The sequence below is a fragment of the Silvibacterium bohemicum genome (genome assembly GCF_001006305.1).
GTDB classification, from domain to species: domain Bacteria; phylum Acidobacteriota; class Terriglobia; order Terriglobales; family Acidobacteriaceae; genus Silvibacterium; species Silvibacterium bohemicum.
In genome coordinates this window covers 228,013-396,028 of sequence record NZ_LBHJ01000002.1, presented here as the reverse complement: position 1 = coordinate 396,028, position 168,016 = coordinate 228,013, and the positions used below count along the sequence as shown (strand labels likewise).

General features: G+C 59.4%; 143 protein-coding genes and 1 tRNA gene. 78 read left to right on the top strand and 66 right to left on the bottom strand.

What is annotated here, in order from left to right; translation table 11 throughout:
* Positions 1 to 114: 114 nt before the first annotated feature.
* The 10 genes from plsX to allB all read right to left on the bottom strand — a co-directional run bounded on the left by plsX (position 115) and on the right by allB (position 8,564).
* Positions 115 to 1,158, bottom strand: coding sequence for a phosphate acyltransferase PlsX (gene plsX, locus XX99_RS05625; protein ID WP_050058393.1), 1,044 nt, complete (start codon positions 1,156 to 1,158; stop codon positions 115 to 117).
* Positions 1,159 to 1,170: 12 nt separating this feature from the next.
* The gene (gene rpmF, locus XX99_RS26545) at positions 1,171 to 1,356 is read right to left on the bottom strand and encodes a 50S ribosomal protein L32 (RefSeq protein ID WP_082125273.1); all 186 of its coding nucleotides are present in this window, start codon (positions 1,354 to 1,356) and stop codon (positions 1,171 to 1,173) included.
* 79 nt (positions 1,357 to 1,435) lie between these two features.
* The gene (locus tag XX99_RS05620) at positions 1,436 to 1,987 is read right to left on the bottom strand and encodes a YceD family protein (protein WP_050058392.1); all 552 of its coding nucleotides are present in this window, start codon (positions 1,985 to 1,987) and stop codon (positions 1,436 to 1,438) included.
* 69 nt (positions 1,988 to 2,056) lie between these two features.
* Entirely contained in the window at positions 2,057 to 3,316 is a 1,260-nt protein-coding gene (locus XX99_RS05615; protein WP_050058391.1) for a M20 family metallo-hydrolase, read from the bottom strand.
* Between the two features lie 4 nt (positions 3,317 to 3,320).
* On the bottom strand, positions 3,321 to 4,055 hold the full coding sequence (gene allE / locus XX99_RS05610) for a (S)-ureidoglycine aminohydrolase (protein WP_050058390.1): 735 nt from the start codon (positions 4,053 to 4,055) through the stop codon (positions 3,321 to 3,323).
* Positions 4,043 to 5,335 carry an allantoate amidohydrolase gene (locus XX99_RS05605; protein WP_050058389.1) on the bottom strand — a complete coding sequence of 431 codons (1,293 nt, stop codon included), beginning with the start codon at positions 5,333 to 5,335 and terminating at the stop codon, positions 4,043 to 4,045. The genes allE and XX99_RS05605 overlap by 13 nt, the downstream gene beginning before the upstream one ends.
* Complete coding sequence (gene pucL / locus XX99_RS05600) at positions 5,332 to 6,189, bottom strand: factor-independent urate hydroxylase (RefSeq protein ID WP_050058388.1); 858 nt, start codon at positions 6,187 to 6,189, stop codon at positions 5,332 to 5,334. The genes XX99_RS05605 and pucL overlap by 4 nt, the downstream gene beginning before the upstream one ends.
* Positions 6,190 to 6,193: 4 nt before the next feature.
* On the bottom strand, positions 6,194 to 6,547 hold the full coding sequence (uraH, locus tag XX99_RS05595; RefSeq protein WP_197081831.1) for a hydroxyisourate hydrolase: 354 nt from the start codon (positions 6,545 to 6,547) through the stop codon (positions 6,194 to 6,196).
* The gene (gene uraD, locus XX99_RS05590; protein ID WP_050058386.1) at positions 6,532 to 7,044 is read right to left on the bottom strand and encodes a 2-oxo-4-hydroxy-4-carboxy-5-ureidoimidazoline decarboxylase; all 513 of its coding nucleotides are present in this window, start codon (positions 7,042 to 7,044) and stop codon (positions 6,532 to 6,534) included. The genes uraH and uraD overlap by 16 nt, the downstream gene beginning before the upstream one ends.
* A 179-nt stretch (positions 7,045 to 7,223) precedes the next feature.
* Entirely contained in the window at positions 7,224 to 8,564 is a 1,341-nt protein-coding gene (gene allB / locus XX99_RS05585; RefSeq protein WP_050058385.1) for an allantoinase AllB, read from the bottom strand.
* A 42-nt stretch (positions 8,565 to 8,606) separates the two neighbouring features.
* Here allB and XX99_RS05580 point away from each other — a divergent pair, with 42 nt between their 5' ends.
* From XX99_RS05580 to panC, 9 genes are all read left to right on the top strand, one after another.
* A complete protein-coding gene (locus tag XX99_RS05580; RefSeq protein ID WP_050058384.1) occupies positions 8,607 to 9,086 on the top strand; it encodes a nucleoside deaminase in 480 nt (159 codons plus the stop codon).
* 199 nt (positions 9,087 to 9,285) lie between these two features.
* Positions 9,286 to 10,155 carry a nitrilase-related carbon-nitrogen hydrolase gene (locus tag XX99_RS05575; RefSeq protein ID WP_050058383.1) on the top strand — a complete coding sequence of 290 codons (870 nt, stop codon included), beginning with the start codon at positions 9,286 to 9,288 and terminating at the stop codon, positions 10,153 to 10,155.
* A 7-nt stretch (positions 10,156 to 10,162) separates the two neighbouring features.
* Entirely contained in the window at positions 10,163 to 11,488 is a 1,326-nt protein-coding gene (locus XX99_RS05570; RefSeq protein WP_050058382.1) for an NAD(P)-dependent oxidoreductase, read from the top strand.
* Positions 11,481 to 12,887, top strand: coding sequence for an NAD-dependent dihydropyrimidine dehydrogenase subunit PreA (gene preA / locus XX99_RS05565; protein ID WP_050058381.1), 1,407 nt, complete (start codon positions 11,481 to 11,483; stop codon positions 12,885 to 12,887). Before XX99_RS05570 ends, preA begins: the two co-directional genes overlap by 8 nt.
* Positions 12,888 to 12,902: 15 nt before the next feature.
* Entirely contained in the window at positions 12,903 to 14,294 is a 1,392-nt protein-coding gene (gene hydA / locus XX99_RS05560) for a dihydropyrimidinase (protein WP_050058380.1), read from the top strand.
* Entirely contained in the window at positions 14,285 to 15,721 is a 1,437-nt protein-coding gene (locus XX99_RS05555) for an NCS1 family nucleobase:cation symporter-1 (RefSeq protein WP_050058379.1), read from the top strand. The genes hydA and XX99_RS05555 overlap by 10 nt, the downstream gene beginning before the upstream one ends.
* A gap of 15 nt (positions 15,722 to 15,736) precedes the next feature.
* A complete protein-coding gene (locus XX99_RS05550) occupies positions 15,737 to 16,630 on the top strand; it encodes a DoxX family protein (protein ID WP_050058378.1) in 894 nt (297 codons plus the stop codon).
* A 99-nt stretch (positions 16,631 to 16,729) separates the two neighbouring features.
* The gene (panB, locus tag XX99_RS05545; protein WP_050058377.1) at positions 16,730 to 17,635 is read left to right on the top strand and encodes a 3-methyl-2-oxobutanoate hydroxymethyltransferase; all 906 of its coding nucleotides are present in this window, start codon (positions 16,730 to 16,732) and stop codon (positions 17,633 to 17,635) included.
* Positions 17,635 to 18,483 (top strand): pantoate--beta-alanine ligase, encoded by an 849-nt coding sequence (gene panC, locus XX99_RS05540; protein ID WP_050058376.1) that lies wholly within the window; start codon positions 17,635 to 17,637, stop codon positions 18,481 to 18,483. The genes panB and panC overlap by 1 nt, the downstream gene beginning before the upstream one ends.
* 6 nt (positions 18,484 to 18,489) lie before the next feature.
* On the opposite strand, the gene XX99_RS05535 is transcribed toward panC, so the two are convergent.
* Positions 18,490 to 18,978, bottom strand: coding sequence for a c-type cytochrome (locus tag XX99_RS05535; RefSeq protein ID WP_050058375.1), 489 nt, complete (start codon positions 18,976 to 18,978; stop codon positions 18,490 to 18,492).
* 355 nt (positions 18,979 to 19,333) lie between these two features.
* Between XX99_RS05535 and fabD the strand changes: the two genes are divergently transcribed.
* Complete coding sequence (fabD, locus tag XX99_RS05530) at positions 19,334 to 20,281, top strand: ACP S-malonyltransferase (protein WP_050058374.1); 948 nt, start codon at positions 19,334 to 19,336, stop codon at positions 20,279 to 20,281.
* A 143-nt stretch (positions 20,282 to 20,424) separates the two neighbouring features.
* On the opposite strand, the gene XX99_RS05525 is transcribed toward fabD, so the two are convergent.
* Positions 20,425 to 20,901: a hypothetical protein gene (locus XX99_RS05525; protein ID WP_050058373.1), complete on the bottom strand. Its 477-nt coding sequence runs from the start codon at positions 20,899 to 20,901 to the stop codon at positions 20,425 to 20,427.
* A gap of 75 nt (positions 20,902 to 20,976) precedes the next feature.
* A complete protein-coding gene (locus tag XX99_RS05520) occupies positions 20,977 to 22,209 on the bottom strand; it encodes a D-alanine--D-alanine ligase family protein (RefSeq protein ID WP_050058433.1) in 1,233 nt (410 codons plus the stop codon).
* Between the two features lie 231 nt (positions 22,210 to 22,440).
* Between XX99_RS05520 and XX99_RS05515 the strand changes: the two genes are divergently transcribed.
* Positions 22,441 to 24,414 (top strand): YjhG/YagF family D-xylonate dehydratase, encoded by a 1,974-nt coding sequence (locus XX99_RS05515; RefSeq protein WP_269430951.1) that lies wholly within the window; start codon positions 22,441 to 22,443, stop codon positions 24,412 to 24,414.
* Positions 24,411 to 25,238, top strand: coding sequence for a fumarylacetoacetate hydrolase family protein (locus XX99_RS05510; RefSeq protein WP_050058372.1), 828 nt, complete (start codon positions 24,411 to 24,413; stop codon positions 25,236 to 25,238). Before XX99_RS05515 ends, XX99_RS05510 begins: the two co-directional genes overlap by 4 nt.
* A 70-nt stretch (positions 25,239 to 25,308) precedes the next feature.
* Here the strand turns inward: XX99_RS05510 and XX99_RS05505 are convergent, their stop codons facing one another.
* From XX99_RS05505 to XX99_RS05495, 3 genes are all read right to left on the bottom strand, one after another.
* Entirely contained in the window at positions 25,309 to 27,369 is a 2,061-nt protein-coding gene (locus XX99_RS05505) for a mechanosensitive ion channel family protein (protein WP_050058371.1), read from the bottom strand.
* Positions 27,370 to 27,580: 211 nt separating this feature from the next.
* Positions 27,581 to 28,498, bottom strand: a complete 918-nt coding sequence (locus tag XX99_RS05500; protein ID WP_050058370.1) for a D-hexose-6-phosphate mutarotase — start codon at positions 28,496 to 28,498, stop codon at positions 27,581 to 27,583.
* 69 nt (positions 28,499 to 28,567) lie between these two features.
* The gene (locus tag XX99_RS05495) at positions 28,568 to 30,307 is read right to left on the bottom strand and encodes an amidase (RefSeq protein ID WP_050058369.1); all 1,740 of its coding nucleotides are present in this window, start codon (positions 30,305 to 30,307) and stop codon (positions 28,568 to 28,570) included.
* Positions 30,308 to 30,589: 282 nt separating this feature from the next.
* Here XX99_RS05495 and XX99_RS05490 point away from each other — a divergent pair, with 282 nt between their 5' ends.
* Positions 30,590 to 34,249, top strand: coding sequence for a serine/threonine-protein kinase (locus XX99_RS05490; protein WP_184085124.1), 3,660 nt, complete (start codon positions 30,590 to 30,592; stop codon positions 34,247 to 34,249).
* Between the two features lie 295 nt (positions 34,250 to 34,544).
* On the opposite strand, the gene XX99_RS05485 is transcribed toward XX99_RS05490, so the two are convergent.
* From XX99_RS05485 to XX99_RS05450, 8 genes are all read right to left on the bottom strand, one after another.
* Positions 34,545 to 37,238 (bottom strand): choice-of-anchor D domain-containing protein, encoded by a 2,694-nt coding sequence (locus XX99_RS05485; RefSeq protein WP_082125272.1) that lies wholly within the window; start codon positions 37,236 to 37,238, stop codon positions 34,545 to 34,547.
* 505 nt (positions 37,239 to 37,743) lie between these two features.
* Positions 37,744 to 38,376 carry a bifunctional nicotinamidase/pyrazinamidase gene (gene pncA / locus XX99_RS05480; protein ID WP_050058431.1) on the bottom strand — a complete coding sequence of 211 codons (633 nt, stop codon included), beginning with the start codon at positions 38,374 to 38,376 and terminating at the stop codon, positions 37,744 to 37,746.
* Between the two features lie 67 nt (positions 38,377 to 38,443).
* Positions 38,444 to 39,742 (bottom strand): M24 family metallopeptidase, encoded by a 1,299-nt coding sequence (locus tag XX99_RS05475; RefSeq protein WP_050058366.1) that lies wholly within the window; start codon positions 39,740 to 39,742, stop codon positions 38,444 to 38,446.
* A 74-nt stretch (positions 39,743 to 39,816) separates the two neighbouring features.
* Complete coding sequence (locus XX99_RS05470) at positions 39,817 to 40,593, bottom strand: hypothetical protein (protein WP_184085127.1); 777 nt, start codon at positions 40,591 to 40,593, stop codon at positions 39,817 to 39,819.
* A 200-nt stretch (positions 40,594 to 40,793) separates the two neighbouring features.
* Positions 40,794 to 41,519 (bottom strand): GNAT family N-acetyltransferase, encoded by a 726-nt coding sequence (locus XX99_RS05465; protein WP_050058365.1) that lies wholly within the window; start codon positions 41,517 to 41,519, stop codon positions 40,794 to 40,796.
* A gap of 75 nt (positions 41,520 to 41,594) precedes the next feature.
* Entirely contained in the window at positions 41,595 to 43,409 is a 1,815-nt protein-coding gene (locus tag XX99_RS05460; protein ID WP_050058364.1) for a CRTAC1 family protein, read from the bottom strand.
* A complete protein-coding gene (locus XX99_RS05455; RefSeq protein ID WP_050058363.1) occupies positions 43,406 to 45,817 on the bottom strand; it encodes a tetratricopeptide repeat protein in 2,412 nt (803 codons plus the stop codon). Before XX99_RS05455 ends, XX99_RS05460 begins: the two co-directional genes overlap by 4 nt.
* 95 nt (positions 45,818 to 45,912) lie before the next feature.
* Complete coding sequence (locus XX99_RS05450; protein WP_050058362.1) at positions 45,913 to 49,710, bottom strand: TonB-dependent receptor; 3,798 nt, start codon at positions 49,708 to 49,710, stop codon at positions 45,913 to 45,915.
* A 467-nt stretch (positions 49,711 to 50,177) separates the two neighbouring features.
* Between XX99_RS05450 and XX99_RS05445 the strand changes: the two genes are divergently transcribed.
* Entirely contained in the window at positions 50,178 to 51,341 is a 1,164-nt protein-coding gene (locus tag XX99_RS05445; protein ID WP_050058361.1) for a multiheme c-type cytochrome, read from the top strand.
* A gap of 17 nt (positions 51,342 to 51,358) precedes the next feature.
* On the opposite strand, the gene XX99_RS05440 is transcribed toward XX99_RS05445, so the two are convergent.
* Entirely contained in the window at positions 51,359 to 53,032 is a 1,674-nt protein-coding gene (locus tag XX99_RS05440; protein WP_050058430.1) for a CRTAC1 family protein, read from the bottom strand.
* 158 nt (positions 53,033 to 53,190) lie between these two features.
* The gene (locus XX99_RS05435) at positions 53,191 to 54,093 is read right to left on the bottom strand and encodes a Nif3-like dinuclear metal center hexameric protein (protein WP_050058360.1); all 903 of its coding nucleotides are present in this window, start codon (positions 54,091 to 54,093) and stop codon (positions 53,191 to 53,193) included.
* Positions 54,094 to 54,182: 89 nt separating this feature from the next.
* Between XX99_RS05435 and XX99_RS05430 the strand changes: the two genes are divergently transcribed.
* A complete protein-coding gene (locus XX99_RS05430; protein ID WP_156185808.1) occupies positions 54,183 to 56,084 on the top strand; it encodes a tetratricopeptide repeat protein in 1,902 nt (633 codons plus the stop codon).
* A gap of 33 nt (positions 56,085 to 56,117) precedes the next feature.
* On the opposite strand, the gene XX99_RS05425 is transcribed toward XX99_RS05430, so the two are convergent.
* Entirely contained in the window at positions 56,118 to 56,510 is a 393-nt protein-coding gene (locus tag XX99_RS05425; RefSeq protein ID WP_050058358.1) for a hypothetical protein, read from the bottom strand.
* Positions 56,511 to 56,857: 347 nt separating this feature from the next.
* Here XX99_RS05425 and XX99_RS05420 point away from each other — a divergent pair, with 347 nt between their 5' ends.
* A complete protein-coding gene (locus tag XX99_RS05420; RefSeq protein ID WP_050058357.1) occupies positions 56,858 to 57,250 on the top strand; it encodes a hypothetical protein in 393 nt (130 codons plus the stop codon).
* A 202-nt stretch (positions 57,251 to 57,452) separates the two neighbouring features.
* On the opposite strand, the gene XX99_RS05415 is transcribed toward XX99_RS05420, so the two are convergent.
* From XX99_RS05415 to XX99_RS05405, 3 genes are all read right to left on the bottom strand, one after another.
* Positions 57,453 to 58,376 (bottom strand): pseudouridine synthase, encoded by a 924-nt coding sequence (locus tag XX99_RS05415; protein ID WP_050058356.1) that lies wholly within the window; start codon positions 58,374 to 58,376, stop codon positions 57,453 to 57,455.
* Positions 58,376 to 59,608, bottom strand: a complete 1,233-nt coding sequence (gene scpB / locus XX99_RS05410) for an SMC-Scp complex subunit ScpB (protein WP_050058355.1) — start codon at positions 59,606 to 59,608, stop codon at positions 58,376 to 58,378. The genes XX99_RS05415 and scpB overlap by 1 nt, the downstream gene beginning before the upstream one ends.
* Positions 59,609 to 59,718: 110 nt before the next feature.
* On the bottom strand, positions 59,719 to 61,341 hold the full coding sequence (locus XX99_RS05405) for an inorganic phosphate transporter (RefSeq protein ID WP_082125271.1): 1,623 nt from the start codon (positions 61,339 to 61,341) through the stop codon (positions 59,719 to 59,721).
* A gap of 192 nt (positions 61,342 to 61,533) precedes the next feature.
* Here XX99_RS05405 and XX99_RS05400 point away from each other — a divergent pair, with 192 nt between their 5' ends.
* Positions 61,534 to 62,241, top strand: a complete 708-nt coding sequence (locus XX99_RS05400; protein ID WP_082125270.1) for a dihydrofolate reductase family protein — start codon at positions 61,534 to 61,536, stop codon at positions 62,239 to 62,241.
* Positions 62,242 to 62,258: 17 nt separating this feature from the next.
* Positions 62,259 to 62,765, top strand: coding sequence for a hypothetical protein (locus tag XX99_RS05395; protein WP_050058354.1), 507 nt, complete (start codon positions 62,259 to 62,261; stop codon positions 62,763 to 62,765).
* Positions 62,766 to 62,877: 112 nt separating this feature from the next.
* On the opposite strand, the gene XX99_RS05390 is transcribed toward XX99_RS05395, so the two are convergent.
* The 5 genes from XX99_RS05390 to trpD form a co-directional block, all read right to left on the bottom strand.
* Entirely contained in the window at positions 62,878 to 63,753 is an 876-nt protein-coding gene (locus tag XX99_RS05390; RefSeq protein ID WP_231581159.1) for a segregation and condensation protein A, read from the bottom strand.
* Entirely contained in the window at positions 63,750 to 64,862 is a 1,113-nt protein-coding gene (trpS, locus tag XX99_RS05385) for a tryptophan--tRNA ligase (RefSeq protein WP_375782555.1), read from the bottom strand. The genes XX99_RS05390 and trpS overlap by 4 nt, the downstream gene beginning before the upstream one ends.
* A 98-nt stretch (positions 64,863 to 64,960) precedes the next feature.
* Positions 64,961 to 65,665, bottom strand: coding sequence for a site-2 protease family protein (locus tag XX99_RS05380; protein WP_050058352.1), 705 nt, complete (start codon positions 65,663 to 65,665; stop codon positions 64,961 to 64,963).
* A 219-nt stretch (positions 65,666 to 65,884) separates the two neighbouring features.
* The gene (locus tag XX99_RS05375) at positions 65,885 to 66,739 is read right to left on the bottom strand and encodes an acyltransferase (protein WP_050058351.1); all 855 of its coding nucleotides are present in this window, start codon (positions 66,737 to 66,739) and stop codon (positions 65,885 to 65,887) included.
* A 78-nt stretch (positions 66,740 to 66,817) separates the two neighbouring features.
* Positions 66,818 to 67,885 (bottom strand): anthranilate phosphoribosyltransferase, encoded by a 1,068-nt coding sequence (gene trpD / locus XX99_RS05370; RefSeq protein WP_050058350.1) that lies wholly within the window; start codon positions 67,883 to 67,885, stop codon positions 66,818 to 66,820.
* Positions 67,886 to 68,722: 837 nt separating this feature from the next.
* Here trpD and sucC point away from each other — a divergent pair.
* The 6 genes from sucC (at position 68,723) to XX99_RS05335 (ending at position 72,478) form a co-directional block, all read left to right on the top strand.
* On the top strand, positions 68,723 to 69,901 hold the full coding sequence (gene sucC / locus XX99_RS05360) for an ADP-forming succinate--CoA ligase subunit beta (protein WP_050058348.1): 1,179 nt from the start codon (positions 68,723 to 68,725) through the stop codon (positions 69,899 to 69,901).
* Complete coding sequence (gene sucD, locus XX99_RS05355; RefSeq protein ID WP_050058347.1) at positions 69,902 to 70,777, top strand: succinate--CoA ligase subunit alpha; 876 nt, start codon at positions 69,902 to 69,904, stop codon at positions 70,775 to 70,777.
* Positions 70,778 to 71,163: 386 nt separating this feature from the next.
* Positions 71,164 to 71,412, top strand: coding sequence for a hypothetical protein (locus XX99_RS05350; protein WP_156185807.1), 249 nt, complete (start codon positions 71,164 to 71,166; stop codon positions 71,410 to 71,412).
* Positions 71,409 to 71,789, top strand: a complete 381-nt coding sequence (locus tag XX99_RS05345) for a type II toxin-antitoxin system VapC family toxin (protein WP_184085130.1) — start codon at positions 71,409 to 71,411, stop codon at positions 71,787 to 71,789. The genes XX99_RS05350 and XX99_RS05345 overlap by 4 nt, the downstream gene beginning before the upstream one ends.
* A gap of 63 nt (positions 71,790 to 71,852) precedes the next feature.
* Positions 71,853 to 72,269 carry a nucleoside-diphosphate kinase gene (ndk, locus tag XX99_RS05340; RefSeq protein ID WP_050058345.1) on the top strand — a complete coding sequence of 139 codons (417 nt, stop codon included), beginning with the start codon at positions 71,853 to 71,855 and terminating at the stop codon, positions 72,267 to 72,269.
* Between the two features lie 132 nt (positions 72,270 to 72,401).
* Positions 72,402 to 72,478, top strand: a tRNA-Arg gene (locus XX99_RS05335).
* A 20-nt stretch (positions 72,479 to 72,498) separates the two neighbouring features.
* Here the strand turns inward: XX99_RS05335 and XX99_RS05330 are convergent.
* Entirely contained in the window at positions 72,499 to 74,112 is a 1,614-nt protein-coding gene (locus XX99_RS05330) for a hypothetical protein (RefSeq protein ID WP_050058344.1), read from the bottom strand.
* Positions 74,113 to 74,507: 395 nt separating this feature from the next.
* Here XX99_RS05330 and XX99_RS05320 point away from each other — a divergent pair, with 395 nt between their 5' ends.
* The 5 genes from XX99_RS05320 to XX99_RS05300 all read left to right on the top strand — a co-directional run bounded on the left by XX99_RS05320 (position 74,508) and on the right by XX99_RS05300 (position 78,969).
* Positions 74,508 to 75,299, top strand: coding sequence for an SDR family NAD(P)-dependent oxidoreductase (locus XX99_RS05320; RefSeq protein ID WP_050058342.1), 792 nt, complete (start codon positions 74,508 to 74,510; stop codon positions 75,297 to 75,299).
* The gene (locus XX99_RS05315; protein WP_050058341.1) at positions 75,296 to 76,162 is read left to right on the top strand and encodes a hypothetical protein; all 867 of its coding nucleotides are present in this window, start codon (positions 75,296 to 75,298) and stop codon (positions 76,160 to 76,162) included. The genes XX99_RS05320 and XX99_RS05315 overlap by 4 nt, the downstream gene beginning before the upstream one ends.
* Before the next feature lie 75 nt (positions 76,163 to 76,237).
* Positions 76,238 to 76,354, top strand: a complete 117-nt coding sequence (locus tag XX99_RS05310) for a hypothetical protein (protein WP_050058340.1) — start codon at positions 76,238 to 76,240, stop codon at positions 76,352 to 76,354.
* A 10-nt stretch (positions 76,355 to 76,364) separates the two neighbouring features.
* Positions 76,365 to 77,636 carry a GRP family sugar transporter gene (locus XX99_RS05305; protein ID WP_082125268.1) on the top strand — a complete coding sequence of 424 codons (1,272 nt, stop codon included), beginning with the start codon at positions 76,365 to 76,367 and terminating at the stop codon, positions 77,634 to 77,636.
* Between the two features lie 226 nt (positions 77,637 to 77,862).
* Entirely contained in the window at positions 77,863 to 78,969 is a 1,107-nt protein-coding gene (locus XX99_RS05300) for a Fic family protein (RefSeq protein WP_050058338.1), read from the top strand.
* An 87-nt stretch (positions 78,970 to 79,056) separates the two neighbouring features.
* On the opposite strand, the gene XX99_RS05295 is transcribed toward XX99_RS05300, so the two are convergent.
* Entirely contained in the window at positions 79,057 to 79,911 is an 855-nt protein-coding gene (locus XX99_RS05295) for an inositol oxygenase family protein (RefSeq protein WP_050058337.1), read from the bottom strand.
* Between the two features lie 140 nt (positions 79,912 to 80,051).
* Here XX99_RS05295 and XX99_RS05290 point away from each other — a divergent pair, with 140 nt between their 5' ends.
* Positions 80,052 to 80,585, top strand: coding sequence for a hypothetical protein (locus XX99_RS05290; protein ID WP_050058336.1), 534 nt, complete (start codon positions 80,052 to 80,054; stop codon positions 80,583 to 80,585).
* 118 nt (positions 80,586 to 80,703) lie between these two features.
* On the opposite strand, the gene XX99_RS05285 is transcribed toward XX99_RS05290, so the two are convergent.
* Entirely contained in the window at positions 80,704 to 81,795 is a 1,092-nt protein-coding gene (locus tag XX99_RS05285; RefSeq protein WP_082125267.1) for an aldo/keto reductase, read from the bottom strand.
* Positions 81,796 to 81,898: 103 nt separating this feature from the next.
* On the opposite strand from XX99_RS05285, the gene XX99_RS05280 reads away from it, so the two are divergent.
* Positions 81,899 to 82,978 carry a GGDEF domain-containing protein gene (locus XX99_RS05280; protein ID WP_050058334.1) on the top strand — a complete coding sequence of 360 codons (1,080 nt, stop codon included), beginning with the start codon at positions 81,899 to 81,901 and terminating at the stop codon, positions 82,976 to 82,978.
* Positions 82,979 to 83,039: 61 nt separating this feature from the next.
* Here XX99_RS05280 and XX99_RS05275 read toward each other — a convergent pair whose 3' ends face one another.
* Positions 83,040 to 84,041 carry a hypothetical protein gene (locus XX99_RS05275; protein WP_050058333.1) on the bottom strand — a complete coding sequence of 334 codons (1,002 nt, stop codon included), beginning with the start codon at positions 84,039 to 84,041 and terminating at the stop codon, positions 83,040 to 83,042.
* A gap of 119 nt (positions 84,042 to 84,160) precedes the next feature.
* Here XX99_RS05275 and XX99_RS05270 point away from each other — a divergent pair, with 119 nt between their 5' ends.
* From XX99_RS05270 to XX99_RS05260, 3 genes are all read left to right on the top strand, one after another.
* On the top strand, positions 84,161 to 85,108 hold the full coding sequence (locus XX99_RS05270) for a hypothetical protein (protein ID WP_050058332.1): 948 nt from the start codon (positions 84,161 to 84,163) through the stop codon (positions 85,106 to 85,108).
* A gap of 220 nt (positions 85,109 to 85,328) precedes the next feature.
* On the top strand, positions 85,329 to 85,880 hold the full coding sequence (locus XX99_RS05265) for a glycoside hydrolase family 108 protein (RefSeq protein ID WP_050058331.1): 552 nt from the start codon (positions 85,329 to 85,331) through the stop codon (positions 85,878 to 85,880).
* A gap of 197 nt (positions 85,881 to 86,077) precedes the next feature.
* Positions 86,078 to 87,733, top strand: coding sequence for a CTP synthase (locus XX99_RS05260; protein ID WP_050058330.1), 1,656 nt, complete (start codon positions 86,078 to 86,080; stop codon positions 87,731 to 87,733).
* A 114-nt stretch (positions 87,734 to 87,847) separates the two neighbouring features.
* Here XX99_RS05260 and XX99_RS05255 read toward each other — a convergent pair whose 3' ends face one another.
* Positions 87,848 to 88,123, bottom strand: coding sequence for a hypothetical protein (locus XX99_RS05255; protein WP_184085133.1), 276 nt, complete (start codon positions 88,121 to 88,123; stop codon positions 87,848 to 87,850).
* A 131-nt stretch (positions 88,124 to 88,254) separates the two neighbouring features.
* A complete protein-coding gene (locus XX99_RS05250; protein WP_082125282.1) occupies positions 88,255 to 90,132 on the bottom strand; it encodes an AI-2E family transporter in 1,878 nt (625 codons plus the stop codon).
* A gap of 279 nt (positions 90,133 to 90,411) precedes the next feature.
* On the opposite strand from XX99_RS05250, the gene XX99_RS05245 reads away from it, so the two are divergent.
* On the top strand, positions 90,412 to 90,864 hold the full coding sequence (locus tag XX99_RS05245) for a TM2 domain-containing protein (RefSeq protein WP_050058327.1): 453 nt from the start codon (positions 90,412 to 90,414) through the stop codon (positions 90,862 to 90,864).
* A 40-nt stretch (positions 90,865 to 90,904) separates the two neighbouring features.
* On the opposite strand, the gene XX99_RS05240 is transcribed toward XX99_RS05245, so the two are convergent.
* Complete coding sequence (locus tag XX99_RS05240; RefSeq protein WP_050058326.1) at positions 90,905 to 91,837, bottom strand: hypothetical protein; 933 nt, start codon at positions 91,835 to 91,837, stop codon at positions 90,905 to 90,907.
* Between the two features lie 206 nt (positions 91,838 to 92,043).
* On the opposite strand from XX99_RS05240, the gene XX99_RS05235 reads away from it, so the two are divergent.
* Complete coding sequence (locus tag XX99_RS05235; protein WP_050058325.1) at positions 92,044 to 92,307, top strand: hypothetical protein; 264 nt, start codon at positions 92,044 to 92,046, stop codon at positions 92,305 to 92,307.
* Positions 92,307 to 93,716, top strand: a complete 1,410-nt coding sequence (locus XX99_RS05230; protein WP_050058324.1) for a class I SAM-dependent methyltransferase — start codon at positions 92,307 to 92,309, stop codon at positions 93,714 to 93,716. Before XX99_RS05235 ends, XX99_RS05230 begins: the two co-directional genes overlap by 1 nt.
* Here the strand turns inward: XX99_RS05230 and XX99_RS05225 are convergent.
* The 4 genes from XX99_RS05225 to XX99_RS05210 all read right to left on the bottom strand — a co-directional run bounded on the left by XX99_RS05225 (position 93,694) and on the right by XX99_RS05210 (position 98,636).
* Positions 93,694 to 94,893 carry a BaiN/RdsA family NAD(P)/FAD-dependent oxidoreductase gene (locus tag XX99_RS05225; protein WP_260315439.1) on the bottom strand — a complete coding sequence of 400 codons (1,200 nt, stop codon included), beginning with the start codon at positions 94,891 to 94,893 and terminating at the stop codon, positions 93,694 to 93,696. The two genes, XX99_RS05230 and XX99_RS05225, sit on opposite strands and share 23 nt — an antisense overlap.
* 126 nt (positions 94,894 to 95,019) lie before the next feature.
* Positions 95,020 to 96,528, bottom strand: coding sequence for a GH39 family glycosyl hydrolase (locus XX99_RS05220; protein ID WP_050058323.1), 1,509 nt, complete (start codon positions 96,526 to 96,528; stop codon positions 95,020 to 95,022).
* A 52-nt stretch (positions 96,529 to 96,580) separates the two neighbouring features.
* On the bottom strand, positions 96,581 to 97,396 hold the full coding sequence (locus XX99_RS05215; protein ID WP_231581160.1) for an acyl-CoA desaturase: 816 nt from the start codon (positions 97,394 to 97,396) through the stop codon (positions 96,581 to 96,583).
* A 160-nt stretch (positions 97,397 to 97,556) separates the two neighbouring features.
* Positions 97,557 to 98,636: a PIN/TRAM domain-containing protein gene (locus XX99_RS05210; RefSeq protein ID WP_050058321.1), complete on the bottom strand. Its 1,080-nt coding sequence runs from the start codon at positions 98,634 to 98,636 to the stop codon at positions 97,557 to 97,559.
* Positions 98,637 to 99,128: 492 nt separating this feature from the next.
* On the opposite strand from XX99_RS05210, the gene XX99_RS05205 reads away from it, so the two are divergent.
* The 4 genes from XX99_RS05205 (at position 99,129) to XX99_RS05190 (ending at position 105,134) form a co-directional block, all read left to right on the top strand.
* Positions 99,129 to 103,241, top strand: coding sequence for a beta strand repeat-containing protein (locus XX99_RS05205; protein WP_050058320.1), 4,113 nt, complete (start codon positions 99,129 to 99,131; stop codon positions 103,239 to 103,241).
* Positions 103,242 to 103,546: 305 nt separating this feature from the next.
* Entirely contained in the window at positions 103,547 to 103,918 is a 372-nt protein-coding gene (locus XX99_RS05200) for a hypothetical protein (protein ID WP_197081830.1), read from the top strand.
* A gap of 5 nt (positions 103,919 to 103,923) precedes the next feature.
* Positions 103,924 to 104,613: a TetR/AcrR family transcriptional regulator gene (locus tag XX99_RS05195; RefSeq protein WP_050058318.1), complete on the top strand. Its 690-nt coding sequence runs from the start codon at positions 103,924 to 103,926 to the stop codon at positions 104,611 to 104,613.
* Positions 104,610 to 105,134, top strand: a complete 525-nt coding sequence (locus tag XX99_RS05190) for a hypothetical protein (protein WP_050058317.1) — start codon at positions 104,610 to 104,612, stop codon at positions 105,132 to 105,134. Before XX99_RS05195 ends, XX99_RS05190 begins: the two co-directional genes overlap by 4 nt.
* Here the strand turns inward: XX99_RS05190 and moeB are convergent.
* From moeB to XX99_RS05170, 4 genes are all read right to left on the bottom strand, one after another.
* Positions 105,131 to 106,330, bottom strand: a complete 1,200-nt coding sequence (gene moeB / locus XX99_RS05185; RefSeq protein ID WP_050058316.1) for a molybdopterin-synthase adenylyltransferase MoeB — start codon at positions 106,328 to 106,330, stop codon at positions 105,131 to 105,133. The genes XX99_RS05190 and moeB overlap by 4 nt on opposite strands.
* Before the next feature lie 143 nt (positions 106,331 to 106,473).
* Positions 106,474 to 106,752: a ubiquitin-like small modifier protein 1 gene (locus XX99_RS05180; protein WP_050058315.1), complete on the bottom strand. Its 279-nt coding sequence runs from the start codon at positions 106,750 to 106,752 to the stop codon at positions 106,474 to 106,476.
* 96 nt (positions 106,753 to 106,848) lie between these two features.
* A complete protein-coding gene (locus tag XX99_RS05175; RefSeq protein WP_050058314.1) occupies positions 106,849 to 107,334 on the bottom strand; it encodes a Mov34/MPN/PAD-1 family protein in 486 nt (161 codons plus the stop codon).
* A gap of 16 nt (positions 107,335 to 107,350) precedes the next feature.
* Complete coding sequence (locus tag XX99_RS05170) at positions 107,351 to 108,295, bottom strand: PLP-dependent cysteine synthase family protein (protein ID WP_050058313.1); 945 nt, start codon at positions 108,293 to 108,295, stop codon at positions 107,351 to 107,353.
* Positions 108,296 to 108,461: 166 nt separating this feature from the next.
* Between XX99_RS05170 and XX99_RS05165 the strand changes: the two genes are divergently transcribed.
* From XX99_RS05165 to XX99_RS05150, 4 genes are all read left to right on the top strand, one after another.
* Positions 108,462 to 108,929 (top strand): hypothetical protein, encoded by a 468-nt coding sequence (locus XX99_RS05165; protein ID WP_231581157.1) that lies wholly within the window; start codon positions 108,462 to 108,464, stop codon positions 108,927 to 108,929.
* A gap of 104 nt (positions 108,930 to 109,033) precedes the next feature.
* Positions 109,034 to 109,663, top strand: coding sequence for a hypothetical protein (locus XX99_RS05160; protein ID WP_050058312.1), 630 nt, complete (start codon positions 109,034 to 109,036; stop codon positions 109,661 to 109,663).
* 126 nt (positions 109,664 to 109,789) lie between these two features.
* Positions 109,790 to 111,058, top strand: coding sequence for an aminopeptidase (locus XX99_RS05155; RefSeq protein WP_050058424.1), 1,269 nt, complete (start codon positions 109,790 to 109,792; stop codon positions 111,056 to 111,058).
* A gap of 8 nt (positions 111,059 to 111,066) precedes the next feature.
* Positions 111,067 to 111,351, top strand: coding sequence for a GNAT family N-acetyltransferase (locus XX99_RS05150; protein ID WP_050058311.1), 285 nt, complete (start codon positions 111,067 to 111,069; stop codon positions 111,349 to 111,351).
* Between the two features lie 144 nt (positions 111,352 to 111,495).
* Here the strand turns inward: XX99_RS05150 and XX99_RS05145 are convergent, their stop codons facing one another.
* The 3 genes from XX99_RS05145 to XX99_RS05135 form a co-directional block, all read right to left on the bottom strand.
* Positions 111,496 to 112,854: a TrpB-like pyridoxal phosphate-dependent enzyme gene (locus XX99_RS05145; RefSeq protein WP_050058310.1), complete on the bottom strand. Its 1,359-nt coding sequence runs from the start codon at positions 112,852 to 112,854 to the stop codon at positions 111,496 to 111,498.
* 156 nt (positions 112,855 to 113,010) lie between these two features.
* Positions 113,011 to 115,665: an ATP-dependent chaperone ClpB gene (gene clpB / locus XX99_RS05140; RefSeq protein ID WP_050058309.1), complete on the bottom strand. Its 2,655-nt coding sequence runs from the start codon at positions 115,663 to 115,665 to the stop codon at positions 113,011 to 113,013.
* 152 nt (positions 115,666 to 115,817) lie between these two features.
* Positions 115,818 to 116,309: an Hsp20/alpha crystallin family protein gene (locus tag XX99_RS05135; RefSeq protein ID WP_050058308.1), complete on the bottom strand. Its 492-nt coding sequence runs from the start codon at positions 116,307 to 116,309 to the stop codon at positions 115,818 to 115,820.
* A 462-nt stretch (positions 116,310 to 116,771) separates the two neighbouring features.
* Here XX99_RS05135 and XX99_RS05130 point away from each other — a divergent pair, with 462 nt between their 5' ends.
* From XX99_RS05130 to XX99_RS05085, 10 genes are all read left to right on the top strand, one after another.
* Positions 116,772 to 116,987: a BrnT family toxin gene (locus XX99_RS05130; RefSeq protein WP_197081829.1), complete on the top strand. Its 216-nt coding sequence runs from the start codon at positions 116,772 to 116,774 to the stop codon at positions 116,985 to 116,987.
* A 13-nt stretch (positions 116,988 to 117,000) separates the two neighbouring features.
* The gene (locus XX99_RS05125; protein WP_050058307.1) at positions 117,001 to 117,291 is read left to right on the top strand and encodes a BrnA antitoxin family protein; all 291 of its coding nucleotides are present in this window, start codon (positions 117,001 to 117,003) and stop codon (positions 117,289 to 117,291) included.
* A 181-nt stretch (positions 117,292 to 117,472) separates the two neighbouring features.
* Positions 117,473 to 118,363, top strand: a complete 891-nt coding sequence (gene ribH / locus XX99_RS28305; RefSeq protein ID WP_082125265.1) for a 6,7-dimethyl-8-ribityllumazine synthase — start codon at positions 117,473 to 117,475, stop codon at positions 118,361 to 118,363.
* Complete coding sequence (gene nusB, locus XX99_RS05115; RefSeq protein WP_050058306.1) at positions 118,360 to 118,788, top strand: transcription antitermination factor NusB; 429 nt, start codon at positions 118,360 to 118,362, stop codon at positions 118,786 to 118,788. Before ribH ends, nusB begins: the two co-directional genes overlap by 4 nt.
* Before the next feature lie 222 nt (positions 118,789 to 119,010).
* A complete protein-coding gene (locus XX99_RS05110) occupies positions 119,011 to 119,793 on the top strand; it encodes an enoyl-CoA hydratase-related protein (protein WP_050058305.1) in 783 nt (260 codons plus the stop codon).
* Positions 119,794 to 119,873: 80 nt separating this feature from the next.
* Positions 119,874 to 120,425 carry a hypothetical protein gene (locus XX99_RS05105; protein WP_050058304.1) on the top strand — a complete coding sequence of 184 codons (552 nt, stop codon included), beginning with the start codon at positions 119,874 to 119,876 and terminating at the stop codon, positions 120,423 to 120,425.
* Between the two features lie 164 nt (positions 120,426 to 120,589).
* A complete protein-coding gene (mctP, locus tag XX99_RS05100) occupies positions 120,590 to 122,104 on the top strand; it encodes a monocarboxylate uptake permease MctP (RefSeq protein WP_050058303.1) in 1,515 nt (504 codons plus the stop codon).
* 273 nt (positions 122,105 to 122,377) lie between these two features.
* The gene (locus tag XX99_RS05095; protein ID WP_050058302.1) at positions 122,378 to 125,329 is read left to right on the top strand and encodes an FAD-binding and (Fe-S)-binding domain-containing protein; all 2,952 of its coding nucleotides are present in this window, start codon (positions 122,378 to 122,380) and stop codon (positions 125,327 to 125,329) included.
* 267 nt (positions 125,330 to 125,596) lie between these two features.
* Positions 125,597 to 126,544, top strand: a complete 948-nt coding sequence (locus XX99_RS05090; protein WP_231581156.1) for an OmpA family protein — start codon at positions 125,597 to 125,599, stop codon at positions 126,542 to 126,544.
* Positions 126,545 to 126,880: 336 nt separating this feature from the next.
* Entirely contained in the window at positions 126,881 to 128,005 is a 1,125-nt protein-coding gene (locus XX99_RS05085) for a methyltransferase domain-containing protein (protein WP_050058301.1), read from the top strand.
* 82 nt (positions 128,006 to 128,087) lie between these two features.
* Here XX99_RS05085 and ftsH read toward each other — a convergent pair whose 3' ends face one another.
* The 3 genes from ftsH to XX99_RS05070 form a co-directional block, all read right to left on the bottom strand.
* The gene (gene ftsH / locus XX99_RS05080; RefSeq protein ID WP_050058421.1) at positions 128,088 to 130,004 is read right to left on the bottom strand and encodes an ATP-dependent zinc metalloprotease FtsH; all 1,917 of its coding nucleotides are present in this window, start codon (positions 130,002 to 130,004) and stop codon (positions 128,088 to 128,090) included.
* Between the two features lie 405 nt (positions 130,005 to 130,409).
* The gene (locus XX99_RS05075; protein WP_050058300.1) at positions 130,410 to 131,807 is read right to left on the bottom strand and encodes an acetyl ornithine aminotransferase family protein; all 1,398 of its coding nucleotides are present in this window, start codon (positions 131,805 to 131,807) and stop codon (positions 130,410 to 130,412) included.
* Between the two features lie 366 nt (positions 131,808 to 132,173).
* Positions 132,174 to 132,632, bottom strand: a complete 459-nt coding sequence (locus XX99_RS05070; RefSeq protein ID WP_082125263.1) for a MarR family winged helix-turn-helix transcriptional regulator — start codon at positions 132,630 to 132,632, stop codon at positions 132,174 to 132,176.
* 73 nt (positions 132,633 to 132,705) lie between these two features.
* Between XX99_RS05070 and XX99_RS05065 the strand changes: the two genes are divergently transcribed.
* Positions 132,706 to 133,461 carry a DUF899 domain-containing protein gene (locus XX99_RS05065; protein ID WP_050058299.1) on the top strand — a complete coding sequence of 252 codons (756 nt, stop codon included), beginning with the start codon at positions 132,706 to 132,708 and terminating at the stop codon, positions 133,459 to 133,461.
* A 13-nt stretch (positions 133,462 to 133,474) separates the two neighbouring features.
* Positions 133,475 to 134,002, top strand: coding sequence for a GNAT family N-acetyltransferase (locus tag XX99_RS05060; RefSeq protein ID WP_050058298.1), 528 nt, complete (start codon positions 133,475 to 133,477; stop codon positions 134,000 to 134,002).
* Here the strand turns inward: XX99_RS05060 and gluQRS are convergent.
* The 4 genes from gluQRS to XX99_RS05040 are packed head-to-tail and all read right to left on the bottom strand — an operon-like array spanning position 133,996 to position 136,848.
* Positions 133,996 to 134,895 carry a tRNA glutamyl-Q(34) synthetase GluQRS gene (gene gluQRS, locus XX99_RS05055; protein ID WP_050058297.1) on the bottom strand — a complete coding sequence of 300 codons (900 nt, stop codon included), beginning with the start codon at positions 134,893 to 134,895 and terminating at the stop codon, positions 133,996 to 133,998. The two genes, XX99_RS05060 and gluQRS, sit on opposite strands and share 7 nt — an antisense overlap.
* 9 nt (positions 134,896 to 134,904) lie before the next feature.
* Positions 134,905 to 135,243 carry a type II toxin-antitoxin system HicB family antitoxin gene (locus XX99_RS05050; protein ID WP_050058296.1) on the bottom strand — a complete coding sequence of 113 codons (339 nt, stop codon included), beginning with the start codon at positions 135,241 to 135,243 and terminating at the stop codon, positions 134,905 to 134,907.
* A complete protein-coding gene (locus XX99_RS28530; protein WP_050058295.1) occupies positions 135,240 to 135,491 on the bottom strand; it encodes a type II toxin-antitoxin system HicA family toxin in 252 nt (83 codons plus the stop codon). The genes XX99_RS05050 and XX99_RS28530 overlap by 4 nt, the downstream gene beginning before the upstream one ends.
* Positions 135,492 to 135,540: 49 nt before the next feature.
* A complete protein-coding gene (locus XX99_RS05040) occupies positions 135,541 to 136,848 on the bottom strand; it encodes a DNA polymerase Y family protein (RefSeq protein ID WP_050058294.1) in 1,308 nt (435 codons plus the stop codon).
* A gap of 600 nt (positions 136,849 to 137,448) precedes the next feature.
* Here XX99_RS05040 and XX99_RS05035 point away from each other — a divergent pair.
* The 3 genes from XX99_RS05035 to XX99_RS05025 all read left to right on the top strand — a co-directional run bounded on the left by XX99_RS05035 (position 137,449) and on the right by XX99_RS05025 (position 142,681).
* Positions 137,449 to 139,050: an acyl-CoA carboxylase subunit beta gene (locus XX99_RS05035; RefSeq protein ID WP_050058293.1), complete on the top strand. Its 1,602-nt coding sequence runs from the start codon at positions 137,449 to 137,451 to the stop codon at positions 139,048 to 139,050.
* Positions 139,051 to 139,181: 131 nt separating this feature from the next.
* Positions 139,182 to 140,603: an MBL fold metallo-hydrolase gene (locus XX99_RS05030; protein WP_050058292.1), complete on the top strand. Its 1,422-nt coding sequence runs from the start codon at positions 139,182 to 139,184 to the stop codon at positions 140,601 to 140,603.
* A 341-nt stretch (positions 140,604 to 140,944) separates the two neighbouring features.
* Positions 140,945 to 142,681: a S53 family peptidase gene (locus XX99_RS05025; RefSeq protein WP_082125262.1), complete on the top strand. Its 1,737-nt coding sequence runs from the start codon at positions 140,945 to 140,947 to the stop codon at positions 142,679 to 142,681.
* Between the two features lie 52 nt (positions 142,682 to 142,733).
* On the opposite strand, the gene XX99_RS05020 is transcribed toward XX99_RS05025, so the two are convergent.
* The gene (locus tag XX99_RS05020) at positions 142,734 to 143,630 is read right to left on the bottom strand and encodes an MBL fold metallo-hydrolase (protein ID WP_050058291.1); all 897 of its coding nucleotides are present in this window, start codon (positions 143,628 to 143,630) and stop codon (positions 142,734 to 142,736) included.
* Between the two features lie 382 nt (positions 143,631 to 144,012).
* Between XX99_RS05020 and XX99_RS05015 the strand changes: the two genes are divergently transcribed.
* Both XX99_RS05015 and XX99_RS05010 read left to right on the top strand, forming a co-directional pair.
* Positions 144,013 to 144,846 (top strand): hypothetical protein, encoded by an 834-nt coding sequence (locus tag XX99_RS05015; RefSeq protein WP_050058290.1) that lies wholly within the window; start codon positions 144,013 to 144,015, stop codon positions 144,844 to 144,846.
* A gap of 48 nt (positions 144,847 to 144,894) precedes the next feature.
* Positions 144,895 to 146,652, top strand: coding sequence for a hypothetical protein (locus XX99_RS05010; RefSeq protein ID WP_050058289.1), 1,758 nt, complete (start codon positions 144,895 to 144,897; stop codon positions 146,650 to 146,652).
* 190 nt (positions 146,653 to 146,842) lie between these two features.
* Here the strand turns inward: XX99_RS05010 and XX99_RS05005 are convergent, their stop codons facing one another.
* Positions 146,843 to 149,089, bottom strand: coding sequence for an alpha/beta fold hydrolase (locus tag XX99_RS05005; protein ID WP_082125280.1), 2,247 nt, complete (start codon positions 149,087 to 149,089; stop codon positions 146,843 to 146,845).
* Between the two features lie 237 nt (positions 149,090 to 149,326).
* On the opposite strand from XX99_RS05005, the gene XX99_RS05000 reads away from it, so the two are divergent.
* Positions 149,327 to 150,079 (top strand): zinc ribbon domain-containing protein, encoded by a 753-nt coding sequence (locus XX99_RS05000; protein WP_050058287.1) that lies wholly within the window; start codon positions 149,327 to 149,329, stop codon positions 150,077 to 150,079.
* A gap of 33 nt (positions 150,080 to 150,112) precedes the next feature.
* Positions 150,113 to 150,634, top strand: coding sequence for a 5' nucleotidase, NT5C type (locus XX99_RS04995; RefSeq protein WP_082125261.1), 522 nt, complete (start codon positions 150,113 to 150,115; stop codon positions 150,632 to 150,634).
* Between the two features lie 414 nt (positions 150,635 to 151,048).
* On the opposite strand, the gene XX99_RS04990 is transcribed toward XX99_RS04995, so the two are convergent.
* The gene (locus XX99_RS04990) at positions 151,049 to 151,846 is read right to left on the bottom strand and encodes a helix-turn-helix domain-containing protein (RefSeq protein ID WP_082125260.1); all 798 of its coding nucleotides are present in this window, start codon (positions 151,844 to 151,846) and stop codon (positions 151,049 to 151,051) included.
* A gap of 152 nt (positions 151,847 to 151,998) precedes the next feature.
* On the opposite strand from XX99_RS04990, the gene XX99_RS04985 reads away from it, so the two are divergent.
* The 6 genes from XX99_RS04985 to XX99_RS04960 all read left to right on the top strand — a co-directional run bounded on the left by XX99_RS04985 (position 151,999) and on the right by XX99_RS04960 (position 156,846).
* Positions 151,999 to 152,940 (top strand): TIGR01777 family oxidoreductase, encoded by a 942-nt coding sequence (locus XX99_RS04985; protein ID WP_050058285.1) that lies wholly within the window; start codon positions 151,999 to 152,001, stop codon positions 152,938 to 152,940.
* A 66-nt stretch (positions 152,941 to 153,006) separates the two neighbouring features.
* The gene (locus XX99_RS04980) at positions 153,007 to 154,128 is read left to right on the top strand and encodes a fibronectin type III domain-containing protein (RefSeq protein ID WP_156185805.1); all 1,122 of its coding nucleotides are present in this window, start codon (positions 153,007 to 153,009) and stop codon (positions 154,126 to 154,128) included.
* Between the two features lie 9 nt (positions 154,129 to 154,137).
* Positions 154,138 to 154,923, top strand: a complete 786-nt coding sequence (locus XX99_RS04975) for a fumarylacetoacetate hydrolase family protein (RefSeq protein WP_050058283.1) — start codon at positions 154,138 to 154,140, stop codon at positions 154,921 to 154,923.
* 205 nt (positions 154,924 to 155,128) lie between these two features.
* A complete protein-coding gene (locus XX99_RS04970) occupies positions 155,129 to 156,139 on the top strand; it encodes a transaldolase (RefSeq protein WP_050058282.1) in 1,011 nt (336 codons plus the stop codon).
* Positions 156,140 to 156,305: 166 nt separating this feature from the next.
* The gene (locus XX99_RS04965) at positions 156,306 to 156,578 is read left to right on the top strand and encodes a BrnT family toxin (protein WP_050058281.1); all 273 of its coding nucleotides are present in this window, start codon (positions 156,306 to 156,308) and stop codon (positions 156,576 to 156,578) included.
* On the top strand, positions 156,553 to 156,846 hold the full coding sequence (locus tag XX99_RS04960; RefSeq protein WP_050058280.1) for a BrnA antitoxin family protein: 294 nt from the start codon (positions 156,553 to 156,555) through the stop codon (positions 156,844 to 156,846). The genes XX99_RS04965 and XX99_RS04960 overlap by 26 nt, the downstream gene beginning before the upstream one ends.
* 93 nt (positions 156,847 to 156,939) lie before the next feature.
* Here XX99_RS04960 and XX99_RS04955 read toward each other — a convergent pair whose 3' ends face one another.
* Positions 156,940 to 157,920, bottom strand: a complete 981-nt coding sequence (locus XX99_RS04955) for an SPFH domain-containing protein (protein WP_050058279.1) — start codon at positions 157,918 to 157,920, stop codon at positions 156,940 to 156,942.
* Between the two features lie 503 nt (positions 157,921 to 158,423).
* On the opposite strand from XX99_RS04955, the gene cysS reads away from it, so the two are divergent.
* The 8 genes from cysS to rplT all read left to right on the top strand — a co-directional run bounded on the left by cysS (position 158,424) and on the right by rplT (position 165,828).
* Positions 158,424 to 159,902 (top strand): cysteine--tRNA ligase, encoded by a 1,479-nt coding sequence (cysS, locus tag XX99_RS04940; protein ID WP_050058276.1) that lies wholly within the window; start codon positions 158,424 to 158,426, stop codon positions 159,900 to 159,902.
* A gap of 116 nt (positions 159,903 to 160,018) precedes the next feature.
* Positions 160,019 to 160,261 (top strand): hypothetical protein, encoded by a 243-nt coding sequence (locus XX99_RS04935; RefSeq protein WP_050058275.1) that lies wholly within the window; start codon positions 160,019 to 160,021, stop codon positions 160,259 to 160,261.
* Positions 160,261 to 160,680, top strand: a complete 420-nt coding sequence (locus XX99_RS04930; RefSeq protein ID WP_050058274.1) for a type II toxin-antitoxin system VapC family toxin — start codon at positions 160,261 to 160,263, stop codon at positions 160,678 to 160,680. The genes XX99_RS04935 and XX99_RS04930 overlap by 1 nt, the downstream gene beginning before the upstream one ends.
* 15 nt (positions 160,681 to 160,695) lie before the next feature.
* Complete coding sequence (dnaG, locus tag XX99_RS04925) at positions 160,696 to 162,471, top strand: DNA primase (protein WP_050058273.1); 1,776 nt, start codon at positions 160,696 to 160,698, stop codon at positions 162,469 to 162,471.
* A 103-nt stretch (positions 162,472 to 162,574) separates the two neighbouring features.
* Complete coding sequence (locus tag XX99_RS27080; protein WP_156185804.1) at positions 162,575 to 162,748, top strand: hypothetical protein; 174 nt, start codon at positions 162,575 to 162,577, stop codon at positions 162,746 to 162,748.
* 290 nt (positions 162,749 to 163,038) lie between these two features.
* On the top strand, positions 163,039 to 164,724 hold the full coding sequence (gene rpoD, locus XX99_RS04920) for an RNA polymerase sigma factor RpoD (RefSeq protein WP_050058419.1): 1,686 nt from the start codon (positions 163,039 to 163,041) through the stop codon (positions 164,722 to 164,724).
* 284 nt (positions 164,725 to 165,008) lie between these two features.
* Positions 165,009 to 165,206 (top strand): 50S ribosomal protein L35, encoded by a 198-nt coding sequence (gene rpmI, locus XX99_RS04915; protein ID WP_050058272.1) that lies wholly within the window; start codon positions 165,009 to 165,011, stop codon positions 165,204 to 165,206.
* A 250-nt stretch (positions 165,207 to 165,456) separates the two neighbouring features.
* On the top strand, positions 165,457 to 165,828 hold the full coding sequence (rplT, locus tag XX99_RS04910) for a 50S ribosomal protein L20 (RefSeq protein ID WP_050058271.1): 372 nt from the start codon (positions 165,457 to 165,459) through the stop codon (positions 165,826 to 165,828).
* 166 nt (positions 165,829 to 165,994) lie between these two features.
* On the opposite strand, the gene XX99_RS04905 is transcribed toward rplT, so the two are convergent.
* On the bottom strand, positions 165,995 to 166,993 hold the full coding sequence (locus tag XX99_RS04905; protein WP_184085136.1) for a proline iminopeptidase-family hydrolase: 999 nt from the start codon (positions 166,991 to 166,993) through the stop codon (positions 165,995 to 165,997).
* A 95-nt stretch (positions 166,994 to 167,088) separates the two neighbouring features.
* Positions 167,089 to 167,982: a dihydropteroate synthase gene (folP, locus tag XX99_RS04900; protein ID WP_050058269.1), complete on the bottom strand. Its 894-nt coding sequence runs from the start codon at positions 167,980 to 167,982 to the stop codon at positions 167,089 to 167,091.
* Between the last annotated feature and the right edge of the window lie 34 nt (positions 167,983 to 168,016).

Below are 168,016 nucleotides of genomic sequence, written 5' to 3'. Positions count from 1 at the left end.
AGCAATACAAAGTGCTCCCCCACCTCAACAGTCTCTACCTAAACTGTCGATCCTTCATAGATACAAGAATGACGGCATGGTGATTCGTTGCCGCTCTTGCTGGATCTGAGATTCTTACTGGATAGGAAGATTGAATGCGCCGGAGAGCGGCGGATCGGGGCGCTGCGTGAACTCGCGTGCAATGCTCTCATTGATTCCCGCCTGAGCAAACTCTGCTGCGACGCGGATGCCGTTCATAATCGCGCGATCGTTCGACGATCCGTGGCCGATGATGCAGACTCCACGCACGCCCAGCAGGGGTGCTCCGCCGTATTCCGAAGGATCGAGCCTACGCTTGAACGCGTTAAATGCCTTACGCGACAGAAGCGCGCCAACCTGCGCGGTGACGGTCGTGGTCAGCGAGGCTTTAAGCATCTCGCGGACTAAGCGCGTAAGGCCTTCCGATGTCTTGAGCGCTACATTGCCGACGAAGCCGTCGCAGACAATCACATCGCAGTTGCCGTTGTAGATATCGCGGCCTTCCACGTTGCCGATGAAGTTGATGGGCAGCTGCTTGAGCAGCGGATAGGTTTCGCGGGTGAGATCGTTGCCCTTGCTCTCTTCCTCGCCGACGGAGAGGATGCCCACGCGCGGACGGCTGATCTTCAGCACGCTGCGCGCATAGAGCTCACCCATCACCGCGAATTGCTCGAGGTTCTGCGGCTTGCAATCAACGTTCGCGCCAACATCAAGAAGAATGGAGGGCGTGCCGGAGAGAGTAGGCACAACAATCGCCAGCGCCGGACGATCGACGCCGGGAAGCGCCCCCAGAACCATCTTGGCCGACGCCATGGCGGCTCCGGTATTGCCCGCGGTGAAGAAACCGGCGACATGCTTATCGCGGACCAGCTTGAGGCCCACGCGCATGCTGCTGTCCTTTTTTGCCCGGACAGCGTGCGCGGCCTTTTCTTCCATGCCAATGTGCTCGCTGGCGTGGACGATCTCAATGGGCAGCCGCTCGCCGTCCAGGTAGGACGACAAGCTGCGCCGCAGCGTTTCCTGCGGTCCTATGAGGTGAACGCGGACGGGCAGCTGACGGCAGGCGAGGATAGCACCCCGGAGTTCAGGCTCCGGAGATTTATCCGAACCCATGGCATCGAGAGCGATGTCAATCAGCATCGATAGCCGGGGCTAGCTGGCTTCCTTTACTTCGAGAACGTCGCGTCCCTTGTAGGTGCCGCACTTGGGGCAAGCGCGGTGGGGAAGCTTACGCTCGTGACAGCTGGGGCACTCGGAGGTGCCAGTGGCGGTCAGCGCATCGTGTGCGCGACGCTTGGAGGTGCGGGCCTTGGAATGACGCCGCTTTGGATTAGGCATTTCAGATTCCTTTCGCGATCGATCTCCGGACCTGTTACGCACCGGCGCTGCCCGAAACCGGGCAGGATGATCGGCAAAACTAAATTTTTATCCGACTGCCCAAGTCCGAGAGCGCCGACCACCGGGGATCGGACGAAGCCGCTTCGCAGGTGCAGGATTCGGAGTTCAGATCGAGGCCGCAGTGCGGGCAAAGTCCTTTGCAATCTTGCCGGCAGAGTGTACGAACGGGGAGGGACAAGAGCACCTGCTCACGTAACACATCTTCCAGCGCAAGACCGCCATTCTGATAATAACCGATTTCGGTCTCGGATGTGCTGATGGAGTGGTCGATCGCGTCCCGATCCGCGCCAAGCGGACGAAAGATGAGGTCGAACTGCCCGGAAACGGGATGAGCGACCGGCTCCAGGCAGCGGGCGCAGGGCATCTCGAAATCCCCCTGGTAGCTGCCGCGAAGGCGTATGTCGGAGATAATTTCGCGCGGGCCGTGGTGCTCTTCGATGACTTCGGCTCCCCCCTGGACGGCAAGTGGTCCCTTCTGGGTGATTTCTTCCGAATAATCGATGGCGCCGGGATCGATGGCCAGATCGAATTCGAGCGGTTCCCGCTCCAGATCGAGCACGGTGATCAACATGGTGAAGCCTCGCAGGGTGGGTCTAATTTGAGGTTAAGGATTCGCGGCGGGGCGGTCAACTACCGCCGGTTAAATGGCGCTGAGACCGGCCAGAACTCGGGCCAACACCTTGACCCCCTGGTGGATCTGTTCGGGCGAGGAGTATTCGTCAGGACGATGGCTCACCCCTCCCTTGCAGGGGATGAACATCATTGCGACCGGGGCGAGGCGCGCCATGAACAAGGTGTCGTGATAGGCGCGGCTGACCATGGTTCGATACGAGACGGCCTCCGCATCGCACGCCTCCTTGAGAGCTTTCACAATTTCGGGCGAACTTTGCGCGGGAGCATCGGCATTGATGGTTTCCAGCTTGATGGCCACGCGGCGGCGAGAGGCAATCTCTCCGCAGGCATTGTGGATTTGCTCCAGCGCCGCATCGCGACGAGCGGCGTCGGTATCGCGAAGGTCGAGCGAGAGCTGAACCCGGCTGGGAATGGAGTTCATGGCGCCCGGATGCACCTGACAGATGCCCACCGTACCCACAGTGTCAGTCGCGCCGGTAGCGAGCACGGAGCGTTCCACGGCGAGGATGATCTCCGCCGCGGCGCAGAGGGCGTCTTTGCGTCCGGGCATAAGCCGCGCGCCGGCGTGACCGCCTTCCCCTTCAATGACGATGTGAAAAGCCGCCGGTGCGGCGATGTCCGAGACCAGGCCGACCGAGACGCCTTCACTCTCCAGGATCGAACCCTGTTCGATATGCAGCTCGATGAATGCGGAGAAGTAATTTTGCGGCAGAAGTGCGCTATCCAGCGATCCGGTAAAGCCGGCGCTCTTGCGAACGGACTCCAGTGTCTGCCCGTGGCCTTCCGGGCCGGCCGATGCTTCGCGCAATTGAACATCCGCAGCGGGCGTGAGGCTTCCGGAGATCACGCGACTGCCCAGGCAGCCGATGCCGAAGCGCGTGGGCTCTTCGGCGGTGAACAAGACCAGCTCGATCGATCGCCGCGGCTTGAACCCGGCAGCCTGGAGAGCGCGAATCGCCTCGAGCGAGCCGAGTACTCCGACCGTTCCATCAAATTTCCCGGCGTGCGGAATGGCATCGATATGTGAGCCTGTTCCCACGGCAGGAAGATCGGGATTGGCTCCCGCCCAGCGCGCGAAGGTATTGCCTACCGCGTCGTCGCGCATGGTGAGGCCGGCCTCACGAAAGCGTTCCTTGATCCACGCGCGCGCCGCGAGATCCTGCTCGCTGAAGACAACGCGAGTGACCGCCGGAGCCGGGTCGGCCGAAAAAGAGGCCAGCGTATCGAGTTCGCGATTCAGTCGTTGCTGATCGATCTTGAAGTTCATTGCATTAACCAAGTGGATGACGGTTCCAATCCTTGTAGATGAGATATTTCGCCGGAGTTTTGCCAATCGCTCCAAACCATTGAGGACAGTATGGCCCCATCCAAATGAAGTCTCCCACACTGACCGGATACCAGGCGTCGTCAAGACGATAGATGCCGCCGCCCTCAAGCATGAGCAGACCGTGCTCCATGACATGCATCTCGACCATGCTGAGAGCCGCGCCGGGCTGGTAGGTCATGGTGTTCACTGCAAAGTCGAAGGTCAAGGTGTCGGGAAGCAGAGCGCGCAGGGTAAGGTCGACATCGCCCATCAGCGGCTGGCCAACGATCTCCGACTCGCTGGCAACGATAGGGGCGGACGGACTCACGCCGGGTAAAAGCTGATAGCGCTTCTCGATTACGGCCAGGCGAGACGGCTGAGCGGCGGTCAGAGAGTGAGAAAAATCCTGCGGCAGGTAGGCGTACCCATCTTTGACGAGCGTGTGACGATCACCGTCGAGGTCTAGATGAACCTCGCCTTCGAGTACGTAGAAAAAGCGCTGAAAAGAGCAGCTGCCAAGTGTGCCGCCGGGCTCGATTTCCGCAGAGTATTGCGTAAACGACGCACCCAGCGCGGGCGAGGCATGGACGATAGCCGAGGCTTTGCTCATGCCCGGCAGCCGGGTGCGAATGAACGCATCGGGCGTGTGCAGCGAGTGATTGGGGCGGCGCACGCTTCGAGTCTGGCCTAAGTTGTGCAAGAGGACTCGCTTTCCAGGTGGTTTTCGAACAGATCGAGGAAATTTAATCCGGCACGCAACGCAGCGGCCACATCTTCCGCCAGAACCGATTCCTCAGGATGGTGGCTGATGCCCCCCGGACTGCGGAGGAAGATCATCGCCGCAGGAGTCTTCGCAGCCAGGATCATCGCATCGTGTCCGGCTCCGCTGATCATGCGTGGTGCAGGGTGGCCGGCGGCGAGAACAGCTTTTTCGGCAAGGGCGGTGAGCGCGGGATTGAGCGCAACAGCGGCCTGGTCGACCTCGATCGTGTGCTCGACCGCAATCTGTCTTCCCGCGGCGATGGCGTCGGCACTGGCCAGAATTTGTTTCAAGGCAGTAGTTCGGATCTCATCGCTTGCGTGGCGCACATCGAGCGTGCAGCGGCACAATTCTGGAATTACGTTGGCTGCGCCGGGCTCGGCGACGATCTTGCCCGCAGTGGCGACAAGCCCTGGAGCCGCCAATCCAGCCGCTTCGACGGCCACGAGCCACTCGGCAGCTGCGGCTAGCGCGTCGCGGCGCAGCGTCATCGGCGTGGTTCCCGCATGGCCGGCTCGTCCGCGGAAGGTGACCACCGCGCGGCTCTGCCCGGCAATCGCGTCGACGACGCCCATCGGTAATTGCGACTCATCGAGGACCGGCCCCTGCTCGATGTGGAACTCCAGATAGCCGCGCGTCTTCGGGTGAAGCGCTGCTTCCACCGCTTCCGGATGCGCCGCCGCGTAATCTCCAAGCGCAACTGCCATGCGAATGCCGTTGGCATCGAGCCGAGCAAGTTGCGGTGGTCCGAGCGTGCCGGCAAGAGCGCGGCTGCCGATGAAGGGCAGTCCGTAGCGCACGCCCTCTTCATCGGAGAAGCCGATTACCTCGATGCCGCAACGGAGATGGAGACCATTCAGAGCTTCCACCACGCCAAGCCCGAGCAGGACGCCGAGGATGCCGTCGTATCTTCCCGCATTGGGCACGGTATCAAGGTGCGAGGCGAGGATGATGCGTGGGGCCTCTCGCTCTTCGGCAGCAGAATAATAACCACGCAGGTTTCCCGCGCGATCGACGAACACTTCCATCCCCGTTTCTTCCATCCAGCGGCGGACGAGACGATGGCAATCCTCCATGGCCGGAGAAAGAAAGGTGCGCGTGATTCGCCCCGGCTCTTCCGTGAAGCGAGAGAGAGCTGCGCAGCGCGCGATGATCTCCGCGGCGAGAGCGTCGAAGCTTTTTGCGACCAAGGCCGTCGAACTGGCTTCGATTGCCTTCATTTCACGCCCTGCCGGAAAACTGTTGCTTCAATCGAGCCGTGCGGCTCATCGGTAGGAACGAAGATTTCATTGGGATTGTCCTGCCCAAACGGCGAGAGATCGACGAGGTTGCAATGCTTGTTCGGCATCGAGAGATGAATCTGCGCGATCTCCGGAACATTTTCGAGCGCAGCTTCTGCCATGGCATACAAGGTTTGCTGGACCGAAAGGCTATCGTGCTCGGCAAACGCGATAAGGAGCGCAGCTTCGATGCGTCGCCGCAGAGCATTGAAGTCGAGACTCTCGCCAGTGTAGAGCCACGACGCCTCGGCCAGCGTGCCGAGAAGACGGTCATGCGTCTCCTTCAATGTCGTCAGACGATCTTTCATGAAACCTGCAAAACCGGAGTTTGCCGTCTTCAAGAGCCAGAGCTTTTCAAAGCCGGATGTGATGACAGGCGCGCTTTCACGGCCAATTGTAACTACTACTGTGCCAATTTTATTGGCGTCATGCGTGAAGGAGTAAGGAAGAGTAGCGTCGTTCACTCCGAGTTGCTTCCACGGTGTCGACTGGATGCGGATTTCCGCACCGTCCGCATGAGGATTGTTGTCGATGAAGTGCGAGGCTAGCTCGACGGCAAAGGCTTCGGGCGATGCCGCAGCAGACGCGCGAGCCAGCGAGTAGACGGTATTCTTCATCGTGTCTGTGGGAAGAATTCGGCTGTTGTCTCCGTCTACAAAGCACTCGTGGAAATCGCCTCTGAGCCAGACTTCGACGTTCCATTCAACAACCGAGTGCGCCCCGTCGCCGCGTGTGACCTTCATCAGGCGCACGCGGGATTTTCCATAACGATTCGCGCCAAGCTCAATGGGCATGCCGTCAGCTTCCCCGATAGGTAGAGTATCCATTCGCCGTCAGCAGCAGCGGTATGTGGTAGTGGCCGCCGCCGCTGCAAACCTCGAAAGTGATCTCGACTACAGGATAGAGCCCGGCGACTCCGAACGCCGCAAAATAAGCACCGGTCGCAAAAGAGAGCCGATACTCCGCCGCTTCCAGTGCCTTCGCGTCGGGCAGCATCTGTTTCACGCGCCCATGGCCATCGGTCGTTTGCCTCGAGAGGAAGACCCATGCGTCGCCGATTTTCTGCTCCAGAGTCACGGCCACGGCAGCCGCAGGACGGCCCAACGAAGTATCGAGGATGTGCGTCGAGATTCCGCTCAAATCTGCAACCACTTTCTCAGCCGAAGCTGCGTGATCTGCCGCTGCTGCTCGGCGGCTTCGCGGAGCTCGGCTACGCCATCATTTTCCAGCCGCTGCAGGAGAATCGCCAGCATCTCTTCGGCGGATTTTCCGCTCGCGCAGACGATGTAGATTCGGCCAAAGCGGGCCTCATACGCGGCGTTAGCGCGTTTTAGTTGCTCCTGAATATCCGCGGATGCACCTGCGGCGCTGCGCTGCTCCTCGCTCGAGAACTGCGCGGATGGCGCGGTCGTCGCTTGCGAGGATTTGCGCTCACCGATGCGCGGATGGCTGGCAAAGGCCTCATCCCAGTCGGCGACATCAAGACGCGACCAAACATCCTCAGATGTTTGGAGGAGATCCTCCGGCTCAGAAAACGGCCGGAGTGCGGCGAGCTCCTGAGCCCACGCGCGGGAGCCACAGCAGGGCAGGATCTCGGACTCGGCCGTGGTGACGTCAAACTCGTTCCAGCGCTGCAAAGTTGGATTCATCGCCGCGCCTCCGCTGCGAAAGTAAACATTTTCTCGAGCAGCCCGCCCCCAATGTGGCGACGATATTCGGCAATGACGATCCGTGCCGCGATTACAGATGAGTTGGTACTGATAGTGGCACGCCTCCGGCAAAATTGACTCATCATACTACGGCGCATCGCTGCCGCAGGAGCCACTGCTCATACCTCGATGCCTAATGGCTCAGTCGAGAAGCGGTCTTCTTCGAAGACCATGCCGCCTCGCAAATAGGTAGCTACTACCTTGCCGTGTAGAGTCTCCCCCAGGTAAGGCGAAATGCGATGGCGCGTATGGAGTGAGTCAGCTGTTATCCGAATCCTCGACTCCGGATCGAAGACCGTAAAGTCGGCGTCGTATCCAGCCGCGAGCTGTCCCTTGCGTCCGCCAAGCTGCGCGAGCCGCGCTGGCTTCTCCGCCATGAACCGTGCGAGGTCGTGAAGGCCGAAGCCGCGTGCGTGCATGCCTGTCCACATCACCGAAATCGCAACCGAGAGGCTGGCGATGCCGCCCCACGCTGTATCGAAACGGCCTTCATCGAGCCGCTTCATCGCCGGCGGACAGGGCGAGTGGTCCGTAGCGACGAGATCGATGAGGCCGTCGCGGATGGCCTCCCACAATCTCTCGCGGTTGTCGCGGCTGCGGATGGGCGGGGCGCATTTGTGCAGTGTGCTGCCGTCGGGGATGTCCTCGGCGGCGAAGTGAAGATAGTGCGGGCAGGTCTCTATGGTGACCGGCAGGCCTTCGGCGCGCGCTTCACGCAATGTATCGAGCGCCAGCGCCGAAGCCAGATGCACGATGTGCAGATGAAACCGGTATTCGCGGCTGAGAGCGAGCAACATGCATATCGCCGTCAGCTCGGCTTCGTCGGGCCTCGAACGCAGATAAGTTTCATAGCTGCGCCAGTCGGCCTCGCAGAGTTCAGCGGTCGCGGCTTGAATGGGATCGTCGAGTTCGGCGTGGACCAGCAGCGGCAATCCTGTCCGTGCGACGTGCGGCAGAGCCGCTTCAAGCTGCGATGGCGTGACCATCTGGAAGCCTTCGCAGCCCGGGTAGATCAGGAAGCACTTGAAGCCTTTGGCGCCGGCTGCGGCGAGAGGTTCGATATCCAGAGCGTTGTCACCTGCGACTCCGCCCCACGCGGCCCAATCGACGAAGCATTGTCCTTTGGCCGCTGCGCGTTTGGCCTCGAGCGCGGCGACGGTCGTGGTCTCGGGCAGGCAGTTCAGCGGCATGTCGATGAGCGTGGTGTATCCACCGGCAGAGGCTGCGCGGGTTGCGCTCCAGAAACCCTCCCACTCGGTGCGCCCAGGCTCGTTGATATGGACGTGGCTATCGACCAGGCCGGGAAGAATGACGAGGTTACCGAAGTCGCGGATCACGTAGCCGGCAGGAATCTCCGATGAAGGACAGATGGCCGTGATCGTGCCCGCGTCTTCAAGAACAGCCGCGGCGCGAACGCCTTCCGGAGTTACCACCCGCTGCGAAACAAACGCCTGTGCCATACTGTCCATGATTCCGCTATACGACTCACAGAGCAAGCGCGAATGCCAAACGAACCGAATCCAATCTATATGCAGCGGGCCATCGATCTGGCCACCGAGAATGTACGCAGCGGGGCGGGCGGCCCTTTCGCCGCCGTTATCGTGAGGGATGGGATTGTCGTAGGCGAGGCGGCCAACAGCGTTACGGCGACCAACGACCCCACCGCCCACGGCGAGATCAATGCCATCCGCAAGGCCTGTGCGGCCCTGGGCGTCTTTTCGCTACAGGGCTGCGAGATGTATACAAGCTGCGAGCCCTGCCCCATGTGCCTGGCGGCAAGCTATTGGGCGCGCCTCGACGCTGTTTATTACGGCAACGATTGCGATGCGGCGGCGCGGGCGGGCTTCGACGACTCTTTTCTCTACCAGCAATTCAAGCTAGACCGCACCGAGCGCTCGCTCCCCGCGCTGCAACTCATGCAGGACGAGGCTTGGGAGAGCTTTCGGACGTGGCGCGAAGCGTCTGACAAGATCGAGTATTAGAGTCCGTAAGGCGGCCGGAGATCTGCCTGAAAACGCCGTCTATCGTTTGCCTCTTCCTGGCTCGAATCCTCTGGCATAACAATTAATTTCGCGTACACTATCCTTCTCTCGGCAAGGATTGCGGCATGGAACGAAACGGCAGCCGGCGAGCTGGTCGTCAAAAGTAAATTCATTCGTAATTTCACTCTCGGAGAGATGGATGCCTCGTGTTGTCCGATGTTCCCTGATCCAGGCGACGAATGTGGAGCCGGCAGATCGGCCGCTCAGCCAGATCAAGCAATCCATGATCGACAAGCATGTCGCGATGATCCGGCAGGCCGGGGCAGCCGGAGCACAGATCGTTTGTCTGCAGGAAATCTTCTACGGTCCTTATTTCTGTGCCGAGCAGACCACTCGCTGGTACGACTTCACCGAGCCGGTTCCGGACGGGCCAACCATCAAGCTGATGCAAGCGCTGGCCAAAGAGCTGAAGCTGGCCATCGTTGTTCCGGTTTACGAGATCGAAGCCGATGGCTTCTACTACAACACCGCCGCGATCATCGATCGCGAAGGCAGCTATCTCGGCAAATATCGCAAAACGCACATCCCGCATGTAGCGCCTGGCTTCTGGGAGAAGTTCTATTTTCGCCCCGGCAATCTCGGCTATCCGGTCTTCGATCTGGGCTTCTGCAAGATCGGTGTCTACATCTGCTACGACCGGCATTTTCCCGAGGGTGCACGCGCGCTGGGACTAAACGGCGCGGAGATCGTGTTTAATCCTTCGGCGACTGTCGCCGGCCTCAGCGAATATCTCTGGAAGCTGGAGCAGCCTGCGCACGCCGCTGCGAACGGCTATTTCGTTGGAGCGATCAATCGCGTGGGCACCGAAGCGCCGTGGAACATCGGCGAGTTTTATGGGCAGAGCTACTTCTGCGATCCACGCGGGCAGATCTTCGCGCAGGCCTCTCGCGATAACGACGAGGTGCTTACCGCCGATCTCGACCTGGACAAGATCGCCGAGGTGCGCAAGACGTGGCAGTTCTACCGCGACCGCCGTCCGGATTTGTACGGAGACCTGGTCAAGCCTTAGGAGCCGAATGAGCGCAGAGCATCCCATCGTTGCGGAGCGCTTTCTGGAGATCGAAAGGCGTTTTCCGGATCTGCATCCTCCATTCGCGCCGCAAGCCGCAGTGGTCGAGGCCAATCGCTGCCTGAACTGTTTCGATGCGCCCTGTACCGCTGCCTGCCCTACTCACATCGACGTGCCCAGGTTCATCAAGAAGATCTCCAGCGGCAACACCCAGGGTTCGGCCCGCACCATTCTCGACGCCAATGTGCTGGGAGCGAGCTGCTCGCGGGTCTGTCCCGTCGCCGTGCTGTGTGAAGGCGCATGTGTGATGCACGGCCGCGGCGAGGAGCCGATTGAAATTGGACTATTGCAGCGCTTCGCGATGGATGTTTTCCACTCCAGTGGTGGAAAACTGACGATGAAGACAGCGGCGAAGCATCCGGGGAAAGTGGCATGCATCGGCGCCGGCCCGGCGTCACTCGCTTGCGCGGCGGAGTTAGCGCAGCGCGGCTTTTCTGTAACTGTATTTGATCGGAATCCACTGCCGGGCGGCCTGAACACCTACGGCGTGGCGGAATACAAGTTACCCGCGCGCGCCAGTCTCCGTGAGATCGAACTGATCGCGCAGCTCGGCGTTGAATTTCGTTATGACGCAGAGGTCGATACACCGCTGCTCGAGGACCTGGAACGGAATTATGACTTCATCTTTCTCGGTATAGGGCTGGGGAACGCGAATAAGCTTGCCATCCCCGGCGGCGATCATCCGGGAGTTGTCGATGCACTGGAATTTATCGCGGCTTACAAAACGGCGAAGGTAACACGGGTCAACGGATACGTGGTGGTGATTGGCGCGGGCAACACCGCCATCGATGTCGCCAACGCCGCGCGGCGCCTAGGCGCGGAGAAGGTTTCGATTCTCTACCGGCGCACCGCCGGCACCATGTCGGCATTTGAGTTTGAGTACGAGCATGCGAAGCAGGAGGGAGTCGGCTTTCTGTGGCAGACCTTGCCGCTCCGCGTCCATGCGGATGGTGGAATGCTGGAGTTTCTCGAATGCATTCGTGTCGACGAGTCGCTCGCACCCATTCCCGGCTCGGAGTTTCATCTCGCCTGCGACCTTATCCTTCCGGCCATCGGCCAACTGCCGCTGCTGGAATTGCTGGAGAGCATTCGCGGCATAACCCTCGATGAGGGACGGATTGTGATCGAGCGCAAGACGGGACAGACCACGAATCCGAAATATTTTGCCGGCGGCGATTGTGTCAACGGCGGACGCGAAGTGGTGGATGCGGTCGCGGATGGCAAACGGGCCGCTCTGGCAATAGCGAGCCAGCTGGAGGCGATCCATGTCTGATGTCAGCCTTGCAGTAAATTTTTCCGGCATCGCCTCGCCGAATCCCTTCTGGCTGGCCTCCGCGCCGCCGACCAACACCGGCGAGCAGATTATGCGCGCCTTCGACGCGGGCTGGGGCGGCGCGGTGTGGAAGACCATCGGTGCGCAGGTGACGAACACTTGCTCGCGCTACTCCTCCATCGACTGGAACGGTCAGCGCATGATGGGCCTCAACAATATCGAGCTCATTAGCGATCGGCCCCTCGAAGTGAACCTCCGCGAGATAGCCGAAGTGAAGAGGCTCTACCCTCGACATGCGGTCATCGCTTCGCTGATGGTGGAGTCGACGCGCGAGGCGTGGCACACCATCGTGCAGCAGGCGGAAGACGCGGGCGCCGATGGGCTGGAACTGAACTTCGGCTGCCCGCACGGCATGAGCGAGCGCGGCATGGGCTCGGCCGTAGGTCAGGTGCCCGAATATACGGAGATGATCACGGCCTGGGTGAAGGAGAAGGCGCGCACTCCGGTGATCGTGAAGCTCACGCCGAACATCTCCGACATCCGCGTGATTGCACGCGCGGCCAAACAGGGCGGGGCCGACGCGGTGTCCGCGATCAACACCATCAACTCCATCACCGGCATCGATCTCGATACTTTTACGGCACGGCCGAATGTCGACGGTAAATCATCGCATGGAGGTTACTGTGGACCAGCAGTGAAGCCGATTGCGTTGAACATGGTTCAGCAGGTTGCTGCGGACAGCGCGATTCCCATCTCCGGCATCGGCGGTATCGCCAACTGGCGCGACGCGGCGGAATTCATCCTGCTGGGCTGCGGCACAGTGCAGGTTTGTACCGCCGCAATGCATTACGGCTATCGCATCGTCGAAGACATGATCGATGGGCTGGAAGGCTGGATGCGCGAGAAGGGCTTCGCAAGCATCGAAGATTTTCGCGGCCTGACAATACCGCGCGTCACCGAGTGGAAGCACCTCAATCTGAATTACAAGATTGTGGCGCACATCGACGAGGCCAAGTGCATCGGCTGCGATCTTTGCTACATCGCGTGCTGGGATGGCGCGCACCAGTGCATTCATCTCGACCGCGTCACCGGACCGGTGGATGGCCCGATCGAACTCCACTCCACGCCTGCTTCAATCGAGGCCGCTGCGCACGCGGCCATCGCGATGACTCCGATCCCCAAACTTGACGCGCACGCACTGCGTGGCGCCAAGGGCAGCACACCGCTGGCCCGCATCCCACGCGTGGATGACACGGAGTGCGTGGGCTGCAATCTATGTTCGCTGGTATGCCCGGTGGATCAATGCATCACGATGGTGGAAGTGCCGACCGGGCTGCCCGCGGAGAGCTGGGAAGAGCGCTCGCAGGGCGCGAGATGCGCACCGCCGGTTCAATTCTGAAAGGGACGTATTCGTATGGGTCTGTTGATCCGCAATGGCACGGTGATTACCGCTGACGAGACCCTCTCCGCCGATGTGTTGGTGGAAGATGGCACGATTCGCGAAGTGCGCTCGGGAATTGCATCACAAGGGCACACCGCTGTCGATGCCTCCGGTCTTTATGTGCTGCCGGGCGGCATCGACGCGCACACGCATCTCGATATGCCATTCGGCGGAACGACCTCGGCAGACGACTTCGAGACCGGAACTCGTGCCGCAGCGATCGGCGGCACAACCACCATCGTCGATTTCGCAATTCAGGCGAAGGGTACGAAGATGCGCTCCGCTCTCGATACCTGGTGGAATAAGGCCGAAGGCAAAGCCTGCATCGACTATGGGCTGCACATGATCGTCACCGACCTTGGCACCTCCGGTCTCGAAGACATGGACGACATGGTGCGCGAAGGCGTGGCCAGCTTCAAGCTTTTCATGGCCTATCCCAACGTGCTGATGGTGGACGACGCGACCATCTTCAAGGCGCTGCAACAGACTTCAAAAAACGGCGCACTGATTTGCATGCACGCGGAGAACGGCAGCGTGATCGATGTGATCGTGCAGCAGGCGCTGGCCGAGGGAAAAACCGCGCCTGTGTACCACGCGCTGACCCGGCCGACCATCGCCGAAGCCGAAGCCGTGCAGCGAGCCATCGCCATGGCCGAGATCGCCGGCGCGCCGATGTACATCGTGCATCTGTCGAGTGAAGACGCGCTGAATCAGGTGCGCGAGGCGCGCGACCGGGGCGTGCCGGCCTTCGCCGAGACTTGCCCGCAGTATCTGCTGCTCTCGATTGAAGACCAGATGCCGGGCGTGTCGTTCGAAGAGGCGAAGTATGTCTTTACTCCGCCGTTGCGTGAGAAGAAGAATCAACCGATGCTGTGGGATGGATTGAAGCACGATCATCTGCAGGTGGTTTCCACCGACCATTGTCCGTTCTGCTTTGAGGATCAAAAATCGCTGGGCAAAGATGACTTCACCAAGATCCCCAACGGCGGCCCCGGCATCGAAAACCGTCTGCAACTGATTCATCATCACGGCGTGAACAGCGGCCGGCTCACATTGAACCGTTTCGTCGAGATCACTTCTACCGCGCCGGCACGCATCTTCGGCATGTATCCCAAGAAGGGGACGATTGCCGTGGGCAGCGATGCCGATCTCGTGCTGTGGGATCCGAGTGCGGAGCACACCATCAGCGCGGCTACCCACAATATGCGCTGCGATTACTCGATGTTCGAAGGGTTCAGAGTACGCGGAAATGCAAAACAGGTGTATTCGCGCGGAGAGCTGATCGTCGAGAACGGAAAATATCTCGGCAAGATCGGACGCGGCAACTATCTCAAGCGGGATGCACGCGGAGGCGCATGGAGGTGACCGAGGTTGCAGCAGCAGAGTCCGCAGGCCTCTACAACGCCGACCTTGCGCCGACCACTGCTGCGCATCGCACCTGGGGCACGTACAACTACATCTCGCTCTGGTTTTCCATGTCGATGGAGGTAAGCACCTACATGCTGGCCTCCGGGCTTATCGCCGGCGGCATGAACTGGAAGCAAGCCATCGTTACCATCCTGCTCGGCAACCTGATCGTGCTGATTCCACTATTGCTGAATGCGCATGCAGGTGCGAAGTATGGAATCCCCTTCCCCGTCTTCGTGCGTGCTCCGTTTGGCGTGCGCGGGGCGAATGTGCCGGCGGTGCTTCGCGCGCTGGTGGCCTGCGGCTGGTTCGGCATCCAGTCGTGGATCGGCGGCCAGGCCATTCACTCGATGCTGGTGATCTTGTCGCCCTCTGCGGCCGCGGTCCCGTGGGCAGTGTGGGCGTGCTTTCTGGGGTTCTGGGCGCTGAATATGGTCGTGGTGTGGCGCGGCGTGGAAAGCATCCGCTTCCTGCAGAGTTTCTCCGCGCCATTCATGCTGGTCATGTCGCTCTCGCTTCTGGTCTACGCGCTGGTGAAGGCGGGAGGCTTCGGCCCCATGCTTTCGGAACCGAGCCAGTTCCACTCCACGGGATCATTTCTGAAATTTTTCTTCCCATCGCTGACGGCCATGGTCGGATACTGGGCCACGCTGGCGCTGAACATTCCTGACTTCACACGCTATTCGAAATCGCAGCACTCGCAGGTGGTGGGGCAGGCCTTCGGGCTGCCGGTGGCGATGACTCTGTACTCCTTTATCGGCGTTGCGGTCACATCGGCTTCGGCGGTGATCTTCGGCCATCCCATCTGGAATCCCATCGAGTTGTTGGGACGCTTCCATCAGCCGGCCGTCGCACTGCTGGCGATGGTGGCGTTGTTGATCGCCACGCTGAACGTGAACGTCGCGGCGAATGTAGTCTCGCCCTCGAACGATATCTCGAATCTCAATCCACGGCTCATCTCATTCCGCACCGGTGGACTGATCACGGGATTTCTCGGGCTGGCCATGATGCCGTGGAAGCTGATGTCGAGCTTCAGCAGCTACATTTTCGGATGGCTGGTGGGATACTCCGGCCTGCTCGGTCCGGTGGCAGGCATCATGGTGGTCGATTACTTCCTCCTGAGACGCAAGCAACTCAACCTTGCGGATCTCTATCGCCGCAACGGCCTCTATGAATATGCGAATGGCGTGAACTATCGCGCGATGGCGGCGCTCGCGCTCGGAGTAGGCTTCGCGCTCAGTGGTTTGTTCATCGCGGCGGTGCATTGGTTTTACGACTACGCATGGTTCACCGGATTCTTCACTTCGGGAGGGATCTATCTGTTGCTCATGCGCGGAACGGATCGAGACAGCGCAGGAGGAAAGACAGCCGAAGCAAAAATCTGAGAGAGAGGGGCCATCATGTTTTCACACGTCGTTTTCTGGCCGTGGTTCACAGGCATCGTGTTCTTCTTCGCCGGACTCTTCCTGGTACGGCGAGACGTGGCAGCCGCGTCTGGATTGGACAGGCTGGTGGTCCTGGGTCGCGTCTTCACTGCCGCCTCGCTTGCGCTCTTCGCGGCAGAGCACATCACTATCGCTCAGTTCATTGTGCAGGGGGTGCCACCATGGATGCCGGGCCGGCTGTTCTGGGTCTATTTCGTCTCCGCGGCTTTGCTGGCTACAGCATTGAGCCTATTGCTGATGCGCTATGCCGGACTATCGTCAGCACTGATGGCGATCATGTTGTTCCTCTTCGTGCTGATGCTGCATATACCAAGAGTCTGCGCGAACCCGCGCGACCGCTTCTCCTGGGCAGTGGCAATCCGGGATTCTGCTTTCGGAACAGGCTTTCTCGCCTTCGCATGCACTCTGCCGCCTGCAAGCCGTATTCGCAGAGCGCAGATCGTGATCGCAATCGCGCGGGTCTTCTTTGCCAGCGCTATTCTATTCTTCGCAGTTGAACATTTCCTCCATCCGCAATTTGCCCCAGGAGTTCCCTTGCAAAAACTCACGCCGATGTGGGTTCCCTGGCCTACGGCATGGGGATATCTGGTGGGAGGCATCTTGATCGTGGCTGGCGCGGCGATGCTCACGAATCGTTTTGCAAGGCCGGCGGCAACCGGCGTGGGACTCGTGATGGCGCTGCTTACAGCATTTCTGTACCTGCCCATTCTTGCTCATATCGGACCGTCCTCGGACATTATGGAGGCGCTCAACTATATTGCCGACACCCTCTTGTTTTCAGGAACCGCTTTGCTGCTCGCCGCGGCTCTAACTCGAACTCCATCTCCTGCAACGACAAGCGACTCGTAGAGCTCCCTCCAGCTTTACAAGCGACTCTGCGCGGCGTATGGTCAGAAATTGGGTTCGGGTGGTATCCCTCGATAGCAGGGAGCTGCACTGGAGACGATGATGAGTATTACCAACTTCCGCAGTGCCGATTCCGGCGCGTCTGTTGCTTCGAGCAAAGTCAACTTCCAATCCCTTACAGAAAAAAAGCAGTCAGCCCGGCCAATCACCGCGCTTACCGCCTACGACTACGCCACGGCGCGCATTGTCGACGAGGCCGGCGTGGACCTGATCCTGGTCGGCGATTCGCTGGCCATGGTGGTGATGGGCTATGACAGCACCTTGCCTGTAACCATGGACGAGATGCTGCATCACGCGCGCGCGGTTCGGCGCGCTGTGAAGCGGGCCATCGTGGTCGCCGACATGCCGTATGGCTCCTATCATGTGAGCATCGCGGAAGGCGTTGCCAACGCGGCGCGGTTTCTTAAAGAGGCCGGCGCAGAAGCCGTGAAGATCGAAGGCGGCGCGACGCGCTGCGAGCTGGTCGAGCGGTTGACCGACGCCGAGATCCCGGTTGTATGCCATCTCGGGCTCACACCGCAGGCCGTGCATCGCATGGGCGGATACAAGGTGCAGGGAAAGACACTGGCCGCGGCTGAAGAATTGGTTCGCGATGCGCGAATGCTGGAAGCAGCCGGGGCTTCGGCTGTGGTTCTCGAAGGCATGCCGCGCGAGGTCGCAGCCAGGATCACGTCACAGTTACATATTCCGACCATCGGCATCGGCGCGGGTCCGGACTGCGATGGACAGATTCTCGTCTTCCACGATTTGGTGAATTTAAGCTTCTCGCGTCCGGCCAAATTCGTTCGGCAATATGCCGATGCGTCTGCGCTCTTCCGCACCGCGATCGAAGGCTACATGCACGATGTAGAAGCGAGATCCTTCCCCGATGAATCGGAGAGCTATCATCTGCCCAAAGAGGCTACGGCCTCATTCGAACCGGCAGATCATCTTTCCCGCAAAGCCTGATGCAGTTAGTAGTTTCCATCGCCGATGCGCGGACTGCTCTGCGGGAGCTGCGCGCGCAGAGTCGCATCGTGGGCCTGGTTCCCACGATGGGGGCTCTCCATGCCGGACATCTCTCGCTGGTGCGCGCTTCGCGGGCGCAATGCGATGTAACTGTCGCGACCATCTTCGTCAATCCCACGCAGTTCGGGCCGAATGAGGACCTTTCGAAATATCCGCGCACCTTCGATGAGGATTGCCGGCTCCTGGAGCAGGAGGGCGTCGCTCTGCTCTTCGCGCCGGCCGCCGAGGAGATGTATCCGCGCGGCGCCAGCACCATCGTCGAGGTAGAAGGAATCAGCGACAGGCTGGACGGCGTATCGCGTCCCGGACATTTTCGCGGAGTGGCAACCGTTGTCGCCAAGCTCTTCCACATCCTCGGTCCCGACCGAGCGTTTTTCGGCCAGAAAGATGCCGCGCAGGTAGCCGTGCTGCGCAAGATGGTTCGCGACCTGAATTTTCCCGTGGAGATGATCGTCTGTCCGACGGTGCGCGAGCCGGATGGCCTGGCTCTCAGCTCTCGCAATCGCTACCTGTCGCCGGAAGAGCGGCTAAGGGCGCTCACGTTGCGTCGCGCTCTGCAGACGATGGAGGAAGACGCAGCCAAGGGCGAGACGCAAGTTACACGATTAATCGAGGCTGGGCTTCGAGTCATTTCGCATGAACCTGAAGTCCGCCTCGACTATCTGAAGATCGTCGATCCCGATACGCTCGAAGAGGTCGCGAATCTCCGCCAGCGATCGCTGATCGCTATTGCGGCATGGGTGGGATCGACCCGCCTCATCGACAACACAATCGTAGAGGCGGGATAGCGGAAGTTATTCCGACTTCGCCGGAGGCGCTTCGCCTTCGTGGTGCATCTCCCCGCCCGGGGCTGCGCCGAAGAACTGCGCGGGCATGGTGTTGCCGCGATGGCAGGTTCCGCAGGTCACGGTCTTGTCCGCGGGCGTGGCATCCGGATCCTTCACGGTCGAGAGATATTTCTGATTGATCTCCTGCGTCATGCTGATCATAATGCGGGCGATGCCCTTGTCTTCCTTCGCATCCGAGGCAAAATTGGGCCGGTGCGTTTGTGGATCTTCCGAATGGCAAAACTCACACTCCACGCCCAGAGCCTTGCTGTACGAGCGCATCGCGGCTATCAGGTCAGGCGAAGAAATATCTTTGGGCAAAACCTGGAGGTTGGAGGGCTTCGGCATGGGACGATGAGCCGGCTTGGCGGCTGTTTGCGCATCCTGCGCGAATGAAGGCAGGGTGCTCAGAGCAAGAGCGGTTGCGATAAGACCGGCGGCGAGACTCCGCTGCATAAGTTCAAACCTCGTACTAAAAACGGGATTCACTCCGCCGTCATTGTTACATAACCCTTCAGCTATCTCCTGGCTGCACCAGAAAAAGACCGGGAATTTATTGCTATCGCTAATGCGAACGTTGCAGCATGAACAAAAAATAGACAGCGACCAGAGGACGTAACAAGTCTCAGACGGGAACGTGATTCTAACCCCACCGATGCTGCACGGAATACCTCGCCGAGATTCTTCCTCCCTCCGGCCGTTAGAATGACGGGACTGCTGCGGTCAGAGTGAAGGTGAATGTTCCGCGAAAAGGCGGCGAAGCCCCGTACGCCTGGACGGCTAGTCCAAAATCATTTGAAATATCTCTGGCATGAGTACGCATAGACTGGCATTCCTTTTTCCGGGGCAGGGTTCGCAGGCGGTGGGCATGGGCCGCGACCTGTATGAGAGATTTCCAATTGCAAAACAAACGTTCGACGAAGCGGACGAGGCTCTGGAGTTTGCGCTTTCGAAGCTCTGCTTCGAAGGTCCGGAAGAACAGCTGAAGCTAACGGAGTTCACGCAGCCCGCGATCTTCACTGTCTCGATTGCAGCTCAGCGGGTGCTGGCCGAGAAGGGCGTGACACCGAGCTTCGTCGCCGGACATTCGCTCGGCGAGTATTCCGCCAATGTCGCCGCAGGCGTCTTGTCCGTGACCGATGCCGTCCGCGCTCTGCGCAGCCGTGGCCAGTTCATGCAGGACGCTGTCCCGCAAGGTCAAGGCGCGATGGCAGCGATTCTCGGCATGTCGCCCGAAGATGTGACTGGGATTTGCGCAGAGATAGCTGTTGCAGGCGGGGGAGTCGTTTCGCCAGCCAACTACAATTCGCCGGAGCAGACGGTGATCTCCGGTGCTTCAGCGGCAGTGGAGCAGGCCGGCGCATTGGCGAAAGAACGCGGCGCGAAGAAGGTGGTGGCATTGGCGGTAAGCGCGCCCTTCCATTGCGCACTGATGCAGCCGGCTCGGGATCGCCTGGCGCCGCTGCTCGCAGAAATCGTTTTTGCCGACGCGAATGTTCCGGTTGCGGTGAACGTCGATGCCGCGCTGGTCACCGATGGAGACACACTGCGCGACGCACTGGTGCGCCAGGTGACGGGTGCGGTACGGTGGGTGGAGTGCGCGCGGTTGCTGATGGAGCAGGCGCCTACGCACTTCATCGAAGTCGGGCCGGGAAAAGTGCTCTCAGGCCTGATGCGCCAGATCGACCGCAGTCAAAACTGCATGAGTGTGCAGGATGAGGCGAGCCTGGAAAAGGCGATCGCCGGGCTGGCCACTTAACCACCTAACGTTGCATCGGAACAAAACACAGATTGTTCCTTTGCGGTCCGCACGACGAGCTTCGGTAGAATCCCACGTCCGAACATCCGGACGTGGGACACCCGGTCCGCAGATAATTCCGATGAAGTCCCTGTACGCGGAGATTACGGGCCGGTGTAAAGTTCGACCGGAGAAAAGCCGATGGTCTTCGTTTTCTGGTCGACGCGCAGGAAGATCGGAGTCTTGCCGCCATTGATGTCGACGCCCATCACCGTGCCGTTGCCAACCTTCTTGGCCATGACGATGGCGTGCGATCGGATCTTGCCGTAATCGCTGCCGACGCCCCAGTCTTTCTGAAACTGGTTGAAGTCGTAATCCTTGTACTGGCTGGCGTGCTGCTGCCAATCGGTGTCGTTATTCCAGAGGGCATAGGCCTTTTGCAGATCTCCCGATTCGATTGTTGTGAAGAAGTTGTTCACGCGATGGTCGGCGGACCAGTTCCACAGCCACCATGGCTGGTTCAGCATGAACATCCCGAAAAGGATAGCGGCGATCACCACCGCGCTCACTCCGGCAATGGACAGATTGCGCATGAGTCGCGCTTTTTTTGCGTCGTATTTCGGAGCATCGAGCAGAGTCATCGGCGGAAAGTTCCTTTTTCAAATTCGGCGAGCAGGTCCATATATTTCTGACACCGCGGAGGCCCAGTTAGTTCCTCAGCGGCTGTAGTTGGTACGATCCTTCTCTGCACGGCGCTCCAGCGCAAGTGCAATCAATCGATCGATCAAATCAGGATACGCAACGCCGGAAGCGGCCCACAGCTTGGGATACATGCTGATCGAGGTGAAGCCCGGCAGCGTGTTGATCTCATTCAAATAGATGCGAGGCGCACGCGACGAGTTCGATGCAGGATCCATCAGGAAGTCGACGCGCGCGAGTCCCGAGCAATCGCACGCCTGGAATGCGGCGATGGCCATCTCGCGAATGGTCTTCGACTGCTGTTTCGTGATCTTGGCGGGAATGATGGGATAGGAGCCTTCGCTCAGATACTTGGCTTCGTAATCATAAAACTCCTTGCCGGGCACGATCTCTCCGACCACGGAAGCTTCCGGCCGGTCATTGCCAAGCACGGCAACTTCAAGCTCGCGAGCCTTTCCCTTCTTGCCGCCTACGCCCTGTTCGACAACGATCTTGCGATCGAAGCCGGCAGCGGTATCGATCGCCGGGGCGAGTTCTTTGCGGTTATGAACCTTGGTGATCCCCACCGACGATCCCAGATTGGCCGGCTTCACGAAGAGCGGATATTTGAGCGCGCCTTCGATCTTCGCGATGATTTTCTTGGCGCCGGATTCCCACTCGGCACGCAGAAAGCTTACATGCCTGGGGATAGGAAGTTTCGCCGCCGCAAAGAGCCGCTTCATGACGTCCTTGTCCATGCCCGCGGCCGAACCCAGCACGCCCGAGCCGACGTAGGCGATGCCGGCCAGTTCGAAGAGGCCCTGAATGGTGCCGTCTTCGCCGAAGGTGCCATGCAGCACTGGAAAGATGACGTCCAGATTGAGTACCGGGCCAGACGCGGCGTTGGCGCGGAGCTCCAGCCCTTTAGCCTCGGTTTCGAACGGGACAAGCGTGCCGGTCTTGCCGTCTGATGGCACGGGCGGCACGATCACTGATTCGCCGCGCGCCAGAACTGCAGCCGCGGAGGTAGTCTCAGGATCACCGGCCCGGAGATTGCGCTCGGTCGATGCCGGTAGAGTGCCGGAGTCGCCGCCAAGCAGCCGCTCAGCATCGGAGGAAGTGACCCAGCGGCCCCCCTTGGTGATGCCGATGGGCACAATCTCGTACTTTTTGCGATTGATCGCCTTCAGAACCGAAGCCGCCGACAGTAGCGAAACCTCATGCTCGCCGCTACGCCCACCAAACAGAACGCCTACTCGAAGTTTTTTCATTGAAAGAGGATTGCGAAACAACAGAATAGCTGGATTGCAGTGAATTCCACGAGCTGCGCGCAAAAAAGATTCGCCCAAAAAGATTCATGAGGAATGCGGACGTGCACTGCATGCCTGCTTTTGGCCGTATAACCCGTTCGCATTGAAGCATTTTTCAAAGCATCGGGTAATGGAAAAAATCGGGGGCAGCGCTGCGCACATCTCCGTCGACTTCTATACTGCGAATGGAAAGTGAGTCTTCCCATCGCCGCAATCTCGCTCAGCTCGGTTCTTGAAACGGACGATCCCGCACTTCGTCGCGTGACCACCCACGCGCCCGGTCCGTCGGGACTTCTGCCCATCTCTGCGGAGATGCTGCTCACTCAGCCCTCGGGAAATCTCTTCGGCCTGAGCCAGAACGCCGGCATGGGCTGGGAGCCGCAGCGGCTGCTCGATCCCGAATTCCTCATCCTCAGCACCCACGGCGGCCTGCGCGCCGACGACGGCCATCCCATTGCGCTCGGCTTTCATACCGGGCACTGGGAGGTAGGCCTGCTCGTCGCCGAAGCCGCGCGCGAGTTGAAGGAAATGCGCGCTGTCCCCTTCGCCGGCGCCTGCACCGATCCCTGCGACGGCCGCACCCAGGGCACCACAGGCATGATGGATTCGCTGCCCTTTCGCAACGATGCAGCCATCGTGCTTCGCCGCCTCATGCGCTCGCTGCCCACCGGCAAAGGAGTGCTCGGCATCGCCACCTGCGACAAGGGCCTGCCGGCGATGATGATGGCGCTGGCCTCGGCTGGCAAGACGCCGACCGTGCTTGTCCCCGGAGGCGTCACTCTCCTGCCTGAATCCGGTGAGGATGCGGGGAAGGTCCAGACCATCGGCGCGCGTTTCGCGCAAGACCAGATCACGCTTGAGTACGCCGCCGAAGTCGGCTGCCGAGCCTGCGCCTCTCCCGGCGGGGGATGCCAGTTCCTGGGAACTGCGGCCACGTCGCAGGTTGTCGCCGAAGCTCTCGGCCTCGCCCTGCCGCATACCGCGCTCGCCCCTTCCGGCCAGCCTGTATGGCTCGATGCCGCTCGCCGCTCGGCCCGCGGACTTTTGCGTCTGCATCAGTTACAAATAGGAACCGCTGATGTGCTCACGCCCGCGGCCATCCGTAACGCCATCGTGCTGCATGCGGCCTTCGGCGGTTCCACCAACCTGCTGTTACATATTCCGGCTATCGCTCATGCCGCAAAGCTGCCGCGGCCAACCGCAGCGGAATGGGCGGAGATCAACCGGCAGGTTCCACGGCTGGTCGACGCGCTCCCCAATGGCCCGCGCAACTTTGCCACCGTCCAGGTCTTTCTCGCTGGAGGCGTGCCCGAAGTCATGCTCCACCTGCGCGACGCAGGGTTGCTCGACACCAGCGTGAAAACGGTAACGGGAGAGACGCTCGACGCCAGTCTCGACTGGTGGAAAGAGAGTTCGCGCCGCCGGGAGTTGCGAAGCGTTCTTCAGAATACAGACGGCATCGATCCCGACGACGTCATCATGTCGCCGGATCGCGCCCGATCGCGCGGCCTCACGTCGACCGTGTGCTTTCCCGCCGGAAATCTTGCTCCCGAAGGCTCGGTGATCAAGAGTACGGCCATCGATCCATCGCTGATCGAAGAAGGAAATGTTTATAGCCACATCGGACCAGCCAAAGTCTTCATAACCGAAACCGCAGCCATCGAGGCCATCAAGAACGGCGCGGTCGCGCACGGCGATGTCATCGTGCTGATCTGCGGCGGACCGGCGGGCGCAGGCATGCAGGAGATTTATCAGGTCACCTCTGCGCTCAAGCAGCTTCCACACTGCAAGCATGTCGCCGTGCTCACCGATGCGCGCTTCAGCGGCGTCTCCACTGGTGCATGCATTGGACATATCTCTCCCGAAGCGCTTGCCGGAGGCCCCATCGGCAAGGTGCAAGAGGGAGACGTGATCGAAATAGTCATCGACCGCGAGAAGCTCACCGGCTCGGTCCATCTCATCGGCGACGCTCACGCAACCTTCGGCGCTGAAGAAGGCACGCGCCGCCTTGAACAGCGCAAACCGCGGCCCGATCTGAAGCCGCATCCCGCTCTTCCCGAAGACACGCGTCTCTGGGCTGCGCTGGTTCACGCCAGCGGCGGCGTCTGGGGTGGCTGTGTCTACGACGCAGACAGCATTATTTCCTTATTGGAGAGACGTTCGTGAAACTCTATCGCACTCACGTTGGACCCTTTGTCGAAGAGCAGGGCAAATACTATCGCGTTCCTGAGACCTCCTGGGACGCCCTCCTCACGCACAACGATCTTCACGGATACTTACGCGCCGTCATCGAAAAAGAACAGCCTTCCACAGAATTCTCCTCGGCAAAGATCGAAGCTCCCATCGGCAATCAGGAGGTCTGGGCCGCGGGCGTCACGTACTATCGCAGCCGCAGCGCGCGCATCGAAGAATCGAAGGACGCCGGCGGCGGTGACTTCTACGACCGCGTCTACTCCGCCGAACGGCCCGAGCTTTTCTTCAAAGCCACAGCCAGCCGCGTCGCCGGACCAAACAGCCACGTACGCATTCGCAGCGACGCCTCATGGTCTGTGCCTGAACCGGAGCTGACCCTGGTCATCGATCCGCGTGGCGGGATCATCGGCTATACCATCGGCAACGACATGAGCTCGCGCGATATCGAAGGAGAAAACCCGCTCTATCTTCCTCAGGCCAAGGTCTACGATCGCAGCTGCGCGCTCGGTCCGTGCATCGTAGTTAGCAGCGACCCGCTTCCATCGTCGACATCGATCCGCTTAGAGATACTACGCGGAGGCGAAACCGCATTTTCCGGCACAACGACGCTCGCGGCGTTGAAGCGCGAGCCTAAATCGCTCGTGGAATATCTCTTCCGCGATAACAGCTTTCCCTTCGGAGCTTTCCTGATGACCGGCACCGGCATCGTGCCGCCCGACTCTTTCACCCTGCAAAGCCGCGACGAGGTACGGATCACCATCGACCCCATCGGCACGCTCATCAATCAAGTGGCGTAAGCTGCGGGATACGATCCTTCGCCCTCCGAGGGATCGTGTCTCGGCAGCATGATGCATCGAGCCGCGTGGCCTATCCCCTTACCGCCGCCTTGATCGTGGGCGCACCGGCAACCACGCTCTTGATGTTTGGATCATTCGACGTCAATTGCAGCACCGCGTGGGTCACCTTGTCGTCGATCTCCCATGACTGGCGGATGATCACCGGAAACCGTATCAACAGGACAAAGCCCGCATCCACCAATTGCAGGTTCGACTGGATCGCAGGCGAATCGAGGCTGGAATCGATCCACGATTCGAGACTTCGATGCTGCTGTTCGATCTGTCCCCTGTAACTTTCGTAAATCGTCTGCACCGTCTTGAGGATTTCCTGCACCGCAGCGCGATAGTCCGCGCCGGGCGTCAACTTTAGAGTCAGCTCATGCCAGGCATAGTCCGTCCCCGGCATCTGCTTGTAGAGAGGAGTGCCGGCCTGAAAGAGCACGGCATTGGAGAAGACTGCCACGCGCCCGGTGGGATAGAGATCGGTGCCGTTGCCCGACATCTCCAGCATGTAAAAGCGGACGAGCCCGACTTCGATCACTTCGCCTGTAACTCCGGTGATGGTGATGCGATCGCCCACCTTCACACCATAGCGTCCGATGATGAAGAAATACGCGGCCACGGAGAGCAGAATGGTCTGCAGCCCAACCGCTATACCGGCAGTGATGAAGCCGGCAAACGTCGCCAGCGAACTGAATTGTGTGACCAGGCCGAAGATCATCACCAGCCCGCTCAAAAAGCCCACCGCCAGCCGCCGCAACACCAGCAGCTGACGCCGTCTGCGCACATCGCGCACATAACGGGTGGTCGCCCGACGCCACACCTCGCCGAGGATGAAGATCACCGCCAGCGCAATCGCAATCGCAAATACCCGCACCAGCAGAGAGCGCAGCAACGAAGTGTATTCCTGATTGACCGCGGCCCGCCACGCCTCCAGGCTGGCATGCGCCTGCTCCAGCGCCACAGTCTCCTGGCTTAGCGGAACCGAAGCCGCCGACAGTCCCTTGAACGTTGCGGTCAGAGTATCGAAGCTCTTTCGCGTCGAAGCCAGTTCAGCGGCAGCTGCTGCAGCGGACGCCTGAGCACTCGGCTTCGCCGCAGCCGTCTGATTCGCAGCAGATGCGGGAGCCGCCGTCATCTGCTGCGACAACGCCTGCCCCTGCGCAATGGTCTTTCTGAGCGTGTCCGTCAGTGGCTGGCGAAGCGCAAGAGCCTGCGCGTGAAGGTCATCTGCCTCTTTCACCAGATTGTCGATGTCCTGCCTCGCGCTTACCAACTGGAAGAGATACTGCGCCTGAGTCGTGACTCCTTCGCTATGCGCGGCGCTGATGTTTTCGAGCGTTGGCGCGACAGTCGTTGGCTTGCCCACGGTCAGCCCCGGCGCCGATCGCTCCAGTTGCACGATCTGCGCCGAAAAACCCACGTCGCTCCCGCTATCGGAACTGCTGGTGATCTTGGTCAGCGCGTCGCCCATCGCCGTCTGCAGTTCGAGCTCGCCTTCCACCTCTTGTTTTTTCTGTTGAAGCGCGGCCGCAGCCTTGGGCTTCGCCGTCTCCAGTTGCTGGGCCAACGCAGCATCCTGAGCCTTCAGGGCGGCAACCTGCTGCTCCACCGTCTTGCGCATTCCCTGCAGCCGCTGCGACTGGCTCTCCGGTGCAGCCTGCGTCTCCGTCGCACTCTGCGGCATGATCGCCGCTTCGGCCTTCGCCGACTGAAAAGCAAATCCGGCAACCTGCCCCGCCAGCGTCACCGCCTGGTCCCGATAAAGCAGATCGCTCGGCTCTCCAACCTTCTGAATCGGCGCTTGAGAGTCGCGATAGAAACGCAGCGCTGCATTCAGGTGCGCCAGGATGGCCTTGCTTCTCCCCGCCGCATCATCGGCATCCAACAGCACCGCCGGCTTAGGCTGGCTCTTCGGCGCTGCAGCAGAAGGCTTGGCCGTCTGCGCGTGCACCCGGCCAAGGCTCGCACCGAGCATCGCTACGGCAATGACTCCAACACCCGAAAACCCCAACGCCATCAGCAGGGTCGCGAAGATACTCCGGCTCAGCGGCCGCGATCCATGTCCAGACAAAAATCCACTCAGTTTCATAAGGTCTCTAGCTCATAGGAGCGCGAAAGCGCGGGAAAGGTTAGTCAGGCCTTCTCGACTGCAAGCTGGAACTCGCATTTCTTCTGCAAATCGAAGATAAAGCGGAGAGTCGCTTGGGAGGGACGGGCTTCCGCCCGTCCATGACAGATTTATTTACGATGAAGAGAGCCTCAGCCTCTGAAGATTGGGCTGATTCGTCCCTGGAAGAGAATCAGCGCCCATCTCCCTCAACCGCAAGCGTCGCCGTCATCGTGTGCTCCTCGCCGGGCGCGAGCGTGACGGCATTGCTGCGGATGTTGCCAGCCTCAGCGCAGGCCATCGACTGCCATTCGTCATCGCCCAGATCCGCGAGGGCCTTGGCGCCCTCCTGCCACGGATTCCACACCACGGTGGTCAGCGAGTTCTTCTTCTCCGTGCGGATTCGCCTGTGAAGGACAGGATCAACCACCTCAACCGCATTGCGAGTGGTGAGATACGCATTGTCGGTCGGGCCCGTGAACTTCACATCTCCCGCTTGAGTCTTTTCGCGATTGCCATCCATGTTGTCGAGATAGGGAGCGCCATCGAGCCCGGCGACTCGAGTCCGCCCCGCATCGCCCACGCGATGATAGGTATGCAGCGCCTCTTCGAACTTCAGCGCCGTATCGCCAGTGTTGGTCACGACGAGCTCCAGCTTCAGCTCCGCACCAACCGTGACGCGATGCACAATGCGAAATTCATGAGGCCACCAGCGCCGGCTGGCCTCGTCGCTCTCTGTCACCAGAGTTACGACGACCGAGTCTCCCTCGTGTGCAATCGATAGAAGCTCCCACGCCTTGGTTCGCACGAAGCCATGAGAAGGCGCTTTCTGATCATCAGCCTTGTTGCGAAACCATGGGAAGCACACCGGGATGCCGCCACGAATGGCACGCCCTTCTTCCCAGTACGACTTCGCGCTGAGAAAGATCGCATCCTCGCTGCCCGCCGGCTGCCACGAAGTCACCTGCGCTCCGTGCAGATAAATCTCCGCCGACGCGCGGGGAGACGTGACTCGCACCTTCGGCAGATTGCCTTCACCTGAAATCACACTGGCGATACCGGCGATGGCGTGCTGCTCATTCAATTTCTCGATCGACACGAAAGATGGCATAAAGAACCTCGACCTTAAGCTTACCCAATGAAAGAGACTTCACCGTGAATATGCCTATCGCATATCCGGTCATCGTGCGTCTGGCAACAAACCGCTTTCGACCAACACCGGCGGCCGGCGATGCCGAGTTGCCTGTTCGTAGGCAAAGGCCCATCCCAGCAGGTCGCCATCTCTCCATGGCCGCGCCGAAATCTCGAGGCCGAAGGGCAGCCCATCGGGATAAAAGCCGCCTGGAACCACCACCGCCGGCACGCCCAGCATGTTCACCCAGCTGGTATCGCTGTGCGGGCCGCCGCTCAGCTGGCCATCCTGCGGCATAGTTTCGTCCGGCGGAGGCATCTGCGTCGCTGGATACACGAACCCATCGAGGTGCAGCCGGTCCAGCGCCTCGGTGTAAGCGGCGAGTGCTCGCCGGCGCGGTGCGAAGTAATTGGCCTCCGCATGCGGATCGCTCTCGATCGACACCTGCCGGATCGCAGCGCGCCCTACGCGCCCTGCGTTCTCCATCCCGCCGATGATGGTGTCGGGCAGCGGCGATCCAACCACCTTCTCGTACTCTTCCGCCGAGCGATATTGCGCCGGACCGAAGTCGGCGAGAAACTTCTCCGTCCCTTCTTTGACATAAGGCAGCGTGGCGATATGCGAGGCGATCTCGGGAAAACCATCGGGACTATCCGGCAGAATCGAGTCGTCGATAACCACGGTTGCACCCGCCGCCCGCAGTCCTTCAATGGCCTTCAGGAAAGCTGCACGCGTCTCCGGCCGCAAAGGAAGCCGTGCCGCAACCCTGTCGGCGGCCACTTCGGCCGGCGATTCGTCCGAGACGATACCCTCAAATGGAATGCCCGCGCCGGTCATGATAAAGGCCGGTACGCCGAAGCGCTTGCCCTTGAGCGCATCGGTCTTCAGATATTGCGTGTATGGTCCGGGCTGAGCCTTGGCTGCCGATCCCGCGGTACGCGCATCGCGGGGATCTTCGCCCGCCATCACCCCAAGCGCGATGGCTGCGTCGGTTACGTCGCGCGCTATCGGACCGGTGTTGTCGAGCAGCCAGTCGAGCGGAGCGATACCGGCAATGCTCACCAGCCCCCGTGTCGGGAAGACCCCAACGACGGCGCTGGTCGCTGCCGGCATGCGAATGGAGTTGCCGGTATCGGTTCCGTTGCCCAGCACAGCGAAATTCGCAGTCACCGCTGTGACCGTGCCTCCAGACGACCCTCCCGGGCTGAAGCGCACATCGTAGGCATTTCCCGTCCGGCCGTACGCGGTGCTCCGGTTGGTGTCGCTGGCCGCGAAGTCCGGCATATTCGTCTGGCCGATGATGATCGCGCCCGCCTCGCGAAGTTTTGCGACAATCGTCGCGTCGCGGGGAGCGACGAGCTCGTGTCCCGGAATCAGGTAGCCCTGCCATCCGTCGGTGGTGATCAGACCAGCAATCGAAGTATTCGCCTTGGTCACGATGGGAATGCCCCACAACGGCCCGCGCTTGAAGTCTTTGCCTCCCGCAGCTGCTTCGGCATCCTCGCGGGCGGCGGCAGCCAGCGCTCCGCGCTTATCCACGTCCTGCACGGCTCGATAGATGCCGTTGTAGCGGCCGATACGCGCGAGGTACCAGTCCACTACTTCAGTAACTGTGTACTTATTACTCCGATAGAACTCCTCAAGCTGCCCAATGGTAACTTCGAGCAGATCTCGATCCACGACCTGCTGCGCGCCGCTCTCCGGCGATGGAGCGGCATTTTGCGCCACAGCCAGGCAGCTTCCAAACCCCAACCACAGAACAGGCAGATAGATCAGCTTGATACGCATCGTTCGTCGGCGTTCCTCAGAATAGAATTGTGCTTTCCATTGAAACACGCGAGGCCACCGGCTCAGAGACGATGCCGTGTCGGCTTCAGCATCTCCGCATCGCTTCCGAGCCGAAATCACGGAAGAAAAGTTGTATTATTCGAGCACAGTTGGCAGTAGAGTAAACATCTGAAACGGCGGCCGCGTTATATACTCAGGCCCAGAACCCAATCCGCCGATCGTTTCCCTAAACTTCATCGGCATGCTCTGAGATCGTCACACCGCAGCCTCATGGCGCCCGGCATGGCAGACAAACCTGTGAAACGAACGCGAAGCGACATGCCCACGCAGGCCGGAACTCCGTCCGCGTTGAGCAGCTCTGCGGACAATATCTTTCCCGGGCATATCCCTTCGCCGCCGCCAGGACCTCCAACACGAGGAACCGGCGCAACCCCTCCTCTTCCCGGAGGCCAGGAAACCTATGTTCCGGGCGACAGCCAGGCCACCAGCCCGGGCGTGCGTCAAGGATCTAGATCGGGAGCCGGCGCTTATCAAGACGACACCTCGCTTGAGCCTGGGGCTATCATCGCCACCCGTTACGAGATTCTCGAAGTGCTGGGGCGCGGCGGCATGGGATCGGTATACAAGGCTCGCGATCTCGAGCTCGACCGCCTCGTGGCTCTCAAAGTCATTCGGCCCGAGCTGGCCCGCAATACCGCTATTGTCGAGCGCTTCAAGCAGGAGCTGCGACTCTCTCATCAGGTCACCCATCGTAATGTCATCCGCATGTACGACCTCGGCGAAGACGCCGGCATGCGCTTCATCACCATGGAGATGGTGGAGGGCCGCGACCTCCGCTCCATCATCGAGGAGCGAGGCAAGCTTCCGCCCGAAGAGACCGTCGAGATTCTCCAGCAAATCTGCTATGCGCTCGAAGCCGCGCACGCTGTCGGCATCCTGCACCGCGACCTGAAGCCACAGAACATCATGATCGACTCCACCGGCCGCGTGGTGGTCATGGACTTCGGCCTGGCGCGCACCATCGAAGGCGACGGCATGACCCAGTCCGGGGCCATCGTGGGCACGATGGAATATATGTCTCCGGAGCAGGCGCTGGGCAAGAACCTCGATCAGCGCTCCGACATCTTCGCGCTCGGGCTCATCTGCTACGAGATGTTGACCGGCAACATGCCCTATCGCGCCGAAAGCGCATTGGCCAGTCTTATCAAGAGGACCCGCGAGCGAGCCGAGCCGGTCACCGTCCAGGATCCCACCATCCCCGGGCAGTTGAGCGGCATCGTCAGCAAGTGCCTCGAGACCGACGTCGAGCAGCGCTACAAGAACACCGGCGAGATTCTGCGAGACCTCGAAGCATGGCGCAGCCAGGTTGCCGGCGCTTCATTGCGCTTCAACGCCGATCTCGCCTCCACACTGCCCAACAACCGCTGGATACGCTATGCGGGCGCCGGCGCGCTGGTGCTGGTGCTCGCAGTCGGCGGGGCTGTGGTCTTCAAAGAAGTGGGCAAGCCGCATACACCGGCCGCGCAGACAGCGAAAGGCCCGGCCCTCTCGCTGGCCATCATGCCGTTCTATAACGCCTCGGGCGATCCCAGCCTCAACTGGCTTGGATCAAGCCTCGCCGACATGCTGGGCGGCGACATCGGCCAGTCAGCCAATGTTCGCACCGTCTCGCCCGACCGCCTGCATCAGGCGCTCCACGACCTTCGCATCTCGGGCAGCTCGCAGGTCGATGTAGCCACCCTGCGGCGCGTGGCGGAGTTCACCAACGCCAGCACTGTCATCTTCGGACAGTATGTAAAACCCGGAAGCCAGATTCGCATCGAGACCACCATCCTCGATCTGGCCAGCGATTCGCGCACCGTGCTGCAGACCGATGTTCCCGACGAGAAGCAGCTTCTGAATTCGGTCGACGCACTGGCCGGCGAAGTTCGCCAGAAACTGGCCGCAAACCCCGACATGCTCAACGAGCTGAAGGCGCATGCTCAGAGGCCTTCGACGAATTCCGTCGAAGCACTTCGCGCGTACACCGACGGACTCCAGCTGGCCAGGAAGGGCAACAATATCGACGCCCTCACTCAGCTGCAGGCCGCAACGGCGGCCGATCCCGAGTTTGCATTAGCCTTCGCCAAGTTGGGCGAGATTTACTCCGAGCTCGGCCACGACGATCAGGCACAGACTGCCTCCCGCCGTGCCGTGGAACTTAGTGACAGCCTGCCCGCGAGTGAAAAGTACCTCATCGAAGCCAACAACGCGCGCATCAATAAAGACACGGAGAAGGCGATCGCAGCCTACGAGAAGCTGGCCGCCGATAACCCCGGCGATACCGACGTCCAGTTTGCCTTGGCCGACCTTTACGAGAAAGCCGGCAACTTCCCTTCCGCCAAGCAACGTCTCGCCGCCGTTCTCGCCAACGATCCGAAGAACGTCGCTGCGCTGCTGGCCAGCGGCCGTGTGGCCATTCGCAGCGGAGATCCCCAGGGCGGCCTCGACTTTCTCTCGCGCGCCCTCACCCTCGCCATCCAATTCGACAACGTGGAGCAGAAGGCCGTCATCCTGCAGGCCACCGGCGTAGCTTATCGGCTGCTCAACAATCCGCAGGAAGCGCTGCGCAACTACGAAGAATCGCTGGCCATCAAGAAGCAAATCGGAGACAAGCACGGAGCCGCTGCCAGCCTGGAAGAAATCGCTTCGATCCAGGACAGCACCGGCTTCCCCGACGCCGCACTGGCCAGCTACAAGCAGTCACTGGCGCTGCGCCGCGAGATTGGCGATCAGGCCGGCATCGCCAACACCCTGCTCGATATGGGCTCCTTCTATCACGACCACGGCAAGCCAGGCGATGAGCTGAAATACATGACCGATGCCCTGCAGATCGCCCGCGATCTCGGCGATCAATCCATGCAGGCGCTCTGCCTCAACAACATCGGCAGCATCAAGCTGGACAACGGCGAGTATCAGGATGCCCTGACCTATCTCGAGCAGGGCTATCAGCTGCGCGAGAAGCTCAACGTGCCGCAGGACGTGGCCGATTCGCAGCACAACCTCGCCGAAGCCAATACCAAGCTGGGGCAGTACGATGCTGCTCTCGCCCTTTACCTGAAGGCGATTGCGACGCGGCACAGCATCAACGATCAACGCGGCGTGGCCATCGAATCCGACAGCATGGCCAGGATCTTCGCCGACCAGGGACGCTACGGCGCCGCGCTCAGCTCCATGAAGGATGCGCTGCAGATCTTCCAGCAGACCAAGGAGATGACCTCTTTCACCGTGGAAATCGTTGGAGGCTGGGGCGATCTGCTCGCACAGGTGGGACGCGGCGAAGAAGGCCGGTCGAGCCTCGAAAGCGCGCTTAGCACCGCGCACCAGATAAAAGATCAAGCGTCGGTCGCACTCGCCACCAACTGGATGGGCGACTCCTATTACTACAAGGGCGACAACGCGGCAGCCCGCACACAGTACGAAGAGGCCTTCGAGATTGCCTCCAAGGCAGGAAACAAAGAACGCGTTCTCCTTGCTCGAGTGAATAAGGCCAAGATCGAGCTTGCCGTCGGACGCGCAGCCGCCGTTGCGCCGGAGCTCAAGAAACTGGCGCAGGACGCCGACACACTAGGCTTGAAATCGGTCTCTGTCGAATGCTCGATCGATCTTGGCCAAGCTCTTATCGCGGCGAAAAATGCCAGCGGAGCCCGTCAACAACTGGACATGGCGCTGGCCCGCGCCGAGAAACTTGGCCTGCGCATGCTGCAGGCGAAAGCACATTACCAGATCGCGACCCTGCTCGTGCAAACCGGCAAGTCCAGCGAGGCGACTCCCCATTATCGCGAGGTAGTACGCATCCTGGAGAGCATCAGCAAGGAAGACAACTCCGGACATGTGCTGGAGCGGGCAGACATCCAAAGTATCTATCGCGATTCCACCAAATCCTTCCAGGGCTCCAACTAAAACGTACTTCCATTCTCCTGAATCCGTGATTTCTCGTATAAATTGTCATCCCGACCGCAGCGAAGCGAAGCGGAGGGACCTGCAGTTCCCTAACGCGGGCGTCACAGCAACCCCGTGGAAATATACCTGGCATCTCCGACGCAGGAAACTAGCATCGATCAAGTTCGCACGCAGATGAACTCGTCATCCCGAGCGAATCGTCTCCAAGGCCCGCCGCAAACCCCACAGAAGCAATTGCAAAACGAAAACGCCGGGCAAGTGGCTGCCCGGCGTTTCAGTTTTGCTGGAGTATGGCTTAAGGCGCGCCCACTCCGGTTCCCGAGAGGCTCACTTGCTGCGAGCCTCCGCTAGCGTTGTCGGTGACGTTCAGATAAGCCGAGCGCGCACCCGAACGCGCCGGAGCGAATGTGATCGGTATGGTGCACTGCGCGCGCGGCGCAAGCGTCGCCGCACAGCTGCTGGACTGCGTGAACTCTCCGCTGACACCGCCGGCCACGTTGATGCCAGAAATTGTGAGCGACGTAGCGCCGGTATTGGTCAACACCACGTTCGATCGTGTGGAGCTGCCCAACCGCACCGATCCGAACCTAAGCGAGTTTGGCGAGAAGCTGGCCACGGGATTGATCACGGTTGCAGTGAGCGGCACCGATTGCGGTGAACCCGGCGCGCTGTCACTCACCTTCAGAATGGCCGTCTGCTGGTTATACTTCGGGCCCGCGTAGAAGGCCAGGTAGAAGGTGCAAGACCTTCCCGCCGCAAGGCTTCTCGGGCAAAGATTGAGCGCAATGAACTCATTCGAGTCTCCATTCCCCACGTCGAAGAGGAACGGATCCTGGACCGTCATCGAGGCTTGCCCAGTATTGCTCAGAGTCACCGTTTTCACACCGATGTTGCCGACATACAGCGTGCCGAAATCGACACTGCTCGGAGACAGTGTCGCAATTGGTCCCGCAGGCGTGATCACGATGCTGCCCGTCGCCGTGTTCCCCTGGAAGCCGCCTGCCGGGGGATAGCTCGCCGACAGCGTATGCGGGCCGGCGGCAAGCCCGGTCAAGTTGAATACCGCAACACCATTCGAAAGGGGCGCCGATAGAGGAGCTCCGCCATCGACAACCAACTGGATATTTCCGGCCGGCGACCCCAATACGGAAGTAGCCGTTACCGTAACCACTGCCGTCGCCCCATAGATCACGCCCGGCGCCGATATGCTGAGTCCGGTCGGAGCCGTCGTCAGCGAGAGAGCGACAAAATCCGAACCGAAGTTGATGGATTTTCCAATGATGGTGCCGTCGATGCGCTGCGTGGAGTACGACACAAAAATATTCTGTTCGTTATTCGACGTCAGATATCCACCCGTCGCCGAGCCCGATACCGTGCTTGCGAAGGTGAAGGTGTTGGGTGTGGTGGCATTCGCCGTCAACACGGTGATGGCGCCGTTGAAACCGGGAATCGATGTGGCCGCAACAGTGACCGTCTGGTTGGGTGCGACCGAACAATCTCCGGTACAGGTCACAGTCGCCGTGGCGCCGTCTCCGCTGATCGAGGCTACCGGGCTGAAGAACGGATCGCCCTGGATGAAGCCCGGCGAGATCGGCTGAATCGAGTTATCGAAGGCGGTCTTAAGCGTGATCGGATTGGTCGCGTCAGTCGCCGGGCACTGCGTCACCGTATTCGTCGCCGTGTTGACGCATGAAACGGAGTAGACGATGCAATTGCCGCCCGTGTCGTCGTAAACCTGGCACTGCGAACCGGAGAATGGCCCGTTGCTGATCAACTGCGAAAACAGCTGCGGCGTAATCGCGCTCGCAGTGACCACCATGTCGATCCCTGTCGCCGGAGGAGCATCCGGCGGATAAGTCGCCGCGTAGACGTGGCTGCCGAAGGGAAAGACCGTCGGCTGTCCTGGCGGGCTGATTGGCTGCACCTGGGTCACGGAAATGTGCGGCGTGAATGTCCAGGCCATAATTTCCTGCTGCTCCTCAGAGCCGCCGGTTGCCGAAGTGAAGCCCACGTAGGCGCTGTCATTTGCAGTGCCGCTGTTAATCAGGTTTAGGTTCGCTCCGATGTCGTAAACGCCGGAAAGCACGGGAAGCGTGCCCGGGACCGGTGTGTGCGTGCCCGCAACAAAGGGCGAATCGATAAAGATCTGCAGCAGATTCGGATTCGATTCATTGGGCCCGCTGTATTCGATCACCACCTGGTGCACGTTGCCATCGGCAAGCGTGGTTCCTGTGAGCGGCAGAGGATCGATGATTGCCGGGACCGGCTCGGTGCCGACGGTCAGGTTCACCAGGCAGGGACCGGTATGATCCGGCGCATTCGGCTCACCCGCACCGCAGTTTTGAATCGCGATATGGTTGTCGTTCAGGGAGTCTCCGTTGTCGGACGGATCCCATGCGTTGCGATAGGTATCGAATTCGATGGCCAGACTGTTGTCGATGCCCCCGTATCCGATGCAGCCGCCATCGCCGCCAACCACGCTCAAGCCGGAGCCGGTCTCCTGGCAAAGGAAGGGTGAGCCATTCCCGGTTGCGTTCTGAAGGACAAAAGCGATTCCGTCGGCAGTGATGGTTCCAGGCGCCGGATTCAGCTTGAACGCGAAATAGGAGGTGAACCCAGTCGACACCTTCTGCGGAACCGAGAACCACATGCTCGAGTTCTGGAAATTCTGCGCCGGTGTCATCTGCACCGCGAAGTGCGAGGCAGCGACCGGAGGATTGTCGGTCGTAATCGGATCGATGATCGCCGGGAAGGTATCACTGAAGAAGGACGGGTTCAACGCTGCGCCCGTCCCATCGTTGAAGCAGAAGAGCGTGCCTGCAGGCGCGGTGTTCGCCGAGCACTGGAACGAAGCCTGGCTCGGATTGGCCTGCGGCGTATCGAAATCGTAATACGTCACTTGCTGCGAGAAGGCAGTTCCCGAAAAACACGACAGCACCAGAATGAATAGTGCAGCGACAAGAGTATTCCTAGACCGGATAAGTCTCATAATGGTTTCCTTTTGGAGTCTCGCCGCAAGGCAAGACGCCAATCTAGAGCCGGAAGCGGAGCTAAGCCACAAATCTAAGCCGCGCTCGAATGTATACGGGGGGACGAAACGTTAGCTATGGGGGCAGATCATCTTTCCTACAGATGTAGACCGCAGCGGGATGCCCGACGCAGCTTTCCTATTGGGAAAAGCTACAAATAGCGAATCTCCCGAAGGACACAAGAATAAGAAAAATGATCTTGATGACAGGGATAAATGCAACGAGGATGTCCAGAGGTTCCCTGCCACTTCGACGGTAAAGCGTAACCGCTGCATCGAAATCAAGTCAAGGAAAATGGGCCCCGAATACGATACTCAAATCAAGCCACCGAAAGGTAACCCTCGAAAGATCCACGTTGCGGCAGGTTCTTCGTTACACCAGTAACTAACGGGCGAAAACTATCTAAGTCAGACAACGACTCGCAGTACGCCCATGTAGTTCGCCGATGTAGTTGCGCGTCTACAACTAGGTAGTTTGCAGGGTCGCCTCTTCAGCAAGAATGACTCCGGCCGCAGAAAACTCCCGCTCGATTCGTACCACTGAGCCATCGGTATCGATCGCCTTGCAGCCATCCCGCAAAATCGTGGCGGGAAAGCCCAGACGTCTCGCATCGAGCGCCGAATAGCCCACGCAGAAGTCATAGGCCAGTCCCGCAAAAAATGCCCGCTTCAAACCACGCTCACGCAGGTAGCCTCCGAGCCCGGTCGCAGTCGCACGATCGTTCTCGAAGAACGCGGAGTACGAATCGATGCCGACGTGAAATCCCTTGCGCAGAATCAACTCAGCTTGCGGCAGGTGCAGAGCAGGATGGAAGTCGGCGCCCTTCGTCCCCTGAACGCAATGGTCGGTCCAGAGAACCTGCCTTCCATAGGGAAGGTCGATGGTCTCGAGCGGCGCGTGACCAGGATAACGGCTGGCAAAAGAGCAATGCCCGCGTGGATGCCAATCCTGGGTGAGAACAACGTGCTCGAACTTGCGTGCCGCGCGATGAATCACATCGATGACCGCATCGCCTCCAGGAACGGCAAGCGCACCGCCCGGGCAAAAGTCATTCTGCACATCAACGACGACCAGCACATCTTCGGAAGTAATCTGCATGCTTCCATAGTGCGGGTTGCAGGCTCCGCTCGTCGAGAATTCGCGGCGCAATCTCGACGAGCCGCAATCAACCCTGGGTGAAGGGCTCTTCGAGTGAAAGGCTGGGACCGGTAAAGAGCTTCGCTCCGTCTTCGGTGATGTACATGTCGTCTTCCAGGCGAATGCCGAACTCTCCGCGGATATAAATGCCGGGCTCATCGGAAAACGTCATATTCGCCGCCAGGGGAAGCGTGTTTCCGCGCACCAAATACGGCCATTCGTGGCCATCCATGCCGATGCCATGCCCCACGCGATGCGTGAAGTGCGCATAGTCCGGACCATATCCCGCGTCGGTGATCACCTTGCGCGCGGCGGCGTCAACAGCTTCGCAGGGAACGCCGGGGCGCGCGGTTGCGAGAGCGCGCGCCTGCGCACGATGCACGATATCGAAGACCTGCCGCATCTTGTCCGATGGCTTGCCGTAGACAAAGGTGCGGCTGATGTCCGACTGATACCCTTCCACCGTGCAGCCGTCGTCGATGAGCACGATCGCTCCCTCGCGAATCGTCTGCGGTTTGATCGAACCATGAGGCAGCGCTGAATACTCTCCCGTCTCGCAACTCGCGTCACCGGGAAAGCCCACTCGCTCGTAAGCCGAGCCGATCAACGCGGAGAAATCGTGCGTCGACATGCCGGGATGCCCCGAGCGCCAGGCAGCTTCGTATACCTGCAGCGTGACAGAGTTCGCGAACTGCATGAGCGCCAACTCTGCTGATGACTTGATGCTGCGGCAGCCGACCGTGACCGGACGCGCGTTCACTAATTTGGCTTGAGGCAGGGCTCGGCCGATGCCCTCGGCGAAGACATAAGGCATCGTTTCCTCGATGCCGACCGTTCCACTCGTAAGGCCCAGATCCTTGAGTCCGTGAGCCACGCGCTCATAGGGACTCTCGTCTTCCTGCCACGTGTAGAGCCGCGTCTGCGCCATGGCTGGAACCAACGCCAGCCTCTCCTGCAAGCGCTCTTCTTCAAATGCCGGGCAGACGCCGTAGGGCTGTCCCTTTACCGGGATCACCACCACCGTCAGCCGCTCACTGTTGCCCCAGCGAACGCCGCAGAAGTAGTTGAGCGTGGCGCCTCCGGCCAGGCAGATCGCCGCCATGCCGTTCTTCTCCATCAGCTCGCGGGCTCGCGCGATGCGCTCTTCACGTTCCGCGCTGGTGATCGGCTTCGCCTCCGAGCGGCGGTCTTTCAACGCAGCAATGGCGGGAGGAAGCGAATTGGCCGCAGTACCGGTTGCTTCCTGCGCATGAAGTCTTCCAGAGAGAGCAGGAATCAGCGCAGCCGGAGCGGCGCCGGCCAGAAAGGAACGGCGTGTCGTAGTCATGTAGCCGCATCATATCTCGACTGGCCTATGCCCCTAAGGGATTTCGAGAGCCTACTCGATTGTCGTGGGAAAGCTCAATTGGCCTTCATACCCGGCATCGCGGAATGGTCCATATTGTCATGGCCCTGGTCATCGTCATCTACCGACCAGATCTTCTTCGGATCGGTCTCATAGGGATAAACGTGAACCATCCATCCGAAGAGGTGGGGACGAAACTCTCCGCCTGCCGCCTCGCAGGCTTCCTTTGTAGTAATCGATCCCATCAGGCCAAACTTCGCATCGGACCCGAAGTACTCAGCCTTTCGTCCCGCCGGAGCTTTGCAGAAATTGATGTGCTGATGCCAGCGTGCTACGCTGAGCGGAATGCGTTCGTTCAACTCCGACTCCGGAGCAGACACGCGGTCGGTATACATCGCGCCCACCAGCTTGTAGCCGCCATCTGCGGTCTTGGTATAAAGCAGCGACGTCGGCTTTGAGGCATCGAAGTGCGACCATGCCTCGCGGCCATAGTCGTACCTCGTGAAATGGTATTGGGCCTGCGGCACATCGGGCAGGAAGATTTCGTATCCCTCAGCCAGCGCCTTCTTGTAGTCCTGATAAGGAGCCATGGCTTCTTTGGCGGCAGCGACAACCGCATCCGCCTTCTGCTGGTCGCCCGGCTTCAGCGGCTGCAGCGCGGTCAAATACATATGACCGCCCATGCCCGCCATCCCCGGCATGGTATCCGCGGAGGCAGTTTGCTGCCCGAGCTGTTGCGATTGTTCAGCCTGAGCGAGTGCTGCTGCTCCAAGGAAGGTGATGCCCAGACAAAGAATCAAATTGGAATATCGAAGTACTACCTTTCGCAGCATGGTTTTCTCCCGAAAGACAAGTCTTGATTCATCATTACGCCATATCAAAGAAAAAAGTTGCGAATACCCGATGAATCGCCAGGCATCAAACTGTCTGAGCTGGCGAACCACGTATTCTTTAGCGAAGGAGAATGAGCCGTTCCTGGCCGCTCTGCGAAAGTATTTCGATGGCCAGCCTGCCCCCTCACTCTGGAACGCATTTAAGTGGCGGAGCGTCGAATACGCGTGCATCGTGTCGCTCCCACCATGACAAAGCCAAGGCGTTCATAGAGCGCAATCGCGCGATGATTCGTTTCGGCGACGTGCAGAAAGCTCTCCAATCCGGCGGCCGCATGTTCGTGGAGCAGATGACGAATCAGATGTGCCGCGTATCCCCGTCCTGTATGTCCTGGACGCGTACATACCGCACTGATCTCCCGCATTCCGGGCACAGCCAGGCGTTCCCCCGCCATCGCAACCAGTTTCCCCTCCGCTCTGATTCCCCAATAGCTGCCCATCACATAGGTTCGCGGCCGGAAAAAGCCCGGGAAGGCCACATCCGTGAGTTCAACCATCTCGGCGGCGTTCTCTGCGTTGAGAGGCATGATGACCGGAGGTGCGGCTTTGTCCTCCACTGCAACAGTAGCGGAGGATTGTGAAGGAACCATCTGCAGCGCATTGATATCGAACAGGACTTCGATTCCTTGGCACGCGGGAAACTCTACGCCGGCGATCTCGCTCCAGCCTACATATGTCTCTTCTCCGGGCAACATCAACTCGCGCAGTTGGGCCAGAGCGTCCTCTCGGTATTCGAGCAATGCTGCGAAAGGAACGACATCGGCTGGATAGCGCCGGGCCAAAGGAGCAGCGATGGCCAGGCTGGCATGCTCGGTCGCGAGAGCACGCCACACTACCCCGAAAAGCGGCTCATCGGACGAGACTGTCAATCCAGCAACTCCCCATAAATATCGATACTAATGTCTATCGCATCGCGCCGGCCGCATGGAGATCCACAAACAGAACTAACGGTGCGCAGCCACAGACGGGCGGATCTTATCCGCCGGTACGATGCCCCGGCCTTCCAGAACCGCATAGAAATGATCGGCTGCAAGATTCGTGAACGAATCGATCTTGCCCGAGGGCCAGCGAACTTCCACGGTATCGATCTTGGTCGCGGCCCCTAGCCCGAAGTGCAGGCGCAGATCGTTCTGCGAAAGATAACTGCCGCCGCTGTGAACTTCATCCGTCTGCGTGACGCCGCCGGAAACAATCTTCACACGAGCATTCAGAGCGAGACGGTTGCTCTTCACTCCGGCGAGTTCCAAACTCACCCAATGATTGCCGGGGATACCGTGATTCTTCAGGATCATCGGGCTGCCGTCGATGTCTCCGACCACTACATCCATGTTTCCGTCATTGAAGAGATCGCCGACCGCGAGACCGCGCGATACCCGCTTCTCACTCAGAGCAGGCCCGGCCTGATCGCTCGCGTCGCAGAAGCTTCCATCCTGCTGGTTCATCTGCAAAAGCTTCGGCTCGCGATATCCCGCGCCTGAAGGCAGCGTATCCACCTGCGGATATACATGACCATCGACGGTGATGAGATCGAGCCAGCCATCGTTATCGAGGTCGACAAAGGCCGTTCCCCATTTCACGAAAGGCAGCGAAGGCAGCGCCACGCCCGCCGGATAGGACACTTCGGTGAAGTTCCAGTCGCCATCGTTGCGATAGAGAAGATCGTTCTCATCGGAGAAGTTCGTTACGTACAGCGATGGCCGTCCGTTATGCAGATAATCGCCAATCGCAACTCCCATTGAAGCCTGCTCCGAGCCGTCTTCGCTGACCGCTGTGCCCGATTGCAGGCCGATATCCTTGAACTTGCCGTCGCCCATATTTTTGTAGAGGAACTTCGGCGTGGAATCGTTGGCAACATAGATGTCGGGGCGGCCCGTATTGTTGAAATCCGCCCAGATAACACTCATGCCGTAGTAGCCGTCGGGATCGTTGACGCCCGCGGCCTTCGAGACATCGGTAAATGTGCCGTCGCCATTGTTATGAAAGAGCGAGTCTCCGGCGCCGCGCAGCCCGCGCGGGCCGCACTGCACGTCGATACCACGATACTTGCAGTTGGGCGCGCTGCCGAAGCCGGGCATGTCATTCAAATGGAAGTCGACGTAATTTGTAACCATCAGATCGACAAATCCGTCGCCATCGTAGTCGCCGAACGAAGCGCCTGTCGACCATCGGCCATCCGACACTCCAGCCTTCGCTGTCACATCGCTGAAGGTGCCGTCTCCGTTGTTGCGGTAGAGGACATTCCCGCCAAGACAGGTCTCGTAGATATCCGGCCAGCCGTCGTTGTTGTAGTCTCCAACCGCGCCGCCCATGGCGAAGCATGGCTTCGTCAGGCCGGCCTTATGCGTGACATCGGTGAAAGTGCCATCGTGATTGTTACGATAGAGCGCGCCGAGGCTCTTTTCACCACCTAAGTTTTTCGGGTCCTGGATGGCTATGGCCACCGTCGGCGCATTCGTGAAATAGATATCCAGCCAGCCATCGCGATCGTAGTCCAGCAGGATGACGCCGCCGCTCATTGACTCGGCGATGTATCGTTTGGATGGATCGGAGGCGTGCGTAAAAGTAATTCCGGTTTTGCTCGTGATGTCTTCAAGCTGCGGAATCGTGCGACCGCTGCACTTGGCGGCCTTTGCTCCCGGTGGTGGCGGTGCGGGCGGAGGATGTCCCTCCTGCGCAGGAAGCAGGCTTGCGCAAAACAGAGCTGCCAGCCATGCAGCACTTCGACCGCGGCTGCGAATTAGATCGAAAATCAGGTTCATGGGTTTTGTGTGGGAGCCTGCGCGGAAGTTTGAGGAAGATGCGGCCGCGCCTTTGCCTTCAGCTCCTGATACACAGCCAGCTCGCGATCGGCGTCGGCTACTCGCGACTCCTTGCGATAAGCGGCCTGCAGCTCGTAGTGAACATAATCTTTGTCGGGGATGAGGCGGGCTGCTCGCTCAAGGTGTGGCACCGCTTCGCGCAGCTGCCCGCGATCGATCAGAATTTTTCCCAGCTCGTACTGAGCATTCGCATAATCGGGTTGTTCCGCGACGACCTGTTCGAACAACTTCGCCGCATCATCGATTTTCGACTCCTGCAGGTCGACAAAGCCCATCTCGTACGTTGCATCGGGATCGCGCGGCGTGAGCGCAAGTTCTGCCTCGAACTCTGTGTGGGCATCGCTCCAGTGCTCCCATCGGATATCCGCCAGACCTGCGTAGTAATGAGCCTTCTGAAGCGAGGGATTCGCCGCTGCAGCGCGATGGAGCACGTCAATCGCCTTGGCATAGTCTCCGATCTCAATCCACAGCTGCCCGGCCAATAGCATCGCGTCTGGCGGCAGATTCTGGCTTTCATAGCGGCTCAATACTTCAGACGCGTGCGGCAGATCGCCGGTCTTGGCCAAAGACGCAGCCCATGCATAGCCGACGGTCGCGTCCTCCATGCCGGGAATACCGAGAGGATAGAAGGCAGTGGAGGCGTCTCCATATTTATCGATATTGAAGTACGCCATGCCCAGCATGGCGCGAAGCGCCTTGCTATCCGGCTGCTGCGCGACCGCGCGTGAGAGGCCGCGAATCGCTTCGGGATAATTCTTGACGCGAAACGCACTCTGACCGAGGTTCTTATCCAGATCGGAGACATCCGGATTCCACCTTTCCGCCTCCTGATAGTGCGTCAACGCAGATGCGTAGTCGCGCTGGATCGCCTCCGATGTAGCCAGATCGCTGAGGCTTTGTCCGAGAATGCGCCGAAGTCCCTGGTCCTGCTCCTTCACCGCGTCGAGTTGCTCGGGCGTCAGCTTCGCCTGCTGAAGCACCGCTGCATCGACGGGCGCGAACGGATCGGCACTGCCCTTCACCAAGGGAGCGGCCTGATTCTCCTGCCTTTTGTCGAGCGGCACAACTGCAGCCATCGCGCTGCTGCTGCCTGCCTGCGCCATGAACATCGCAGTAGTCCGTTGCTGGCTATCGATCATGGTTTTGTTCTGCAGATCGCGGGCCTTCGCAATGAAGGAGTCCGCCTCCTGCTCGCGCCCAGACGCCAAAAGGATGCGGCCAAGGTCGACGTAAGCGCGGCGAATCTGGAAAGTCCCGCGGGCTTCGTCGGTTCCAGTCAGCTCGACAGCCTTGCGCAGCAAAGGCTCTGCCGCTTTCGAATCGCCCTGCGCATAAGCGTTCAGCCCCATAAACAGGTACGGCTCCGGCCAAGTAGGATCGATCTCCGACGCAGCCTTCAGATATTTCTCCGCGACTGCGTACTGGCGCTCGCTCGAAGCCATGAAACCGAGCATGTAGTTCGCCAGAAAATCCTTCGGATGATACTGCACTTCCTTCTCGAACTCCGGCTCGACTTCGGGAGTGGGCTTCCACTCGTTCGACGACAGATGCGCCAGCCCCAGAAAATAATGGGCATGCGGCGTCGAAGGATCGAGCTCGATAGCACGCTGAAACTCGCGAACGGCCTCCGGCATCATGCCTGCATCGCGATAGGCGCGGCCCATGAGCACATGCAGCGAGCCGCTGTCGCCCGCCAACTCTTTCATCTGTTCGAAAACCGCGTCGGCTTTGCGCTTGCCGGCAGCGTCCTTGGTCGAGAGCCAGCAGATGGCCAGGGAATAGTATGTCTCGATTTCCGGCTTCTGCTCCGCGGCCTGCGTCAAAACTTCCGCAGCTTGCTGGAAATCCTGCTTGTCGATATAGGCCTGCCCCAGAATCAGATAGGTCCGCGAACTCCGCGCATCGCCGGCCAGCGCCTTCTTTGCCTGTTCGATTGCCAGGTCGGGCTGCTGCGCCTGCAGCGCACTGATCGCCATCTCGGTACGCGTCTCTGGATTGTCCTCGAGCTCGATCGACTGCCGGTAGAGTTCCACGGCCTGCGGGTACGCATGCTCCGCTGCTCGCAGCTGCGCCATCATCCGGAGTGCGATTGGAATCAGCCGCCGATTAGTCTGCGCAATGGCAACCGCATTCTGGGAGCTCTGTGCGGCATTGGCCGCTTCTACGCGACGATTCAGCTCCGCCTGAAGCGGGATGGAGGACTGATTGCGTGATGAGGCGGGCGTCTGATTGTACGCTGACAAGCCGGCCACAAACTGCGGAGTTGCGGCTATTCCGCACACCATCACGACGCCAAGCAGGCGCCCATAAATAGGACCGTGAAGAAATTGAAATTGTACGGCGTTCACAAAAAGTAATTGCCCGACTCTGTAGGGAGAGTAAAGCGGCGAGGCTTGAATGACAAGCCTCGCCGCTTCGGTCTACAGCGTTTTGGTTGGCACTCTTAGAACGTGAGTCTGAGAGTGTATTGCAAGGTGCGTCCCTGGTTGAGGTTTTCGGCGCCCGCCTGCCCGAAGCCCTTGGGAGTGTTGAGTGCCGAGTTGGGTTGACTGAGAGACGGATTCGTGGTGTTGACCGATCCCGACGCTGCACCGGTAACAATGTTGTTCGTAGGGCTGCAAGGCTGTCCGGTTGGCCCGCCTCCAGGGATCGGCTGTTGAGCTCCGCCGCAAAGCAGCGGCGAGGTCGAGGTGAAACCGGTAGATTCCAGGTTGCTGCTGTTGAAGTTTGGATGATTGAAGATATTGAAGAAGTCCATGCTGAACTTGATCCGCAATCTCTCCTTGATCAACCAGTTCTTCGCCAGCTGTGCGTCCATGTTGGTGTTGGGCGCGCCATAGCAAGAACCGCGAGGCGCCAGGTTGCCGGGGAAGCTCCCGAGCGCATAACCCATCAGGCTGAAATGGTCATAGTTCAGGAGATTCGGCCCATTCTTCCCGGTGCCACAACCGACGTCCGTGACCAGCGGCCGCTGGTTGTTGGTGTAGCCGGTTCCAACCAGCGCCGAGAGCGAGCTGGAGTAACCCGGAATGCAATTTCCGTTGAGTGTCTGACCGGCATCCGGCCCGTACAGGTTGGTGCAAGCGCCGCTAGCTCCTGAGGAGAAGACACTGAACGAGCTGCCCTCCGCCAGACTGACGATGCTGTTGAATTCCCAGCCGCCTGCGGTGTTCTGGACGAGTTTGTTGTAGTTCGCCAGCTTCGGCAGAAAGAACACCTCGTTAGCGACGAAGATATTGGGACGGTTGATGTTGGTATTGCCCTTGTCCAGACCGGGATTGTACTGGTCAGTGGTCGCTTCCTGGTTGACCGTGCCCGACGAGTTATCCAGTTCCACGTCGCCAATGGAGTGGCTCCACGTGTACGCGGCCTGGAAGGTTGAGAAGCTTCCTGTCTGGGCACGGAAGAGAGCTTGCAGCGAGTTGTAAGACGCATGGCCGCCGCGCAGGAAGCCGCCGATCATGCCGAAGTTGTTCGCAGGACGGAGTGCATTCTGCGCCGTTCCGCTGGTGAATGCCCCGTCCAGCCAGTTGGCGTTGCTGAGAGCGTTTGCGTCACGCATCGAGGTGAGATGGACTCCGGTGTTGCCCACATACCCGATCTGCAAGGTGGTGTTGCGTGCCACTTGCTGTTCGACCGACAGGTTCCACTGCCAGGCATTGGGAATGAAGCCGCCCGTCGTCTTATTGGCGCTGGGCGAAACCGAGGCGGTGGTCAAAGGCGTAACCGTATCCAGCGAACGGTTGGTGTTGATGCCGAGCACGAAGGGCGCGTTGCGAGCGAGGTTTTCGGCAATACCCACCAGCTCACGCTCGTAGAACTGACCGCCGCCGGCGCGCACCGCCGTCCTTCCGTCTCCGAACACATCCCACGCGATACCCACGCGAGGAGCGATGCTGTGATTGTTCTCCTGAACCAGAGAAGCGTTTGGTCCAGGAGTGCCGCTGGAAAGCGGCAGGCTCACACCCAGCCCAGCCAGAAACTTCATCTGGTTAGCGCAGGGAGTCGTTCCCGGCACGATCAGGATGCCGTTGCATGCATCGCCAGGATTCGCCGCTGCTTCTCCCGCGCTCCAATTGGCCGGGCTCCAGTTGGCCCATTGGTTGGGATAGTTGCCGCCGCCGTTGGAAGCTGGATTGGTGTTGCCGCCACTCGTTCCACCGAAGGGTTCCCGGTAAAACGACCAGCGGAAGCCGAAGTCGATCGTAACGTTGCGCCTGATCTTCCAGGTATCCCCCACATACGGCTCGATGTCATGCCAGTGAACATCGGCGATGCCGTCGATGCTGTTTTCCGTCACCCCCGAGAATTCCTGCGGCTGGCTGCCGGTTCCCGGAATCAGGATGGTGGCAAGAGCGTTGTTGGTCTGGGCGCAGGCAGGAAGGCCAGGCCCGGTTGCGCCTCCCGCTGCGCAATACACTGTGCCCGGCAACGCTGGCCGGTCGGCGCCGGCGCCATTGCTCTCGGTCTTCTCATTCGTGCTCCAGAAGATACCGGTCTTGAGCAGGTGATTTCCGTGCACCTTGGTGAGGTTGTCCTGCACCGTGTAGAGATCTTCGTGGTTGCCGTAGGGCGCGATATTCCACATCGATGTCGTTCCGCTGCCGGAGGTGCCGTTGATATATCCGTAAGGGTTGAGACCGCCCCATCCGCCGAAGAATTCATCCTTTTCTTTCAGCGACGACGGGAAGGTTGCCGGATATGCCGCCTGCAAGGCCGGAACGATATTGGCCTTGGTGCCTTCAAGCGTGGTGATAATGGCGTTGTGACCGTAGCCGAACTCCACGTCGTTGACCAGCGTATTCGAGATGGTCGAGCTCAACTTGGCCATCACGCTCTTCGAGGGCTGGCTCCAGGACGAATCGACGGTCGGGAAATCGGACTCACCCCAGAAGGGCGTGCCATCATTCTGCGCGGGATTGGTCCAGGAATCCTGGGTCCAGCGAAGCGTAGCGCGGTTGGACTTGGTGACGTCATAGTCGCCGCGAACATTCCACTCGCTCCAGTTCAGGTGATTGTCGACCAGCTGAGAGTAGTTGTTTCCGCTGCCGTTCACAGTGGCCGGACCGGTCGGGTAGAACTGCGCGATCAGCGAACCAGCCGCATCCGGATTGGCGATCTTGAACGGGTTCCCCGGTGCTTGCGCGAAGGCTGGAATCGTCGGCACCGTCGCTCCGCATTGATCCTTACCGCCGCTGTATCCACTGAAGTCTCCGCCCTCTTCGGCTGCGGTCGGAACGCACGCCGCCAGAGGAACACCCTGAATCTCCTTGTTCCACTCCTGGTTCCACCAGAGAAACAACTTGTCCTTCATGACCGGGCCGCTGATGTTGTAGCCGTAATCGTCGCGGCGCTCTTCCGCTTTGCCTAGATTGTTGTGGTCGGCAAACCAGTTGTTGGCGTCGAGAGCATCGTTGCGGCCTGAGTAGAAGACGCCGCCGTGGAATTGGTTTTCACCCGATCGGGTGGTAACGCTGATGATCGCGCCGGACGCCTGGCCATACTCCGGGCCATACGAGTTACGGATCATCTTGAATTCCGCGATGGTATCGACCGAGGGATAAATCAGGATGGTGCGGTTCGAACCGACGTCATTGTTATTCACGCCGTCGACCAGGAACAGGTTATTGGTGTAGGGGTTTCCATTAACGGAGAAGTTAACGCCTCCGTCGAGTCCCTTGCCGACGAAGTTCGCCCCCTGCGCCGCACTGACACCGGGAGAAAGCTGGGTCAATCCAACAAAGTTCTCGCCGCTGAGAGGCAATTCGCGCACCTGGGTGCCGCTCACCACTTCACCTACTGCTGCCGAAGTAGTTTGCACCTGCACGGCGTTGGCGGTAACAGTCACCTTCTGGCTTACCGCGCCGACCTGCAGCATGGCTTTGACTTCGGTTGTCGTCGAAGTATGGACCTCGATGCCGGTTTCAACGTATTCCTTGAAGTTCCCTTGAGTTACGTGGACTTCATAGGTTCCCACGGACAGTTGGGCAAAGGTGAATTCCCCCTGCGCGCCCGAGCTCTGGGTGACCTTGGTGCCGTTGCCGGTATTGATCACAGTAACCGTAGCGCCCGGAACCGCAGCCCCGCTGGCGTCCGTCACCGAACCGGTAATTGTTCCTGAGTATTGTTGAGCGTGCAGGCTAAGGGGAATGATCAGCAGCAGCGCCAGAAGAGTGTAGGTCCATGCGCGGAAACTGGATAGTCCGGCGCACACACCTCCCCTTCCCGATTGATTGCACATAGTGCCTCCTGAAAAAGTCGTAATCGGATTCGAAGGTCGGGATTTTCTAACCCCGTGATTCGAATCCTGATAACGTTAACAGCTTCTACTGAAACGTTTGACTTGCGAGCGGGTGCTTGAGCGTGTGAACGATTGATTACTCCACCAAAAGGATGACTGTCAATAAAAATTTCGGCTCGGTAAGATGATGTTCTATTTACTTCGAAGCCGCTGTTTACCAGGGATATACCAAGCTTTGGCGAACTTGCGGGCACTCCATCTCCTTTGTTCGTCAGCGAGTTAGCGATTCATTTGTGAGCTTGCGAGTTGTAAACCTGTATAGTCTGCCGACGATCCAATTTACTTAAAACAGCTGCGATCCAATACAGTGTTGGGCCCGAACCGCATACTCTCCGCGAACATTGCGCCATCAAGCTACTTCCGCTTATGTTTTATGCAATCGCTTCATCTTGTTCGAACCTAGAGGCATGGCCATTCCCGGCAAAAACGATTTAGTGCCTCTTGGCATTCTGCTTCTCATCGTTCTCTTCCTGCCGCCTGGGTTGGCCGCTCAGCTCTCCACGGAAGACCATCTCGCCGATCCCGGCTTCTGGCCCACATCGACCGCCCCATCTCGTCAGGACTTCATCGGCCCCGCCGGCTGCCAAAGCTGTCACGCCGCAAAAGTTGCGTCGCAAGCCACCAACGCCATGGCCCGCAACCTCGTCCACGCCGGAGACAGTGCAGCGCTCCTCTCCCATCCCCGCCTGACTTTCAAGGTTGGCGACTACCGCTATCTCATCGAGAGCCGGCCGGGACACAGCCTGTACTCCGTGACGGATGGAAAGATTGCGCTATCCTCGCCTTTGCTCTGGGCCTTCGGCACGCCGCGCGTGGGGCAGTCCTATCTCTTCAAAAAAGATGACGGCCATTTCTACGAGGCCCGCGTAACCTACTTTCCCAGCCTGCAGGCATTGGGCTTCACGCCATCGCGCGCGCTCGCGGCGCCCAAGGACACCGAGGAAGCCATGGAGCGGCAGGTGCCGGATTCGGAGGTGCGGCGCTGCTTCGGCTGCCACACCACGGCTTCCAACATCGGCGACAGCTTCAACGAGGCCACGTTCATTCCGGGAGTAACCTGCGAGGCATGCCACGGGGCGGGATTGAAACACGCCGCCGACATGAAGGAGTTTCTGGCCGGCAAGCAGGCAGCGACGGCAACCATCTTCAACTCCGCTCACCTGAGCCCATCCGACCAGGTGGACTTTTGCGGCGCCTGTCACGGCACCTGGTGGGATGTGAAGCTCTCAGGCACTAGGGGAGTTTCCGCAACCCGATCGGCGCCCTATCGATTGGTCACCAGCAAGTGCTGGGGAACGAAGGGCGATGGAAGGCTCGTCTGCACCTCCTGCCACGACCCGCATCAACCGCTGCAAACCCAGGCCTCGGATTATGATCACGCCTGCCTGAAGTGCCACGTCAACAGCGCCGCCGCGCAACTTACGACCGATCATCCCGGCAAGGCTTGTCCGGTTGCGAAGAAGGATTGCACCTCCTGCCACATGCCCAAGGAGTACGTCCCGGAGATGCACGACAACTTCACCGACCATCGGATTCGCATCGCCAAGGCTGGAGAAAGCTTCCGGGAATAGAGTCTCGTTAAAACGATTTACTCGAGGCGTCCGCGACCTTCAATGATCCGGACATAGCGATCGATAGGCAGATCGGTGAAACGCTCCACGCCTCCTCCGGGCAGCGGCCAGTGAACTTCGATCCAGTCGATCCTGGTCCGCTCGCCGATCCCCAGCACCAGCCGTGGATCGTGCGAAGAAAGAAAACTCCCACCACCTACCTTGGTTCGCGAGCGCTTCAGATCTCCAGCCTGATAGACAATGCGCGCACCAACAGCGTCGGAATTGGATTTCTTTCCGACCAGATGCACTCCCAGCCAGTGCCTTCCCGCCGCGGCCGTGTTCTTCAGCAGCACCGGGGCGCCATCGTTGACGCTGACCAGCGCATCGACAGCTCCATCATTGTTGAAGTCTCCGATGGCCAGGCCCCGCGCCGCATAGTTCTTTGCGAATGCAGGACCTCCCTCCGCGCTGACATCGCGAAACGTCTTGCCCTCGCGATGAAACAACAGCAGCGGCTCGCGGTATGTCACCTTGCTCGAGATTTCATCCACCAGGTCGTCGGGAAAGCCGTTGGCCAGGATCAGATCGAGGTCGCCATCGTTGTCGTAGTCGAAAAACTTCAGCCCCCAGCCGCTCATCCATCGCGTGGCCATGCCGATGCCCAGGGGCATGGCGAGATCGTCGAAGCTCACGTCGCCGTTTTTTGATACCCCATTGTTCGAGTAGAGGGAAAAGATCTCCTCATCGATATTTGCGACAAACAGATCCATCGCCCCATCGTTGTTGAAGTCCGCCGCATCGACGCCCATGCCCGAACGCGCCCGACCATCTTCGCTGTAGGCCACGCCGGCCGTGAAGCCTGCCTCTTCGAACTTGAACGCACCGCCGTTCGCCGGGCCACGATTCATGAAGAGAAAATTCGCCACCGTATCGTTGGCCACGAACAGATCCATCAGGCCATCGCCATTGAAATCCGCGGCCACCACGCCCCACGCCTTGCCCATGTGCTCCGCGATTCCCGACTCTTTGCTGACATCGGTGAATGTCCCATCGCCGTTGTTGTGGAAGAGCCAGCTCGGCCGGGGCTTGAAGATGCGCGGAATGCAGTAGTGGCGCACGCCATCTTTATCCGTACCGCAGCCCAGCGAAGCATCGAACTCTGCGAACTGGCAGACGAAGAGATCGAGCCTCCCATCGTTGTCGTAGTCAAACCAGACCGCGCTCGAACTCCAGCCAGCGCAGGCGACGCCCGCCTTGTCGGTCACGTCGGTGAAGGTTCCGTCGCCGTTGTTGCGGTAGAGAATATTCCTTCTAAACTGAGTTACATATAGGTCGGGGAAGCCGTCACCGTTGTAATCGCCCACCGCCACGCCCATGCCATAGCCGCCGCCACCCATACCCGCCTTCTCAGTTATGTCGGTGAAGGTCCCATCGCGATTGTTGCGATAGAGCGCATTGTGCAATGGCTTCGCGGGCGTATAGAAATCAGCCTTCCCGCTATTCACCAGATAGATGTCCATCCAGCCATCGTTGTCGTAGTCGAGAAAGGCGCAGCCAGCGCCCGAGGTCTCGGGCAGATGCTTCATCGGAGACTTGCCCGCAGTATGCATCCAGGTAATGCCGCTGCGGCTGGACGGAACTTCTTCGAAGAGATACGCCGAATCCGGAGCAATCGCATTTAGCAGAGGATGGCGGCCAAAAGGCAACATAACCGGGAGCAGACCCTGCAGGAATCGACGCCGCGAAACAGATTGCAGCTGCGAATCGAAATCCCGGGAAGAAAGCCGCCGCTTCATCCAGAGAACAATATCAAATCGCTGCTGGTGTCAGATTGCGTGGTTGAGATTGACTGAATCAAGTTCGGTTATCAGTGCGATCTCTCGGCAGCATTGCCCGCCGGAGGCCGCTCCGCATTCCACATGGGCTGGCCGGCGACGATGTGATCGACCCTCACTCCGGGAAACACCTCGCGAAGATCTTCGGCGCACTGCTCCATGCCCGACTCTTCCGACACCTCGTGCCCCAGCAGGATAAGCGCCTTGTGCCTTCCCTGTGCCGCGGCATCGCGCGCATACTCCACCGTCTCCCACTCCGAAGCTTCTCCGGCGATCAACACATCTACATCGTCGCGCCGCAACACTGTCACCTGCTTCTGCAATCCCGAAGCGCCAGGAAGAAGCGCTACATGCGTCACCGGCAAATCGGGATTGCCAACTACCCGCAGCGTCTGGATCTTCAACTTCGTCCGAAGCGTCTCCGCCAATTGCGCCAGCGTGGTCCGCGGCAGCGTGGCAGAGAAAGGATCGCCGGACTTCACGTAGCTTTGCCAGCCGAGAGCCTTGATCAGCCCGAGCTCGATGTGGTCCGGCGGCGTGCCGTGTATCCCGTCGTGCAGGCGAAAGACCACCAGGTGGTACTGCGCAAGGAAGGCCAGCTTCTCGCGATACACGGGATCGTCTTTGAAGAACGCCGCATCGTCGCGATGGTTGTAGAACGTGGGCTCGTGCGTGATCACCAGGTTGTCACCCCGGCGCACAGCCTCACGCAGCACGTCCATGGTGTCAAGAAAGGTGGTGGCGATGCCGGTCACTACAGTGTCCGGGTCGCCGGCTTTGATCGTGTCTACGGTATCGGCTCCCACCGCGGCGGGATACCGCTGCTGGATGCGATGAATCGCCTCGGCGGCGGTGAGCTTCTGTGCGGATGCAGCAACCGGAAGGCTGACAAGCAGGAGGCCGATAAGCGGGAGAACGGGGGCAAGAAGGCGCATGCCAAATATGATCGACCATTCCTGCGGCGTTTGCCTACGTTTACGACAGTACTCGCCATCTCCGGCCCCGCGATGAGATAGTTTCCGGTGTGACCGCTTCGTTACAGCGTATGGGATTCATTTCTCTCTGGCTGGGAGTGACTCTGTGCTGCGGTCTGAGTGCAACCGCGCAGCAGGCCGATAACTTCGAGATCCTGCAAGAGACGGCGTCCAAGGCTCAGGACGCCGGTAATACACAGGATGCGCTTACAGCCTATCAGCGCGCGCTGGCTCTCAAGCCGGAATGGCGCGAAGGCCTGTGGGCCGTGGGAAGCCTCAGCTACGATCTCGATCGCTATGCCGACGCCGTCGTCGCGTTGACCAAACTCATCAAGCTCGTGCCCAATGCGGGACCCGCCTACAGCCTGCTTGGGTTGTCGGAGTTCGAGACCGGCGCCTACCCGGCCGCGCAGACGCATCTTGAAAAAGCTCAGGCTCTCGGCAATACCGGCGACCCAGCCATCGGACAGGTCTGCGCCTACCATCTCGCGCTCCTTCTCAATCGCAGCGGAGAGTTCGACCGCGCTCTTGCGTTGCTGCGCACAACCTTTCCGCAGCAGGGTCCTCCCGCGCAAGCCAGGGCTGCGATGGGCATCGCGCTCCTGCACATCCCTTTGCTGCCGGCGGAAATCGACCCCACGCACGATGCACTGCTGCAGGCGGCGGGGCAAGCCGCGGCCGTAATGAATCAAGGAGATCCGCAAAAGTCTGCGGAGACGTTGGCCCAACTGATTGAGGAGTATCCGCAGACGCCGTGGCTGCACGAAGTTTATGCCCGCGTACTTACAGACAGCGGAAGAACGCAGCAGGCACAAGCTGCGCGGCAGGAAGAAGCCAAGCTCGCGAAGAGCGATGTCGCCGCTCTTTATCGCCTCAACTCCGAAAGCGGTACAGCAACAGCATCAATGTCTGCGGCCACATGGCAACAGGCAATGCAGGATTACTCGAGCGGCGACTATCCACGAGCCATCGCCGTGCTGAAAATCTGGGTGCAGCAGAAGCCCGGTGACGGCACGGCGTGGGCTGTGATGGGACTTTCGGAATTCGCGATCAAAGACTACGACAACGCGCTCATTCATCTCCAGCGCGGGCAGCAGCTCGGCCTCGGAGCCAGCCCTCAGGCTGCGTCGTTCGCGATCTATCATCTGGGCCTGTTGCTCAACCGCAGCGGCCGCTTCGAAGCCGCGACCTCCCAACTCGCCACCATCGCGGACTACAAACCGCTGGCCGATGAGGTCCAGTTCGCGCTCGGACTCTCTCTGCTGCGCATGGCCGTCCTGCCCGGCGAGGTCGAGAGCGGCAAGCGGTCCTTAGTCGCAGCCGCAGGACAGATTGCGTCACTGCTTCTGGCCAGCAGATACGACGAGGCATTTCCCCTGTTTCAGAAATTGATCGCGCAGTCTCCCCAGACTCCCTACCTTCATTATGCCTACGGAACTGCGCTCGAATCGCTCTCGCAATATGACGAGGCGAAGGTCGAGATGAAGGATGAGACAAAACTTTCGCCGCACAGTGAGCTTCCCTGGCTGAGGCTCGCCTCGATCAATCTGCGCCAGCGCCTGCCGGATGACGCACTTCCTGCCGCGAAGACTGCCGTACACCTCGCACCTGAATCCGCCGATGCCCACTACGTGCTGGGCCGTGCGTTGCTGGACGCGGGAGACATCGCTTCAGCAGTGAGCGAATTGGAAAAGGCGGTCAGTATGGCTCCTCAAAGTCTGGAGCCGCACTTCGCTCTGGCCCGGGCGTACGCCAGGAACGGCAGCGGCGATAAAGCGCAGCAGGAGCGCGAAATCTTCGCGCGGCTGAACGCACTTGCCGAACAGCAGCGCGCCCAACATGGCAGCCAGGCCTATCAAGGGCCTCGGGAGGCGGAAAACTCATCTCTCGTAACTTCGGAAAACAGCGCATCGGAAGGCGGCGGCAGTCCCTCACCACAAAAGCCGCAGTAGCAAAGCTTGCAGAGTGAGCGAAAGAAAAACTTGCTACGCGCGCATTCGCTGCTGAATCTCTTTCGCCATCTTCTCGATCTGGTGAGCTTCCTTGATGAGTGGCAGCGACAGGGTCGCTGTCAGGTTCGTCTGATCGACCTTGGCCTTGAAGTCCGTCGCCATCTGCAGCAGCTTGTCCGAGTCGCTCTTGATCTCCGCCCACATCAGCGGGCTGATCGTTCCCGGCGCCGATTGATGCGCCAGCCCTGCGCCATCCAGGCCGCCGGGGACATTCTGATTCATCGGTGCATTCGGCGATGCCATAGGCTGCGGCGACGGATGCATGACCTGTCCGCGGAATGACCAGGGCAGCGTGAAAGCAGCGGCCGTGACAACACTGAACCTTCTTAGAATTTGACGGCGCGCTTCGATTCCTGCTTCGTCCATGGAGCCTCCCGATTGCAACGCGAGATGCGAAATAGTAACTCCCGCCATGCGGAGAAACCCAGCGACAAATCGGGTAGTTTGATTGGCTGAACTACATTGGCACGGAGATGTTTTTCCAGGTATCTCAAAGCTGTCTTCGAAATGTCTCCAAATTGTCGCGGCAATGTGAAGGGCTCACATACGGTTGCACCCGCGAAAACACTGGGTAAAAACGCGTGAGAGGGAAAAGTGAATGGATGATAACAACCGTCAAAATCGCCGTCTACTAATTTGACAACTATTGGACGCCGATTTAACGACAGCCCTGCCGTCCAGTCGCTAGTGTCTTTCTCGTAGGAGAAAACGCTATGCGTTCCATGCTTCGGTCTATCGCTTTAACTTCCGCCGCCCTCTGCGCTACTGCTGCTTTCGCGGCAGATCGAGCAGTGGTGAATGTTCCCTTCAATTTCGAAACTCATGGCATCTCGTTCCCGGCGGGCAAATACGACGCTTCCCTCAGCATGAATAAGAACATTCTCACACTGCGCAACATTGCAGATCCCAAGGAAGCCATCGTCTGGGCCGTATCCCCCGCCGACGAGACGGCCATCCAGAAACCCCTTTTAATGAAGTTCGATGATCAAGGTAGCACCCGTGAGCTGCGCACCGTTCAACTCGGGTCCCGGATCACCTCAAGACTGGACGCTCCCGCGAGACGCCACGATGCGGGCAGCTTAGTGGCTCAGGTGAGCGGCCAGTAATATGCAATAACACTCGTCACAGGGCCTGTGCCGGCACGCTCCGGCACAGGCTCATTTTTTTGCATTCGGGATGAACCGTCAGGCGGAAATAATCGCCGCAGCTCTCTCGATGTGGCAACTTACCGCGCCGATCACCCTCGAAATATTTCTGGTGAGACTACCCGGCGCCAGAACGAGAGCACCGCTGGCAATTTCCCGACTTTTATCGGCCGGCCTTGAAGCCTGGTTTCCGTCGGCCAGCCGCAGGCCTTCCGGATCGCTTCGCAGCCGTTTTCTTGGGCCGCACATCCGTTCCGGAGGCTGCGCTTTTCGCCGGCCGTTCTTTCGCTTGTTGCGGCTTTGCCGGCTTGCGCGGCCGTACCGCGTGCCGCAGACGCTCGACCTCCTGCTCGGAGAGTTCGCGAAATTCCCCCGGTTCAACGTCCAGCACCAGAGGACCGTAGCCCACACGCCGGATCTTCTCCACATGATGGCCGATTTCTTCGAACATCTTGCGAATCTCGCGATTGCGGCCTTCGATCAGCACCATCTCGTACCAGGGATTCTCGGCGTCGCGGATCAGCCGCACCTTGGCCGGCGCAGCCAGGACCCGGCCTTCTCGCGCGCCCAGCCTGCCCTTCTCGATCATCACGCCGCCGCGAATCTGGTCCAGGGCAGACTCCTCTGGCTTGCCGCTTACCTTCACCAGGTAGGTCTTCTCAACCCTGGAAGAAGCGCGAGTCAGCGAGTTGGCCAGCGTACCGTCGTTGGTCAGCAGCTGAAGGCCCTCGCTGGCGTAATCCAGGCGTCCTACGGGAAAGACACGCTCGCCGCTCCGCTTGCCTTTTTGGATGATCTGCATCACCGTAGGCCGGTTTTCGGGATCGCTGACCGTGGTTACGTAGCCCTTGGGCTTGTTCACCATGTAGTAGCGATGGCGCTCGCCGCCTTGCAGCAGCTTCCCGTCCACGCGGATGTGGTCCTTCGTGACATCGGCCTTGGTGCCGGGCTCGGTAACGACCTCGCCGTTGACCTGCACCCGTCCTTCGGCGATCAGCTCTTCGGCCTTGCGACGCGAGCAGATGCCCGCCGAGGCAATTATCTTTTGCAACCGCTCCAGCTGCGATCCTGCCTCTTTGTTCACCATCAGTCTCCCTCGCCCGGCTGTCCTACCGCGGACGTAGCCTCACCTGCATCCACCAGATCGGCGGGTTTCACCTCTGCCTCGACCTTGACGCCGGGTAGATCTGCGTCGCCATCGGCTCCGCCCTTACCATGCACCTGGATGGTGTCGACCGCCGCTGCCAGCGCCTCTTCATCGACCTGCTCCTCGTCCACCGGTTCCCCATCCACCGGCTCTCCGGACGACAGCTCCGGCTCTTCCGCCAGATCGTCGGCATTCGGCTCGAACGGCAGCTCCGGTCTCGCGATTTCGGGCTCGCCGTCAGCCTCCGCAACCTGATCGGGCTCGGCCAATTCGCCCGCCATCTTTTCGAATTCCTCGATAGAGGGCAGCTCGTTCAGGTCTTTAAGTCCGAAACGCAGCAGGAATTCCTTCGTAGTCTTGTAGAGAATCGGACGGCCGATCACCTGCTTCCGTCCGGCCGTCGTAATCAACTTTCGGCTCACCAGCGAGCCCAGCACGCCGCCTGAATCCACGCCGCGGATCTCGCTCACTTCCGGCGCAGTCACCGGCTGCTTGTAGGCGATTACCGCCAGCGTCTCCAGTGCCTGTAGAGACAGCTTCAACGGCGGCTTCAGGCTCTTCACAAAGCCGCGCACGGCATCGTGGTATTCCGGCTTGGTGGCCACGCGGTAGCCCCCGGCGATCTCGCGGATCTCCATCCCGCGGTCGCTCTCGGCGTACTCGGCGATAAGCCCGTCAAGGATGGCTCGAAGCTCGTCCCGGACGTCACGATCCCGCTGCCGCGCCGCTCGCTTCTCATCCTCGATTGCACGCTCGGCCGCGCGTTTTTCATCCTCAAGCGAAGACTCAACAACCGGAGGCTCAGCGTCAGGCGCACTCGGTTCCGGCACTTCGACCCCCAACGTTTCCAGTTCTGACGTTTCCGGTGCCGCTGCTTCCAGCTCCGCTGCAACTTCCTCGGCGACGACCTCCAGCTCGGAACCTGGGTCGGAACCCAGCTCGGAAGTCAGCACAACCGTAACTTCGCCAGCCTCCAGCGCGAGAGAGGGTGCTTCTTCGTCTGCTTCAGGCGCCGGCGGCGGGGACGCAAGATCCTCGCTTACCGCCAGGACAGCCAGCCGGGTCTCTCTCGTCTCGAGAACATCGTTTTGGAACAGGGCCGCGAGCTGGGCCAGCGTAACCGGCTCTTCGGCGGCATAAATAACAGCTTCGATCTTGGCTTTCAAACTCATGTGTAGGGGAAATGGCGCTCCAGAAAAGAAAAACGACGCTTCTGAAATAGTACAGAAGCGCCGTTGATCCGTCAGGTGGTTGCGCTGTGGCCGGGAAGGCTACAGCCGGATTAGATGAATTGCCGCATCGCCCAGAAGATTCCCGCCGCCAGCGTTGCCGCCACCGGGAGTGTAAAGATCCAGGCCAGAGCAATGTTGCGCAAGGTGGAAAGCTGGAGACCGCTGCCATTGGCCAGCATGGTGCCAGCTACGCCCGAAGACAGAACGTGCGTAGTGGAAACCGGCATATGGTACTGATCGGCGGCGATGATGGTGACCGCGGCAACAATTTCAGCCGAAGCACCCTGCGCATACGTCAGGTGCGTCTTGCCGATCTTCTCGCCTACCGTGACCACGATGCGCTTCCAGCCCACCATCGTGCCCAGGCCCAGCGCCAGTGCCACCGCAACCTTCACCCAGCTCGGAATGAACTTCGTCGAAAGGTCCAGGTGCTTCTTGTAGTTCGCCAGCACCGCATTTTCAGGCGAAGTGAACTTCGGATCGCCCGATTTCGCCATCAGGCGCAGCGCTTCGCTCTCGACATACATATCGTTGCGAACGTTCTGCTGCTGGTCGGCCGGAACGCCGGCCAGGCTCTTGTAGGAAAGCACTTCGTTCTGGATTTCGACCGCCATCTGTCGCGCCGCGAGCATGGTGGTCGGAGTGAATTGCTTGGTGCGGATATAGTCGGTGAGATCGGTGCGGGCATCGTCCATTACAGCATTTGTAGAAACGTACCCGGAGAGCGCCCGCGCCGCCTGCTCAGAAACGGCCGCAAAATCCTGGACCTGGTTGTAACCAATGGCATGGTTCAATGCGTACGCCGTCGGCACCGTGCCGATCAGGATGAGCATGATCAAGCCCATGCCCTTCTGTCCGTCATTTGACCCGTGTCCGAAGCTCACACCGGTGCAGGTAAGGATCAGCAGGCCGCGAATCCACCACGGCGGTGCTGCGTCGCCTTTGGGGGACTCATACAGCTCCGGCTTCTTCACCAGAAGCTTGAGGATCAGCAGCAAAATCGCCGCGCAGCCGAAGCCCACCAGCGGAGAGATCAACAGCGCCCGGAAAACGCCCGCAGCCTGCGCCCAATCGACGCCGCTGGTGCCGTTCTTTCCGCCCATCCACTGGTTCGCGAGACCCACTCCAATGATCGATCCGATCAGGGTGTGCGAACTCGAAGCCGGCAGGCCCAGCCACCAGGTGCTGAGGTTCCAGATGATGGCAGCGATCAGCAGGGAGAAGACCATCGCGAATCCCGCGCCCTTGCCGACCTGGAGAATCAGTTCCACCGGCAGCAGCGAGAGGATGGTGAAGGCCACAGCGCCCGACGAGGTCAGCACGCCGATGAGGTTCCACATGCCCGACCACACCACGGCGATGTGCGGCTCCAACGAATGGGTATAGATGACCGTAGCCACCGCGTTGGCCGTGTCGTGAAAGCCATTGACGAACTCGAAGCCCAGCGCGATCAGCAGCGCGACGCCCAGCAGGACATAAGGCCAGACCGAAATCATGTGGGTGCCGGCGAGATCACCTGCGAGGTGCATGACCGCGTATCCGATGCCGCCCAGCAGCACCAGTGCGAAGAGGACCATGCCGATCATGCCCGGCGATTTGTTGAGCTTGTTATGAACCGAAGAAGGATTGGCTACCTGATCCGGAGAAATTGCGACGCTGCTTCCGTTATCCATAGAAGTCGTACTCCTGAAGTTGCCGTGCGGGATCGATCGAAAGGGGATTCGTTCAGCAAGCTATCAGCCGCAGTCGAGATGGAGGATAAAATTGAAGGCGCTCTTTATGAATATTTAATGAATGCTGTATGAATACAGCGAAATCGCTAGGGTGCGCTAGCCAAACCAGTAAGGGTTTGATAAACACCTGCTATGTCTAAAGTGCGTGTTCATACCTTCAGCGTCTCCCTCGACGGCTACGGGGCGGGTCCGAATCAGAACCTTGAAAGTCCCCTCGGAGAGGGTGGACCGCTCCTATTCGGCTGGTTCTTCGCCACCCGAACCTTCAACGCCATGCACGGAAAAGATGGAGGTTCTACAGGCATTGACGACAGCGTTGCTGCCCGCGGCTTCGAAAATGTGGGTGCCTGGATTCTGGGGCGCAACATGTTCGGGCCGGTGCGCGGACCCTGGCTCGACGACTCGTGGAAGGGATGGTGGGGGAACGAGCCTCCGTACCACACCCCGGTCTTCGTCCTCACGCATTACAAACGCGAGCCGCTGGCGATGAAGGGTGGAACCACCTTCCACTTCGTAACCGGCGGCATCCATGAAGCGCTGGAGCGCGCCCGCGAAGCGGCACAGGAAAAAGACGTCAGGATCGGCGGGGGAGTCGCTACTCTTCGCTCCTACCTCCGCGCTGGGCTGATTGATGAGCTGCAGCTCTCCTATTCGCCCGTTCTACTCGGCGGCGGTGAGCCGCTTCTTGAAGGCATCGACCTGCCTGCGCTCGGATACCAACACGTCACCCATATCGCATCGCCCAACGTCCTGCACGTCACCATTGCGAAGCAGCCGCGATACCGCCCGGTGCTCAAAAAACGGGTGCCCCGCGTCTCGATGCTGAGACGTGGAATCTGACCGGCTAGAATCAACGGATGCCCATCGTTCGAAAGTCGGTCTTCGGAAAGGGAGAGCTGCACCTCATCACCAGTACTTGCTTTCGCCACCAGGAGAAGCTCGGTCTCGAGAAGCATCGCGACCTGTTATGTCAGCTGCTGGAGCAACTGAGGGTGAAGTATCGCTTCAAAATTGCCGGATATGTCGTGATGCCGTCCAACTTCCACGTCCTCATCTCCGAGCCTGAAATGGAAACAGCGGAAGAGGTGATCCTGACCCTGCGCCAGCGCTTTCAGAGGCGCTACAACACCTCCGCACGCGTGGACGAATCGGCATGGGAGAAAACGATGGCCGATAAGCACATCGTCGGCGCAGACCAGATCGTCGCGAGTCTCAATTTCCTGCACCAGGCTCCCGTAAAAGCGGGACTGGCAATTCATGCAACGGACTGGGAATGGAGCAGCGCCCGCAGCTACGCTGAACTACCGGAAGGCGTGGTCACAGTAGATCCGACTGATGATCCGAGAGCAAAGCTTCAGCCCTGATCGAACTACTGCAAACTAAGCCAGCAGGAGTTGCCTGATTTGAGCTAACCGGTTCTTAGCGAAACGGACTTCAGCTAACCGTTTCTCAGTCAACCGCACTTTAGCTGCACTGCTAAGACCAGTCGTCCCGAACCTGGCTCATGCGCTCGTTCAGCACCTGCTCGAACTGCTCGTGCTTCTTCACGAAGATGTCGCTGAAATTGCGGTCCTGCCGCAGCAGAATGGCCTGCAGCCGCACCAGCTCCAGCAGAGCGAGGAACATGGCAATCAGCGCCCGCTCGGAGCGGGTATTCGCCAGCAGCTTGCTCAGTGCGATGGGCTTGTCCTCCATCACCAGACGGCGGCGCATGAAGTCGATCATCTGCCCGACGGTGACGGAATCCTCCTGCAGGTCCAGCACCGGCCGGCTCTTGATGCGCTCCAGGATCTCACGGAAGACGCGCACCAGGTCCATGGTGTCCGCGTCGATCTCCTGCTCGGTGCCTGCGGTGTTGCGAAATTCGCGGATGCCGGGATTGGTCCACGTTGCCGATTCGATCTGCTGCTTCTCGTGCAGCATCTGCGCGGCGTTCTTGAAGCGCTCGTGCTCGAGCAGCCGCTCCACCAGCTCGCGGCGGGGATCGTCGGCCTCGCCCTCCGCACCCTCGGCCGGAGAGCGCGGCAACAGCATGCGGCTCTTGATCTGGATCAGCAGAGCGGCGGTGTAAATGAACTCGCCGGCTGAATCGATGTCGGTCTGCTTCAGCCCTTCGACATAGGAGAGAAACTGCGCCGTGATCTTGGCAATGGGAATGTCGTAGATATCGATATCCTGCTTGCGAATCAGATCCAGCAGCAGATCGAGCGGCCCGTCATACACCTTGCCTACGGTGACGGAGAACGGGAAGACGTTGACCTCTTCCTTCTTGAGGTCGCGCGCCGTCTTCTCGTATTGCGCCTTGGCGGAGGATGCGTCGGGAGTAGCCTCGGGTTTGGTGGGTTCGGTCACTGTGCTATTCCGACCTCCGCCGGAGCGAGACCCATAGCGCTGCGCACTTCAAGCATCGTCTGCTCGGCACGAGCCATGGCGCGAAGATTCCCCGCGTGCAGAATCTCCTTTACCACTGAGGGATTCGATTCGTAATGATGACGCCGCTCCTGAATGGGAGCCAGCTCGGCCACAATCGCATCTGCCACCCAGCTCTTGCACTCGATGCAACCGATGCCCGCCGTCGTGCAGCCCTCGCGCGCCTTCGCCTGCGTCTCCGCACTCGAAAAGACCTTGTGCAGATCGAAGACCGGGCAAACTTCAGGATTTCCCGGATCGCTGCGCCGGACGCGAGCCGGGTCGGTGACCATCGGCTTCAACTTCTGCCGAACGATCGGTTCCGGATCACTCAACAGAACCGTATTGCCGTAGCTCTTCGACATCTTGCGACCGTCGGTGCCGGGAAGCTTGGGAGACGGAGTGAGCAGAACCTTCGGCTCAGGCAGAATGGGTATATCGACAGCAGGCAGTACACCTACATTGAACTCCGCCGTTAACCGCTTCGGATAAAACTGATTAAACCGTCGCGCCACTTCCCGCGTAAGCTCCACATGCGCGACCTGATCCTGTCCCACCGGCACGAAATCCGGCTGGTAGATCAGAATATCCGCGGACTGCAGCAGCGGATAGCCCAAAAATCCATACGTAGCAAGATCTTTTTCCTTCAACTGCTCCTGCTGGTCTTTGTAAGACGGCACGCGCTCCAGCCAGCCCAGCGGCGTAATCATCGAGAACAGCAGATGCAGTTCGGCATGCTGCTTCACCGCGCTCTGCACGAACAGAACACACTTCTCCGGATCGAGCCCGGCGGCAAGAAAGTCGAGCGCAACCTCCCGGGTATTCTCCGGGAGCTTCGACACGTCGGAGTAGTCCGTGGTCAGCGCATGCCAGTCGGCGATGAAGAAGTAGCACTCGTACTCATGCTGCAACCGCACCCAGTTGTAGAGGGCGCCCATGTAATTGCCGAGGTGGAGTTTGCCGGTCGGGCGCATGCCGCTCAGCACGCGCTTCCGCATTTCAGAAGAAGTGTTCGACACCAAAAATTCCTTACTCGAAGAGACTCGCTCCATTGTACGAAAAGGCGTCGGAAGCGCACGTTCTTAAGCCAACCGGTTCATGGCCAACCGGCTTTCAGCCAACCGCTTGTAAGCGACCCGCCTTTTAGCGACTAGATCGACAACAGAATGGCATTCACGATGCCCAGTGCCGGAGCCACGAAGAAATTCACCAGCGGCGCGCCGATGAACAACATCAGCACCAGGCTGATCATGCCCAGCGAGTCGTAAATCCGCAGCGCGTTGTAGGGCAGCATGTGGCGGAAAATGTGCGATCCATCCAGCGGCGGCAGCGGCAGCAGATTGAAGACGGCGAGGAAGAGGTTCAGCACCAGGCCGAGGTAAAAAATGATGGCCATCGGGAACATCACAGGGCTGGCTGCCATGAGGTCGGGATCGATGGCCCCGGCCACGATCTGATGCACCGCCAGCGCGCCCGCCATGCTGGTCTTGCTCAGCAGGATCAGCGCGATCAATGCGACGATCGCCGCCAGCACATTGCTCCCCGGGCCGGCCAGGGTGGTGAGAATGTCATCGCGGCGGACGTTCTTGAAGTTGCGCGTGGTCACCGGGGTAGGCTTGGCCCAGCCGATCAGAAAGCGTCCGTAGGAGCCGAGAAAAAGCATCGCCAGCGGAATCAGAATCGTTCCAAAGGGATCGATATGCTTGATCGGGTTCAACGTCACCCGTCCCAGCATTCTTGCCGTCTGGTCGCCGAGGCGAGAAGCCATCCACGCGTGTGCCGCCTCGTGCAAACTGAGCGAAAAGACGAGGATGGCGAACTCGAAAATCTTAAGCAGAATCGCTTGCTGACTCATGAACAGCTTCGATGGTAACAGGAACGATCTAAGGGAATAGGGTGGAGGGCTCAGGGCTCAGGGCTCAGGGCTCAGAAAAAAACTAGACGCCGATCAAAAGGACCATCATGCGCCCCGAGCCCGCGACCAAGCCCGTTTAGCCCATGATTTGCAGAACTCAGGAGACCCTAACACTAACTAACTTTGCTGAGCCCTGTGCCCTAAACCCTGTCCCCTGCTTTAATCGCACTGTGCCTTGACTACTCGCTCCGGAGCCTTCACGTCTGTTCTGTCTTCGAATTGCGTGGCCTCGTCTTTGGTCTTGAGCTGCTTTGCCGGCACGCCGCCCGCGATTGAGTGGTCGTCGACATCACGCGTCGCCAGGCTCATCGCGCCCAGCATGGCATCGTCGCCCACGCGCACTCCGGCCATCACCGCCGAGTGGAACGTCAGGCGCGCGCCGGGACCGATCTCTGTCTTACGGTTCTCGACCACACTCGAATCCACAGGGTCATGCGCGTGCGAATACACCGCCGCATAGTCCGAAATTGACGTTCCCTTCTTGATGATGATCTCGCCGCGGTCGTCGAGCATCACGTACTTGTGGATCACGCAATCGTCCTCGATGGTGAGGTTATAGCCGTAGCTGAACTCCACGCCGTGGAAAATCTTTACGTTCTTTCCGATGCTCTTGAAGATGTGTTTGCCCAGCATGGCCCGAAAACGAAAGCCCAGCCAGTGATTGAAAGACACCGGCGAGTGATCGAACATGTGCCAGAACCAGATCAGCGGCTTGATGCACGCATACCGCGTCGCGTCGATGTCGCCGTAGTACTCCGGCTCCAGCGTGACGTTTTGCGGATCGAGCGAAAGCTCGAGCACGTTGAACGGCAGCTCGCTGGTCAGCGTGAAGTTGAGCTTGCCGCCATGCGGACTTCCCAGCAGGAGCTGGTGAAGGTTGTCACGCACCAGCTCCTGCCGCAAGGCAGGCTTCTTGTGCTTGGTGAACGACTCATCCAGGTAGTCGATCCAGCGGATGAAGACTTCTTTAGCTTCCCGTGAAGGCTCGAGATCGCGATATTCGTAGCGGGGCATATCAGTCCTTGGTTTCTAAGCTTACGCTGTCGATATTCTGATGCCTATCGACGTTGAAAGTCGCAGTTGAGACGCGCCTTAGGTTTCTTTGCCGAATTTGGCGAGCCTCTGAACGACGGTCCGAACCGCTCCCGAATCAATCGCCGCCGCCCCTCGAGCAACACCATCTTGGAAATCCGACGCCACGCCCGCGACAACCAGGGCCGCAGCCGCATTCAACAGAACAATGTCGCGCTTCGGACCCAGTTCACCGGCAAAAATCCCCAGAAGAATCGCCGCATTCTCCTGCGCGGTGCCGCCTCCCGCCAAGTCGGAAAGCGAAGCTCGCGAAAACCCCATCTCATCGAGTCCCAGGGCAAAGAGACGCACGCTACCCCCTACACCCTGTCCCCTCTCCCCTACACTTCTCACTTCCGCCAGATCCGTTCCGCCGGTAACCGTGATCTCGTCCAGACCGTCGCTGCCGTGCGCGACAAACGCATGCCGCACACCAAGCCGGGCCATGGATTCAGCCACGATGGGCAGTTTTTGTGCCGAATACACGCCCATCACCTGCGCCTGAGCGCCCGCCGGATTCGTCAGCGGCCCGGCCAGGTTAAAGATCGTCCGAAAACCCAGCGCCCGCCGGATGGGCATCACGCGCTTCATCGCCGGATGGAGCGACGGAGCCAGCAGAAACATGAAGCCCGTCGCCCGCAGGCACTCCGCCGCTTGATCGGGACTCAGAGTCACTGGCACGCCAAGCGCCTCCAGCACATCGGCCGACCCGCATTTTGACGTGACCGCGCGATTGCCATGCTTGGCCACCTTGGCTCCCGCTGCCACCGCAACCAGCGCCGCGCCCGTCGAAATATTGAACGTCCCGAGGCCATCGCCGCCGGTCCCGCAGGTATCTACGAGCGCCGCCCGCTCCGTATCGGAAAGCGGCACAGGAGTCGCCAGCGCCCGCATGGCTTCGGCAAAGCCGGTCAGCTCCTCCGCTGTCTCGCCGCGCGTCGCCATTGCGGTCAGCAGCGCAGCAATCTCCAGATCGCCATCGCCGGATTCACTGGCCAGCACCTCGCTCAGGACCTGACGCGCCTGCTCGCGGCTCAAAGTTGCGCCCTGTTCCACAACCAACTTCAAAATCGGCTTCAGTCCATCCATGAAGCCTCAGTGTATCGTCCAGGGCGTTTCTGGGACGATCGGATGCACTTGTATCTTGTCGATGCCAATGAAGGAGGATTGACTGAGACCGTGCAAGTCGAGACGCTTGAGCTTCCGCCGTTGACGCGCCTTTTTCGACCTTACCGTGCGGCCAAGACGCGCCTTTTCCCAGAAAACTCTAAGGGGCAACAACGATTATTTTGTTCGATTCCTCGTCCAGGGCAGGATCTTCATCGGCATGACGAGTGGGCGCGGAGCCCGGCGAAAACGAATTGGCAGTCGTCCATTGGGCTCTGGCATTGGCGTCCGGTCCTGAAATTCCGAGTCCGTCCACTGCATGGTGCGTTGGAACATCAGATTTGGGATGTCTTCTGGAAAGACTTCAATTGTGACCTCCCACATCCTTTCGGGAAGCGTTCGAATCTGTTCGACGCTTTTTACAATGGCGAATCCCGGAATGCCTTGGACGCTGACAAACCAACGGTCCAGCTTTGTGTAAACCAGAGCGAAAACAAAACACGCTATTGACATCAAGGACAAGTAGTCAGCGAATAACCACAATTGCGCTGGAAGTGACAGGCTGGCTGACGGTGTGGCCATAAGGCTGCAGTTTACAGACACTCTCTCAAAACAGCTTGAAACCGATCCTCATCCATTATTTTTCGGAGAATTACCTCGTTTCGCGGCCATCCCCAAACCTGACAACCGCCCATTCCGTCCGCTACACTGGAAGGTCTTCTGCAATGCAGTCTTTCCGTCACGGATGAGCCGTGGCTGAGCGGGCCTGCGGTCAGTTCTCCCACCAGTAAGGTAATATTTTCGAGTCGCGAACTATTTATGAAAATTCACGAGTACCAGGCAAAGGACATCCTCGCGAAATACGGCGTCGCCGTGCCGCGGGGAGAAGTAGCCAATACGCTCGACGAAGCGTTGGATGTGGCTAAGAAGCTGTTCGCCAATGGCGCGAACGGTGTGGTCGTCAAAGCGCAGATCCACGCTGGAGGCCGCGGCAAGGGCGGCGGCGTGAAGGTGGCGAAGAACATCGAGGAGGCCGAGCAGTATGCGAAGCAGATCCTCGGCATGCAACTCATCACCCATCAGACCGGCCCGCAGGGACAAAAGGTCCAGCGCCTGCTGATCGAAGAGACAGCAGCCATCGATCGCGAGCTCTACCTCGGCATCGTGCTCGATCGTGCAGCGGCCAAGCTGGCATTCATGGCGTCGAAGGCCGGCGGCATGGAGATCGAAGAGGTCGCCGCCAAGGACCCCAAGGCCATCCACAAGGCCTACATCGATCCGGCGGTCGGCTTCCAGCCTTATCAGGCGCGCCAGCTGGCGTTTGCCCTTGGATTGAAGCCGACTCAGATCAATGAAGCGGTCAAGTTCATGACCGGCATCTACAAGGCCTACATCGAGACCGATGCCTCGCTGCTCGAGATCAATCCCTTCATCACTACCAAGGACGACAAGCTCTTCGCCCTCGACTGCAAGATCAACTTCGACGACAACGCCATCTTCCGCCACAAGGAGCTCAAAGAGCTGCGCGACGTGGCTGAAGAGGATCCCCTCGAAGTCGAGGCCTCGAAGTACGCCCTCAACTACATCAAGCTCGACGGCAACATTGCCTGCATGGTGAACGGAGCCGGACTGGCCATGGCCACCATGGACATTATTCAGTACGCCGGTGGCTCACCCGCGAACTTCCTCGATGTAGGCGGCGGCGCCAACCAGCAGCAGATCGAGGCAGCCTTCGCCATCCTGCTGGCTGACAAGAACGTGCAGGCCATCTTCATTAACATCTTCGGCGGCATTCTGCGCGTCGACGTTCTGGCGACCGCGGTGGTAGCGGCGGCGAGGAAGCTGAATGTCACCTTGCCGATCGTCCTCCGCCTTGAAGGAACCAATGTTGAGGAAGGCCGCAAGATCCTGGAAGAGTCCGGTTTGAAGTTTTCCGTCGGCGCAACCATGAAGGACGCAGCGGATATCGTCGTGGCCGCCGCGAAGGGAGGCAAGTAAATGGCAGTTCTCGTCAATAAGGAAACTCGCCTCATCGTCCAGGGCATCACCGGCAAGGAAGGCACCTTTCATGCCAAGGGCTGCGCCGAGTACGGCACCAAAGTCGTCGGTGGCGTGACTCCGGGCAAAGGTGGAACTACTCACGAAGGCTGGCCGGTATTCGATACCGTCGAAGAGGCCGTCGAGAAGACCGGAGCCAATGCCACCGTCATCTTCGTGCCGCCACCGTTCGCGGCCGACGCCATCCTCGAAGCCAACGAAGCCAAGCTCCCGCTCATCATCTGCATCACCGAGGGCATTCCGATCAATGACATGGTCAAGGTCTGGAGCGTGCTCAAGAGCTCAAGCTCGCGCCTCATCGGCCCCAACTGCCCCGGCGTCATCTCGCCCGGCAAGGCCAAGATCGGCATCATGCCCGGCCGTATCCACAAAGAAGGCTCCGTAGGCATCGTCTCCCGCTCGGGAACCCTTACCTACGAGGCCGTCTACCAGCTCACCCAGCGCGGCATCGGCCAGTCGACGGCGATCGGCATCGGCGGCGATCCGATTATCGGAACCACGCATATCGACGCGCTCAAGTTGCTCAATGAGGACCCCGAGACCGAGGCCATCATCCTCATCGGCGAAATCGGCGGAACAGCGGAAGAAGCTGCCGCCGAGTACGTGAAGCAGCATGTGAAGAAGCCGGTCGTCGGCTTCATCGCGGGACAGACCGCGCCTCCAGGCCGACGCATGGGCCACGCTGGAGCCATCATCTCCGGAGGCCAGGGCACCGCAGCCGAAAAGATGAAGGCCCTGACCGCCGCGGGGATTCACGTCGTCGAAAGCCCGGCAGCCATCGGCGAAACACTCGCAAGGGCGATTGGTAAAGCTTAAGCCTGCTTCATCTGCAAAAGTAAACGGGCTGCGCTTTGGCGCGGCCCGTTTACTTTTTATGCGATGGCTTACTGGCGCGCATACGCGCTTAGCCCCATTCGCGAATATCGATAGCGGAATCTAGCTTCTCGGAGAGGTGCTTGATCGATTGCTGCGTGTTCTCGTCACGCAACCGCATTGGGTCCGCATCGCCTTGAGTTCGGCACAAGCAGGTCCGGCACAACTTCGCGAAATGAATCGACAATTGTCTTCGCCGCAGAACTCATCGTCCAGAATCCCTTGCGTTTGAGCACATCACAGTTCCGAAATCGCTGATGGCTAGACGCGGAAGTAATGCTTCGAGCGTCGATCACAATGTACATCAAAAACCAAATACGATGTACACTATGATCGTGGAGATCTCGATCACCCAGCTTCGGAAGAATCTCTTCGAGATGGTCAACCAGGCCATGGAAGGCAAGCAAGTCTGGGTGATGTACAAGGGTCGCCGTTTCCGTATCGCGCCGGAAGACCCACCCCCCAGCCGCCTCGACCGGATCGTGCCACTCAACTTGTTGATCGACGAATCGGTAGACGACTCCAAGCTGCTCGAAGAGATGACCCGAGCCTGGGAGCGTGACTGGGACGAGCTGTGATCGCTTATCTGGATACGAATGTGGTTCTGAGGCTGGGCCAGGGCAATCTTAAACGCATCTCTTCCGCAGCTCATGATGTTCTGCAATCAGCCGACCTCCTCATCTCGCCCATGGTGCTGATCGAGCTCGAATACCTGCATGAAATAGGCCGGGTTCGTCTCGGCGCCCGCGATGTTCTGCGCAAACTGTCTCAAGAGATCGGCCTGATCGTCTGCGATCTGAGCTTTCCCTCCGTCGCGGAAGCAGCCCTTGACGAAAAATGGACGCGCGACCCGTTCGACCGGACCATCGTTGCCCAGGCCAAGGCCAACGGCCTTGCGATACTCATCTCCGCGGACGAAGAGATCCGGCAGCACTATCCGAGAGCCATCTGGTAGAGACCTCTCAGCCGCCTGCAATACACTGGAAGCAGCGCTTCAAAATCTAAGGAGAATCACCAGGTGTCCCAACGCACCTTCAGCATCATCAAGCCAGACGCAGTCCGCAAGGGCTACACCGCCGCCATCCTCGCTGAGATCGAGAAGGCCGGCTTCAAGATCATCGCCATCAAAAAGCTGTCCATCTCCAAAAGCCAGGCCGAGGGCTTCTACTACGTCCACAAGGAACGCCCCTTCTTCGACTCGCTCACCAGCTTCATGTCCTCGGGGCCGATCTTCCCGCTCGTGCTCGAGAAGGAAAACGCCATCGCCGATCTGCGCAAGCTCATGGGCGCCACCAACCCGGCCAACGCCGAAGAGGGCACCATCCGCAAGAAGTTCGCCGGATCGATCGAAGAGAACGCCATCCACGGCTCCGACGCCGAGGACACCGCCAAGTTCGAAATCGGCTACTTCTTCGCCGGATACGAGCTCGCGTAATAGTTGTCTGTCACCGGTCCCCAGTCGTCAGCAACTGCCAAGGCCTGAAAACTGGGGACTAACGACTGAAGACTGGCAACTCTAAAGAGAAGGCTTATCTTCCCGGCGACTGCCGTAGTATCCTAAACGCATGCGCCCGTAGCTCAGCTGGATAGAGCGGCAGCCTCCGAAGCTGTAGGTCAGAAGTTCGAATCTTCTCGGGCGCACCATCTCTCCCCCACCCCACAAATCAATCTGCAGCCGGAAGCTGGTACAGCGTCTGGCAGGTCGCGGCGTTGCCCGTAGCTGTGAAACCGCGCTTCCATTGGTCGTGTGGCGTGCAGACGAGCGCTACCACCTTGAGCTTTCGGCCTTCGGGAGAATTCGTATCCAGGAAGTAAGGGATTGCCGACTGCCCATCCTCGAGGCTCGGCCAGACGAAGTAGCGGATGTGATGAGCGTAGAGATACTCAAGCATCCTCCGGTTGCGCAGATAGGGAATAAATGCGGTATCGCTTAGGCCGCTGAGATCGACGAGATTATCCGCGTCGACATAGCCGATTCGCCCGATATCGAAGGATCCCACCGGAGTGCCCGGCGGCAGAGTATTCAGGATCAGCTTTCCTATCTGGCCATGCGTGCCTTCGATATGACGCACGCAGGCATCCGTAACCACCCTCCATTGCCGTAGCGAAAACCATCCCGCCAGAGCAATGATGACAATCATCGCTCCCGCCGGAAGCCATTGATTCACCGGCGAACTCAGCCGCGTACCGGCACGATTGACGATCGCGTAGATGCCCAAAAACAGCAGTGGAAGGCTGAGCAGCAGAAGCAGAGGCAGGTATCGGCCGCCGTGAGCCCGCGAAGGCAGCATGACGTCGTAAATCCCAATGTGCACGACGCACCAGACGACGAGAAGAACGGCGCGCATGCGTCTGTTGCCCACCAGGGTCCACACGCCGAAGAGCATCACCGCCAGGAAGATTCCGGAAACCGAGAAGTTCAGAGTGTCGGTCATCGCGGCCTTCAGCACCGGCCACGGCTGAAAAAGATTGGAGAGCAAATAAGAGAAGAAGCGAACGTGAGCCCATAGAGGCACCCGATCCACTCCCCAATACAGCAGCTTCCGGCCCGCATAGGTCGCGGGTAGCCAGGAATGGGAGGTGACGAAGTTCACGATGAGAGAAATCAGGCTGCACCCCGCCACGGCAATTACTACCGGCAGAACGTCTCGCTTCCCTCGCCTCGCCCAGCGACTGCTGGCCAGGATGAGAACCGCCAGCACTAGCCCTTCCGGACGGGTCAACGTCAATGCTCCGAGGCATAGCGCGCAGAAGATCGCCGAGCGCGCGCTGCTGCGGAACCACAGGTAAATCGCCCACACCGACAAGGTCACGAACAGGACGTGCTCCATGCCGATGGTGCCGAGCCAGAGATAATTGCCGTCGAGCGCCGGAGTCAGTGCCCAGATCCAGCATGCTGTCTCCGAAAGACCGTCGGCGCGCGCCATCCCGATCAATCCCCAGCCTGTCGCCACCAGCAGCGTTCCGCTCAACCACGCCGAGTAGACGACCGGGCTCAACGCCGGGAACAGCTTCCACTTCACCGCGAGCAGCAGAGTCAGCAACAGGCTGGTCGAACCAGAGGACCGCTTGCCGGGAACGAATCCCAGAGAGCCATCTTGCGCAAAGTTGCGGGAGACAACCTGGTGAATCCATGAGTCGTCGAGCGAGAAGCCCGGCTGCATGTGCGGAAATCCGGCAACGATCGCAAAGGCTGCAACGTATACCAGCAGGATGATGCAGAAGTCACGGACAGTCGGTCGGGAAGTAGAGCCTGTTGGTGTCTGGATGGTTGTCACCTGTCGCCCCAATTGTAAAGCAGCGCTTGAGCGTGAAGGTCCTCGCTTCAGCCATCATGCGAAGGCCTGACTTTGCCCATGAATAGACCGGAGATTATCGTCTTCGAAGGCGCATTTCGTGAGATTTCGCAACGCCGCCTATGCGCGAGAATCGATCGCCGCATCCTAGCTTCCATGCAATTTCCGCCCTTCACCGCCAAGAGCGTTCTTCTCTATCTGGTCGGAGTGGCAGCCGTGCTGCTGTGTGTATATTTTCTTGTCGCGACTCTCTCCAACTCTCAACCGCAAATACGCGTCCCACCCCCATCCGCTTCGCCGCCAAGTTCGAACTAGGCATCACCGCTGAAAGAAAAACCCCGCTTGCGCGAGTTTCAACGCTGGTTTAGCGTCGAGGCATGGCTGGAGTTTCATTATCCCTGGAAGGAAAGGTGGCGCTCATCACCGGCGGCTCGCGCGGGATCGGCGCGGCTACCGTTCGCCTGTTTCGTGACGCCGGAGCGCGCGTCCTCTTCAACTATCGCAGTGCGAAAGACACCGCCGAGGAGCTTGCCGAGGAGACCGGCGGCCGCGGCCTCTGTCTCGCAATAGAGCAGGAGCTCAGCACTCCCGCCCAGGGCAGGTCGCTGGTGCGGCGGACAGTCAACGCCTATGGACGCATCGATGTGCTGGTGGTGAACCACGGCATCTGGCCCTCGCACGACGCTCCCATCGCGGAGATGTCGGAAGAACAGTGGCGGCAGACGCTGGCCATCAATCTCGACAGTGTCTTCGGGCTCACTCAGGCGGCCGTGGCCCAGATGAAACTGCAAGATCGGCGCCCCGAAGATGCCGCCGGATACATCGTCTATGTCAGCTCGACTGCAGGCCAGCGCGGCGAGGCCAAGCACGCGGATTACGCCGTCAGCAAGGGCGCGCTCATCAGCCTGACCAAGAGCCTGTCGAGCGAACTGGCCCGGGATGGCATTTATGTGAACTGCGTCGCTCCAGGCTGGGTGGAGACCGATATGTCGGCGCCGGCGCTCGCCGATCCGCCCACACGGGATTGGATCTTCTCCGGGATTCCTTTAGGCCGGGTGGGCCGTCCGATGGAAATCGCGGGTCCGATCTTGTTTCTCTGCACCCCCTATGCGGGTTTCATGAGCGGCGAGATCGTCAATGTCAATGGAGGCGCGGTGCTGGTCGGATGAAAAAGCTCTCTCTCTTGGCTGTTTCTCTTCTGGGAATGTTGTCAGGCGGTATTCGGATATTGCCGGGTGGTATTGGCGTATTGTCCTGCGGCGTTGCGGCATGGGCACAATCGCCAGGCCAGCCGCCGTCCGATCAGGCTGCTGCCGATCCCGCTGCCGCGGCGAATGCGCAAAAGGCGCGCGCGATACTGGACGCCATGGTGCAGGCTCTCGGCGGTCCGCGATGGCTCGCCCTGCAGAATGTCTATATCGAAGGTCGCGTGTCGGGGTTCTACCAAGGCAAGCCCACCGGAGCGATCAGCGACTTTCATCAGTGGCGAACTCCCACCGGCGAAGAACGCGTCGAGCTGGGCAAGAAGCATGACGACGTCGAGATCTTTATCGGCCAGGACTGCTGGGAGATAACTTACAAGGGCAAAAAAGCTCTTCCCAAGGAAATCTGCGACGACTCCCTGCGGCGGAAGGCTCATACCATCGACGTCGCTGTGCGCACCTGGTTGAAAGATCCGAATACGATCCTTATCTCCGAAGGGCAAACGCTCTCCGAGCGGCACCTCACCGACCAGGTGACATTGATCTCTCCGTCGAACGATTCGATCACCATCCAGATCGATGCCGAGACCCACCTGCCCCGCAGCCGGACCTTTCAATGGCGCGACCCAATCTACAAAGACAAAAACGAAGAGCGCGAAGAGTACGATGATTACCACACCATCGACGGCATCCCGACTCCGTACAGCATCACCCGCTTCCATAATGGCGATGCCAACAGCCAGCGCTATGTCTACAAGGCCGCCTACAACGTCGCGCTACCGCCCGACGCCTTCAACCCCGATGCCGCAGTGTCCAAGATCAAGAAGTAGCATTCTCGTCGGAACTGCCACCTGTAGCGTAGACTCGCAGAGATTCTAAAGTTCGTGATTGGGGCAAATGCCGGCATGAAGTCTGGGCTCTTGAAGTCGGAGACGTTGATTGCGATCCTCACCGACAGCCATTTCTGGATCCCCGTTGTCGTGCTGTTGCTGGGCGTGGCGCTGCTGATCCATCTGGCCTGAACCGGTGAACATGCCTGAACAAAAATCCCGTTCGATGCATGGTCTCGGAGTAGCATGCGGCATTGCGGCCGGCGCATGGCTGGGCTCTGCCGAGGCCCCCACCAAGCTGGTGGACGCGGGCTACTCGCCCATCGTGATTTCGCTCTGCATGGTGGCCGGCGTGTTTACCGCGCGCTGGACTCTGCCGACGCTGATGAAGGGCACACGCTACGTCTTCGCCGACCTGCTGACTAAATCGCACCTCATCGTCTGGGGTATTCTCGCCGGAGCATTGTGGGCTGTGGCGAACACCCTCACCGTCTTCGCCATCAAGAACGTCGGCCTCTCCATCGCCTTCCCTCTCTGGAACACCAACTCGCTGGTGGGACTTCTCTGGGGATGCCTGCTCTTCCGCGAGCTGCGCGGGGCAGGAGCCGTAACCTGGATCAAAGTCGTGGGCGGAGGCATCGCCGTTGTGGCCGCGACCATCACCCTGGGCCTCGCATCAGTCCATCCTTCGACGGGAAGCTCGGCGCATGGCGCCGCCGGTGTCGCTGCGGCGTTGGGCGCAAGCCTGCTGTGGGGGACGATGTATCTGCCCTACCGCAAAGCCTATCTGAGCGGGATGAATCCGCTGTCGTTCGTAACAGTCTTCACCATGGGCGAACTCGGCACGATGGCCGTTCTGGCGGCGACGATCCACGTCGAAGGCGCGTCGATTGCGACACAACTGCATTTGCTACGTCCCGAAGTCTTCTGGCTCTTTCTCGGAGGCTTCTGCTGGGTCATCGGCGACATGTTCCAGCAGTATGCGACGAAGTACATCGGCATCGGCCGAGGCATCCCGCTTTCGAATACCAACCAGCTATGGGGATTGGCCTGGGGCGCGCTGGTCTTCGGCGAGCTGCGCGAGGTGAGCGATCACAATCGCGTGGTGATTGTAGCCAGCTCGCTGCTGATGATCGCGGGAGCCATTGCCATCGGCAGTGCCGCGGCGGCGCGCAAGGAACATCTTTCCGTGAACGAGGCCATCGCCCGCGAATGCGACCGCTACGGTCTGGACTACAACCAGGCCGTAGCAGCGCAGGCAGGCATCGGGCACGAAGTCGGCGCAGATAAGAAGGCCTGGTGGGACTGGCTGATCGTGGCCATCGGAGTCGGCGTCTTCGCCTGGCTCGCGATAGGCGCGCACCGTCCCCCATTGGAGATGAACGGCCGGTGGATCGTTATTCTAATGATCGCAGTGCTGGCGCTGCTGGGATCGAGTGGCTGGCTGCTATGGAAGCGTACGCGCTTTTCCTGATGAACGCGAACTCAATCTGGACATGCTGCATCATGAGTAGTGAACTTACAATCGCGAATCGACCTCAAAATGAAAAATCACAACATCTTGTAGCAAGGTGATACCACCATCCAATATGCAGCGATTGAGCGCAGATTTGTGTCTAGGATTTATGCCTTAATCTTGCTTGTGTAAACCAAACCCAGCTTTGATTTACACAAAAAAATCTCTTACGTATACTCCGTTTATGCGGCCTGCTCTGCCTCAAGACCTTCCACTTCTCACTCGCAGTGATTGGTTAGCTCTTATCCCCGCCCTTGGACGGGCAAATCGCAGCCTCGCTGAATATAGCGGAATGCTTCGCCGCCTGCCGAACAGCAACCTACTGCTATCCCCGCTGCGTTTACAGGAGGCCGTCCTATCTTCTCGCATTGAGGGCACATTAGCGACGATGGGTGAGGTTTTACAGTTCGAAGCGGGAGAGGCGCCGCAATTAGAGGCCCGACGCCATGATATTGAAGAAATTTTGAACTATCGGTCTGCGCTCGATGTTGCGACCCGCGAACTCAAGAACAGGCCTTTCAACTTAAATCTTCTTTTGAGGCTGCATAAAGTCTTATTGTCTAGCGTTCGAGGGCACAACAAAGCCCCTGGGGAATTTCGACGGCAACAAAACTACATCGGCTCCCGAATTGGCGGGGTTGAACAGATTCGATTTGTCCCACCCGACTGGATGAAGCTGGAACACTCTCTAAGCAATTGGGAAAAATATTACCATTCCGACGATGATCCGCTAGCCAGGCTCGCACTTATCCACGCGCAATTCGAATTTCTTCACCCATTTTTAGATGGGAACGGCAGAATTGGCAGAATTCTGATCCCTATCTTCCTTTTCGAACACGGTCTGTTGCCCGAACCAACTTTTTATATGTCCGAGTACATTGAACAGCACAAGGAAGAATACGTAGATCGGTTAAATGATCTTGGACGGGTGCGGAATTCATGGCGCCTGTGGGTAGAGTTTTTCTTAAATGCCGTTACCGCACAGGCACAAAGAAATGCCACTACGGCAGATGAAATTCTTCGGCTTTATGAGAACTTGAAAGAGAAATTTATCGCAGCAACTCGATCTCGATATGCGGTTCCCTTATTGGATGCGGCATTTCAACTGCAGTATTTTCAGGCTGGCCACCTGCAGTGGAAAGGCGATCCTCCAAGTAAGCAGACATTGATGATCATGCTGCAGGCACTTGAACGCGACAAAATTCTTCGCGTATATCGATCGAGTGCCGGTAGGCGGGCTTCGATCTGGTGGCTGCCCGATCTTGAAGGCATCGTTGAAAGACGTCGTTGACGTCGGTGCCCACGTCTCGACCTAAGATGTGAGATCACCAAGATGGGAAAGCCCGGCCGAAGCCGGGCTCTCCCATCTCTTAAAGCTCTACCAGTCGATCTTTTCCGGGAAGAACTCCGCGATCAGGTCCTGATAATAGGGCAATAGAGCCTTCATATCCGGCTTGGCCTGTCCTTTGGAGTAGAGATCGTACGGGTTGAACTTGCGCACCCACTCGAACATGGTGTGATCCTGCTCGTTCATCAGGTGCTGATAGGCGCCGTGGCGGTGAGCAGCGTAGAAGGAGTGGTAGCGCAGCATATACTGCGCCTCTACCGGCATGTAATCCCGCGTTACGTGGTAGATGTACTCATCGTGTCCCCAGGACATGAAAACCTTGTCCAAACCGCAATTCGGCTCGCAGACGCCATACTTCGTCTGGTACTCGGGCACCTGCATATCCGGATTCGCCGCGAAGTATTCCGGATAGACGATCTGGTCGGAATAAGCGCAGCCCACCGGGAAGGTATCGCCGACCACCGCCCATTGCGGCTCACCATAGAGACAGAGCGTCTTGCCCAGGTCGTGGATGAATCCGGCAAGGACGAACCAGCGGGGATGGCCGTCGCGGCGGATCGCCTCAGAGGTCTGCATCAGATGCTCGATCTGCGACAGATCGGTGTCCGGATCGCTCTCGTCGACCAGCGTGTTGAGGAACTCGGCGCACTCCCAGATGCTCTTCTTGCCCTTTTTCAGAGCCAGAAACTCGGCGCGCTTCTGCTGCACGAAATCGAAGGTCTGGTAGGCATGGTTCTGCCGGTAAAACTCGGCAACGCCGGGATTGGCCGCGGCGTCATAAACGCGGAATTCGTCTTCCGATTTCCCTTCGCGGTAGCGGCTGGCGACAAAGTCGTCCCACTGATCGACGTGGGCGAGCGGCTGGTCTGCGGCATGTGCCTGCATACGAATTCTCCTCGGGGAAATCTCAGATTCGACATCAAAAGTACTCTGTCGACATAACGCCTGACAACCAGAACTACCGGCCAGTAGCAGATTGAATTGACCGTGGAGTGTATGTTGGAGTGCAGGCTTGAGGAATCGATATGCAGACGATTTGTGCGCTTGTAATGCTCGTGACGATGATCGGGGCTCAGACTTCCTCAAAAGCTCAAACCGCTCCAGCGAGTAACCAGTCAGATTCGGTTTCCGTTCACGTATCACTGCAAAAGAACACTTACGCCATCGGGGAAAAGCCGATCGTGGTCATGACTGTCAAGAACATCAGCGAAAATGAGGTTTGGTTTTCTACAGCAAGTTACCTCTACCGTATTCATCTCACCACCAAAAATGGCGAGCCGCCCAAGACCGAACTTTATCGTCATATGCTTGGCGACTTTCGCCCGGGAGATGGTCCGGCATTATTGGAGGGACCTGTCGTTGGTCGGAAGATTTTTCCTGATTCGGAAACTGCGCAAAAGTATGATTTGGCCTACTTCTACGATCTAAGCACACCGGGTGATTACAGCGTCTCAATGGAGCTGTGCGATCCATCCAGTCCTCCGAATGGACCCGAGCGCTGGATCAAAACTAATATTGCCCACTTTGAAATCAAAGCGCCCACCCCACAAACCTTATAAAGAGCCTTCTTCGAAGCGGAGGAGATTCCCGATATGCAGGCCGTAATCAGAGTCATCTGGGCGATGCTATAAACTGGGAGTCCCACATCTCGCTTTGAGACGTGGGGCTCCACCTGCCTCAAGCCCGGTCGTAAAACCGGAAAAACAGCGACGGCTTCGAGACCGGCTCGGAGATGGTCGCGAGATGCGTCTGCTGGCTATCGGAGAGCGGCGTAAAGTCTCGGGCCAGCTGCACGTTCTCTTCCAGCTGCGCGATGGTGTCGCAGCCGATAATCACCGTGCTCACCGGGCGTGAGAGCGTGTAGTACATGGCCTCGCGCATCTTGAGTGGGCCCGATCGGTCGGCGATCACCATGCCCTCCCACATGTGCTTCTGCTGCTCGAGCGGCGGAGGAGTCCACGATGCCAGCAGGCGTCCGCGGGCGGGGACCTTCATGCCGATGATGCCCATCTCCTTTTCGACAGCCAGCGGGAGAAGCGCATCGTTAAAGCTGTAGTGGTGCGTATCGGCGGCGTTGAGCGCCATCAGAATGCAGTCGAAGGGATAGCGGTGGATGCAATCGATCAGGGAGTCGGGGCGATAATGGCCGGTGATGCCCAGGTTGCGGACCACCTTCTGCTCCTTCATCTCCAGCAGCGCTTCCATCGCGCCCCCCTTGGCAAAGATCTGATCGACATCGGTCTGTGTGCCGATATCGTGGAGCTGCCACAGATCGATGTGGTCGGTGTTGAGCAGCTGCAGTGATTTTTCGATCATCTGCATGGACGCGTCGCGGGTGCGTTCCTTGGTCTTGGTGGCAAGGAAGGCCTCGTTGCGGCGGTGCTTCATCACCTGGCCGACGTATTGCTCGCTCCAGCGCGGCGGCCCACCGTAAATCGAGGAAGTGTCGATATAGTTGACGCCTAGGTCGAGGGCGCGCTCGATGATGGGCACGGCAACGTCGAAGTTGTCGCCCTTTTCCAGAGCAGCCTGGCCGCCCAGCGAAAAGATGCCGACCTTGTATCCCGTTTTGCCGAGGTTGCGCGTAGGCATGGCGGCCTGGGTGCGGGGATTGGAAGGCAATGCCGGCAATGAAGTATTCGTACCCGCATGCGCCGGCATTGTTGATGTCGCCAACACAGCAGCGGTAACCGCTCCAGATTGTTTCAGGAACTGGCGGCGATCTGTTTTCGAATGGGAAGAGAGGCTAGGAGCTTTAGGATCGACCACGATTCACCTCGCTGGGATCGCTACCTTTTTATCACGGACTGCCACCGGGCGCATGAGCCGGTCGGCACGCAAGTGTGTGAGAATCAGCAGATAAGAGACAGCCATGGCGTTGAACGACTTCATTTCCGGCGATCCAAACCTGCGCGATCTGCTGGTGTTTCATAACGTTGCACGGGCGCTGACCTCCTCGCTGGATCGCGATACGATTCTGCGCACCATCATGCAGCAGATGGAGCAGTTCTTCGAGCCGGAGACCTGGTCTCTCCTGCTCATGGACGAACCGCGCAAAGAGCTCTACTACGCCGTTGCCATCGGTCAGGCCGAGGCCGATTTGCGTGAGGTTCGCGTTCCTCTCGGCCAGGGCATCGCCGGCTGGGTCGCCGAACATGGCGAAAGCCTTATCGTTCCCGAGGTCGACCGCGACCCCCGTTTTGCCGGATTGTCCAAAGAGAAGATTGCCGGCGCGAACTTCCGCGTGCGTTCGGCGATCTGCATGCCCCTGCGGTCGAGGCTGCAAACGCTGGGCGTCATCCAGCTCATCAATTGCCGTCTGGACACGCTGAGCGACTACACCATCTCGTTTCTCCACGTGTTGTGCGATTACGCGGCCATCGCCATCGAAAACTCCCGCTCCATGGAGCGCATCCATGAGCTGACCATCACCGACGACTGCACCGGCCTCTATAACGTTCGCTATCTCTACCGGCAGCTGGAGGCCGAGATCGAGCGCGCGCGGCGTTTTCACTCCCGCTTCAGCCTGATCTTCGTCGATCTGGATCATTTCAAAGCAGTGAATGACCGGTATGGACACCTGGTAGGCAGCCAGTTGCTGGTCGAAGTCGGTCAGGTCCTCAAGTCGCAGGTGCGCGGCGTGGATTCGGTCTTTCGCTATGGGGGCGACGAATTCACCGTGCTGCTCCCCGAATCGGGCAAATTGGCGGCCCAGGAGACAGCGGCACGGCTGCACAGCGCGCTGCGCGAAAAGATCTACGAGATCGACGGCCTGACGCTGAACGTGCGCGCCAGCTTCGGCGTCGCAACCTACCCGGAAGATGGTACTTCAGTCCACGAAATCATCCGCTCGGCCGATTCCATGATGTACCTGGTGAAAGGCCTCTCCCGGGACAACGTGGCCGTGGCCGGATTCGGAATTCTTCCCTCTTCCCACGCCCCGCCTTCTTAGACGCTCTAACTCGTTGCCGTCAGCACGCCAGTGCCGGGGAGCGTAAGACATGAGCCGGCTGCTACGGCGTCTCGACGGGCGAGCGGGTGTCCTTGTTTTCCCGTGCGCGAGGATTCACTCCGAAGTCCCAGACATCGAGGTTGACCTCGTGCGGCGAGAGGATCTCGATCAGCGCATATTCGCCGATGAGTAAAGGCTGCTTGAGGGTCAGCTTCATCCAGCGCGCGCCGGGCAGAATCTCTTTCGTCGTTTCGACGATATCTTCCGATCCCCTGGGCTGATCGAGACGATAGACTTCGGTGCCGATTGCAGTGCGCAGATTGTGGGCGCTGTTCAACCGGATAATCGCATAGCGGCTATCGGGCGAGCTATGCGAGTTTTTGTCCTTGGCCGCATTCGCGCCATGAGTATCCACGGTGAGAGCTGATTCGGGCGCAGTGTCCTCGGAGTCGGCAGGCCTGTCCAGGCTCACGTAAATCACCGGCTGGTCGACGTGGAGCTGGACCTTAGAGGTGGCTCCCTCGATGCGAACCAGCTCCTTCGCTCCGCCGGTTGCACCGAACGCGGCGTGGAGAATGCTGTGCTCCGTCGCGCGGTTGAGATCGCCATTGGCCTGGAATGCGTGAACCAGCTCCGGGTCACCATGATAGGTGTCGAGGATCCAGACGCCGCTTTCATCGGGCAGACGCAATCCCGGAGAGATCATCGGCATGCGCGCCAGCTCGTCGTTGCGAGCCGCATACTCTTCGGCGTCGATCTTGGCGGCCTCGATCTGTCCCGGATCGTTGGGGTCCGCCGGGCCGCTCTTCGTCGCGGACGGATCGTGATCGTGCTTCCATTTCTCCGTGGCCGGCCAATCGATGAGGCTGGCTGGAATCTCCTCCCACTCGTTGCGCTCGGCGCTGAAATAGCGAACCCGGTCGCCTTTCATCTCATATTTGGTGATGACCTGGTAGCTGCCGTCTTTGAGGATCAGGCGGTCGCGGCCCGGCTGGGGAAAGGCAGACGGTATCGCCGCAGCGAAGAGGATTCCGGCAAGCAGAATTCGAAGGATGAAAGGCATCGCCCGCATTTCTCCAAGTATCCTACTTCCGGCCCGGGTTGCCGCGTCGAGAGTCATTTCGATAGCGCAGAAAAGGCGTAGGCGTCGCATCGCTTCGAGCGGCAGTATATCCTCACCGTATGCGTTTTGTTTCGTCCCTGATTTCAGGCGGCGCGGTTGCGTCGCTCTGCATCGCTTCGTTCGCCCAATCTGCTCCCAGCCCCAACGCTCCTGCAAGCCCGGCCGATCCGCAGGCCGCAAGCGCCCCTGCACAGACGCCTTCCCCCTCGCCGGCAAACCCGGCGCCGTTGAAGCTGCAGGATCTGCCCTCCGATCCTCATACGCCCACGGCCGACGAGCTGGCCGAGCAGGCCGCAGAGCGGGAGCGCTTCCAGATCCGCCAGCTCGCCGCGGCGCAGAATAACTGGGCCACGTCGGCTACAGCCGGCGTCACGCTGGAGCTCAAGGAAACCGGCCGAAGCAAAGCCGAGAATGGCACGCAGATCACCTATCAGCTTCAGGGAAAAGGTTTTACCTCGGAGATGAAGCTTTCCCTGCTGCGCTGGGAGCTGAATGACAAGGTGGCCGTGGTGATGGACGGCATCACCGTCAACGCCGCGGGCATCGCCGTTTGCGGAGGCGCGGACGCCGGCACCTGCGGCAAAACCATGAAGGCCAACGAACCCGTGGTAGTAACCGCAACCGTGGCCAAAGGCGAGGCCATTCGGATCGCCCTGGTGGCCGCGGACAAGAAGCATGGTGCGGCGGCGACCCTAGTACCGTTTCCCATTACGGCTGAGGATAAGGGCTGCAAGCTGCAGGTCATTCGCGGCACGAAAAATGACGAACTGGTGCTGATCGTGGGCGATGGATTCACATCGACAGTGAATTTCACAGCCGGCTCGGAATCCTTCGGTGAAAAACGCCCTATGGGCGCCAAACCAAATGCTCAAGGACACTTCGTGGTCGCGATGACGCCGTGGGTCACCGGCCACGATAATGGCGACACGGTCATCTATGTGCAGAACGACGCCTGCTCGCCAACGCTCTCCTTCCACTGGGGCAAAGATAGCTACAAGGTCGAATAGCCGCAGCGTTCGCGAGTCCTCTGGGCCCGTCAAGGAGATCGCGCCACGCAATTGCCTCTAACTTCAGCGCACGCTTGAAGTTAAAGGCCGGAAACAGTTGGCATGGAATTGCCTGCCACGTTGGTATTCTGGATTGAAGTAAAGAGGGAGGCGCGATCCAGCGTCTCCCTTTTTGTTTGCGGCCCATCCCCGCTGAATTTCCATCCTGCGAGAACAACTCATGGCCAGCTTCGATCTCTTTCTGCCCATCCTGCTACAGAATGAGGGTGGGTACGTCGATAACCCGAACGATCCCGGTGGCGAGACCAACAAAGGCATCACCATGCGCACCTTTTCCCACTGCTCGCATGCTCTGCTGGGGATCGATCCGACCTCGGCAAACCTTCAGGCGCTCACCGACGCACAGGCTGGGATCCTCTACAAGAGCAATTACTGGCGGCCCATGCAGGGCGACTCATTTTCGCTCCAGGATCTCGCCGATATCGTCTGTGATTTCTACATCAACGCTGGCACCCATGCGACCAGCCTGCTGCAGTCCGTGATGAAAGAACTAGGCGCGAATGTGGTGGTCGATGGCGTCCTCGGCCCGGCATCCATGCAAGCTCTCAACGGGCTGAATCAGATTTCCGTGTACGACCGATACAAACAAGGGCGCATCGCTTATTATCAGCAGCTCGGCGTGAAGTATCCGATGTTTCTGCAAGGATGGTTGAACCGGGTGAATGCGTTTCCCACGCTCGGCGATGAGCCTGGCAGTGCCATCGCTGCCTGAGAGTCCTTTGCCCGAAATTGCTTGCCGGGGTTTGCATTCAAAGACATAAGCGAACAGGCCCGAGCCGCAAGCCTCCTCGAGCCATAGCCTCTGCAGCACCCGCCGCTTCCTTCTTCCCTTCCCGTCCGCTCCCGGCTATACTTGATTGTGCCCGCCAGGTACGCCAATCAAAGACATTCAGGGAAGGTGAAGCAGAAATGTCCTCCAAGTACATTTTTGTAACAGGCGGAGTTGTGTCCAGCCTCGGAAAAGGTCTGGCTGCGGCCTCGATCGGTTGTTTGCTCGAAAGCCGGGGGTTGAAAGTCAACCTGATGAAGTTTGATCCGTACCTGAACGTCGACCCGGGAACCATGTCGCCGTTTCAGCACGGCGAGGTCTTCGTGACCGACGACGGAGCGGAGACGGATCTCGATCTCGGCCATTATGAGCGCTTCACCCACGCGCATCTGACCCGCGATAACAACCTCACCACCGGCCGCATCTACGAGCAAATCATCACCAAGGAGCGGCGCGGCGATTATCTCGGCAAGACCGTTCAGGTGATCCCGCACGTCACCAACGAAATCAAGAACGCCATGCGCAAGGTGGCCGCGAACAACGACATCACTATCGTTGAAATCGGCGGCACCGTAGGCGATATCGAGTCGCTGCCGTTCCTCGAAGCCATCCGGCAGATGCGCCAGGAGCTGGGTCGCGAGAATACGGTGTTTGTCCACGTCACGCTCGTCCCGTGGATCAGCGCTGCACAAGAACTGAAGACCAAGCCGACGCAGCATTCGGTAAAAGAGATGCTCTCGATCGGAATTCAGCCCGACATCCTGCTCTGCCGCACCGATCGTTTTCTCTCCCGCGAACTGAAGAGCAAGATCGCGCTCTTCTGCAACCTGGAAGAGCAGGCCGTGATTACGGCCAAGGATGTGGAATCGATCTACGAAGTTCCACTCACCTTTGCCCGCGAGGGTGTCGACGCGCTGGCTCTCAAATACCTGCACATGCAGACCGGCGAACCGGACCTCAGCCAATGGGAAGAGATCGTCCGGCGCTCCTACAACCCGCAGGACGAAGTAGCCATCGGGATCGTCGGCAAGTATGTCGAGTACGAGGACAGCTATAAGTCTCTGAAGGAAGCTCTGGTCCACGGCGCGCTGGCCCACAATCTGAAGCTGCGCGTGACCTGGATCGAAGCCGAGGGGCTGGAAACCGAGAACTTCGCATCGCAGCTGGCCGGCCTGGATGGCATCCTGGTGCCGGGCGGCTTCGGCAAACGCGGCATCGAAGGCATGCTCAACGCCATTCGCTATGCGCGCGAAAACAATGTTCCCTATTTCGGAATCTGTCTCGGCATGCAGACCGCCTGCATCGAGTTTGCGCGGAACGTATGCAAGCTGAATGGAGCGAATTCGAGCGAGTTCGATCCCGCCACTGCGCATCGGGTTATATATAAGCTGCGCGAATTGACCGGCGTCGAAGAGATGGGCGGAACCATGCGGCTTGGAGCTTGGACCTGCGTGCTGCAGCCTGGCTCGCTGGCCTCCGAATCGTACGGCAAAACTGAGATCAGCGAACGTCACCGCCATCGTTACGAATTCAATCGCGAGTATGAAGCTCTGTTGACCGGCGCAGGCTTACGCATCACGGGGACCACCCCCGATGCGACCTACGTCGAGATCGTGGAGCTGCCCGACCATCCATTTTTCCTCGGCTGCCAGTTCCACCCGGAGTTCAAGTCGAAGCCGCTCGAGCCGCATCCGCTGTTCAGTGCATTCGTGAAGGCAAGCTACGGCAATCGCACTCGCTCGCGGGGCGAAATCAGCTCTACAGTCGAGGGATCACGGACTCAGTCTCTGGCTTAAAGTGCGGCGATTTGGTTAGAGTAATCGCCAAATGCTTGTGATGTACCGTCGTTCTGACGACCAAAGGGAGGAAGAATCTCAGCGATGCGGGGAATGCCTCGGTGAGATTCTTCGCTACTGACTAAGTGGCGAATCTGAATGAGACGCTCCCGGCGTCTCCACCTCGCTGCTGGCCGTTTCCTTCTTGAGCCGCTTTTCAACATATGGCCGCCAGCGGCGATAAGCATTCGACTTCTCTTCCCGAAGCGAATCCTCGATGGCCTTGCGGTAGCCGCCCGTGTAGATGGCATACATCAAAGCCAGAGCGCAGCCCGCCCCGAAGAACAATCCGAAGAAGAAGCCGAGAATGCTGCCGGTGAAAAAATTCATCGTGCTTAGGCGGTCTCTCAAAGACTACTCCACGGGGCAGCGGTTGGTGGATGTGGGCTCCCGTAGAGAAGACCGGCCGTAGAGGAAACTTATTCCATCAAAATATTTTCTTGAAGTTGCCGGCGATGGCAAAGAGGACAGCGGGAAGTGACTTAGGCCTTCATCGTACTGAATTGTGGCGAGGCCGGGCCGGTCTGCTCCATCTCCTTCACCAGCTCCAGCGCCTCGCGCAAGCTGCCCACAATGACATCCGGCTTGGCGTGTCCGAATCGTTCAAGCATGGCCTCCTTATCCGCACCGCTGCCCCACATCCCTACCAGGATTCGATTGCCGGGAAGACTTTCGCGCAGACGCAGCGCCAGCTTTCGGGCATGCGCGAAGGCGAAGGGCGGCACCGCCGAGACGCAAAGAATCGTCTCCGTCTCTTCCCCCAGCCTTTCGAGAATCTCAGCCGAGAGCGCTCCCGACGGCAGCAGCAGCGTCTTATGGCCGCACTGCTCCAGCAGCTGCGCAAACATGGTCGCTGCAATTTCATCCGCCTGGTCGTTGGCCGGCACACAGACCACAGGAATATTTCGCACCGGCACGGAATCCGGCGGGCAGGGAGGCTCCAGGTTCAATGGCGAGCGGTAATCGGTCAGCTCGGCGATCAGCTCGGTCGCACTCTGAAAGAGATAAGAGCTGCGAACATCGTCGAGAACTCCCTTATGCCGATCCTGTTCGGTCATGGTCAGAGCCGGCATCACGACGCTGTCGTAGAGATCGACCAGGTTGTGGCTGTCCAGGAATTTGTCGGCGATATGGTGCGCCTCGGATTGATCGGTAGCCAGCAGACGCTCATAGAACTTGGCTTCGGGAGCCAGCTCCGCTTCATCGCCCAGCAAGATATGTAAGAACGACATCTGCGGCAGGTAGCGGCCGAAGACGATCAGGCAGACGGTCAGCGGCGTCGACACCACCAGCCCCGGCCAGCCCCAGAGCAGAGTCCACACCAGCGCCATGGTGACCAGCGCCAATGCGGAGATGCCGGTGTGGCTCCCGTAAAGATGGGGTTCGACGAAGTTGCTGATGATGATCTCCATCACCGCGAAGAGCAGGAAGACCCATAGCGGATGCCACCAGCTATTGAAGATGGCCAGCGTGAAGACCAGCGTCAGTGTGCCGACGATCATGGTGCCGACATACGGCACCATCCGCAGAATCGCCAGCAGCGCTCCCCACAACGTGGCATTGGGCACATGCAGCAGGTAGAGGCCGATGGCGAAGATAACTCCGTAACCGGCATTCACCAGCACATTCATCACCAGGTAGCGGCTGATGCGCTCCGCGGCATCGTTCAGCGCCTGGGTCATCAGGTTAAGGCGTCCGATGCCGGCCAGCAGCAGCAGCCGGTTGCGTAAATCCTCGCGCTTGAGCAGCATGTAAATGGTGAAGATGAGCACCATGCCCAGCATGCCAAGCGGCTTGACTACCGGCCTCAGCAGTTCGCTCAGATACTGGCTTTGCGGCTCCTCCGGTGGGATGACCACGACCGGCATAGGCTTACCGCTATCGTCCTGCTGGCGAATCTTAGCTGCTTCCCGGGCTCTGCGCCCATGCACCAGAGTCGGCGAGTCGACGGTTGTCGGCGTGGCCGCCTTTTCGTCGGTGAAGGCTGCCCCGATCGCCCGCAGGCTGCTCATGGTGTGGCCGATTTCCCCCCCCGCAGGAGCGTGCAGCGAGTTCATCTTTTCCCGGATGTTATCGGAATAGTTGGGCAGGTCGTTGACCACGCTGATGAGCTGCCGGGTGACGATCCAGCCCACGCCTCCGGCGACGGAAGAGGCCATCAGCAACACCAGGATGACCGCCGAAACCCGGCTCAGTCGCAGTTTCTCGAACTGCATCACCAGCGGTGTAAGCAGGAAATTGAGCGTAAGCGCCATGGCCAGCGGAATCAGGATTTCACGGGCGAAGTACAGGCCAGCCAACAGCATAGCGAGCAGGATGATAGGCTCGCTGGCCAGAGTTCCGCGCCGGGGTCGTGTCATCGTTGGAGAGTTCATGGTCTTTCGAAGCTCATCTGGGGGGACGAAGCGGGAGCGTGCAGATATGTAGATGCAGAATTGAGCTGATTTACCATAACCCGATAGAAAAGCGATTGGCCAGTGGAATCAAACCGCCGTGCGCAGCACGCCCAAATCTGCCCAAAGAGCGCGCGGGGAACGGATTTCTCCCTGATTCCGTATTATCGCTACGATCTCATATATCGCTACGGCCAACGGAAATCATCCGGCATAGCCGCGCAACACGGATAGGAAGGAGTTCCAATGATTGCCACCACACCGCTGGCCACCGCCGGCTGGACCGATCAGCAGCGCGCGCTCTTTCAGGCGCAAATGTCGAACTGGCAGAAAGATGAAGTCGTAGGCGTTCTCCTGGCGCTCTTTCTCGGAACCTTCGGCGCACACCACTTCTACCTGCGCAGAACCGGCCTGGGAATTCTCTATCTGATCTTCTCGTTTACCGGCATCCCGACCATCGTGAGCCTGGTCGAGTGCTTCTTCATGCCGGGGCGGGTCCGCCAATATAACCAGGCGCTCGCCGTCTATTTCGCCGGCCAGCTGGCAACGGTTTCCCCGGTCGGTTATGGAGTCCCCACCGGAGTATCTGTCGAACCGGCGCCGGCCACGAATCAGGCTGTACTTCGCACCTGCAATACATGCGGCGCAGGCATTCTGCCCGGAGCCAATTTCTGCGCACGCTGTGGAAGCAAAGTCTAACGCCTTTTGCCGACTGCGTGCCCAGAGATAAATACCAGACCTACATATTTGTATGGCCCTGCCGCATCTCTTCGTTAAATTCGGGCTTGGTCGCGGCCAGCGCTTCGGCCATCTTCGTCTGATAGAACTCGGCGCGGCCCAGCAGCATGGGAGTTGCCGACGCTGCGTCGTCCGTGAGGCTGAGCAGGCCCTGGCGAGAGAGATCGGCGGCCATACGGGTCAGCTCTTCCGGAGTGGTGTTCAGATATTGCGCATCGCGCGGGTCGCTGATCCATACCGGCCGATTGCCGCCCAAAGCACCCGACAGCCAATAGACTTTTAGCGTGAGAAAGTCCATCCGGCTCTCGTCGGTGGTATCGGTGAAGAAGAACTTTTTCTGCCAGCGCGAGTAATAGCGCGTCGTCACCGGAACCGGCTGACGGTTGCCGCTCTTCAGCAGCTCCAGCTGTCCATAGTCCAGCGTCTTGCGAACCGCGTTGTAGATGAAGGTCTCGGCGTAAGGCTGTTCAGGCGCGGGTACGATCTCCGCGAAGGTCACCGTCATGCTTGCCGAAATCTTGGTGTGCAGCACCGACTCATGCCCATCCTCAAGATGGATTGTGCCGTGAACGATGTAGGTATCCGACCCTGAATTGGAGCGATGAAAGGGCCAGCGAAAACCGCTGAAGCGGATGGGCAGGCCGGCGAATGTGACATAGACATCGGGCTGCGGATTCTGCAGCCGCCGCGCCGCCTCGCGCAAGTGCGAGGTCATCTCCGGCAGCAGGTCCGGCTTCTGGAAATCGAATGCCTCGCTCAGCTCCAGCTCCAGGGTGCGCTCGGGCGCAGCATCCTGCCCCAATCCAATGCGAAACTTTGCCGTGGGATGGTTGTTTACATCGGTGCCGGGCTCAGCGGAGAGAATAACCAGGCCGGCCTGGCGCGCGGCGTTCTGAAGCATAGCGGTAAGTGCAGTCTCAAATTGCGTAGGCATGTAGTCTTTTTCCGATCCGAATCTGTCTATTTATTTTACCGTTCGTTTGGCTCGAGCGCGTGACGCGGCTCGCTTCCGCAGAGATCGGCTCTGAGTGAGGTATGGGCTTCGGTACAGTCCTAACTCTCTAAGAATTTAATGGTTACTGCACTTTAACCCTACGTTACAATTGCGTTACGCTGACTTTATTTTTGCAGGCAGGGAAAATGCTCAAACGATCCGCCCTCGCATTTTTTTGCGCTTTACAGATCTGGATACTTCTGATCTCCGCTGAAAAACCGGCCCATGCATATGTTGACCCAGGATCGGGTCTGTTGGTTTTTCAGGTAGGCGGCTCCATGCTTGCCGGGGCGCTCTTTGTGATGCGAGCAAAGATACGCAAACTCTTCGGCCTGAATGCTAAAACCGAGTCAGATCCTAATCTTCCTAAAGAAGACGCCAAAACTCTTCGCCCCGAAATAAACGGATAATGGCCAGTTCCCTGCCGGTGATCGAAACCTTCCGCGACCCGGCTGGTTCCCTCCGATTGGAAGCAGGCCGTGCTCGTCGCCGGGCTCGCATAGGCCGCGCCGCAGCAGCCCTTGATTTCCTCGCTACTGATCTTGCTCAACAGTGGGTTTCCGAGGGCCGGCTGATCGCGACCACCCGGGTCGCGACCCCCACTCTTCATCAGGATTTGCAAAACGACGAGGTTTTGCTCGAGCATCCCCGGATATTTTTCCCGTCTTATCCCTGGGAATGGACTCCTGACGCCTGGATCGCCGCGGGAAACCTTACCCTGGATCTGTGCGAAGGCCTGCTGGCCAAGGGGCTTATTCTCAAAGATGCGACGCCGCTCAACATCCTGTTTCAGGGTGCGAAGCCCATCTTCGTCGATGTCCTTTCCATCGAGAAGCGAGATCGCGAAAGCCCGCTCTGGCTGGCCTATGCCCAGTTTGTACGGACATTTCTGCTGCCATTGATCGCGCACCGCACCCTGGGCTGGCCTCTTGCCGCCAGCTTTCATCGTCGCGACGGATATGAGCCGGCCGATATCTATCCCTACCTGCGAGCAAGGCAGCGCTGGCAACAGCCCTTTCGCTCGTTGGTCACTGTTCCTTATCTACTGGAGAAACGGCGTTCGCCCGAAGCGGCCCCGGCACGTTCAGGAATCAGGCAGTCGCCGGAAATCGCCGAAGCGGTGCTGCGCCGCAATCTTCGCAACTTGCGCAAGCTGCTCAACAGCCTGACGCCGGGAAACCGCAAGTCGCGCTGGAGTCACTACCCCCAGAATGCCGGCCACTATTCCGATGAGGATCATGACCAGAAACAGGCTTTCGTAAGGAAGGCGCTGTCGCTGGCGAAACCGCAAAACGTCCTCGATCTGGGCGCCAATACCGGCGTCTACTCGCGTCTCGCGGCGAGCACCGGTGCGAAAGTCGTGGCCTGGGACACCGATACTGCAGCCTCGACGAGAAACTTCGCGCAGGCCCAATCAGAAAATCTTCCGATCCAACCTTTGATTGCCGATGCCGCACGGCCCACGCCTCCTGCCGGATGGCGAAATGCAGAATACTTCAGCCTGCTCGATCGCGCGCGGCGGCGTTTCGATTGCGTACTGATGCTCGGCCTCATTCATCACCTGTTGATTGCCGATCAGATTCCGCTTGGGGAAATTGCCGGCCTGCTTCGCGATCTAACCCAGAGGTGGATCATCGTCGAATGGATTCCTGCTACCGATCCACGCTTTGTGGGATTGGTTCGGGGCCGTGAGGAGCTCTACGGTCACCTCGATGAACGTTCCTTCCTGGCTGCGATGGAAACCCACTTTTCCATCGAACTCCAAGAGGTATTGGCGAACGGCCGCACTCTCTACCTCATGCAGGCAGTGGCGCAGTAGCAGCGATCGACCGTCCCGCGGCTGCTCCGGATGCCCAGGCCCATTGGAAATTAAAACCGCCCAGATGTCCGGTGACATCGACGACTTCTCCGATAAAAAATAAACCGGGCACACGGCTCTCCATCGTTTTCGCTGATAGTTCCCCTGTATCCACACCGCCTGCGGTTACTTCCGCCTTGGCATAGCCTTCGGTCGTCTCGGGGACGACGTTCCAGCGATGCAATCGTTTCTCCCACTCTGCGAGGGCGGCCGTGCTCCATCCGGATGGGGAATAGACTTCCATCCAGCGGTCGGCGAGACGATGAGGCAGGATAGTTCGCAAGGACGTCCGCAGGGCTGCTGATTCGCGGCGAGCCTGGGGAGCGCGAAGCTCCGCAGTGGCATCCATCTTCGGGGCCAGATCGAACTCGATGGCTTCGCCTTCGCGCCAGTAGGACGAGATCTGCAGAACGGCCGGTCCGCTCAGGCCACGATGGGTGACCAGCATCTTTTCCGTAAAGCGCTGCCGCCCGATGGCCGCAACCACTTCGGTCGAGACGCCCGCCAGGTCGCACCACCGCGCCTGATCTGCGGAAGAAAATACCAGCGGAACCAGCGCCGGTCGAGGCTCGACGATCTTCAATCCAAACTGGCGCGCGACCTCATATCCGAAGCCGGTGGCGCCCATCTTCGGGATGGAAAGACCGCCGGTGGCAATCACCAAAGCTGGAGCATGGAACTCGCCGCGGCTGGTGCGCAGGTGAAAGGCATCATCGCGCGAGACCGTCTCGATCTCCGTACTGCAGAAGATCCGTACGCCGGCCTCGGCACACTCGCGGAGCAGCATCTGGACAACATCACTCGCAGAGCGATCGCAGAAGAGCTGGCCCAGATGCTTTTCATGCCAGGCGATCCCATGCCGCTCGACCAGTGCCAGAAAGTCGGAGGGGGTATATCGCGCCAGAGCCGACTTGGCGAAATGCGGATTTGCGGAGAGAAAATTTTCGGGCCTGGTGTGCCGGTTGGTGAAGTTGCAGCGGCCGCCGCCGGAGATCAGTATCTTTTTGCCCGGCCGCTCGGCGTGATCGAGGAGCGCCACGCGACACCCGTGTTTACCGGCTTCTATGGCGCACATGAGGCCGGCAGCGCCGGCTCCCACGATCAATACATCAAACTTTTGAGCTTGCGATTCGTTCAAAAGACCCGCTTTTTCGAGATATAACGCAGATATATCTTAAAGACATTAACCTGGGCGAAGCCGAGGACTTTTCGCTCAAGCGAGTCATCGATTGGCGCGAAGCACACTCGCCCGGTTGACCTGCTCCTATCGGACTTCAATCAACGCCAGACCCTTCTGCGGGACGGTCACCGTCACCTTGCCGTCTTCGAGCGGGTGCACTTCGTCTTTCCCAATCTCGGAGGCGCGCTTCAGCTCGGCGATCTGAGCGGTGGTCGGATACTTCGGGCTGCCCATCTTTTTCCACGCCGCCAGCGTATCTCCGTGTTCCGCATCTACGCGGCGGATGGTCACCTTGGGGGCTTTCTCTTTGGCTGGCAGTCCCGTGAGCTGGAAGGTGAATGTTTTGTCAGGACCTGTAGCCTCGGGCTCGACCAGGTTCCACGCCGCGATCACGATGGTGTCGTCGCCGCGCCGCGTTACCAGAACATCATCCTCGGACACGGCGATGCGATGTTCTCCCAGTTGGTGCAGGAGCGCAAAGACGTTAAACGCCGGCTTAGGAATGCCGTCCTCGGCGATGAGGCCGTAGCCGCCGTAAAACGGGGTCTTGATGACTCCCTGCTCCTCGAAGACATCGGAGAAGGTCCAGTAGGACATCAGGTCCACTTTGCCGTCGCATTGGCGGATGGTGTCAGCCATCCACGGTCCCATATAGATGGAATCCGTGATCGGCTGTTCGTTCGCATACGTTGCGTTGAACTCGCTCCAGATGAGCGGCATGTTCGGCTTCGCAGAGTTCTTTATCTGGTCGTGAACCTTGGAGACGGCTGCGCACACCATCTGGTGCGGAGGCACGGGCCGATTGTCGCCGAAGACATCCTTCGCCGTGTCGTTGCCGTACACATGGGTCGAGACGAAATCCAGCGGGACGTTGTTTTGCGTGGCATGCGCGATCATGTCGCCCACCCAGGCGGCCTGCGCTGTTGCCGGTCCGCCGACGCGAATCTTCCCATTCACTGCCTTGAGCGCACGCGCTGTATGGTCATACAGCTCGAAGTAGGTCTGCTGGGCGGGGCGGCCGGTCCAGAAATCGATGTTGGGCTCGTTCCAGACCTCGAAGTACCACTGCGAAACTTCGGCGATGCCGTAGCGCTCGATCAGGTGCTGGGCAAAGGCGGTGATCAGCGCATCCCACCGGGAGTAATCCCTGGGAGGCGAAACGATCTGCTTGTACCAGAAGGCGTGATAATCCAGGCGCGCGGCCAGTTTCTTGGGCATGAAGCTGATCTCGACGAAAGGCCGCACACCGTTGGCCAGCAGGCCATCGTAGATCTGATCGACATAGGACCAGTTGTAGACGGGATTGCCCTGCGCGTCTTCGTCATACACGCCGTTCTCATCCTGGAAGATGGCGTGGAAGCGCACATACTTGAAGTCCGTAACCGTCTGGACCGCGCTCATGTCCTCGCGATAGCCCTGGCGCAGAGAGAGATTGGCGCGGCCCGATCCGAACATCTGCTCCCAGAAATGAGGCAACGGAGTGGTCTGGGCCTTGGCGTCGATCTCGACGGTTTCCGAAGTCTGCTGCGCGAAGGAAGATGCGGGAACAGAGATGAGCGCAAGCGCGAAGACGAGAGCGATGCTGCGATTCATACAGGTTCTCTCCAGAAATAGAGTCTACTTCGGCCAGAACCTGTATGCCCAATCAGCCGTGGATCACGCGGGCGGGTCCGGCCTGCGGTCCCAGCACTTTGATGCGCTTGGCCAGCCCCAGTGCTCCGAGAAGACGGATGCCCCAATAATTGAAATCGACCTCGTACCAGGCCATGCCATGGCAGGCCGAGACAGGATGGGCATGATGGTTGTTGTGCCATCCCTCGCCGCCGCTCAACAGCGCGACCCACCAGTTGTTGCGCGAGTCGTCGCGGGTTTCGAAGCGCCGCGAGCCCCAGATGTGCGTGGCCGAATTCACCAGCCAGGTGACATGCAGGCCGAGGGTCACGCGCATGAACAACCCCCACAGCAGCCACGACCATCCTCCGGCGAAGTAGAGGCCGATGCCGACAAGCGTCGCCGGAACCCAGTGCCATTTGCTCAGCCACAGGTAGAAGCGGTCTTTGGCCAGGTCCGGAGCATAGCGGTTGAGGAGGGGCGTGTTCCGATTCTTCAAAGTGCCGTAGAGAATCCAGCCGACGTGCGACCACCACTTGCCGTCGCGCGGCGAATGCGGATCGCCTTCGCGATCGGTGAGCTGATGATGCAGGCGATGCACTGCAACCCAATAGATCGGGCCGCCCTGCAGGGCGAGCGTGGCGCAGACGGCCATCGCGTACTCGACCCACTTGGGTGTCACGTAGCCGCGATGAGTCAGCAGCCGGTGATAGCTCATGGCGATGCCCACGTTCTGGGCCAGAACCCACAGCACCGCGGAGACGGCCAGCGCCGACCAGCTAAAGAAGAAGAGCGCGGCAATCGCGCCCACATGGAAGACGGCGATCCAGAAGCCGAAGAGCAGGTTCATGCTCTTCTTACGGCTCTGGGTCAAGACCAGCGAATCGGCTTCGAGCGTCGCGGTCGTCAGAGGATCTTCCACCAGCGTAGACATTTCCTGATTCACATCTTCGACCCTAACCAAAAGGCCTTGGGATGACTGTAAGAGTTGGGTAATAGTTCCATCTGCGCTACGTGGAAGGCACGCCCTGCGGGGAGACCTCGATGGTTCGAACCACTTCGGTCCGGGCGGTATCGGCTCGGGTAGTGTCAGTCCGGATTGGCCCCTCTTCCATTTTGCCGAAGATCATCTTGCCGGACGCTGTCTGCAGGACCGAAGTGACTGTGATTTCGACGGAGCGGCCGATCATGCGCCGGGCGTGATCTACGACGACCATCGTCCCGTCGTCGAGATAGCCGACGCCCTGGTTGTACTCCTTGCCTTCCTTGAGCACGACGATGTTCATCTTTTCGCCCGGCAGTACAACCGGCTTCAAGGAATTAGCAAGATCGTTGATGTTCAGCACGGCTACGTTGTGCAGATGCGCAACCTTGTTGAGGTTGAAGTCGTTGGTGACGATTTTGCCTTCGATATTCTTGGCCAGTTCGATGAGCTTCAGGTCGACTTCGCGGATCTTCGGATAATCGTCCTCGATGATCTGGATGGTGAGCAGCGAATTGCCCTGCATGCGCTGGAGGACATCGAGCCCGCGGCGGCCTCTTTGTCTCTTGGACCCATCCTGGGAGTCGGCTACCATCTGCAGCTCGCGCAGCACGAACTCCGGCACTACCAGCTCGCCTTCGAGGAAGCCGGTCTCGGCCATGTCGGCGATGCGGCCGTCGATGATGGCGCTGGTGTCGAGAATCTTGATGTTGCGCTTCGCCGCGCTGCGCTCGGAATTGAAAAGATCGCCGAGGGCGGAAGGATTGAGCAGATCGCCTTTGCTGGTGCCGACTACGAGTCCGACGTAGGTCATCAACAGCAGAACAAATATTTGCACAAGGCTTTGCGTATTGCCCGGTGGCAGGCTGTTGCGTATCACCAGCGAGAAGAGGAAGGCCCCGAAGATTCCGAAGATGCTTCCGGCTACGGCTCCGAGCAGACGCCGCAGGCTCAAGGCGCGAACACGCAGCTCAAAGACGATGACCAGAGCGGCGGCAGCGGCTCCGAGCATTGCAGCAATCCAGGAGATGAGACCGAAGGGACGAAAGAAATAAGAGGCGAGGGAAAGAACCAGCAAGAAAGCGATACGAATCAGAATGAGGTCCATAAAAAGCACGAGCCTCCTCGTGCAATTCGGGAGTATACGCACGCAAGCGGGCGATGGGCAAAGAGATGAATGAAGTGAGACGAACGTCCATCCACCGCGCCTGGTAGGAACGAGCCTTCGCGGACGATCGGCATTGAGGTCAAGCTCGAAAGGGGGATGGATTTGAGAACTACTCAAGTTACGTTTCAGGCAACCTATGTATTCCGGTTAGCCGCTCAGGGGCTGGCATTTTCACGCTATGAATATGAGCGGCGCAGGAGAAATATTCTCTTCCTATTCATCAAAAAGGGCAGCCCCAGCGATGTTAATCAGACAGCTTTTCTATCCCCGATAAGTAACCAAGGCGAGCACTAAAGTTTGCTTAGCGTTCCATGGCGGTCTTCGTATAATCGACTTCGCTTCAGGAGAAAGTACACGGCCGAAAGAAGACCGCTTGGGGCAACGGCGAGTTATATCTGGGCCTTCCTGAAGGTAGTTATCTCGGGAGGGTTCGTGTTACGTCTGCGTCTGATTGTTCTGGCTTTTGCTTCCTGCCTCGGTTCTCTGTTGATTCTTTCCGGCTGCGGGGGCGGCGGCTCCACTCCATCTTCTTCATCCTCCGGAACCGGCTCGGGCTCGGGCGCAAGCTCGACGAGCAATCCGACGCCTGCCATTACCTCTTTTACTCCCGCTAGCATTGTCGCCGGATCACCCGCGCAGACTCTTGCCATCAGCGGCACCGGCTTTATCTCGGCTTCGGCGGTGGGAATCAATGGGAGCGCACTTACAACTACATATTCGAGCGACAGTTCCCTGCAGGTTGCGGTCCCCGCATCCGCCATCGCCGCCGATGGAACTTTAAAGGTCACAGTTACCAATCCGTCTCCCGGCGGCGGCACCTCGCCCGCACAGGATTACGTCATCACCGTGCCCACTCCGATTGTCACCGGAATCTCACCGCAAAGCGTGATCCAAGGAACAGCCGCCACGATCACCATCACCGGAACCGGATTTGAGGCGAACTCGGTAGCTCAGTGGAACGGTTCTTCGCGCCCGACAACTTATGTCAACTCCACTACGCTGCAGATGGTCCTCTCTGCGGCTGACTTACAAAACTTCGGCACGGGTAGTATTTCGGTGGCAAATCCCGGCCTGCCGCCGACCACGCCGGTGGAGCTGTTGGTGATCTCTAATATGCCCACCATTGTCTCCCTCAGCCCGAATTCAGTTCCCGCCTATACCGGAACGAATCCGCAGCAGATATTTATCAACGGAAGCGGATTTGCCGCCAATGCCACCGTCCAGGCAAATGGCCAACCGGTGCCAGTTGTCAACCAGAACGTGACCTCCATCACCGTCACCCTGGCAGCCTCGTATTTCTCAACTCCCGGATCGATCAGTCTGGTGGTCAGCAATCCCGGGTCTCCGGTGGTCTCTTCCAATGCAGGGATTCTGACAGTGACGGCTCCCCCCGGACCAGCTTTCACTGTCTCTCCGAACTATGCTCCTGCCGGCAGTCCGGATACCACGATTACGATAACCGGAACCGGCTTCTTTCCGGATTCCGTTGTCAGCTGGAACAACACTCCGTTGGCCACCAGCTATGTGAACTCGACAAGCATCACGGCGGTGATTCCGGCGGCTCTTCTCGCCGGCTTTGCGCAAGCCAACATCAGCGTTGCCACTCCGGAAAACACAGGTCCGAGCGCTCTTCCACAGCCCTTCGACACCTTCCTGTCACTTCCCATCAACGACATCGTCTACAACACGGTGGATGGCTATATTTATGCTTCGATTCCGGGTTCGGCAGCCGGCGGCATGGGCAATAGCATCGTCGCCATCGATCCGGCCACCGGCATTCTTGCGAAAACAATTGCTGTCGGCAGTGAGCCCAATCGTCTTGCCCTGTCCACGGATGGAACCCAGTTGTTTGTCGGTCTCAACGGCGCTGGAGCAGTTCGCCAGGTGAACCTGACCACAGGAACCGCCGGTCAACAGTTTTCACTTGGCGGCGGACCCGGAGTTTACAACCCGCCCTACACCGCAGTAAGCCTGGCGGCCGTTCCCGGGCAGGCCAACTCGGTGGCGGTGTACGGATCCAACGGAGCCGTCACCATCTTCGATTCGGGAGTTGCGCGTCCTAACGCCAGCTCTGGACTTGAAACCTACTTCGACTCAAACATCGGAGCTCTAGCCTTCGGTAGTTCGGCATCGACGCTTTATAGCACCTCTGAAGCCATCGGAAGCTATCTCTACCAGCTCACCGTCGACGCGACCGGGATCACAGCTTCGAAGCAGCTGGCTACCAATGTCGGGGGCAACACGCTCCAATACGATAACGGACGGCTTTACTTCTCTTCGGGCGTCGCGCTCGATGCGACATCCGGCAATCAGCTAGGACAATTCTCGGCCCCCGGCTCGTTCTCGACTACGCCGACCGCTGCGAGCGGTCCTATCTTCTCCGACTCCACTTTGAACCTCGCCTGGATCGTTCCATCAAATTTCAACGGCTCGAGTCAGATACTGTCTTTCGACGAAGCCACCTTCGACCCGGTCACAAACATTTCCTTGACCGGCGTTGGAGCCTCGACTAATCAGATCAGTTCCAGTCCGCAGGATCTTATCCGCTGGGGCCAGAATGGACTCGCATTCCATACCGCGAATCAGCTGTATGTGATTCAGGGACCCATCGTAAAGGACATAACCAGCTCGCCGGCCGATCTCGCGCTCACAGTTCAAGCGCCTGCCACCGGAGTTACGGGATCGTCTGTCACCTACACGCTGCAGGTGCAAAACATTGGCCCCAACCCAGCCCAAGGCGTGGCGTTGACGGCCACCGTGCCGCAGTCGGTCATCTTTGGGAGCATCACGCCCACGCAGGGTCTATGCACCGGCGCGGGCGTGTTTTACTGCGATCTCGGCTCTATCGCCAGCGGCAGTTCTGCCTCGGTAACTCTAACGTTCACTCCGACCGTATCCGGAGCAATCGAAACGACCGCCAATGTATCTTCAGTCAGCTACGATCCGGTGTCGACCAACAACAACGCTTCGGGCAGCACCACGGTCACGGGCAGCTTGTTCAGTCCCGCACCGGTTGTCACGCAGCTCTCACCCATGCTGATTCAGGCTGGCTCCGGCACCTTCACTTTGACCGTCGATGGAGCAGGATTCACCTCCGCATCCACCGTGCTCTGGAATGGAACGGCACTGCCAACCACGCTGTTGAGCGGCGGCCAGCTGACTGCCACCGTCAATTCATCGTTGACCCAGCAGATGGGGTGGTCGCTCGTCTCTGTTTCTTCGGCGGGTCCCGGCGGGGGAACATCCACAGCTCTGCCGCTGAGCATCTATCAGCTTCTCAATGTCCCCGCGAATGCGATGAGTTTTGATCCATTCACCCGCAAGCTGTATGCGGTCCTTCCCAGCACCTCGACGCCGCTTACGGGTAATAGCGTGGTGGCTATCGATCCTGGCAGCGGCTCCATTGGAACTCCGGTAATGGTGGGCAGCGAGCCGAATCTGCTTTCGGAAACAAGCGACGGCAATTATCTCTATATCGGACTCAGCGGCGCCCAGAGTCTCGGCCGGTTCAACCTGTTGACTCAGTCGCTGGACTTTACTGTCACGCTCCCGACCAATGCAAACTTTGTCTCCGGAAATGCTGCCGCAATCGCAATTGCCACGGTGCCGGGTTCGGACACCAGCCTGGCTGTCGAAAATAACTCGTTCAACGGCATCAGCATTCTGGACATTTCCGGCAGCACCGGCACTTATCGCCAGAATTCAAGTTCCGCTTATTCCGGCGACAACCCTGTATTTGCCGATTCGACCCACTTCTACGCCTTCGACAGTGATACGACGGGAGCGGAGTTCTACCGCTACTCCATCGACAGCACCGGTGTACACCTGATCGACGGAACTACTTTAAATGGATTCGGCGGCTTCGGAGGCGGCTTCGCCCTGGACGACGGCCTTGTCTTTGGTACAGGAGGCGGTATCGTTAACCCCGCGACCACACCTCCGTCTCAGATTGCAGTACTGCCATTCGGAGAGGGTCCCTTCGGGACGGGCCTCATCGGTGGTGGGGTTGTTCCTTATGCCGCGGAGTCGGAATCCTTCAATGTGGCAGTCAACGATGCGGGAACGGCGCTGAGCTACCTCGACAGGTTCAATACCCAGACCTTCACTCTCGAGCAGCAGATTCAGTTTCCCACCGCCAACGTAGCGGACGTCCCAGGCACGCGGTGGGGCCAGGATGGACTGGCCTACATTATCCCGGGCGCCAATTCTTCAGCTACTCCCAATCAACAGATATTCCTGATTCAGGGACCATTTGTGCTTCCTGCAGAGGCGGTGAGCAACGCCGCACCTACAGTCAGCACAACCGATCACAACACCATCACCGCGGGAAGCGGAAACACTTACGTCAACATCACCGGCACCGGATTTCTTCCCGGGGCCACCGCGTTGTGGAACGGTTCCTCGCGAACCACAACTTACGTCAGTGGCACGCAACTCACCGTGGCAATTCCTGCCTCCGATGTGCAGTCAGCCGCAAGCATCTCGCTCAGCGTAGCGAATCCTGGCTCGACCGCATCGGGTGCAATCACCATCACCGTGCAGTAAACAGCAGAACGGCCAGTTACGGAGCACTCAGGTGCTGCCATAACTGGCCGTTCGTGTTTTAGCCGCAGGTCCTTTTTCTGAGCCTACCTGCTGTGGTTCGTCCCTAATACTTGGCGATGGCCGGGTCTAATACTTGGCGATCGTGGGATCGACGTCGTTTGACCAAGCGGTGATGCCGCCGGCACGGCTTTCAGCAGACGCTGCAGGCTCGAACTCAAAATGTGAACACGTTCAAAAACCTCTTGCAAAATTCAGCAAGAGGTCTATTCTCGTGTTGAACATGTTCAATTCTCTGCAGTGAGGTGATGACTATGTATGTTGTCGGCTGCTACTTCAGCTATCTCGTAATCAGTATTGTGCTCACCATGTGGGTGGCGCGGACCCTCTATCGCAGCGGCCGCGTCTTTCTGCTCGACGCCTTTCGCGGCAATGCGGAGCTCGCCGATTCGGTGAATCACCTGCTGGTCGTCGGCTTTTATCTGATCAATGTCGGCTATATCGCGGTGGCGCTCAAGACCACCAGCGATCTCTCCACATTGCGCGCGACCATCGAGCTGGAGAGCGCGAAGATCGGCGTAGTCCTGCTCATTCTCGGCGCAATGCACTTCTTCAATATTGCCGTGCTGGCCAACATGCGCCGGCGCGGAACCCATTTGACGGAGGCATCTGCTTCCTGAACGCCATGACGGATCAACAGAAAAAACAGCCTGCAAGTAAAAAGGCGGAAGAGACCCGGACCCGCATCCTCGAAGCTTCGCTGCAAGTTTTTCGCGAGCGCGGCTTCGAGCGGGCCACCATGCGAGATATCGCCGCCGAGGCTGGAGTAGCTCTCGGAGCGGCCTACTACTACTTCGAGTCGAAGGACGCGATCGTGATGGCATTCTACGAACGATCGCAGGGAGAGATGAAAACCGCGGTCGAAGAGACGTTGGCGCGGAGCCGTACCCTCGAGACGCGGCTGCGCGGCATCATCCAGGTGAAGTTCGATTGCTTTGAACCGAACCGCAAGTTGCTCGGCGCGCTCTCCGCGCACGCCGATCCCGAGCATCCACTCTCACCCTTCAGCCGCGACACGGCGGCGATTCGCGACCAGGATATTAGCTTCTTCGCACGCGCGGCGGAGGAGTCAAAAGTGAAGCTGCCGCCCAACATCGCCCCGTATCTGCCGCGGCTGTTGTGGCTTTACCAGATGGGATTGATTCTCTTCTGGGTTTACGACCACTCTGCGGAGCAGCGCCGGACGAAGATCCTCTTCGAGAAGACGCTGAAGATGCTGCTGCTGACACTTCGCCTGGCTGAGATTCCGCTATTGCGGCCGCTGCATCGGCTGGCGGGGGATCTGCTGAAGACGGTGTATGGAGACACGCCATGAATCTCGGATGGGAGCGAAAGGTCGGGTATTCGTTTCTTGGATTGATGATAGGGAATGCTGCTTCAGTCCTGATGCTCTTATTGGCAGGCGCACTGCAAAATCTCGGAATGTTTGCCGCGATCGGAAAATTTTCGTGGCTGCATGCCGGAGGGTCGGTTGCACTGTCGATCGCAATCCTGATTGTTTCGATGCTTGGCTGGGCGGTTGTCGGGCTCCCTTTGCTATTACTTCTTGGCGCAGAGCTCGTAGCCGATCTTTATCTGATCACGCTAGCGCTGACTGGTTCTGTGCTCGGAATGTTGGCCATGTTTCTTCTCTCCGTGGCATTTGACCACCAGGTTTTGGATACGGCGGTCTTTCGGAGCTCGCAGGGGTTAGGGTTTTTCTATGATGCCGCACTGATTGGCGGCGTGGCGTTTGCTGTCTATGGTGGCCTGATAAGGGCCGCGCTGCGCAGGCAGGCAAAAGAGAACGGCGCGCCGAAGGGCACGCCGAAATCTCTTGCCTGGTTTGATTTTTAGTACTTGGCGACCGTGGGATCTACGTCGTTTGACCAGGCGGTGATGCCGCCGGCCAGGTTGTGTACGTTCTTGAAGCCGTTCTGCGCCAGGAACTCCGAGGCGCGCTGGCTGCGTCCGCCGGTCTTGCAGTGGACGACGATCTCGGCGTTCTTGTCCAACTCGGCAAAGCGTGCGGGCAGTTCGCCGAGGGGGATCAGCTTCGCGCCGAAGTTGGCGATCTGGTATTCGTGCGGCTCGCGCACATCGAGGACGAAGACTCCGTCTTTGGCATCCAGCTTCTGCTTCAATTCCTTCGCGGAGATCTGAGGGATTCCGTTCTGCACTGGTCTGTCGTTCACTATTTCCGCCTTCGTTTCAGGAGCAATTCCGCAGAATTGCTCGTAATCGATAAGTTTGGTCACGGTGGGGTGGGTGCCGCACACCGGGCAGTCGGGGTTCTTGCGCAGCTTCAGCTCGCGGAATTTCATGTTCAGCGAATCGACCAGCAGCAGGCGGCCGATCAGCGGCTCGCCGTTGCCGAGGATCAGCTTGATGGCTTCCGTTGCCTGGATGACGCCCAGCAGGCCAGGCAGGATTCCCAGCACGCCGCCTTCGGCGCATGACGGAACCAGTCCCGGCGGTGGCGGCTCGGGATAGAGGCAGCGATAGCAGGGGCCGTCCTTCGTGGCGAAGACGCTGGCCTGACCCTCAAAGCGGAAGATCGACGCGTAGGCGTTAGGCTTGTTGCCGCTGAGCACGCAGGCATCGTTGACCAGATAGCGGGTGGGGAAGTTATCCGTGCCATCGGCGACGATGTCGTAATCCTTGATGATCTCCATCGCGTTGGCGCTGGTCAGCATGGTCTCGTGCTTCACGATCTTCACGTTCGGATTCAGCGCGATCAGCTTCTCCGCCGCGGAATCGATCTTGGGCCGGCCCACATCCGCGGTCGAGTGGATGATCTGCCGCTGCAGGTTGCTCTCGTCGACGACGTCGAAGTCGACCAGGCCGATGGTGCCGACGCCAGCCGCGGCAAGATAGTAAGTGAGCGGAGCGCCGAGGCCGCCGGTGCCCACGCACAGCACCTTCGCGGCCTTCAGCTTCTGCTGACCTTCCATGCCCACCTCGGGCAGGATCAGGTGGCGCGAGTAGCGGGCGATCTCGCTGTTGCTGAGTGACGGCAGAGTCGCTGCCGGATGTTCCAGTGTGGTTGCCATAGTTTCTTCTTCCCAGCCCCGCGTCAGCGGAGGCCTGATATCTCTGTTTCCAGCCGTTCTGCGAAAGGTGAAGGCCGGGGCTAAAGCCCTCGATATGCGACTTTTTTCCTCGGGCTAAAGCCCGAGGCTCCCTCCAAGCTTGCTTACGCGAGTCCGCCCGCTATCGACGGAATGATCGACAGCGCATCTTTCTCGCTTACCTTTGTCGATTCCTTTTCCGGAAGATAGCGGATGTCTTCGTCGTTCAGATAAACGTTCACGAACGAGCGCAGCTTGCCCTCTTCCGAATACAGATGCTTCTTGAGGTCGGGATGCTTCACGGTGAGCGCATCGAGAGCTTCGCCGACAGTTGCGGCGTTTACGTTGACCGTGTCCTGCTTGTCGGAATAGACGCGCAACGGAGTAGGGATGTGAATATTCATCGGGAAAAGATTCCTCTTAAATTTGTAATGGGTCCGAATGTGCTCCGGAGCAAAGTCGAAATCAGGCCTGGCCTGGAAGGAAAGTGCGCGAGGGCACTATCGACATCGCTCGACTTCAGGGCCGGCGGCGTGGTGCAGAGAATCCGATTGCTGCTCGACCGCGACCGGCTCATCCGCGAAAGCTTTCTCTTCCTCTGTGGGTCCGGTCAGCAAAAAGGAGTTGGTCTGCTGCGCCACACCCTTTTCGACTGCGGTGATCACATAGGAGCAGCCCAGCCAGTGCGCTTCGGCGAAGTCCGTCGTCGACCACTGCGCGGGGTGATCGGGATGCGAGTGGTAGAAGCCGACGATATCGAGTCCGCGCTCGCGGCCCTGGCGCTGAATCTTGACCAGTTCCTGCGGCGCGATGTGGTAGCGGTTGTGCGCGGAGTCGGTGCGCGTGTTGCCGGCGCGGATGGCGTCTTCGACTTCGTTGATGTCGTCCGCCGAGCGTCCGAGCAGCACGCCGCAACACTCATGGGGATAGGTCTCCTCGCCATGGCGCCGGATTGCCTTATAAATCTGCTCGTTCAGCTTCAGCATCGCTCTCCTGCTTCCTTCACTCGCTCCAGAAACGTTCGCTCAGATATTTGTCCGCCGCGTCGGCGAGAATTGTAACAATGACGGCTTCTTTTCCTTTGGCCGCTTCTTCCTCGGCAATGCGCAGGCAAGTGGCGACAGCAGCCGCAGCGGAGACGCCTACCAACAGACCCTCGGTCCGGCCGAGACGCTTGGCCATGATGTAGGCAGCTTCCGTCTCCATCTCGACGTTGCGGTCGGCGAGCGCGGAATCGTAAATCGGCGGAACAATCGCCGTGGCCATGTGCTTCAGGCCTTCCAACCCGTTGAAGGGTGAATCTGGCTGCATGGAGATGCACTGGATCGCGGGGTTCAACTCTTTCAACCGCCGCGTGGTTCCGACGAATGTTCCGCTGGTGCCCAGGCCGGCGACGAAGTGCGTTATCTGGCCGTCTGTCTGCTTCCAGATTTCATTCGCGGTGCTGAGATAATGCGCTCGCCAGTTGGCGTCATTGCCATACTGGTTGGCGTAAAAGTATTTTTCCGACTCTTCGGCGGCGAGGGCACGGGCCTTGCGGATAGCGCCATCCGAACCATCTGCCGGATCGGTCCACTCCACATTCGCTCCGTAAGCCTGGAGAATCCGTTTGCGCTCGGGGGAGACATTCGAAGGCACGCAGAGCGTGACCGGAAAGCCCATGGCCGCACCCAGCATGGCGTAGGCGATGCCGGTGTTGCCACTGGTGGCGTCGAGCAGATGCTTGCCGGGAGCCAGAAGTCCGCGCTGCTGGGCGTCGGCGACGATGGCCGAGGCGGCGCGATCCTTGACCGATCCTCCGGGATTGGCCCACTCCGCCTTGCCCAGGATCTGAATGCCGGGCAGATGCGCGGCCACCCGCTCCAGCCGGATCAATGGCGTGTTCCCGATCCGGGAAAGAAGCGGCGTGCCGAGCGAGGGCAGAGTCGAATTGGTCAGCGTAGCCATAAGCTCGTTTCTAATCCCCGGTTGCCGTTCAGGACTTCCCTGGTTGCCGTTCAAGACTGCATTGCAGCGGCAGCCTCATTGTGCGAGAGTGAGAGTGGTACGGGACGCCAGCTTTTAGTGTAACTTTGGCGACCCAACATCACAATCCTTCGAGATCGAAGCCTTTATGCCAAAGAAAGTTAAGCCGCTTACTTACGACGAAATTCTGGCCCAGCTCCGCACTCTGAAATTTGATGTGCGAGAGGTGCCCGGGGTCGCAAATCAGGTCCAGGTATCAAAGTATGGAGCGGCTGCCGTTCTGACCCGCGCCAAGGATGGCGGCGGGGCGGCCTTCGTCACCAAGCCGGGACTGGTTTTCGGCGGCGAGATCGCCCATCTGCTCGACCGCGGCTTCCAGAAGTTCTTCAAGAGCAAGCACATCGAGCTTCCCGCCACCGCGGACCGGCTGAAGGCCGAGCACCTCTTTGCCGAGGAGCTGCGCGAGGTAACCGGCGAGGTCAGCCTGTACAACGAGGCGCTCGGTTCGGTGAGCGACGAGTACATGTACGACCGTGTCAAAGGCCGCGATACCGATGCTCCGGCCAAGGGGCGCGCGCCCTGGGAATCGGCTGCCGGCGCCAGCGGCGGCCACTGAGCTGGTTGAGAGCGAAAAATCGCAACGATTGCGCTCCGTTGCGCGTCTCTCTTGCGTAGGGTTACGACGCTGTAGTCTGTTCGAACCGATCGTGAGGCGCAACCATGCTCCGCAAGCTTTCTCTGGCAGCAATCTTCTTCCTGGCCGCGCCGCTGTTTCTGGCAAATGCCGCCCCCGCGGGAGCTCCGATTCCCATGCCAGCGGAGCGCGCTGCAGATACCTACGCTATTTACAATCTCCTCTTCCCCGGTGAGCCCTTCAAGAGCCTGCCGCGCGACCAGGCCCGGCAATGGGCCATTTCGGATACGACGGTCAGCATCGTCGATATGAACCCGGCGATCCCGCCGGACGGCGAACTGAAGGCGCCTCCCGAGAATGTGAACGCCTTCAACGAGGCGCTGCGGGACTTCCAGTTTCGCCGCTACGAGCATGTGCAGCTGACCCGCCAGTTCGTTCTTGACCGCACCTACACGCTGCTCACGCCCGACCAGGTCAGCGAGTTCCGCAACGCGCGCACTTCCGCGGACGCCATCTCCGACCAACAGAACAAATATGCCGGCTACCCCGGCATTACGTTCTTCAGCCAGGTCTTCTTCAACTCCACGCAGACCGCGGCGCTGGTTTACATGAACAACTGGTGCGCCAACTTCTGCGCGGCCGGGCAGTGGATCTATCTCGAAAAACAGGGCGGCCAGTGGGTAAGGCGGTCGGGCATTACTACGAAGCTTTCTTAAGAGGTTTCAGAAAAGTCTCTTAAGAGAAGTCCAGCTAGTGGCCCGCGGATTTGCTTCTCAAGGAAGCGCTCTCTTCTGCATGGCCCGGGGATGCCTCCGCTGTTATCCGGCGCTACACTGAATGCCATGAGTACACCGACCCTGGAAGCTACAGACCTCACTCCCTCCACTGATTTTGCCCAGAAGCTCGACCGTCTCGCCGAAGTAGCCATTCAGGTGGGGCTCGGCCTCGCGCCCGGACAGGAGCTGGTGATGACCGCCACTCTGGATACACTGCCGCTGGTGCGCCGCATCCACGAGCAGGCCTACAAATCGGGAGCGAAGTTCGTGACCACGCTGCTCACCGATGAGGAGTCGACGCTGTTGCGCTACCAGTACGGATCGAACGAGAGCTTCGACTACGCGCCGGCGTGGCTCTACGAGGGGATGGCTACGGCTTTCAAGAGCGGCGCTGCGCGTCTGGCTGTCGCCGGCAGCAATCCCGCGCTGCTGTCGCAGCAGGACCCGGAGAAGGTGAGCCGGGCCAATCGCGCCGTCTCCAAGGCCTACCGGCCGGCGCTGGAACTGATCACGCGCCACGACATCAACTGGACCATCGTGCCCGCAGCCACGCCGGCCTGGGCTGCCAGCGTCTTTCCCGAGCTGCCTTCGGACCAGGCGCTTGCCCGGCTGTGGGATGCGATCTTCGCCGCGACACGCGCCGACCAGCCGGACTCGGTTGCCGCATGGAAGACGCACGATGCGAATCTGCATAAGCGCTCCGCGTTGCTCAACAACAAGCGCTACAAGACGCTGCACTTTAAAGGACTGGGCACCGATCTGCGCGTCGGCCTGGCCGACGATCATCTCTGGCTCGGTGGTGGAACAACCGCGGGCAATGGCCTTTACTGCATCCCCAACATGCCGACCGAAGAGGTCTTCACCACGCCGCACAAAGACCGCACCGACGGGACCGTGACCAGCACCAAGCCGCTCTCGCACCAGGGCACGATGATCGAAGGCATCCAGGTGCGCTTCGAAGGCGGCCGCATCGTCGAGGCCAAGGCGTCCAAAGGTGAAGGCGTTCTGCAACGCATGATCGAGACCGATGAGGGCGCGCGCCGGCTCGGCGAAGTGGCCCTGGTGCCGCATCACTCGCCCATCGCGCAGAGCGGCTTGCTCTTCAACAACACTCTCTTCGACGAGAATGCCGCCTGCCACATCGCGCTCGGACAGGCCTACAGCTCATGCGTGAAGAACGGCGACAAGCTGACTCCCGAAGAGCTGGCCAGCCGCGGCGCCAACGAAAGCCTCATCCACGTCGACTGGATGATCGGCTCGGCGGAGATCGATGTGTTCGGGGTTACGGCTGCAGGACAGGAAGAGCCGCTCATCCACGCCGGCGAGTGGGTCTAGAGTCTGTAATGCCCGCTCCGATCAAAGTGACGAATAATCAGCAGTCGAGCCGCTTCGAAAGCGAGGCCGAGGGACACACCGCTGTCCTCGCCTACGAGATCGGCGGCAACCGCATCACGCTCACGCACACCCGCGTGCCGGAAGCCATCGCAGGCCGAGGTATCGGGACGGCACTTGTCGAAGCTGCGTTATCTTTCGCTCGCGAGCATCATTTCCAGGTGGAACCGCAGTGTCCGTTTGCGGCCAAATACTTTGCCGGCCACCCGGAGTATCAATCGCTGCTGGCAAAGTAAGCCGTCGCTGAGGTTCTTCGCTTCGCTCAGAATGCCGAGTGCAGTGGATCTTGCTACCGAACATGCGCAGCAGAAAGCCCCATGGATTTTCCATGGGGCTTTCACTTTCTGCATATCTGGGGATAGTTGTTGTTGGGGCGTCGCTCAGCCGATGGCTGGCAGGCCTGCCAGCGCCATCGCGATCTCTGCCGCCGGATAATCGTAATTCTGCAATTTTCCAGACTCATAGTCGATGTAGGCCTGCATATCAAAATGGCCGTGACCGGATAAGTTGAAGAGGATCGTCCTTTGTTTTCCCTCTTCTCTGGCGAGCAGAGCTTCGCGGATAACTTCGGCGATGGCGTGGTTGGCCTCGGGAGCTGGAACGATGCCTTCCGCCCGCGCAAATTGCACACCGGCGGCGAAGGCCTCCAGCTGCTGCACCGACCTGGCTTCAATGAGCCCCAGATTCAGGACATGCGAAATGAGCGGAGCCATGCCGTGATAACGCAAGCCGCCTGCATGGATTCCCGGCGGGACGAACGTGCTGCCCAAAGTATGCATTTTGGCCAGCGGCGTTAAGCGGGCGGTGTCTCCGAAGTCGTATGTGAATTTGCCTTTCGTGAGGCTGGGACAGGCAGCCGGCTCTACGGCAACGACTTTCGCCCGGCTCCGGCCTTTGATTTTGCGCCCCAGATACGGCAGCACCAATCCCGCGAAGTTCGAGCCGCCGCCGGTGCAGCCGATAATCACATCGGGCTCGTCGTCGGCAAGTGCCATTTGCTCAATTGCCTCGAGCCCGACTACGGTCTGGTGCAACAGGACGTGATTCAACACGCTCCCCAGCGCGTACTTGGTTTCGGGGTCTTTTGCCGCGACCTCCACAGCTTCGGAGATCGCGATGCCCAGCGATCCAGGCGATTGCGGAGTGCGCTCGAGGATGGCGCGACCGGCATCTGTTTCATCGCTGGGGCTGGCACTAACCGTAGCGCCGAAGGTTTCCATCATGCCGCGGCGATAGGGCTTTTGATCGTAGCTGACCCGCACCATGTATACCTTGCACTTCAGGCCGAAAAACCTGCAGGCCATGGCCAGAGCAGAGCCCCATTGCCCCGCTCCGGTTTCGGTGGCAAGGCGTTTTGTGCCTTCCCTTTTGTTGTAATAAGCCTGCGCGACCGCGGTATTCAACTTATGAGAGCCCGCAGGACTTACTCCCTCGTACTTATAAAAAATTCGCGCCGGAGTATCGAGTGCCCTTTCCAGACGGCGTGCCCGGAACAATGGCGACGGCCGCCACTGAGCATAAATCTGCCGCACTTCTCCGGGGATTTCGATTTCACGGTCCATACTGACTTCTTGCTGAATGAGGTTGTGCGGAAAGAGCGCAGCCAGATCACCGGGACCGATGGGATTTAGCGTCGCTGGATGCAGCGTGGGAGATAAGGGCCGAGGCAGGTCAGGAAGAATGTTGTACCAAGTATGAGGAATACGGTCTTGAGCGAGATTGAACTGTATATGCTCCATCTAAGCAGAGTTACATAGAGCTTTGAAGGAAAAATCCCCGCGCCTCATATTGCGTTGTGTGACATCGCAACAACCGAACCTTGACGCGAGCGAATGCTAAACAACAGGGCGCCCCACATCCCGCGTTTGAGATGTGGGACTGCCCGATGTTCAGTGCTAAGCCTGCCCGATTGCGATGTGACTGGGCAGCTCGATGCCGCCTCGCGAGACCACCTCGAAGCGCAGCTGGTTATTCAGCGGATCGGCATCGATCTTCACATGATCCCCATGGACGATCTCACCATCGAGAATCTTGATGGCCAGCGGATCCTGAATCAGCCGCTGGATGGCCCGCTTCAGCGGACGAGCGCCATAAGCACGGTCATAGCCGCTCATGAACAACTGGTGACGCGCTTCGGCGGTCAACGCGATGGCGATGTCGCGATCGCTCAGCAACCGCTCCAGATCCTTGAGCCGCAGATCGACGATATGCGTCAACTGCTCCTCGCCCAGCGGACGGAAGACCACGATGTCGTCCACGCGATTGAGAAATTCCGGACGGAAGCTTTGCTTCAGGATCTCCATCACCTGCTCGCGCGCCGCTTCGAAGGCCGCATCGCTGTTCAGCGATTCTCCCGCCAGCGCCTGCGCGCCGAGATTCGATGTCATGATCAGCACCGTGTTCTTGAAGTCCACGGTGCGGCCCTTGGAGTCGGTCAGCCGGCCGTCATCGAGCACCTGCAGCAGCACGTTGAAGACATCGGGATGCGCCTTCTCGATCTCGTCGAAGAGCACCACCGAATATGGCCTGCGCCGCACAGCTTCCGTAAGCTGACCGCCTTCGTCGAAGCCGATGTAGCCGGGAGGCGCGCCAATCAACCTCGCCACGGCATGTTTCTCCATGTACTCCGACATGTCGATGCGGATCATGGCCTGCTCGTCGTCGAAGAGGAACTCGGCCAGCGCGCGGGCTGTCTCCGTCTTGCCGACACCTGTCGGCCCGAGAAAGATGAAGGAGCCTATCGGCCGCTTGGGATCGCTCAGACCGGCACGCGAGCGCCGGATGGCATTGGCGACGATCTTCAGCGCATCGTCCTGGCCGACGACGCGCTCGCGCAGGCGGTTTTCCATGTCGATGAGCTTCTTCACTTCGCCTTCGAGCATCTTCGAGACCGGAATACCGGTCCACTTGCTCACGATGCTTGCAATATCTTCCTCGTCGACCTCTTCCTTCAGCATGCGTGGACCAGCTGAAGCGCCATCCTGTTGCGCGTTGAGCTTCTTCAACTCGGCTTCGAGTTTGGGCAGCTCGCCGTACTGAATCTGCGCCGCCCGCTCCAGATCGCCGCGGCGCGTCTGCTCTTCCATATCATGGCGCAGAGCCTCCACCTGCTTCTTCAGCTCGCTCAGCCGGGCGATGGCCTCGCGCTCCTTCTGCCAGCTGGCGCGCAGGCCGGTAGCCTTCTCACGCAGCTCGGCGAGATCGCGCTCCACTTCCTGCATGCGCGCCTTGGAATTCGGATCGGTCTCGCGCTTCAGCGCTGCCTTCTCGATTTCGAGCGAGGTTGCCTGGCGCTCGATCTGATCGATCTCAGTCGGGACCGATCCGATCTGGATGGCCAGCGAAGCCGCAGCCTCGTCGACGAGATCGATGGCCTTGTCGGGCAGGAAGCGGTCGGAGATGTAGCGGTGCGACAGCGTGGCCGCCGCTACAATCGCCGAGTCCTTGATGCGCACGTTGTGGTGCGCCTCATAGCGCTCCTTCAATCCGCGGAGAATCGCGATGGTATCTTCCACGTTCGGCTCGCCGACGTAGACGATCTGGAAGCGCCGCTCCAGCGCAGCGTCCTTTTCGATGTACTTGCGGTACTCGTTCAGCGTGGTCGCGCCGATGGCGCGCAGCTCGCCGCGGGCCAGCGCCGGCTTCAGCATGTTCGAAGCATCAATGGCGCCTTCGGCCGCGCCTGCGCCTACCAGCGTGTGCAGCTCATCGATGAATAGAATGATCTGCCCGTTCGAATCTTCAATCTCTTTCAGAATCGCCTTGAGACGATCTTCGAACTCCCCGCGATACTTCGCGCCGGCCAGCATGGAGCCGAGGTCGAGCGAGATGACGCGCTTTTCGCGCAGAATCTCCGGCACGTCGCCGTTCACGATGCGGCGCGCGAGGCCTTCCACGATGGCTGTTTTGCCTACGCCGGGCTCACCGATGAGCACCGGATTATTTTTGGTGCGCCGCGACAGCACCTGGATCACGCGGCGAATCTCTTCGTCGCGGCCGATTACCGGATCGAGCTTGCCGCGCCGGGCCAGCTCGGTGAGGTCCTTCGCATATTTCTCGAGCGCCTGGTACTTGGCCTCCGGATTCTGGTCGGTCACGCGCTGCGTGCCGCGGACGCTGGTCAAGCTCTTGAGGATCGCGTCATGCGTCGCGCCGAGAGAGGCGAGCAACAGCTGCGCGCCGTCATTCTTCGTGTCGGCGAGAGCCAACAGCAGATGCTCGGTCGAGACGTATTCGTCCTTGAAGTTCTCCGCTTCTTTGAACGCGCGATCGAAAATTTTATTCAGGACGTTCGATACGCCCGGCTGCGAGGAGCTTCCGCTCACCTTCGGCAGCTGGCCAAGCGCCTCCTGCGCACGGGTGCGCAGCTGCGTTGTGGGCACGCCGACCTTTTCGAGCACCGGCACAATGATGCCGTCTTTGTCCTCGAGCAGGGCTGCCAGCAGATGCAGCGGCAGAACTTCCGGATTGCCGTGCTCGGTCGCCATCTGGCTGGCAGCCTGTACGGCTTCCTGCGATTTGACCGTAAATTTATCCCAACGAATTGCCATGGAGTGTCCTTTGAGTTGCTGAAAAGCGGGTGGGGCGGTCAGCTAGGAAGCGGATAGCTTAAAACAGGGTCGCTTCGGGCCGGGTTAGCGAAGGCTTATGCATCGATCCGACTTCGCTTAGCCACCCGCTTCTCAGCTAACTTCCGTTTTCCTTACGCCGCAGGCTTATTCTCCACCGTCTTCGAAACGGCCGCGGCACTGCCTACCTGCACTTTGATCTGCTTCGGCTTCGCCTCGGCGCGCTTTTCGAGCTCGATGCGCAGTACGCCAGCATCATAGCCTGCTTTCACGCCTTCATGATTAACCGTGGTGGGCACCGTGAAGGAGCGGAAGAAGCTTCCGTAACGACGCTCGATGCGGTGGAAGTTCTCTTCCTTCTCTTCTTTCTCGAACTTGCGCTCGCCGCGAACGGTAAGGGTGTTGTTCTCGAGCTGGATGTCGAAGTCTTCCTGCTTGAGCCCGGGAACTTCGAGTTTGAGCACGATCTTGTGCTGGTCCTCATAGATGTCGACCGGGGGAACGAAGGCCGCCGTAGACACCAAGTCACTCTCGTTCTGACCGCGGTTGTAGTCCTGGAAAAGCGAGTTCAACCGGTTTTGCAGCGTCAGAGCGTCACGAAAAGGATCAAAACGATGAATAGCCATACAAACCTCCAGATTTGCTTAGTGGAAAAGTTTTGAGCGCGTGGAACCACCCGCTCTGTTTCCTTAGATAGCAACTATAGCATGAAGGATGCATGAAATGTGAGTGCGTTACTATCAATATCTCGCCGGCTCAATTTGTCGCCCCATAAGCGTCTTGAATACAACCGCTTGCCGCAGCCGATCGGAGCTGCAAACGGCATTTTCCCTTGACCAGCATTCCAGGATTTGCCGTTGAAACGATCCGCTATCGCCCCTGGAGTGAAAACACTATCACTTGTCACATCTAAATTAGATTGATTCAACACTTACGCTCTCACGCAGTTACTTGTAGTTTTATCTTGTTGTTCATTCATATCCTGCAGTCGATTAAGCCTGCGAACTCAGGAAATCAGGGCGACCGCGCCGTGTACACATTTGTGTATCACTGCTGTAGCGAGAGCGCGGCGTGGAACTGGAATTCGAGTGGGACGAAGAGAAGGCCAGAGCCAACATCACGAAACACCGTGTGTCGTTTCTGACAGTGCTGAGATCTTCGCCAATGAGATCCTGGAACGAATCGACGACCGGGAGGACTATGGCGAGGTTCGCTGGATCGCTCTCGGCAGAGCGAACACGGAAGTCTTCCGCGTGGCGTACACCTGGCGTGGCGACAGGCTCATTCGCATCATTAGCGCCTAGAAAGCGAGCAGAGATGAACGAGACATCTACCATCGCGCGACACTCCCTTAGCCAGATCAAAGCTATGCGCGAACGGGGCGAAGATCAGACCAGCCCCGAGGCCCCCGAAGCTGAATCCCTAGGAACGGATTTCTGGAGCAGCGCCCGCGTCGTCATGCCGGCCGGGAAAACCTCCGTGCATCTGCGCCTGGACAACGATGTAGTGGACTGGTTCAAAGCCGCTGGGAAGGGTCATCTGACACGTATGAACGCCGTTCTCCGGGCCTATGTCGAGGCGCAAAAGCACAACCCATCTCGGAGCTAACCGATGGGCGGTCGTCGCCGCCGAAGCTGCGCGGAAGGTAGGCGGCGCTTAAGCGTCCAAAGCGGCTACAGGCCGCCATCTTTTCCATATCCACCGATGCGGTCGACAGTTCACGGGAAATCCGGAATTCCGGATTTCTGTCGCAGCCGTTTTCCCGCCGTACACCTGATACCCTCAAGACATGATTAAAGGCATCACCCTTGTCCGCCAGACCAGCACACCGGCCGTCTATGACACCCTGGTGAGCTTCTTTTCTGTGCTGGGATTTGAGGATGGAAAGAGTTGGGATTTCGAAGCAAGCCGGGGCCGTCCTTTTCTCGCGCCGCTCGGCAATCTTGAGTTTGTAGACGGCACGTCGCGCGCCGCCGCCGATACTTTTATCGAGGTAACCAGCCTGGACGCCGTGCGCCAGGTGGTGGAAGTCTGGCTGGCCAAGCACCTGAGCGCCGCCGAGGCTCCGAAGCGCATCTCGGAGACCATAGAAACCAGCTGGAAGTCGCGCGTCTTCACCGCGGAACCGATTCCCGGCACTTCGTTTGCCTTCTGGGAGTGGGCCGATCCGCTGGCCGGCAAGCCGGTCGCGCTTGAAGGCGATCTGACGGCTCAAGGCATGAAGTTCGCCATCATCGTCGCCCGCTGGAATTCGGTTATCACCGACCGCCTGCTGCAAGGGGCGCTGGATTGCCTTTACCGCAGCGGCGTTCGCAAGGATCAGGTCAATATTCTGCGCGTTCCCGGAGCGTGGGAGATTCCCTCCGCCGCCCGTGGAGTGGCCGAAACCAAGCTGGTTGATGCGGTTATCACGCTGGGCTGCCTGATTCGCGGCGAGACCGCTCATTACGAAGCCATTTACAACGAAGTAGCCCGCGGCATCGGCCAGTCGCAACAGGATACCGGCATTCCGCATACCTTTGGCGTGCTCACCACGGAGACGCTGGAGCAGGCGCTGGACCGGGCCGGCCTGAAGGCTGGGAACAAGGGCTTCGAGGCGGCATCCGCGGCCATTGAGATGGTCTCTCTGCATCGCAAGGTTGCCGCCAACGCTGCGCAGAAAGTCGAAAGCAGCTCATGAGCCTGACCGGAAAGCGGCGCAAGTCCCGCGAACTCGCCATGCAGATGCTTTTTCAAGCCGATGTGGGCAAGCAAAATCCCGATGAAGTACGCAAGACCTTCTGGCAGGCGCGGGAAGAGGTCGAGGACGATGCCCGTGGCTTCGCCGAGGACATTTTTCGCGTGGCCATGGCGCGCGACGGAGAGATCGATGGCATCATCGAGCGCCACTCCCAGAACTGGAAGCTGAGCCGCATGGCCGCAGTCGACCGCAATGTGCTGCGGATGGCAATTGCCGAGCTGATCGGATTTCCTGGTACGCCTCCGCCGATCGTCATCAATGAGGCGCTGGAGATTGCCCGCCGCTACTCCGCGCCAGAGTCTATCAACTTTCTCAACGGGGTGCTGGACGCGATTGCCAAGGAAAGACTGAACGCAAAGGCCTGAGCTGCACAGTCCATCTCTGGCCTAACAAGTCAGAAGTGCGCCGTATATTTACCAGCGCTGTAACGGCAGGGAGCTTGAGGAACTGCAGGTCCCTCCACTGCGCTTCGCTCCGGTCGGGATGACAAATTTTATGCAAGAAATCAGTGACTCAGGAGACTAGCGGCTAGCATGGCGCAAAGCGCGGATGCCTGGACGGCCAGTCCCTGCTAAACTCAGCCGGTTATGGCTTACGAAAATATCCTCGTCGAACGCGCGGAAGCGGTTGCCCAGGTTACGCTGAATCGCCCCAAGGTTCTCAACGCGCTGAATCGCGCTCTATTCTCCGAACTGGACTTGGCGCTCGATGAACTCGCCGCGGACAATTCCATTCGGGCGGTCCTTCTCACTGGTGCAGGCGAGAAGGCCTTCGCGGCGGGTGCCGATATCCAGGAACTGGCGCAGGTCTCGGCGGTCGAAGGCCAGCAGCTTGCGCTTAGCGGACAGCGCGTCTTCTTGAAACTGGAAAGCCTCGGTAAGCCGGTCATCGCGGCCATCAACGGATTCGCTCTGGGCGGCGGCTGTGAGCTGGCGCTCTCGGCGACCATGCGCATTGCGAGCGAGACTGCGCGCATCGGGCAACCCGAGGTGAAGCTGGGACTGATCCCCGGATACGGCGGCAGCCAGCGCCTGCCCCGGCTGGTGGGCAAAGGCGCAGCTCTCAAGCTGCTGCTGACCGGCGAAATGATTGCGGCGGCCGAGGCTCTGCGCATCGGCCTGGTCGACGAAGTCGTGCCTGCCGCCGAGCTGCTGCCGCGGGCGCGCTCTCTGGCTTCTACGATTGCTTCGATGGCGCCGATTGCGATTCGTCAGTGCCTTGCCGCCGTACATTCCGGATATGATCTGCCGCTCGACGAAGCGCTGAGGCACGAGGCTGCGCTCTTCGGCCTGTGCTGTGCGACCGAAGACAAGGCGGAAGGAACGAAGGCCTTTCTTGAAAAACGCGCACCGATCTGGAAAGGCAAGTGAGAAATCAAACAAATTAGCCCGGCGTGGGCCGCGGGCTTGATATTCTGAGCTAGCCCGCTCCGGCTCCGCGCTTCTGCACCATGAATCGATCCTTACCACTTGCCATCACGACTGCTCTTGCTCTTATGCTCGGCGGCTGTTCGCGCGGGAATCAGAGTCAGAGCGCTCCTCCGCAGCCGACTCCGCAAGAGAAAAAAGCTGCGATGAAGGAGCAGGACACCGACCGCCAGCAGCTCGACCAGATTCCGCCACCTGCTAAGAGCCGCTATATGGCGATTCACACGCGCGAAAGCTGGGGTAATCCCTTCCTGATCGTCGGAAAGAAGACCGTCACCCTGCGCATGATGTACCCCGAAGGTCCGCAGAGCCAGATTGCGCCCGGCAGCATGATGCACCCTGCCGATGCGCGCAAGCGCGAGTTAGTGTTGAGGCTTTCCGAGCTGCCCGAGGCGCTGGCTGCGCTGCCTGAAGATTCCTGGCCATACGGACGGGTGATTGCGCTCGAAGAAGATCCGATTGCGTCGCGCCCCGACCGCATCCAGGTCCGGCGCAATGTCGAAAACACCATTCAGGTTTTGAACGACCTGGGTGTCGTCGTGTACGAATGGCCCGCGCCGGGATCGCTACGCTAGTTTTCAGATTCGTTCTTCCTCCAGAAAAGTCCAGCGACCAAAGGGAGCGGAGCGAATAACGGATGCGTGCGAGCATCCGAGACCGGCGCCGAAGGCGCGTATGCCTGGACGGCCAGTCCGCCTGGACGCCCAGTCCGCTGTTAAGATGAAGCGCATCTGAGACCATGGTTCCGCACGCCGTCGCAATCGCCGTCTTCTGCTTCTGCTTTTTCCTGGTGACCCTCGCCGGCTTTTTCGCCGGGCGGTGGAGGCGCGCCGACCTGAACAGCCTTGAGGAGTGGGGTCTCGCCGGCCGTAAGTTCGGGACACTGATTACCTGGTTTCTTATCGGCGGCGATTTCTATACTGCCTATACCGTGATCGCGGTTCCCGCCGCGCTCTACGGAACCGGAGCTCCAGGCTTCTTCGCCATCCCTTACTGCATCCTCCTTTATCCCTACATGATGGTGGTTCTGCCCAGGCTGTGGAATGTATGTCACCGTCACGGTTACATAACTTTGGCCGACTTCGCCAAAGGACGGCACGGCAGCCGCGCTCTCTCGATAGCGCTGGCGCTCACCGGGATTCTGGCCACCATGCCTTACATCGCGCTGCAGCTGGTGGGCATGCGCGAGGTGATCGCGGCGCTGGGCATCAACGGTGAATGGCCTCTGGTGGCGGCGTTTATGATTCTTGCCGCCTATACCTACACCAGCGGATTGCGCGCACCGGCGGCCATCGCCATCGTCAAGGACACCATGCTCTACATCATGGTGCTGGCCGCGGTTGTCATTCTGCCGGCGAAGCTCGGCGGTTATGGACACATCTTCGCGACTGCAGGAGCTTCGCTGGCCACGCATAAGCCTGCCGCGTCGGTCATCCTCAAGCCGTCGCAATATCTGAGCTATTCGACGCTGGCGCTGGGATCGGCGATTGCTCTCGTGCTCTATCCGCACACCGCGACCGGCGTGCTGAGCGCGGGCAGCGGACGCATCATCAAGCGCAATGCCGCGTTGATGCCTGCCTATAACGTGCTACTGGCTTTGATCGCGCTGCTTGGCTACATGGCGATCGCCGCCGGCATCCACACCGCCGATACCTCGAGCGCCGTGCCGCTGCTCTTCGTGAAGATGTTCCCGGAATGGTTCGCGGGCTTCTGCCTGGCGGCAATAGGAATAGGCGCGCTGGTGCCCGCGGCCATCATGTCCATCGCCGCGTCGAATCTCTTCACTCGCAATCTCTATGGCGAGCTGCGCCGCACGCCGATGACGCCGCACCAGGAATCGGCGAATGCCAAGCTGGTGTCGCTCTTCCTGAAGTTCGGCGCGCTGGCCTTCGTGCTCTTCGTCAAGACGCAGTATGCGATCGAATTGCAGTTGCTCGGCGGCATCTGGATCGCGCAGCTCTTTCCCGCGATCGTTCTCGGTCTCTTCACGCGCTGGTTTCATGCGCGCGGGCTGTTCTGGGGATGGGCCGCAGGCATGGCCACCGGCACGAGTCTTGCGCTGGCACGCGATCTCAAGAGCTCCGTCTATCCCTTCCAGTTCGGGACGCATGTCTATGCGGTGTACGCCGCTATCCCGGCGCTGCTTGTGAACCTTGTCGTCGCGGTCGCAGTCACGCTGCTGTTGAATGCGATGGGGACTGCTCATCTGCCCGATCAGACGCAGCCTGGGGATTATCTGCCTCTGGAAGTTTGAACGCTCTCGGCGTTGTCGGATATTTCTCTGCGGATGGAACGATTTTTCCCTGCATTGGGTGAATCCCACATCTCAAAAGCGAGACGTGGGGCACCCGGCGGATGAATGGTTTGTCCTTAAGCTGGCGTGGTATCCCACATCTCAAACGCGAGATGTGGGGCACCCGGGGATTCGCTTCGGGATACGAAAAAACCGTCGATCCTTCCACTCCGTTTGGTCCGTCGAAACGACACACGGTGCTCGCCGGGGTGAATTCCCGTAGTCTAGGGACGCATGAGTTCGCCGTTCCCTATCCTCGACAATGCGCGTCATCCTCACGAGTCTTTCTCCGCTGCACGCGAGCTGGAGATACGGCTGCAGTCGGCTGTCCGAGGCGAAGTTCGCTTCGATGCCGGCTCGCGCGCGCTCTATGCGACCGACGCGTCGAATTATCGGCAGGTTCCCATCGGCGTGGTCTTGCCGAGCGACGTTGCCGATGTGGAAGCAACCGTTGCCGCCTGCCGTGAGCTGGGTGCTCCGGTGCTCTCGCGCGGCGGAGGCACCAGCCTGGCCGGCCAGTGTTGCAACGTGGCCGTGGTGCTGGACTTCTCGAAGTACATGCGCTCCATCCTCACGCTCGATGCCGGGACGCGCCTTGCCAAAGTTGAGCCGGGCATCGTGCTCGACCGTGTGCGCGAGGCTGCGGAGCTGCACCACCTGACCTTCGCGCCCGATCCGGCAACGCATTCGCGCTGCACACTGGGCGGCATGATCGGCAACAACTCCTGCGGCACGCATGCGCTGATGGGCGGCAAGACGGTCGACAACATCCACTCACTCGACGTGCTGCTCTACGACGGAACCCGCATGACGGTGGGCGCAACCAGCGAAGAAGAATTCCAGCGCGTCATTGCCGCCGGAGGACGCCCCGCACAGATTTACCGAGGCCTCGACCGTATCCGCAAGACCTACGCGAAGCTGGTGCGGGAGCGCTTCCCGAATATCCCGCGCCGCGTCTCCGGCTACAACCTCGACGAGCTGCTGCCCGAGAATGGCTTCCACATCGCGCGCTCGCTGGTCGGCAGCGAAGGCACCTGCGTGACGATTCTCGGCGCCACGCTTGACCTCAAGCACAGTCCACCTTGCCGCAGACTGGTTGTCGTCGGATTCGAAGACGCATTTATCGCGGCCGATCACGTTCCGTTCGTGCTGGGCTTTCATCCCATTGGACTCGAGGGCATCGATACGGTTCTCACCGGGTTCATGCTGCGCAAGGGGCTGGCGGTTGACGATGTGAAGCTGCTTCCGCCCGGCAATGGTCTGCTGCTGGTGGAGTTCGGAGCGTCGAGCGAGGCCGAGGTCGATGCGCAGGCTGAAGATTTTCTCACTGAAGTTGCGAAGCTGCCGGCGAGGCCAGCGGTGCGTCTTTACTCGCCAGCAGATGCGGCGCGCATCTGGTTTGTTCGCGAATCGGCTCTGGGCGCGACGGTCTTCGTTCCCGGCGAGCCGCATGGCTGGGAGGGTTGGGAGGACTCGGCGGTTCCGCCGGAGAAGCTGGGCTCGTACCTGCGCCAGCTCTTCGCGCTCATGGGCGAGTATGGCTACCGCAGCCCCATGTACGGCCACTTTGGGCAGGGCTGCGTGCATCTGCGCATCAACTTCGATTTCGAAAGCTCTGCGGGAGTCGCCAAATACCGCGAGTTCATCGACCGCGCGGCGGATATCGTCATCGCGCATGGTGGCTCTATCTCCGGAGAACATGGCGACGGCCAGGCCCGCGCGGCGCTGCTGCCGAAGATGTTCGGGCCGGAGCTGATGCAGGCTTTCCGCGAGTTCAAGACGCTGTGGGATCCGGGAAACAAGATGAACCCGGGAAAGCTCATCGATCCGGTCGCGATCTACGAGCCGACCGACAACCTGCGGGTTGGTCCGCATGAGGAACGAGCCAGCGAATCCAATGCGCGCGAAACCTTCTTCCAATTCCCCGACGACGGAGGCTCGCTTTCCGAGGCTACTCTGCGCTGCGTTGGGGTAGGCGCATGCCGCAAGCAGGGGCCGGGAACGATGTGCCCGAGCTACATGGTCACGCAGGAGGAGAAGCACTCCACTCGCGGCCGCGCCCACCTGCTCTGGGAGATGCTGGAAGGCGATATTCTGCCCGGCGACTGGCAGAGCGAGCCGGTGCGCGAGGCGCTCGACCTCTGCCTCTCCTGCAAAGCCTGCAAGACCGAATGCCCGGTGAACGTCGACGTCGCGACTTACAAGGCCGAGTTTCTGGCTCACTACTACCAGCAGCATCGGCGGCCTCTTCGCGATTACGCCTTTGGGTTCATGGATCGGCTCGCGGCGATCGCGTCTGTGGCTCCAGGCATCACGCCGCACCTGGCGAATCTGCCCTTGCGGATACCCGGCGTCAGCCATGCGGTCAAGGCTGTTCTCGGCATCGCGCCGCAGCGGACCCTGCCCAATTTTGCGCCGCGCAGCTTTCAACGGAGCAGGGTGCAGGGCTCAGGACTCAGGGTGCAGAAAGACAAGGCTGTGCTGCTTTGGCCGGATACCTGGAACAACTACTACCATCCGCAGACGCTCGGTGCTGCCGATCGTGTTCTGCAAACTGCCGGTTTCGATGTGCGTGTGCCTAAAGGACATCTCTGCTGCGGCCGGCCGCTTTACGACTTCGGTTTTCTGACCGAGGCCCGCGTTTACCTGGAGCGCGTCATGAGCACGCTGGCGACGGAGATCGATGCCGGCCTGCCCATCGTCTTCCTCGAACCCTCCTGCGCCAGCGTTTTTCGCGACGAGCTGCGCAGCTTCTTCCCCACCGACCAGCGCGCGCAGCGGCTGCGCGAGCAGAGCTTCCTGCTTAGCGATTTCCTGGTCCGCCATGCGCCGGATTATCGACCGCCGGATCTTTCCGGGCGCAGCATCCTGATGCACGGCCACTGCCACCAGAAATCTTTGATGAAAATGTCTTCAGAGGTCGAGCTGCTCCGCCGGACCGGGGCCGAGGTAAACCTGCTGGACAGCGGCTGCTGCGGGATGGCCGGCCCCTTCGGCTTCGAGAAAGAAAAATTCGCAGTATCGCAGGCTCTGGCCGAGCGAGTTCTGCTGCCGGCGGTCCGCTCCGCTTCGGAGGAGACCATCCTGATCAGCGATGGTTTCAGCTGCCGGGAACAGATTGCACAGAATTCTGTGCGTCGAGCAGTGCATTTTGCCGAAGTGCTGGACGCGCCCGGAAGTAATTGAATTTAAGGCACATTTCCCACAGCGCAAATTTTTCCTAGCGCTGGGACGAAACTGCTTTGTCACTGGGCGGCGGGGGATGAGGCGAGATACACTCCCGGCAAGATCCCCCGGCCAAAACTTTAGAAAGCTGCGCGTTTTCAATTGCTTAGAGATTATTTAAGCGACTGGAACGACTTTGGCATGGCAAGTGCTATTACTTACGCCAGACGGGATGCTGCGCAGCCTCCGAAGTGTGTTCTTCCAGATCATGCCAAGGAAAGCAGACAAATGAGCGATAAGAAGATCGACCAAAAAAAAATGACGAATCTTTCTAAACCTACGGCTATTTCGGCTCTGCTCGTCGCAGCCAGCCTTGGGTTCCCGGCGTTCGCGCAATCTTCCAATACGGCATCGGGCAGCACCGCACAAGTTCAGACGGGAACGGCCTCGAGCCAACCCGCAGCCACGAACGGACAGCCGAACCCCGCGGACAACAGCACGTATGCCACAGGACAGCCGCTCCAGACGAAATCGAATGAGGGTTTCTGGGGCAAGGTGAATCCGTTTGCCCGCAAGAAGTGGGTGAACAGGCAGCTCGATCCGGTAAAAGACCGGCTGAACGAGCTTGATCAGCTGCAGGCGAAGAATGCCAACGACATTAAGGATGTAGATTCCCGCGCTCAGTCGGGGATTCATCAGGCGCAGTCCACTGCCGACCAGGCCAACCAGACCGCAGTCGCCGCGAATACCACCGCGACTCAGGCGAATCAACTGGCTGCCCAGGCGAGCGACCGCACCAGCAAACTCAACTCTACGGTTTCGAATCTCGACCAGTACCAGAAAGTGAACGACACCGAGATTCGCTTCCGTCCCGGCCAGGTAGCTTTGAATGCCAAGGCCAAGGATGCTCTCAGCCAAATTGCAACCCAGGTTCAGGGCCAGAAGGGATACATCGTCGAAGTCGCGGGCTACTCCCACATTCGAGGACAGGCCGGTATCCAGAATTCGCAGCACATGGCCGATGCAGTCGTCCGCTATCTCGCCGAACAGCAGATTCCGGTCTACCGCATTCATCAAGTTGCGATGGGAAACGCTCCCGTCGACGATTCCGAAGGCGCAACCCATGGAAGCGTGGTGCGCGTGACATTAATGCAAAACAGTTTAGCGGCCTTGAACTCGTCGTCATCGAACGGCAGTTCTCCGATTGGAGCGACGCAACAGTCTTCCGCGCAGTAGCCCTCCCCTCAGGGTGTTGCGTCGCAGCCAGCCGGTATTCAACAGTAACTAGGAAATATAACAAGAAGATCCCTAGTTATAGGTCGCAACCAAGCTCTCACACAACGAGAGAACCAAGGCAGATTGGCCCCTCCCCCGAGGGGCCGTTTTTTTTGCCTCCAACTTTCTTCTACAATTTTGCTTGGGCAAAGATCGACACGGCCTTCCATCTTTAAAAGCGAGACGGTCTTGGCCCGTAGAGGGCGAAGGCATTGATAGCATGGCCTTATGACGAGTGATGAAGCTACTTCCTCCCCTGCACTCGAAGATGGTTCTCCCCGTCTTTCAGGAAGCGACATGTTTGCGAACATCCGCACGTCCTTCGCGGACCTCGGCTTCAATGAAAGCAACATACGGGATCGATATGTCTTTGAGAGCGATCCGGCAGGGTCCTTTGTCTTACCCACTTTCCCCAAGAGGAAAGCAGAGACCATCACCGGCCTGGATGTTCTTGTTCACCTCTTCATGGGACAGGAGTCATTGCCGCTCGATCTCGTAGAGCAATTCCTTGGGCAGCGGTGCTTCTCTGGGCTTCGCGAAGTGAACCTGATGCGGCTCGAGGATGAAGGCGCGACATGCCGAGCCACGGTGCGTATCGAGCCAGTCAAAAAACTGCTGGTCTGCGCGGATTTGTTTCCACGGAAATCTTCGTCGAAGAAGATTCCCCTACGAAGCGATCACGTTTATCGTCCCTGGGATTTCAGCGCGCAGATGTACGGGCGCATCATTCCCGAGATTCCGTGCAGGAGCTTTCTGGAGATGTGCTGCGGCTCCGCATATGTGTGCCTTGCGGCGGCGAAGAATTTTGCTGAGTCCGTTTACGGAGTCGACATCAATGAGCGGGCGATTCGCTTTGCGGAATTCAACAAGAAGCTCAATGGGATTGAAAATGTCACTCTCTACAGCGGCGACCTGTTCGAGCCGGTTCAATCGCACACCTTCGACCGCATCGTCGCCCATCCTCCTTACGTTCCGGCGCTGGTCGAATCGCTCACCTTCGCCGACGGCGGAGTGGATGGAGAACGCGTATCGACGGCCTTGATCCGCGAAATGCCGCGTTACCTGGCGGACGGAGGCGAGTTCTGCAGCTACCTAGCGCTTTCCGATCGCGTGGATGCTCCGGCGGAGCTTCGCGTTCGTGAGATGCTCGGCACGTACGGGCAGGAGCTCGACGTGGCTCTCCTGGTGATGGCCGAACGCTCACCTGCGTCGTTCCTGATAAGCCGCTCCGACCCCACCCCGTTTTCCGAGGAGAACGAGCAGCTGCAGGATGCTTGTAGAAAGCTGGGCATTACCCGGTTCATCACAACGGCTCTCACCATTCGGAGCCGGAAAGGATCGGCTCCATTGACGCTTCGGCATCGGGCGGTGAGTTGGCAGACGGTGAGAGCGATGTCCGAGACCATGACTTTTGCTCGATGACCTTCGCTCACTAATGATCGACCGCAAAATCAAACGGCCTGACGCTGGAGCGTCAAGCCGTTTGTAGTTTAGCTGAGAAGCGTTATGCGGGAGACGGGCTGCCTTCGGGGAAGCTCGATCCACGGCCTGGTTCCGGCTTGAGAACCTGCTGCACGTCGCCGCTGGTCGCACCTGCTCCGCCGGAGGGCTTCACCGGAGGCAATTCCTTGCCTTCGATGACCAGGCGAATGTCGTTGGCGTCGAGCGTCTCGCGTTCCAGCAAGGCCGCCGACATCCGGTGCATAACATCCTGATTGCTGTTCAGAATGTCGTGCGCGGAGCGGTAAGCTTCATCGACCAGGCTGCGAACTTCGGCATCGATCTGCCGTGCCGTTTCCTCGGAGAAGTCGCGATGCTGTGCGATCTCGCGTCCCAGGAAGATCTGCTCTTCCTTCTTGCCGAAGGTGAGCGGACCGAGGCGGCTCATCCCGTACTCGCAGACCATCTTGCGGGCCAGATCCGTAGCACGCTCGATGTCGTTGCCGGCGCCGGTCGTCATCTGCTTGAGGAAGATCTCTTCGGCGATGCGGCCGCCCATGAGGATGGCAAGCTGCGTCTCAAGATAATCCTTGGTGACGGTGTGCTTATCGTCTTCGGGAAGCTGCATGGTAACGCCCAGAGCCATGCCGCGAGGGATGATGGTGACCTTGTGCAGCGGATCTGCGTGGTCGCGAATGGCAGCGACGATGGCGTGACCGGCTTCGTGATAGGCGGTGACCCGCTTCTCTTCGTCGGTCAACAGCATCGACTTGCGCTCCGCACCCATCAGGACCTTGTCCTTGGCGTGCTCGAAATCCACCATGAACACCGACTTGCGGTTGGCGCGAGCGGCGCTAAGGGCGGCTTCGTTCACCATATTGGCGAGATCGGCGCCGGAGAAGCCCGGTGTGCCGCGCGCCATGACGCGGAGATCGACGTCTTCGGAGAGCGGAACCTTCTTGGCGTGGACGCGAAGAACCTCTTCGCGGCCGCGAACGTCAGGACGGCCGACGATCACGCGGCGGTCGAAGCGGCCGGGGCGCAGCAGCGCGGGGTCGAGGACATCAGGGCGGTTGGTCGCGGCGACGAGAATGACGCCGTCGTTGGACTCGAAGCCGTCCATCTCGACAAGCAGCTGGTTAAGGGTCTGTTCGCGCTCATCGTGTCCGCCGCCGAGGCCTGCGCCGCGGTGACGGCCGACTGCGTCGATTTCATCGATGAAGATGATGCAGGGGGCGTTCTTCTTGCCCTGCTCGAAGAGGTCGCGGACGCGGCTTGCGCCGACGCCGACGAACATTTCGACGAAGTCCGAGCCGGAGATGGAGAAGAACGGAACGTTGGCCTCGCCGGCAACGGCGCGGGCCAGCAGGGTCTTGCCGGTTCCTGGAGGTCCGACGAGCAGCACACCCTTGGGGATGCGTCCGCCCAGGCGCTGGAACTTCTGCGCCTCGCGGAGGAACTCGATAATCTCCTTGAGCTCTTCCTTGGCCTCATCGACGCCGGCTACATCCTTAAATGTGATCTTCTTCTGCTGCATGGAGAGCAGACGGGCGCGGCTCTTGCCGAAGGAGAGGGCCTTGTTGCCGCCGCTCTGCATCTGCCGGATCATGAAGAACCACAACGCGCCGATCACGATGACCGGGGAAAACTGAATCAGGATGCTCCACCAGGCATTGCCCTGGTTGTCGCGGATGCTGACCTTGATCTTGTTCTGGTCGAGGATGTCGAACAGGTGGGGGTAGTTTGCAGGCACGGTGGTGTGGAAGTTGCTGGACTTGTCACCCAGCAGCTTGCCGCGCACTTCGTTTCCGGTCATGGTCAGGTCTGCAACCTGGCCGTGCTGCGCATCCTGTAGAAATTCCGAGAAGGCGATTTCCGTGTCTGTGCCCCGTCCGGTGCTCTTTTGAAAGACCTGCCAGAGGACCACCAAGCACGCAAAGATAAAGACCCAGAAAATGATCGTCTTGACCGTAGAATTCACGAAGAAAAACCTCTTTTCTCTCAAGCGCAGACAGAAAAGAAGATGGAGGAAGGTTTCAATGCAAGTCCCTCAACGGACTCGCCGCTTCACATCTGCTTTGCTGAATTAGACGTCGATGGCCACCGGGAAGTATCAAAATATGAATGCCACAAAAGAGGCAAATCCGCCTGGCCCAATGACTCTCGTCGCTTGCCAAGTATTCTACTCCTTCGCTTCTATCGGCCAAATGGCAAACAGCGAATGGGGATAGACTCAAAATTTCCCGATCCAAACTACTGGATGTGTCGTCAAAGAATGCCGGCAACCGCTTTCATTTCAGCAAAGCTATTGTCGGGGTCGGTCTCCGGAGAGCAGATGAGCTGCAGGTCTCCTGTAGCGATTTGCGACAGGAGACCCGGATTTTGTTTACCGCCCTTGCTCGGTTTCCACCAGGGAAATGCATTCTTCGAGGATTTCGAGCGCGATGGCGGCCTCGTACTGGTTCACAATCAGCGGAGGCGCGAGGCGGATCGAGGTTTCGCCGCAGCCCAGGATCAGAAGGCCGCGTTCGAAGGCCAGCTCGACGATACGGTCCCGCCAGAGGCCGGCCACATCGCGCGACTGCTGGTCTTTGACGATCTCAATGCCGATCATCAGGCCGCGTCCGCGGACATCGCCGACGATCGGGTGCCTGGCCGGCCAGGTGCGGAGCTGCTCCAGCATCTGTTCGCCCATCTTTTCCGCATTGGCAATGCCCTCACGGTCGAGAACGTCCATTGTGGCCAGAGCCGCGGCGATGGAGACGGGATTGCCTCCAAAGGTGGAGGCGTGGGAGCCCGGCTTCCAATCCATGATCTCGGCGCGGGTCATGCAAACGCCCAGCGGCATGCCCGAAGCGATGCCTTTGGCCATGCAGACAATGTCGGGCTGTACGCCGGTGTGCTCGATGGCCCACCACTTGCCGGTTCGGCCTGCTCCGGACTGCACTTCATCGGCCACCAACAGGATGCCGTACTTGTCACAGATGCGGCGCAGCTCCTGCATGAAGATGGTGGGCGCGACCACGTAGCCGCCCTCACCCTGAATCGGCTCGACGAAGATCGCAGCTACCTCTTCGGGGGCGAGCGTGGTCTTGAAGAGCTTCTCTTCGATGTAGCGCGCGCAGCCCAGGGCGAAGGCGTCTTCTTCCTGCGGTCCGCCGCTACAGCCGCGATAGGCGTAGGGATAGCGGACGTGGGTGACTCCCGGGACCAGCGGCGCAAAGCGGCGGCGCTGCTGCGGCTTCGACGCGGTCAGCGAGAGCGCGCCCATGGTGCGGCCGTGAAAGGCTCCGAAGAAGGCAATGACGTTCTGGCGGCCGGTGTGATAACGCGCAATCTTCAGCGCGCACTCGACGGCTTCGGCTCCGGAGTTGCCGTAGTAGAAGCGGTGCGGTCCGGGCATGGGCGCGATGGCCGAAAGCCGCTCGGAGAGGGTAACCAGCGATTCATAGTAAAAATCGGTGCCGGAGATATGGATAAGCTCGGCAGCCTGCTCCTGGATGGCCTTGACCACCTCGGGATGGCAGTGACCGGTCGAAGTCACGGCAATGCCGGCGGCAAAGTCCAGAAACTCGTTGCCGTCGACATCCTCCACGCGAACCCCGCGGCCGCGCTTGGCCACCATGGGATAGGAGCGGGTGTAGCTGGGCGAGATGAGGCGGTCGTCATCGGCGACGATACGAGCGGCGTTGGGACCGGGGAGCGGCGTGACCAGTTTTGGTCCATATTGCGCGCCGAGTTCGGAATTTCTGATCGTTGTTACGGCGTTTGCGGTGGTGCTCATGGTTCTCTCCTTGATCCCGGTTACGGGGCACCGGTGGTTGATCCGGCGGCTGGGGCCTGAGTCTTTCCCTGGTAAAGGGCTTGTGGGACGGGCTTGTGAGAGAGTCTTCTTCCGGTCACCGGAGGCTTTTGCCTGCGTTTTGAGCGTGCAAAAAGCGAGCGGCGGGCAGCGCCGACTAATCGCTGCCGAAGAGGCTAGGTCGCGTGCGAGTAGGAAGAACGCGAAGGTGCCTGAGGGGAGCAATGGTCCGCGCGTATGCCAGGTTCCAGCAGTTTGGGCTGGATAATACCGTCGCATTGGCTGAGAGGACGCGCATGGCTCACTTGTGCCAGAGGATAGCACGCCGAGGCAACAGGAGAAAAACGGCTAGGAGAGCGCGATCAAGTTCTTACGGAGCCGGTCGGGGTCGCCGTCAGGCAGGCCGGCCTCGACTTCCTGATGGGTCTTCTCCCAGGTGGGAACGGCACGTTCGAGCAGATCGGCTCCCTCGTCTGTAAGGGCCAGCAGACGGCTGCGGCGATCGGCAGGGTCGGCCATGACTTTGATCAAGCCGCGGCGCTCGAGCGGCTTCAAGGCCGCGGTCAGGGTGGTCCGGTCGACGGCCAGAAGCGCGGCGACTGAAGCCATCCCTGCCGGCTGCGGCCGATTCAACGACATCATTAAAGAGAATTGCCCATTGGTAAGGTTAAACGGGCGCAAGGCCTCGTCAAAGCGACGCGCCAGGGTGCGTGCCGCCCGCTGGACATGCAGGCAGAGACAGCAATCCCGAACCAGGAGCGTGGTTGCGTACGGAACTTTGGGGGCGCTTGACACACGTTCAATCATGTTGATATCAACGTATCCTGTCAAGTGATTGACCCAAGCCGATTAACCAAAGTCGGCTCACCAGGAGGATTTCATGTCCACTGCAACCATCGCATCCCCAAAGGTCGTGTCGCGCGAAGAATGGCTCCAGGCGCGCAAGGCGCTGCTGCAACGAGAAAAGGAAATCACTCACCTGCGGGATGCCGTGAACGCCGAACGCCTGGATCTGCCGCGCGTGAAGGTCGATAAGGAATACCTGTTCGAAACACCGGGCGGCAAGAAGACCCTCGCCGAACTTTTCGATGGCCGCAGCCAACTCCTGGTGTACCACTTCATGCTGGGTCCGGGATGGGAGGCGGGATGCCCGGGGTGCTCGTTTCTCGCCGACCACTTCGATGGCGCACTGCCGCATCTCGAAAATCACGACGTGACGCTGACAGCGGTGTCGCGTGCGCCGCTCGCGGAGATCGAGAAATACAAGCAGCGCATGGGCTGGCGCTTTCCCTGGGTATCGTCCTTCGGCAGCGACTTCAACTTCGATTACAACGTCTCGTTCCACAAAGAGGAGATCGCAGCCGGCAACGCAATCTACAACTACGAGAAGCTGCCGGCTTCCACAACGCCGGAGTATACCGAGCTGCCCGGCTCGAGCGCTTTCTATAGAGACGCGAACGGTGAAGTCTTCCACACCTACTCGAGCTATGCCCGCGGGGGCGAGGAACTGATCGGGACGCTGATGCTTCTTGACCGCGCGCCGAAGGGCCGCAACGAGACGACGACCATGGACTTCGTGCGCCGCCACGACGAGTATGAGAACGCCGCGAAGAAACACGACTGCTGTTCCCACTAGGAGCAACTCCGATATGCTGCTTCGTCCCGCTACGCCTGAAGACGCCGACGCGGTCGCTCGCGTGCATGTTCGTTCCTGGCAGGCGGCTTATCGAAGCCTGTTACCTGACGCTTACCTCGATGGACTGCGCCCGGAAGAGCGGGCTCAGGCATACGATTTCACTGGCTCCGATCCTGCGAAGCCGTACACCATCGTTGCCGAGAGTGAAGGCGCCGTCTACGGCTTCGTCTCCACCATGCCTTCGCGCGAGCCGGATCTTCAAGGCTATGGCGAGTTGTGCGCGCTCTATGTCGATCCTGAACATTGGGGCCGGGGAATCGGGGCTGCTCTGGTCGCCGCCGGACGTGACAGGCTTTTCGAACTAGCCTTTCGCGACGCATACTTGTGGATTTTGAACGGAAACGTTCGTGCCGAGCGCTTCTATCGCCTGGATGGATGGCGCCTCGACGGCCCACGCAAAACGGAAATGATGTGGGGTATAACGGTCGAGGAGGTTCGCTACCGGCGCTCGCTCCGTCAGACCATAGCAGATTCTCAGTGACGAAGCCGCTTCTCCAGCATCTCGACCAACTCCTGCGGTTTGCGACCCTGTTCGCGCATAGCCCGAATGGAAAGCGCGTCGTGCCGCTTGGCGAGGCGCTGTCCTTGCTCATCTTTCAGTAGCGGGCAGTGATACCAGAGCGGCGGCTCAATCCCGAGAACCTCATGGAGAAGAATCTGCCGCGCGGTGGACTTGAGCAGGTCCGCTCCGCGAACCACTTCGGTGATGCGCATGGCTGCGTCGTCGACCACGCAGGCCAGCTGGTAGGACGGCATGCCGTCGCGCCGCCATACCAGGAAATCTCCAAAGTCGCGGCCAGCGATAAACTGCTGCGCCCCGAAATGCCGGTCGTGAAATTCAACCGCGCGTCCATCGGGAACGCGAAAGCGCCAGTTGATTCCGGCGGGCGAGTCGTAGGAATTCTTCACATCCGCGTCGAAAAGAGGACGGCATGTGCCCGGATACTTCGGCTCATCGTCCTCATCGTTTTCGTGCGGAGCGCTGGCCATCGCGGCTAGGTCTTTGCGCGAGCAGCGGCAGGGATAGAGATATCCTCGGTCAAGTAGCGTCCGCCACGCCGCGAGATAGTGATCGCGACGCTGGCTCTGATTGTAGGGACCGTAATCACCGCCTACATCGGGGCCTTCCTGCCACGCGATGCCCAGCCACCGCAGATCTTCGAACATAGGGTTTACGAACTCGGGCCGTGACCGCTGCGTGTCGAGATCTTCATTGCGCAGGATGAGAACTCCGTCTGCCTCGCGGGCGCGGCGGTATGCGGTCAAGAATGTGCTGGCATGGCCGAGATGAGGGAGCCCGGTCGGCGAGGGCGCGAGGCGTCCGCGATAAGGCGTCGGGCCGGAAAATGTGAGTAAATCCTCGGAGGCCTTCATGGAACAAGATCAGGATCGGGAGAGAAATTGTTCCAGGGCATCGTGGACAACACGGTTCAACTTCTGGTCGTGTTCCTCCGCGTAAAGGGCTGCTCGTTTATGCAGTTCGTGACCCAGGCGAACATTGAATGTCCCTCGAAACGGCAGGTCAGGCTCTTTGCTTTCCTGTTCGCAGAACTGAAGATACTCGTCCACAGCGGCCCTGAAGTTCTTTTCGAGCCCGCGCACATTTGTTCCTTCGTAAGTGATCGCGTCGCGGATTCCAATCACACGGCCATGCAGAATTTTATCGTCGGCGCTGTAAAGTACAGACCCGCTGTAGCCTTTGTATTCGAGTGTCTGGCTCATGTGAGATGACCCTCCTGTTTTAAGAATCGAATGATTTCGCGCACCTGATATGCCTTAAGAATTTTCCCGGGGTGAGGTTCATGCATGAAGAGTGTTGCGTTTGTTTCAGAATGAATGAATTTTCGGCCGGACCCACCGGAAAACTTCAGCTCATATCCATAGCTTTGCATCAGCACCTGTAGCTCAGTCCATTCAAAGTCGGTTGGCTTCGTCAAGACTCGGTCGATCAGCTTCTGATGTTTTGTCATTTCAAGGCCGACTCTATTATTGCAACTAAATATAGTTGCATGCAATACGTTAGAACAAATCCGGAATGCTGGTGAAGGCGATGCGTGTGGGTGCGGCGGCGCGGGCCAGCAGCATGCTGGCGGGCATCAGCGTATCGAGGCCGTATTTGTGGTTCAGTGCGTCCATGGTGGTGGAGAGGCGGGTGCGGCGCGTCTCCGTTTCCAGTCCGGAGAAGAGGTTGAGGGTGTGCAGGTGATCGGGGACCAGATTGCCTAGCCACACGCCCACATAGAACGGCTTCTGGTGCTGCGCATCCTGCGGCCGCTGCGCCCAAAGCTTTTGCAGAGCCTCGACCAGCGTCTGGCTGTCCTGGCATTCGATCACCGTGGTTGCATGCGACCAACCGGCCTGCGGGATGCCTGAGTTGTGCAGCCGCTTCGCGTCGCTTTTCGAAACGGCGAACTTGATGCTCAGGGAGACATTGGTCGTCCACAGCCGGGCCGTCCGCAGCCGCATGGCGGCTTTGTGCAGCAGCTTGTGCGCGACGGCGTAGCAGCCCTCGTGAGTGCGCAGCTCCGGCGCAAGCACGTGGCTCTGGCTGATGGATTTCTGGTGCTCCAGCGCTGGGTCGTTGAAGTCCTCGCCACGCAGCCAGTGCCACAGTTTTTCGCCGTTGACTCCACCCCAGGCGTCGTTCATCTGCTCGCGGTTGAGGGCCAGAAGTTGCGGCATGGTGCGTATGCCCGCCTCATGCAGCCGCTTCTCCATGCGCGCGCCGACGCCGGGGAGGTCGCGGAGGGAGAGGCCGCTCAGGGCGGCTTCGAGGATGTCCGGCGTCAGCGCGACCAGGCCGTCGGGCTTTTCCATGTCCGACGCGATCTTCGAGAGATATCGATTCGGCGCGAGGCCAATGGAGCAGCGCAGCGTGGCTCCCGCATGTTCCCGGATGGATTGCTTCACGCGTTTCGCTAAATCGAGAGCGGCCATCAGCGGCTGCTCACGGCCTAGCAGGCTGGCCGCCATCTCATCGATAGACATGACCGCGGAGATAGGAACGCAGCGCTCCACGGCGTCAATAATGCGGCGATGGTATTCGACATAGACCTCGTGCCGCGCCTCGATCAGCTCGATGCCGGGGCACATCCGCTTGGCGTCGCCCACCTGGGTTCCGGTGCGGACGCCGAAGGCCTTTGCCTCATAGCTGGCGGCAATGGCGCAGGTGGTATCCGCCATGACCGGCACGACGGCAATGGGCCGGTTGCGCAGCTCGGGGCGGAGCTCCTGTTCGACGGAAGCGAAGTAAGAGTTGAGGTCGAGGAAGAGCCAGCGGATGCGTGGTTCAGAGACGTGGGGGGCCGCGTTGGATGGGACCGGCACGCTCAATTTTCGCTTTTAATTCGCTGAACTTCAAGTTCATAACCGCGGTCAGCAGGGTTCGGTCGCCAGTTTGGGCTGCATTTCCAGGGGATGGCCCAATTTAACCGGACTTTTTTGAAACTGAGGTTACCAGCGTGCAGCAAAATTCTTCCTCAAACGTCCATTAAAGGTGAGATCATGGGGCCACAGTTCCCCCAGACGATGCAGGAAACCTTCTAAAGGGTTCAGCATTCTTAGTAACCGGAGCTGTTTTTATGTGGTTCACCAAAATGCATGACGTTTTAGCTTTCCTGTCGCACCTAAGCGAATACCTGCCCGCCATCCTTGTGACTGCCGGAGTTGCGGTCCTGATCGGATGCGCAGTGGGGTGTGCCTGCTCTCCGTGCAAGGAAAAGGACGAGATCTTTCATCGCGAAGTGTACTGACGCTTTCCTGTCCGCACTGTCTGCGAAGAAATATCTGAAATATGCATTTTTGCGCTCTTGCCAGCCTTCCACTTCCTTCCTGATTTGATCTCTACAACACCTTTGCGGCGCCGAAATTCCGCCTTGTCTGATCCTCTAAATTGCGCCGCGGCCTGTCTTCTATAATCCCGACACAATGGAAAAGAGACATGAGGCGGTAGCCGAGCTTGCTCGTCGCGACCGTCTGGCGGAAGAAGGCGGCGGCCAGGAACGCCGCGAACGTCAGCACACGGAAGGCAAGCTGTCGGCACGCGAGCGCATCTCGCTGCTGCTCGACGAGGGCTCCTTCGAAGAAACCGATCGGCTCGTCACCCATCGCTGCACCGATTTCGGGATGGCGGAGAAGCGCATCCCCGGAGACGGCTTCGTGACCGGGTATGGGCGCGTCGAGGGTCGCGTGGTTTTCGTCTTCGCGCAGGATTTCACCGTCTTCGGCGGCTCGCTCTCCGAGGCGAATGCGGCCAAGATCGTCAAGTTGATGGACATGGCCATGCGCGTCGGCGCTCCCATCGTGGGACTGAACGACTCCGGCGGCGCGCGGATTCAGGAGGGCGTGGTCTCGCTCGCCGGCTATGCCGATATCTTTCTCCGCAATACTCTGGCCAGCGGCGTCATTCCGCAGATCTCGGCGATCCTCGGCCCGTGCGCCGGGGGAGCCGTGTATTCGCCGGCCATCACCGACTTCACGCTCATGGTCGACAAGACCTCCTACATGTTCGTCACCGGGCCGGACGTCATCCGCACCGTGACCCATGAAGAGGTGACCAAGGAAAAGCTGGGCGGGGCGACTACGCACAATGAAGTCTCCGGCGTGGCTCACTTCATGGCGCATGACGATCAGGAGTGCGTGGCCATGGTCCGCGAGCTGCTGAGCTTTTTGCCCTCCAACAATCTCGAAGACCCGCCGCGGCGCGCGTGCACCGATCCTATCGACCGCGCCGACCGCGAGCTGGACACACTGGTGCCGGCGGAATCGCATCAGCCCTATGACATCAAGCTGGTCATCGAACGGCTGGTCGACGACGGCTATTTTTTCGAGGTTCACGAGCACTTCGCACGCAACCTGGTAATCGGCTTCGCGCGCATGAACGGCCGTCCGGTGGGCGTGATCGCCAATCAGCCTGCTTATCTGGCGGGCGTGCTCGATATCGATGCCAGCGTCAAGGGGGCGCGCTTCGTACGCTTCTGCGACGCCTTCAATATCCCGCTGATCACGCTCGAAGATGTGCCGGGATTTCTGCCGGGAACGCAGCAGGAGTACGGCGGGATTATCCGGCATGGGGCGAAGCTCCTCTATGCCTATGCCGAGGCCACGGTGCCCAAGCTCACCGTCATCACGCGCAAGGCATATGGCGGAGCCTATTGCGTGATGAGCTCGAAACACATTCGCACCGACCTGAATCTCGCCTGGCCTACGGCGGAGATCGCGGTGATGGGGCCGGAGGGCGCGGTGAATATCGTCTACGGCCGCGAGCTGGAGCAGGTGGTGAAACAGGCAGAGCAGGAGCGGCCTTTAACCGAAGACGAGAAGATGGAGATCCTGGCCGCCGCGCGAGCCGAGAAGGTGCATGAATTCCGCGAGCAGTTTGCCAATCCGTACATCGCAGCCGAGCGCGGCTACGTCGACGCTGTAATCCTGCCGCACGAGACACGACGGAGACTCATCTCTGCGCTCGAAATGCTGGACGGAAAGCGGGATAAGAATCCGCCGAAGAAGCACGGCAATATACCACTGTGATGTAGGGGATAGGGTTTAGGGGACAGGGGGCAGCAAAGCTGCTACACCCTATACCCTGTCCCTTAAAACCGCGCCATGTTTACCTAATACAATGGTTAGAACGGCTGGCGATGTCGCTCGAAAGAGATTTCATGATTTTGAAACAGTACTACCTGGGTTGTCTTGCCCATGCTTCTTATCTGCTGGGCGATGAATCAAGCTCGACAGCGATCATTGTCGATCCGCAGCGTGATATCGATCAGTATTTAGCGGATGCGAAGAGCTTCGGTCTCCAGATTCGCCACGTCTTTCTGACCCATTTTCACGCCGACTTTATTGCTGGACATCTTGAGCTGCGCGACCGCTGCGGCGCAACGATTCATCTAGGCAGCCGCGCCGAAGCCGAATATGCCTTTGTGCCGATGGCGGATGGAGACACTCTCGAATTTCCCGGCCTTCGCCTGCAGGTGCTCGAAACACCGGGTCACACTATCGAATCGATTTCGATTCTGGTGTTCGATCTGGCGAAGGATCAGACAAAGCCGCACGCCGTTCTCACTGGCGACACGCTGTTCATCGGAGACGTGGGCCGTCCCGACCTGCGCGCTTCTCTGGGATGGACCGCCAACGATCTTGGCGCTCATCTTTATGATTCGCTCCACGACAAACTACTAACGCTGCCGGACGAAACGCTGGTCTACCCGGCGCATGGCGCGGGCTCGCTTTGCGGCAAGCAGCTTTCCTCCGACACGGTTTCTTCGCTTGGCGATCAGCGGCGCATGAACTACGCGTTGCAGCCGATGGCCAAGGAAGAATTCATTCGCCTGGTGACTGCCGACCAGCCCGATGCTCCGCAGTACTTCACCTACGACGCTATCTTGAACACGCGCGAGCGAGTGACGCTCGACAGGAATCTCGAGAAGGTTCTTCATCCCATTGCACTCGATGAGGTGATTCGCGCGAAAGAGGCCGGAGCGCAGGTGCTGGATGTGCGCGACGCAGCGGAGTTTGCCACAGGGCATCTTCGGGGCAGCATCAACATCGGACTGGGCGGCCAATATGCCACATGGGCCGGCACGCTGCTCGATCGCGCCAAGCCGATTGTGATCATCGCCGAGCCGGGACGGGAGATGGAAGCCACCCTGCGCCTGGGCCGCATTGGATTCGATCATGTAAAAGGCTATCTGAACGGTGGCATGACGGCTCTGGCAGCGAGGCCGGACTTAGTGACGCCGACGGAGCGCGTGAGCGCTGCAATGATTGCAGAAGAACTTGCGGGCGCCGAGCCGCCTCTGATTCTGGATATCCGGAATCCGCGCGAGTGGGAGGCAGGTCACGTGCCGGAAAGCCTGAATATTCCGCTCAATCATCTGCAGGAGCGCCTCGGGGAGTTGCAGGGACGCATTGGGGAAGTTCCCCCTCAGCGCCGCATCGCCGTCTACTGTGCGGGAGGCTACCGCTCGTCGATTGCCAGCAGCATTCTGCACCAGAATGCGATTACGAATCTCATCGAGATGGCGGGCGGGATTGCCGCGTGGGATTCGGCCAAGCTCCCGGTCGTTTCGGAGAGATAGCTTTTCTTCGAAAAAAAGACAGCTATCCTTTTGCATCCTCTGCGAAAGAGTTCGTTGATCTCCCCACGAAAGTGAAAGGCCGTCCCGCAATCTCCTAACCGCGATGACCGGCCCGCTTAAGCATCCAACAACATCTGCGGCGTAGAATGCCGCGAAGATCGAAATCCTGACTTAGCGCGATTTGAAATCACGCTGATCTTTGGCGATCTTTGCAGTGCTCGCGGATATCCGGCTAGGCATCAAATGCGAGAAACGTGAAGTTCCTCATTCAATTGCTTTGGGATTGAAAAGTATGCAACGTTCGAGCTCACACTATCGATTCAAACTGAAAAGGTGATTGCATGACGAAACCCTCGGAGAAGCGGGTGTCTCTGGCCCGCAGCGAACGCAAGGCCCCTCACAACGCGTCGGAAACCGGACGCACTTCACCGCAGCAGGTTGTCAGCGTGTCGGTCATCGTCCGGCGCCGTAATGGCCTGAGCCTCAAAGATCTGGGAGGCAGACAGGTCTCTCGCGAAGAGTTCAACGAGAAGTACGCGGCCGATCCGGCGGACTTCGACAAGATCCGGCAGTTCGCGCATGAGCACGGGCTGAGCGTGGACGAATCGGCGTCGAGCCTGGCGCGGCGCACGGTGGTTCTGCGCGGCACGGCGGCGGCGATGGAAGAGGCCTTCGGCGTTGAGCTGCATGATTTCGCAGGCGAGGACGGCCACAAGTTTCATGGATTCACCGGACAGATCTCGCTGCCGGAGCAGCACGCGCCGGCGGTGGACGCAGTTCTCGGGCTCGATGCGCGGCCCATCGCGAAGCCTCACTTTCGCTTTCGCGACAAAGATGACCGGGGAACGGTGACGCCGGCGGCATCAGCAGCCAACGTCAGCTACACGCCGGTCCAGGTAGCCGGGTTTTACGACTATCCGAATGGAGACGGCAGCGGCCAGACCATTGGCATCATCGAGCTCGGCGGCGGCTACCAGGCCAGCGACATCACCACCTATTTTTCCGGACTCGGCCTCACGCCTCCAACGGTTGTCGCGGTGTCGGTCGATGGCGGAACGAATGCGCCGAGCAATCCCAACGGCGCCGACGGAGAGGTGGCGCTCGATATTCAGGTCGCCGGTGCAGTGGCTCCTGGCGCTAAGATCGCCGTGTATTTCACTGCAAATACCGATCAGGGATTCATCGATGCCATCACCACCGCAGTGCATGACACGGCGAACAACCCGTCTGTGATCTCGATCAGCTGGGGCGGTCCGGAGTCGACCTGGGCGCAGTCCTCGTTGACAGCGCTCGACAATGCCTGCCAGTCGGCAGGCGCGCTGGGCGTGACCATCACCGTGGCCGCCGGCGACAACGGATCGAGCGACGGCGCGACCGGCAACAATGTGGACTTCCCCGCTTCCAGCCCGCACGTGCTGGCCTGCGGAGGAACGAAACTGGAGGCCAGCGGCACCACCATTAGCAGCGAAGTCGTGTGGAACGACGGATCGAGCGGCGGAGCCACAGGCGGCGGAGTCAGCGAGTTTTTCGCGCTGCCCACCTGGCAGGCAAACGCCGGCGTTCCTGCGGCCTCGACCAGCGCGGGAGGGCGCGGCGTGCCCGACGTGGCCGGCGATGCCTCTCCTACTACCGGCTACAACATTCTTGTCGATGGCCAGTCTGAAGTGGTTGGCGGCACGAGTGCAGTAGCTCCGCTCTGGGCAGGGCTGATCGCCATCGTGAATCAGCTCAAGGGCTCGCCGGTGGGATTCGTCAATCCGACACTGTATCAATCCACGAGCGCCTTCCACGACATCGTCTCGGGCAATAACGGCGCCTTCTCGGCCGGTCCAGGATGGGATGCGTGCACCGGGATGGGCTCCCCGATAGGAACCGCGATTGCCACGGCTCTTGGCGCGACCGGTGGCTCAACGGGATCGGGCGGTGAGACTGGAAATGGGGGGTCGGGAAATGGTGGTTCGGGAAACGGTGGATCAGGCACTGGGACTGGAACTGGTTCCGGAACGGGCTCGGGCTCTGGAAGCGGCTCGGGCGATGGCAAGCATCACCACCCCAAGCATCCAAAACACTCGGATTAGATAGCGTAGTTGCAGGCAATAAGACCGAGCCATTCCTGAGATGAAAACCGCCTCAGGGATGGCTCGGTTCCATCTCCGGCTTGCCCTTGTCATTCCTGCGGACATAACCCATCGGCGTGTGGTGATCGTGCGTGAAGAGCACCAGCCAGCGCTCGGGGATGGCGCGCTCATAGAAGCGCTTGCGCTGCTCGATGCAGGTGAGCGGGTCGAGGTCGTATCCCATCACCCAGGTGATGTCGAGGTGCGCGCTGGTCGGGATCAGATCCGAGATATAACAGGCCCGCTGCCCGGCGGATTCGATATGCACGGCCAGTGTCTGGGCGGTATGACCGGGGAAACACTCGACTGAAATACCGGGAACGATCTCTTCCACCTGCCCTGGCCTGGTTTCGAGCAGCGTCATCTGACCGCTTGCGATGAGCGGATCGTAGTTCGCGCTGATGTAGCTCACCGCGTCGCGCTCCAGTTGAAGATGCCCGTGATCGACCTCTCCGCGATGCGCGTAGTAGCGGGCATTGGGAAAGGTAGGAACGATCTTTCCCTCCGGAGTGAGCGTGGTGTTCCACCCGCAGTGATCGAAGTGCAGATGGCTATTGATCACCACATCGACTTCTTCCGGACGGATGCCGACAGCAGCAAAGGCCGAAGGCAGCAACTGCTTCGCGTCGTAAATGCCGCGCTGCTTCTCGCTCAGCTTGTTGCCGATTCCTGTCTCGATAACTACTGTCTGTTTGCCGGTGCGAACGACTACCGAGTTCAGGCCAAGGGTGACGCGGTTCTGTGCGTCGGCGGGCAGACGTTTTTCCCAAAGAGGCTTGGGAACTACACCGAACATGGCTCCGCCATCGAGATAGTAGGAGCCATCGGAGAGCACGGTGAGATCGAAGGCGCCCAGGCTAGTTTGAGCACGGATCAAAGTGTCATTGGGAAACAATTGGAGATGAGGCATTCTTATTTTCCGATCCAGCGGACACTTACTTCTTTTTTGCAGGTTGCATAAAGGCGTGACAGGACCATGTGTCGTGATGTTTTCGTGACCACGATCACTACAACTTATTGAAGCATGATTACTCGGAAACTTGTTGCGCCAGGCCAACAACCAAGCTCGTGGATAAGACCCCGAAGCAAGGCAGGGCGCATGCTGATGCAAAGCCCGCAGCCACAATGCCATCCGTTTTGTTATGCAGATTGAATGAGCTGCTAGTTCACTAGATCTTGACAATTTGATTGTTGCATAGGTGAATAACGCGGTGTAGCATACGTGCTCGACGCGGTAGCACCGGCGATTGTTCTGTCTAACTTCCCACTATTTACAGGTGTAGAAGAGGCTCATGATCTCACTCCGAAGACTTCTCTCTTCAGCTTTCGCTGTCGCTGTGATTGTTTCGTTCTCGTCGATGTACGCCCAGGTGCCCGGGCTGGAGGACAAACTCGAAGCGCAATACACAATTACGAAAGCCACTGCCAACCGCGATGACATCGTTACCGCCGGCTCCGTCTTGGTGCTCAAGAAGGACGGCCTGCTGATGTATACCACCACCACATCCGTCCCCCCCACCAGCACTTATAAAGACGGAAAGATATCGCAGGGTTTCTTCGGCCTGAGCGCGTGCAAGTGGTGCAAAAAGATTCCGGGAAATTCGACCCCCAACGTCGACAACAGAACCTTTGTCACCGGCGAGAAGTTCTGGGTCACCAAGATTTATCTGAAGGACGATGGTGTCTACTTCGAACTGTTCAGCGATCCCATCTCCGATGTTCGCTATTACGGCCTGCTGAAGTTCCCTTTTCCCAAGGGCACGACGCCCACAGTGGATCAGATGGTGAGCACTGTCAGCGAAGCTCTGAAGGTGCAGCCTGCGGATGATTCAGGCGGGGACAGCAAGACTGCCGCCGCAGCCCCCGCGGACAAGGCCGCGCCGGCAGCTCAAGCGGCAGCCCCAGCTCCCGTGGCGGCTGCGATGGCCCCCATAGCGCCGCCTCCGCCGCCGGTGGATGCTCCTCCCGCCCAGCCTAAAACGATTGCCATTGGCCAGAGCAAAGACCAGGTTGTCGCAATCTTCGGCCAGCCGACCCGGATTGCCAATCTCGGCAGCAAAGAGATCGACTACTACCCGGATATGAAAGTCACCTTCGTAAAAGGCAAGGTTTCAGACGTTCAATAGCTGAATATCCCCGCGTCGATGGTTCGGAATATCAAAAGGAGATCCTCTGTGTACAGATCACTGACCCGGGCCGTTCACGTCATCAGCTTCTTTTCTGCAGTTGCTCTCTCGCTGGTCTGTGCCTCCGCCTCCTTATCCGCGCAGACCACGAAGAAGGCTGCGGCTCCTGCAAAGGCGGCTCCTGCTAAACCGGCAGCCAAGCCTGCGGGCGCGGCTGGCGCTTCAGCCGCCCATGGAACAACGGCCGCAGGGGCTAGTCATGGACCGACGACCGCGGGGGCCAGCCACGGACCGACCACCAGTAATCCCCATGGAACGACGACTACGACCACGGGTCACGGTGCTACTACAGCAACCGCCGGACACGGTGCGACCACTACCGGCGGACGGCCCGGGACGGCCACCGCAGCCGCCAGACCCGGGGCCGCTGGCGGTGCAGGCAGCGCTCGCGGCGGAGCGGCAGCGGGACATCCGGCTCCGGCGGGAAGCCACGAAGCTCACGCAGCGAACGGAAGCATGGTCCGCACCCGCGCCAACGGCCAGCGCAGCGACGTACACGACGCCCGGCGCGGAATGGATATTCATCACGGATTGAATGGCGGCCGGCGCGTCTCCGTCGAGCGAGCCGATCACTCGCGCATCGTCTCCGAGCGCGGTGGACGCGGCTACGTGCAACATCCGTACATGTATCACGGCCATGAGTACGGCGCGCGCCGATACTACGATCACGGGCGCTACTATGACCGCTACTATGGCCGCTACGGCTATCGCGGCGGATATCTGAATGTCTATGCACCCGGCGTCTACTACGCTCCGGCATTCTATGGCTGGGCTTATAACCCGTGGGCCGTTCCGGTCGCTTATACGGCCTGGGGATGGGGCGGGGCACCCTGGTACGGCGCCTACGGCGCGTGGTTTACGCCCTTCCCGGTGTATGCAAGCGCATCTTTCTGGCTCACGGATTATCTGATCGCGGCCAGCCTCCAGGCTGCGTATGCCGCACAGGTCGAGGCTCAGGTCGCGGCCTCGGTCAATCCCGACGCTTCACCGCTTACCCCGGAAGTGAAGAAGATGATTGCCGACGAAGTGCAGCGGCAGGTGGCGCTTGAAAACTCGGAAGCGCAGCAGAACTCCGGTGGACAGGATGTCGATTCCGGCTCCAGCGGCATCGCCCGCATGATGTCGGATGGCCAACCGCATGTCTTCGTGGCCGGCAGCGATCTCGATCTGGTTGCCGACTCTGGTCAAGAATGCGCGGTAAGCCAGGGCGATGTGCTCGAAGTGGCACAGTCGCCGGCGGCCGATGCGACCGCCGCGACCGCTATCGTTCTCACCAGCAAAGGCGGAAAGGAATGCCTGAAGAGCACGAACGTGACGGTAGCCTTCACCGACCTGCAGGACATGCAGAACCACATGCGTGAAACCATTGACAAGGGCATGGGCGAAATGAAAGACAAGCAGGGCAAGGGTGGTCTGCCCTCCGCCCCGCCCTCGGCGCAGGCTGCTCCAACGCAATCGGCGTATGCCGCAGTAGCTCCTCCGCCCGACCCTAACGCCGCCGCCGAAATCAAGGAACAGGATACGCAAGCGGGCCAGGCCGAGCAGGAGGTTGCAGGCACCGTATCTTCCGGCGGCGGAGCTGCAGGAGGACCGAATGTGGGCGATGATCCCGCACCAGCTGCCGCAGCGACCCCCACGGTTAGCATCTCTCTAGGTCAGACCACGGACCAGGTGATTACCGCGATGGTCAGCCCAAGAGCAAGGTCAATCTCGGCGCTAAGCAGATCTATATCTATCAGGATATGAAGATCACCTTCAAAGAAGGAAAGGTTGTCGATGTGCAGTGAGGGAATCGACCCTCATCGAACCGATAACGATAAAGCCAGCCGCACAGGCTGGCTTTATCGTTGCAGCACACATCAGCCGGAGGGAATGCATCATCGCAACCACTCCGGCGATTGCCCCAAAATGACGGCTCTCTGAAGCCCTCAATCGTCTATTCCTTCCCGCTTTTTACGTACATCTCGAATTGCTGCAGCAGCCGGTTGTGCAGTTCGGTCTGCGCTATGGGACCTGCGACGGAGTGGGTCTTCCGCGGGAAGACGTTGTAGTCGTATGGGATACCTGCGTCGAGCAGCTTCTGGATGTATTGGATAGTGTTGGCGAAGTGTACGTTGTCGTCGCCGGTGCCGTGCAGGAGCAGCAGGTGTCCCTTGAGATCCTTCGCTGCGTTTTGCACCGAGTCCGCCTGATACACATCAGGGTTCGCAGCCGGCAGGCCGAGATAGCGTTCGGTATAGATCGAATCGTAGTTGCGCCAGTCGGTGACCGGCGCGCCGCTGGCTCCGGCCAGAAAGCGGTCGGAGTGGCTGAGCGCGTAGAGAGTGAATGTCCCGCCCCAGCTCCAGCCCCACCAGCCCAGACGATGCGCGTCGAGCTGCGGGTATTTCGCCAGCACCTGATCGATGGAGGTCAGCTGATCGGCAAGCTGCGGCGGCCCGAAGTTATGGTACGCGGCCTGTTCAAAGTCGCGTCCGCGGCCCGCCATGCCGCGATTGTCGACGTGCAGCACGGCAAATCCATGCTCGGCCATCAGCTGGTCGAAGAGCCACTCTCTTCCATCCCATTTATTCTTGGCTGCGCCTACGCCGGGGCCGCCGTAAGGATTGACAACCAGCGGCACGCTGGCCGCCGCCGTTGCATCGACGGGAAGCTGCAGAGTTCCGTAGAGCGTGGTGGTGCCGTCCGCTGCCTTCAGCTCCAACTGTTCTGGCGCGACCAGGGTGTGGCCCACGATCTTGTGTGAGGACCAGAAAGGCGTGCAGTCTCCCTGGGCCGTGCAATAGCTAACGGTGGGAGGCGTGGTCAGCGTGGATGCGGTATCGATGAAAGAGCCGCCCTTGGCGGGGAAATCGGGATCGTGAAAGCCCGCGGCCCTGGTCACCCGGCGCTTGCCGCTGCCGTCAAGTTGCACCGCCCACACCTGCTGCTCGTGCGAATCGCCTTCGCTCGATAGATAGTAGACAGTGCTGGCCGCCTCATCGACGGTCTTCACTTCCGTCGCCTCATAGGTGCCACTCTCCAACTGATTGGCGAGCTGCGCTTCACTGCCCAGCGGATTGCCGGCGTCGAAGGTGTAGCGGTAGATGTGGGTGAAGCCGTCGCGCCAGCTTTGGATCAAAAACTGGTGATCGCCGACGAAGGTCACGTCATAGGTCAGCGTGAAATACTTTGGCTCGGTCTGGGCGAGAGCCAGTTTCACTTCGCCGGTGCGGGTGTCGGCAAAGTAGAGGTTCTCATGCTTCTGATCCCGGGTCAAAACCTCTACCCACACCACGTGAGGATTCACCCATCCGAAGCGCGGCACGTAATCATCATTGGCAGTCAGTGGAATCTTGAGCCAGTGGGTTGAGCCTCCGGTGGCGCTGACGACGCCGACCCGGACGGACGGATTGGGATCGCCGGGTTGCGGGTAACGCTGCACATCGACGGTGGCATGCAGGGGAATCCAGTCGGTGAGGGGATAGGTGGGAACCTGCGCCTCGTTCATCTGCAGATAGACCAGCTGCTTCGAGTCGGGCGACCAGAAGTAGTTGCTGCGCACATCCAGCTCTTCGAGATAGACCCAGTCGATCTCGCCGTTCAGCACTGTCCCGTCGTGAGTTTCAGTGAGCGCCAGGGGTGCGTCGCCCTGCTGTGCCCCCTGCAGATAAAGATTATGGTCCCGCACATAGGAGATGAACTGACCATTTGGCGAGAACTTGGGATCGTCGCCGCTTTGCATGCCGGTATTGCCGACCTCGATGCCTGTCCCGTTATGTAGGTCGTAGAGCCACAGGTCGCCGTTGGTGTCGAAGAGCAGATGCTGCGAATCCGGCGACCAGATGTAGTCGGGTTCGTCGTACCGATTGCGATGGTCGCGATCCTTCTCGGTGATTTCCGCGTTCAGCAGAGAATTGATCTTGGAGCGGCCGATCAACTTCTTCAGCTTCCCGTCGGCAACCTGAATCTGCATCACGTCGCCTTCGTCGGAGAGATACGTCGCGCGGCTGCCGTCCGGCGACCAGCTGATGCCGGAGGGCGGCTCGCCGGTCAGATTGTCGCCGCCGAAGATCTCTTTCACCGTCCAGGAATTGGTGGGCGGATGAGTGGGCGCGGAGGCTTTCTGGGCGAAGACGTTGTGAAACGAGGGAACAAAGACGGCGGCAAGGGCAAAGACGGAAAAAGCGCAAAGACGGCGCAAGGCGGCTCCTGAAAGAGAAAATTGGACAGGGTGAAGCGATTCCACACGCGATGCGCCTTCCGGCACAAAGCTTTGGGGCGTTGCTGAAAGAACAACCGCGATTGAAAATTATTCTACAGGGGCCTGGAGGGGCGATTTTGGCGTCGAATTGGACGAAAAATCCGCTCAGACAGAAGATCGCTGGGAGTGCCTTTCTCTTGGGAAGCCTCAAAACCGTATAGACTTCAATTTCCTATCATGAATGATGAATTACTAGCGCTGGTTCAGCTGCAAGACACCGATCAGAAGATCGCGCGGCTCAATGGAGAGATCGCTGCCCTCCCCAAACGTCTGGCCGTCCTCGAAGAAAAGCTGGTCAAGCAGAAGACTGCGCTGGACGTGGCCGAGAAGGCGCTCAAGGAAGAAGATGCCAAGCGCCGCAGGATGGAAAGCGACATCAAGGATCAGCAGCAGAAGATCGTGAGGTTCCGCGAGCAGTCGAGCAGTGTGAAGAACAACGAGCAGTATCACGCTCTGCAGCACGAGGTCAGCTTTGCGGAGGAAGAGATCCGCAAGATCGAGGACCGCGAGCTCGAAAGCATGGAGCGATCGGAGCTGCTGGAATCCCAGCTGCGGACGGCGAAACAGGAGCTGACTGATCATTCCAAAGTGGTGGAGCTGGAGAAAGAGGACGCCCGCCTGGCTTCCATCGATCAGCAGAAATATCTCGCCGTTCTCCTGGAAGACCGCGCCCAATACCGCACCCAGGTTCCGAAACAGCTGCTTCCGACGTATGACCGGATATCCGGCGCCAAGGGAACGGCGCTGGCTCGCGTCGAAGGCCAGCGTTGCCTGGCATGCCAGATGGGGCTGCGGCCTCAGTTGTGGAATGAGGTGCGGGCGGGCGAGCTGCTGCCCTGCGAAAGTTGCGGACGGCTGCTTTACTTCGATCAGGAGAAGGCGCCGGTGGCGGATGCCGCTCCGACAGCGCTCAAGAACAAAGCGGTTTAGGGCCTATCGGGGATGAAGCGAATCTGCGTCGACATGGATGAAGTACTGGCCGATACGCTCGCCGAGCACATCGCCCGCTACAACCGGGATCACACCGAGGCGGTCACCAAGGCCGATCTTGAGGGCAAATGGCTGTGGGAGATCGTATCGGTCGACCGCCAGGAGCGGCTCGAAGGCTATCTGCGTTCGGAGGATTTCTTCGAGGACCTGCCGGTCATCGAGGACAGCCAGCGAGTGCTGCGCGAGCTGGTGAAGGATTACGAAGTCTACATCGCGACGGCGGCCATGGAGTTTCCCAACTCCTTCGGCCCCAAATACCGATGGCTCAGGAAGCACTTCCCTTACCTGCACCCTACGCACTTTGTCTATTGCGGGGATAAGGGCATCCTCAACGCCGATTACCTGATCGACGATCAGCCGCTGCATTTTCGCCGCTTCAAAGGTGAAGGAATTTTGTACTCCGCGCCACATAATCTGGGGGTATCAAAATTCCGCCGCGTCGATAACTGGCGGCAGGTTGCGGGGCTCTTTCTTCCTGACTTTCGTCTGGATTGAGAGCGTGGCCCGCTGCAGCTTACTTTTATTTTGCGGACATGATGAAAGGGCAAGCTATTAAGCTTGCCTTGGTCTTTCGAAAAAGTTGTATCGGGATTTTCGGATGCAAAAGATCCAGGGCTAAAGCCCTTGGAATTCGATCGACTTATTCGTGAGGCTGAAGCCTCACGCTCCCCCCGAAAAACGAATCGAAGAGTTTTTCTTCCATCTGAGGACAAGTTATCTGTAAGACAAACCGAAGGTTTTCATGAAGGGTCTTCATTCACAGAGGGCAAGCTTTTTGAGCTTGCCCTCTGTCTTAGCTGACGAGCACCGTTGGCGCATCAATCATCGCTGAGATTCTTCCTCCCGATGGTCGTCGGAATGACGGTGCATTGCGAAGACCCGGCAATTGCTTCAGGTGAAAATCTTCGATTAGACCCGGCGCTGGCCGCTCGGATCGGACGACGTTCGCGTCTGCATCATGCCGCCTGTCCGTTCCGGAGTGCGTAACGGATTGGCGGGCGCCGTCGCGGGCGTGCCGGGCAATGCTGTTGGCCGGGTCACCGGAGCTCCCAGGGGACGCAGATTCACTGCCGGCTGCGGAATGTGCTGCTGATGCATGGTCACGATGAGCGCGATCGCTGAAATCTTTCCCGCGCACTTGTAGGCGTGAGGCGTGCTGGCGTCGAAGTAGACGCTGTCTCCCTCTTCGACGGTATGCACCTTGTCGCCGTGCTTGATTTCGAGCTCTCCCTGCAGCATGAAAAGGAATTCGGAGCCGGGATGGACGTGGGGACGAACATCAGTTCCGCTCTTGAGCGGTACGAACTCCGCGAAATAGGGATCGAGATGCCGGTCCGGCACCATGTACCCCAGGCTTTCGAAGTAATAGGTGGGATCGTCGACGCCGGTCTGTGGCAGGCGCACGCGCTCGTTCTTCCTGTGGATGCGAAAGAGAGTGTGCGGCTCGGGCTCGAAGAAATAAGAAAGGTCTTTGCTGAAGACCATGGCGATACGCGCCAGATTCCGCAGCGTGGGGACGACTCGACCGGTTTCGAGCTGCGAGAGAAAGCTGGCGGAGAGCCCGGTGTGCCGACCCAGCTCGACGAGCCCCATGGACTTCTTGAGCCGCAGCCGCTTGATGCGCTCGCCAATGCGCCGCTCGGAGATGAATGCCTCGGCGGTTGCCGGGTCGATTTTCGAGTTGGAGAGATCCTGTTTTGTCGCCATATTCAACCTCGCCTGCACATCTCTTTGGTCCTGTGATGCAGTAAGACTGCAAAATCAGCTATCGATGTTGCCCTCATCATAAACTATTTTTACGCAGTGAAAGCAATTATCATCATCAAAAGTTGATGGAACAGCATGGGGAGGTTCGTTCTATGACGCAACCTATCTTCAAAATCGCCGTGAGCGGCGCTTCCGGACTTATCGGTGCACAACTGGTACGAGCGCTCAGCGAGAAACGGATTCACGTCGTTCAACTTATTCGCGAGAAAAATAGCGCATCGACGCCCAATCCTGGATCGGACTCGGGGACGGACCGGGTGATATGGAAACCCCAGCTCGAGCAGCCTGTAGAGGATATGGAACGGCTGGAGGGTCTCGATGCCACCATTCATCTCTCCGGAGCCAATCTCTCCTCTCATCGCTGGACGGAAAGCTACAAGCGCGAGATCGTAAACAGCCGGGTGCAGTCGACGCAGGCTCTGGTGAGGGTGCTGCGTGGACTCAAGTCGCCTCCGAAGAGCCTGCTGTGTGCCTCAGCCACGGGCATTTACGGAGATCGCGGAGATGAGGTGTTGACTGAAAGCTCCCCCCCAGGGCGGGGCTTCATCGCCGATACATGCGCCGCCTGGGAAGCTGCGGCGGACACGGCGAAGACCGTGGGCGCAAGGGTCATCCATCTTCGTTTCGGAGTGGCGCTATCGACGGAGGGCGGCGCTCTCCGGAAAATGCTGCCGCTCTTCCGGCTGGGCATGGGTGGCCGCCTGGGCAGCGGCCGCCAGTGGATGAACTGGATCGCGCTCCCTGATGTGCTCGGCGCGATCCAGTTTCTGCTGGAGCCGGAGACGCCTGAAGGGCCATTCAATCTGGTCGCGCCGAATCCGGTGACGAATGCCGAATTCACTGTTGCGCTTGGTGCGGCGGTCCACAAGCCGGCGATTCTTCCTGCACCTGCCTTTGCGCTGCGGCTGGCCTTTGGCGAGATAGCCGATTCCGTGTTGCTGGCCTCGACGCGGGCTCTCCCGGAACGGCTGCTGCAGGCGGGGTTCCGCTTCCAATACCCAGAAATCGGCGGCGCACTGCGAGCTGCCCTTTGATCCTGCTAGGCTGAAAAGGAATGGGTTCGGGCGGCCTGACAACGCTCGATGGGGATGGCAGGACCTATGAACGTAGTACTGCGGACGACGGCGGGAAGATGGACGCCGTTATTACTGGTTGCACCGATCCTAGCTATCACACCGATCCTGGCGATCACACCGATCTTGGCGATCACCGGCTGCGGCCTGCAGGCCGCGCCGCAGCCTCCCAGCCTCAAGCTTCCGCAGCCGGTAACCGATCTTTCCGGAACGCGTGCCGGCAATGACGTGAGCCTGCACTGGACTATGCCCAAGCGCGACACGGACAAGGTATTGCTGAAGGGCGACCAGAAGGTTCATGTATGCCGCAGAATCGGGACCGGCAATTGCCAGCCTGCGGGAGATCTGCTGCTGGCTCCGGCTGCCGCGGCCAGTTATGTCGATCACCTTCCCGGCGAGCTGACTTCGGGAGATCCCAAGCTCCTTGTCTATACGGTCCTGCTGCAGAACCATCTCGGCCACGACGCGGGACCCTCCAACCTGGTTTATGTGGCCAGCGGCACGGCGCCGGTTGCGATTGCGAGCTTCTCGGCAAAGGCCAGCGCCGACGGCGTGATCCTTCAATGGAATCCGGTTCCCGATACCGAGCTGATTCGCATTCATCGCAAGCTTCTGGTTGATCCTAAGGCGCCAAAACAGGATCAGGCCGCGGGTTCGCCGCCGCCTCTGGAGCAGACGCTCGAGGTGAGCGGTCCGGACAAGGGCGTGGCGCTCGACCGGGATGCGGCGCTCGACAACAAATATCAATACAGTGTGGAACGGGTGCGCAAGCTCGATCTCGGAGGCCACGCTTTCGAGGAGAGCAGCACCATCAGTGAGGCGATCACCATCGACGCGCGCGATGTCTTCCCGCCTCATGTGCCATTGGGATTGCAGGCGGTTGCCGATCCCGAGGCGCATGCCATCGATCTCTCCTGGACGCCAGACACGGAGCTGGATATCGCCGGATATGTCGTCTACCGTCGCGAGGCTGGATCGACGGCGGCTCCGGCGCGCGTGTCACCGCCCGACCTGGTATCGCCATCTTTCCGGGATGCGAGCGCAGTGCCAGGACACAACTATGCCTATTCGGTGAGCGCCATCGACCGTGACGGAAACGAGAGCGAGCGGTCTGCAGATGTAGAAGAAGGCCTTCCCCAACAACAGTAGAGGAAACCGATGAAATATTGCCGCTTTGAAACCGCTGCCGGGCCGCAGTACGGCCAGGTGGAAGACCGCGCCGGGACGTTATGGATCGAGCGCCTTCTGCCGCCCTTCGAAGAAGATCCGTGGACGAAATTGGCGTCCGAGAAGATCGAGCCTGTCCCCATGGCTACCGTCAAGCTGCTGAGCCCGGTGGTGCCACGAAAAATTCTCTGCATCGGCCGCAATTATCGCGACCATGCCGCGGAACTGGGAAACGATGTTCCCAAGGAGCCTCTGCTGTTCTTGAAGCCGGGTTCGGCGGTGATCGGTCCCGAAGATTCAATTCGTATTCCTCCGCAATCGCAGCGCGTGGATTTCGAGGGAGAGCTGGCGATCGTGATCGGCAAGAAGGCTTCTCAGATCGGGTCGGACGAGGATGTGAGCCCCTACATTCGCGGCTACACCATCGTGAATGACGTGACAGCCCGCGATCTGCAGAAATCCGATGGGCAATGGTCCCGCGCCAAGGGTTTTGATACCTTCTGCCCCGTCGGACCGCTGGTGACCGACGAGATCGATCTCAAGACCGGGGTTACGGTCGAGACCCGCCTCAATGACGAGGTGAAACAGCATGGCCATACCCGCGACCTGATCTTCCCCATCGATTTTTTGCTGCGCTACATTACGGCGGCGATGACGCTGTATCCTGGCGACTTGATTCCCACCGGCACTCCGGCGGGCGTAGCGCCGATGCGAGCCGGAGATCGCGTCGAGGTGCGGGTGGAAGGCATCGGAATGCTGGCGAATCCGGTGAGATAAGTGCGTTTGTTTGCCCCATTCTTGAGGCAATTGAGTCTCGCGAATGGGAAAGTGCTACACCTCTCTTCTGGAGCGGAGCATCTAATACAGAGGATGCCCGCCTGGAACTGCAATTGGGATAAGTCACAGGAAATTGGCCGAAGCTTGAGTTCCATTCCTGCGAGCGATGGCCGATAATGGACTCGGATAACGGTATGGAGGATTTATGTCCAAGAGTTTGCTGGAACAGCTACGCACGATGACCACGGTGGTTGCCGATACCGGCGATATCGAAGCGATCGAGAAGGTTAAGCCTCAAGACGCGACCACCAATCCCTCGCTGATTACCACAGCCGCCCAGATGCCGCAGTATCAGCAGATCGTCGACGATGTCCTCAAGGAAGCGAAGAAGAAGCTGGGCGAGGATGCCAAGGATGAGGACGTAGCCAAGGAAGCATTCAAGCACCTGGCGGTCGCCTTCGGCAAGAAGATCCTGGCCATCGTGCCCGGACGTGTTTCGACCGAAGTCGATGCCCGCCTGTCCTATGACACCGAAGCGACGATGAAGATGGCGCACGACATTATCGCGCTCTACAAGGATCAGGGCATTGCGAAGGAACGCGTACTGATCAAGATCGCCTCCACCTGGGAAGGCATCAAGGCTGCCGAAAAGCTGGAGCAGGAAGGCATTCACTGCAACCTGACGCTGCTCTTCGGCGTTCACCAGGCGATTGCCTGCGCCGAAGCCAAGGTCACACTGATCTCGCCCTTCGTCGGCCGCATTCTCGACTGGTACAAGAAGGACACCGGCAAGGACTTTCAGGGCGCGGATGACCCCGGCGTTCAGTCGGTCACCAAGATCTACAACTACTTCAAGAAGTTCGATTACAAGACTGTGGTCATGGGCGCGAGCTTCCGCAACATCGGTGAGATCGAGCAGCTTGCCGGCTGCGATCTGCTGACCATCTCTCCGAATCTGCTGCACGAGCTCGATGCCAAGCAGGAAGAGCTGCCGCGCAAGCTTGATCCGGCTCACGCGAAGACGCTCGAAATTGAAAAGCTGACCATCGACAAGGCGACCTTCGAAAAGATGCACGCAGAAGACCGCATGGCACACGACAAGCTGAAGGAAGGCATCGAAGGCTTCTCCAAAGCATTGGAGCAGCTGGAACAGCTTCTGGCCAAGCGTGCCTCCGAGCTGAGCGCGAACGAGCCCAAGGCCGTTGGCGCACGGTAATTCAATCCAACCACGCAAAAGGCGAGCGCTTCGGCGCTCGCCTTTTGCTTTGCTCTCGAATTCTCCCTTCTCGCCCGACGCTCCGGCTGCCTTTGGGCCTTTCCATAAGCAAAGTCGCTCCAGAAAGAAGCTGAACCTAAAGCGAAATCGTATGTACAATTAGAGCGTGCAGATTGCGTTCGACCCGCGCAAGAACGAGCGCAATATCCGGGAACGCGGGCTATCGTTCGAGCAAGCGGCAGATTTTGATTTCGAAACGGCGACTACTTTTCCCGAAATGCGAAATGGCCAGCTGAGACTGGTATCTGTGGGCTATCTATACCGCCGGCTGCACCTTATCTGCTATATCGAAACCGAGGATGGCATCCGCGTCATCAGCTTTCGTAAAGCAAATGACAGGGAGGCAAGGAAATATGGCAAAGAGAAAACCGCTGACTGACGATGACGGCGAAGTGCGAGAGCTGACTACCGAAGACTTTAAACATGCAATCCCGTTTTCGGAATTGCCTGAATCTTTGCAATTCAAGCTGCTGGCCCTCAAGAAATTACGCGGACCGCAGAAGGTTCCCACCAAGCAGCGCATTACTATCCGGCTTTCTCCCGAGGTCGTGACTCATTTCCGGAACACCGGGAAGGGCTGGCAGTCGCGAGTGGATGCAGCGCTGCAGGATTGGGTCAAGCGCCAGGCGCGCAAGGCCTCGGCCTAACAGCGTCCGCGCAGAAATGCCGGGCGCGGCCCGCGTTTTAGATCTAAAACACGGCCGCGCCATTATCTTTCCAGCGTGGGCAGAATTCGTTCGTTACTGCGGTTTCGGAAGTTGCAGCATCATGCCGCTGGCATTGCCTGACTCCACCTGCGGCAGCTGTCCATTCCATTTGTCGACCAGCGCCCGTTGATTCTCCAGTCGGCGCAACTCCAGCAACTGGGGTGTGATCGAAGCCTGCCGAATTCGGTTGGCCTCGGCTTCGCCTTGCGCCCGCGCTACCTCGGATTTGGCATCGCCGTCGGCTTCCGCAATTTTCTTTGCCGCTTCGGCCTGGGTCTGGGCCAGTTCGTTCTGCGCGCGTTCCGCGTTCTGGATCGCCTGCGCCTTGCCGGTAATTGCGGACGAAATCACGTCCGGAACGCGCGGTGCGCCTATAAATCCGAACTGCTGGATGCCCACGCCGACCGGCGCCATCTTGCTTTGAATGAGAGCCTCTACTTTGTGTAGAAACTCCGTCTTGCGCTCTCCGTAGATATCCTCGACCGGGTAGGTCGACGCCACCTCATTGAGCGAATTGCGAACCACGTCGCGCAGAATTCCATGCGTGAAGGCGTCCAGGTTGCTGAGGCGGTATTTCAGATAGAAATCCGGCACCATCTTCGGATCGATCGCGTACGACAGCGAGACGTCCGAATAGATTTCCATGCCTTCCTTCGAGTTGTAGCTCATCTCCTCGTTCACGGGATGTCCCTCGTTCGGATCGTGGGTCCACTTCACCGTCTGCACGAAGGTGGGAAACTCGATGACTTCGCTGCGCAGTGGGCTATAGAAGACCCATCCGGTCTTGATGGGGATCTCCGAAGGCCCGCGCTGGCTGCCCGAAAGCAAAACTTCGACGCCTACGTACCCGGCCCCGATCCGGGTTACCGCGGCCACATAATTAAAGAAGATCAATGCGGCGACGATCACCGCAACCACCACCGCGCCTGTACGCAAAAACTTCCTGACATCCGAAGGGTCCAGCCCCTCGGGCGCTCGTCCATGCGGCGCCTGTACTTCACCGAAAATTGCCACGTCTCCTCCACACTTGCCACAACGCCAGGGATAGGAAAATGCAGAGCAACGCAAGGATCGCCATGCCCATGTACACGGCGCGGTCGCTTGGCTCGTTCAGCATGTGGAAAGCCTCCACCATGCACTCGTAGCCGATGATGAGAATGAAAAGAGAAAGCAGAATTCTAACGATCGTTTTCACGGGAACCTGGCCGGATGCACCGGCCTACGACGGACAAAGGTACAGCCGACTCCAAACGGATACTTAAACTCGTTCGCCGGCCCCGCTATTGGATCGTGATGAAGAGGTCATCGACATTCCACCCGCGCCCGTTAATGAGGACGGGGGAGGGCGCTGATTCCAAAAGTATCACCTTGGGCATAAAGAATGCGTTAGGACGCGGCTCGTCCAGGCCCGCGAAAGCTGCGTTATCAGCTGGAAAGAGAAACGGCGCTGGAAGGGAAATCGGCATAAAATCGGCTACGATTGTAAAAAAGGCCTTAGAAACGATTCTGCCGCACGAATGACCATCCGACTCTTTAATACTCTCTCTGGAAAAATCGAAGACCTTGCTGCCTCCGACGGCCAGTCGTTCCGGATGTACGCGTGCGGACCGACCGTTTACGACTACGGGCATATCGGCAACTTCCGGACCTTTCTGCAGGTCGACGTGCTGCGCCGCTTCCTGAAGCTTCAGGGACTGACGCCGCGCCACGTGATGAACATCACCGACGTGGACGACAAGATCATCCGCAACGCCGCCGCAGCGGGCGTGGACATCGGCCAGTACACGCCGCGCTTCGAGAAGGCTTTCTTTGAGGATCTCGACGCCTTGAATGTCGAGAAGCCGGAGATTGTGGCTCGCGCCACCGAGCATATTCCGTCGATGGTGGGGCTCATCGAGAAGCTGGCCGAACAGGATTGCGCCTACAAGACCGAAGACGGATCGTGGTATTTCCGCATTGCGAAGTTCCCTGGCTACGGCAAGCTTTCGAAGAAGGACTTCACCGGTATTACCGACGGCGCGCGCGTCGACGTCGATGAGTACGACAAGGATTCCGCCCGCGACTTTGCACTGTGGAAAGCAGCCAAGCCAGGCGAATATCGCTGGGAGACGGCGCTCGGAGCGGGGCGGCCCGGCTGGCATATCGAATGCTCGGCGATGGCCACCGAATATCTGGGCAGCGGCATCGATCTCCACGCCGGCGGCGAGGATCTGATGTTCCCGCACCATGAGAACGAGATCGCGCAGTCCGAATCGGCCTCGCACCAATGCTTCGCGCGCCACTGGTTCCACGTCCGCTTTCTGCTGGTGGAAGGCAAGAAGATGTCGAAGTCGGAGGGGAATTTCTACACCCTTCGCGACCTGCTGCTCAAGGGATACAAGGCTTCCGCGATTCGTCTGCTGTTGATCTCCGTGCCATATCGCCAGCAGCTGAACTTTACTTTCGAAGGACTGGCTGCGGAGACAGGCGCGATCGACCGGCTGCGGAATTTCCAGCAGCGGGTCCGCTCGGCATCTGCTGCGGCGACGGAGAATTCCAGTCTTGCCGATGAGACGGCGAAGTGCGAGAAAAACTTCATCGAAGGGCTCGCCAACGATCTCAACAGCGCCGAAGCCCGCGCTGCTGTCTTCGACCTGGTTCGCGCCGGCAATGCAGCCATCGACGCGGGAACGCTGGGAGCCGAGAACGTGGCGCAGATTCTCGGGGTGCTGCAGCAGTTCGATCATGTATTTGGCGTCCTCGAAGATCACGACGCGGAATGGACGAAATTCGCCCTGGAATGGGCCGAGCGCGAAGGCCGCTTGAATGAAGCGTCGCCTGAAGTGCTGGCGCAGCGCGGCTTCTCCGACGAGCAGATCCAGAAGCTGGTCGACGAGCGCACCCAGGCCAAGAAGACCCGCAACTTCGCCCGCGCCGATGCCATCCGCAAGGAGCTGGCAGAGAAGGGCGTGCTGATCGAAGACTCTAAGGATGGAGTGCGGTGGAAGCGGAAGTGAGGACTGGCCGTCCAGGCATCCGCGCCTTCGGCGCCACTTCGCTTCGCGCGATGGTCCGCGGGCCGCACGAGCGAAAAACGCTCCCAGCCTGCTAAAGTTCTTAGTAGGGGCATGCCATGATTCAGCTTCAATTACGTCCCGAAGTGGAATCGCAGATCGCAGCCGAGGCTCAGTCTCGGGGGCTGGATGTTGCGCTCTATGTAGAGCAGATTATCGAGCAGCATTCCACGTTGAATGACCTGGCGGCGCAAGAGCGCAAGCAGGCGGTGGAATCCATGCTTTCTTTTAGCCGCGAGCAGGGACTCTCCCTGGGCGGCACCGAATTGCAGGAGCTGATCCACGATGGGCACGATTACTGATGCCCTTCGTGCTCGATGCCTCGATGACCATGAGCTGGTGCTTCGAGGATGAAAAGACCCAAGAGACCGAAGCAATTTTGCGGGAGCTAGCCTTCACACACGCCGAAGTTCCCGCTCTCTGGCCATACGAGGTGACGAACCCGCTGGCCAGCAGTGTTCGTCGTGGACGCATGAGCTACACGCAGGCGGAAAACTTCCTGCAGCGCTTGGGCAGGCTCGCCATCCGAATCGACGATCAGAATGATCCATATACTGGTTTGAAGCTGCTGCCATTCATCTCGCAGTACGGACTTACTGCCTACGATGCCGCTTACCTGGAATTGGCGAAACGCAAGCGACTTCCGCTCGCAACACTGGATAAGCACCTGGTAGCTGCCGCGCCGCTGGAGGGTGTTTTCCTTCTTGGGCAAAAGCCTTAAGCAGCTTCGCCACTGATGGCCGACAACTTCGCCCAGACCGTTAAGCAGCAGGCCGACATCGTCAAGATTATCGGCGAATACGTGCGCCTGAAAAAGGCGGGAGCGCAGAACTTCAGCGGGCTTTGTCCGTTTCATGGTGAGAAGACGCCGTCGTTTTCCGTTCACGCCGGACGGCAGTTCTTTCACTGCTTTGGCTGCGGGCAATCGGGCGATGTCTTCACCTTCATCCAGAAGATCGAGAACGTCAGCTTTCCCGAAGCCGTGAAGACTATCGCCGTGAAGTGCGGTATCCCGCTGCCCAAGCGTGAGTTCTCTTCTCCGGAAGAGGCTGCCGAGAGCCGGCAGCGGGGCAAGCTGATCGAGCTGCATGAGGTTGCTACGGCCTGGTTCGAGCAGCAGCTGAAAACCCCCGAGGGCGCACTGGCCCGCGAATATCTGGCAGGACGCGGCATGGCCGAGGAAGGCATCACGAAGTTCCGCATCGGCTATGCACCCGAGTCCTTCCATGCGCTGCGGGAGCGCTTGCAATCGATCGCCGATCCGGAAGCCCTGCGTCTCTCTGGCCTGTTTTCGTTTAAGGAGCAGGAAGACGGCAAGCCCGGTCCGCTTTACTCCAAATTTCGCAAGCGTATTACCTTCCCTATCGCCAACGAATCGGGAAAAGTGATTGCGTTCACTGCACGAGCGTTGGAAAGCGGCGACAAGGCCGGCCCGAAGTATATGAACTCGCCGGAGACGCCGCTCTACACGAAGGGAAACGTGCTCTTCAATCTGGACAAGGCGCGCCAGCCTATCCGTGAAGCCAACTTTGCCCTGCTGGTCGAGGGCCAGATGGACTGCATCTCGGCTTATCTCGCCGGGATAACGAATGTCCTCGCCACCAGCGGGACGGCGTTCACAGAGGCCCAGGTTCGCCTGCTCAGCCGCTATACCACCCGCGTCATCGTCAACTTCGATCCCGATACTGCGGGAGCCAATGCCGCCGAGAAATCGCTTTCGCTGCTTACCGAAGAGGGCTTCGAGGTGAAGGTGGTCACTCTCGAAGGCGGTCTAGATCCAGATCGCTACATTCGCGATCACGGCGCCAAGGAGTACATGGCTGCTCTGCGCGGGGCACGCCGCCATCAGGACTATCTGATCGACCGCGCCCGTCAGCTCTTTCCGCCGCGCACGCCAGAGAACAAGATTAAGGCATTGAACTTTCTGCTGCCGCACATCCGGCGCATGCCCAACTCCATCGGACGCAATGAATTTGCCACTGATGCCGCTCAGAAGCTGGATATCGACTCTGCGCTGGTCCGCGAGGAGCTGAAGCAGGCGGCCAACAAACGCCGGGATTTTATGGCCACGCCTGCGGCCTCGCCGCTGACCCGGTTCGAGCAGATTCTGCTCCAGGCCTTTTCGGCGCCGCATTCGAGCGAGATTTATCGCGTGGCCGAGGCAGCTTATCGCAGCCACGAAGCAGACTTCGGCAAGATGCGCTCCGACGTCCACGAGGTCGTAAACTGCCTCCGCGCCCGCGCCGATGGCGCGGACCCTATGCAGTGCCTGGCTGAGCAGTCCCACCGCCAGCTGCTGGCCGGGATTTTTGTCTCCGTGCATGGCGCCGATCCCGAGGTAAATCACGTCGAGGAGGCAGTCATGACCGTCCGTCGCGCCTCTCTGGAGCAGGAGCAGCGCAGCCTGCGAGGCGCTCTTCAAGAAGCCGAACGGCGGGGACAGATCGAAGAGGTCGTGCAGCTAACCCTGCGATCCCAGGATGTTACTCGGAAGCTGCGCGACCTCGACTGAAGACGCCGTTCAGGAAAAGCTGTATCTGTTCTATGGCGACGGTCAAATCTGCTAAAGTCCCCTTTTAGAATCAGCGCAGGCTCTCCTGCCGGTAAGGAAGTCAGTGAAACTTCTCGCCTATCTCACCGAAACCTTCATTGCCACTTTCGGGATCACACGCCCCGAACCGGGGAAGGAAAGGCTGGCGAACCTGGTTATTGGCGGCTTTCTCCTGGTTTGTATCGTTGGGGCCTTCGGGATGGTGGGTTTTCTGGTCTACTCCATTTCTTCCCGCTAGCGAAATCCGACGTAACGAACGGATTTTTGTGTGAATGAAACGATTCGACGTTTTCCACATCTAAGAATTAAGGGATCTGTCCAAAATACTCAGGAATGCGGCCCGGAAAGCCCGGAATTATAGCAGTTTAGGCCAGGTATCGTGATATCCTGAAAGTCTTTGGTGGACGTGCGCCTTCTGCCCAGCGACATTGAATTCGCACCGGGATAACGCCTTATTTGGCCTCGACCGCACATTCGTCCGATCAAGCAGACAGATCCGAACAAATCGACGCGGGAGACAAGACGCGCTTGGCCATAGAAGACAAATACGAAGAAGATATCGAGAAATTGATCGATACAGGAAAAGAGAAGGGATATCTGACCTACGGTGAGGTCAATGATCTTCTCCCGGGAGATATGCATTCCCCGGATGACCTGGACGATCTGATTACGACCATTGGAACGCAGGGCATCGACCTGCTTGAAGGCGGCCCCAAGGGTGGCGACGCTTTCGATAGCGAGAGCGAGGACGGCGAAGACGTCGAACTCGATCTGACCCCCGGAACACTGGAAAAGACCAACGACCCCGTCCGCATGTATTTGCGCGAGATGGGCACCGTGCCGCTGTTGACGCGCGAGGGCGAAGTTGAAATCGCCAAGCGCATCGAGCGCGGCCAGTTGCGCGTGATGAAGGCGATTTCGCGGTCGCCCATCGTGATCCGCGAGATCGTCGGCCTGGGCGAAGACCTCAAGCGCGGCGTTCGCAACGTAAAAGAAGTGGTCATCTTCGACGAGGAAGAGATCACGGAAGAAGTGCTGCAGGCGCGCGTCCGCCAGACCGTCAACAAGATCGACGCGCTGGTCAAGCACCAGAAAAAATCGGCTGGCTTCGAAGAAAAGCTCGAAACCATTAATTCGAAGGCGAAGGCCAAGGAACATCGCAAGACGCGCTGGGCCATTGCGCGCGAGAAGGTATACGTTTCGCGCATCGTCCGCGAGCTCAAGTACACCAACGCCGAACGCAAGCGCCTGCTCGACAAGCTGAATAAGACTGTCGACGTAATGCGCACGCTCGAGCGCCAGATTCGCACCCTGGACCAGAAGTTCGATCAGTCCAAGAGCGAAGAGCTCAAGAAGGAATACCGCCGCCAGCAGAAAAACTGCAAAACGGATCTCGAAAAGCTGGAGCAGGAAGCCGGCGTCTCCATTGCCGAGCTGAAGCGCACCCAGCGCGAGATGATCCAGGGCGACATGGACGCCGAGCACGCGAAGCGGGAGCTGATTGAAGCCAACCTTCGCCTCGTGGTCTCGATCGCCAAGAAGTACACCAACCGCGGACTGCAGTTCCTCGACCTGATTCAGGAAGGCAATATCGGCCTGATGAAGGCCGTGGATAAATTCGAGTACCGTCGCGGTTACAAATTCTCGACCTACGCAACGTGGTGGATTCGTCAGGCCATTACCCGCGCCATCGCGGACCAGGCCCGCACGATTCGTATCCCGGTGCACATGATCGAGACCATCAACAAGCTGATCCGCACGTCGCGTCAGCTGGTGCAGGAGCTGGGCCGCGAACCTACCTCCGAAGAGATCGCACGGCGCATGGATATTCCCGTGGCCAAGGTCCGCAAGGTGCTGAAGATCGCACAGGAGCCTATCTCGCTCGAAACGCCCATCGGCGAAGAAGAGGATTCGCACCTCGGCGACTTTATCGAAGACCGCCAGGCCGTATCGCCTTCCGATGCCGTAATCAGCGTGAACCTGAAGGAATACACCTCGCAGGTTCTGCGCACCCTGACCCCGCGTGAAGAGCGCGTCATCAAGATGCGCTTCGGACTCGAAGACGGCTCCGAACACACGCTGGAAGAGGTAGGACAGAGCTTCCAGGTAACGCGTGAGCGCATTCGTCAGATCGAGGCGAAGGCGCTGCGCAAGCTGCGTCACCCCTCGCGTTCGCGCAAATTGAAGGCGTTTGTCGATTCGGTGATGGAGTAAAGCTAAGAAGCAAAAAGAGGCCGCCTGAAAGGGCGGCCTTTTTCTTGCTCGTGACTTCGATCGCAAACTTTTTTACACATTGTCCTGAAGGAAAAGTCTCGACATGTGCTGAACAGGAATACGGGATCGGCCGGTAGAAGTACTTTGCGCGAGAAACCCCATGTCTCAAAAGCGAGACATGGGGCACCCGACGGAAAACCGATGCGGGATAGAACTGGCCAATCCGTACCTGTTCCCGTATACTGGTTGATGTTGTAAGTACGTATGTTTCAAGCAGGATAACCATGCCTAAATTAAAGACCCACAAGGGCGCCGCAAAGCGCTTCAAGAAGACCGGCACGGGCAAAATCGTCCGCGGCCAGTCCAAGATGCGCCATATCCTTACGTCGAAGGAAACCAAGACCAAGCGCAAGCTGGCTCACAGCACGCTGGTTTCGGACGCCGACTACGCGAAGGTTGCGCGCATGATTCCCTACGCTTGATCTGTTCTTTGCCGCACCGCGCGAAGTCTTGACGGAGCGCGGCGAATCAAGGAACAAGGGCCGGCAGCATTGGCCCCCGGGTTCACGCTCACCGGATGAAAATCCGGCGGAGTAGAGCCCGAGCGATCAGGAAGTAAGAAGGCGAGTGAAGAGGTGACAGCGCAAGCTCCTGCCTCCAGCCGCTAAACCCGTTCACGTAGCTGGGGACCTAAATTCCCACGACGGCGAACCTAAAATGGAGAGATAAGCTATGCCCCGCGTAAAACGTGGAACAAAACGCAATGACCGCCGCAAAAAGATCCTGAAGCGCGCCAGCGGTTACTTTCTTACAAAATCCAAGCTCTACCAGGCAGCGCAGGAAGCCGTCGAGCGCGGACTGAAGTTCGCCTACAGCGGCCGCAAACAGAAGAAGCGCCAGTATCGCTCGCTCTGGATTGTGCGCATCAACGCCGCAGCCAAGATCAACGGCATCAGCTACTCGCAGCTCATTCATGGATTGAAGGCGGCCGGTGTGGAGTTAGACCGCAAGATGCTCGCCGACATCGCCGTGAACGACCCAACCGGCTTTACCGCCCTGGTGGGACAGGCCAAGGCCGTGCTGGACACCACCGCCGCAGCTTAGTTCAGTTACACGAAATACAGAGAGGGCGCGAGCGATCGCGCCCTTTTCCTTTTGCTGTTGCCACGCGATGGTGAAGGACTTCGACGTTACGGTCGAGCCGCCAACCGCCTCGATGGAAAAGAATGGGTCGCCCAGACTCCCCATCCTGCGGCGTGAGGAAGTAAGGCTATTTGCCGTTCACGAACTCCGCCACCGTCTTGTTCCAGAGATTCTGCTGGTCGACGAAGGCCATGTGGCCGCTGTTGGGCAGGATCACCAGCTTCGATCCTTTGATCTTCGCGTTCATCTCTTTCGACATCGCGGGATCGCACTCGTCGTGATCGCCGGCGAGGATCAGGGTCGGCACTTTGATCGCCGGCAGCTTGTCGAGATACTCGACGCTGGTCAAATTACCGTCGATGACGAACTCACCGTGCGATCCCCACATCTCGCGGTAGAGATCCCATGCTGTCGTCGTGTTCTGGGCCTGAGGATCGTAGTTGGGATCGGGCCGCGCGCCGTAGAGCTTGGGGAAGTATCCATCGCCCCAGGCCAGCGTGGCGTAGGTGTCGGGATAGCGGCCGTGTTCCCACGCTGCGCCCTTGCCGAAGAGGCCAGCCTTCTCAATGGCGTTGGTCAAAGCCAGCTTTCCGGGCGGCATCTGGCTCTTGATCTTCGCCAATACCTGATTCATCTCTTTGGTGCTGGCAAAGGTGCTGGCCAGGACGAGATGAGAGAGATGCTCGGGATACTTCAGTGCATACGCCTGCGCCAGCACACCGCCATAGGAGTGACCGAGCAGGCTGATTTTGTTCAGACCCAGTTCCACGCGGACGGCTTCGACATCGGCGGCCATGTTCTCGACCGTGTATTGCTTCACGTCTTCGAGCTTCTGAGAGCGCCCCGATCCACGCTCATCGATGAAGATCAGCTTGTTGGTCCGCGCAAGAGGCAGCAGGTAAGGCAGGAAGTAATCGTGCGATGCTCCCGGACCGCCATGGACGATCATCAGCGGAGAGCCGCGTCCGATGGTGGTGTAGTAGATCATCACGCCATGCGCATCGACGTAGCCCTCTTCAATGGGATAGACCGCGCTCGCCGAGACAGCGCGATGTTTTTGCGCGAGAGAAAAAGGCCCAAGAAGAAGGACGGCAATCGCAACGGCGAAGCGGAGTCGATTTGTCATGGTGCCAGAATGATACGGCACCATCGCCGTCACACAACATCCTGAATTGCGGGTGCGCCAGGTCCCGATTTTGGGACTTGGATTTTGAGAGGGAATCAGACCGCGGCTAGAACAGCGTCTGCGATCCTCGCCGCCTCCACTGCCGGCTCCACCTCGTGGACGCGGATCATGTGGGCACCGGCCAGGATTGCGGCTACCGATGCGGCGATGGTGGCATTGGCGCGCGCCTCCATTGGGGCATCGGAACCACCGTGCAGATCGGCGAGCTTGCGGCCCAGAAACGATTTGCGCGAGACCCCCGCCAGCAGCGGCTGGCCCAGCGAACTGAGCTCGTTCTGGCGCGCCAGCAGAGGATAGTTCTCATCGAAGGATTTGCCGAAGCCATAGCCGGGATCGAGAGCGATGCGGCTGCGCTCGACACCTGAATCGAGCGCCATTTTCAGACTCGCGGCCAGCTCGTGCTTTACCAGCGGCAGCACTTCGTCATGGTGGAGACCGAGGAGCGAGCGCCACTCCGCCGAACGTCCACGGGTGTGCATGAGCACCACGCCGCATTTCAGATCAACACAGGTCGACGTCATTGCTTCATCCCATCCGAAGGCGCTGATGTCGTTGACGATCTCGGCGCCGGCTTCCACCGCCAGCCGCGCGGTTGCAGCCTTGTAGGTATCGATGGAAATCACGGCGCTGGGACGCTCCTGCAAAATCGCCGCGAGCACTGGAAGCACGCGCTGCTGCTCTTCCTCAGCCGGCACCTGCTCATACTGTCCTGGCCGCGTCGACTCACCGCCGATGTCGATGATGTCCGCGCCCTCGTTCAGCATGGCCAGGGCCTGGGCCGTCGCCGCTTCAGGAGAAAGAAAAAGATTGCCGTCGGAGAACGAATCGGGTGTGACATTGAGCACGCCCATAATCAATGTGCGCTTGCCGAGCTCAAGGCGGCGGGTGCGCAACTGCCACTGATACAGATCGCGAGATGCAAAGGCCATCGAACATCATGCTACACTCCGCGCAAAGATGAAA

Coding starts and splice junctions, on each gene's coding strand:
- plsX (WP_050058393.1), bottom strand. CDS start 1,158: ATGCTGATTGACATCGCTCTCGATGCCATGGGTTCGGATAAATCTCCG.
- rpmF (WP_082125273.1), bottom strand. CDS start 1,356: ATGCCTAATCCAAAGCGGCGTCATTCCAAGGCCCGCACCTCCAAGCGT.
- XX99_RS05620 (WP_050058392.1), bottom strand. CDS start 1,987: ATGTTGATCACCGTGCTCGATCTGGAGCGGGAACCGCTCGAATTCGAT.
- XX99_RS05615 (WP_050058391.1), bottom strand. CDS start 3,316: ATGAACTTCAAGATCGATCAGCAACGACTGAATCGCGAACTCGATACG.
- XX99_RS05605 (WP_050058389.1), bottom strand. CDS start 5,335: ATGAAGGCAATCGAAGCCAGTTCGACGGCCTTGGTCGCAAAAAGCTTC.
- pucL (WP_050058388.1), bottom strand. CDS start 6,189: ATGCCCATTGAGCTTGGCGCGAATCGTTATGGAAAATCCCGCGTGCGC.
- uraD (WP_050058386.1), bottom strand. CDS start 7,044: ATGAATCCAACTTTGCAGCGCTGGAACGAGTTTGACGTCACCACGGCC.
- allB (WP_050058385.1), bottom strand. CDS start 8,564: ATGGCACAGGCGTTTGTTTCGCAGCGGGTGGTAACTCCGGAAGGCGTT.
- XX99_RS05580 (WP_050058384.1), top strand. CDS start 8,607: ATGCCAAACGAACCGAATCCAATCTATATGCAGCGGGCCATCGATCTG.
- XX99_RS05575 (WP_050058383.1), top strand. CDS start 9,286: ATGCCTCGTGTTGTCCGATGTTCCCTGATCCAGGCGACGAATGTGGAG.
- XX99_RS05570 (WP_050058382.1), top strand. CDS start 10,163: ATGAGCGCAGAGCATCCCATCGTTGCGGAGCGCTTTCTGGAGATCGAA.
- preA (WP_050058381.1), top strand. CDS start 11,481: ATGTCTGATGTCAGCCTTGCAGTAAATTTTTCCGGCATCGCCTCGCCG.
- hydA (WP_050058380.1), top strand. CDS start 12,903: ATGGGTCTGTTGATCCGCAATGGCACGGTGATTACCGCTGACGAGACC.
- XX99_RS05555 (WP_050058379.1), top strand. CDS start 14,285: ATGGAGGTGACCGAGGTTGCAGCAGCAGAGTCCGCAGGCCTCTACAAC.
- XX99_RS05550 (WP_050058378.1), top strand. CDS start 15,737: ATGTTTTCACACGTCGTTTTCTGGCCGTGGTTCACAGGCATCGTGTTC.
- panB (WP_050058377.1), top strand. CDS start 16,730: ATGAGTATTACCAACTTCCGCAGTGCCGATTCCGGCGCGTCTGTTGCT.
- panC (WP_050058376.1), top strand. CDS start 17,635: ATGCAGTTAGTAGTTTCCATCGCCGATGCGCGGACTGCTCTGCGGGAG.
- XX99_RS05535 (WP_050058375.1), bottom strand. CDS start 18,978: ATGCAGCGGAGTCTCGCCGCCGGTCTTATCGCAACCGCTCTTGCTCTG.
- fabD (WP_050058374.1), top strand. CDS start 19,334: ATGAGTACGCATAGACTGGCATTCCTTTTTCCGGGGCAGGGTTCGCAG.
- XX99_RS05525 (WP_050058373.1), bottom strand. CDS start 20,901: ATGACTCTGCTCGATGCTCCGAAATACGACGCAAAAAAAGCGCGACTC.
- XX99_RS05520 (WP_050058433.1), bottom strand. CDS start 22,209: ATGAAAAAACTTCGAGTAGGCGTTCTGTTTGGTGGGCGTAGCGGCGAG.
- XX99_RS05505 (WP_050058371.1), bottom strand. CDS start 27,369: ATGAAACTGAGTGGATTTTTGTCTGGACATGGATCGCGGCCGCTGAGC.
- XX99_RS05500 (WP_050058370.1), bottom strand. CDS start 28,498: ATGCCATCTTTCGTGTCGATCGAGAAATTGAATGAGCAGCACGCCATC.
- XX99_RS05495 (WP_050058369.1), bottom strand. CDS start 30,307: ATGCGTATCAAGCTGATCTATCTGCCTGTTCTGTGGTTGGGGTTTGGA.
- XX99_RS05490 (WP_184085124.1), top strand. CDS start 30,590: ATGGCAGACAAACCTGTGAAACGAACGCGAAGCGACATGCCCACGCAG.
- XX99_RS05485 (WP_082125272.1), bottom strand. CDS start 37,238: ATGAGACTTATCCGGTCTAGGAATACTCTTGTCGCTGCACTATTCATT.
- pncA (WP_050058431.1), bottom strand. CDS start 38,376: ATGCAGATTACTTCCGAAGATGTGCTGGTCGTCGTTGATGTGCAGAAT.
- XX99_RS05475 (WP_050058366.1), bottom strand. CDS start 39,742: ATGACTACGACACGCCGTTCCTTTCTGGCCGGCGCCGCTCCGGCTGCG.
- XX99_RS05470 (WP_184085127.1), bottom strand. CDS start 40,593: ATGCTGCGAAAGGTAGTACTTCGATATTCCAATTTGATTCTTTGTCTG.
- XX99_RS05460 (WP_050058364.1), bottom strand. CDS start 43,409: ATGAACCTGATTTTCGATCTAATTCGCAGCCGCGGTCGAAGTGCTGCA.
- XX99_RS05450 (WP_050058362.1), bottom strand. CDS start 49,710: ATGTGCAATCAATCGGGAAGGGGAGGTGTGTGCGCCGGACTATCCAGT.
- XX99_RS05445 (WP_050058361.1), top strand. CDS start 50,178: ATGGCCATTCCCGGCAAAAACGATTTAGTGCCTCTTGGCATTCTGCTT.
- XX99_RS05440 (WP_050058430.1), bottom strand. CDS start 53,032: ATGTTGCCTTTTGGCCGCCATCCTCTGCTAAATGCGATTGCTCCGGAT.
- XX99_RS05435 (WP_050058360.1), bottom strand. CDS start 54,093: ATGCGCCTTCTTGCCCCCGTTCTCCCGCTTATCGGCCTCCTGCTTGTC.
- XX99_RS05425 (WP_050058358.1), bottom strand. CDS start 56,510: ATGGACGAAGCAGGAATCGAAGCGCGCCGTCAAATTCTAAGAAGGTTC.
- XX99_RS05420 (WP_050058357.1), top strand. CDS start 56,858: ATGCGTTCCATGCTTCGGTCTATCGCTTTAACTTCCGCCGCCCTCTGC.
- XX99_RS05415 (WP_050058356.1), bottom strand. CDS start 58,376: ATGGTGAACAAAGAGGCAGGATCGCAGCTGGAGCGGTTGCAAAAGATA.
- scpB (WP_050058355.1), bottom strand. CDS start 59,608: ATGAGTTTGAAAGCCAAGATCGAAGCTGTTATTTATGCCGCCGAAGAG.
- XX99_RS05405 (WP_082125271.1), bottom strand. CDS start 61,341: ATGGATAACGGAAGCAGCGTCGCAATTTCTCCGGATCAGGTAGCCAAT.
- XX99_RS05400 (WP_082125270.1), top strand. CDS start 61,534: ATGTCTAAAGTGCGTGTTCATACCTTCAGCGTCTCCCTCGACGGCTAC.
- XX99_RS05395 (WP_050058354.1), top strand. CDS start 62,259: ATGCCCATCGTTCGAAAGTCGGTCTTCGGAAAGGGAGAGCTGCACCTC.
- trpS (WP_375782555.1), bottom strand. CDS start 64,862: ATGGAGCGAGTCTCTTCGAGTAAGGAATTTTTGGTGTCGAACACTTCT.
- XX99_RS05380 (WP_050058352.1), bottom strand. CDS start 65,665: ATGAGTCAGCAAGCGATTCTGCTTAAGATTTTCGAGTTCGCCATCCTC.
- XX99_RS05375 (WP_050058351.1), bottom strand. CDS start 66,739: ATGCCCCGCTACGAATATCGCGATCTCGAGCCTTCACGGGAAGCTAAA.
- trpD (WP_050058350.1), bottom strand. CDS start 67,885: ATGGATGGACTGAAGCCGATTTTGAAGTTGGTTGTGGAACAGGGCGCA.
- sucC (WP_050058348.1), top strand. CDS start 68,723: ATGAAAATTCACGAGTACCAGGCAAAGGACATCCTCGCGAAATACGGC.
- sucD (WP_050058347.1), top strand. CDS start 69,902: ATGGCAGTTCTCGTCAATAAGGAAACTCGCCTCATCGTCCAGGGCATC.
- XX99_RS05350 (WP_156185807.1), top strand. CDS start 71,164: ATGATCGTGGAGATCTCGATCACCCAGCTTCGGAAGAATCTCTTCGAG.
- XX99_RS05320 (WP_050058342.1), top strand. CDS start 74,508: ATGGCTGGAGTTTCATTATCCCTGGAAGGAAAGGTGGCGCTCATCACC.
- XX99_RS05315 (WP_050058341.1), top strand. CDS start 75,296: ATGAAAAAGCTCTCTCTCTTGGCTGTTTCTCTTCTGGGAATGTTGTCA.
- XX99_RS05310 (WP_050058340.1), top strand. CDS start 76,238: ATGAAGTCTGGGCTCTTGAAGTCGGAGACGTTGATTGCGATCCTCACC.
- XX99_RS05305 (WP_082125268.1), top strand. CDS start 76,365: ATGCCTGAACAAAAATCCCGTTCGATGCATGGTCTCGGAGTAGCATGC.
- XX99_RS05300 (WP_050058338.1), top strand. CDS start 77,863: ATGCGGCCTGCTCTGCCTCAAGACCTTCCACTTCTCACTCGCAGTGAT.
- XX99_RS05295 (WP_050058337.1), bottom strand. CDS start 79,911: ATGCAGGCACATGCCGCAGACCAGCCGCTCGCCCACGTCGATCAGTGG.
- XX99_RS05290 (WP_050058336.1), top strand. CDS start 80,052: ATGCAGACGATTTGTGCGCTTGTAATGCTCGTGACGATGATCGGGGCT.
- XX99_RS05280 (WP_050058334.1), top strand. CDS start 81,899: ATGGCGTTGAACGACTTCATTTCCGGCGATCCAAACCTGCGCGATCTG.
- XX99_RS05275 (WP_050058333.1), bottom strand. CDS start 84,041: ATGCCTTTCATCCTTCGAATTCTGCTTGCCGGAATCCTCTTCGCTGCG.
- XX99_RS05270 (WP_050058332.1), top strand. CDS start 84,161: ATGCGTTTTGTTTCGTCCCTGATTTCAGGCGGCGCGGTTGCGTCGCTC.
- XX99_RS05265 (WP_050058331.1), top strand. CDS start 85,329: ATGGCCAGCTTCGATCTCTTTCTGCCCATCCTGCTACAGAATGAGGGT.
- XX99_RS05260 (WP_050058330.1), top strand. CDS start 86,078: ATGTCCTCCAAGTACATTTTTGTAACAGGCGGAGTTGTGTCCAGCCTC.
- XX99_RS05250 (WP_082125282.1), bottom strand. CDS start 90,132: ATGACACGACCCCGGCGCGGAACTCTGGCCAGCGAGCCTATCATCCTG.
- XX99_RS05245 (WP_050058327.1), top strand. CDS start 90,412: ATGATTGCCACCACACCGCTGGCCACCGCCGGCTGGACCGATCAGCAG.
- XX99_RS05240 (WP_050058326.1), bottom strand. CDS start 91,837: ATGCCTACGCAATTTGAGACTGCACTTACCGCTATGCTTCAGAACGCC.
- XX99_RS05235 (WP_050058325.1), top strand. CDS start 92,044: ATGCTCAAACGATCCGCCCTCGCATTTTTTTGCGCTTTACAGATCTGG.
- XX99_RS05230 (WP_050058324.1), top strand. CDS start 92,307: ATGGCCAGTTCCCTGCCGGTGATCGAAACCTTCCGCGACCCGGCTGGT.
- XX99_RS05220 (WP_050058323.1), bottom strand. CDS start 96,528: ATGAATCGCAGCATCGCTCTCGTCTTCGCGCTTGCGCTCATCTCTGTT.
- XX99_RS05215 (WP_231581160.1), bottom strand. CDS start 97,396: ATGAACCTGCTCTTCGGCTTCTGGATCGCCGTCTTCCATGTGGGCGCG.
- XX99_RS05210 (WP_050058321.1), bottom strand. CDS start 98,636: ATGGACCTCATTCTGATTCGTATCGCTTTCTTGCTGGTTCTTTCCCTC.
- XX99_RS05200 (WP_197081830.1), top strand. CDS start 103,547: ATGACTATGTATGTTGTCGGCTGCTACTTCAGCTATCTCGTAATCAGT.
- XX99_RS05195 (WP_050058318.1), top strand. CDS start 103,924: ATGACGGATCAACAGAAAAAACAGCCTGCAAGTAAAAAGGCGGAAGAG.
- XX99_RS05190 (WP_050058317.1), top strand. CDS start 104,610: ATGAATCTCGGATGGGAGCGAAAGGTCGGGTATTCGTTTCTTGGATTG.
- moeB (WP_050058316.1), bottom strand. CDS start 106,330: ATGGCAACCACACTGGAACATCCGGCAGCGACTCTGCCGTCACTCAGC.
- XX99_RS05180 (WP_050058315.1), bottom strand. CDS start 106,752: ATGAATATTCACATCCCTACTCCGTTGCGCGTCTATTCCGACAAGCAG.
- XX99_RS05175 (WP_050058314.1), bottom strand. CDS start 107,334: ATGCTGAAGCTGAACGAGCAGATTTATAAGGCAATCCGGCGCCATGGC.
- XX99_RS05170 (WP_050058313.1), bottom strand. CDS start 108,295: ATGGCTACGCTGACCAATTCGACTCTGCCCTCGCTCGGCACGCCGCTT.
- XX99_RS05165 (WP_231581157.1), top strand. CDS start 108,462: ATGCCAAAGAAAGTTAAGCCGCTTACTTACGACGAAATTCTGGCCCAG.
- XX99_RS05160 (WP_050058312.1), top strand. CDS start 109,034: ATGCTCCGCAAGCTTTCTCTGGCAGCAATCTTCTTCCTGGCCGCGCCG.
- XX99_RS05155 (WP_050058424.1), top strand. CDS start 109,790: ATGAGTACACCGACCCTGGAAGCTACAGACCTCACTCCCTCCACTGAT.
- XX99_RS05150 (WP_050058311.1), top strand. CDS start 111,067: ATGCCCGCTCCGATCAAAGTGACGAATAATCAGCAGTCGAGCCGCTTC.
- XX99_RS05145 (WP_050058310.1), bottom strand. CDS start 112,854: ATGGAGCATATACAGTTCAATCTCGCTCAAGACCGTATTCCTCATACT.
- clpB (WP_050058309.1), bottom strand. CDS start 115,665: ATGGCAATTCGTTGGGATAAATTTACGGTCAAATCGCAGGAAGCCGTA.
- XX99_RS05135 (WP_050058308.1), bottom strand. CDS start 116,309: ATGGCTATTCATCGTTTTGATCCTTTTCGTGACGCTCTGACGCTGCAA.
- XX99_RS05125 (WP_050058307.1), top strand. CDS start 117,001: ATGAACGAGACATCTACCATCGCGCGACACTCCCTTAGCCAGATCAAA.
- ribH (WP_082125265.1), top strand. CDS start 117,473: ATGATTAAAGGCATCACCCTTGTCCGCCAGACCAGCACACCGGCCGTC.
- nusB (WP_050058306.1), top strand. CDS start 118,360: ATGAGCCTGACCGGAAAGCGGCGCAAGTCCCGCGAACTCGCCATGCAG.
- XX99_RS05110 (WP_050058305.1), top strand. CDS start 119,011: ATGGCTTACGAAAATATCCTCGTCGAACGCGCGGAAGCGGTTGCCCAG.
- XX99_RS05105 (WP_050058304.1), top strand. CDS start 119,874: ATGAATCGATCCTTACCACTTGCCATCACGACTGCTCTTGCTCTTATG.
- mctP (WP_050058303.1), top strand. CDS start 120,590: ATGGTTCCGCACGCCGTCGCAATCGCCGTCTTCTGCTTCTGCTTTTTC.
- XX99_RS05095 (WP_050058302.1), top strand. CDS start 122,378: ATGAGTTCGCCGTTCCCTATCCTCGACAATGCGCGTCATCCTCACGAG.
- XX99_RS05090 (WP_231581156.1), top strand. CDS start 125,597: ATGAGCGATAAGAAGATCGACCAAAAAAAAATGACGAATCTTTCTAAA.
- XX99_RS05085 (WP_050058301.1), top strand. CDS start 126,881: ATGTTTGCGAACATCCGCACGTCCTTCGCGGACCTCGGCTTCAATGAA.
- XX99_RS05075 (WP_050058300.1), bottom strand. CDS start 131,807: ATGAGCACCACCGCAAACGCCGTAACAACGATCAGAAATTCCGAACTC.
- XX99_RS05070 (WP_082125263.1), bottom strand. CDS start 132,632: ATGATTGAACGTGTGTCAAGCGCCCCCAAAGTTCCGTACGCAACCACG.
- XX99_RS05065 (WP_050058299.1), top strand. CDS start 132,706: ATGTCCACTGCAACCATCGCATCCCCAAAGGTCGTGTCGCGCGAAGAA.
- XX99_RS05060 (WP_050058298.1), top strand. CDS start 133,475: ATGCTGCTTCGTCCCGCTACGCCTGAAGACGCCGACGCGGTCGCTCGC.
- gluQRS (WP_050058297.1), bottom strand. CDS start 134,895: ATGAAGGCCTCCGAGGATTTACTCACATTTTCCGGCCCGACGCCTTAT.
- XX99_RS05050 (WP_050058296.1), bottom strand. CDS start 135,243: ATGAGCCAGACACTCGAATACAAAGGCTACAGCGGGTCTGTACTTTAC.
- XX99_RS28530 (WP_050058295.1), bottom strand. CDS start 135,491: ATGACAAAACATCAGAAGCTGATCGACCGAGTCTTGACGAAGCCAACC.
- XX99_RS05035 (WP_050058293.1), top strand. CDS start 137,449: ATGGAAAAGAGACATGAGGCGGTAGCCGAGCTTGCTCGTCGCGACCGT.
- XX99_RS05030 (WP_050058292.1), top strand. CDS start 139,182: ATGATTTTGAAACAGTACTACCTGGGTTGTCTTGCCCATGCTTCTTAT.
- XX99_RS05025 (WP_082125262.1), top strand. CDS start 140,945: ATGACGAAACCCTCGGAGAAGCGGGTGTCTCTGGCCCGCAGCGAACGC.
- XX99_RS05020 (WP_050058291.1), bottom strand. CDS start 143,630: ATGCCTCATCTCCAATTGTTTCCCAATGACACTTTGATCCGTGCTCAA.
- XX99_RS05015 (WP_050058290.1), top strand. CDS start 144,013: ATGATCTCACTCCGAAGACTTCTCTCTTCAGCTTTCGCTGTCGCTGTG.
- XX99_RS05000 (WP_050058287.1), top strand. CDS start 149,327: ATGAATGATGAATTACTAGCGCTGGTTCAGCTGCAAGACACCGATCAG.
- XX99_RS04995 (WP_082125261.1), top strand. CDS start 150,113: ATGGATGAAGTACTGGCCGATACGCTCGCCGAGCACATCGCCCGCTAC.
- XX99_RS04990 (WP_082125260.1), bottom strand. CDS start 151,846: ATGGCGACAAAACAGGATCTCTCCAACTCGAAAATCGACCCGGCAACC.
- XX99_RS04985 (WP_050058285.1), top strand. CDS start 151,999: ATGACGCAACCTATCTTCAAAATCGCCGTGAGCGGCGCTTCCGGACTT.
- XX99_RS04980 (WP_156185805.1), top strand. CDS start 153,007: ATGAACGTAGTACTGCGGACGACGGCGGGAAGATGGACGCCGTTATTA.
- XX99_RS04975 (WP_050058283.1), top strand. CDS start 154,138: ATGAAATATTGCCGCTTTGAAACCGCTGCCGGGCCGCAGTACGGCCAG.
- XX99_RS04970 (WP_050058282.1), top strand. CDS start 155,129: ATGTCCAAGAGTTTGCTGGAACAGCTACGCACGATGACCACGGTGGTT.
- XX99_RS04960 (WP_050058280.1), top strand. CDS start 156,553: ATGGCAAAGAGAAAACCGCTGACTGACGATGACGGCGAAGTGCGAGAG.
- cysS (WP_050058276.1), top strand. CDS start 158,424: ATGACCATCCGACTCTTTAATACTCTCTCTGGAAAAATCGAAGACCTT.
- XX99_RS04935 (WP_050058275.1), top strand. CDS start 160,019: ATGATTCAGCTTCAATTACGTCCCGAAGTGGAATCGCAGATCGCAGCC.
- XX99_RS04930 (WP_050058274.1), top strand. CDS start 160,261: ATGCCCTTCGTGCTCGATGCCTCGATGACCATGAGCTGGTGCTTCGAG.
- dnaG (WP_050058273.1), top strand. CDS start 160,696: ATGGCCGACAACTTCGCCCAGACCGTTAAGCAGCAGGCCGACATCGTC.
- rpmI (WP_050058272.1), top strand. CDS start 165,009: ATGCCTAAATTAAAGACCCACAAGGGCGCCGCAAAGCGCTTCAAGAAG.
- rplT (WP_050058271.1), top strand. CDS start 165,457: ATGCCCCGCGTAAAACGTGGAACAAAACGCAATGACCGCCGCAAAAAG.
- XX99_RS04905 (WP_184085136.1), bottom strand. CDS start 166,993: ATGACAAATCGACTCCGCTTCGCCGTTGCGATTGCCGTCCTTCTTCTT.
- folP (WP_050058269.1), bottom strand. CDS start 167,982: ATGGCCTTTGCATCTCGCGATCTGTATCAGTGGCAGTTGCGCACCCGC.